General features: G+C 35.0%; 236 protein-coding genes, 17 pseudogenes, 2 riboswitches and 1 other annotated feature (2 of these 256 only partly in view). Of the genes and pseudogenes, 70 read left to right on the top strand and 183 right to left on the bottom strand.

The features are described 5' to 3' along the window. The 4 genes and pseudogenes from FH036_RS01530 to FH036_RS01515 all read right to left on the bottom strand — a co-directional run. Nucleotides 1-150 carry the 5' end (the start) of a GNAT family N-acetyltransferase gene (locus FH036_RS01530; RefSeq protein ID WP_000470667.1) on the bottom strand. 357 nt of this gene lie to the left of the window's left edge, so the window shows 150 of its 507 coding nt (coding positions 1-150); the start codon lies at nt 148-150; the stop codon falls past the left edge of the window. 181 nt (nt 151-331) lie between these two features. Beyond that, nucleotides 332-439, bottom strand: a pseudogene (locus tag FH036_RS01525) (ABC transporter ATP-binding protein); the annotation flags it as partial. Between the two features lie 260 nt (nt 440-699). Continuing rightward, nucleotides 700-3897, bottom strand: coding sequence for a bifunctional P-450/NADPH--P450 reductase (gene cypD / locus FH036_RS01520; RefSeq protein ID WP_044793098.1), 3198 nt, complete (start codon nt 3895-3897; stop codon nt 700-702). 433 nt (nt 3898-4330) lie between these two features. After that, nucleotides 4331-5809 carry a DHA2 family efflux MFS transporter permease subunit gene (locus FH036_RS01515; RefSeq protein ID WP_139895203.1) on the bottom strand — a complete coding sequence of 493 codons (1479 nt, stop codon included), beginning with the start codon at nt 5807-5809 and terminating at the stop codon, nt 4331-4333. A gap of 467 nt (nt 5810-6276) precedes the next feature. On the opposite strand from FH036_RS01515, the gene FH036_RS01510 reads away from it, so the two are divergent. After that, nucleotides 6277-6879, top strand: a complete 603-nt coding sequence (locus FH036_RS01510) for a hypothetical protein (RefSeq protein ID WP_138321630.1) — start codon at nt 6277-6279, stop codon at nt 6877-6879. A 333-nt stretch (nt 6880-7212) separates the two neighbouring features. Here FH036_RS01510 and FH036_RS01505 read toward each other — a convergent pair whose 3' ends face one another. The 10 genes and pseudogenes from FH036_RS01505 to FH036_RS01465 all read right to left on the bottom strand — a co-directional run bounded on the left by FH036_RS01505 (nt 7213) and on the right by FH036_RS01465 (nt 16976). After that, a complete protein-coding gene (locus FH036_RS01505) occupies nt 7213-7611 on the bottom strand; it encodes a DUF1259 domain-containing protein (protein ID WP_139895202.1) in 399 nt (132 codons plus the stop codon). 240 nt (nt 7612-7851) lie between these two features. After that, a complete protein-coding gene (locus FH036_RS26955; RefSeq protein ID WP_033691926.1) occupies nt 7852-8013 on the bottom strand; it encodes a hypothetical protein in 162 nt (53 codons plus the stop codon). Between the two features lie 132 nt (nt 8014-8145). Then, complete coding sequence (locus tag FH036_RS01500) at nt 8146-9432, bottom strand: ATP-grasp domain-containing protein (RefSeq protein WP_176398070.1); 1287 nt, start codon at nt 9430-9432, stop codon at nt 8146-8148. A 5-nt stretch (nt 9433-9437) separates the two neighbouring features. Next, entirely contained in the window at nt 9438-10682 is a 1245-nt protein-coding gene (locus FH036_RS01495) for an MFS transporter (RefSeq protein WP_139895200.1), read from the bottom strand. Nucleotides 10683-11287: 605 nt separating this feature from the next. Beyond that, nucleotides 11288-11590 (bottom strand): annotated as a pseudogene (locus tag FH036_RS01490) (LysE family translocator); the annotation flags it as partial. Nucleotides 11591-11699: 109 nt separating this feature from the next. Next, complete coding sequence (locus FH036_RS01485; protein WP_001104100.1) at nt 11700-11915, bottom strand: hypothetical protein; 216 nt, start codon at nt 11913-11915, stop codon at nt 11700-11702. A 152-nt stretch (nt 11916-12067) separates the two neighbouring features. Next, nucleotides 12068-13198 (bottom strand): RNA-guided endonuclease InsQ/TnpB family protein, encoded by a 1131-nt coding sequence (locus FH036_RS01480; RefSeq protein ID WP_139895199.1) that lies wholly within the window; start codon nt 13196-13198, stop codon nt 12068-12070. Next, a complete protein-coding gene (locus tag FH036_RS27320; protein WP_257469480.1) occupies nt 13198-13326 on the bottom strand; it encodes a hypothetical protein in 129 nt (42 codons plus the stop codon). The genes FH036_RS01480 and FH036_RS27320 overlap by 1 nt, the downstream gene beginning before the upstream one ends. A gap of 869 nt (nt 13327-14195) precedes the next feature. Beyond that, complete coding sequence (locus FH036_RS01475; RefSeq protein ID WP_001064115.1) at nt 14196-15641, bottom strand: L,D-transpeptidase family protein; 1446 nt, start codon at nt 15639-15641, stop codon at nt 14196-14198. 912 nt (nt 15642-16553) lie between these two features. Next, nucleotides 16554-16976 (bottom strand): annotated as a pseudogene (locus FH036_RS01465) (YhfM domain-containing protein). 100 nt (nt 16977-17076) lie between these two features. Here FH036_RS01465 and FH036_RS01460 point away from each other — a divergent pair. Further along, nucleotides 17077-17367 carry a hypothetical protein gene (locus FH036_RS01460; protein WP_001176308.1) on the top strand — a complete coding sequence of 97 codons (291 nt, stop codon included), beginning with the start codon at nt 17077-17079 and terminating at the stop codon, nt 17365-17367. Between the two features lie 169 nt (nt 17368-17536). Here the strand turns inward: FH036_RS01460 and cuyA are convergent, their stop codons facing one another. From cuyA to FH036_RS01415, 9 genes are all read right to left on the bottom strand, one after another. Further along, nucleotides 17537-18532, bottom strand: a complete 996-nt coding sequence (cuyA, locus tag FH036_RS01455) for a D-cysteate sulfo-lyase (RefSeq protein WP_001046626.1) — start codon at nt 18530-18532, stop codon at nt 17537-17539. A 329-nt stretch (nt 18533-18861) separates the two neighbouring features. Further along, on the bottom strand, nt 18862-20094 hold the full coding sequence (locus FH036_RS01450) for a DUF4073 domain-containing protein (RefSeq protein WP_139895198.1): 1233 nt from the start codon (nt 20092-20094) through the stop codon (nt 18862-18864). 593 nt (nt 20095-20687) lie between these two features. Beyond that, nucleotides 20688-21833 carry a hypothetical protein gene (locus FH036_RS01445; RefSeq protein WP_139895197.1) on the bottom strand — a complete coding sequence of 382 codons (1146 nt, stop codon included), beginning with the start codon at nt 21831-21833 and terminating at the stop codon, nt 20688-20690. Further along, entirely contained in the window at nt 21830-23167 is a 1338-nt protein-coding gene (locus FH036_RS01440; RefSeq protein ID WP_139895196.1) for a F390 synthetase-related protein, read from the bottom strand. Before FH036_RS01440 ends, FH036_RS01445 begins: the two co-directional genes overlap by 4 nt. Continuing rightward, nucleotides 23160-24011, bottom strand: coding sequence for an MBL fold metallo-hydrolase (locus tag FH036_RS01435; protein ID WP_000695247.1), 852 nt, complete (start codon nt 24009-24011; stop codon nt 23160-23162). The genes FH036_RS01440 and FH036_RS01435 overlap by 8 nt, the downstream gene beginning before the upstream one ends. Then, nucleotides 24008-24994 carry an NAD-dependent epimerase/dehydratase family protein gene (locus FH036_RS01430; RefSeq protein WP_000783223.1) on the bottom strand — a complete coding sequence of 329 codons (987 nt, stop codon included), beginning with the start codon at nt 24992-24994 and terminating at the stop codon, nt 24008-24010. Before FH036_RS01430 ends, FH036_RS01435 begins: the two co-directional genes overlap by 4 nt. Further along, nucleotides 24991-26154 (bottom strand): ATP-grasp domain-containing protein, encoded by a 1164-nt coding sequence (locus FH036_RS01425; RefSeq protein WP_139895195.1) that lies wholly within the window; start codon nt 26152-26154, stop codon nt 24991-24993. Before FH036_RS01425 ends, FH036_RS01430 begins: the two co-directional genes overlap by 4 nt. Beyond that, nucleotides 26144-27133, bottom strand: a complete 990-nt coding sequence (locus tag FH036_RS01420) for a beta-ketoacyl-ACP synthase III (RefSeq protein ID WP_139895194.1) — start codon at nt 27131-27133, stop codon at nt 26144-26146. The genes FH036_RS01425 and FH036_RS01420 overlap by 11 nt, the downstream gene beginning before the upstream one ends. Before the next feature lie 427 nt (nt 27134-27560). Beyond that, nucleotides 27561-28481, bottom strand: a complete 921-nt coding sequence (locus FH036_RS01415) for a class I SAM-dependent methyltransferase (protein ID WP_138321620.1) — start codon at nt 28479-28481, stop codon at nt 27561-27563. A 215-nt stretch (nt 28482-28696) separates the two neighbouring features. Between FH036_RS01415 and FH036_RS01410 the strand changes: the two genes are divergently transcribed. Next, a complete protein-coding gene (locus FH036_RS01410; protein ID WP_044793116.1) occupies nt 28697-29278 on the top strand; it encodes an ATP-binding protein in 582 nt (193 codons plus the stop codon). Nucleotides 29279-29427: 149 nt separating this feature from the next. Continuing rightward, complete coding sequence (locus FH036_RS01405) at nt 29428-30546, top strand: LPXTG cell wall anchor domain-containing protein (RefSeq protein WP_139895193.1); 1119 nt, start codon at nt 29428-29430, stop codon at nt 30544-30546. Between the two features lie 45 nt (nt 30547-30591). Here the strand turns inward: FH036_RS01405 and FH036_RS01400 are convergent, their stop codons facing one another. Together FH036_RS01400 and FH036_RS01395 are read right to left on the bottom strand one after the other, a co-directional pair. Beyond that, complete coding sequence (locus FH036_RS01400) at nt 30592-31263, bottom strand: ABC transporter ATP-binding protein (protein ID WP_000202597.1); 672 nt, start codon at nt 31261-31263, stop codon at nt 30592-30594. Next, entirely contained in the window at nt 31263-32327 is a 1065-nt protein-coding gene (locus FH036_RS01395; protein ID WP_000477756.1) for an ABC transporter permease, read from the bottom strand. The genes FH036_RS01400 and FH036_RS01395 overlap by 1 nt, the downstream gene beginning before the upstream one ends. A 184-nt stretch (nt 32328-32511) precedes the next feature. Here FH036_RS01395 and FH036_RS01390 point away from each other — a divergent pair, with 184 nt between their 5' ends. Then, on the top strand, nt 32512-33135 hold the full coding sequence (locus FH036_RS01390) for an ArsR/SmtB family transcription factor (RefSeq protein ID WP_139895192.1): 624 nt from the start codon (nt 32512-32514) through the stop codon (nt 33133-33135). Nucleotides 33136-33204: 69 nt separating this feature from the next. Next, the gene (locus FH036_RS01385; protein WP_139895191.1) at nt 33205-34464 is read left to right on the top strand and encodes an MFS transporter; all 1260 of its coding nucleotides are present in this window, start codon (nt 33205-33207) and stop codon (nt 34462-34464) included. A gap of 166 nt (nt 34465-34630) precedes the next feature. On the opposite strand, the gene FH036_RS01380 is transcribed toward FH036_RS01385, so the two are convergent. The 4 genes from FH036_RS01380 to FH036_RS01365 form a co-directional block, all read right to left on the bottom strand. After that, complete coding sequence (locus FH036_RS01380; RefSeq protein ID WP_000839492.1) at nt 34631-36007, bottom strand: sensor histidine kinase; 1377 nt, start codon at nt 36005-36007, stop codon at nt 34631-34633. 1 nt (nt 36008) lies between these two features. Beyond that, nucleotides 36009-36686, bottom strand: a complete 678-nt coding sequence (locus tag FH036_RS01375) for a response regulator transcription factor (RefSeq protein ID WP_000781961.1) — start codon at nt 36684-36686, stop codon at nt 36009-36011. A 146-nt stretch (nt 36687-36832) separates the two neighbouring features. Continuing rightward, nucleotides 36833-37672 carry a YitT family protein gene (locus FH036_RS01370; RefSeq protein WP_000747495.1) on the bottom strand — a complete coding sequence of 280 codons (840 nt, stop codon included), beginning with the start codon at nt 37670-37672 and terminating at the stop codon, nt 36833-36835. Nucleotides 37673-37995: 323 nt separating this feature from the next. Continuing rightward, nucleotides 37996-38637, bottom strand: coding sequence for a hypothetical protein (locus FH036_RS01365; RefSeq protein ID WP_139895190.1), 642 nt, complete (start codon nt 38635-38637; stop codon nt 37996-37998). Nucleotides 38638-38936: 299 nt separating this feature from the next. On the opposite strand from FH036_RS01365, the pseudogene FH036_RS01360 reads away from it, so the two are divergent. The 4 genes and pseudogenes from FH036_RS01360 to FH036_RS01340 form a co-directional block, all read left to right on the top strand. Beyond that, nucleotides 38937-39359 (top strand): annotated as a pseudogene (locus FH036_RS01360) (IS607 family transposase); the annotation flags it as partial. Beyond that, complete coding sequence (locus tag FH036_RS01355) at nt 39356-40513, top strand: RNA-guided endonuclease InsQ/TnpB family protein (RefSeq protein WP_139895189.1); 1158 nt, start codon at nt 39356-39358, stop codon at nt 40511-40513. The pseudogene FH036_RS01360 and the gene FH036_RS01355, both read left to right, overlap by 4 nt. Nucleotides 40514-40672: 159 nt before the next feature. Next, a complete protein-coding gene (locus FH036_RS01345; protein WP_139895188.1) occupies nt 40673-41704 on the top strand; it encodes a S66 family peptidase in 1032 nt (343 codons plus the stop codon). 75 nt (nt 41705-41779) lie between these two features. Next, complete coding sequence (locus FH036_RS01340; protein ID WP_000454100.1) at nt 41780-42175, top strand: DUF3224 domain-containing protein; 396 nt, start codon at nt 41780-41782, stop codon at nt 42173-42175. Between the two features lie 187 nt (nt 42176-42362). On the opposite strand, the gene FH036_RS01335 is transcribed toward FH036_RS01340, so the two are convergent. From FH036_RS01335 to FH036_RS01300, 7 genes are all read right to left on the bottom strand, one after another. Then, nucleotides 42363-43610, bottom strand: a complete 1248-nt coding sequence (locus FH036_RS01335) for a DUF1015 domain-containing protein (RefSeq protein WP_139895187.1) — start codon at nt 43608-43610, stop codon at nt 42363-42365. 13 nt (nt 43611-43623) lie between these two features. Next, a complete protein-coding gene (locus FH036_RS01330; protein WP_000490258.1) occupies nt 43624-44796 on the bottom strand; it encodes a 3-phosphoglycerate dehydrogenase family protein in 1173 nt (390 codons plus the stop codon). 12 nt (nt 44797-44808) lie between these two features. After that, a complete protein-coding gene (gene serC / locus FH036_RS01325; protein WP_139895186.1) occupies nt 44809-45891 on the bottom strand; it encodes a 3-phosphoserine/phosphohydroxythreonine transaminase in 1083 nt (360 codons plus the stop codon). Between the two features lie 207 nt (nt 45892-46098). After that, entirely contained in the window at nt 46099-46290 is a 192-nt protein-coding gene (locus tag FH036_RS01320) for a DUF378 domain-containing protein (protein ID WP_000670803.1), read from the bottom strand. Nucleotides 46291-46379: 89 nt separating this feature from the next. Beyond that, nucleotides 46380-47447 (bottom strand): glycoside hydrolase family 113, encoded by a 1068-nt coding sequence (locus FH036_RS01315; RefSeq protein WP_139895185.1) that lies wholly within the window; start codon nt 47445-47447, stop codon nt 46380-46382. Between the two features lie 201 nt (nt 47448-47648). Next, complete coding sequence (locus FH036_RS01310; protein ID WP_000997182.1) at nt 47649-47888, bottom strand: cupin domain-containing protein; 240 nt, start codon at nt 47886-47888, stop codon at nt 47649-47651. A gap of 293 nt (nt 47889-48181) precedes the next feature. Further along, nucleotides 48182-49009 carry a helix-turn-helix transcriptional regulator gene (locus tag FH036_RS01300; protein WP_000762802.1) on the bottom strand — a complete coding sequence of 276 codons (828 nt, stop codon included), beginning with the start codon at nt 49007-49009 and terminating at the stop codon, nt 48182-48184. Between the two features lie 232 nt (nt 49010-49241). On the opposite strand from FH036_RS01300, the gene FH036_RS01295 reads away from it, so the two are divergent. Further along, nucleotides 49242-49439: a hypothetical protein gene (locus tag FH036_RS01295; RefSeq protein ID WP_138321592.1), complete on the top strand. Its 198-nt coding sequence runs from the start codon at nt 49242-49244 to the stop codon at nt 49437-49439. A gap of 113 nt (nt 49440-49552) precedes the next feature. On the opposite strand, the gene FH036_RS01290 is transcribed toward FH036_RS01295, so the two are convergent. From FH036_RS01290 to FH036_RS01270, 4 genes are all read right to left on the bottom strand, one after another. Then, nucleotides 49553-51943 (bottom strand): penicillin acylase family protein, encoded by a 2391-nt coding sequence (locus FH036_RS01290; RefSeq protein ID WP_139895184.1) that lies wholly within the window; start codon nt 51941-51943, stop codon nt 49553-49555. A 99-nt stretch (nt 51944-52042) separates the two neighbouring features. After that, nucleotides 52043-55462, bottom strand: coding sequence for a DUF4132 domain-containing protein (locus tag FH036_RS01285; RefSeq protein WP_139895183.1), 3420 nt, complete (start codon nt 55460-55462; stop codon nt 52043-52045). A 110-nt stretch (nt 55463-55572) separates the two neighbouring features. After that, nucleotides 55573-56325 carry a DnaD domain-containing protein gene (locus tag FH036_RS01280; protein WP_044793143.1) on the bottom strand — a complete coding sequence of 251 codons (753 nt, stop codon included), beginning with the start codon at nt 56323-56325 and terminating at the stop codon, nt 55573-55575. Nucleotides 56326-56615: 290 nt separating this feature from the next. Then, a complete protein-coding gene (locus tag FH036_RS01270) occupies nt 56616-58391 on the bottom strand; it encodes an S-layer homology domain-containing protein (RefSeq protein ID WP_138321580.1) in 1776 nt (591 codons plus the stop codon). Nucleotides 58392-59001: 610 nt separating this feature from the next. Here FH036_RS01270 and FH036_RS01265 point away from each other — a divergent pair. Continuing rightward, complete coding sequence (locus tag FH036_RS01265) at nt 59002-59442, top strand: DUF7832 domain-containing protein (RefSeq protein WP_070806516.1); 441 nt, start codon at nt 59002-59004, stop codon at nt 59440-59442. Between the two features lie 81 nt (nt 59443-59523). Here the strand turns inward: FH036_RS01265 and FH036_RS01260 are convergent, their stop codons facing one another. Further along, complete coding sequence (locus FH036_RS01260) at nt 59524-59982, bottom strand: hypothetical protein (protein WP_138321578.1); 459 nt, start codon at nt 59980-59982, stop codon at nt 59524-59526. Between the two features lie 285 nt (nt 59983-60267). Here FH036_RS01260 and FH036_RS01255 point away from each other — a divergent pair, with 285 nt between their 5' ends. Then, nucleotides 60268-60975, top strand: coding sequence for a DNA alkylation repair protein (locus tag FH036_RS01255; protein WP_000346344.1), 708 nt, complete (start codon nt 60268-60270; stop codon nt 60973-60975). A 79-nt stretch (nt 60976-61054) separates the two neighbouring features. Here the strand turns inward: FH036_RS01255 and FH036_RS01250 are convergent, their stop codons facing one another. Then, entirely contained in the window at nt 61055-61387 is a 333-nt protein-coding gene (locus tag FH036_RS01250) for a DUF3895 domain-containing protein (protein WP_001071912.1), read from the bottom strand. A gap of 380 nt (nt 61388-61767) precedes the next feature. Between FH036_RS01250 and FH036_RS01245 the strand changes: the two genes are divergently transcribed. Next, a complete protein-coding gene (locus FH036_RS01245; protein WP_138321576.1) occupies nt 61768-62850 on the top strand; it encodes an S-layer homology domain-containing protein in 1083 nt (360 codons plus the stop codon). Between the two features lie 119 nt (nt 62851-62969). On the opposite strand, the gene FH036_RS01240 is transcribed toward FH036_RS01245, so the two are convergent. Further along, nucleotides 62970-63428, bottom strand: a complete 459-nt coding sequence (locus FH036_RS01240; protein WP_138321574.1) for a VOC family protein — start codon at nt 63426-63428, stop codon at nt 62970-62972. Nucleotides 63429-63692: 264 nt separating this feature from the next. On the opposite strand from FH036_RS01240, the gene FH036_RS01235 reads away from it, so the two are divergent. Continuing rightward, nucleotides 63693-64103: a DUF4279 domain-containing protein gene (locus FH036_RS01235; RefSeq protein WP_044793149.1), complete on the top strand. Its 411-nt coding sequence runs from the start codon at nt 63693-63695 to the stop codon at nt 64101-64103. Nucleotides 64104-64668: 565 nt separating this feature from the next. Here FH036_RS01235 and FH036_RS01230 read toward each other — a convergent pair. The 4 genes from FH036_RS01230 to phaZ form a co-directional block, all read right to left on the bottom strand. Beyond that, nucleotides 64669-64869, bottom strand: a complete 201-nt coding sequence (locus FH036_RS01230; RefSeq protein WP_000166303.1) for an NETI motif-containing protein — start codon at nt 64867-64869, stop codon at nt 64669-64671. Continuing rightward, the gene (locus tag FH036_RS01225) at nt 64853-66049 is read right to left on the bottom strand and encodes an MFS transporter (protein WP_138321571.1); all 1197 of its coding nucleotides are present in this window, start codon (nt 66047-66049) and stop codon (nt 64853-64855) included. The genes FH036_RS01230 and FH036_RS01225 overlap by 17 nt, the downstream gene beginning before the upstream one ends. A gap of 114 nt (nt 66050-66163) precedes the next feature. Further along, nucleotides 66164-66397, bottom strand: a complete 234-nt coding sequence (locus tag FH036_RS01220; protein ID WP_044793152.1) for a hypothetical protein — start codon at nt 66395-66397, stop codon at nt 66164-66166. Between the two features lie 60 nt (nt 66398-66457). Beyond that, nucleotides 66458-67375: an intracellular short-chain-length polyhydroxyalkanoate depolymerase gene (phaZ, locus tag FH036_RS01215; RefSeq protein WP_130983719.1), complete on the bottom strand. Its 918-nt coding sequence runs from the start codon at nt 67373-67375 to the stop codon at nt 66458-66460. 174 nt (nt 67376-67549) lie between these two features. On the opposite strand from phaZ, the gene FH036_RS01210 reads away from it, so the two are divergent. From FH036_RS01210 to FH036_RS01200, 3 genes are all read left to right on the top strand, one after another. Further along, nucleotides 67550-67966, top strand: coding sequence for a MarR family winged helix-turn-helix transcriptional regulator (locus tag FH036_RS01210; protein WP_000343680.1), 417 nt, complete (start codon nt 67550-67552; stop codon nt 67964-67966). 15 nt (nt 67967-67981) lie between these two features. Then, nucleotides 67982-69181: an MFS transporter gene (locus tag FH036_RS01205; RefSeq protein WP_001190334.1), complete on the top strand. Its 1200-nt coding sequence runs from the start codon at nt 67982-67984 to the stop codon at nt 69179-69181. Nucleotides 69182-69281: 100 nt separating this feature from the next. After that, on the top strand, nt 69282-70541 hold the full coding sequence (locus FH036_RS01200; protein ID WP_044793154.1) for a serine hydrolase domain-containing protein: 1260 nt from the start codon (nt 69282-69284) through the stop codon (nt 70539-70541). A gap of 420 nt (nt 70542-70961) precedes the next feature. On the opposite strand, the gene alo is transcribed toward FH036_RS01200, so the two are convergent. Beyond that, entirely contained in the window at nt 70962-72500 is a 1539-nt protein-coding gene (gene alo / locus FH036_RS01195; RefSeq protein WP_138321569.1) for an anthrolysin O/cereolysin O family cholesterol-dependent cytolysin Alo, read from the bottom strand. A gap of 408 nt (nt 72501-72908) precedes the next feature. Between alo and FH036_RS01185 the strand changes: the two genes are divergently transcribed. Further along, complete coding sequence (locus tag FH036_RS01185; protein WP_139895182.1) at nt 72909-74255, top strand: short-chain fatty acid transporter; 1347 nt, start codon at nt 72909-72911, stop codon at nt 74253-74255. Between the two features lie 40 nt (nt 74256-74295). On the opposite strand, the gene FH036_RS01180 is transcribed toward FH036_RS01185, so the two are convergent. The 4 genes from FH036_RS01180 to FH036_RS01165 all read right to left on the bottom strand — a co-directional run bounded on the left by FH036_RS01180 (nt 74296) and on the right by FH036_RS01165 (nt 76144). Then, nucleotides 74296-74649: a type I restriction-modification system subunit M N-terminal domain-containing protein gene (locus tag FH036_RS01180; protein WP_001002305.1), complete on the bottom strand. Its 354-nt coding sequence runs from the start codon at nt 74647-74649 to the stop codon at nt 74296-74298. Next, a complete protein-coding gene (locus FH036_RS01175) occupies nt 74646-75221 on the bottom strand; it encodes an NAD(P)H-dependent oxidoreductase (RefSeq protein ID WP_001101678.1) in 576 nt (191 codons plus the stop codon). Before FH036_RS01175 ends, FH036_RS01180 begins: the two co-directional genes overlap by 4 nt. Nucleotides 75222-75244: 23 nt before the next feature. Further along, nucleotides 75245-75634, bottom strand: coding sequence for an SWIM zinc finger family protein (locus tag FH036_RS01170; protein WP_044793163.1), 390 nt, complete (start codon nt 75632-75634; stop codon nt 75245-75247). Nucleotides 75635-75886: 252 nt separating this feature from the next. Next, nucleotides 75887-76144, bottom strand: coding sequence for a hypothetical protein (locus tag FH036_RS01165; protein WP_000171478.1), 258 nt, complete (start codon nt 76142-76144; stop codon nt 75887-75889). 100 nt (nt 76145-76244) lie between these two features. Then, nucleotides 76245-76343, bottom strand: a riboswitch (SAM riboswitch). A gap of 122 nt (nt 76344-76465) precedes the next feature. Here FH036_RS01165 and FH036_RS01160 point away from each other — a divergent pair. Then, nucleotides 76466-76657 carry a hypothetical protein gene (locus FH036_RS01160; RefSeq protein WP_000545001.1) on the top strand — a complete coding sequence of 64 codons (192 nt, stop codon included), beginning with the start codon at nt 76466-76468 and terminating at the stop codon, nt 76655-76657. Between the two features lie 32 nt (nt 76658-76689). Here the strand turns inward: FH036_RS01160 and FH036_RS01155 are convergent, their stop codons facing one another. The 7 genes from FH036_RS01155 to rraA form a co-directional block, all read right to left on the bottom strand. Then, a complete protein-coding gene (locus tag FH036_RS01155; RefSeq protein ID WP_044793165.1) occupies nt 76690-77412 on the bottom strand; it encodes a YwiC-like family protein in 723 nt (240 codons plus the stop codon). Nucleotides 77413-77595: 183 nt separating this feature from the next. Beyond that, nucleotides 77596-78297 carry an ECF transporter S component gene (locus tag FH036_RS01150; protein ID WP_041184123.1) on the bottom strand — a complete coding sequence of 234 codons (702 nt, stop codon included), beginning with the start codon at nt 78295-78297 and terminating at the stop codon, nt 77596-77598. Continuing rightward, the gene (locus FH036_RS01145; RefSeq protein ID WP_044793169.1) at nt 78270-79931 is read right to left on the bottom strand and encodes an ABC transporter ATP-binding protein; all 1662 of its coding nucleotides are present in this window, start codon (nt 79929-79931) and stop codon (nt 78270-78272) included. The genes FH036_RS01150 and FH036_RS01145 overlap by 28 nt, the downstream gene beginning before the upstream one ends. Further along, complete coding sequence (locus FH036_RS01140) at nt 79904-80782, bottom strand: energy-coupling factor transporter transmembrane component T (RefSeq protein ID WP_138321567.1); 879 nt, start codon at nt 80780-80782, stop codon at nt 79904-79906. The genes FH036_RS01145 and FH036_RS01140 overlap by 28 nt, the downstream gene beginning before the upstream one ends. A gap of 27 nt (nt 80783-80809) precedes the next feature. Further along, nucleotides 80810-81640, bottom strand: coding sequence for a DUF4430 domain-containing protein (locus FH036_RS01135; RefSeq protein WP_139895181.1), 831 nt, complete (start codon nt 81638-81640; stop codon nt 80810-80812). Between the two features lie 57 nt (nt 81641-81697). Continuing rightward, nucleotides 81698-83464, bottom strand: a complete 1767-nt coding sequence (locus FH036_RS01130; RefSeq protein ID WP_001241085.1) for a DUF4430 domain-containing protein — start codon at nt 83462-83464, stop codon at nt 81698-81700. A 338-nt stretch (nt 83465-83802) separates the two neighbouring features. Then, entirely contained in the window at nt 83803-84282 is a 480-nt protein-coding gene (gene rraA, locus FH036_RS01125) for a ribonuclease E activity regulator RraA (RefSeq protein WP_000266050.1), read from the bottom strand. Between the two features lie 200 nt (nt 84283-84482). Here rraA and FH036_RS01120 point away from each other — a divergent pair, with 200 nt between their 5' ends. After that, nucleotides 84483-85913, top strand: a complete 1431-nt coding sequence (locus FH036_RS01120) for a YfcC family protein (protein ID WP_001175953.1) — start codon at nt 84483-84485, stop codon at nt 85911-85913. Nucleotides 85914-86013: 100 nt separating this feature from the next. Here FH036_RS01120 and FH036_RS01115 read toward each other — a convergent pair whose 3' ends face one another. The 3 genes and pseudogenes from FH036_RS01115 to FH036_RS27595 all read right to left on the bottom strand — a co-directional run. Beyond that, nucleotides 86014-86472 carry a DUF2262 domain-containing protein gene (locus FH036_RS01115; RefSeq protein ID WP_000415699.1) on the bottom strand — a complete coding sequence of 153 codons (459 nt, stop codon included), beginning with the start codon at nt 86470-86472 and terminating at the stop codon, nt 86014-86016. 267 nt (nt 86473-86739) lie between these two features. Further along, entirely contained in the window at nt 86740-87114 is a 375-nt protein-coding gene (locus FH036_RS01110; protein WP_012644490.1) for a hypothetical protein, read from the bottom strand. Between the two features lie 128 nt (nt 87115-87242). Next, a pseudogene (locus FH036_RS27595) lies at nt 87243-87345 on the bottom strand (TetR/AcrR family transcriptional regulator); the annotation flags it as partial. A 227-nt stretch (nt 87346-87572) separates the two neighbouring features. Between FH036_RS27595 and FH036_RS26950 the strand changes: the two are divergent. The 3 genes from FH036_RS26950 (at nt 87573) to FH036_RS01095 (ending at nt 89209) form a co-directional block, all read left to right on the top strand. Next, on the top strand, nt 87573-87716 hold the full coding sequence (locus FH036_RS26950; RefSeq protein WP_000808927.1) for a hypothetical protein: 144 nt from the start codon (nt 87573-87575) through the stop codon (nt 87714-87716). 64 nt (nt 87717-87780) lie between these two features. Continuing rightward, entirely contained in the window at nt 87781-88539 is a 759-nt protein-coding gene (locus FH036_RS01100; protein ID WP_000581353.1) for a MerR family transcriptional regulator, read from the top strand. A 13-nt stretch (nt 88540-88552) separates the two neighbouring features. After that, nucleotides 88553-89209, top strand: coding sequence for a GAP family protein (locus FH036_RS01095; RefSeq protein ID WP_000536414.1), 657 nt, complete (start codon nt 88553-88555; stop codon nt 89207-89209). A gap of 86 nt (nt 89210-89295) precedes the next feature. Here FH036_RS01095 and FH036_RS01090 read toward each other — a convergent pair whose 3' ends face one another. From FH036_RS01090 to ybaK, 5 genes are all read right to left on the bottom strand, one after another. Continuing rightward, nucleotides 89296-90312, bottom strand: coding sequence for an alpha/beta hydrolase family protein (locus FH036_RS01090; protein WP_000141800.1), 1017 nt, complete (start codon nt 90310-90312; stop codon nt 89296-89298). A 12-nt stretch (nt 90313-90324) separates the two neighbouring features. Further along, on the bottom strand, nt 90325-91449 hold the full coding sequence (locus FH036_RS01085) for a helix-turn-helix domain-containing protein (RefSeq protein WP_000659029.1): 1125 nt from the start codon (nt 91447-91449) through the stop codon (nt 90325-90327). 287 nt (nt 91450-91736) lie between these two features. Further along, entirely contained in the window at nt 91737-92063 is a 327-nt protein-coding gene (locus tag FH036_RS01080) for a hypothetical protein (protein ID WP_139895180.1), read from the bottom strand. A 220-nt stretch (nt 92064-92283) separates the two neighbouring features. Next, on the bottom strand, nt 92284-92751 hold the full coding sequence (locus tag FH036_RS01075; protein ID WP_114555585.1) for an NUDIX hydrolase: 468 nt from the start codon (nt 92749-92751) through the stop codon (nt 92284-92286). Nucleotides 92752-93407: 656 nt separating this feature from the next. Continuing rightward, nucleotides 93408-93884, bottom strand: a complete 477-nt coding sequence (ybaK, locus tag FH036_RS01065) for a Cys-tRNA(Pro) deacylase (RefSeq protein WP_139895179.1) — start codon at nt 93882-93884, stop codon at nt 93408-93410. A gap of 336 nt (nt 93885-94220) precedes the next feature. On the opposite strand from ybaK, the gene FH036_RS01060 reads away from it, so the two are divergent. Then, a complete protein-coding gene (locus FH036_RS01060; RefSeq protein ID WP_373995677.1) occupies nt 94221-95534 on the top strand; it encodes a histidine--tRNA ligase in 1314 nt (437 codons plus the stop codon). 74 nt (nt 95535-95608) lie between these two features. On the opposite strand, the gene FH036_RS01055 is transcribed toward FH036_RS01060, so the two are convergent. Further along, entirely contained in the window at nt 95609-96088 is a 480-nt protein-coding gene (locus FH036_RS01055) for a hypothetical protein (protein ID WP_044793180.1), read from the bottom strand. Nucleotides 96089-96434: 346 nt separating this feature from the next. Between FH036_RS01055 and FH036_RS01050 the strand changes: the two genes are divergently transcribed. Continuing rightward, nucleotides 96435-96746 carry a hypothetical protein gene (locus FH036_RS01050; RefSeq protein WP_139895177.1) on the top strand — a complete coding sequence of 104 codons (312 nt, stop codon included), beginning with the start codon at nt 96435-96437 and terminating at the stop codon, nt 96744-96746. 255 nt (nt 96747-97001) lie between these two features. Next, the gene (locus FH036_RS01045) at nt 97002-97601 is read left to right on the top strand and encodes a hypothetical protein (protein ID WP_139895176.1); all 600 of its coding nucleotides are present in this window, start codon (nt 97002-97004) and stop codon (nt 97599-97601) included. 58 nt (nt 97602-97659) lie between these two features. Here FH036_RS01045 and FH036_RS01040 read toward each other — a convergent pair whose 3' ends face one another. Then, the gene (locus FH036_RS01040) at nt 97660-98040 is read right to left on the bottom strand and encodes a winged helix-turn-helix transcriptional regulator (protein WP_139895175.1); all 381 of its coding nucleotides are present in this window, start codon (nt 98038-98040) and stop codon (nt 97660-97662) included. Between the two features lie 109 nt (nt 98041-98149). Here FH036_RS01040 and FH036_RS01035 point away from each other — a divergent pair, with 109 nt between their 5' ends. Next, on the top strand, nt 98150-98848 hold the full coding sequence (locus FH036_RS01035; RefSeq protein WP_138321556.1) for an NAD(P)H-dependent oxidoreductase: 699 nt from the start codon (nt 98150-98152) through the stop codon (nt 98846-98848). A 150-nt stretch (nt 98849-98998) separates the two neighbouring features. After that, a complete protein-coding gene (locus FH036_RS01030) occupies nt 98999-99280 on the top strand; it encodes a DUF1292 domain-containing protein (protein WP_001997837.1) in 282 nt (93 codons plus the stop codon). Between the two features lie 46 nt (nt 99281-99326). On the opposite strand, the gene FH036_RS01025 is transcribed toward FH036_RS01030, so the two are convergent. From FH036_RS01025 to FH036_RS01000, 6 genes are all read right to left on the bottom strand, one after another. Next, nucleotides 99327-100397, bottom strand: a complete 1071-nt coding sequence (locus FH036_RS01025; RefSeq protein ID WP_080776538.1) for a pyruvate kinase — start codon at nt 100395-100397, stop codon at nt 99327-99329. Nucleotides 100398-100478: 81 nt separating this feature from the next. Next, nucleotides 100479-101189: a hypothetical protein gene (locus FH036_RS01020; protein ID WP_044793186.1), complete on the bottom strand. Its 711-nt coding sequence runs from the start codon at nt 101187-101189 to the stop codon at nt 100479-100481. A 337-nt stretch (nt 101190-101526) separates the two neighbouring features. Continuing rightward, nucleotides 101527-102285 carry an SDR family oxidoreductase gene (locus tag FH036_RS01015; protein ID WP_044793188.1) on the bottom strand — a complete coding sequence of 253 codons (759 nt, stop codon included), beginning with the start codon at nt 102283-102285 and terminating at the stop codon, nt 101527-101529. Nucleotides 102286-102341: 56 nt separating this feature from the next. After that, entirely contained in the window at nt 102342-104000 is a 1659-nt protein-coding gene (locus FH036_RS01010) for a putative ABC transporter permease subunit (RefSeq protein ID WP_139895174.1), read from the bottom strand. Continuing rightward, the gene (locus FH036_RS01005) at nt 103993-104718 is read right to left on the bottom strand and encodes an ABC transporter ATP-binding protein (protein WP_139895173.1); all 726 of its coding nucleotides are present in this window, start codon (nt 104716-104718) and stop codon (nt 103993-103995) included. Before FH036_RS01005 ends, FH036_RS01010 begins: the two co-directional genes overlap by 8 nt. Nucleotides 104719-104804: 86 nt before the next feature. Continuing rightward, entirely contained in the window at nt 104805-104999 is a 195-nt protein-coding gene (locus FH036_RS01000) for a hypothetical protein (protein ID WP_098921727.1), read from the bottom strand. 179 nt (nt 105000-105178) lie between these two features. Here FH036_RS01000 and FH036_RS00995 point away from each other — a divergent pair, with 179 nt between their 5' ends. Together FH036_RS00995 and FH036_RS00990 are read left to right on the top strand one after the other, a co-directional pair. Beyond that, nucleotides 105179-105538 (top strand): DUF3796 domain-containing protein, encoded by a 360-nt coding sequence (locus FH036_RS00995; RefSeq protein ID WP_048525167.1) that lies wholly within the window; start codon nt 105179-105181, stop codon nt 105536-105538. Then, complete coding sequence (locus tag FH036_RS00990; RefSeq protein ID WP_000896293.1) at nt 105526-105729, top strand: helix-turn-helix transcriptional regulator; 204 nt, start codon at nt 105526-105528, stop codon at nt 105727-105729. Before FH036_RS00995 ends, FH036_RS00990 begins: the two co-directional genes overlap by 13 nt. A 47-nt stretch (nt 105730-105776) precedes the next feature. Here FH036_RS00990 and FH036_RS00985 read toward each other — a convergent pair whose 3' ends face one another. Together FH036_RS00985 and FH036_RS00980 are read right to left on the bottom strand one after the other, a co-directional pair. Then, complete coding sequence (locus FH036_RS00985) at nt 105777-106739, bottom strand: tubby C-terminal domain-like protein (protein ID WP_139895172.1); 963 nt, start codon at nt 106737-106739, stop codon at nt 105777-105779. Nucleotides 106740-106871: 132 nt separating this feature from the next. After that, on the bottom strand, nt 106872-107582 hold the full coding sequence (locus FH036_RS00980) for a YjjG family noncanonical pyrimidine nucleotidase (RefSeq protein WP_044793193.1): 711 nt from the start codon (nt 107580-107582) through the stop codon (nt 106872-106874). Nucleotides 107583-107934: 352 nt separating this feature from the next. Between FH036_RS00980 and FH036_RS00975 the strand changes: the two genes are divergently transcribed. Continuing rightward, nucleotides 107935-108345 (top strand): DUF1648 domain-containing protein, encoded by a 411-nt coding sequence (locus FH036_RS00975; RefSeq protein ID WP_257469534.1) that lies wholly within the window; start codon nt 107935-107937, stop codon nt 108343-108345. 38 nt (nt 108346-108383) lie between these two features. On the opposite strand, the gene FH036_RS00970 is transcribed toward FH036_RS00975, so the two are convergent. Beyond that, nucleotides 108384-109406, bottom strand: a complete 1023-nt coding sequence (locus FH036_RS00970) for a tyrosine-protein phosphatase (protein WP_044793195.1) — start codon at nt 109404-109406, stop codon at nt 108384-108386. 179 nt (nt 109407-109585) lie between these two features. Next, nucleotides 109586-110308 carry a GNAT family N-acetyltransferase gene (locus FH036_RS00965; protein ID WP_139895171.1) on the bottom strand — a complete coding sequence of 241 codons (723 nt, stop codon included), beginning with the start codon at nt 110306-110308 and terminating at the stop codon, nt 109586-109588. Between the two features lie 123 nt (nt 110309-110431). Between FH036_RS00965 and FH036_RS00960 the strand changes: the two genes are divergently transcribed. Continuing rightward, nucleotides 110432-111271 (top strand): DUF2785 domain-containing protein, encoded by an 840-nt coding sequence (locus FH036_RS00960; RefSeq protein WP_044793198.1) that lies wholly within the window; start codon nt 110432-110434, stop codon nt 111269-111271. A gap of 17 nt (nt 111272-111288) precedes the next feature. Continuing rightward, entirely contained in the window at nt 111289-111738 is a 450-nt protein-coding gene (locus FH036_RS00955) for an NUDIX hydrolase (RefSeq protein WP_048556794.1), read from the top strand. Between the two features lie 59 nt (nt 111739-111797). Here the strand turns inward: FH036_RS00955 and FH036_RS00950 are convergent, their stop codons facing one another. The 5 genes and pseudogenes from FH036_RS00950 to FH036_RS00930 form a co-directional block, all read right to left on the bottom strand. Continuing rightward, nucleotides 111798-112178: a VOC family protein gene (locus FH036_RS00950; protein WP_000687562.1), complete on the bottom strand. Its 381-nt coding sequence runs from the start codon at nt 112176-112178 to the stop codon at nt 111798-111800. A 61-nt stretch (nt 112179-112239) separates the two neighbouring features. After that, on the bottom strand, nt 112240-113268 hold the full coding sequence (locus tag FH036_RS00945) for an ROK family transcriptional regulator (protein WP_000003022.1): 1029 nt from the start codon (nt 113266-113268) through the stop codon (nt 112240-112242). A gap of 136 nt (nt 113269-113404) precedes the next feature. After that, nucleotides 113405-113523: pseudogene (locus tag FH036_RS00940) on the bottom strand (MFS transporter); the annotation flags it as partial. A 167-nt stretch (nt 113524-113690) separates the two neighbouring features. After that, nucleotides 113691-114254, bottom strand: a complete 564-nt coding sequence (locus FH036_RS00935; protein ID WP_060631613.1) for a maltose O-acetyltransferase — start codon at nt 114252-114254, stop codon at nt 113691-113693. Between the two features lie 210 nt (nt 114255-114464). After that, the gene (locus tag FH036_RS00930; RefSeq protein WP_139895170.1) at nt 114465-115463 is read right to left on the bottom strand and encodes a tryptophan--tRNA ligase; all 999 of its coding nucleotides are present in this window, start codon (nt 115461-115463) and stop codon (nt 114465-114467) included. Between the two features lie 43 nt (nt 115464-115506). Next, nucleotides 115507-115716, bottom strand: a binding site (T-box leader). A gap of 138 nt (nt 115717-115854) precedes the next feature. Between FH036_RS00930 and FH036_RS00925 the strand changes: the two are divergent. After that, a pseudogene (locus FH036_RS00925) lies at nt 115855-116186 on the top strand (hypothetical protein). Nucleotides 116187-116215: 29 nt separating this feature from the next. Here the strand turns inward: FH036_RS00925 and FH036_RS00920 are convergent. Together FH036_RS00920 and FH036_RS00915 are read right to left on the bottom strand one after the other, a co-directional pair. Next, nucleotides 116216-117337 carry an AI-2E family transporter gene (locus FH036_RS00920; protein WP_000416969.1) on the bottom strand — a complete coding sequence of 374 codons (1122 nt, stop codon included), beginning with the start codon at nt 117335-117337 and terminating at the stop codon, nt 116216-116218. A gap of 63 nt (nt 117338-117400) precedes the next feature. Beyond that, nucleotides 117401-117649 (bottom strand): GlsB/YeaQ/YmgE family stress response membrane protein, encoded by a 249-nt coding sequence (locus FH036_RS00915; protein ID WP_000539717.1) that lies wholly within the window; start codon nt 117647-117649, stop codon nt 117401-117403. Nucleotides 117650-117786: 137 nt separating this feature from the next. Between FH036_RS00915 and FH036_RS00910 the strand changes: the two genes are divergently transcribed. After that, complete coding sequence (locus FH036_RS00910) at nt 117787-118248, top strand: GNAT family N-acetyltransferase (RefSeq protein ID WP_000615112.1); 462 nt, start codon at nt 117787-117789, stop codon at nt 118246-118248. A 38-nt stretch (nt 118249-118286) separates the two neighbouring features. After that, nucleotides 118287-118429, top strand: a riboswitch (cyclic di-AMP (ydaO/yuaA leader). 98 nt (nt 118430-118527) lie between these two features. Next, a complete protein-coding gene (locus FH036_RS26945; protein WP_000945244.1) occupies nt 118528-118671 on the top strand; it encodes a hypothetical protein in 144 nt (47 codons plus the stop codon). A 70-nt stretch (nt 118672-118741) separates the two neighbouring features. Here FH036_RS26945 and FH036_RS00905 read toward each other — a convergent pair whose 3' ends face one another. From FH036_RS00905 to FH036_RS00890, 4 genes and pseudogenes are all read right to left on the bottom strand, one after another. Continuing rightward, the gene (locus tag FH036_RS00905) at nt 118742-121255 is read right to left on the bottom strand and encodes a BC_3345 family exosporium-associated protein (protein WP_139895455.1); all 2514 of its coding nucleotides are present in this window, start codon (nt 121253-121255) and stop codon (nt 118742-118744) included. Nucleotides 121256-121277: 22 nt separating this feature from the next. Then, a complete protein-coding gene (locus tag FH036_RS00900; RefSeq protein WP_139895169.1) occupies nt 121278-123785 on the bottom strand; it encodes a collagen-like protein in 2508 nt (835 codons plus the stop codon). 148 nt (nt 123786-123933) lie between these two features. Continuing rightward, nucleotides 123934-124688: pseudogene (locus FH036_RS00895) on the bottom strand (class I SAM-dependent methyltransferase). 40 nt (nt 124689-124728) lie between these two features. Next, complete coding sequence (locus tag FH036_RS00890) at nt 124729-125271, bottom strand: CGNR zinc finger domain-containing protein (protein WP_001072929.1); 543 nt, start codon at nt 125269-125271, stop codon at nt 124729-124731. A 112-nt stretch (nt 125272-125383) separates the two neighbouring features. On the opposite strand from FH036_RS00890, the gene FH036_RS00885 reads away from it, so the two are divergent. From FH036_RS00885 to FH036_RS00875, 3 genes are all read left to right on the top strand, one after another. Next, on the top strand, nt 125384-126571 hold the full coding sequence (locus FH036_RS00885) for an MDR family MFS transporter (RefSeq protein WP_000834876.1): 1188 nt from the start codon (nt 125384-125386) through the stop codon (nt 126569-126571). A gap of 167 nt (nt 126572-126738) precedes the next feature. Then, on the top strand, nt 126739-127116 hold the full coding sequence (locus FH036_RS00880) for a hypothetical protein (RefSeq protein WP_000727887.1): 378 nt from the start codon (nt 126739-126741) through the stop codon (nt 127114-127116). 76 nt (nt 127117-127192) lie between these two features. Beyond that, a complete protein-coding gene (locus tag FH036_RS00875; RefSeq protein ID WP_000747689.1) occupies nt 127193-127432 on the top strand; it encodes a DUF3923 family protein in 240 nt (79 codons plus the stop codon). 104 nt (nt 127433-127536) lie between these two features. Here FH036_RS00875 and FH036_RS00870 read toward each other — a convergent pair whose 3' ends face one another. The 4 genes from FH036_RS00870 to FH036_RS00855 form a co-directional block, all read right to left on the bottom strand. After that, nucleotides 127537-128085, bottom strand: a complete 549-nt coding sequence (locus tag FH036_RS00870; protein ID WP_000938438.1) for a DUF2179 domain-containing protein — start codon at nt 128083-128085, stop codon at nt 127537-127539. 198 nt (nt 128086-128283) lie between these two features. Beyond that, complete coding sequence (locus FH036_RS00865; protein WP_070806549.1) at nt 128284-128697, bottom strand: ATP synthase subunit I; 414 nt, start codon at nt 128695-128697, stop codon at nt 128284-128286. A 52-nt stretch (nt 128698-128749) separates the two neighbouring features. Beyond that, on the bottom strand, nt 128750-130078 hold the full coding sequence (locus tag FH036_RS00860; RefSeq protein ID WP_000402271.1) for a hemolysin family protein: 1329 nt from the start codon (nt 130076-130078) through the stop codon (nt 128750-128752). Between the two features lie 119 nt (nt 130079-130197). Continuing rightward, entirely contained in the window at nt 130198-130605 is a 408-nt protein-coding gene (locus FH036_RS00855) for a MerR family transcriptional regulator (protein WP_000285637.1), read from the bottom strand. Nucleotides 130606-130867: 262 nt separating this feature from the next. Between FH036_RS00855 and FH036_RS00850 the strand changes: the two genes are divergently transcribed. The 5 genes from FH036_RS00850 to FH036_RS00830 all read left to right on the top strand — a co-directional run bounded on the left by FH036_RS00850 (nt 130868) and on the right by FH036_RS00830 (nt 135736). After that, nucleotides 130868-131641 carry a glycosyltransferase family 2 protein gene (locus tag FH036_RS00850; protein WP_139895168.1) on the top strand — a complete coding sequence of 258 codons (774 nt, stop codon included), beginning with the start codon at nt 130868-130870 and terminating at the stop codon, nt 131639-131641. A 114-nt stretch (nt 131642-131755) separates the two neighbouring features. After that, nucleotides 131756-132523: a glucose-1-phosphate cytidylyltransferase gene (rfbF, locus tag FH036_RS00845; protein ID WP_001969081.1), complete on the top strand. Its 768-nt coding sequence runs from the start codon at nt 131756-131758 to the stop codon at nt 132521-132523. Between the two features lies 1 nt (nt 132524). Beyond that, entirely contained in the window at nt 132525-133580 is a 1056-nt protein-coding gene (gene rfbG / locus FH036_RS00840) for a CDP-glucose 4,6-dehydratase (protein WP_139895167.1), read from the top strand. A gap of 12 nt (nt 133581-133592) precedes the next feature. Continuing rightward, the gene (locus FH036_RS00835) at nt 133593-134816 is read left to right on the top strand and encodes a class I SAM-dependent methyltransferase (protein ID WP_000435753.1); all 1224 of its coding nucleotides are present in this window, start codon (nt 133593-133595) and stop codon (nt 134814-134816) included. Further along, the gene (locus FH036_RS00830; protein WP_000723105.1) at nt 134813-135736 is read left to right on the top strand and encodes an NAD-dependent epimerase/dehydratase family protein; all 924 of its coding nucleotides are present in this window, start codon (nt 134813-134815) and stop codon (nt 135734-135736) included. The genes FH036_RS00835 and FH036_RS00830 overlap by 4 nt, the downstream gene beginning before the upstream one ends. Here FH036_RS00830 and FH036_RS00825 read toward each other — a convergent pair. Beyond that, nucleotides 135705-136502, bottom strand: coding sequence for a glycosyltransferase family 2 protein (locus FH036_RS00825; protein WP_139895166.1), 798 nt, complete (start codon nt 136500-136502; stop codon nt 135705-135707). The genes FH036_RS00830 and FH036_RS00825 overlap by 32 nt on opposite strands. Nucleotides 136503-136540: 38 nt before the next feature. Beyond that, nucleotides 136541-136915, bottom strand: coding sequence for an SH3 domain-containing protein (locus FH036_RS00820; RefSeq protein ID WP_000875272.1), 375 nt, complete (start codon nt 136913-136915; stop codon nt 136541-136543). A gap of 201 nt (nt 136916-137116) precedes the next feature. Here FH036_RS00820 and FH036_RS00815 point away from each other — a divergent pair, with 201 nt between their 5' ends. Together FH036_RS00815 and FH036_RS00810 are read left to right on the top strand one after the other, a co-directional pair. Next, nucleotides 137117-138001: a DMT family transporter gene (locus FH036_RS00815; RefSeq protein ID WP_139895165.1), complete on the top strand. Its 885-nt coding sequence runs from the start codon at nt 137117-137119 to the stop codon at nt 137999-138001. Between the two features lie 111 nt (nt 138002-138112). Continuing rightward, nucleotides 138113-139129, top strand: coding sequence for a Gfo/Idh/MocA family protein (locus FH036_RS00810; protein ID WP_138321508.1), 1017 nt, complete (start codon nt 138113-138115; stop codon nt 139127-139129). Between the two features lie 146 nt (nt 139130-139275). Here FH036_RS00810 and FH036_RS00805 read toward each other — a convergent pair whose 3' ends face one another. Beyond that, entirely contained in the window at nt 139276-139815 is a 540-nt protein-coding gene (locus tag FH036_RS00805; protein ID WP_044793216.1) for a hypothetical protein, read from the bottom strand. A 20-nt stretch (nt 139816-139835) separates the two neighbouring features. Beyond that, complete coding sequence (locus FH036_RS00800) at nt 139836-140657, bottom strand: pentapeptide repeat-containing protein (RefSeq protein WP_139895164.1); 822 nt, start codon at nt 140655-140657, stop codon at nt 139836-139838. Between the two features lie 195 nt (nt 140658-140852). Between FH036_RS00800 and FH036_RS00795 the strand changes: the two genes are divergently transcribed. After that, on the top strand, nt 140853-141029 hold the full coding sequence (locus FH036_RS00795; protein WP_001207874.1) for a DUF1272 domain-containing protein: 177 nt from the start codon (nt 140853-140855) through the stop codon (nt 141027-141029). A 41-nt stretch (nt 141030-141070) separates the two neighbouring features. Here FH036_RS00795 and FH036_RS00790 read toward each other — a convergent pair whose 3' ends face one another. The 8 genes and pseudogenes from FH036_RS00790 to FH036_RS00755 form a co-directional block, all read right to left on the bottom strand. Continuing rightward, nucleotides 141071-142132, bottom strand: a complete 1062-nt coding sequence (locus tag FH036_RS00790) for a lactonase family protein (RefSeq protein ID WP_139895454.1) — start codon at nt 142130-142132, stop codon at nt 141071-141073. 127 nt (nt 142133-142259) lie between these two features. Then, entirely contained in the window at nt 142260-143801 is a 1542-nt protein-coding gene (gene gntK / locus FH036_RS00785; protein WP_139895163.1) for a gluconokinase, read from the bottom strand. Between the two features lie 55 nt (nt 143802-143856). Continuing rightward, complete coding sequence (gene gntP / locus FH036_RS00780) at nt 143857-145182, bottom strand: gluconate permease GntP (protein ID WP_139895162.1); 1326 nt, start codon at nt 145180-145182, stop codon at nt 143857-143859. Nucleotides 145183-145572: 390 nt separating this feature from the next. After that, nucleotides 145573-146241 (bottom strand): fructose-6-phosphate aldolase, encoded by a 669-nt coding sequence (gene fsa, locus FH036_RS00775; protein ID WP_000667676.1) that lies wholly within the window; start codon nt 146239-146241, stop codon nt 145573-145575. Nucleotides 146242-146292: 51 nt separating this feature from the next. Next, entirely contained in the window at nt 146293-147186 is an 894-nt protein-coding gene (gnd, locus tag FH036_RS00770) for a phosphogluconate dehydrogenase (NAD(+)-dependent, decarboxylating) (protein ID WP_001195912.1), read from the bottom strand. 104 nt (nt 147187-147290) lie between these two features. Next, nucleotides 147291-149285 (bottom strand): transketolase, encoded by a 1995-nt coding sequence (gene tkt, locus FH036_RS00765; protein ID WP_000193038.1) that lies wholly within the window; start codon nt 149283-149285, stop codon nt 147291-147293. A 39-nt stretch (nt 149286-149324) separates the two neighbouring features. After that, nucleotides 149325-150809 carry a glucose-6-phosphate dehydrogenase gene (gene zwf / locus FH036_RS00760; RefSeq protein ID WP_000445343.1) on the bottom strand — a complete coding sequence of 495 codons (1485 nt, stop codon included), beginning with the start codon at nt 150807-150809 and terminating at the stop codon, nt 149325-149327. Nucleotides 150810-151159: 350 nt separating this feature from the next. Then, nucleotides 151160-151237, bottom strand: a pseudogene (locus FH036_RS00755) (glucose-6-phosphate dehydrogenase); the annotation flags it as partial. Between FH036_RS00755 and FH036_RS00750 the strand changes: the two are divergent. Further along, nucleotides 151232-151354, top strand: a pseudogene (locus FH036_RS00750) (zinc-binding dehydrogenase); the annotation flags it as partial. The pseudogenes FH036_RS00755 and FH036_RS00750 overlap by 6 nt on opposite strands. 219 nt (nt 151355-151573) lie before the next feature. Here the strand turns inward: FH036_RS00750 and FH036_RS00745 are convergent. The 9 genes and pseudogenes from FH036_RS00745 to spxA form a co-directional block, all read right to left on the bottom strand. Then, nucleotides 151574-152173 carry a nitroreductase family protein gene (locus FH036_RS00745; RefSeq protein WP_000158945.1) on the bottom strand — a complete coding sequence of 200 codons (600 nt, stop codon included), beginning with the start codon at nt 152171-152173 and terminating at the stop codon, nt 151574-151576. A 482-nt stretch (nt 152174-152655) separates the two neighbouring features. Continuing rightward, nucleotides 152656-153165, bottom strand: a complete 510-nt coding sequence (locus tag FH036_RS00740) for a heme-degrading domain-containing protein (protein WP_138321501.1) — start codon at nt 153163-153165, stop codon at nt 152656-152658. Nucleotides 153166-153407: 242 nt separating this feature from the next. Next, nucleotides 153408-153859 (bottom strand): annotated as a pseudogene (locus FH036_RS00735) (STAS/SEC14 domain-containing protein). A gap of 141 nt (nt 153860-154000) precedes the next feature. Beyond that, on the bottom strand, nt 154001-155320 hold the full coding sequence (locus FH036_RS00730; protein WP_001014189.1) for an aromatic amino acid transport family protein: 1320 nt from the start codon (nt 155318-155320) through the stop codon (nt 154001-154003). A 957-nt stretch (nt 155321-156277) separates the two neighbouring features. Next, nucleotides 156278-156415: pseudogene (locus tag FH036_RS00725) on the bottom strand (DUF3888 domain-containing protein); the annotation flags it as partial. A gap of 7 nt (nt 156416-156422) precedes the next feature. Further along, a complete protein-coding gene (locus tag FH036_RS00720) occupies nt 156423-156758 on the bottom strand; it encodes an IDEAL domain-containing protein (protein WP_000987462.1) in 336 nt (111 codons plus the stop codon). A 127-nt stretch (nt 156759-156885) separates the two neighbouring features. Then, a complete protein-coding gene (saiR, locus tag FH036_RS00715) occupies nt 156886-157299 on the bottom strand; it encodes an Rrf2-family transcriptional regulator SaiR (protein ID WP_139895160.1) in 414 nt (137 codons plus the stop codon). Between the two features lie 160 nt (nt 157300-157459). Continuing rightward, nucleotides 157460-157594 (bottom strand): BA3454 family stress response protein, encoded by a 135-nt coding sequence (locus FH036_RS00710; RefSeq protein ID WP_000573532.1) that lies wholly within the window; start codon nt 157592-157594, stop codon nt 157460-157462. Between the two features lie 47 nt (nt 157595-157641). Continuing rightward, a complete protein-coding gene (gene spxA / locus FH036_RS00705) occupies nt 157642-158037 on the bottom strand; it encodes a transcriptional regulator SpxA (RefSeq protein ID WP_000261185.1) in 396 nt (131 codons plus the stop codon). Nucleotides 158038-158324: 287 nt separating this feature from the next. Between spxA and FH036_RS27705 the strand changes: the two are divergent. Further along, a pseudogene (locus tag FH036_RS27705) lies at nt 158325-158390 on the top strand (winged helix-turn-helix transcriptional regulator); the annotation flags it as partial. Between the two features lie 120 nt (nt 158391-158510). Here the strand turns inward: FH036_RS27705 and FH036_RS00695 are convergent. Then, nucleotides 158511-159248: a GntR family transcriptional regulator gene (locus FH036_RS00695; protein ID WP_000146301.1), complete on the bottom strand. Its 738-nt coding sequence runs from the start codon at nt 159246-159248 to the stop codon at nt 158511-158513. A 32-nt stretch (nt 159249-159280) separates the two neighbouring features. Continuing rightward, nucleotides 159281-160342, bottom strand: coding sequence for an oxidoreductase (locus tag FH036_RS00690; protein WP_139895159.1), 1062 nt, complete (start codon nt 160340-160342; stop codon nt 159281-159283). Nucleotides 160343-160475: 133 nt separating this feature from the next. Here FH036_RS00690 and FH036_RS00685 point away from each other — a divergent pair, with 133 nt between their 5' ends. Further along, the gene (locus FH036_RS00685) at nt 160476-160892 is read left to right on the top strand and encodes an SRPBCC family protein (protein ID WP_070806561.1); all 417 of its coding nucleotides are present in this window, start codon (nt 160476-160478) and stop codon (nt 160890-160892) included. Between the two features lie 45 nt (nt 160893-160937). On the opposite strand, the gene FH036_RS00680 is transcribed toward FH036_RS00685, so the two are convergent. From FH036_RS00680 to FH036_RS00665, 4 genes are read right to left on the bottom strand one after another with little or no spacing between them, the layout of a single operon-like run. Further along, entirely contained in the window at nt 160938-161504 is a 567-nt protein-coding gene (locus FH036_RS00680) for an SGNH/GDSL hydrolase family protein (protein ID WP_070806562.1), read from the bottom strand. A gap of 17 nt (nt 161505-161521) precedes the next feature. Next, complete coding sequence (locus FH036_RS00675) at nt 161522-162349, bottom strand: MBL fold metallo-hydrolase (protein ID WP_083322758.1); 828 nt, start codon at nt 162347-162349, stop codon at nt 161522-161524. A 26-nt stretch (nt 162350-162375) separates the two neighbouring features. Next, nucleotides 162376-162933: a DUF7010 family protein gene (locus tag FH036_RS00670; protein WP_070806564.1), complete on the bottom strand. Its 558-nt coding sequence runs from the start codon at nt 162931-162933 to the stop codon at nt 162376-162378. A 27-nt stretch (nt 162934-162960) separates the two neighbouring features. Beyond that, on the bottom strand, nt 162961-163800 hold the full coding sequence (locus FH036_RS00665; protein WP_139895158.1) for a phosphotransferase: 840 nt from the start codon (nt 163798-163800) through the stop codon (nt 162961-162963). 175 nt (nt 163801-163975) lie between these two features. Here FH036_RS00665 and FH036_RS00660 point away from each other — a divergent pair, with 175 nt between their 5' ends. Continuing rightward, the gene (locus FH036_RS00660; RefSeq protein ID WP_000801653.1) at nt 163976-164185 is read left to right on the top strand and encodes a hypothetical protein; all 210 of its coding nucleotides are present in this window, start codon (nt 163976-163978) and stop codon (nt 164183-164185) included. A gap of 32 nt (nt 164186-164217) precedes the next feature. Here the strand turns inward: FH036_RS00660 and FH036_RS00655 are convergent, their stop codons facing one another. The 7 genes from FH036_RS00655 to FH036_RS00625 form a co-directional block, all read right to left on the bottom strand. Then, nucleotides 164218-165117: a PhzF family phenazine biosynthesis isomerase gene (locus FH036_RS00655; RefSeq protein ID WP_139895157.1), complete on the bottom strand. Its 900-nt coding sequence runs from the start codon at nt 165115-165117 to the stop codon at nt 164218-164220. A gap of 11 nt (nt 165118-165128) precedes the next feature. Beyond that, a complete protein-coding gene (locus FH036_RS00650) occupies nt 165129-165905 on the bottom strand; it encodes a GNAT family N-acetyltransferase (RefSeq protein WP_139895453.1) in 777 nt (258 codons plus the stop codon). After that, a complete protein-coding gene (locus FH036_RS00645) occupies nt 165902-166606 on the bottom strand; it encodes an SDR family NAD(P)-dependent oxidoreductase (RefSeq protein ID WP_139895156.1) in 705 nt (234 codons plus the stop codon). The genes FH036_RS00650 and FH036_RS00645 overlap by 4 nt, the downstream gene beginning before the upstream one ends. Continuing rightward, nucleotides 166603-167166, bottom strand: coding sequence for a GNAT family N-acetyltransferase (locus FH036_RS00640; protein WP_139895155.1), 564 nt, complete (start codon nt 167164-167166; stop codon nt 166603-166605). Before FH036_RS00640 ends, FH036_RS00645 begins: the two co-directional genes overlap by 4 nt. Nucleotides 167167-167325: 159 nt before the next feature. After that, nucleotides 167326-167871 (bottom strand): GNAT family N-acetyltransferase, encoded by a 546-nt coding sequence (locus FH036_RS00635; RefSeq protein ID WP_048550366.1) that lies wholly within the window; start codon nt 167869-167871, stop codon nt 167326-167328. Nucleotides 167872-168036: 165 nt separating this feature from the next. Then, a complete protein-coding gene (locus FH036_RS00630) occupies nt 168037-169530 on the bottom strand; it encodes a class I adenylate-forming enzyme family protein (protein WP_180358372.1) in 1494 nt (497 codons plus the stop codon). A 143-nt stretch (nt 169531-169673) separates the two neighbouring features. Further along, a complete protein-coding gene (locus tag FH036_RS00625; protein ID WP_025991632.1) occupies nt 169674-170207 on the bottom strand; it encodes an NAD(P)H-dependent oxidoreductase in 534 nt (177 codons plus the stop codon). Nucleotides 170208-170331: 124 nt separating this feature from the next. On the opposite strand from FH036_RS00625, the gene FH036_RS00620 reads away from it, so the two are divergent. After that, entirely contained in the window at nt 170332-170655 is a 324-nt protein-coding gene (locus tag FH036_RS00620) for a winged helix-turn-helix transcriptional regulator (RefSeq protein ID WP_001072989.1), read from the top strand. Between the two features lie 193 nt (nt 170656-170848). Here the strand turns inward: FH036_RS00620 and FH036_RS00615 are convergent. The 7 genes and pseudogenes from FH036_RS00615 to FH036_RS00585 all read right to left on the bottom strand — a co-directional run. Continuing rightward, nucleotides 170849-171172 (bottom strand): annotated as a pseudogene (locus FH036_RS00615) (hypothetical protein); the annotation flags it as partial. A gap of 73 nt (nt 171173-171245) precedes the next feature. Next, nucleotides 171246-171521: an ArsR/SmtB family transcription factor gene (locus tag FH036_RS00610; protein ID WP_000662958.1), complete on the bottom strand. Its 276-nt coding sequence runs from the start codon at nt 171519-171521 to the stop codon at nt 171246-171248. Between the two features lie 226 nt (nt 171522-171747). After that, complete coding sequence (locus tag FH036_RS00605; RefSeq protein ID WP_139895153.1) at nt 171748-175095, bottom strand: trifunctional glycoside hydrolase family 18/polysaccharide deacetylase/glycosyltransferase family 2 protein; 3348 nt, start codon at nt 175093-175095, stop codon at nt 171748-171750. 177 nt (nt 175096-175272) lie between these two features. Next, on the bottom strand, nt 175273-176463 hold the full coding sequence (locus FH036_RS00600) for an anti-sigma-I factor RsgI family protein (protein ID WP_139895152.1): 1191 nt from the start codon (nt 176461-176463) through the stop codon (nt 175273-175275). Further along, a complete protein-coding gene (gene sigI / locus FH036_RS00595; protein WP_014481722.1) occupies nt 176453-177175 on the bottom strand; it encodes an RNA polymerase sigma factor SigI in 723 nt (240 codons plus the stop codon). The genes FH036_RS00600 and sigI overlap by 11 nt, the downstream gene beginning before the upstream one ends. 554 nt (nt 177176-177729) lie before the next feature. Continuing rightward, complete coding sequence (locus tag FH036_RS00590) at nt 177730-178491, bottom strand: glycosyltransferase family 2 protein (RefSeq protein ID WP_139895151.1); 762 nt, start codon at nt 178489-178491, stop codon at nt 177730-177732. A 342-nt stretch (nt 178492-178833) separates the two neighbouring features. Continuing rightward, nucleotides 178834-179487: a CPBP family intramembrane glutamic endopeptidase gene (locus FH036_RS00585; RefSeq protein ID WP_070806573.1), complete on the bottom strand. Its 654-nt coding sequence runs from the start codon at nt 179485-179487 to the stop codon at nt 178834-178836. Between the two features lie 669 nt (nt 179488-180156). Between FH036_RS00585 and FH036_RS00580 the strand changes: the two genes are divergently transcribed. Further along, nucleotides 180157-180747, top strand: a complete 591-nt coding sequence (locus FH036_RS00580) for a TetR/AcrR family transcriptional regulator (protein ID WP_000169671.1) — start codon at nt 180157-180159, stop codon at nt 180745-180747. 244 nt (nt 180748-180991) lie between these two features. Here FH036_RS00580 and FH036_RS00575 read toward each other — a convergent pair whose 3' ends face one another. The 8 genes and pseudogenes from FH036_RS00575 to FH036_RS00545 form a co-directional block, all read right to left on the bottom strand. Continuing rightward, complete coding sequence (locus FH036_RS00575) at nt 180992-181249, bottom strand: DUF3963 domain-containing protein (RefSeq protein ID WP_001036211.1); 258 nt, start codon at nt 181247-181249, stop codon at nt 180992-180994. 287 nt (nt 181250-181536) lie between these two features. Next, nucleotides 181537-181926 carry a hypothetical protein gene (locus FH036_RS00570; protein WP_044793255.1) on the bottom strand — a complete coding sequence of 130 codons (390 nt, stop codon included), beginning with the start codon at nt 181924-181926 and terminating at the stop codon, nt 181537-181539. A gap of 92 nt (nt 181927-182018) precedes the next feature. Further along, complete coding sequence (locus FH036_RS00565) at nt 182019-182291, bottom strand: DUF4176 domain-containing protein (RefSeq protein WP_044793257.1); 273 nt, start codon at nt 182289-182291, stop codon at nt 182019-182021. 14 nt (nt 182292-182305) lie between these two features. After that, the gene (locus FH036_RS00560; RefSeq protein ID WP_000215399.1) at nt 182306-182497 is read right to left on the bottom strand and encodes a hypothetical protein; all 192 of its coding nucleotides are present in this window, start codon (nt 182495-182497) and stop codon (nt 182306-182308) included. A 13-nt stretch (nt 182498-182510) separates the two neighbouring features. Then, complete coding sequence (locus FH036_RS00555; RefSeq protein ID WP_074603433.1) at nt 182511-183314, bottom strand: WXG100 family type VII secretion target; 804 nt, start codon at nt 183312-183314, stop codon at nt 182511-182513. 373 nt (nt 183315-183687) lie between these two features. Then, nucleotides 183688-184066, bottom strand: a pseudogene (locus FH036_RS27590) (ABC transporter permease); the annotation flags it as partial. Then, a complete protein-coding gene (locus FH036_RS27520) occupies nt 184041-184220 on the bottom strand; it encodes a hypothetical protein (protein WP_074603431.1) in 180 nt (59 codons plus the stop codon). The pseudogene FH036_RS27590 and the gene FH036_RS27520, both read right to left, overlap by 26 nt. Nucleotides 184221-184367: 147 nt before the next feature. Then, entirely contained in the window at nt 184368-184847 is a 480-nt protein-coding gene (locus FH036_RS00545; RefSeq protein WP_000801044.1) for a GyrI-like domain-containing protein, read from the bottom strand. 110 nt (nt 184848-184957) lie between these two features. Here FH036_RS00545 and FH036_RS00540 point away from each other — a divergent pair, with 110 nt between their 5' ends. Continuing rightward, nucleotides 184958-185920: a helix-turn-helix transcriptional regulator gene (locus tag FH036_RS00540; RefSeq protein ID WP_044793259.1), complete on the top strand. Its 963-nt coding sequence runs from the start codon at nt 184958-184960 to the stop codon at nt 185918-185920. Nucleotides 185921-186108: 188 nt separating this feature from the next. Here FH036_RS00540 and FH036_RS00535 read toward each other — a convergent pair whose 3' ends face one another. The 6 genes from FH036_RS00535 to hcp all read right to left on the bottom strand — a co-directional run bounded on the left by FH036_RS00535 (nt 186109) and on the right by hcp (nt 190887). Next, a complete protein-coding gene (locus FH036_RS00535; RefSeq protein ID WP_001267895.1) occupies nt 186109-186480 on the bottom strand; it encodes a DUF805 domain-containing protein in 372 nt (123 codons plus the stop codon). Between the two features lie 292 nt (nt 186481-186772). Further along, on the bottom strand, nt 186773-187522 hold the full coding sequence (locus FH036_RS00530; protein ID WP_044793261.1) for an ABC transporter permease: 750 nt from the start codon (nt 187520-187522) through the stop codon (nt 186773-186775). Then, complete coding sequence (locus tag FH036_RS00525; protein WP_139895150.1) at nt 187523-188284, bottom strand: ABC transporter ATP-binding protein; 762 nt, start codon at nt 188282-188284, stop codon at nt 187523-187525. A 155-nt stretch (nt 188285-188439) separates the two neighbouring features. Next, nucleotides 188440-188781, bottom strand: coding sequence for a DUF1048 domain-containing protein (locus FH036_RS00520; protein WP_000889650.1), 342 nt, complete (start codon nt 188779-188781; stop codon nt 188440-188442). Between the two features lie 75 nt (nt 188782-188856). Continuing rightward, nucleotides 188857-189177, bottom strand: a complete 321-nt coding sequence (locus FH036_RS00515) for a PadR family transcriptional regulator (protein WP_000429484.1) — start codon at nt 189175-189177, stop codon at nt 188857-188859. A 423-nt stretch (nt 189178-189600) separates the two neighbouring features. Continuing rightward, a complete protein-coding gene (gene hcp / locus FH036_RS00510) occupies nt 189601-190887 on the bottom strand; it encodes a hydroxylamine reductase (RefSeq protein WP_014481723.1) in 1287 nt (428 codons plus the stop codon). Between the two features lie 239 nt (nt 190888-191126). Between hcp and FH036_RS00505 the strand changes: the two genes are divergently transcribed. Beyond that, a complete protein-coding gene (locus tag FH036_RS00505) occupies nt 191127-192158 on the top strand; it encodes a hypothetical protein (protein WP_044793265.1) in 1032 nt (343 codons plus the stop codon). Nucleotides 192159-192591: 433 nt separating this feature from the next. On the opposite strand, the gene bla2 is transcribed toward FH036_RS00505, so the two are convergent. The 3 genes from bla2 to FH036_RS00490 form a co-directional block, all read right to left on the bottom strand. Next, the gene (gene bla2, locus FH036_RS00500; RefSeq protein ID WP_139895149.1) at nt 192592-193362 is read right to left on the bottom strand and encodes a BcII family subclass B1 metallo-beta-lactamase; all 771 of its coding nucleotides are present in this window, start codon (nt 193360-193362) and stop codon (nt 192592-192594) included. A 138-nt stretch (nt 193363-193500) separates the two neighbouring features. Further along, nucleotides 193501-194238, bottom strand: a complete 738-nt coding sequence (locus FH036_RS00495; protein WP_138321478.1) for a glycoside hydrolase family 25 protein — start codon at nt 194236-194238, stop codon at nt 193501-193503. A 34-nt stretch (nt 194239-194272) separates the two neighbouring features. Further along, the gene (locus FH036_RS00490) at nt 194273-194554 is read right to left on the bottom strand and encodes a MazG nucleotide pyrophosphohydrolase domain-containing protein (RefSeq protein ID WP_001028119.1); all 282 of its coding nucleotides are present in this window, start codon (nt 194552-194554) and stop codon (nt 194273-194275) included. Nucleotides 194555-194670: 116 nt separating this feature from the next. Here FH036_RS00490 and FH036_RS00485 point away from each other — a divergent pair, with 116 nt between their 5' ends. Then, nucleotides 194671-194811: a DUF3784 domain-containing protein gene (locus FH036_RS00485; protein WP_139303960.1), complete on the top strand. Its 141-nt coding sequence runs from the start codon at nt 194671-194673 to the stop codon at nt 194809-194811. Nucleotides 194812-194943: 132 nt separating this feature from the next. Continuing rightward, a pseudogene (locus FH036_RS00480) lies at nt 194944-195111 on the top strand (DUF3784 domain-containing protein); the annotation flags it as partial. Nucleotides 195112-195140: 29 nt separating this feature from the next. Here the strand turns inward: FH036_RS00480 and FH036_RS00475 are convergent. Then, a complete protein-coding gene (locus tag FH036_RS00475) occupies nt 195141-195422 on the bottom strand; it encodes a hypothetical protein (protein ID WP_000397700.1) in 282 nt (93 codons plus the stop codon). Nucleotides 195423-195554: 132 nt separating this feature from the next. Here FH036_RS00475 and FH036_RS00470 point away from each other — a divergent pair, with 132 nt between their 5' ends. Both FH036_RS00470 and FH036_RS00465 read left to right on the top strand, forming a co-directional pair. Then, nucleotides 195555-195749: a hypothetical protein gene (locus FH036_RS00470; RefSeq protein WP_000819652.1), complete on the top strand. Its 195-nt coding sequence runs from the start codon at nt 195555-195557 to the stop codon at nt 195747-195749. 111 nt (nt 195750-195860) lie between these two features. Further along, nucleotides 195861-196898 carry a serine hydrolase domain-containing protein gene (locus FH036_RS00465; RefSeq protein WP_138321474.1) on the top strand — a complete coding sequence of 346 codons (1038 nt, stop codon included), beginning with the start codon at nt 195861-195863 and terminating at the stop codon, nt 196896-196898. A gap of 36 nt (nt 196899-196934) precedes the next feature. On the opposite strand, the gene FH036_RS00460 is transcribed toward FH036_RS00465, so the two are convergent. The 5 genes from FH036_RS00460 to yeiL all read right to left on the bottom strand — a co-directional run bounded on the left by FH036_RS00460 (nt 196935) and on the right by yeiL (nt 200568). After that, nucleotides 196935-197183, bottom strand: a complete 249-nt coding sequence (locus FH036_RS00460) for a hypothetical protein (RefSeq protein ID WP_000666950.1) — start codon at nt 197181-197183, stop codon at nt 196935-196937. 265 nt (nt 197184-197448) lie between these two features. Then, a complete protein-coding gene (locus FH036_RS00455; RefSeq protein ID WP_373995676.1) occupies nt 197449-198537 on the bottom strand; it encodes a flavin-containing monooxygenase in 1089 nt (362 codons plus the stop codon). A 111-nt stretch (nt 198538-198648) separates the two neighbouring features. Continuing rightward, nucleotides 198649-198987, bottom strand: coding sequence for a DUF4064 domain-containing protein (locus tag FH036_RS00450; protein WP_042512333.1), 339 nt, complete (start codon nt 198985-198987; stop codon nt 198649-198651). 27 nt (nt 198988-199014) lie between these two features. Next, nucleotides 199015-199527 carry a DUF4352 domain-containing protein gene (locus FH036_RS00445; protein WP_044793273.1) on the bottom strand — a complete coding sequence of 171 codons (513 nt, stop codon included), beginning with the start codon at nt 199525-199527 and terminating at the stop codon, nt 199015-199017. Between the two features lie 348 nt (nt 199528-199875). Beyond that, the gene (gene yeiL, locus FH036_RS00440; RefSeq protein ID WP_138321468.1) at nt 199876-200568 is read right to left on the bottom strand and encodes a transcriptional regulator YeiL; all 693 of its coding nucleotides are present in this window, start codon (nt 200566-200568) and stop codon (nt 199876-199878) included. Between the two features lie 109 nt (nt 200569-200677). Here yeiL and FH036_RS00435 point away from each other — a divergent pair, with 109 nt between their 5' ends. The 3 genes from FH036_RS00435 to FH036_RS00425 all read left to right on the top strand — a co-directional run bounded on the left by FH036_RS00435 (nt 200678) and on the right by FH036_RS00425 (nt 202186). Further along, nucleotides 200678-201124, top strand: coding sequence for a DMT family transporter (locus tag FH036_RS00435; protein ID WP_071722816.1), 447 nt, complete (start codon nt 200678-200680; stop codon nt 201122-201124). 13 nt (nt 201125-201137) lie between these two features. Further along, a complete protein-coding gene (locus FH036_RS00430) occupies nt 201138-201602 on the top strand; it encodes a DMT family transporter (RefSeq protein WP_044793279.1) in 465 nt (154 codons plus the stop codon). A gap of 89 nt (nt 201603-201691) precedes the next feature. Further along, nucleotides 201692-202186, top strand: coding sequence for a hypothetical protein (locus tag FH036_RS00425; protein WP_139895146.1), 495 nt, complete (start codon nt 201692-201694; stop codon nt 202184-202186). Nucleotides 202187-202226: 40 nt separating this feature from the next. Here FH036_RS00425 and aiiA read toward each other — a convergent pair whose 3' ends face one another. The 4 genes from aiiA to FH036_RS00405 all read right to left on the bottom strand — a co-directional run bounded on the left by aiiA (nt 202227) and on the right by FH036_RS00405 (nt 205045). Further along, entirely contained in the window at nt 202227-202979 is a 753-nt protein-coding gene (aiiA, locus tag FH036_RS00420; protein WP_138321466.1) for a quorum-quenching N-acyl homoserine lactonase AiiA, read from the bottom strand. Nucleotides 202980-203312: 333 nt separating this feature from the next. After that, on the bottom strand, nt 203313-204176 hold the full coding sequence (locus FH036_RS00415; protein ID WP_138321464.1) for a DUF4097 family beta strand repeat-containing protein: 864 nt from the start codon (nt 204174-204176) through the stop codon (nt 203313-203315). Further along, the gene (locus tag FH036_RS00410; RefSeq protein ID WP_139895145.1) at nt 204166-204729 is read right to left on the bottom strand and encodes an HAAS signaling domain-containing protein; all 564 of its coding nucleotides are present in this window, start codon (nt 204727-204729) and stop codon (nt 204166-204168) included. The genes FH036_RS00415 and FH036_RS00410 overlap by 11 nt, the downstream gene beginning before the upstream one ends. Beyond that, entirely contained in the window at nt 204716-205045 is a 330-nt protein-coding gene (locus FH036_RS00405; RefSeq protein WP_001969260.1) for a PadR family transcriptional regulator, read from the bottom strand. Before FH036_RS00405 ends, FH036_RS00410 begins: the two co-directional genes overlap by 14 nt. A gap of 310 nt (nt 205046-205355) precedes the next feature. Between FH036_RS00405 and FH036_RS00400 the strand changes: the two genes are divergently transcribed. Further along, nucleotides 205356-206375, top strand: coding sequence for a zinc-binding alcohol dehydrogenase family protein (locus tag FH036_RS00400; RefSeq protein ID WP_070806596.1), 1020 nt, complete (start codon nt 205356-205358; stop codon nt 206373-206375). A gap of 48 nt (nt 206376-206423) precedes the next feature. Here FH036_RS00400 and FH036_RS00395 read toward each other — a convergent pair whose 3' ends face one another. Both FH036_RS00395 and FH036_RS00390 read right to left on the bottom strand, forming a co-directional pair. Further along, a complete protein-coding gene (locus FH036_RS00395; RefSeq protein ID WP_139895144.1) occupies nt 206424-207815 on the bottom strand; it encodes an amino acid permease in 1392 nt (463 codons plus the stop codon). A gap of 580 nt (nt 207816-208395) precedes the next feature. Further along, a complete protein-coding gene (locus FH036_RS00390; protein WP_139895143.1) occupies nt 208396-209595 on the bottom strand; it encodes a multidrug effflux MFS transporter in 1200 nt (399 codons plus the stop codon). A gap of 364 nt (nt 209596-209959) precedes the next feature. Here FH036_RS00390 and FH036_RS00385 point away from each other — a divergent pair, with 364 nt between their 5' ends. Then, nucleotides 209960-210526, top strand: a complete 567-nt coding sequence (locus tag FH036_RS00385) for a DUF5823 family protein (RefSeq protein ID WP_139895142.1) — start codon at nt 209960-209962, stop codon at nt 210524-210526. A gap of 43 nt (nt 210527-210569) precedes the next feature. On the opposite strand, the gene FH036_RS00380 is transcribed toward FH036_RS00385, so the two are convergent. The 5 genes from FH036_RS00380 to FH036_RS00360 all read right to left on the bottom strand — a co-directional run bounded on the left by FH036_RS00380 (nt 210570) and on the right by FH036_RS00360 (nt 213537). After that, nucleotides 210570-210794, bottom strand: a complete 225-nt coding sequence (locus FH036_RS00380; RefSeq protein ID WP_000390460.1) for a hemolysin XhlA family protein — start codon at nt 210792-210794, stop codon at nt 210570-210572. A 318-nt stretch (nt 210795-211112) separates the two neighbouring features. Further along, the gene (locus FH036_RS00375; protein ID WP_044793288.1) at nt 211113-211391 is read right to left on the bottom strand and encodes a hypothetical protein; all 279 of its coding nucleotides are present in this window, start codon (nt 211389-211391) and stop codon (nt 211113-211115) included. Nucleotides 211392-211781: 390 nt separating this feature from the next. Beyond that, the gene (locus tag FH036_RS00370; protein WP_139895141.1) at nt 211782-212129 is read right to left on the bottom strand and encodes a hypothetical protein; all 348 of its coding nucleotides are present in this window, start codon (nt 212127-212129) and stop codon (nt 211782-211784) included. A gap of 379 nt (nt 212130-212508) precedes the next feature. Continuing rightward, nucleotides 212509-213171, bottom strand: coding sequence for a bacillithiol biosynthesis deacetylase BshB2 (gene bshB2 / locus FH036_RS00365; protein ID WP_044793291.1), 663 nt, complete (start codon nt 213169-213171; stop codon nt 212509-212511). A 15-nt stretch (nt 213172-213186) separates the two neighbouring features. Further along, the gene (locus FH036_RS00360) at nt 213187-213537 is read right to left on the bottom strand and encodes a YojF family protein (protein ID WP_000407042.1); all 351 of its coding nucleotides are present in this window, start codon (nt 213535-213537) and stop codon (nt 213187-213189) included. A gap of 262 nt (nt 213538-213799) precedes the next feature. Here FH036_RS00360 and FH036_RS00355 point away from each other — a divergent pair, with 262 nt between their 5' ends. Then, nucleotides 213800-215125: an ArsB/NhaD family transporter gene (locus FH036_RS00355; RefSeq protein ID WP_139895140.1), complete on the top strand. Its 1326-nt coding sequence runs from the start codon at nt 213800-213802 to the stop codon at nt 215123-215125. A gap of 72 nt (nt 215126-215197) precedes the next feature. Here FH036_RS00355 and FH036_RS00350 read toward each other — a convergent pair whose 3' ends face one another. From FH036_RS00350 to FH036_RS00335, 5 genes and pseudogenes are all read right to left on the bottom strand, one after another. Continuing rightward, on the bottom strand, nt 215198-215425 hold the full coding sequence (locus FH036_RS00350) for a coiled-coil domain-containing protein (RefSeq protein ID WP_138321448.1): 228 nt from the start codon (nt 215423-215425) through the stop codon (nt 215198-215200). 99 nt (nt 215426-215524) lie between these two features. Next, a pseudogene (locus FH036_RS27310) lies at nt 215525-215617 on the bottom strand (GNAT family acetyltransferase); the annotation flags it as partial. Nucleotides 215618-215673: 56 nt separating this feature from the next. After that, the gene (locus tag FH036_RS00345) at nt 215674-216582 is read right to left on the bottom strand and encodes an iron-hydroxamate ABC transporter substrate-binding protein (protein WP_044793293.1); all 909 of its coding nucleotides are present in this window, start codon (nt 216580-216582) and stop codon (nt 215674-215676) included. A gap of 21 nt (nt 216583-216603) precedes the next feature. Beyond that, the gene (locus tag FH036_RS00340; RefSeq protein WP_139895139.1) at nt 216604-217620 is read right to left on the bottom strand and encodes a FecCD family ABC transporter permease; all 1017 of its coding nucleotides are present in this window, start codon (nt 217618-217620) and stop codon (nt 216604-216606) included. Beyond that, entirely contained in the window at nt 217621-218655 is a 1035-nt protein-coding gene (locus FH036_RS00335; RefSeq protein WP_139895138.1) for a FecCD family ABC transporter permease, read from the bottom strand. Between the two features lie 268 nt (nt 218656-218923). Between FH036_RS00335 and FH036_RS00330 the strand changes: the two genes are divergently transcribed. Continuing rightward, nucleotides 218924-219688 (top strand): DUF817 domain-containing protein, encoded by a 765-nt coding sequence (locus FH036_RS00330; RefSeq protein ID WP_070806606.1) that lies wholly within the window; start codon nt 218924-218926, stop codon nt 219686-219688. 124 nt (nt 219689-219812) lie between these two features. On the opposite strand, the gene FH036_RS00325 is transcribed toward FH036_RS00330, so the two are convergent. Together FH036_RS00325 and FH036_RS00320 are read right to left on the bottom strand one after the other, a co-directional pair. After that, nucleotides 219813-220850, bottom strand: a complete 1038-nt coding sequence (locus FH036_RS00325) for a DUF4003 domain-containing protein (RefSeq protein ID WP_139895137.1) — start codon at nt 220848-220850, stop codon at nt 219813-219815. 241 nt (nt 220851-221091) lie between these two features. Beyond that, the gene (locus tag FH036_RS00320; protein WP_048550319.1) at nt 221092-221547 is read right to left on the bottom strand and encodes a DinB family protein; all 456 of its coding nucleotides are present in this window, start codon (nt 221545-221547) and stop codon (nt 221092-221094) included. Between the two features lie 192 nt (nt 221548-221739). Here FH036_RS00320 and FH036_RS00315 point away from each other — a divergent pair, with 192 nt between their 5' ends. Then, nucleotides 221740-222228 (top strand): DinB family protein, encoded by a 489-nt coding sequence (locus FH036_RS00315; RefSeq protein WP_000902397.1) that lies wholly within the window; start codon nt 221740-221742, stop codon nt 222226-222228. Between the two features lie 205 nt (nt 222229-222433). Here FH036_RS00315 and FH036_RS00310 read toward each other — a convergent pair whose 3' ends face one another. Further along, nucleotides 222434-223195, bottom strand: a complete 762-nt coding sequence (locus tag FH036_RS00310; protein ID WP_139895136.1) for a CPBP family intramembrane glutamic endopeptidase — start codon at nt 223193-223195, stop codon at nt 222434-222436. Between the two features lie 501 nt (nt 223196-223696). Here FH036_RS00310 and FH036_RS00305 point away from each other — a divergent pair. Continuing rightward, nucleotides 223697-224233 (top strand): GNAT family N-acetyltransferase, encoded by a 537-nt coding sequence (locus FH036_RS00305; RefSeq protein ID WP_048550318.1) that lies wholly within the window; start codon nt 223697-223699, stop codon nt 224231-224233. A 112-nt stretch (nt 224234-224345) separates the two neighbouring features. On the opposite strand, the gene FH036_RS00300 is transcribed toward FH036_RS00305, so the two are convergent. The 3 genes from FH036_RS00300 to FH036_RS00290 form a co-directional block, all read right to left on the bottom strand. Beyond that, nucleotides 224346-224822, bottom strand: a complete 477-nt coding sequence (locus FH036_RS00300; protein ID WP_048550316.1) for a DUF2690 domain-containing protein — start codon at nt 224820-224822, stop codon at nt 224346-224348. Nucleotides 224823-224839: 17 nt separating this feature from the next. After that, nucleotides 224840-225352, bottom strand: a complete 513-nt coding sequence (locus FH036_RS00295; protein WP_000473741.1) for a YjfA family protein — start codon at nt 225350-225352, stop codon at nt 224840-224842. A gap of 302 nt (nt 225353-225654) precedes the next feature. Next, nucleotides 225655-226548, bottom strand: a complete 894-nt coding sequence (locus FH036_RS00290) for a LysR family transcriptional regulator (protein ID WP_000403878.1) — start codon at nt 226546-226548, stop codon at nt 225655-225657. 123 nt (nt 226549-226671) lie between these two features. Between FH036_RS00290 and FH036_RS00285 the strand changes: the two genes are divergently transcribed. Then, nucleotides 226672-227637: a quinone oxidoreductase family protein gene (locus FH036_RS00285; RefSeq protein WP_139895135.1), complete on the top strand. Its 966-nt coding sequence runs from the start codon at nt 226672-226674 to the stop codon at nt 227635-227637. 65 nt (nt 227638-227702) lie between these two features. On the opposite strand, the gene FH036_RS00280 is transcribed toward FH036_RS00285, so the two are convergent. The 3 genes from FH036_RS00280 to FH036_RS00270 form a co-directional block, all read right to left on the bottom strand. Then, nucleotides 227703-228407 carry a histidine phosphatase family protein gene (locus tag FH036_RS00280; RefSeq protein WP_044793302.1) on the bottom strand — a complete coding sequence of 235 codons (705 nt, stop codon included), beginning with the start codon at nt 228405-228407 and terminating at the stop codon, nt 227703-227705. A gap of 162 nt (nt 228408-228569) precedes the next feature. Then, nucleotides 228570-229094 (bottom strand): GNAT family N-acetyltransferase, encoded by a 525-nt coding sequence (locus FH036_RS00275; protein ID WP_139895134.1) that lies wholly within the window; start codon nt 229092-229094, stop codon nt 228570-228572. Nucleotides 229095-229100: 6 nt separating this feature from the next. Continuing rightward, nucleotides 229101-230686, bottom strand: the 3' portion of a protein-coding gene (locus FH036_RS00270; protein WP_139895133.1) for an endonuclease MutS2. Its footprint extends 316 nt past the window's final position; the window shows 1586 of its 1902 coding nt (coding positions 317-1902); the start codon falls outside the window, past its right edge; the stop codon is at nt 229101-229103.

Raw genomic sequence — 230686 nt, 5'->3', positions numbered from 1 at the left:
TCTATTTACAAAGTTTCTTGCATCTTCCTCAGTAAAAACCCCTTCGGGTATGTATTTCATAACATTGCTATCTGATGTATACTCATGGACATCTCGCCAATCTTTGAACTCAAAATTTCGTATTAATAATCTTTCTGTTCTTATAAACATTTACTTTTCTCCTCTCAAAAAATCGTTTCTTTATTTCAAATCCACATTCAACCCTTAAACTATCTTACAGATTCATCACAGAAACTACATGAATAATAATTTGATAAATATATCATATAACAAATATTAGCATTCATACATTTCGAAAATTATGTTAATTAAGAGCAAAAGTAGCTTTTAATTAACTATTCTTAATTTCGTTTACTACTAACTTTATTTTAATTAAATAAAATGCTCGATCTGATTTTTTTGCAACTTCTTGTGAATGAGTAACAACAATTACGCATTTTATTGAGTTTAAATTAAAGTCTACTTCTCCCTGATGTTTCCCCTTTTTATTAAGTATTTCAAATCTAACATGTTGTGTATATAATGCATAAAGATTATTGGATTTTGAATCAACATATACGCCCCTTTTATTTAAAAATAAGAAAACCCCATATTCAGTAAAAAATACAGGGTTTTTATAAAGCAGTTTATTTTGTTTACAGTTATACTTAGTTGAAAGAAGTTCGTGAATGAAATATTACTTATCTAATTAAGAAGAATTTAGATTCCAGCCCAAACATCTTTTCCATATCGTCCTTCATCTTGCACACGTTCCAACCAATTCCTTGCTTCTTGTTCACTAACTTCATGAATTTCTTGATAGGCTTCACAAAGGGTATCTTCTACGTCAGGAGCCATTTTACTTCCATCACCACATATATAAAGATGGGCCCCATTATCTAATAACGCAATTAAATGGATTCTATCTTCTTTTATTACATGCTGTACATATGTTTTAGGGTGTCCTTCTAAGCGAGAAAAAGCTGTGTGTAAAGAGATTAATCCCTCTCTTTCATCATTTTCTAATTCTGTACGATAGAGATAATCCTTTTCAGGATGACGACAACCAAAGTATAGATGTGCTTCTCCTACCTTCATACCTTTTTGCTTTTGCACACGACGCGCTTGTAAGAATCCACGGAATGGTGCAATTCCAGTGCCTGGTCCAACCATGATAATTGGTGTTTCTGGATTTTCAGGTAATTGAAAGTTTGATTGTGGCGTTCGAATGAAACAGATAATCTCATCTTTATTATGACGCTGAGCTAAATAATTAGAAGCGACTCCTTCATATGTTCCTTCCCCACTCCATGCAGGCGCATTTACAACACCAACCGTAATGCTCAGACGATCCTGGGCAACAAGTGGAGAACTTGAGATAGAATAGTAACGCGGTTTGAGCGCCGGAAGAAGTTCTAAAAAGCGTTCAAATCGGATTTCACAAGCCTCATACTTTTCAAGAAGATCTAACATTGAAATACGTTTCTTTAATATTTGTTCTTGATAAACTCCCTCTTCCAATAATGATTCCAATTCCTTTTTATGAGGAGGGCATACTGTGAATGTCACCATTTCTCGTATTTGTGCTCGAGTGGCTGCTTCTTGCACTTCGACACTATAACTAAGAAGGTCAAATAAACGAACAGGACTGTCTAAAGGTATGTGATTTACACTCCGTCCACTTGCACTCAGTATGACTTGATCCTTCCCGTTTAATCCAAAGCGTTTTAAAATTCGGTTGACATTTTTCTCACTATTAATTGGCAGCACCCCAAGGTGGTCACCTTCTTTATACGTAGCGCCTTCCGGCAAGGATATCTCAATATGTCGCGTGCTTCTTTCACTGCTAGATGATTGAAGTTCACGATTTTCTAATATAGATGCATAAACTGCTTCATATGTTCGCGCAAGAGGAGATCCTCCAAGACGGCTGACAAATTGAAGACTCAAAGTACTGCGTTCTTTCTCCATGTTTTTGTTAAGTTCCAATCCAAATGCCTTCATCGCATCAGACCACATACTTTGTTTCCATTGCTCGAGCTGTTCCTCGAAATCACCACTTGCATCCGCTTCCCCGCGTGTAGAAAATCTTGTTGCTCCTTTTTGAGCCATTTGCTCATCAATGTATCTTGGAATTCGCTGATAAGTACTAGCCCAATTATGATCTCCACAACCAAAAACTGCGTATTGAACACCTTTTAGCTCATCTGGTTTTAATTCCTCCAACCATTGCACAAACTGTCCTGCATTACTTGGCGGCTTTCCATTATAAGAAGAAGTTACAATAAGAACCGCTCCTTCTTTCGGCAAACTTCCAATTCGATCGTTAAGAGCTGCCACTTCCGTTTGAACACCTTCTAAACTAGCTGTATCTGCTAGTTCTCTTGCAATACCTTCTGCTACCCCTGTATCCGAACCATACAGAACAAGAAGTGAAAGATTATCGGCTCCAATAATGGAAGGAGTCTTCTGAACTTGCTGCTTGGTTTCATGGTTTTTCAGTTTCTCCTCTGTAGGCGCAAGAACAGTAGTATGGCTAATAGTTTGATTTCGAGGTACAATCCTAATTTTAAAATCACCAGGCTTTAGCGTTAATGTTTGTTTTACGTCCAGCTTATAGTCTTCATAATCGATGAATTCAAAATGTTGAAGAAGCATTCCCATTACGAGTGTGGCTTCATGAAGTGCAAACTGCATACCGATACATGCTCTCTGGCCATTTCCAAATGGCTTATAAGCATGGTGAGGAACCTTATCCAGCTCTTCAAATCGTTCAGGTTGGAATTCTTCCACATTGTCTCCCCACGCATCTTTATCCCTATGTAGCTGTGGAATAAGGACAGAAATACGATCTTCTCCTTTTTTAATTGGATATTTCCCACCAATCACTGTATCTTCTTTTGCATAGAGACTGAATGCTGGAGCAGTAGGCCATAGACGTAGCGATTCATTTAAAATCATCCGGATATACTTGAGTTTCATAACCTGTTGATATGTTGGAGTGGGATCTGTTAAAACCCGATCTACTTCTTCATAAGCTTTTTTCAATTTATCTGGATTCTTTAATAAAAAATAGATTGCAAAAGATAACAATCCACTTGTCGTCTCATGCCCAGCTATTAAGAAGGTAATAATTTGGAAACGAATATTTTCATCATCTAATTTTTCACCAGTTTCCGGATCCTGCACATGTAACATACGGGAAAGTAAATCATTTTCTTCCTGATTTCCACTACTTTTACGTTCAGCAATAATATTATCTACTAAAGAAAACATAGATTGAATATCATGCTGAAATTGACGTTTCGTTCTCCACATGAGTTTATCTTCTATATCCAGCCGCTGCAATTGGTGCATCGCCTCATCTAGAGCACGGGTCATGCTAGTGATAAAAGGATGAGAGGTCTCACGATAAAAGCTATTAAATCGATAATTAAAACCACATAGACCAATTGTATCTAATGTAAGGCGAGTCATATCCCCTGGGACATCTACGTTTTCATTCGGATTCAGTCTTGCCCATTTTTGAACGAGTTGCACGGCAATATCGACCATCATAGCATGATAATCTTTCATTGCCCGTTGACTGAATGTAGGCATCAAAATATTATGAGCTTTTTTCCAGTTAGGCTCGTGAGTCTCGCTTGTAAATAGTCCGTCTCCAGCAAAAGCACGAACCTTTGCTAAAGCACCCTCTATACTTTTATCAAATCTTGTTTCATCACAAACTTCCGCTACCAGTTCATGTCCAGAAACGACAATGATCGTATCACTTAAAGTTTGAATTTGAAAAATAGGACCATACTCTTCTGCCAGCTTAATAAACGATAGAGTCGGTTTATCTTTATCAATTAATGGGAGATTCCCTAGCGGTCCATATGTTTTCGGCTGAGGAATGGCAGATACTTTTTTATCCATTACAAACACCCTTTCAAAAAATACTAAAATATCCCATTCAATAAAAAGAAGATAGCAATGAATCACATGGGACAAAAGATATGTAATTGATTACCTTATTTTATCTTTTCCATAACTATTCACGATTATGATATTGCTTATAAGGTTGGTAATCTAAGTCGTTTGTTGCTATTAGATTTATAACTTGCAGAAAAAATACGAAATTAAAATGAAGCGTATTAGTATAATGTTTATCAGAAATTGAAAACTAAAGATTGTAGTATTTGGCAAGCCAATAGTTTCTAATGAAAAAGGATCTGATATGAAGATCAGATCCTTTTTTCACTATGTGTAATTATTTCACTGTTTCTTTCAGTTCTTTTCCCGTTTTAACTATCAGCTTCTTAGTAGCAAAACAACTTGTAGGAATCATTATCTCGAGTTTTATTTTGCTCTACCGATTTAACCTCTCGACAGCTTCCGCACTTGTATCTACACGTTTAACGAAAAAAACTAATAGTAGTGCAACAACATTCATGCCAAGCGCTACATAGAATGAATGCTGAATTCCGGATAACAAAGCCTTCTGCGTTAACATTGCCTTCGTAGCTTCTGTGAAGGTTGTTGGATCTAATTCAGACATTAGACTTTCAGCTTTTGTTTTTGTTACAGAATTCATAATCGTAACAAGAATAGCAGTACCAATTGAACCGGACACTTGTTGAGCTGTATTATTAACAGCTGTACCGTGCGGATTTAAGCGAGTTGGCAATTGATTAAGGCCATTTGTCATAAGTGGCATCATCACCATCGCCATCCCAAACATCCGCAATGTGTAAATAAGGATAATATGTGTGTGACTAGAATCGATTTGCAGATTTGCCAACATATAAGTTGAAACAGCTGTAATGGAAAGTCCTACTATACCAAGAAGCCGAGGGCCATACTTATCAAATAGTTTACCTGTAATGGGTGACATAACTCCCATTATTACCGCACCTGGAAGCATCATCAGCCCAGAGCTCAGCGGCGAAATACCACGGACATTTTGTACATAAGCCGGTGTTAAAATCATCCCCGAAAACATAGCCACCGCATTAACAATTGCAATTACAGACGCAAGTGCAAACATTGGGTACTTGTAAACACGTAAATCCAACAACGGTTCATTCATTTTTAATTGACGGATAATGAAAGCAATTAGGGCAATAGCGCCTATGATTAAGGTTGTTAAAACAACTTTATTCGTCCAACCATCGGAACTTGCAGAACTGAATCCATATAACAAACCGCCAAAGCCGACTGAAGATAATAATAATGAGAGATAATCAAGTTTTGCATTTTTGTTTTGTCTCATAACATTCTCAGATTTCCAAATCCCTAACAGTAAGCTTATGATTGCTAACGGTAAAATCATTTCAAAAAGCAAACGCCAGTCATAATACTCTACAATATAACCTGATAGTGTCGGTCCAATGGCCGGAGCTGTAATCATAACTAACCCAAAAATCCCCATTGCTGTTCCCCTTTTTTCTCTCGGAAAGCTTACTAGCATAATATTCATTAACAAAGGTCCCATCACTGAAGAACCTGCTGCTTGAACCATCCGACCAGTAAGTAATAAACCGAAGTTCGGTGCTACAGCCGCTAAAGCCGTACCAAGAGTAAAAATCACCATAGATGTAATGAATAAGCTCCTATTGGAGAATCGGGTTATTAAAAATGCTGATGCCGGAATTAATATACCACTTACAAGCATATAGCCTGTAGAAAGCCACTGGATCGTTGAATAATCTTGAATTTCTAAATCCTTCATTATTGATGGTAAGGCCACATTTAAAAGCGAGTTATTTAGAAATGAAACAAATGCCCCAATAAAAAGGATTACAAGCATTACATATGGTGGTTTTCTTTTATGTAACGTTTCACTCATATATTTATTTGCCCCTTCATTATCAATTCCATTGATTAATTTAACTCGTTTGCATATTTGCACGAGAATTTATTACCCTTGCAGTATTTTGCCAAACTCTTCGAATGGATATTCTCTTTTTAGCAATTCTACTTACCCAACTTAAGATTTTGAATGAATATGTAAATACGTTTGTTAACTGAAATTACATTAGGCTACAATAAACAAAAGAAGCGACTGAAAATACCCTTCTAAAATAAAGGGAAACTTTAATCAGTGGGGGTTTTGTTCATCCCCCACTGATTATTAGCCCACACCAATCGGACTTTTGCAGGTAGCCCACAACAAATGGCAAGATAAATCAAGAAGACCACACACCCATTCCTTTAAATACAGGCTTGTAAATCTAGTTATGTAACCATCCATAAAAAGGAAGGTTACATAGGCTAAGTCTAACATTACATTTTTAAAGTAAGGGGAATAAGCTTATGCACCAATATTGGTATGTAAATTCAAAGGGAAACGAGGAACAATATAATAACCAAAATTTAATGTCATCATTATATTTACAGCCCCAAATAACTAATGCTTACGAAATGAGTGGTTTGAAGATTTCTGAGAATTGGGGTTATCGCTTCTATCCAATTGGTTGGGATTCACCGGTCAATTATACGGGTTTCAATCCCCAAACCCTTCCTTTCTCTTCAGGTCAGCCAATCCATTATGCAGGGATGATACCCCAAGGACAGCCTGCTAATTGGACTCCATTCCCAGGGCATACAGGTTTTAATTTTCAAAAACCTCCCTTCCCCTGGGCTCAACCTTTCAATCATACAGGAATGTTCGCACAAGGGCATCTTGCAGCTTTACTATCGCCGCCAGCTAAGGCCTTTAAATTTAATACCAATAACGGGGGTATTTTCGGAAACTCTCCAGGATGGGGAGGACAGATAAGTCCCATGGGATGGGGGAATAACGGAGGTTACGGTCAGCCAGGAATGCTTGGAAACTTACTTACAGTAGGAAAAGGCACTATGAATGGAATTGGAATGCTTAGTAGTCTAATGGGTATGGGGAAGTTCTTTTTTTAGTGGATTAGAACGAGAGGATAGGTCCATAGTCCAGACTTAAAAACCAGTTTCTCCATTGATTTCATTTTCTTATACATGCTTCTAATACTCCCTACAAGTTCGTTTCCTCATCTTTCAAATTATAAAAACATCTATTATCTTGTATCTAATAACTTTATAGAGGTGTGGTAGCACTAACAAAACGCAAAAACCCGGTTCCTTTACGAAAGAACCGGGTTTTTAATTTTAATTTATTTGAAAAGTATTCAAATCTTTATAGAATCTTTTTCCTGTTCATCCAAAGTCGACTGAAAATCCGCATGTAATAGCATCTCATTTAACGAAAGAAACTTGTTAATTACATAACGCTATTCTAACTTTCCTTGCGAAGCTTAGCGGATCATCAACGTCTTCAATATTAACGTAAATTAAATTTGGATCATCACATAACCACTCATTGTGTATAGACGAAACGATTATTCCTTGTTTAATAATTGTAGCAACAAATCCAGTGACTTCTTTTTGTAAGAGCGCTACCCGTCCTAGACATAATGCCCGTCCAGTTTTTTGATCTCTTGATTCGAATGAGAAAGAACTTGTTACTCTAAAACGTTTCCCTAAGATTGTTGCCTTTATTTCATCCCGGTTTATCGTTGCCACGCATTTTCCACCGGCAAATCCTTCTTGCCCACCAATAATTCTTGCAATTTGTTGACAAATTAATTCATCATTACACGCCATACCTTTCATCATTCCCCCTTTTACTATTAGGTTATGAATGAATACAAAGGCCTGAAACAGTAATGAATCTATTCTATTATAAAAAAGATACTGGGAATCTTTTAAAGAGCAGAAAAAATACACCCTAAGGTGCCATCCTCCGACTTGAGAATCATATCTATGTATGAAAAAAATTTAGAAAAGGCCAATACAAAAGAGAAAGTTCTAACTGTAATGTATGGAGCGCTTATGATATTAAGAATCCACGTTATATTACTTTCTAATCAGTCTCGTTAAAGCCATCCCAAGAAATCCAACACCCATTCCTATGAGCCATCCAGTTTGGGCATTACCTAACATAGATCCCACTCCTCCGCCCAGAAACATGCAGCCAACGAATACTAATCCTCCAATTCCCCAATTCGGCCGTTCCATAATTCAATCACCCCCCTTCAATAAAGCATATGCTTTTAGCTATCTAAACTTTCTTGCATAGGATGGTTAATTATTTTGCTTAGGTTTAGCACTATCAGGGAATTCAAAAATTCCTCTCTTTATATAAACCAGTCATTTGCCACATTTCTTTTTACATATATTTTTAAAAGAAGGTTTCCATTCTGAGAAATCCTCATAAACAAACGTTATTTTGTTACATATTTCCTCTGCAACTTCATACATATGTTTTATATCATTAGCCGTAAATAATATAGACCCTTTGCGTTGCGTACTATCTACAATAGTTGGTATGGTGTCGCCCTCTTTTACTACTAGATCAATTAATACGATCTCGGATATGTTAGTTAACTCTTTATACTTGATTTCTTTTAAGCAACCTGGTTTTGGAATCAAGCTTAAAGACATAGCTTGATATTTTGAAGGTACACATCTAAATTCATCTATAATCTCAGTAGCTAGCGCATCATAATAGTATCCAAATTGAGATATGCCAGTTGTTAGTTCCACCATCTTCCAGATGTTTCCACCACCTATTCTAACTTGAGACTCTATAATTATTGGCTTATTTTGTTTGTCTAACTTTATTTCTGTATGAGTAATGCCATTTTCCATTTTTATATCGTCTAAAAATAACATTACTTTCTCCATAATGAATTGTTTTTGAGATTCATCTATAGGTGCTGGCATAATCGTATAGTTTATTATAAATGTATCTTCTTTACATACTTCAGCTGATATAGCAAGTATAGAATGTTTTTTGTTATAAGAAACGGTTTCAACCGTATAAACTATATCACCTTCCACATACTCTTCCACTAAAACAGGTAGTTGAATACCATTTTCTTTAATAAACACCCCTACATCATCTCCCGAGTTTAGCTTACATACTCCTTTCCCCCCTGCCCCAATCGGCGGCTTTATTATAACACTATCTTTTTTATTCAAAAATTCATTAATGTCTTCAGTATTATTACAAACTGTCGAATCTATCGAAAAGTCCTTACCTGCTAGAATTTCACGCATCATGTCTTTATTGCGAGTTATCATATTAGCATTGTAAGAAGGTCCTTTAACATTAAAAATCTTTGCAATTATGCAAGCCGTATCTAATGCTGTTTCGTTAAAAGACACAACCACATGAAAGGGTCGCTCTTTAAATAATTCTTCAGCATAGTATATAGACAAGGGTATGTTTGTTGTGTCTAATTCTTTTTTATAGAAACATTTTTCTAAGATAACTCCATCAAAATATATGTGTTTAGCGTAAGAGCCTATATACGAAACAGTATACCCACTGTCTAATGCATCTTGTATAGGTTTTGTCCATCCCCCTATAAATAAAATGTGTGGTCTATTTTCTATGTCAGTTCCTTTTAATACCTTATGCATCATAATCATCCCCTCTAAAATGAACTCGTATATTCAATGTCAGTTCCTTTTGATACGCCTCGTCTTAACAACGCAACTAAACACAATGTTGTTCCGAAACCTCCTATAAATAACGTAGTTTGAAGCCCGAATATAGAAATTAAAAATGCACTAGCAAAACTTCCCAATGCCCAAGCTCCCCAATTAAGCGTGCGCTGTACAGCATTTACTCGGCCCAGCATGTGATTTGGTGAGGCAAGTTGTCTTATAGTTGCAGCGTAAGGGCCAAATACACCTTCTCCCATACCATGTATGATACTTGCGGCTACTATACCGTAAACTGTTCCCATATATCCCATTATCGGTATAAAAGCCAAACCGGTAACTGATACAGTAGCGCTATAAATAAGCATTTTTGTATTATTAATTTGTTGACTCTTTTTCATGAGAACCGTATTACCTATTAAAAACCCTACCGCTGCTGAACCTACAACAAATCCTATTTCAATTTCAGATAGCCCCATTACCTTATAAAGGAATATTACTAAAATGCTATTTAGTATGTATTTAAAAAAACCGTAAACAGCACCACATGTCACAATTGCCTCTAATACAGGGTGTTTTTTGAAATATATCAAACCCTCATATATGTTTTCGTATATGGATTTTAAATTTACGTCTTTTAAAGAACCCTCTGTATGCGGTTTAAACTTTGAAATAAATAATACAAACATAGAACAAACAAAATACGTTACTGCGTCAACAGTAAACGATCCTGTTAATCCTACTAGAGTAATGACGATTCCAGCTAGCATAGGACCAATTACTATAGAAAGAGACTCCGAAAGTGCTAGTTGAGCATTTCCTTTTTTTAAGTTGTCTTTATCTGTTACGATTTCCGGTAAGAAAGAAGGAATGGCAATGTTGTAAAACGTGGTGAATATTCCATTTAAAAACATGATAAACACCAATAAAGGGAACGTTATTATATTTGTTACAGTAAGTATGAATACTGATAAAAACAATATGCCTTGACATATACTACAAATTAGCAAAACATTTTTCCTATGAAAAATGTCTATTAAAGCACCGGCTACTAACCCAAAAATTAGGTAAGGGACGAATATAACCCCACGAAGCATAGCAGCATTTGCTTCACTTGTTTGTAACACCTCTAATGCAAAAAGTGGCAAAGCTACTATTGTAAACTGAGTACCTAACAAACTTATAGACTGTCCTAGCCAAAGCTTGTGAAAATTAAAATGTTTGCTACCTTTCATAATATCCCCCCGTTAAATCCATCTTTATAAATTATCAAGTTTACGATATAAGTCAGAGTAGGCAAAAACTATCTTTCAACTAATGTGTGTACCACATAAAAATTCGAAACCTGCTATACAAGCGAGTTTAGTTTCAAAATGAAAACTTGATGTTTAAAAATTACCTGGCTAATGAAAAGCTCACCTTCCGAAAGATACTTCCGCATTCATTTATAAATCAATTGATATACGGATTGAATTTGCTTGTAAGAATCAGTTTATTAATTAGTTTGTTTCGAATTCATTTTCCGATTGTATGTCACTTTGAATCACCTCCAGCATCAGTATAACCTTGCAGGCACGCTGTTGTACGCATTTTGGAATGTAATAGCAAGATAACGAAGCTACGATGACGAACTGAATGGATTTAACCTTGTTATTGGAGGACACATATATACATGACAATTGATTAAAATACATCAAGCCCTATGTGATAAATTTTTAGATAAACCAAAATAACAAGCAAAAAGCCCCTTCAAATTTGAAGGGGCTTTTTAATATATAGAAATTAACTTAAATTAAAAATAACATCTCTTAAAAGGGGGGCATTTTTTTATTATTCATGTTTATTGAGGAGCCTTCGTTTGAAGTAACTTTAACCCCATCCCAATAAAAATCAGTCCTGTTACTTTATTTAGAATCATTCCTACCTTTTGATTTCCTCTTAATTTTTTGGTGACATAGGAAGAAAAATAAGCAACAAATAAACACCACAATAGTCCAGTTACTGTAAAAGTAATTCCTAAAATGATAAAAGGTATAGAACCTGAAGCCTTTGTATCTATAAACTGCGGCAGAAATGCAATAAAGAATAAAGAGACTTTTGGATTCGTAAGACTTGTTAAGAGTCCTTGTAAATATATCTTTCTTTTGATTTACAACCGATAAAACTGATGGGGTGTACCATTCGTATCACGGAGCCAAAACTCACTATTGAATAAATAAAACCCCAGAAATCCAAAGGTCTCTGGGGGTTCCTTATATATTTAGCTCTTTTTGCTTTTTGTTTTGTTTATGTCTATACAGTAATTTTCGACTTATGAGAGAAATCAGTAATAAGATCAATATTAGTACGAAAAGTTGCATAAATGACAAATCAAAATATTTAGCACCTGTAACGATTAAAAGTGTAGAAATTGTGCCTTTTACAACGAAAAAAATAATAACCCATAATCCGCCTTTTTTCCAGTTCATTTTCTATTACCGATACGATAAACTTAACTAAATCTATACAATTCAATCAAATTTACACGAGTTCGTGCTTCATCGTGTTCTCGCAGCCCCAAAGGGACGAGGGGTATAACACTCCACACGAGGCAGTATCGTTACCTCCTAGTATCAAGCATTTATTTTACCCATCTTGATAAATTTATCGCAGCATTTACATCCCTATCGTGATGGCTATTACATGAAACACAACACCACTCACGTATTTTTAAACTCCACTGCCCTTCTGGTTGAACTGAATGGTCGTATTTTACTCCGCAACATGAACAAATCTTGCTTGAGGCGAACCATTTATCAGCTTTTACATACGCAATGCCATACTTCTCGCACTTGTATGATAAGCATTGAAAGAAGAAGTTTAATTTTTGAAATGAAAATGCTTTCGATAGTTTTTTGTTTTTTAACAGGTTTGAGATAGGTAAGTCTTCCACAACAATCCTCATTGGTTTGGTTTTCACCAATTTAGCTGTCGCTTGATGGATATGGTTATTTCGGATATTTGTAATTTTCCTAGATAACCGCAGGTGCTCAGCTTTCGCTTTTTCATATCCGGCAGACTGAATTTTTACACCTTTTTTAAATCTCCTAGACATACCTCTTTGTGCTAACTTTTTCCTTTTCAAAAGTTTTTTAACCTTGGCATCTTTGTTTATATTTCGTTCTTTCATACCATTAGAAGCTACAAACAGCTCTTTTAAACCAACATCCACACCAATCGACTCATCGGTTAGTTCTTGGGATTCAAAATCTTCTTGGAACCCTACACTAATCCAACAGTGACGACCATCAAAGGTAACTCTTGGATTGGATGGTTTTTTGTTTCTTGGTAGTTGTTGGCTTGTTTTCACTTCTCCAATAGACTGAATATGAACTACTCTCTTTCCTATAATCAGTCTTTCATAATTGGCATAAAATCCTTGAATCAAATCTTTTTTGGATTTATAAGAAGTGTGATAACCATTTTTGTACTTTTTGAACGAATTTTTTCTCGCCGTATCAAAATCTTTTGAAGCCTGTTTAGGAACTTGTGCATTGATGTCTTTTAACCACTCATATTTCTTTCGCTTCTTGATCTTTGTAAATCGTTTCTGTAAAGCTAACTGTGAAACAGATTTTCCAAATAGCTTATAGTATCTATCACTCATTCTTTTACAATAGTTATAAGCAAATCTTGCAGCTCCAGCATGATTTCTAAGCACTTGTTCTTGTTCAGGCGTTGGAATCAGTCTAACTTTCTTCGCCAATATCATCAGAATGTAACTCCTTTAATGAAAGATTTGTTCTTCTGAATCGTAGCGTGTTCCACCAGCATTCTCCCGAGACTACTCGGATGCAAACCTGTTAATTCTGATACTTGACTAACTCGTAAAAATTTCATTATTATTCTTACCTCATTGAACCCATCATAGTACGTACGTTCGGTTCGTTCAATGAGGTTTGATAGATTTAATTAAATGTATCTCGTTCAACTAAGGGCGCAATTCCTTAGCCAGTTCTCTTATGAACTTCTCATATTTTCACATGAGCGCAGACTATATGTTTATCTCTTTAGAGATAGAGGATTTTTCCACCACCATAGGCTTGTGGTGTACTCTCGTCAGTTATACGAGATAGTCGTTGAACGTTCATCTTATCACTTTTGACTTAGATGATTCGATGCGGAAGACCCATTGTTCTAGTGTTTAGGATTTAACCTTGCACCATCTGATTGATTTTTTCTGCTTTCGCGACATTCACGCTCGCTATTTCTAGCCACGTTGTAGTTTAATCAGCTTTAGGGATTGCCCGCAGTTAACCCTCACTACTAGCCAATCACTTGACTAGCAGGGCTTACTGATATATTTAATTAACTTTCGTTATAATTTGTTAAATAAATCGTAACAGTTAGTTACCCTTTCCTATGTTTAAATTCTTAAAAAATTTAGTGATAGTTCTTGAATGTGAGAGCTTAATAGAAATTTATTATATTAATAAAAAAGTAAACTTTTTCACAAAATCCTATCCAATTACATACGACGATTCCATCATAAATGAAAATGATATTCAGTGTCAATTTTATTGATTATTTGTACACCTAGTTTTCCATCTCAATTTCTTCCCACTTTGTTTCTTATAAACAATGAACTCTTGCCTTTAAATAAAAACACCTCCATTGCATTTGCATACTTAGTATGCGAATGCAAGAGGTGTTTTTCATATATTTTCTGCTTTGTTTATTCGTATAAGTTTTTAATACATAGCTATTTTCTAGTACACAATAACTGGATCATACGTGTTCAAACTATCATATACAGTTTTGGCAACGTTAGGAAGAAGGTTCACACAACCGCCTGATCCTCCTGTTAAATAAGCATTACTTCCCCAGTCTTTTCGCCAGCCGGCATCGTGGAATCCTTGACCGCTATTTGTGAATGGAACCCAGTAATCTACTTTCACTGCATAATCAGCTTTCCCTACTGCGCTACCTCTTAGCGTATATGGTGTTCGTTTGTATAGAACGTACCACACACCTGGTGATGTATCTTCACCTGTGCTATGTTTACCCGTTACTACGTTTGTTGTGACGACTAATTTCCCATCTTTGTAAATCCAAATTTGTTGATCTGCAATGGAAACTTCTGCATATGTGTCTCCGATACCATTATTCGATGTTGTTTTATAACCGATCCCTTCCTTCTCCCAACCATTTCCGTGAATATTAGAAGCAGAAAGTGATTTCTCACCTTTCTCAAAGGCTTGCCCAACTTGTTTTGTCTCTTTTTCCACATCTAGTGCCCAGCCGTACCCTTGACCTTTTACTGATATAACCGAACCAGAATGTGTTTTAAAAGCGAAGTCTTTATGTAATGTAGATTTAGCCTTATTAATTTCAGCAATCTTATTCTTAATTTCGCTCGCATCGATTGTCACTTTCATATCCTTTGACATAGAGGCATTTTGAATTAAATCTTTTGCTTTTAATGAATACACTTCATTTTGCACTTTATAATCAACAGACTGCGTAAGAAGATTCTGTAATGCTTTCTCTTCTTTTTTAATAATCGGATCGTTTTCTTTAATAGGCTGTATGTATGCAGATTTTAAATGAATTTCGCTTTTATGCTTCTGCTTGTCGTAATCTTTTAGTAAACTCGTAACGTCGTACTGTTTTCCATCAACGCTCTTCGAAATAACAATTTTTCCTTGTTCAAGCTTTGCCATAGCATCTTGAGGTGCTTTTAATTTTTCATTCATGGAAACAAGCTTTTCTTCTACAAGTTTTTTCATCGTTTCACTACGATACTGCTCTGCCTTTTCTGGTAGCAATGAATACTCTTTTTCCTTTGAAGAAGGGAAAAATGTCCACTGGCTTTTTAATAGTTTTTTAACTTGCGGCAAATCTTTTTCCGTCAGTTCCGTTTTTGTCTCTTTTTCATCTAAAATTTGTTGTTGATCAATATAAACTTTGTTCGCTAGTCCAGATGTTTTTAATTTCTGTATTGCCTCATCAGCGCTCATACCACCGACTTTTGTATCATTAATCGTAACATTTGAATTGAAGTGAGTTGCCTGATAATAGCTCATTCCTCCAAGGAGAAGTGCAAGTACACCGCCACCTGCTGCGATAAGCTTCCAATTTGTAAAACGTTTTTTGGATCTTACCCGTTTTTTCTCAACTTGTTCAACAGATTCATTTACTGTATTGTTGTTCATCAATCTTTCCCCCGTATACATTAACGTCAATTGATTTTAAACCAAAACCATTGATTAGTGTACCTTATTTTTCCTGAAATTTCATTGTTTTTAACTAGGTTTTATCTCATTTAATCTATTAAAGTTAGATTTTTTAATACAAAGATATATAAAGATAGTAAATAACGCGAAAAAGGACCACATCAATCGAGTTATTATGGGACCCATCGCATTTTGAAGGATGATACTCTATAAACATTTTAACCTAGTAAAGTAATTTTTAGAAGGTCCAAGTTAGAGACAGGCAGCATAGAATATCTCTTATTTATGAAAAATATCCACAAAAAATGACCTACATGTAGACTCTTTTTTGTGAATATTTTAATGCCGCATATTTTATTAATTTAAATGCGAACCGTGCTTCCTGCTTGTCACCAGGTTTCACAACCTCTAATCTGCCTAACTAATTTCACCTTATGATATCTTTATCATCAACAATTTCAAGTTTCTTGAAAACTATTATATATGTTTATACCACGCTTTATTGATACGTTTAACCTTTACAGGTGTTGAATTTTTAGACTCATCCTTTGTTGTAACCCTATTACTAGAACACCCTGCAATAGTGAGACAGCATGTAGCCAATAACGCTAATAATATTAATTTCTTCAAATAGCCACTCCTATATAAGGGAAATATTATATTAAGAAAACTAAACATAACATCGAATCTTTATAAAAACAATATATTTCCTAGTTTTATTATCCGTTGGCAGATTAAAGCACACCTTAAGGAGCATGGATCCAATGTCTAATTTCCATTTTATCCGATTCTCAATGTTTATTCCAACATAAAAAGATAGCTATTATTGTTGAAAACTAATTATCTCTCAAAATGAAAAATATGAACTGAATCCCTATAATCCAATATAGTTTACTCAGCTAACTTTTCCCCTGTAACAATCCGAAACAAAGTAGCTGCATTTTTTTCTTCTAATTGAGCGTACCGATTACCACCCAAGATGATTTCCACTGTATCCTTATTAGAACTTATCCAAATTTGATACAACACAGCTTTCGCCTCTATTTTCGGATTTTTAAATTGAAAAATAAAATGATAATCAGCTGGACGAGACATTTGCACTTTTTTATTTTCAAAAGTAGTATCCTTTAATATTTTCTTTACTTGCATCACTTCATTATTATCTGTCACTACCTTAAAATCTTCATATTCATTATCACCAATATCTTTTTGCACTTCAATTCTTTGCTCTTCATTTCCTAGTATATTTCAACAGCCAGTTACTATTAATATACAGATAATAATAAAAACTAAAGACACATTTCTATCCTTCATATTCATCTACCTCATTTCATAACAATCCAGATTATTGTAAAATAAAGGTAATTAATTTATGGTTAAAAATATAAATAATATAAGGAAAGGAGTATGATCCATGCAGTTAAAAACATACACTTGGAAAAGCTATACGTTTCTCTTTGCAAGTATATTCGTTACGATTAATCTCTTTCTTTTCACACCTATTTTAGACAGGGTTGGAGTAGAATATGTTGTGCCTTTCGCTTACTTCATATTAGCTTCCGCTGTTATAGCAATCCTATTAGCGGTAATATCTTTTTGTAGTCGAAATGAAAGGAAAATTTTAGCGATTATCGGTTTATGTTTTACTCTATTTAATACAGCAATTATTTTATTCTTCCTTTGGTTCGGTTACCATTTCACTTAAGTGAAATATAAATAAACTCCATAAGCTACAAATAAAATTAATAAAATAAAAATACCGAGTATCGTGTATATCATCCATTTTAAGTTTGAACTCATATACTCCCCCTTCTGGCCTCCTAATAATTCCAGTATATAACAAAAAGCATTGGATACCCAATGCTTTTTCACACTTACGCGAATAAAGATGTATTCGCATATAAAGCTGGTGAACCACCTGAATGTACGAATAAAATGTTGTCTTCTTTATTAAATGTACCTTTTCTAATTAAGTCGATTAATCCCGCTACTGCTTTACCTGTGTATACTGGATCAAGTAAAATACCTTCAGTTTTTGCTAACAGCTGCACTGCTTCCACCATTTCTGGCGTTGGTAACGCGTAACCTGGCCCTACATATTCATCAAAGCATGTAACAGCTTCGCGCGGGATAAAGTTTGGAATACCAACGTGAGCTGAAGTTTCATCTACAAGTTTTGCTACTTTCTCTTCTTGCTCTGCTTTTCCTCTACTTACGTTAATTCCGATTACTGGGATGTTACTTTGTGTTCCAGCAAAACCTGTAATTAAACCAGCGTGCATGCCGCCGCTACCGCTTACGCAAATGACTGAACTGAAATCAATTCCTTGATCAAATGATTGCGCCATAATTTCTTGCGCACAAGCAACGTATCCCATTGCGCCAGTAGGATTTGATCCACCAACTGGAATGACATATGGTGTATTCCCTTTTTCACTTACTTCTTTCGCAACCTTATGCATCTCTTCCATAAGATCTGCTCCGTTTCGTACAACAATGACATTTTCAGCACCTAGTAAATGATATAAGAAATAGTTTCCATTAAAGTCTGGCTTCTCTTCTGGCTCAAGCCCTTCTTCTAATACAAGAATACATTTCATTTTCTCTTTCACCGCAGCTGCAAGTGTCAGACGGCAATGATTGGACTGAATACCACCAGCTGTAATTAACGTATCTGCACCCTTTGCCTGTGCATCCGCAACTAGAAACTCTAACTTTCTCGTCTTATTACCACCAGCTGTTAAACCAAGTAAATCATCTCGTTTAAAATAAATAGTCGGCCCACCAAGTACTTCAGAAAAATTGTTTAATTTTTCAATTGGTGTATATGACTCTGTATATTTTTTTCTCGGGAATTTAGCTAAATTCATAAATAACGCTCCTTTTATACTTCTTTCACAATGTATGTAACGTTACTATTATTGCATGTAAAAATGATGAAGTCATCTTTCTGGGGTAAAAATGTGTTGGAATTCGGTTTTGGCGAATGGAATTGTATTAAAGGTTTTATCTTCAATACGGTACATGAAATTATAATAATGATTTTAACCATATTACGGTACATGAAATTTATATCGACGATTTTTCAAATATATCAGCGATTCTTAATTTATATCGGCGATTTTTCAAATATATCGACTTACCGACAAAAATCGACAACACAAAAAGACCCACTCATTAGAAAGTGGGTCCTCTCCAATCACTTATTTTCCGAAAATCGAAGAAGCTGCGTTAATCCTGGTTCTAAATTCATTTCGCCTTTATGTCGTACGTATACAATCTTGTTCCCATCAAATTTTGGAGGATTTCCTGGATTATACGTCAGCCACTCGTCCGTTCCTTCTACATTATACTCCATATACTCCGTTGCACCGACGATTACGTTTTTACTATCATCTGCCGTTACATTTGGTGCCATTTGTGCAATTTTCGAATCACTAATTAATAATTTCTTTATTTCCTTATCACGTTTGTAATCGTAAGCTGTCACCATTACATCGCTACCATATGCTTTCACTTGCAACCCTTGTTTGAATGAATAGCCATCAGGAGCAGTCTTCTCTCCTCCATTTGGTCCAGCCGACATCCAGCCCGTTTCAATACCACCTGTATTTACAACTGTAAATCCTTTTTTATCTCCGCCTGCAATTTTCTTTTTACCAGCCCAGTCTGGCAAGTTTAAATCCCAGTGCGTGTGACTCGTAAAGAAAACAACTTGTGGATAGTCTTTTAATATATCATACAACTTATCGACATTTAAATAATCTTGTAAGTACGGTGATTGTCTTGATCCAGACACCGTATCAGGTAAAACGTGATGAGAAAAAATGAAAATTGGTTTATTTTTATCTTTTTGGCTGTACTCTTCTAAATTTTGTTTTAACCAACCTAGTTGCTCATCACTCATATATACTTCGTCCCACATTTTTGAATCGTGGTATTTCATATATTTTTCAGTTCCTAAAAATAAAAGCGGATAACCGTCTAATTCTTTTTTATAATATACCTTTTCTTGTCCGCTAAATTGTAAATAGCGGTTAAATAGCGTTTCCTCCGTTACACCATTTGGCCATGTACTTTGAGATAGCTTCCCATCAGCTGTCCATTTACCAGCATAAAACTCATGATTCCCAACAGTTGACCATACATTCTCTGGATGCTTATTTTTGTTTAATACTCGCTTTACATCATCATATTGGGACTGTTGTCCAGTTGGCGTTATATCCCCATTCATAATAAGCGCTCTAGAAAGCGGCGTCACTTTGTTCATATCTTTTAATACGTGATCAAAATCTCCTAAATCACCTTGAATGTCACTAATAACGTTAAAAGTTGTAGCTGATTTTCGAACTTGCTCTTTCCCTTCCGCATGTGCTGAAAATGTCGGTAATAATGCCGTCATAACCACTAACGAAGCAACTGTCTTTTTCATACAAATTCTCCCCCTAATAATAGAATGTACAAACTGACATATTCTGCTTTCTCTTAGGTGCTTGTCCAATTCACATTATAAGGAGGGATTGTAAAGATAGATGGAGTAAAAAATTAAGTGTTTTTTAAAAGATTTTGTTGTTTTTTGCACTCCACAATTAGTGATTCACGCCAATCTAGCTTTCTAGCCTTTAACATTACATACATGTAAATTTTGATGTTAATTTTTTTCGTTTCATACGTTGTTTTTTATTACTTTTAATTTAAGGGTTTACTGATTTTTTATCCGAGGACAATGAAATTCATCAACAAGATAGACATGAGGTTATATTTATGGTTTCAGTTAATGTCCCTAAAATACTAGTTCGGTTAAGCAATTCGATATATTCCACACTACAAATATTTATTTTATAAAAAGAAGAACCCCAAACATTTTGAGTAAAATGTTTGGAGTTCTTCTGGCCTCCCTAAGTTTTTATGAAAAAGATTGATTATTTTATGTAGCCTACTAAAAAAACATTTTGTTCAATCAACTAACAGAACAAGATGAAACACTTATAACTCCTACAATTTACGAATCTTATCCTTTTTTGCTTAAAAGCGATGTTTTTTTGCCATCGGTTCTATATATGTATTTAATATCCACATTAATACTTTCCATACCTTTTGTTGGCTAGGTGGTAAATGAGCGTTATATACATAACTGTATTCAATTTGCTGTGTTGCACCACGATTTCGTTTGAACTCTCCAGCCCCAGCACTACAATGACAAATTAAATCTTTTTCAATAGAATCCATTGTAATAAGGAGGGACAGTATACGGTATAAACCTTGTTGCTGGTCAGTGTTTGTATGATAACCAAGGATCGGCGTTGTCATAACTCCATCCCTAATAAAATAAGCAATGACACCATCAATTGTATTCCCTTTTTTTATGGCCTTTATCTCAAATAAACGATGCTGAAGAGCATTCCATAAATAAGCGGGTGTAAACATTGGGTTATGGGCAGAATATTTTTCTATATATAGTTGGTTGTATAAATGGGAAATTTGTAAAATATCTTCTTTTGTTAATTCTTCATTCGTAATGATTTCATAATTGCTTTTCTCTAATAAACTTTTATCATTTAGTAAATCTTTTCGTTTTTTTCGATTCATTTTTTTATACTGTTTCGGATCAAATAAGTATATAGAACGAGACATAATTTTATTGTAACCGACTGTAGATAGTGCTTCTGTCGTTGCGGGATATAATTTGTTATTTAAAGAGCGAAATAGAATAGTATGCTCTGGAAATTTCTCAACTAATAATTTCGTTATTTGTTCGATTTGTTGTTCGTTGATAGAGTGATACAGATTTGTTGAAAGCATCCAATTATTTACGACAATGACTTTATTTATATTCGTTCGTCTTAGCCAATTTCCCATAAAATGAATCGGATAGGTTAGTAGCTTCTCAAGCCATGGTTTTTTCAACTCCCATAGCTCTTCTAACGCATAAGATATGTAATGTGTATAAGGAGAACATACATATGAATTTTCGAACTCTGCGTTATTAAGAGTGACTGGTAAGATGAGATCATCAATTTCTAATAGAAAGAGCTGCGTGTTCACATTTTCAATAAATGCTGTAACGCCCTGTTGAAAAAGAGGCAAGAAACTATCTCGTACATACGCTCCATCTTTTTTGGATTCCCAATCAATGCTATGCAAGGAATGATCATCATGTAACTGAATCATTTATGTTCACCACGCCTTACAAAACTTTCTATTCTTTTTAATTTTTTATCATATACTTGAATATCGTAATGCGAAAAGAAAACATGCGGTATCGCACACTTTTTCGTAGACCATAGTGTATGTAATTCTTGCATTACCTTTGATTGACATAATTCGAGATTTTCAGGTAGTGCTTTAAGTTTAATTTCAATTTTATCTACGCTATGTTGTATTACTTTAAATTCTTGGATGTCACTAGATGCAAACAAAATTGCTCTTCTAATAAAATCTGGAAAAATAAATATTTCGCTATGATCCACTTCACTTATTCCAATAAATATATCGTCACATCGACCATCAATACGTTCTAATGCTAAGAAAGGTGAGCCACAGCTGCACGGCGTTTTTTTCTCAATTAATATGTCATTGAGACGATAGCGTATAATAGGCTGTGTTTTCCTCATGAAATCAGTAATTATGGGAACAAATATCCCTTTCTCTTGATCTAAGTATTCTTTTTCAATATGAACGAGGTCTTCATTCATGTGTAATGTCCCCTGCTTGCAGGTGGTAGCAAGAAAACCTTCTGTACATTGGTAAACTTGGTGTACTGTCTGCTTGAAAGTTGCAGAAATAAAGTCTCTATCAATATCTTCAAGCACTTCTGCTACAGAGATAATTTTCTTAGGACAAATTGTAATCAGTCCTTCTTGCTGCCAGTAAGCAATTTTCCGTAACATAGACGGAGGTGCAATTAAAATAGATGGCTTTACTTCATTTAATCGCGTGATATGCTGTTGAAACGAATCTAGTAAATCAAAAAAATGAAATGAGATTCGCTTATTTTTTGTCGCTTCGTATAAGTTGCTATTTGCACGTAAGAAAAAAGCAATCGTGTGTTTATGTAGAATGCTAGAAGGAAGCACCTTTCCAATAATCGAGCCAGCCCACAACGTTTGTTCTTCCTCGGAAACGAGAAAAACCCCACGATTTCCACTAGTGCCTGATGATAAACCGACAGTTATATTACGAATGGTTGGTGAGAAATTCCGGGTCTTCTCTGCTTCAAATGCTATATGAAACGCTTCTTCCTTTGAAATATGGACTGTATTTAATGTATCAAAATGTTCCATCATTACTTCTTTATCAATAATGGGGAGTGCACACAAATTTCCCTTTTGAATTTCATGTAAAAACGGCTTATATAACTGGCGATAAAAAGGCGACGCCTCTATCGTGAACAAAAGTTGTTTTTCTATTTGTTGTTTATGAAACTGTTCCAATTGTTTGCGATTTGAAAATCTCAAGCCATATTTTGTTTTCAAGTATTGCTTGAGAATCCGTAGTTTATTCATAGTACACCTCTGCTTTAATTTTATCCCATGTATGTTCACAATGCGTTGGTACAATTTCAATCTCAGATGATGTTTGTGATAAATGGTGTAACTTCTCAATATTCTTCCGGTAAGACTTTGGGTCGCTCGTTAAAAGGTTGGCAATCTTACTAGGAAATACAAGGTTTTGATACGTTTTACTTAGCCACACTGCGTCTGCGCAAAGAAAAACAATTTTATTACTCTGTAAATGGACGAATATACCAAATTGACCAGTTGCATGTCCTGTTAAGTCAACAGCAAATAATGAGCCATCATCAAATACATCATAGCCCTCTTCAAACTTTCCATATGTAGAAGGTAAGTTAAGAGATGGAGTTCGATCAATGAATGTCATCCTCTGCTCTAAATCCACTGGCAATGTATCTTTTAGGCACCCTTTTAATAGAGCACCAAATTTACTTCTCTTTTTAATATCCTCATAAGCTTTTGCGAAGGTTAATATTTTCGCTTTTGGAAAATCGGGTAAACCCGCTGTATGATCGCCATGAAAATGAGAAAGAATAATATATTTAATTTCTTCTGGCTGAATACCATCAAGAAGAAGTTGCTGTTTAATAGATTGCTCTTCCGTAAAATGAACAGGCGTCAGTTTTGCATATACAGAGTAAGGGAATTTTTTTGTCGCTTCTTTAAAGTGTCCTGCATATCCAGTATCAAATAAAATATATCCTAATTCTGGATGCTGGAGTAATCCTACTGTTGCTGGAAAACAGATTTGTTTCCAACTGCCCTTGGAGTATGCGATTTTTTCTGGATGTGTACAATATCCTGTATCATATAGCTTTAAAGATTTGATTTTCATTGTATTTTCCACCAGTCTACAAATTTTGTAATTCCTTCTTCTATACTGACCTTTGGAGCATATCCTAGTTCTTCTTTAGCTTTATCAATACTTAACGTCTGGCTTTTTGAAAGGACGCTAACAGTATACTTTGTAAGAATAGGTTCTTTTCCGAATAAAATAGTTTTTGAGACTCCTTCTAATATAGCCGCTAGTGTAAAAGCAGTTTTGTAGGAAATTTTTTTATATCGTACTTCCTTATCAAGGCGCTTCATTACATTTTCTATGACCTCATATAAATTGATACGTTCATCATTTGTTATATTGTACTTTTGCCCTAATGTATGTTTTGGGGAATGCATACAAAGAAGTAAAGCATCTACAACATTCTCAACATACGTAATATCAACAAGAACATTTTCTGTACCAATTCTCGGTAAAGCCCCTTTTTCACATACTTTAATAAGACGCGGAAGAATTGCGTTATCCCCTGGTCCGAATAAAGCACGCGGGCGTATTGTGATAACTGGTAAACCATGTACGAAAGCTTGATCAATCGCTTGTTCAGCTATGTACTTCGTTGTTGCATAATGATTTACAAACGTATCAGGAAGTTTCGCATTTTCTACTACATTTTGTCGCTCATCATAATAAAAATAAATACTTGGCGTTGATACGTGGATAAGGCGTTTTATACCATACTTTTGACTTCCCTCGATAATATGTTTCGTTCCTAACACATTCGCATTATAAAAATCTTCATATTTGCCCCAAGGGGAAGAAAGTGCGCCACTATGAAAAATATAATCTTTATCTTTACAAACTTGTACCACACGCTCCCTGTCTTCAAGAGGACAATGAACAAACTCGATCCCATTTTGTTCTAATACCTTACCGATTGTTTTATTTCTTCCCGTTGCCGTTACTTCATAGCCCATATTTTTCAGTCGAAAGGCGAGTTTTTGTCCTAGAAAGCCCGTTCCACCAGTTACTAGCATTTTCATAAATCTTCACCATCCCACGATATGTCATATGTTGTTTGCTCTAAAATAGTCCGTTCATGTTTATAACTTTCACGCCATAATTTATACATGCTAAAAAACTGATAAAAAAATGGTTTCCAATCATTGTGACGATAAACGATATCTGGATAAGAGCATAGAACTTTTAACCATCGTTTACGTTTTTCTTTACTTTTTAAATAAGGAAATCCATATAGAAGCATCGCTAACCGAATTGCACACTCCGAATTTTGTTTTGGAACGAATGAATTGTTTACTTTTTCATTAAAAAACGCGGGCAATATTTCCTCATCGAATAAATGTAATCCACTTGTACTACGTGGATTACATTCAATTGGAATCGCATCTCCATTCTCTGTAACGATAAAATCAAAGGCAATTTGTCCTGAGAAATTTAACTCTTTTACAATATGCGTAACAAACTGATCAATTTTAGGATGATTCATATGCTGAAACGCAATGGTAGCACCTAAGCCTGCCGTGAATTCCGTTTTATACGTAGAGTGAGCCAACACTTCCCCAGATTGTGCAATACTGTAGGAACAATGCTGCGTTCCTTGTATAAACTCTTGCATAATATAATTCGGCTTACGTATCATGCTTTCTTTTAGAGCAGCCTCTTTTGTAATAAATTCCACTTTATCAGAAAACCGGGAGTAAATCGGCTTTAATACAAAAGGAGTATGAGCTGGTGTTTTGTGCATCATTGACCTTATCGCTTCTTCATTATTTATTCTATATGTTGCAGGTACTTGCCACCCTAAATTTTCTACGAACTGAATAAATACCCACTTATTATGCAGTAATAAAAGTTTTTGAAAATCATCTACTAATACATGACAAAATGCACTTAATTCCCCTTTATATTTAGATATATAAAATACTTCTTCACAAGTAGGAATAAGCAAATCTACATTGTGACGTTGAATAATGGATAGTAGCGCACGAATACTTTCATTTGTTTTCCACTTTGGAGATGGGATTTCATAAAAGTAATCCGTACTTTTTGAAACTTTACTTAACGGATAAGGAATACTATCTGCAATAATAACGGTATGTCCAGCGTTATGAAACAGTCTGCATAAATGCAAAGTTGCTGGTGCACGTGCCCCTGTCAGTAATACTGTTTTCTTAGTATTCAAGAAGGATGCCCCCGATAGAAAGTCCCGCAGAAGTGCCTAATAATAATATTTTATTTCCACGTTGCACTTTCTTTTGCTTAATCGCTTCGAAAAGAGCGACTGGAATAGATGCGGAAATCATATTGCCGTAGTCTTCAAAAATAGTCATAAAACGTTCTTCATCTACCCCTAATTTTTTACGAATGAGTCTCATAGCTGGTCCACTTGCTTGGTGAGGAATAATTAAATCAATATCGGCTAGAGAATAACCAGTATCCATAAGGAGCTTGTCGATAAACTTCATTAAATACTTAGAAGATAGTTTAAAAATGGCTCTTCCATTCATATCGAACAAGAAGTCTTCTTTTCGTTCCTCACTATACTCCCTAGGATGAATCATCGTTCCACCGCCACGAATTTCTGATAAATGCGCACCAGAGCTATATGTTTCCATATGAGAAGCAATAATAGAAGATGAATGATCGCCTTTTGTTATGACAACAGCTGCCGCACCGTCACCGAATAAAATACTGCTTTCATTTTGTCCCCAATTTAATCCAACAGAAGAAATTTCAGAAGAAATAATAACAACATTTTTGTATCTCCCGCATTCAATTGCGTATGAAATTGTATCAAGTGCTGTTATGAAACTTAGACATGTTGAATTGATATCAAAACATGGAATACCAGAATGCTGTAGCCCGAGCTGTTCTTGAATAAGTGATGCAGTAGAAGGAATCGCCTGTTGAATCGTTCCGCTTCCGCAAATAATACAATCGATATCATCCCATGTTAACTTCGCATCTTCTACAGCTTTTTTTGCAGCCTCAGCCCCCATATAAGAAGACGTTTCCCCATCAACAAAGTATCGTGTTTTTACTCCAGCTTTTTTTAATGTCCAGCCTTCTGGTACGTCTAACATACGATCTATTTCAAGAGAATCTACTTTTCGTTTTGGAAGATATGTGCCAATTCCTTTTATACTAATATATCTTTTCATTTTCTATCGCCTCTTAATCTTTTTATAAATTTTAAAATTCCGTCATATATAACTACTGTTGTAGATAAATACAGATTTTATTGTAAACTTCTGCCATCCCATTATGTACATCTAATCCTACTTCTCTTCAAAAAAGAGCCAGTTCTCTACTTGAGAACTGGCTCTTTTTGCATGAGAATTCTTCAAATACATACTTTAGAAAAACACTTTTATATCAATTTAATTATATTATAACAATTATCCGAAAATAATTAATAGTATTTTTTGTAAATAAAAGTGAATATGTGGTATGAACTTACGTGAGAGGATCGTTTATTGAGCAGCAAATATAAACATATGGAACGTATATACATCTCATTTAAACATCTTCTATTTTCTCTTTTGTTTAAAAAAAGACACAGAGATTCCTCCCCATGCCTACTAATTCCTACTTCTTCACCGCATGCACATAATGCACCGTCTCAAAAGCTTCTAAATAATCGTTTCGTCCTTCAAAATATAATGTATGAATATCCTCTGGCGATAAATGTTCATAAATGAGTAAGCCCATCTTCTCTAACAGTGCTTCCATTTCGGCATAAGAAAAACATGATTTCATCGGTTCTCCGCCTACTGCAGCCATTTTCACCATATTTTCCACTCGATTGGACAACCCTTTTTCCGTAAATAAGTTTTCATCTGGATAATCAAAAACGATAGAGCTCCCTTCTGGAACCATCTCGAATAAACATTCTATTAAACTAGAAAGCTCCCCTTTTGTTAAATAATACGACACACCTAAAAGGCTAAAGAACGTTTTTTTATTTTCAAATCCTTCATTCTGTAACTGCTCATAGGAAAATCCTTTCGTGAAATCCATCGAAATAAAATGAAGATTATTTGGAACTTCAAGTTCTGCTTCTTTTATTCTCTCCTTCTTAAACCCTTGTGTAGAAGGATGATCCACTTCAAATATTTCTATATTACTCTCTAATTCTCGGTGTCTAAAACTGAATGTATCTAATCCCGCACCGAGTATAACGTATTGTTTCACTCCCAGCGTAATCTCATGTAGTAATACTCTTTCACAATATGCCGCACGTGCTAAAGGTGTTGGTGATAATTGAACTTGCGTAATCCATTTTAATATTTCTTTCGGATTATCTTGAAACTGCTTTGCAATGTCTGTATTGAAAAAATGTATTCCTTGAACCATGTTCATTTCAATTTCGTTACGTTCTTTTTTTGAAATAAAATCTTTAGCTACATAATCATCAAAGATTTTAGGACGATCAAATTCACTGTGATACGCCCTTCCGAAAGCTGATACTAACGACGTTACACTTGCTTCACCTTGTTTCACGCACATACACTCTCCTTCATTTTCACAAAAAAATAGGGTCCCCCCGGCCAGGAGAACCCTATTATACACTTTATTTTTATATTGGTAAATTATAGCATAAATAAGTTTTTTTGTCAAGTTTCCAGCCTACTATCACTTCAGCACTTTGTATATTCTCTGGCAGGAAAATATTCAATCTACATTGAATATTCCAGACTATAACAACACACATGGAGGCCAATATGAAACGATTCGTCATTATTACGGTAGGAAAAACACACAGCGGTAAAACTACATTCGCAAAAGCTTTAGAAAAAGAGTTACCCCACTCTTTCGTTATGGATCAAGATAACCAAGCTGAATTTATTAACACGCATTACGAAAAATTACAGCCGGCTGAAGGCCCTAATACATTTAAGCACGGTCTTTCTAAATTCATTGTTGATTATGCGAAAGGACATACAAATTTACACCTTATTATTAGTAACTCCAATCGCAGTAAAAACGGAAGGTTATATTTACTAAACGAATTATTTCCACAAAATGAATATGTACGCATACTCGTTCATTTTGACATTCCAGATGATGTACTTTACGAAAGAGTGGCTCGAAGCACGCGAAATACGAATATTTTTAGAGGTGGATATGCTAGTTTCAAAGAAGTACTTGATCAACAACAAGCTGAATCACTTCACGAAGATGTCGTAGATCCTGTAGAAAACGAGGCTGATTATTTGTTTGTTATTCGCAATAGTAAAGATGTAAGCTTTACTATTGAAGAAATTGTTCATCTAGCTAAAGTTTTGTCCCCTACTCCAAAATAAGAGACTATAAGAATTACATAATGATAGATTATTATGCAAATCCTTCCTCTAAGCGCCTAACATAGTATATAATGATAAGATAATCTACTTCTATATGCTCATTTTTACACAAAACAGTTCATGCATATGAAAGAAAAGAGGTACAAAATATGAAAACAAAACAAACAATCGCTGCGTCTACACTAGCTTTAGCAATGATTGCTGGCGCAAACTCTGCTCATGCGGAAGTAACTGATGCTACTTCTCAGCAAAGTACGGGAGATCGATTAGCTGAAATTAAGCAACATAAACAAGAGTTCGATGCGAAATTGCAGCAGCACAAAGAAAACGTGGATCAAACATTGAATGAACTTAACCAAGTTAAGGAAAATGTTGATACGAAAGTTAATGAACTACATGAGCGTAAACAAGTTGCTGATGAAAAAATTAACGAAATAAAACAACGTAAAGAAGAGTTCGATGCAAAACTTCAGCAAGACAAACAAATCGCTGAAGATAAAATCGCTGAAATTAAAGAGCATAAAAAGCAAGTAGAAGATAAAGTTGCTGAAGTGAAAGAACATAAGCAAAATATCGATAACAAAGTAAATGAGATTAAAGAACATAAACAAACTGTCGATGAAAAAGTGAATGAAATTAAGCAGCATAAAGAGAACATCGATCAAAAGGTTAATGAACTTAAGGAAGTTAAAAAACAAGTCGATGAAAAATTAGCTGAGTTAAAGAAAGCAAAACAAACTGCTGAGGACAAACTTGCTGAGCTAAAAGAAAACAAACCGAATACTGGTAACACGTTAGAGGAACTTAAGAAAATTAAAGGTAATTTAGATAGCCTTTCCGCTAACTTAGAACTAGCTAAACAAGATGTGAAAAACAAACTAGCTGCATTACAAGAAGCTAGACAAGATTTAATCAATAAAATTAACGAAATGAAACAAGCGAAACAAACTGTTTCAGACGATTTATCAAAGAAAAAACAAGACTTAGATATTAAAATCAATGACTTTAAACATACTGAGAAAAAAATTGATGACAAATTAGCTGAGATACATACAACGAAGCAAAATGTAGATAACAAAATTAATGAAGTATCTCAAGCAAAACAAACTGAAACAAAGACTGATACTACAAACACAAACACTAATACTAAAGAACTTCCTAACGCTGGTAGTGAGCAATCAAATAATATGGCTTTAGGTATGTTATCTGTATTAGGCGGGATTTTATTAGTAACACGAAATAAAATTAAAACGTTATTCTCAAAATAAAGCTATTATACAAAGGCCAACCGCATGTACGGTTGGCCTTTTTCTTTATATTAATTGTCCATCTCGAAGCGTCAATATACGATCACATACATCAAGCATTCTTTCATCATGCGTAATCATAATTGCTGCTTTTTGGCTCTCCTTCACTTCACGTTTCATCATTTCAACAACTTCACGTGCGCGTTTTGAGTCTAAGCTTGCCGTTGGCTCATCCGCTAATATTAAATCTGGGTTATTCATGAACGCACGAGCAATTGCTACCCTTTGTTTTTCCCCACCAGATAGTTGATTTGGATAATGATTTTTTCTTTCTCCTAATCCAAATGCTGCTAATAAATGATCCGCACGCTTTTCTGATTCTTGTTTACTTTCTTTTTTCAGCTTAGCAATGTAAAGTAACTGTTCCTTCACATTTAAATATGGAACAAGGTTTGCAAACTGGAAAATGAAGCCGATTTTTTTCAAACGAATGTCTGTCATTTCCTTTTCTGATAACTGTGTAATATTTTGCTCACGAATATAAATATCCCCTTTTGACGGTGATAATAGTGCACCCGCGATTGATAATAACGTACTTTTTCCTGATCCAGAAGGACCGACGATTCCGATAAATTCTCCAGCTTTCACATCAAGTGATATCGGATGAAGGGCTGTTACTTCCGTATTCCCTTCTCCGTACACTTTACTTACTTTGTCTAATTTTAATAATGAAGTCATTACATCCCGCCTCCAATTGCCTCTAGCGCATCAACTTTTAATACTTGGTATAACGAAATAAGTGTTCCTAAAATACTAATTAAGATAAAGATTGCTGCATATTGTGCAATCATCGGTGTTGTTAATAAGAACGGCATACCTGCTGGTAAAATTTGTTCTAATCCTTGTACAAGAACGATACTGATTACCATCGCAACGACTGATAAGAATAACGCCTGCACGACTAAGCTATTTGCTAAATACGAATTCTTCGTACCGATTGCTTTTAATACACCTAATTGCTGTGTTTTTTGCAGTGTAATAACGTAGAAGAATACACCGATTAGTAACGCAGCGATAACTAGTAAGAATGCAATAATCATCGTTAATGTTCCTTGCTCTTCTTTAAATCCTGGAATACTTTGCAATACTTCTTTTTTGTCAATTACGTGTGCATTTTTAGTCTCTTTATCTGTGTTAAGTGCAATTGCACTATAATCTTTTTGGTTTGGTTGTGAAATAGCACCCCATACGTCTTCATTTACATAAACGACTGGTGTATGGCTAAACATTTGATCTTTCGTAAATCCAACGATTGTAAATTCTTTCTTTGAAACAGGATCAATAATTGTATCCCCAATATCGATTCCTTTTTCTTTAATTGATTCGTCAGCAACCATTTCGTTATTTGCTGTACCTAATTTCTCACCTTTTACAATGTTCGGTTCTAAAAATGTATCGCGTTCACTTGAGAAAATAGCGATATCAACCTTTTTTGAACTATCTTTCTTTTCATACGTTGAAACTTTCACACGAAACGGAACGGCCTCTTTCTCGCCTACTTGATTTACTACGTTATCTACATCATCTTTCTTAATTTGTGAACGAAGTAATTTATTTTCCGCATCATCTGCTAAAACGAACTTGTTTGCCTCCATATTTTGAATCGATGAAGCATTATCATATGATAATCCATTTGCTAATCCTGAAATCACAAGGACTAAAAATGATAATAACACCATAATCAATCCGATTAATCCGTATCTTAATTTTGATTGTTTTAATTCACGCAGAGCTAAAAACATTTCGCTCGCTCCTTCCTCTTTCTTTCTATGCACTTATCATAAAAAAGAAATATGAACGGAATATGAACAGAAGATTACAGAGGAAAGATTAAATTTTCAGAAAGTATTGAAAATAAATAGAATCCTTGATACAATTCAGTCAAATAATATTGACCGAGTAATTTTATTCAAGGAGTTGATCATTTTGAAGCCCATGTTCACACTAACTACTTATAGCCAACTAAAAGCAATGAGCGATCCACTACGTGTCGAAATGATGATGCGTCTATGTGAACGTCCTTATACAGGACAACTACTATCTGAAAAATTCGGCATTTCAAGGGCGAAAATTCATTATCATTTAAAAGAATTAGAGAAAAATGGCTTTATAGAAATCGTATATACAGAAGAAAAAAATGGCATCGTTCAAAAATTTTATCAATCTGTCGCTAGAGGCTTTACCCCTGCTGCCGAACTATTACCTCATTTAGAAATAGTAAGTGAATCAGGTCGCCAAATCTTTTTACAAATGACGGAAAGAACGAAAAGTCATATTCTTGCTGCACCCGAAGAAGCTTTTACATTAAGAAAAGAAAGTGAAGACCCGGCTGAGTGGAATTACGTTTCATCTTGCTGGGAGTTTGATGTTACGCCAGAACAATTTCAAGTGTGGGTGAAAAAATTTCATCAATTGATGGCTGAATTAAATGAAATCGCAAAAGACGCGGATAAAGATCCAAATAGTAAATCTTATTACATTTCTACCACTGCACTTCAAATCGCAGAGAGAACAATGCAGCAATTTATTAAAGAAGAAGAAAAATCGTAATACGATTTTTTTTACATAAACGGTCAAATTTATTTTACCGAATAAATTTCTTATAAAGGAGTAGATAAAGTGGACATATTAAAAAACCGGAATTTCCTATTATTATTTTTAGGAAGAATTTTTACCAACATAGGAGATAGCTTATATTACGTAGCAGCAATGTGGCTCGTATATAAGCTGAGTGGTAATCCTTTTTATTCTGGATTGGCTGGTTTCCTTACGTTACTACCTTCTGCATTACAATTCCTTACCGGCCCATTCGTTGATAGATGGCCAATTAAAAACACTCTCGTCATCACACAAGTACTGCAATGCATTCTTATATTAATCATTCCTATTACACACTACTTCGACCTACTAACCGTCCAATTACTACTCATCATTATGCCAATCGTAGCTTTTATCGAACAATTTGCCTATCCCGCACAATCAAAAGCTTTACCACTTCTACTGCATAAAACACAATTATTAAAAGGAAACTCACTCTTCTCATTTGCGTATCAAGGCATTGATTTAATTTGCACGACGCTTTCCGGCATATTAGTAGCACTATTTGGCGCCATTACTTTATATTTGGTCGACTCCTTAACATTTGCGATTACAGCTCTTTTGTTCTTTTCATTGAAAATGCCACAGCAAACCGATACGGGCACATCACTTTCAACTAAACAATATTTCTCTGATTTAAAAGAAGGCTTTTCAATCGTCTTTCGTTCCTTAATGAGCGTCTTCTTAATCGGTTCAGTTGTTGCCAATTTTTCTATCGGTATGACGATGGCAATACTCCCTTCTTTCGCTGATTCTTTAGGAGGCGTGAAATCATATGGCTTCTTCTTAGCTGCTATATCAGCAGGTAGTCTCATCGGTGCATTATTCAGTTCATGGGTTGGTAAACGTAATGTTGGCCGCGCTTCTATTATTAGCTTTGCGACTGGCGCTACCTTTTGGTTCCTCTCTACGGTTGTACCGTTTCAATGGCTATCTATTCTCTTATTCGGCCTAGCTTGGATTCCAATTGGTGCAACCAACATATTATTTGCGACAATTAGCCAAATTGTAATTCCAAATCAATATATTGGCCGCATCAATTCAGTCATGCGAAGTATGAGCACAATTGCTATGCCGTTCGGTTCTTTAATTGGCGGATATGCTGCAAATGTATTGAATAGCCAAATCATTTTCGCACTCGCTAGCATCGGGATTTTATTTATTTCTCTCGTATGGCTACTTCATCCGAAATTACGGGCATTGCCGAAAGCTGATGAGATTACAGCGGATACTTTTGGGGTTCGGTTTAAGGAAGAACGTGGGAAAGGTGCGGCTTTATAATAGGAGTTAGGGTACGTGAAATTTATATCGGCGATTTTTCAAATATATCAGCGCAACTCGAATTATATCGGCGCAACTCAAATTATATCAGCGATTTTTCGATTATATCAATTTACCGACAAAAAACGACAAAAAGAAGAGGCCGTTTCCAAACAGCCTCTTCCCTCTATTTCGGAAGCTCCACCCGAACAGTCGTCCCTTCCCCTTTCGTGCTATAAACCGAAACAGTTCCTTTATGCAGTTCAACAATCTTCTGCACGATCGATAACCCTAAACCGCTGCCTTCTACATTTCTTGCTCTTGCTGTATCTACTTTGTAGAAGCGATCAAAAATACGTTCCATTTCTTCTTTTTCCATGCCGATTCCGTTATCGGATATAGAGATTATAACGCTAGACTCTAACTCTTCGACGAAAAACTCAATAGTCCCACCATCATTTGAAAACTTAATGCTATTCGTGAAAATGTTACTCCATACTTGATGAAGTAAGTTTTCATCGCCTTTTATGACGATATCCGGCACATCAAATTCAACAGCGATATCTTTTTCACGCCATTTCCATTCAAGCATAAAAATGACATCTTTAATTTGCTTCTGCAAATTGAATTCTTTTATTTGTAATACTTTCTCTTCTTTATCTAAAGAAGCTAGCGTAAGTAACTGTTTACATAAACTAGACATTCGCTTACTTTCGCCCTCAATAATTTGTAAGTAATGATTTCTTTCTTCCTCACTCATCTTTTCTGTTTGCAACGTCTTCGAAAAACCTTGTATAGAAGATAGCGGCGACTGAAATTCATGTGAAACGTTCGAAACGAATTCTTGTCTCATTTCATCTAATTCTTTTATACTTTTCGTCATCTTTTGGAAGCTTGTAGATAACGTTCCTATTTCATCTTTTCGTTTTACATCTAATTCGATTTCATATTCACCACTCGCAATTTTTTGCGTAGCCTTCGTAAATTTACGAATCGGACGAACGATATATCCTGCTGCAATCGCTATAAAAATAATACTTAATAGTACGATAAACCCAAGTAATACCGCTAAGAAAATTCGCATCTCGCCAAATTGGTTTTGAATATCAGGACGAATAAATAATGCGTACTGTTTATCACCGTGCTTTAGCGGTACACCGACACTATTTATTAATTCATTATCGAAAAAACCGGTAATAAAGAGGCGAGTCGGATATGTAGAAACGCCATTAAACGTTTCCCCTTGCAGTACTTTATGAACGGTATCATCACTAATAGACGTCTTACGAAACGCATTACCAATACGCTTTCCATTCTTTTGATCATCGACAATATAAATCTCATATCCTAACTTCGCAATAGAATGTAAATACGCCTCTTGATTTTCTTCACTTTGCTTTTCATATAACGATTTAACTTCCTCAGCATACTTTAAAATCTTTTCGCTGTTATACGGTTTTAACTTCACTTGATAATATACGTTCGTCAATAAAAAGCCGATAATACTACTAAGTAGCATAATACCGACTGTCATAAAAACAAATCTAGAATATAGTGATTTCATCTTATTTCAGCTCCAACTTATAACCGAGTCCGCGCACTGTTGTAATTTGAAAATCATCCGTTCGTTTTGAGAAACGATCTCGGAGCCTTTTCACATGAACGTCAACCGTTCGTTCATCCCCTTCAAAATCCATTCCCCATACTAGCTCAATTAACTCTTCTCTTGAAAATGTTCTCCCAGGATAACTAGCTAATTGTGATAATAATTCAAATTCCTTTAATGGAAGCAAAATCGTCTGCCCGTTACACTTTACTTCAACACCTTTACGATCAATTGTTGTTCCATGGAGTGTAATTATGTCAGCGCTCAGCATTTGATAACGGCGCAATAAAGCTTTCATACGGAAAATGACTTCAGCTGGTTCAAATGGTTTTACGATATAATCGTCCGTACCAGAAATGAATCCTTTCTCTTTATCGACTAACTGATCCTTTGCTGTTAATAAAATAACAGGTATATCATGATACTTCCGTATTTCTTCACATAACGTATAGCCATCAACGAACGGCATCATAATGTCTACGATCGCAAGATGAATATTTTCCTTCTCTAATACGTCTTGCGCTACCTTTCCATCTTCTGCTTCAAAAACTTTAAACCCCTCTTTTTGTAAATGGTAATGTAACAACTCTCTAATATGTTTATCGTCATCAGCTAATAAAATATGTATCATCTTCATTAAACCCTCTCTTGTTCATCCTTCTACATCACTACATTAAGAAACAATTGGATTTTTTGCAAGAAAAAGAATCTATTTTGAAAACAGATGATTCAAAATAGATTCTTACGTTTTAGTATTAAGATTATTTTAATTAAAAACAATTTTTAAGCCTTCGAAATATCAACAAATCCTTCCCCGAATACATCACGAACATCGTGTATAGCGATGAATGCAGCCGGATCCGTAGTTTGAACAATCCTCTTTAGCTTCACTACTTCTTGCTTATTAATAACAACGTAAAGAATGTCCTTCGGCGTTTTCGTGTAATAACCATGACCTGAATACACAGTAACCCCTCTACCCATTAAAGAAGTCACCTTCCCGGCAATTTCATCTGGTTTATCAGAAATAATCGTAATGGCCTTTTTCGGATTTAAACCTTCAATTACAAATTCCATTACTTTCGTTCCTACATATAACATAATAATTGTCAGCATCAACTTTTCTGCACCAATGATGAAATAAGATGAAAACGCAACGATTAAATCAAAGAACAGTAGACCGTAGCTAATGCTCCAACCTAAGTACTTATGTGTCATCCTCGCTAAGATGGTAGTACCTGCTGTCGTTCCACCAACACGAATAATAAGACCAATCCCGCACCCGATAAATATTCCACCGAAAATGGCATTTACGAGCATTTCATCGGAAGCAATCGTCCATCCTTCTGTTAAATGAAGGAATAGCGAGTTCGTAACTACAGCTATAATCGTATAAATTGTTGTGATCTTATTTAAAAATTTATAACCGACTATTAACAAAATGGCATTTAAAATTAAGTTAACTAAGCCCGGTGACCATTCAAATAAATAGTACGTAATAATCGTGATACCTGTTACTCCACCCTCACCAAACTCGTTCGGGATAACAAACAAATTGACACCTAACGCAAAAAGAAATGCACCAATAATAATAAAAATAATGTCTGTCGTTCTTTTTTTCATACAGTACCTCACTTCTTATGTAAATATTTATTCTGTCATAAACTCTCACCATTATATCGTGGAATATTCAAATCGAACAGTGGTTTATTTTTATTTTAATATAGGATGATAAATCAACTTTATCCTATATCCACATGTAATTAAAAAAGGATAACAACTGTATTTATTATGTACTACACATAACGTTTTGATTTCACATACAATTGATGCTAAAAAATGAATATGAACCGTGAATTGCTTCATTTGTCTCAATAGCAGAATAAATAAAAAAGTACCCATCAAATGATTACTTGATGGGTACTTTTTTATTTACAGAAGTCTAATTAAGACCAAATCCAAACATCATCATTATTTTCAACGTTGCTCTTTACTTCATAAACCTTTTCAATATGATCGGTTGTGTTCCAGTTAATAGAAATACCACCCCATCCCACATACTTCATATCAATTTTCACTTTCTCACCCGTATGAAATACTTGTCCCTTTGTTAAGAAAACATCAATAATCACTTTCTTCCCGTTTAGCGATGGATACTCCACTACGACATATTTATTAGCACCGTCTCCCTCATCTTCCATCGTTCCTACTTTTGATACTTCACCAATTACATAATCAGGTGAGCCATCTTCTTTCATGTGCATGCCTAACTTGTTTGTTGTATTTTCAATTGCAGTTGCAACCATATATTCTGTAAAATTACGCATCATAGATCCAGTAGCTTTTACTTCATCTCCTACTTTCACATTTGAAAATGAATCTATATATACACTAACCGGTTCTTCGTATTGCTTAGATTGTACGACAATTACACCGTTATCTACTTCTACTACTCGTCCTTCTAATGTTGAAAAATTCGATTCTATAGAAGCTGCATTCGCTTTTGTTAGTTCTAACCCTGGTAAATTCGTTCCTGATAATGCTGCGATTCCTAAAGCACCTGCTAAAATTAATTTTTTCATACCCATTATGAAACATCTCCATTCATGATGATTTTATTTTTGATTGGATACGACCAACCTGTAACTATTATAGTTACAAGTTATATAAAATAGCAACCATCTTTCTTATGCAATGTTGCATACTGTAACTTTTAAATATATTCAACACGCATGCTAAATTCTTGAATACCAGCAGGTAAACGGAATGATGATGAAGAAATAAATGTGATGCATCATATTTTTCAATGCTACAGTTTGTATAATTGTAGTCCATTACATTATGTAGGAGAAAGAAAAAGTAAACAAAAACATAGACAAAAGTAGGCAAAGTAGTTATTTACGCAAGAGTATCAAATCCAGGTCAGAAAGATGATTTAGAAAATCAGGCTGAGTTTTTAAAAACATTCGCAAATGCACGAGGGATGATTGTAGATGAAGTTATCAAAGATATTAGTAGCGGATTAAACTACAAAAGAAAACAGTGGAATAACCTGATTGACAGTTGTATGGAAAGAAATATTTCGACTATCATCATCGCACACAAAGATAGATTTGTACGTTTTGGATATGATTGGTTTGAAAAGTTTCTTCGTAAAATGGGAGTGAAAATTATGATTGTTAACAATGAAAAACTATCTCCTCAAGAAGAACTTGTTCAGGATTTAATATCTATCATTCATATATTTAGCTGTAGAATATATCGGCTGAGAAAATACAAAAAGAAAATGTCGGGGGATGAAGATTTATGAAAAGAGCATATTTAATAGAAATCAAACCGACAACTGAACAAGTTAGTAAAATCCGTCAAACTATTGGGGTGTGTCGATATGTATATAACCTGTATATCTCTAAAAATAAAGAGGCATATGAGTCGGATGGGAAATTTCTTAGTGGCTATGACTTTTCTAAATGGTTAAACAACATTCATACAAAAGAGTGTGACCAGTGGATTAAAGAAGTGTCGAGCAAAGCGGTAAAACAAGCGATTATGAATGGAGATAAAACTTTTAAGCGATTTTTTAAAGGGTTATCCAAATTTCCACGATATAAGAAAAAGAAGAAGCAAGATGTGAAATGTTATTTTCCTAAAAACAATAAAACAGATTGGACAGTAGAAAGACATAGAGTAAAAATCCCCACAATTGGTTGGACAAGGTTAAAAGAATATGGATATATCCCTAAAAATGCAACTGTAAAAAGTGGCACAGTATATCAAAGAGCAGGAAGATACTATATTTCTATACTCTGTGAAGTGAAAGAGGTAAAACCAAATTCAATTCTCAATGCAGTAGGTATAGGAATTGATTTGGGAATTAAAGACTTCGCTGTACGTAGCGATGGAAAAACTCACAAAAATATAAATAAAACAGTACAAGTAAAAAAGATAGAAAAACGGTTAAAACGTGAACAACGCTCTTTATCACGCAAATTTGAAAATATAAGAAAGAGAGGTGAACAATCTGTTACTAATAAAAGAGCGAATATAGATAAAAATATTCTTAGGGTGCAACAACTACATGCTAGGCTAGCAAATATTCGATTAGCGTATGTAAAGTCTATTGTAAATGATGTGGTGAAAACCAAGCCAATGTTTATTACAGTAGAAGATTTGAATGTGAAAGGTATGATGAAGAACAAACATCTATCTAAAGCTGTAGCGCAACAATGTTTTTATGCTTTTAAAACATGGTTATCAACGAAATGTAGGGAATATGGAATTGAACTACGGCAAGTGGACAGATTCTATCCATCTTCTAAAATATGTTCATGTTGCGGTCAAAAAAAGTCGGATTTAAAGCTGTCTGACCGAGTATATACATGTGATTGTGGCAATGTAATGGATAGAGATTTGAATGCGTCAATCAACCTTTTACAAGCAAAAAAATATACAATACTAACGTAAATAGATTGTATATATGTACGGTGGGCTACATCGGAATTTACGCCTGTGGAGTGTCACAGCAAACTGTAGTAGCAAGTGATTAGCGAGGCAGGGCACGTAGAAGCAGGAATACTCTAAGAATATACATTTGTCTATATTTTTAGTAGCAGCGGAGTTAACATGTTAATAAAACCAAAAAGATTACAGGCAGGAGATATTGTAGCAACAGTAAGTCCTTCATGGGGAGGCGCAGGTGATTCTGACATAAGATGGCGTTATGAACAAGGAATTAAAAGATTAGAAGAAATTTTCGGTCTTACCGTTATCCCAATGCCAAATAGTTTAAAAGGTAGCGAATTCATTTATAACAACCCACAGGCTCGTGCGGAAGACTTAATGACAGCATTTCAAGATACGCGCGTGAAAGCAATTATTGCAAATATTGGCGGTGAAGATAGCATTCGCTTACTTCCTCATATAGACTTTAATGTAATACGTGAAAATCCGAAAATTTTTATGGGATACTCTGACGTTACCATTTCACATTTATTTTGTCATAAAGCAGGTCTTTCCTCTTTTTACGGTCCAGCAATTTTGACCGACTTTGCTGAAAATGTAGAGATGGATCCATATACGGTTGAAATGGTAAATCGAACTCTCTTTTCAAATGAAACAATTGGCGAGATTCAACCAGCTCATAAATGGACAAGTGAGCGTTTAGAATGGATTGAAATAAATAAGGATACAAGACGTACGATGCAGCAAAACAACGGATATGAGTTACTTCAAGGCTCTACTACTGTACAAGGGCGTTTAATTGGTGGGTGTATCGAAGTATTGGAATTTGCAAAAGAAACGGAACTTTGGCCTGAGAAAAAACATTGGGAGGATAGTATTCTCTTCTTTGAAACTTCTGAAGATCATCCAGAACCAAGTTATATAAAGTATTGGTTACGAAATTATGCAGCGCAAGGCATTCTGCAAAAAGCAAAAGGTATCATTTTCGGTAAACCGAAAGATGAACAATACTATGAAGAATATAAACATGAAATACTGAAAGTTATGAGAGAATATAACTTAGAAGATTTGCCGATTCTTTATAATTTAAATTTTGGCCATACCGAACCGAAGTTTATTTTACCTTACGGCGCAATGGCAGAAATTGATTGTGGAAATGGATCGTTCTCTATTTTAGAAAGTGGCGTGGAATGAATAAAATCACTCCTATGAGATATGAATGTGAATGGATACTTTTTAAAAGTATATAATTGGAGGGAGATTACGTGTATGGAAGTAACATTTACAGTAAGTAAATGGGATGAAAAACCAATTGATGATACTAAAAAAGATTTCCCTATTAATATTGCCCATGTTGAATATGATATTGATGGGGAATTAAAAGGAAAAGCTTTTGTTGAATACTTATTATATTATTTAGACTCAAATATAAATGATGGTCACTTAGCTACTGCTAAAATTTCTGGATTTTTACACTTTGAAGGAATTTATAAGGGACAACAAGGAACATTCACAGCTATAGAGCAAGGAATATTTGATAAAGGAAATTTAGATTCCCCAGGAACAATTATTAAAGCTACCGGTAACTTAGAAAGTCTAAGAGGATCCTATCATTATCAATTTACAGGTCAAACTAGTAAACTAATTTTAGAGTTTGAATGTTAGCAAAATACCTTATAATTTAGTGGAAAGGACATTTCTTGTAATACTAGGAATGTCCTTAAAATTCGTTCAAAGGTGATTTTTTCGCCTACTTGTAATTTCATCCCATGCGCCTCCTCAAAAACTCTTTTAAAATAAGAAAAACCGAAACTATAATCATTTCGGTTTTTCAAACTAATGAAGTCTATATTTATTTTAAAGAATGTACAAACAACCCGCTGCGCAGTTTCGGTTCAAACCACGTTGATTTTGGTGGCATAACTTCTCCAGCGTCTGCGATTGCTAATAAAGATTCCATTGATGTCGGATATAGCGAGAACGCCGCTTTATATTCACCGCTATTTACAAGGCGTTCTAGTTCTTCTAATCCGCGGATTCCTCCGACAAAGTCGATACGTGAATCAGATCGCGGATCATGTATTTCAAGTACTTGGCTTAATAAATGATCTTGCAGAATAGATACATCTAAACCTTTCACAAGATCATTCGCATCAAACGTTTCCTCTTTCACTGTAAGCTTATACCACTTCTCGTTCACATACATGCCAAATGTTTTGGGTTCATTTGGTTTATACGGAGAAACAGATGCTTCTTCTACATAAAAGTATTGCGTAATTTGATTTAAAAACTGTTCCCCTGACAAGCCATTTAAATCTTTCACAACTCGGTTATAGTCCCAAATGGATAATTCATCATGAGGGAATAAAACTGATAGGAAGAAATTAAACTCTTCTTCTCCTGTGTAATTCGGATATTGTTCTCTTCGCATAAGCCCTACTTTCGCAGCTGATGCGGAGCGGTGATGTCCATCTGCAATGTATAGATTAGGAATGTCTTCAAATACGTTTACTAGGCCTGCAATTACTTCTTCATCAGTTATTTTCCAAGCAACATGCCTAACGCCGTCTTCTGCTGTAAATGTATAGATTGGTGCATGTTCTTCTTTCCAGCTTGCGATGAAACGTTTCACTTCTTCTTTTGTACGATACGTTAAAAAGATAGGACCTGTATTTGCGTCACACACATCTACGTGACGAATACGATCTAGTTCTTTTTCATGACGCGTTCTTTCATGTTTTTTAATTGTATCATCTTCATACTCATCAATAGATGTACAAACGACAAGGCCTGACTGCGTTCTTCCTTGCATCGTCAGTTCATAAATGTATAGTGCTGGCTCTTCGTCTTGTATGAACACTTCTTCTCGTATAAAACGATTTAAATTTTCACCCGCTTTTTCATATACGCGATCATCGTACGGTGAAAGCGCTGGGTCTAAATCAATTTCTGCTTTATCAACGTGTAAGAAAGAAAATGGATTTCCTTTTACAACTTCTCTTGCCTCTTCACTATTTAAAACATCATACGGTAAAGCCGCAACTTGTGCTGCTTTTTCTTCTACTGGACGAATGGCCCGAAACGGTCGGATTTTTGCCAATTCCCTCTCTCCTTTACACAATCATTCGAACGGCTACAACACCTGTAATTTTGCTTATATTTTCCACAATGTTCTCTTTTATTATATCATCAATTCCGTTATCGATATCAATCATTGTGTACGCCCAAGAATGTTTACTACGATTAATCATATCGGCAATATTAATATGATGTTCTGCTAAACATCCTGTAATTTGTCCTACCATGTTTGGAACGTTTTGATGCATGATTGTAATACGTTTCTTTCCGATATACGGCAATTCTACGTTTGGATAGTTGACTGAATTACGAATATTTCCTGTCTCTAAATATTCACGTAATTGACGCGCTGCCATGACTGCACAATTTTCTTCTGATTCAGATGTAGATGCACCGAGGTGAGGCGTCGCTGTTACGTTTTTCATTTTAATCACATTTTCATTCGGGAAGTCCGTTACGTAATGTGCAATAATGTCTTCTTCTAACGCTTTTTGAAGAACCTTTTCATCTACAAGTTCTCCTCTAGAGAAATTGAATAAACGCATTCCTTTTTTCATTTTCTCTATAGCGTGTTCACCAATAATCCCCTTCGTTTGATTCGTAAGAGGAATATGCAGTGTAATATAATCACATGTTGCAAAAATTTCATCTAAACTAAATGCTCTTTGCACATGTGTAGAAAGGCGCCAAGCTGTTTCAACTGAAATGTAAGGATCATATCCGACGACGTCCATCCCTAACGCTAACGCATCGTTCGCAACTAAAGCACCAATTGCGCCAAGTCCGATAACACCTAGACGTTTCCCTGCAATCTCTGATCCAACGAATTGTTTTTTCCCTGATTCAACAAGCTGCGGTACTTCTTCACCTTCTAAATTTTTCGTCCAGCTTACTCCGTTAATAATGTTACGTGAAGACATAATAAGACTTGCGATAATGAGTTCCTTTACTGCATTAGCATTTGCCCCTGGCGTATTAAAGACTACAATCCCTTTTTCTGTACATCGCTCGACAGGAATATTATTTACCCCTGCACCAGCTCTCGCAATCGCCTTTAAATCTTTTGAAAACTCTTCTTGATGTAAAGAATAGCTGCGAAGTAAAATACCGTCTGGGTGGTCCATTCTCTCCCCTACTTCATAGCGCTCTCCGCTAAGCACTTGCAAACCTTTTTCTGCAATTTGATTTAACGTTTGAACACGAAACATATCCCCATCTCCCTATCTATTCTCAAGCTCAAATTCCTTCATATAATTTACTAATTGCTGTACGCCGTGTGCTGGCATCGCATTATAAATACTTGCGCGCATACCACCGACTGAGCGATGTCCTTTTAGTGTAACAAGTCCTCGTTCTTTCGCTTTTTGTAAAAACTCACTGTTCAGCTCTTCTGACGGTGTTGTAAACGGAATGTTCATAAGTGATCGATACGTAGGATCAACTGGTGAAGTAAACAATTTTGATTCATCTAAGAAATTATAAAGTAGTGAAGATTTCATTCTATTTTGTTCTTCAATCGCAGATACTCCGCCTTGCTCTTTCAGCCACTCTAGTACAAGTTTCGTTACGTAAATACTAAAGGACGGCGGTGTATTATATAAGGAGTTATTTTTACTGTAAGTTTCATAGTTTAACATAGTAGGACAAGAGCGATCTGCTCCCCCAATTAAATCTCTTTTTATAATTGCAATCGTTAAGCCTGCTGGCCCTAAATTCTTTTGCGCTCCCGCATATATAAGACCAAACTTCGAAACATCATATCGTTCTGATAAAATATTTGAGGACATATCCGCAACGAGCGGTACTTTATCTACATGTGGAATGTCCACATACTTCGTTCCCTCAATTGTATTGTTCGTTGTAATATGTACATAATCTAGTTTTTCATCGTCTAATAAACTATCCAGTTTAGGAATTGTAGTAAACTTCTCATTTTCAGAAGAAGCAATCACTTGTACTTCTCCAACTTTTTCAGCTTCTTGCAGTGCCTTTTTAGACCATGAACCAGTCAATACGTACCCTGCTTTTTTATACTTATTCATTAAATTTAACGGTATCATAGAGAATTGTAATGAAGCACCACCTTGTAAAAACAATACTTCATACTCATCAGGAATGTTCATTAATTCACGAAGCAAGCTACCCGCTTCATCTATAATACTTTGAAAATAAGAAGATCGATGACTCATTTCCATAATAGACATGCCTGTCCCGTTATAATTTACAAGCTCCTTTTGCACTTTCTCTAAAACTGGCAAAGGGAGTATTGATGGTCCTGCTGAAAAATTATACACTCTTTCCATCACCCAGATGACCTCCCTATTTCTCATTTTAATATTTTTTAAACTTTCTGAATTATAACCCACAATACAAGACACGGTCAATTTCTTTTCTAGTATTACGGCGCAAGAAGCAATGGAATCGCTTGCAAGTGCCAATGTTTTTATAAACACACAAAAAAGTGTTAAGTACATAATCGTACTTAACACTCTAGTAATAAAGTATAATTGCTAATTGTCCGTGAAGAACCGATCAAAAATTTGATAAATTGCAGAAAGACCAATGAGCCAATAAATAGTGTCCACAAGCGCCGGCATAGAACCAAACCATTTCTCAACTACATTGTAATCTAACGCTACAAATAACCAATTCAAACCGCCAAGAATCACCAAAATTACTGTAAGGTAAGACAAAAATTTCATGATGATTGCCCCCTAGGTGATAAGATGGTGAAAGGCCTTTCACTAGAAATATATGTGGTAAACTTTAAAACTTACCTATTTTATAAAAATTATTTTCGGTACCAGCCATTAATAACTGCTGCCGTTTCTTGACTATGTATTTGATACGCATGCGTACTATTATTAGATCCAATAAACCAAATTGAAAAGCCTTTAAAATATGGCTTCGGTTCTAATACGTCACGGTAAGCGCGCCATCCGTTTAATTGTACGTCTTTTGAAAACACATTAGAAACATCTGGATTCCACGGATTTTGTAAGCCTAGTTCACGCGCTGGAACGTTAAATCCACCAAAGTAAACTGGCTTTCCTGTTGCTTTATGTAATTGTTCTAGTTGTTGAACGACATTTTGCCCACGGTTATATACTGTCGTCGCAAATAAACTTTGCTTCACTTCTTCATATGATGGATTTCTTTTTCCTGAAACTTCAAACCAACTATCGATACTAACAATGTCTACCTTCTTTAAATACGGACGATTTATTTTCTCAACAAACTTCGCTTCATATGAAGGATCCCAGCTTGCTGTTAACCACCAATTCATTTGATACAAAATATTTCCTTTATACTGCTGGCGAACAAAATCAATTGTATCGCTCCAATATCCTTCTGCATATTCCATATTCACGAAATTAGATGCAATCTTGAGTCCATACACATTATATTTACTTGTAATCGAGTTAAAGATGTCTTGCAAAATAACCGTTTTCCAATTCCAGAAGAAATCATTAATATTACTTGGATTCCATTCCGTTTCTCCAACATTTCCTTGCTGAATATATGGGAACGGTTCCACTATAACTTGAATATTACGCTTTAATAATTCTTGAATTAAAATAATAGCCTGTTGCTTTTGCGCTTGATTAATTACCATGTTCGTAGAAGTCACATTCGGAATATCTACCTGAATTGGTACATTTACTGTATTTAAATTTAAGCGCTCTACATCAGCTAACACTTTCGCTACATTTCCAACTTCCCATACCGTTACATTTCCTGATTTGATTTTTCCAGATTGAACAGTATTTACATCTGCCTGTACATTTCCTTGAAAACAAAAAGAAAACAGCATAATAAACACTCCTAAAAAACTTATTAAACTCTTATTTTTCTTCACAACTTTCCCCCTATAATTTTTGGCTTTCTTGATTATTTTATACAATGTTTCATATATATTCCACAAAAAATCCAATAAATTTTTATTGATAAAAATGCGATTCATCCTTTATTCACATCTTATTCATACTAAGCTCCTAAAAATAGTAAGATAAATAAAAAAGGAACGGATTTCCGCTCCTTTTTTATCTTTTTACGATTATCAATCCATTTCCCTTTTAGGCTCTACCAACATGATGTGGGATTCCTTTTCGGTGAAAGGTTTATGCTCAACGCCTCTCGGGACAATAAACATCTCGCCCTTAGAAATTTTCACCTGTCCATCACGGAAATCGATGAACATCTCCCCTTCAAGCACAATAAATAGCTTATCCGTATTAGGATGCTCATGCCATATAAAATCTCCATTAGCTTTAAAAAGCTGAATTTGATCGTCATTCATTTCACTAATCACTTGTGGATACCAATAATCGTTAATTTTAGATAACTCGTCATTTAGTTTAATAGGTTGGTAATGGATAATGATCCCTCCTCATTTTCAACTTCCACTATATTACAGTAATCTAAGTAAAAAAGTCGTTATTATGCTTAAAAAGAAAATGCTCAGGCCAGAACTTTTCATTCAGATAGTACAAAGGAGTGATTTCAATGAAAGTACTTTCAATCCAATGTTTCCTTTAACTCTCCATAAGTATAGAACAGTGATTTTCAAATAAGAATGGACCCCTGTTGACATTAGTATGGATTATTGATGAACTTCTCGCGATATTTAGTAGGCGAAATGCCAACTCGCTTCTTGAAAACTCTACTAAAATAAAAAGGGTCTGCGATTCCAACAGCCTGCGCAATTTGTTGTACAGGCACACCACTTGTACATAACATTTTTTGAGCCATCTTTATACGATAGTTCAATAAATATTCTGCTGGCCCCATACCTGCATGCTTTCTAAACACGTAAGAAAGACGATTTCGATTAACATTATTTTGTTCTGTAAGCGTATGTATTGTAATATCTTTATAATAGTATTTATGAACGTAACTAGATATTCGTTCGAATAAAGTATGCGATTCATAGTTGTTTTCTCTATTGACAACACTTAATAAAGCTTCATTCAACGCTTCACGAAATAGCATTTCCGTCTGAAACATCGAAATGCCTCCTCGCTGATTATACACATCCCAAAGACGCATAAGTAATTCGACAAGACGAGGAGATTGTCCTGTTAATAATTCAAAATGCTGATGAGTAAAGCCAGAATCTTCTCGTTCTGAATTGCTTATCCGATATAAAACAAGAATATATTCCCAGTTTATTTCACCAAGCATTTTATGGGCTAATGTCATTTTTGCACCCCCATGTATAACTTTTCCTGGGGAAAGGGTATACGGCGTACCATTAAATTGAAATTCCGTCTTCCCTGTAAGTGGAAATACAAATCCTGGGAAAGAATCTGTAGACTCAGCACAAGGCACACCTGGATTTTTAGCATAACGATATACTCCTTCTACTCGGAAAGGAGTATTGGCAAGATACTCTGCTAACTCATTCACGTCCAACTTCACAATGCAAGCCTCATTTCAATAATAGTTTTCTTGTAATTCGTGAGATTAATTGGTGTACATTCTAGGCAACGCTAAACTAAAAATAGTACATACGACTTAACAACATCTAGTTATTAACCTATAAATATATTGTTTTTCATTTATTGACAAAAGTATCCTCCCTATATTATTGATAATGATTTTCATTGTAGTTTGATAAAAAAACATTTGTCAAGTTGGATGGCCTAGAAAAATGATGAAACAAGGGGTACAGATAGACGGTTCTGTTGCAAATAATACCTGGCCTTTGTTAACTAAATCTCTCAAAACTGGAATGATCATGTTAATAGTTTTATTAGTTACAGCACTTGCAGCATGTAGAAATAATCGTAATCCTGAAGAAGTTGCTACAGCGTATTTCGAAGATGGAAACAGCCTACTATCAAATTAAATGATAGTAGGCTGGCTGTTAAAATGATTTAAGAACTAGGTTATATTCTAAATGATAAGCTTTCATTATCAAAAAGATTATTACTAGTCCCCTCCACAAACAAAAACCCCCTATTACTTCGGCTCTAAATTTAACACCTTCCCCTCTATCCCCTCCGTATTCAATGTAGTCGTATGATACGTGCCATTTACCCAATCATCTATTTGATCATGATACCAATCACTTCTAAAATGTCCTGATTGTCCTGGCCCTACAATATGATAACCGTTTGACATATCCTTCGTATCAATAACGAATCGCCAAGACGCTCCATGATTGACAATACCGTTATCGCCGTAACTCGCCGCTTGAACGGTAACTTGACTTCCGCCAATTGGAACTGGTTTCTCACGATTAAACGCAAGTAGCGCTAACATACTAGATGATTTTGAAATTGGGTGTGTAAAAGCAAGTTGGTGATAATCCCCCCACTTCCACTCCGTAACATCTGGTCCATATTCCTTCTGTAATTTCTTCATTACATTTTCGTACGATGTATGCACAACTTTTGTGAATCCTCCATACTTCGTAAACCAAGTGCTCTTTTCTCCTGCTACTTCTTTTCGAATCAATTCATCCACAACTTGTGACTTCCCTTCAAATAACTCCATCACATCTTTCGGAATTTCTTTTGAAAATAACGTATTTGAAATCTCCTTCATTAATAAATGGAATATTAACGGTGCCGCGTCATCTTTACTATCGTAAAAATTCCACTTCGTTAATTGTTTTACGCCTTCTTTCTCTACTTCATGTAAAGACGCTTTATTTAACTCTTTTAACAATATAGGAGCAAATTCTTTCCCATATAAATTTTTTTGATCCATCTGTAATTCTTCTAAATCTTTCACCGTATACTTTTCCTTCTCTTGTAAAAACTCTTGAATACGCATTTGCCTATATGGCTGCGCCCACGTATTACTAATATGATACGGATAATTATCATCTACAATTTTATTATTCGCAGTTGAAATAAACCCTTGTTTTGGATTGATTACTTTTGGTAGCTGATCATACGGGATATACCCTTCCCATTCATATTCATCTGTCCATCCTGGAACAGGTAAACTACCATCACCTTTTTTACGCACTGGTATATTTCCATTTGCTTTATAAGCAATTGTGCCGTCGTTTGATGCAAATACAAAATTTTGAGTTGGTGTATGAAAATCTTGCAGTGCCGTTTCAAACTCATTCCAGTCTTTCGCCTTATTCATATTTAATACAGCCTTTAATTCAGCGGAAGGCTCCAAAGCAGTCCATTTCAAAGCAAATACTGTTTTCGTCTTCTCTTTCCCTTTATCCGCAAACTCTGAAATAACTGGACCATGCCTCGTAACGGTAACGTTATACGGTATTGTCTTTCCGCCTTTTACTTTAATAGACTCATCCACAACAGTCGCTTTTTCCCACTTATCGTTATATAGAAATTCATTTTCATTATTAGGATTTCTCTTCTCAATATATAAATCTTGCACATCAGGACCTGTATTCGTAACGCCCCATGCTATTTTGTCATTGTGTCCTAATATAACCCCGGGTACGCCAGCGAAAATAACGCCACTCACATGTAAATCTTTCATCTCAAGTTTCGATTGATACCAAATAGAAGGTGTCGCAAGTGATAAATGAGGATCATCCGCTAAAATTGGCTTACCAGACGCACTCTTCTCACCGCTTATAACCCAGTTATTACTACCATTAAACTCTGGTGGAATGATTGCTTTTGCAAAACTTTGTGCTACGTCTACATTTGTATTTTTCAGTTCAGCTAGCAATCTAGGGGCATCTTTCGGATATGTAGGAAACAGCTCATTTGCTTGCTCTTTCGGCAAATTTTTCAGCGCCCAATATCGAAACGCCTGTCCGTGCCAATGTCCGCCTAAATCAAACGCCATATACTTTCCAATCGTTAACGTATCCACAATTGACCATTCAGCAGGTTCATAGCCTAATATAGTAAACTCAACTGGCAATTTCTTTTCCACTTTTGCCTCGCGTATAAAGGCATTCACCCCATCAGCAAATGACTGCAGAGCAAATTTCGCTTCTCCATCATATTGGCTAACAGACGCTTCGGCTGCTCGCCGTAAACCGAGCGTTCGAAACAACTTATCTCGATCAATAGCTGCTTCCCCTACAACTTCACTTAACATCCCAGAAGCTTGCCTTCTACTTAAATCCATTTGAAATAATCGATCTTGCGCTTGTACATACCCTTGCGAAAAATATAAATCATGTGCATTTTCCGCTTTAATATGCGGTACACCTTTACTATCCCGCTTTACCGTAACAGCACGTTGTAAATCCTCTAGCTTTATCGTTCCATCTATCTTTGGCATAGATCTAAGTGTATATATGTTCAAAAAAATCGCTGTACAAATTATTAACAAAAGAACGATACTACTAGACCAAATGAAAATTCTCTTACCCCTAGTTCGTTTCTTCTTTATAACAACTTCCATATAACCCCTCCTTTCTCAAACTATTCGCTTCTATTTTGAAAGAACCTTTTAGAAAAATTGAAAAACCCCTTCATTTTCCTACAAATGAAGGGGGAATTTTTATCGTTTGTTACGCCAGCTTTCATTATGACCAAGATTTGAATCGGTCGCTACTTGTACATCATATAATATTTCACTAAAGAAATACTTATCTACTTCTTTTGGCACAATGCGTCTTTCATCATCAATTTCATCGTATTCATATGAACCACGATTCACTGTACCTGCTTTATAAAATTCAATGTCATACACACATATATCTTCTTCGTCTTCATAGCCAATTGGTGCTCCGCTAAATGACAGTTGTGCCCCTAATCCAGTGCGAGTATCTTCTTTATAAAACGTATAATACACACCGCCATCTTGAACTGATCCGCGAATCCATCCAAGTTTCGTCATCTTACCGAATAACGAGCGACCATTTAGTAAAATACCGCCAAATCTCTCAACAGTAACCTTATCATCTTCCTCTACTACAAACACAGGACGTTCAATTTGTAGAAATGGCTGGACAATTTTCGAGTTTTCCAGTTGCTCTTCCCACATTTCCTTTTCCGCTCTAGATAATTCTAACGGATGAATTAAACCGATTACAGTTCCAGATGAAACCTCATGTTTCTCTCCTATCATTGAGTAAAACGTACCATCTTCTGTATAACGGAACATTTTCAGTAACTTGCCTTCCGCATACTCACCCCAAATAAGTGAAGTGGAAAATTGCTTCATAATTGGATTTTCCAAAAATATCGATTTCCACGTATCATATGACCAATAGCGTTTTAATGATAGAGCAGCTTCCAGACGTTGTTTCTGCATGGAAAGAGCATTCCGAAGCTCTTTCTTTAAAGTGGCTAACTCTCTCTTAGCTAATTCAGCTTTTTCTATATCATCTTTTGTATTCGGCTTTGGAAGTGACTTCATACGTTTTCCTTCTTCTGTCTCTAATTCTATTTTTGAATCAGAAGTTAAAATAGCAGTAAAACATCTATTCCCAAAATCAATCTTCTTCTCCCCACGTATATTAAAGCCAAGATCTGGTACTAGTTGATCTTCCAGTTCTTCTTCCGTTATACCACGGGTTTTCGCAGCAAGACTTAATGCTTCTTTTGCCGCATTACGCACTTGTTTATGTTTATATTTAAATGCCATAGCATGAATAAACATAAGTGCAAGCTTAGATGAAGACAAACCTAGAGCACGAACAGCATCTGCTGCAATCTTTCCTCTCATATCTAGTACCCATTCATCGATTTGCTTTTTAAGTATACCGACCATTTTGTCATCACTATATATTCCATATAACGAAAGAATACCGCGTTTCTTCACATCTGCATCTTGAAAAATCCATATTGGATAGATTGCTTGCACATATTCTTTCAGGTCTTGTTCATTTAAAGTACTCCCAATTACTTCAGCTGCCTCTTTCTTTTCAATGACAGCATCTGAAATATACTGTTGTATATAAGCTAATGGAATTGTAGCATCCGCAATTTCATTTGAATGACGAAGACGGATTTGCGGTTCCTCCCCAATCAATTGCAGAAGTGAATTTCTTTTTTGTCCCGTTACGATACGGCTACAAAGTTCTTCTATATTTTCTGAGCTCCTCCCCACTTCAAGTAATGGAGCAAACTTCTCGGCTAAAGAGGCATTCTTCTTTTCTTTCAATGCTTCCTGTACGAGTTGTGTATATGTTTCAATCCTATACGCTAGTAGTATTTTCATCACATTTTCACGAACAATTTTCTTTTTATTATGAAGTTCAACTGCTACATCCTCTGCCGCTTCTATGTCTTTTGAAAGCAGTTCAACTATAGACTTACGTAATTTTTTAGATGAATCACCTAAGTTTTTAATTAAAACCGGACGTGTTTCAACCCTGTTATCTCTTGCTAATTCATTCAAAATATACGCTTTTGCCTCAGCAGAATACATATCAAATCGTTCCATTATGTATGCCTGTTCTTTTACAATGATCGTAACGAGCGCTTCCTTCGCTTTATTTCTCTCTTCTACATAATGTGAGACTTGCTCAACTGAATAATCAATCAGCTTTTCTTTACTTAGCCCGTAAGAAAGGAGATCTTCTATTATTTTTTCTGGTTCTATCCCTCTAGCCGAACATTCATACAGAAGTTCATATAAATAAACACTATATACATCTCCAAATTCCAGAGTGAGTGCCGCTTCTCTTTTTGCCACATCATCTATATCCCAAAGAAGTACAACTTCTAAAACTGGCATATCCCAATACATATTTCTATACTTCGGATTTTTAAGTATTTGCTTCATTTCATCAAATGACAATTTCCCGAGCAAATAATCACGATACGTATCCCGCACCGTAGACAACTTAAGTTGCAAAGCAGCGACAAAAAATTCCTCTCTCATTCTCCCTCTATTTAACTCATGTCCTTTTTCAGCTAACGTTCGGGCGATTATGAGGTAATTACTTTTACTTACATATTGTAAAGTACGTTGAACAAATTCAGGGTTTTCTTCCGCCACGGAGCATAACATTTCATATTCATACGTCTTACAGAATTCTTCATTATTTAAATCATGTTGCCTCAGACGGTGTGCAAAAAATCTTTCCTTAGAAATCCAAAACTGTTTACAAAAATTTTGAATTTCATCATATGTTTTTTTATTTACACTACCTGTTCGTTTATAGTTTTGAGGCTGATCGAGAGTTTGACACACGTAACGCGTAGCATGATTCATAAAACCCCAAACGTTTTTCTTCGCTACTATTTCAACATACCGCCTCGCAATATTTGAATACTGATGAATGCTAAATAATAGTCGCCAAATATATTCTGGTAAATTTCCACCTAAAAATAATTCCCTATCACTCTCACCTTTTATATATTTTTCAACTGCTTCAACCTTTACCTTTTCTCCATTCAAATTCAATATAAATTCAGCATGTTCTTCTAATCTCTCGTCCAATAAAGTGCTATATGTATAGAACCTCTCATAATCTACTTCAAACATTACGAGAAGTAACGATAATTGCTGCTGATTTGGTAAAGTGTGTAATTGTTCCTCTATATAGTTCGGTTTCTCTTTTGTTAACTCTTTAAGAAAACTATACGCCTCATTCACATAACTAGAGATATTAGTTAAATATTTACACGCAATTACTACCAGTTTATCCAATGGAAGTGCACTTTTCTCTAAATAAATCTTCATATTAGCAAAATCCACATACTTAAACCTTATTATAAGAACATTTAACAATTGCTCTCCTAACAAATAATAAAATAACCGAAAGAAAGCTGGATCTTGTTTATATACTTTCCTAAAATCATTTATAAACTGATTTGCAAAATCGCTTCTATTTTGATCTCTAATTGTCGTTAGTTGTATATGATTTAAAATCTCTTCATCTTTCGTTTTTAAATAACGCAATGATAATTGTTCCTGCTCTTCTGTCATATGGACATATTGAAACAACTGAGCTGTATTTGTAGTCAAACTTTGTTCCCCCGCATCTGTTTATGCTTTATAAAAATACCCTTATTTACTTGTAGTATAGCATAAAACCAACCGAAACGAACATATATTCTATATTAAATTAATGTAAATTAAAACACACTACTCAAAACACTTCTCCTTCTCTCTAAACTACCCATCACACACTTCTCTCCACCATACTTGCTACACCAATTCCTCAAAATCCCCTTCACATAAGCAAACGTTCGCTTATTATGTTCAAACGCAATTTTAAGTGCCTCTAATACTTTCTCTCCTGAAAGTCTTCGTATCCATCCCATCAATTCCTTCACGATATATGGAGATAAACTACTTATATTTTGTTCGTAAAATTTGTAAACTTCACTATGCTGAGTATCCTCTTCACCTTCCTCATCTTCTATTTCTTCAACAACTTCTTGTAAACTACTATTCCCCTCTTCTTCGGGCATACCAAAATGCTGTAACAACAACGGAATCTTCCATTCTTCTTCCAGACATTTATGTAAAAACATATGTATGAATTCTTTATTTTTTACAGTTTTCAACTCACGTAACACACATTTTTCTACATTCGTATTTAAAATAGGGTTATAGTGTAGCCAATTTATGATGTATAACTCTTTCGTTTCCGCATCATATAAAATCTTGCCGTATTCCACAAATCTACTTAACAATTTCTCAACAGTTTCCATACTGTAACCTGTTTCCAGCTCTGCCACACGCTTTGGTAATACGTAAATTCCGCATTGCTTCGTTTTCGTACCAGTTAACAAATATATGTAAAAATAACGCTCCTCTGGCGTTAAATCTAATATGAATTCATCTTGCCAAAAATTCACTTGCACATTACGGTACACCGCCATATATTTACCTCCCCCTCGCACTTATAAAAAGGCAGATTTCAATCCTTCAATATACATATAGGAGTGAGGGCTTGGTTTTTGCAGTTGAATTCCAAATTTTTTTAACTACTACAACGACGGTTTTATTTTTTCGCGCTTTTTTGTTATTGTAGTTGTTTTTGTTTTGTTTTTTCTTAGTGATTTATTACTTGGTAGGTGCTTATAAGGGGCTTGGAAGGGGCTTAATAAGGGCTTATATAAAAAGGAGCTGTTCCAAATTCTCATTTTGGATAGCTCCTTTATCATTCTTTCTATTTTTGACTTGCATCTAACATCTTCACTAAAAAGGCAGCTGCTTCACCACGAGTTGCTGTCCCTTTAGGATTAAACTCATTATTTCCAACACCAGTAACTACTTTTAAGCTATATAATCGTTGAACAGGCTGTTTATATGTGATCAAATGTTTATCCCTAAATGGCAATGCAACTAATTCACCTGTAACACCCTTATACTGTAATGCGTTGTCAATCATGATCGATGCTTCTTCACGTGTGATAGATGCGTTAGGATCAAAAATTCCGCCGCCACGACCGCTAATAATTCCTGCGCTTGCACTACGTTTAATACCACTATGAAGTGATGGATGCGCTTTGTTAATGTCTACAAATGACTTATCTCCTTCTGGTAGCTTTAGAGCATTTGAGATTAATGTTGCAAACTCAGCTCTCGTAACATTACGATAAGGCGCAAATACACCATTTCCTTCACCGTTCATAATTCCTAGGCTGTTCAGCTTACGAATGTTCCCTTCAAACCATCCACCTGTAATATCATCTTTTGGTTTTTGCACTTCTTTATGTGGCATATTATAGTTTATTTTAATCCAACTTGGGTTATAGAAAATCCACTCATCGTTACCTACTTTATACCAACCATTTTTAACTGCTAACACTTTGTAACGATCTCCGTTTGAAGCTTTACGAACGATATGATGTTCAAGTCCCGAACCACTACGTACGTTTATACCATCACCATTCACTACAAGCTCCATATTAGGTTCAGCTGGATTATATTCATTGGAATCAAATAACTCATTTCTTTCTTGTAAAGGCGAATCAATTTGTGCGTTAACATTTGCATACCATTGAATCCCTTGTACGAAGCCAGTCCAATTCCCACGGGAAATTAAAATATCAGGACAGTTTTTCCCGCTCCATTGTTGATGCCTATAAATGTGGTCCGCACTAATACCTTCTTTGTTCATTAAATAACCTGCAAGTCTCTTTGCATTCTCTAGCGCTTTATTGTAATCTCCATCTTGGTTAACCGCAATCTCGATACCGATTGATTCTCTATTTCCGGAACCATCGCCATCACCTGCATGCCAACCGTTTTCATTTGTTGGTAAGTGTTGATAAATTTGTTTATCGTCTACAGTAAAATGCCATGAAGCTGTTCGGAACGTACCTTCCGTTGCTTGTTTATACAAATATTTAGCATGATTTTCAGCATTTGCACCACGGGCGGTGTTTGCAGTCTCGTGAATTGTAATGTAGCGTGCTTTCATCGGATTTGCAGGGCGAATATCAGGATTTCCTGCTGGAACAATCCACTCTACAAACGGTGCACCTGCAAGTGTTCCATATTTCTTTGTAGTCATCGATGTACTATACTGAATAGCTCTTCGCTTTTCAACCGGCTTCATTTCACGAGTAGAGCCATCATTTCGACCGTCTACATGTTCAAATGCCTTTTCAATATTTGAAATAGCTTCATCTTCTGCTACTTCACCTTTTTTCGCTTCTTTCATTTTATGTAACTCTTCTGTTTCATTATGTTTATGCTTATATTCTTCTAGAAGAATTTTCTCATTCTCTGACACTTCTGCTTCATTAATTTGCATGTAATCTGGAGTTTCTAGATTGAAATTAGAATAACGTAATCCGTTCGTTCCACGTTCCCCTTGTGCAATACGAAGCTGGTCAGTATGAGATTTATTTAACTCTTCTGCTGATATTGATAAAGGTGCACTCCCTAACATTACTAGACTTGTTGATAGTGCGATTACTCGTTTTTTAATATTCATTGCTGTAATCGATACCTACACTGTTCGTGTAAATATCTCAACCTCCCTTTATTTTCTCATTCGTGAAAGACTATGAATCTACTATGTATAAAAATATGGTTATTCCGCCTTTTTATAAACACTGCATTTTATCCCCAGCAGGCGAATAATAGTTTCTAGAAAATCCCTTAACATACATTATTTTATAACCAATTGCAATCGCCGTCAAAAGTACTTCTTCCCTTACACACCACTACTTCTCAAAAATAGATTCGGATACCTTTTACTGATTTTCTTCAACAAGAAGGATCTTTATAATTTTTCATAACTATCAAGTATCTATTAAATAAATCCTGTTTCTTTGTACTTGTTCTCTTTAAAAATATTAACATTTTTACATTCTTACGATAATATAGATGTAACCTTTTACATTGAAAAGAGTTTTATTTGGCAAAAATCCCTCATATTGATACCTGAAATGAAGAAGACCAAAAAATGATAAAAAAAACGAGAGTACATACGATATTCAGCAGATGGGATATATTTTGAAGGGCTTGAAAACATAGTTAAACTATTAAAACAAAAAGTACAAGTTTAATAGATAATACGTTAGTTAAAGGGGATGAACTGATTGTTAGATACGATTGTTTACGATAAAGCGAAGTACCATTATCAAGGTGATTTTCCTGAGGACTTACCAATTGATCAAGCTTTTGTACATACTGGTATGTTTTTAGGATGGATACTTGAACATAATTTATTTAGTGAAGAATTTGAAGAAGAGTCCCTAGACGAAATTAAACAGTTTAAACTTAGACAAATGACTGGCACAGAAATTTATATGAACTGGGATGGCGTTTTGGCAGACGACATGTTAAATGACGAAGGCAATCAATTCGCGATGTATTACTTTAATGATGAGGAATGGAAGTATATAAGTGATTACTCAGACGTTTTTATAGACGAAGAAACTCTCTACCACGTGAAAGATACTTGGGAAAACTATTTCAAATTAAAAGAAGTTATTGATAATAGCTATAATTTTTGGAAAGACAACTTACAAAAAAGATAATTAATAAAGTCGATTTCTTATCTCCATAAGGAATCGACTTTATTAATAGTAAATTTAAATATTTTTTCATTTTAGCTTCTATTACAAATTCCCTTTAACGTTTTCGACAATCTCGTTTATCGTATTTCGATCAAACTTATCACTAATTTCGTATGGCTCACGATCTCCTACTAATTGTACGCCTACGATATCATTACGGTCCTTACCATATTGTACTTCAATAATCGATCCACGCTCTATTTGTTTCCAAACGAGACCCGCTTCATCTTTATTATCTAAAATAATACAGTCCTCAATATTTTCATCAATCCCAATTAACTTATTATCATCCATATATCCAACCTCGTATTGTTGACGTTCTTTCGCTTTTCCGCTTACTACTATACCTTTGCTTCCATACGAATAATCCGTATAGTCCTTTTTCTCTGATTGTATCGCTTTCGGTTCTTTTGCTTCAGTTTTTTCAGTATTTCCACACCCCACAATCATACTAATTGGCATAACTACAGTTAATACTACTCTAGTAAATTTCTTTATCATTTATAACCAACCTCACATGTTTCACTTTACATTTATCCTCTTACCAAATAATAACATAATAATACCGAGAAAGAGCCAAAGATACAGGGAAACTTTAATCAGTAGTTTTTCATCCTAAAAATCTAGACTTTCAAAATCACTATCTGCACTATCGACAAATTATAGAAAGTAGACATCCTACTCACATAAGATTTAAAATTAGAAAGTATGGAAACATGATAAAAAATATAGGCTAGTTGTTCGCAATTAAAATGGTTTTTACATGAAGAAAGGAAGTGCACAGCTTTGGATTTTAAAACAGTTATGCAAGAGCTTGAAGCTCTAGGCAAGGAACGAACGAAAAAAATATACATATCTAACGGTGCGCAGGAACCAGTTTTCGGCGTAGCTACAGGTGCTATGAAACCAATCGCAAAAAAAATAAAAATAAACCAAGAGTTAGCAGAAGAACTTTATGCCACAGGCAACTACGATGCTATGTATTTTGCAGGCATTATTGCGGACCCGAAAGCTATGAGGGAGTCTGATTTTGATCGATGGATAGACGGAGCGTATTTTTATATGTTGTCTGATTATGTGGTGGCAGTCACTTTATCCGAATCAAATATCGCTCAAGAAGTTGCTGATAAATGGATTACAAGTGGTAAAGAGCTTAAAATGTCTGCAGGCTGGAGTTGCTACTGCTGGCTTTTAGGAAATCGCAAAGACGATGAGTTTTCTGAAAGCAAACTTTCCGATATGCTTGAAATGGTGAAAAAGACAATCCATGATTCGCCAGAACGAACTAAATCCGCTATGAATAATTTTCTAAACACTGTAGCAATTTCCTATGTACCACTACACGAAAAAGCAGTCGAGATTGCAAAAGAAGTTGGTATAGTTGAAATAAAACGTGATAATAAAAAAAGTAGTTTGCTAAATGCTGCAGAGAGTATTCAGAAAGAACTTGATAGAGGAAGACTTGGTTTCAAGCGTAAACATGTAAGGTGTTAGATGATTAAAAGGGTGTGAATCTAAGTAAGATTGACACCCTTTTTTAATGAGAAAAATGAATGAATTCCCCCTGCACACCTTATCCGTTAAACATTTCTTCATTCAATTTATAAACCCTATCTCTTTTCTCATCACTTTTGACAAAAATAAGCTTTCCTTCTTTAACAAATCCTTCTAATAGTAAGCATACTTCTCCATATGCTTTCGGCTTATTCGTTGTGAATCTTTCATCTGATATTTTTCCAGCTCGTATTAATTGTTCACACAGCTCAAGTGCACTTATTTCTTCAGAATCCATTAATTCCAATATATCTCTTTGCAATGGTGATAAAGGTACTGGTATTTCAGCTACCTCCACCTTTTCTTTCGCGTTTTCTTCTTCAAATAAATCTTCAAATGAAATTTGATTCATTACTTCTTTTCCTTTCTAACGACTGATTTGTATAAAGCGTAGTTATTGTTATGTAGTACGTACCTTAATACATACATGTCAAACTCATGTACATCGTTTCATATAGTATATTTCGATTATACCAAATATACGTTCTGTTTTCTATCGTAGAATGGAAAACAGAACATTTTACTGTATGTATCATCATTAAATAACGCTGAATATCAATTATCCACATTTTTGGTTATATTATCAAAATTCCATCCACATTACGGAAATAAATGACAAATAATTATAACTTACATGTTACAATTACGATGCATGCATTTAGTTGTATTAAATGCATGCATCGTAATGAGTATATTTAATAAAGTTAAATGAAACTGGGGAGGCTTGCGCAAATGGGGAAGAAAACAAGCAAAGCTAAAAATTTTTTCGGATTCGTAATCACCGCAGCACTAGTAACTACAACGATGGTAGGTACAGCTAATGCACAAACAACTACGAATAGCTATAAGATAGCTAGCAATACGAACACTGTATTTACAGATGTACCAAAGGACCACTGGTCAAAAGATGCTATTGATTACTTAGCGGCAGCAGGGATTTATAAGGGGTATGGAAATGGGAAATTTGGTTTTGGCGACAATGTTACTAGAGGACAGGTAGCTTCTTTAGTCAATCGACATTTAGGTTTAAAAGTAGACGATAAACAAGGAAATATGTTTAGTGATATTAAAAATCATATGTTTGAAAAAGATATTAAAGCCATTGCGCAAGCTGGAATTATGACAGGTGATGGAACAGGTACATTTCGTCCAGATGATGTATTAACTCGATATGAGATGGCAGTAATATTACAAAAAGCATTTCATTTAGAATCAAAAGAACAAGGAAAATTTAAAGACGTACCAAAAGGTCATTGGGCTTATGAAGCTGTAAATACACTGCGTAGTAACCGTATAGCACAAGGTGACGAGTCAGGTAATTTTAACGGAAACACATTTGTGAAGCGTGAGCAGTATGCACAATTTTTCTATAATGCAATAGCAAAAAACAGAAATTATAATTTCAACATCAATTCAAAAGAAGAACTGAAACAAATGTTAACAACCGCTTTACAGAATGGAACGTTTGGTCCATTTACATTAAATTCATTGCGTAAAGATATATCTGAAGTAAAAAAAGAATATGGAGTGCCTGATGTTTTGAAAAAAGCACCATGTACAGAATGTGATGCACCTAATATAGCGGTATACGGCGATTATAATATTGATATGTACCCTTGGGACGCTAGATATATATGGGTGAAAATGGATATTTCTATCGATGAATTAAAAGAGTGGTTTGGTGAGCCCGATTTAATCGGAGAGGATATGACTAGTGAAGGATTTATATATAATCGAGGAAGCTATTCTCTTTATTTCAGCTTCTCTGATGGTTATATTCAACGGGCTGAAATATCTAAACGTGAAGATCGTTAATACGTTACAAACAATAAAAAAATCCTTCAAGAACATGCCTTTTCTTGAAGGATTTTTTTTGTCTCTATCTATTTAACATAATACACAGCTATAAAACCCCTACTGATTAAAGTTTCACTTTATTCTTCTTGGTGCTCCGCTTCCCATTCAATTAAATACGTTGCATATTCTAATTCATCTGGATCATCATATAACATAGAAATAAACTCTAATTTATTTCCATCACAATCTAGAAAATATACGCTTGCAGCTGGCATCCATCTTTGAACAATTGGTTCTTCATTCCCTTTCCCCTGACTCCCTACTACCTCTATTCCACGATTCTCTAACCATAATTTAGAAATCTTTAAAAACTCTACATCTACACGAAAAGCGAAGTGTTTCATCTCAAAATCTTCATTACTATGTACTTCCCATAATCCAAGCATTTGTTTTTTATTTTTTCCTATCCAAAAGAAAGCAACCCGCCTTTTTGATAGTTTTTTTGCTAATATTAAACCTAACTTATTTTGATAGAAATCTATCGCCTTTTCTAAATTTCTTACATGTAAATGAGTTTCATATATGCTTTGTATCATTATGATTCCCCCTCCCCTACATTCCAATTTTTTAAAAACATTTTGTTTTTATCATACAAATAAATACATTTGAAATCATCCTACTTTTATATAATTCCCCCTTACTACAAAGGTATATATCTAGCATTATCATTTATATCCCAACACCAAAATTCAATCAAAAACACATTTACATTCTAGTAAATACATTCTTAAATTTTTATAATGTAATAAGAGTAACATCTTAACAATAGAGGAGGAACCGTTCTGGATAAAACTAAAGTTATGGCTTATTTTAGTATAACGGGTGATATATTCCCTGTTGAAGCAATTACCGACGCCCTAAATATCGAACCTACAAGAACTTATAAAAAAGGTGATATTGTCGCAAGACGTGATAATCCGAATCTTGTATCCACAAAAAAACTATATAGAAAAGAGACGGATTGGAATTTAAGCACTGGCTATCAAGAATCATACGATATAAATAATCAGTTGTATGTTATTCTAAAATCACTTGAAGAGAAAACAGAACCATTAAAACAGCTTAAGAAAAAATATGATTTAGAATTTCTATTTATGGTAGTCATTCAAATTGAGAATAACGAATCACCCGCAATGTATTTACAAAAAGATATACTTGATTTCGCTAGTTCGATTCAAGCAGAAATTCATTTTGATCTATATATTTACTAAAAATAAAAACGCTATTAATATTGAAATCAACAGCGTTTTCTTATATGACTAGATGTGTGAATTATTTTGTGAGAACAAAACAGATTCATTTTTCATTTCATTCTCAAAAACTGCATAGAGAATTCGCTCATTTTGATTTGCTTCCATTTTTGAACTCCACCTCGTTTGCACACTGAATTTTGAATTAACAAAAATCCAAAGCTAGTGTAACAGCTCTTCCAGGAAGATTTAACGTTACAATTACGCATTTTCTATACAAAAAAATATAACTATTTATAGTATGCTTTATGATATTATTATTTTCTTCCAAATGACAAAATTGATGACGTACGGATTAACCAGCACTCGGCGTATTTACCTATTTCCCTTTGCAAAATTTTAGCTTCTTATAGTTTTAGCTCTATAATCCATACCCGAACAACTAACTTCATCCTCGCTAGAAAATATCCATTCATTCTATTCAATTCCTAATCTACCTATTCCTTCATTACTCAGCAACAAAACAAGCCACCCAATTCAAATGAATTGGGTGGCTCTATACTATAAAGAGAATTTGCTATTTGTATTACTTCAATTTCCCCTCAAAAACAATCTTCCTACCGCACGGTTCCACTACTGTTTTGCCGTCTTTCTTCACTTCATGAAAGATTGGCTCTTCCATGCGGCGAGACGGTGCGTAACCTTCTTGTTCCATACGTGCTAAGCAGTCTGTAATTGTTTCGTTTTCGAGTACTTCAAATTTCTTTTTATTAGGTTGTTTTGTCATGCCCTAACCTACTTTCTATTTTTCTTGATGCGAATTGATTCTTCATGTAAACCATATATAACATTGCGAGAATTCCCATTATAATCATAACCGCAATAAAAAAGCTTGTATACTGTATTTTTTCTATAAATACGCCTCCTAATACAGGCCCCAGTATACTTCCTAAACTAAAGGCGATTCCAGATAATATATTACCTGCTGGCAATAAGTGTCTCGGTAATAAATCTGTCATAAATCCAAGTCCTAACGAGAAGCACGATCCAATGACCATACCCGCTAACAACATGCAGGCAAAGACGATCCAATAATATTGATCAAATACGGCTGCAAGCAAGAAAATGCCCGTACTTATGCAGAACGTCCACGTTAAAATAAGATCCCTTCCGTATTTGTCACTTAATATACCGAGCGGAATTTGTGTAATAATGCCCCCAACTGCAAATGCTGGTAATAAGAAGGATACTTCTGAAACAGACCATCCTTTGCGAAGCGCGTATACTGGTAAGTTACTGTTTAACATTGCTTCCAGTACGCCATATGCAAGTGGTCCCAGCAGTGCAATCCATCCTAATCCAACAACTTGTTTATAACGAGAAAATGATGATTCATTCTTCACTTCTCTTTCATCTTGCGCCGGGAATGCATTTTTTGTTGGTAATAATAACAGCCAACCTATTAGACAAAGTATAGTAGATATAATAAATGGCGTTGCAAGACCGTACTGAACTGTGCTTGCTAAATACGGACCGACGGCAAAACCAATTCCGAAGAATACACCGTATATCGATACTTGTCTACCTATTTTACTCGGATCCGATGTTGTCGTAATCCATGTTTGTGTTCCGACATGTAGCATATGATCTCCCACGCCAACTAGAAATCTAAGGATAAACCATACCCAAAATGAAAATGTTTGTGTAAAAAAGAATAATGAAATAATAACGAGAAACCCACCAATGACGATAATTGGCTTCATTCCAAACTTTTGCATCGGTTTTTCAAGAAACGGTGAGATCACTAATATCCCAATGTATAGTGCTGTCGCATGAATACCGTTAATACTTGAACTAACCCCTTCTTGTTCAAAAATCATTGCAATGGCCGGTAAAAGCATTCCTTGTGACAAACCCGAGATTGCCACAATCCCAACCATAATCCAAAAAGTAAAACGCATTGACATTCCCTTTCCCTCTCCTTCTCACGCTTTCCACTTTTCATTATAAACTGTTTCTGCAAATGCGTGTACGAATATTCGCAATAAAAAAGAAGCTAAAAGAATGAATCTTTTAGCTTCTTATCCTTCCCAAACTTGTGCTTTCACATTGTTATGGAATTGCTTGAAATACGGATGTTTATAAAAAGCAGTTTCATACACGTATTGCTGTGTACTAGTGATTGGTGGCTGCGGGTATTGCAGTTGTAAAGGAACTACAGCTGGTGAAACTTGCATATACAACGGAGCTATCATCATTTTTGTATACACATGATGATTATATGGAGAATGCGCAATTAAGAACGGATGGTGCATGGATAATCTCCCCTTTTACTTACAATGTTATAGTATATGCAATACCTTTCATTTCGGGGATTATTTCTGTTCTAACCAATCCTCTACATGCTTTATAAATACATCTAAACAATCAATAAACGGCGAATGACCGCAATCTTCTAATACCTTCAACTCTGCATTTGGCAAATGTTTTGCTAACTCCTCACCGACTACTTGGGGTACGACATAATCTCTGTCACCTTGTATGACGAGTGTTGGCGCTTTAATATGATGAATTTGCTTACTTCCCTCTACAACCCCATTATGTTCATCTGAAATATTAAATGTAATGAGCGCATAATTCACATCTACGAAATTACGTTGCGTTAACATATCGTCTAAATACTTTTCATAACGGTCTGGTTCAGGTTGATTATGTGTATATATTAATAAATTCCATACTGTACGGTAATATAATTTATTCATATTTTTTATCGCATCTAACACTGGTGCAATCTGTACGGGATCTTGTGCAATTTCTTCTTTCGTCTTTACTAAGCTTGATACGATTGGTTGCCCGTTTATATCCTTTTTAAAAATTGGATATCCCTTCATACCCACCGATTCTACTAAAATTAACTTTTCGACAAACGTTGGATGATTCGCTGTAAATTGCATCGCAACACCACCGCCCATTGACCAGCCCATTAATGAAAATTTCTCTAGTTTTAATTGATCAATAAATAGTTTTACATCTTCTGCAAAATCTTGTATTGAATCTATCGCTTTATTATATGTTGATTGACCAAATCCTCTTAAATCGAGAGCGTAAATATGGTATTGATCTTGCAGCTTTTCAATAACTAAATCAAAGTGTTGTGACGATGTCATGTTTCCGTGAATGAGTACAAGAATTTCTGCATTTTGCCTTCCAACTTCCTGATACGCAATCGTTTCTCCGTTCGATAGTGAAACAAACTCCATTGTTGCAGGCTTAATCATCACAAGTTCCCCCATTCTTTTTAATAGAAAGAAAATTCTTTACTTAATTAAAGAATAACATGCAGAATGTATGTTCTCAACAAAAAACCGATACGAAATTTTTACATAAATCAACATGTCTATTACTAGACAATTATAATAAAAAAGTATATAGTTAGCTAGGTAACTAATTTGAAAGGATCAAAATACATGGACGAAAAACAACATTTTTTTCACATTGTCAGCCAGACTTCTCGCAAGTTTACGAAGAAATTTAATGAACGCGTATCTCCCACTGGGTTATTTAGTGCGCAATGGGCTGTTATTTTCCGCATCAATCAAACTGGTTCTTGTACACAAACAGAGTTATGCCAGTATTTAAATGTTGAATCACCAACGATGACTCGTACGTTAACACGTATGGAAACGATGGGATGGATTATTCGTACAGAAGGAAAAGATCGCCGTGAGAAGCTTATTTCTTTATCAGAAACAGCGATAAAAATGATTCCGGTATGGCAAGAAGAAGTTGATACTTTCGAAGAAAAGACGCTAGAAGGTATTAACGAAGATGATTTACATCAAGCATTTCAAGTGTTACAACAAATTATTAAAAACTTAGATTAAATTGGAGGGATGACGATGCAAAGTGAGAAACTTTGGACGAAGGATTTCCTCGGAACTTGTTTTAGTAGTCTATTTCTCTTTTTAACATTTTATATGCTTATGACTACTTTGCCTGTCTATGTAATAGACGGTCTAAAAGGAAAACCTGAGGAAATTGGTTTAGTTGCAACTGTTTTTCTTATTTCATCTGTTTTATGTCGACCATTCACAGGAAAATGGCTCGATGATTTAGGAAGAAAGAAAATATTATTTATTTCACTTTCACTATTTTTAGCCGCTACCGTTATGTATTTCGGTGCACAAAGTTTATTTTTATTACTAGCCCTTCGCTTCTTACATGGTATTGGGTTCGGTATGGCAACAACTGCAACTGGTACGATTGTCACAGATGTTGCGCCAGCTCATAGACGAGGCGAAGCACTTGCCTATTTCGGCGTATTTATGAGTCTGCCGATGGTAATTGGTCCTTTTTTAGGTTTAACAATTATTTCTCATTTTTCGTTTACTGTATTATTTATCGTTTGTTCCGTATTTTCATTACTTGCATTTTTATTAGGACTACTTGTCAATATTCCGCATGAAGCACCTGTAAGCAAACAAAAACGAGAAAAAATGAAATGGAAAGACTTACTTGAACCATCTTCTATTCCAATCGCTCTTACAGGATTTGTTTTAGCCTTTTCTTATAGTGGTATTTTATCCTTTATTCCTATTTATGCAAAAGAGCTCGGTTTAGCTGATATTGCAAGTTACTTCTTTATTTTATACGCACTTGTTGTTGTCATTTCTCGTCCATTTACAGGTAAGATTTTTGATCGCTTCGGTGAAAACGTACTTGTTTATCCAGCTATTATTATTTTCACAATTGGGATGTTCATTTTAAGCCAAGCACAAACTTCATTTTGGTTCCTTGGTGCAGGTATGCTAATCGGTTTAGGTTACGGAACATTAATTCCTAGCTTCCAAACGATTGCGATTTCTGCCGCTCCAAACCATCGACGTGGTTCTGCGACAGCTACGTACTTCTCATTCTTTGATAGTGGTATTGGCTTTGGTTCTTTCATTTTAGGTATCGTCGCAGCGAAATCAAGTTACCATAATATGTATTTTATCGCGGCTATTATCGTTGCGTTCACTTTACTTTTATACTATGGATTACACGGACGAAAACAAAAATTCAAGAAACAGCGTACAGACGGACAAATATCCGCTTAACGTAAATAAGGAAAGTAAACTTATCCGTTTACTTTCCTTATTTTGTATTTCTTTCAATTGGAGCGTATACTTATAATAGAAATAAAAAGGAGGGACCGATATGAAACTTAAAAAATCTCCCCTACTCTTACTCATAATCACATTCATATTTGTAATTACAGGGCTCGGTTTTACATACTTCAAACATAATAAAACAATTCCGTCGAAAAATAATGTGACGAAAAAAAATTGGTTAGATGATCCGTACTTACGTTGGTCGTATACACATATGAAAGAATTCACTTTAATTAACGAGGTAAATCATAACCCAGATCAAGTTTCCCATTTCTCTACCGCTTTGCAAAACTTAGATGATTTTGCTGTAGAGCGTAGATTGGGAAATACAACTCCTCTAAAAAAACTTTTAGACGATAACAAAACAGATGCGTTTGTCGTTGTACACAATGGAAAACTTGTTTATGAACGATATTTTAATGGATATAACGAGAGTGAACCGCATGGCATGGCATCATTAGCAAAGGTATTTACCGGAGCAATAATACAATCTCTCGCTGAAGAAAACCGTATTGATTTAGAAAAAACAGCTGACACATATATAAAAGAATTAAAAAATACACCATTTGGAAAAGCAACACTACAGCAATTAATGGACATGCAAGTTTCTGTGGAATACCCCACTCACGGCTATGAACACCCAGCGTTAGAAAATCAAGATGCACAACTATATTTAGCGAGCAATATTTTACCTCGAGGTAAAAATTACGATGGCCCGATGAAAATTTATGATATGTTACGAGAAGCAGAAGAAACTGCACCGCCTGGTTTCGATTTTTCTTACGATAACGGATCAGCAGAAACACTCGCTTGGGTGATTCGAACGATCACAGGTAAATCATTAGCTGAAAATGTTAGCGAGCGCATATGGTCTCAAATTGGTATGGAAGAAAACGCGTATTACGTAACAGATGAAACAAAAGTTGAACAAGCTAGTGCTGGTTTAAATGCAACTGCTAGAGATATGGCTAGATTCGGGCAATTACTATTAAACAACGGGGAATATAACGGAAAACAAATTCTCCCTTCTTCTATTACTGAAGATATAAAAAATGTCCAAGAAGGTGAACTTGCAGTTGGCCCTGGCGCTTCCATTTCTTATCATAATCAATGGTGGATTCCGCACAATGAACAAGGTGCTTTCGAAGTGTTAGGTAGTTACGGACAAACACTTTACATCGATCCGAAAGCAAATATGGTAATTGTCCACTTCTCTTCTAACGCTACGCCAAGTAATGACATACATTCAACATACTCAAACATGTATGTTGATATTGCACATCATTTAGAAAAGGTTCCACATTAGTAGCAGCAGGAGTTTAAACCTTACATGTATGACTATTTGATTGAACACGCAATCTCTTGTGCTGAAACATCAATATATCTAACAAGGAGCTCTCTTCATAAAGAGAGCTCCTTTTCCTATTTCTTCTTTTCTGTCGGTTGACTTTGTTTAGCGAAATTAGATGAATCATCGAAATTTGGTTGCTTTTTACCAGCATTATTACTTCTACCTTTTCCCATATGTAATGCACCTCCCCTCCTCCTTACTATTCCCAATAAAAATATCCAAATGCTGATGTGCAATAAATTAATAATGAAAACTGATAACATTTAAAAATATGGTGACAAGATTTGCGAATTGATTATGATATATTTAAGAAACGCCGATCTACTTTCACTTAAGTAAAAAAATTGCCCTATAAACAGGGCAATTTGCTCCAACCTAATGACTAACATTAGCCGTTGGGTATAATGTTGTTCCTCCAATTGAAACCTTTATTTCATTTGTTAATGGAACATTTTGTTCATTAATAATGGTTCTCCACCATTCCCATGCAAGACCTGTACATTCTCTTGCTACGATTTTTATATTTTTTGAATTTGGTGGAAGAGGGATTACTGTAGAGTAATGGGCTGTTTTGTCTTTGCCACTACCTTCCCATGTTTTATGTGTTAGTACTTCTTTCCCATTTTGATCAAATGTGAATTCATCCCAAGATACATCAAATTGCGCAACGTAAGCACCGTAATGATCAAGTGTCATTTTTGCACTTGAATATTCTGTAGTTGTCGTCTCGATATAATCTGTATTGTTATGAACAGCAGCAGTTGCATTATCTTTTAAGAACGTGCTTGTATATGAAATTGGGTATGCTGGATTTTTAAAACTTAATTCAGCATTATCTTTAATAATATTTCGGATTTCATTGAAATCTTTTGTAACAACCTTGTTATGCTCTTTCGCATCTCCACCTAATACGACAGCAGTAAAGGTACTTTCTTCAAAAATATCTTTGTACTGTCCACTCGTTTCGACGCTGTTATTCTTAAGTAAAGCTTTAAAAGCAGCTTGTACATCTTTACTCTTAGATGTTGTTTCTAATTTTACATAAACCGTTCTACCATAAGCTACATTTGAAACCATAACAGGTGGAGCCGAATTACTTACTCCTTTACGAGTTAGCTCATCAAAAGTAACACTATTATCAAAGAGATCAGATGGATTATTAGGTAGTTCAGCACTTACAGTATAAAATATTTGTTTATATGCCGCCACCATCACTTTCTTTTCTCCATTTGCAACTGCATTAAAGTCAATACTTAGACTGTTATCAAGATATTTAGCATTAACATTAAGAGCACTTGCGATTTGTGATTTACTATAAACCATAGATTCTGTATACTGCATTCTTGCAGGTAACGTATGTGTTGCGGAATACTTTTCATTCCAAGTAGATACTAAATCATCTACTGCTCCAGCTACATTACCATATGTCGGATTTTGGACAGTGATTGTATTTTCTTTTCTCATACCAGGTAAGTCTATACTAATATTCAAAGGCTTTCTCTTAGCCACTAATAAACTCGGTTGATTGTCTGCAAAAGCTTTATTGGCAAGTTGTACAGCTCCTGGATACGTACGATTCGCTACAGAATCAATAATCGAAATATCGACTGGTGACGTTGTAAGTGATTTTTTCTCACGTTCCACTACTACAAATTTACCATTTGAATTGATACTTTCTTTCGGAACAAAACTCTCTACTTTATCACCATTTACAGCTAAAACCTCTTGATTATTATATGTAAGATTCCCTATACCAGTATCAATGCTACTAGCATTTTTAGTAATATCAGTTGCATGACCGGCTTGTGTTTCTGCGAAAGAAATAGATGAATAATTAAGAGTGCATAGACTAACTAATACACATGTAAGGAACTTTCTTCTCTTGGTATTTTTCTTAATGTTCAGAAAAATCACCCCATTCTTTTTTTAGTAAGATATAATAATGATGGATACATGATAGCTAACGAATAAACTTACATAAACGCTTTTAAAAGTTCTTGAACTAAAGGAATTACTCCACTTAAAAATTTTAATACTGCCATTGCGATTTCCATATTACTTCCTCCTCTTTGCTGTATTAAGATGTGTTGTATATTTATGCTTTCATTATAATAAGCTTTTGCATTTGCATCAATTCATTTTCATATGCAATATTTCATATTTGAGAAAAGCAACTTTTTCTATCAGGGTGATGATGCTACCACTCTTCTTGAACATATTTCAATCCCTCTAAAAATATCAGAATTTTCTATCTTTAAAAAGGTTATGAACGAAACAACCTCGAATAATTGTAATACATATACATAAGGAGGTTGATCTATTTTGTTTCGTTCTTTTACAAATGGTTGCGTCGCTTTAGTGCAACGCTTCTTGCCAGAACCGTTTATTTTATCATGTTTATTAACTGTTTTTGTTATTTTCTTTGGCATGTTTGCAACGCATCAAACACCTGTGGAAATGATTAATCACTGGGGTAATGGCATTTGGGGACTTCTCGCCTTTTCTATGCAAATGGCACTTGTACTCGTGACAGGATCTGCTTTAGCAAACGCTCCTCTTATAAAAAAAGGATTAACAAAAGCGGCAAGACTACCAAAAACGAATGGACAAGGTATTATTGCCATTTCAATCGTAAGTTTACTAGGGGCATACATAAACTGGGGATTTGGTATTGTTGTATCTGTTTTATATGCAAAGGAAGTAGCAAGACAATTAGAAGGATTAGATTATAGACTGGCAATTGCCTCTTCTTACTCTGGATTTCTCATTTGGCATGCAGGACTTTCTGCTTCTATCCCTCTTACGTTAGCAACAGGCGGAGAAACATTAATGAAAACGACAGCTGGAAGTATTAAAGAAGCGATTCCAATCACTGAAACGTTATTCTCATCATACGCCCTAGTTCCAGTTATTATCTTTTTAGTTACGATGCCTCTCATTAATAAGGCGATGCATCCAGATGAAAAACATACGATTACAGTAGACCCTAGCGTGTTCCATGAAGAAGCTGCCGCTCAAGAAGTAGGAAATAATACGTTCGCTGAGAAAATGGAAAATAGTATCATTATTACACTTTGCATTGGATTGTTAGGTCTCATTTATATTTTCAACTACTTTTATACGAAAGGCTTTAACCTTACGCTAGACATCGTTATTTTTATGTTATTAATTGCTGGACTCGTTTTCCACCGTACTCCGATTCAATATATTCGCGCTTTTTCAGACTCTACGAAAAGCGCTTCTGGCATTCTACTTCAATTTCCGTTTTACGCAGGAATTATGGGGATGATGATTGGAGCAAATAGTGAAGGCCTTTCACTTGGAGGAGCTATTTCAAATTTCTTTATTAGCATTTCAAACGAAACAACTTTCCCCCTCTTTACTTTTTTAAGTGCTGGCATCGTTAATATTTTCGTTCCATCTGGTGGTGGTCAATGGGCTGTGCAAGCACCCATTATGATTCCAGCTGGCGCTGAACTTGGTGTACCTGCTGCAAAAACAGCAATGGCCATTGCGTGGGGCGATGCTTGGACAAATTTAATTCAACCTTTCTGGGCATTACCAGCATTAGCGATAGCTGGTTTAGGTGCTCGTGATATTATGGGATTTTGCGTTGTGAACTTACTATATGCAGGATTTATCATTAGTCTATGTTTCTTATTTATTTAAACGAAAAGCTAGTTTTATACTAGCTTTTTTACATAATAAATTATTTATTTCCCATGCAATTTATTATGACCTCCCACTCTATCTCCGTAAGATGTAATGCCTCAAATGCAAAAAAGTCTTCACATACTTTTTCAATTAAATTTGGATTGTTTTTAAGAAAATTCCACTGTAGCGCTTTAGGAAGAAAATATGTTTCATATTCTTTACTTCCCTTTACTACTTCATCCACTTCTCTTTCACAAATTCCTCTTATTAAGTAATCATTTCTTAATTGTATTTGAATTTGCTGAAATGTTTCGCTACATTTCTTCAATTGAAGTAAACATGTAATATACGTTCGAAAAAGTTCATTATCATACCCACAACAGTTTATAATTCGATCGATTTCATTCATAATGTACGAGCCTTTTCTTCTATTTGTAATAACCACTTTTCCCGCTTCTCTCGTTTACTCGTTTTCACAGATTGAAAAACAGATCGTTTTATATCTCGAATGCCGCAAAAACGTAACACACCTCTCTTCATTATAATCCAATCTGCTGATCGATATAGTAATGCGACGTACCATAACGGTGAGTCTAACGTATTAATTACCCATGCCTTCTTACCTTTCAATAAGCCTTTCGGCAGGGCCCCTTCATATTTATAAGCAAATCCAGCTACGAAAATGCGATCAATAAACCCTTTTAAAATAGCTGGCATCCCCCACCACCATACTGGATATATAAAGAGAAGCGTATCTGCTTCTTCCACTAACGTTCTGTACCTGGCTGTTTCTTCTTCATTTACTAAATCACGTCTTTTCTTCTCTTCATTAAATACAAGGACTGGATCAAATTGCTCCTTATATAAATCAAGTACCGTAACTGAATGATTTGTTTCCTGTAGTCCTTTTTGCACATGATTTAAAATTGCCGCGTTAAAACTTGAAGGACTAGGATGAGCGTATACAATTAGTACATTCACTACAAAACAACTCCCTCTATAAGTTAAAGTTTCCCCTTCTTTAACATCTTCTCTACAATTTGTACGTTTTTTGAACTTTGCAATAAACGATTTAATACTGTGAGTAACTCTTCTTTTTCTAAATCTTTCAGTTTCTCCTTCACCGTACTCTCACCAGTGCCTTGAATATCATAAACAACTGCGGCCATATGTTTACAATAGTTTTCATATGGGCATTCGCAGCTACTTTCCGAAAAATCTTCCAGTTCAATCACTACTTCATAATTCCCTGCATTACCAGTCACAAACGCAAATACTCTATTATTATGTATTTCAACATCTTCTACATGTCCTTCTTCATAATATTCATAACCTCTATCAATAATGTGTTTCGGAATATACCTATATAACTCTTTTAATAAATAAGCGTACATAACAACACCTCTTCCTTTAATTCCCTTTTGACTTCTAGAGCCACTGCATGTTATTCTAATAACTGTCAAATAGCAAGTCTATATGACAAAACGACTGACACCTATTCGGCGAAGGTGTCTCTTTTCATTTGCAGCCGATATGAAGTGCCTCTTTCAGGCACATTCAATCTTTGACACTACACACTCAACACCATTCCCTGTATCAGGCTGCTTAAGCAGTCTTTTACTCTACATACTTCAAAAAAAGAGAGCTTAGCTCCCTTTTCTCGCCTTATAAAATACCCCTTTTTCCGTATAGAGATATTCATCAGCTAATGTAATTTTCCCATCCAGTTTCAGTTCATCTAATAGTCTTGATAAATAAAATTGATGTAACATCTTTTTCGTGAATTTTCCTTCATGATGCGAAACGATATGTTCTTGAATATCTAACAATGATATTGGCTTATCTTGCTCTATCATATATTCATAAACTGTACTACGCAGTTTTACGTATTTTTCGAGTGTCACAGTAATGCGCAACCCCTTTCTTCTTAATGTAAATTTTCGTAATCGGTTTTTTTGCAATAAAAAAACCTCTCCGATAAGAAGAAGTTACGTATATATCTTCGTCTTATCTCCCAGAACAAATTTGTTCTGCTGGAATTAGCACCTGCATCGCGGTTGCTGGGTTTCATCGGGCCAGTCCCTCCACCTCTCTGGATAAGAAAATATTCACTTAATTCTTACTATACGTAATTTCATTTCAATTGTCAAACAAATATAACAAATTATATTTTCTTCTTTACTGTTCATACTATACATATATGAATATGCAAGGAGGATTATGAAATGCACGAAAATGCCCGCGGATATGTCCAAGACTCTTTTCAATCATTACAAGAAGCAAAACAATGTTTAGAAGCAGCACTACAGACTGTTGAAAAAGATTTTAATCGCGCTCGTATTGAACAATCTCTTTATGCAATCGAACAAGCTATTCAACGCTGTGACTACACCGTTCACATTTTAGAACAAGATTGAAAAAACTTCCCATCATAAGGTGGGAAGCTTTTTCAAATGGCATACTTCATAATTATTGCCGTTATGATTAAAAAATATACAGAATTCACAATTTCTAAAATCCCTACTTTTATAATAGAAATTTTTTTGCCATACAATATAATGGCTCGAATGACACTTGGTATAAAAATAAGGGAGCACCACGGATTAATAGCAAATACGATGACTGTTAACACGATATGATAACCCCAAGATATAAAGCGATACTTCGGATTATTTTTCTCACGTATCATCGTTTTCACATAAAACGTACTTCCTAAAAAATATAAAAATGAAATAAGCGCAATAAATAATGCTGTTTTATCTATCAGTTTCATTGAAAAATAATAACTAACTAAACCACCTATACAGAAAACAATAATTGCACTAACGTCATTTAATAATGCTCTTTCATTTTTTTGACGAGCGTAATACATATTTACTATAAAGAATGGAATCATGACTATTACGAATAAAAGAATGCGCCATTCATATAATAGAGAAATCATCCCAAATATGAACGCAATAATAAAATATAAAATTGAAGCATGTAAATACTCTTTTTTCCGTTTTTGTTTTATGTACATAAGAAATGGATACGTAGCTAAATAGATAAAGAACCAAGCTAAAAACAATGGAGTATGATACATAGTAGGTTTCCCAAGTATGACACTTAATAGAAATGGTATAACAAGCATCGCCCATGCACCATGTTGCTTCGGAATAACTAACTTCATTAACTATACACCTCCCTTTTGAAAATAATTCTCACCTACTATTATACAAATAATTTTATATAGTAACGGATATATATTGGACTATTTTTTGACAATAAAAAATGCTCCTTACAATATGTAAGAAGCATGAAAGAGGCAAACGAATATGTAAGTCGCGACCCTACCTTATATGAGTATGCTTTTCTATACCATGTTATGCTTATCCAATATGCCATATTTCTTTTTAAATCTTGTAAGAATCGTAATCCAAGACGTACTAAATAATAGTAAGAAAACAACATTCGAAATTGCATGGCTCAAATCGAAATAAAAACTTGCGATATAATACGAAATGACTGTTTCCCACGTTGCCTCTCGTATAAAACCGAGAAGCCCCCAGAAATTCATGATCCAGCCAAATAAAAATCCAACAAACAATCCGTATAGTAGTCTTCCCCATAGCTTTTTCATTAAAAATGTATTACGTAATAATCCAGCTATAAAACCAATCATACCCCATGAAAACATTTGCCACGGCGTCCATGGACCTTGTCCTAAAAAGATGTTAGATACGATAGCTGCTGTTGCACCGATCATAAAACCAGTTTCACTTCCAAATACAATTGCAGAAACGATAATGACAAAAGAAGTCGGCTGTACACTTGGTAAAAGAGAAAATGGTACGCGGCTAACTGCTGCAATTGCCGCTAACACAGCAACGAGAACAATTTCACGTGAAACAAATGCCTTTCTTTCAAAGCGGATATAGAAAGGTAACATAATAACGACTAATAAAAACAAACTACTTAACATGTAATACCCATCCATGATAAGTGTAGTAAAGAGTAATGTGCCTATTATTACTGCAAAAATGCATATTATGAATGCAACATATCGTTTGGACACGCTTCGTACACATCCTCCCACGTTAATGCATATGGCAATTGTTTTCGAATGAATCGATTGATAGATGTTGTATAAAAAAAGTTGCCACTAAAAAATTCTTTCGGTGCATCATTCATAATAACTGCTCCGTCAAATAACATCATACATTGATCAACGTATTTCGCCGCAAACTCAATATCATGTGTCGCCATTACAATTGTTGTACCTTCTTTTTGCAGCTTCCTAAATAGCTCCCCTACTCTTTCCTTCTTCCACGGATCTAGCCCCTTTGTCGGTTCATCTAGTAATAATAACGCCGGCTTTGATAATAACGTTGTACATAATGCAAGTAGTTGTTGCTCTCCCCCGCTACAATCATGCGGATGGCGTTCTTTAAGCGAATTCAACCAAAACTGTTTGAGCATATCTTCTGCTATTTCTTTTCCCTGTTCTCCGTATAACTCTCGTGCACGTTCATACACTTCTTCCCACACTGTATCAAATGTAAAATGATAATACGGATGCTGCGATACATACCCAATACTTTTAAATCGTTCTTTCGAATCAACTTTATGTATCGCTTTCCCATTCCACTTTACTTTCCCTCTTCTCGCTTTTTGCAATCCAGCTAAAAGCGTTAACAGTGTAGACTTCCCTGTCCCATTTTTTCCAACGAGAGCTACCCATTTTCCTTTTTCAATCGATACTGTTAAATCTCGTAAAATGAGCGGACTATTTTTTTCATATTGGAACGAAATATGCTCGGCACTTAAAATGACTTCTTGCTTTTCACTTTGTGCTATTGGCTCACTTACATATGACATCGCTGAAAAATCATTCATTTTCATTTGCGCTTCTCGCACTGTAAACGGAATATCTTTCGTATTCCACTCTAAAAACAACCTTGGAATTTGCGGAATAAATGGACGGAACTTTTCTACTTCCCACATATTTGCTACAACCGTTTTCGGACTACCGTCATACACGATTTGGCCGTTACTCATACAAATAACGCGCGTTGCAAGTGGTATTACTTCATCTAAACGATGTTCACTTAACACGATCGTAATTCCAAGTTCTTCGTTAATACGTTTTAACAATCCTAAAAACTCTTTCGCAGCAATTGGATCTAATTGTGCTGTCGGTTCATCTAATAATAATAACTTTGGCTGCATAACTAATACCGCAGCTAAATTGACAAGTTGCTTTTGTCCACCAGATAACGTATGAACAGATTGGTGCAATAAATCTTGAAATCCTAAGAAGCTAATAAGCTCTGCTATTCGTTTTTGAATAATATGTGATGGTAACCCGATATTTTCTAAAGAAAATGCTAATTCTTGAATGACCGTATCCATTACGAGCTGATTTTCTGGATTTTGAAATACCATTCCAATTTCTTGGGCAGATAACAAATCCGGTACATTTTCTAATAAAGTACCATCATAATATGTATCCCCAGTACGCTTACCAATTGGAAGTAATTCCTTTTTAAAATGTTTTAATAAAGTCGTCTTCCCGGACCCTGATCCGCCGGCAAGTACAATAAACTCTCCTTTTTGAACAGAAAGAGAAATATGCTGTAACGCATATTCATTTTCATCAGCATATACAAATGATAAATTGTTTATTTCTGCATGCGCCACCATGTCCATTCCCGTCCTTCCATTATAATTGGTAAACTAATAAACATCGTAAATACGACAAACATCATCCCATCGAACTGCTGAAATAAAATCGATTCGACTTTCGGATAAATAATTAATTTTCCTCCGCCATAATTACTACATATAATAGCAGCTATAAGTAGAATACTTAAATAACTGAGCGTGTACCAATCACGCCTTTCCATTCTATACCGAATATATGTCGTACGTTTCGTTACACCAAATCCGCGAGCTTGCATAGAATCTGCCGTTTGCAGTGCATCTTCTAATGAACAAATTAATAATACTTGCAATAGTTGCATACCATTTTTCACCCGTTTCACAATGGAACCTGCGTCTACTTGTACACCTTTTGTTTTTTGGACGAGTGTTATTTTCTGTAATCGCCTCATAAACAAAGGAACAAACCTCACTGTAATCATCGTTAACAATGCTACTTTCGGTGAAATTCTAGAAAACAAATATAAAAATTTATGACTCGAAATAATATCATTATACGAAGCAAACGTAAACATAATCGCAACTAGTAATAATCCCATTACTACTCCAAACATAATCGCCTCAAGCTTAATGCGGCTATCACCTAACCAAAATAACGTAGTTCGACCTCTATGCGTTAATAGCGAATTAAATAAAATGACCATAAAAAAGAAAACAATTGTGCTTGGTAACATCTTTCTTACCTTTTCGCTATTTCCTTGTATTATATTTATTATAACGATCAATAGTATTGCTCCAATTAAAAAAAGAGGATGAAGACACATCATACATAGTATCATCACCCCGATATAATAGAAAAAATTCACAAAAGGATGTAAAGAAGAAAAACTTATTTTCATAGTCCTTTACCGAATGCCTTTCTTAATTTAGTATACATACACCCATTCGATTGTATCTCCTGGCTTCACTGTAACTACACCCGCACTACGGTTTGGAAACGATCCGTTTACACGATATTTCCATCCGCTATTATCATTTACATCCATTTCATATAAATCATTAATACCTTTTACGTAAATATCACCTTTAGATCCACTCGCATCTACATCTAAACCTGTACGTTGCAATACTTTATATACTGTATCGCCTTCTTGTACATCAACCTTTTTCGCACCTAATAAGTATCCTTCATTACCTTTTACTGAGATAGTGACTTGTTTTGCTTTAGGTTCTGGTGGTACTGGTGGTACTGGCTTTGGTGGTGGTACCGGTGTTGGCGGAGTTGGTACACTATTGTTCTCTTCTGGATTTTTCTTTTGCTCCTGCTTCGGTGTTTCTTTCGGCTGATTCACAACCTTAGCTTCTTCTTTTACTTCTGGTGCTTTCGGTTGTTGCTGCTGTTGTGGTTTTTCTTCTTGTGCTTTTTGTTGTTCTGGTTGTTTATTAACAGCAGGCTGTTCCTCAGGTTTCTCTTCTTTCTTTACTTCCGGTTGTGCCTGTGGCTTTTCTTCTTTCGGCTTCTCTTCTACTTTTTGTTCTTGTTTCTCTTTTTGCTCTTCTTGCTTATTTTGCTCTTGTTCAGCTTGTTTTTCTTCCGGTTTTTCTTCCGGTTTCGCTTCATCTTTTTTCTCTTCTTGTTTTGCTACCTCTTCTTGCTTTGGTTCTACTTTCTTCTCAGGCTTTACAGCTGCCTCTTCACATCCGGCAAGTAGCCCAAGTGAAAGCAGTAAAGAAATAAACCATTTCACCTTACTCATGTTGTCTCTCACCTTTCATATTAAAAATTAGGAGCAAATGATTGCTCCTAATTTTTGTTAAGCTGCTTTACGTCTCCATAATACATATGCAGAAGCAATACATAATACACCCATACCTACTTCTGTCGCTGCACTATGAGAAGATGCTCCTGTTTTTGGTAACGTGCTACCGTTTCCTGACTTTTTGCTTTTAACCGGTTCGTTATCAACAACAACTTTTAAAGTGTCATCTTTCGTTTCTTGTTGCACTTGTTTTTGTTCTTCTGGTTGTTCAGTAACTTCTTTTTCCACCACAACATTTTCTGAATCTACATTTGGTTTTGGATTAATTTCAGTAACAGATTCAGTTGACCAATCATAAATCGATTTTCCAAGGTCTCTAAACTGAAGTAAAGCTAATAATGCTTGCTCTGTTGCCATTCCGCTACCGGTTTGATCGCCTGGTAACCATTTAAATTCACCATTTGGAAGTTGATATGATAATAGGTTTTGCACTGCCTTATGAAGACGGTTTTGATCTACATCTTTCACAAGGGATAATCCAATAATAGCTTGCGCAGCACTATTAGAATTCTCTTGTCCATCAGCAGAGAAACCGCCATTTTCTAGTTGTTCATTATATAAGTATGCGACAGCCTTTTGCACTGCTGGTTTCACATCTGCTCGGTCTTGATAAGGAGCTAATGCTGATAAAACCATACCTGTTACATCAACGCTACTCGCACTATCTTTACTGCTTGCGCTATCATAAGTCCAGCCGCCATCTGTATGTTGCGCGTTTAAAAGTGCATCTACTAAAGCAACTCGATTCCATTTTGAATCTACTGGAATTTCATATTTTTTCGTATCAAATGCAAGTAAAGCAAATGTATAACCTGTAACAGAATTCACTTTATCTGATTCGTACAATTTTTGAACTAAATTATGTTCGCCTACCATTTTTGGGTCTGCATTCATTGCATTCATCATAATAATCGTTCTAGCTAAATCTGTCGCTGAAAAACGATTAACGCGCTTTTCTACCTTTTCAGTTACAGCCTTAACATAATTTAATTTCGCTTCGATTGGTATATCCTTTCCAGAACGAGAAAGACCTAACGCTACCCAATCACTTTCAATTCCATCTTGTAACATCTTTTCAGATGTCTTAGAGATCGCGTCATTTACTTGTGCTGCTGGAACTTGAATGTTTTCTTGCTTTGGTTGTTCTGGTTTTTCTTGTTTTGGATCATCCGTTTTTGGTTCTTCTGGCTTTTCTTGTTTTGGATCATCCGTCTTTGGTTCTTCTGGCTTTTCTTGTTTCGGATCATCTGTTTTTGGTTCTTCTGGTTTTTCTTGTTTTTGATCATCTGTCTTTGGTTCTTCTACCGTTTTACACGTACCAAATTTATCTAATGTTTGTTGTAATGTTTCTTGACTCATATTGTTCCAATCTGAAACAAATCGGAAAACAACAACATCTCCAGATTTTAATTTATAACTATCCGCTCCAACTTCTGCAGATTGATCATTTACATCATATAGCCAGCCGCTTGTAGCCCCGGCCATTAAGCCATCAATGCCTTTTACATACGTTCCAAACGACATCGTTTCAGCTTCTACTTTGTCCCCCATGACTTTTTGTAGCAAGCTTAAAGCTGTTTCCCCATCTTTAATTTGCTCTTCTTTCGGACATAACATAATGCCCTTTTGTGATTCACCAATAATTGCAAGTTTTGCTGTATTTCCTTCAGCAAACGTAATATGTACTGTATTCGCAAAAGAAACAAATACAAGTGTAACTGCCATTAACGACGTAAGCAGCCATTTTTTTAACATTGCCATCCCAAAATTCCCTCCCTTACTACTATTCACACAAAAAAAGGCCCTTCAAGGGCGTGCAATTGACACTCTTTTTTTGTAAGTGTCGAACAAACTGTGCAACACCTCCTACCCGCATCATTCGCGGCTATATTTGTATAGGAAAAATAATTTTGTTCATGAACGTATCATTGTGATAACATTCACTTTTCTAGGCAAAACTGACTTCCATTTAAGTTATCGTAAAACGATAAACCTATACATTCTCTTAATTTTAAATTTCTGTATTATTTTACTATTGACAAAGAATTTTGTCCATGCTTTATCGGATTTATTTTCTAAGAATAGTAACTTACTAGCCTTTAACGATGCAAACTCTTTTCACTAATAATGACGCCATCTTCATCCACATACACATATTCATTCGGCTTCCATTCAACTTGCCCAAATTGCAATGAAATATTTCGTTCTCCTTTCCCTTCTTTTACACTTCTATTCGGCATTGTCCCTAACGCTAAAATACCTATATTTATATTCTTTAGTTCACTAGAATCACGAACGTATCCATATACAATAATTCCTGCTAGCTTTCTTTCCTCCGCAATAGCTGCCAAATTATCACCGAGTAACGCACAATTCGTAGACGCTCCCCCATCAACAACTAATACCGTTCCTTCTGGCAGTGTTTGCAATCCTTCCTTCACTAGTACATTATCATCCTTCACTTTTACTGTTGCAATTTTCCCATAAAATTGTTCTTTCTTCCCAAAAGATCGAAAAGACTGGCGACATATTTGTAATTCCTTTTCAAACTCATCACATAAATCCGTAGTTTTCCACATCTTTTTCCCCTCTTTTCCTTATTCTTTCTATATAACATATTCTTGGATTCTTTTCGTTTCCCTGTCTCATGTTGCAAGAATTTGTATTGCGGGAAAAGGATAGAAAAACTATTGCCTTAGGAAGCTACCTTTATTATAATCTATTTCACAGATAAGTTTCAGAATATTAAAAATTAACTAAGTGAAAAAGGAGGTTTTTTATGCAATTACATACCGAGGTAAAAAAGCAGCCGAGTAAACGAAAGTTTAAAATGCCTGACGCGTACGTACTACTATTTTTTATTGCTTTACTATGTGCAATAGCTACTTATTTCGTTCCTGCTGGAGAGTTTAAAAGAGTTACAAACGGTACTGTTACAACGACAATACCAGGAAGTTATCATTCTGTTCCACAATCGCCGGTAGGATTTGTTTCTTTTTTTACCGCTATTGAAAAAGGAATGACACTTGCTGCTCCGATCATCTTCTTAATTTTATTTACGGGCGGGGCTATTGCCATTCTTGAAAAAACAGGCGCTCTTGACGGTTTAATCTATCATGTTATTAACAAATTTCGTAATCAGCAATTACTTTTCATTTGTATTGTCGCCGCACTCTTTTCCATTCTCGGAACGACTGGCATTATCGTTAACTCAGTTATCGGCTTTATCCCCATCGGCATCATCGTTGCACGCACATTGAAATGGGATGCTATCGTCGGCGTAGCAATTATATATTTAGGCACTTATGCTGGTTTTAATGCTACTATTTTATCTCCCTCACCTTTAGGCATTTCACAAAAAATCGCAGAACTTCCGATGTTTTCGGGAATTGGTTTACGTACGGCAATTTATATCTCTTTTTTATTGGCTACCATTATATATATTAATTGGTATATAAAACGCTTAAAAAAATCGAATAAAGGAAGCATACTCGGCGACAACTGGTTTCCAAGTAATGCTCTTTCAAGTGGAAAAGAGGCACAGAAAACAGAAGTTCCTTGGACAATACGTCATAAATTAATTTTACTCGTTGCAGCTTTATCATTAATTGCATTTTTAATAGGCGCTTTTCGTCTACATTGGACGGACGCAGAAATGACCGCTACCTTTATTTTCATCGCAATTACAGCGGGAATAATAGGTGGTATGAAAGCAAACGATATCGCTTCTACTTTTCTAGCAGGCTGCCAAAATCTCATATACGGTGCTTTGATCGTCGGAATGGCTCGTTGTATTTCAGTCATTTTAGAACAAGGAAAATTACTTGATACAATCGTTAACCAACTCGCACAGTCTCTCGAAGGACAAAGCCCGGTATTTGGCGTAATCGGTATGTATGTAAGTAGTGCCGCATTACATTTCCTTATTTCATCCGGTACAGGTGAATCTGTTATTTTTATTCCGATATTAGCTCCGTTAGCTGATTTCATGCACATTACACGCCAAGTTACAGTACAAGCTGTTATGCTCGGCGAAGGTGTAGTGAACTGCCTCAATCCAACTTCCGGTGTTTTAATGGGCGTTCTCGCAGCGAGCGGTATTTCTTATGGAAAATGGATTCGATTTATGGCTCCACTTGCATTCATTTGGTTTATTATTGGACTTATTTTTCTTATTGTTGGCGTGAATATTGAGTGGGGACCGTATTAAAACTATGAAACTTTCTCCCTATTATTTCACCGTTATCTTATAATAATGAAAAAAAGGATTGATTATAGTAATCAATCCTTTTCACTTGCATCTCTCAAAGCTAAATCTCTGCAGCTAATAAATTGTACTCATTGTCAAAAGAAGCATGGATTCTATGGCCACCAAATACATCTCCATCATTGTATTCACAATATATATCATTTTCTCTCATTACAATGTCCATAAGAGTAATAGATTGCTCAAATGTTTCTTTCGTCATATCATATTCTCCTGCATCTACAGCATCCCAATCTAAATGTTCATCATTCTCATCATATTCAGGCCAAAAATCATTTTTATACTCTATTAATTCTTCCGCTATAGCAAGCTTAGCTTTTTTATCAAATTCCTCTAAACATACATAAAGCTTTTCTGCTCTTTTCAGCATTTCATGTACTTGTACACGCTCATTTCTAACATCCAATTCCCAATGTACTTTTCCTTCGTTTTGTTCATATGTATGTAAAGTTTCATTAAAGATAAACATTCCAATCAATTCACTATTTATTGATTTTTCCATGATTTCATTTCCTTTCTATCCCTGAAAAAGAAACTTTAATTAGTTTGATAGACATGGGACTGAACTCCTAATGCTTTATTTTTATGCTGACTTTTTTCATGAAATAAAACTCAGTTATCAGTCTAAACCATTTTTTAGATTTAACAATAATATGTGTGCATTTGTAAAATTCCAATTAAGTTTGTTAAAAATGAAAAATTCTGAAGTTAGTATTTTATTAAATTTTATTTCAACCCAATAGCATTTTTATCCTTCAAATAGCCCCTTTCATTCTAATTTCTGCATTTCTTTCAGCCGTTCTATATCCTTTTCTGAAGCCTTTTCTATTTTATACAATTCATAGCTACCCTTTATCTCATTTATCACTACAAATTCGATTTCATTCCGAACATAGCTTTTCGTTTTTCCTTTTTTATAACCAATAACATTATCTAATATAGTTTCCCCACTATCTTTTTTATATAAATTATAGCTAACAGGTGGACGACCAATTACATACTTATTATCAGAAAATCCGACTATATCATCCCTTCCTAATCCTGTCGAAGCACTCCAGACAAACATAATCTGAAATATAGAATAAACAACAATACCGCATAAGAAAAAAAATAGGATTGATTTAAAAAATAACTTTACAGGCATGCTTCTCAAAAGACATTCCCTCCCATTTCACCTCAGGATAGCAAGAACAATACGTGAATTTTGTATGCTAAGGCACCAAAGTTTTTATAATGTTCCACAGCTAGTTTAAATAGTGCATCCTTACCTCAAAAACTATCGTAGAGAGTAGCTCGGCTTATGACCTTTCTCCCAAAATAAATACATAGCTTTATTTAAAGCTTGCTCTTTATTAAAACTAATCTTTCTACCCATTAACCACACCCCCGTATTATATATTTTAGTATAAATATTTTGGAACGATAAGCCCGCAAAATATTTTGAAATTAATTCTTCCGTTAGAGGGCGCTTTAAAGGTTTATATAACTGTATTAATAATAATTAAAAACACTTGAAGTTGACGTTGGGTCATTTTATATACTGTTAAGTAGCTACTATTTCGCAATTTCATAAAAGAAATTAGAAAAATAGGAGGTTTTCATATGAAACAGGGCGATATTATTATTTATGGATGTGTCATTATAGGTGCAGGTATTGGACTGCTACTGGATCATGGATTTCCTGGTGCACTAATTGGATTAGGAGCAGGCTACTTACTTAAAAATCTTCTTAGTAAAGAAGGTTAGAAGCGAAATAAGAAAATAATCGTTAAAGATAAAATCTTAACGTACAGAAAGGTAGGTTTATCAGTTGATACACATTAATAAAGTTGCAGAACTGACAGGCGTTACAGTAAGAACACTGCGTTATTACGATAAAATCGGATTATTAAAACCAGCATCCAAAACAGAGGGTGGCCATCGTTTATATACAAATGAAGAAATAAAAAAACTTCAGCAAGTTCAATTTTTAAAAAAGGTTGGATTTCCGTTACAAGAGATTAAACATATGCTCGACTTCAATGAGTGGGATTGGTCGGATAGTTTAAAGAGCCAATTATCTTATGTAATAAATGAGCAGGAACATTTAAAGAAAATAGAATTATCCTTACGAGAAATGATAAATGGAATTGCGTTAGAGGGAGAAGAAAGCTGGATCGCGATTCAAAAAATCATGCAATTATCCAGCAAAGATAAAGAAATACAACAGTATTATCGCGAATCTGTATTTAAAGAAAAAGAAATAAAACTATTGGAAAAGGTTCCTAAAATGGCAAGTGACTGTTCTGATTCACTCGAATGGATTGCTCTCATCGGCCAGTTAAAGCGTTATATGAAGGATGGCCCAAAAGCAACGAAAGTTCAAAATATCATAAGACGAATGGAGGAAAAACGCTTAGAAGAATTTGAAGGTGAGGATGAATTTCTAAATAAGCTTTGGGAGATAAGGATGGCTCCCGAACAATCAGAGAAACTTAGTTTATATCCAATCGATCAAGATGTGCTTCAGTTTATGAACGAGGCATATGCCATTTTTATGACTAAAAAAAATAATCCTGAGCCGGAATAAGGGGGAAAGCACAATGGGTACAGAGCAACTTCTCCTAATAGGCGGATTAGCTATATTAGACACGCTAAGCCCTACTACAATAGGAGTAACAATATATCTACTTTTAACAGATAAAGAGCGTCTCACGAAACGTTTATTCGTTTATTTATTGACGGTAGCAGGATTTTATTTTGCTGTTGGCGTTTCACTCATGTTAGGATTAGATTTTTTGTTTAAGTTTATTTCTAGCTTATTTCAAAACCGAATCGTAAGCTGGTCGTTCTTCATTATTGGTGTCATATTATTCATTGCAAGCTTCTATATTCCACCTAAGAAAAATTCAGAGATCCCTTCACCAAAAACAAAAAGTATTTTTTCAATGATTGCACTAGGATTCACTACTACATTAATTGAAGCGGGTACTGCATTTCCTTATTTTGCGGCAATTGGTATACTGACTACGTCTAATCTATCATGGGTAGAATGGTCTTCTATTTTAGCTGGATACAACTTGATCATGGTATTGCCCTCTCTCTTGCTGTTTCTCTTCTATCTCCTGTTTGGTCGATGGATGCAAAAACCTCTCGAGAGAATTCGAGTGAAAATCGCTAATAGTACAGGATCAGCTCTGTCATGGATTATGTGTATAGTTGGCTTCCTCCTAATATTAAATAGCCTGGATTATTTATAGGGTATTTATAGAACCTACAATCAGGGGAATATGTTTGAAACTACAGAAGTACTTACACCTACCATTCCCCCACACCAGTCCGTCTTTTATAGGCAGTTACTCTCCCTTCCATCTTCCTCATATTCACCTAATTTTGATGTAAGAGTCCTACTACCTGGGATAAAATATGATGCCATCCAATTTATAATTATTTCTTCCAGCTCTGGATGAAGTGGCTTTCTTGCTCCTTCTTCATAATTCTTTTTAAAATCTAATGCTTTAAACTCACCTTCAAAAACTTTCAAACTATGATCCATATTTTTTATTACATATACTTCAGAATCACCTTTCACATAATCACTGATCCGCTTAGCTCTTTCAGGGTCAGCCTGAATATCTTTATCACCAGCGATAGCTAGCACTGGACATGTTACTTGTTGTAAGTCTTTATAAATGTCATGCTGAAAATGCTCTCTAAACCATTTTGCATTCATCGGTTTAAAACCAACTTTAATCGTATCTTTTTCTGTATTCATCATTTTCTCTTTTATTTTTTCCATCTGCTTTTCTCCACGTTTCTCCACATTGAGAAGGCGCATTAGTTTTCCCTTTATTCCTTTTTGTTCTTTTAATTCTTTATAAGCAATCTCTCTTTGTCTTTTCGTAGCTTCTTCTAACGATTCCGCAGCTCCTGTAAGAAGGATGAGTCCATTAACTGGTGTTCTTGCATTTACTACAGTTGCTAACATACAGCCTTCACTATGACCAGCTAAAATGATATTTTCCGGATTAACAAATGGTTGTTCTTTTAAATACGTAATCGTAGACTCTATATCACTAACTAAATCCCACATTCCAGTCTTCAGAAATTCTCCGTCACTCTTTCCTACTCCGCGTTTATCAAAGCGGAGCGTCACTACCCCAAGTCTCGCCATTACATGCGCTAAATCTTTATATATGTTCGCCTCAAGCTTTAGTGGTACGATCGTTCCATCACGATCAATCTCTCCAGATCCCGCGATAATGACAATAGCCGCATACTTCCCGTCAGCTTTCGGTTTAGTGAGTGTACCTTGCAAAGTAAACTCACTATTGATCGCTACTTCATATTCATCAAAAGTCATCATTTTGTCCCCCTATTCTTTTATATCCAATTTAAATTTCAAACTCGTTATTATATTTTTATACTCTCTTACATCTTTCATTGGAGCAAAAACTGGATTCTCTGCAATACTTTGTAACATACTTCGCTTTATAATCTCTTCATTTCTAACTGTTTTAGCGCCGAGTGGAAACTCTGCAAACCATCCATCAATCGCATCAAAATAGGAATCACCGTGTAAATGCAGACTATTTACTGTGAAGCTTGCCGCACAAACCGTTACATATTTACGTAACATTTCTAACGCCTTTTCAAAATTCCCTTGCATACAATATACTTGCGCAGCAGCATAGTATACTTTTAAAGTCATATTAGGATGTAATGTTTCTATTTCATATATATCTATTAACATAAAAGCTCTATTCAAAATCACCTCTACTTTTTCAACGCTTGAGGCATTTACTACTACATAATTCGGTATTGTCGCAACGAGTTGTATTAAATGTTGATACATGCTAATTTGCATTATTTCATTCGCCTTTTTAGTATTTCCAAGCATTTGATACGCCTGTGCGATTAAATCTTCCTCTGGAACGTTAGGACGTATCGTTTCACCAAGCAATTGCAATGCTTCATTCGGTTTATTGAGTATAAGATAGCAAGTTGCTTGAAACGATACCGCCTCTTTTACAAGAGAAACATCATCACTTTCTTCCTGAACCCTGCTAAAGAGATACATTGCTTCTTCTAACATTTCAATTCTTTTATCCGTGTCCTCCGTTAACATGTGATGATTAATAAAAAGTATTCCTATTTGAATTAATAATGGAAAACAAGAATAATATTTTTTTATGATTTTCCTGCACTCCATCATTACTTCATCAAATGGTTTTTCACTAAAAGCTTCCGCTAGTCTATGATATAAATCCTTAATATCTTCCTGCTCCATTTGTGGTGTATAACTAATTAGTTCATCAATACTTATGTTAAAGTACGATGCTAACAGTGGTAAAAATGTAATATCCGGATAACTCTGCCCTGTCTCCCATTTGGAAACAGATGCCTTCGTAATACCAATATACATCGCTAACTCTTCCTGCGTAATTCCCTTTTCTTTTCTCTTATCCGCAATTATTTTATGAATGTTTATCTCCTTCACATCATCACCTCATACTTTTATTATATGCTTTTATTTCACACAAAATATGGATTTAAAGTCGACTTTCGTTAACAAAATCAACTGTTAGGAAACATCTCTCTAAAATGAAAGGCAGGAACATATTTGATATGTTCCTGCCTTTTTATTGTGGGGTACCGATACTAGCACTCTAGTTAAGATTTTGAAGTGCTGCAAAATCAAAAATTTTATCTCACCACAGTTTTCTATGAGAATCTAGTGAACAGCTTATTTACATAACTTTCGTTAGCGGAAGTCATTTTAAAATTCTATGTGTCGATTTTTTCTTTGTCCTTACGGATAAACCACCATATTAAAGCTACAAATAGCACGAAAAGCGGTATTATTTGAATAAAGAAAAATCCTTTCCAAAAATAAAGTGGATTATTATATGTAAATTCTGTTGACGCCTCATGTGTATAAGAAACAAACGAACCTACCAAATAAGCCATTGGAATTGTAATTAGATTTATCCCTAGAAAGATCATTATTAATGATAAGTTTTTATCTTTAATTTTTGGTGAACCAGACTTGATAAATAAAAATGTTGCAGTGCCAAATATAAGAAAAAGTGGTATTACATAAAAAATTCCCATAACATCCCTCCGTGATTTTAATTGTACCATCAGGAAAGACAACTTTGTGCAAATTTGTATGAATAGGGTATTCATGCGGGGTTAACATAACGCATCATTATCAGGATTCAATATATCTGGAATCCTATAAAACTCCCCTCCAGTAAAGCAATCTGGAGGGGTTCATATTCACATAATCAGTGAAAACGGAAGTTATGAGGTAATTTAACTGTGCTAGTATTTACTTTATGTTTGGTGGTTTTTTATGGGACAATAGACTTTTAAAAATTTCTTTATGTTGAGGAACTAACTTTTTTGGTAGATTTTTGAGTGAAAAAAAGTGATTATTTAGGGATTCGCTACTCGATTCTAATAGTTCTCCTTCAAATTCATAACAAGTGAACAAAACTTTGAACACGGAAACTTGATCGCCATTTGAAAGTGTTCTTTCGTATTTAGGTCCAGAGTGGATATCGAAAAATTCCAGTTTCCCTAATTCAAGTCCTGTTTCCTCAAATACTTCTCTTCTTGCTGTATCTTGTATGGTTTCTCCTAACTCCATAAAACCACCTGGGTGACCCCAATATCCGTTATCTGTTCGTTTTTGTAGTAATATGCGATTTTCTCTATCGAATACAATTACTCCCGCGGAGACCATAATCACTTTTTCATGACCCACCATATTTCTTAAATAGTTAATGTAATCCATATATGTCCCTCCCTTATTTTTTTCTTTCATTTCTTTTTCCGGCAACATCTATGTAATAAATAGTAGTTTCTAAAGGCATTATTTAGAAACTACTATTTATTATTTTACTATTTAAAACAAGTAATTTATTGTTTGATTTTGGTTGTATATTCTATACATATCAGGTTAACATAACGTCTCATTATCAGTAGCATGGAAAAAGGAGAACCTTCTTTTTTAGTTCTATGAATCTATACATATTCTATACATTCCTATTCTGGTATTGTTTTATGGTTCTTGTTTGTTACTGGATTAGCTAAAAAACTGTATAAAATCTTGCATACTCTTATGCGTGGTTTTTTTTAAAAATACTAGCATCCCCAATATATGCTTTCTTATGGGTATTTTTTGAAACCTCATTAAAACACTCTCCAGACCTTTGGCTATCTTTAAGGGTAACTCTTGTTTATTTAAATTCCTTGTAAGGAGGCATTGTCCTCCTCCCAAAGCCAAACAAATGATTCATATTATAGTCTATTTCAAACTGAATATTCGATCTTTATTCATTTTAATATAGGTATGTAAATAAAAGGGATAATCAGCCCCATAATGGACTAACTATCCTATAACTTCTTATCTAAACTTAATAAAACTAAAACTTCTTTCCCTATGTATCATTACTTCGTTACCTCACCAAACTGCGCTCTCGTCACTTTCGCCAAGTCATCTACTTTAAGCTCAATTTGCACGCCAATTTTCCCTCCACTTACAATCATCGTTTCAAGTGATTGGGCACTTTCATCAATACATGTAGAAAATAGCTTTTTCATTCCAACTGGTGAACAACCGCCGCGAATGTATCCTGACACTTTCGTAATATCTTTAACAGGAATCATTTCAATTTTCTTTTCACTTACTGCTTTTGCGGCAGCTTTTAAATTTAGTTCCTCATCTACCGGGATGATAAACACATGATAATTTTTACTATTTCCTTGAGCGATTAACGTTTTATATACTTCTCTCACTTCTCGTCCAATTTTCTCGGCTACTGATACGCCATCAATTTTTCCATCGTCTGGATCATATGACATCATCGAATATTCAATTTTTTCTTTATCTAATATTCGCATCGCATTTGTTTTATCTTTTTTCATAACGTTCTCCTTAAAAAGTTATTTCATATTATTAAGTTTTATTATACACCCTTTTCCATTTCTCCTACATAACTTCACGTATTTTTCAAAACTAAAAATATTGATAATTCAAAAATCATCTGATATAATTTGGAAAAACTTATGTTAAGGAGAGATTTGTAATGCAAAATTTTAATACTTCTTTCCAACTTCATCATCATACGTAACGCCGTGTATCCGAAGAAAAATTTTTCTTCGTGGGTACAGGGCTTTTCCTGTTGACCCACGAAGCGTTCATAAAGCTATGTGGGTATTTTTATACCTGCATAGCTTTTTTTAATTTAAAAAGGAGTGATTATGATGGAAATGAGAAATGTAAAAGGAACGAAAGACTATTTACCAGAAGAACAAGTGCTGCGAAATAAAATTAAAAGAGCGTGCGAGGATACGTTTGAACGTTATGGCTGTAAACCGTTAGAAACGCCGACATTAAATATGTATGAGCTTATGTCTTACAAGTACGGAGGTGGCGATGAAATATTAAAAGAAATATATACGCTTCAAGATCAAGGAAAACGCGCACTTGCCTTACGTTACGATTTGACTATTCCATTCGCAAAAGTTGTGGCAATGAATCCGAACATCCGCCTTCCTTTTAAACGGTATGAAATTGGGAAAGTATTTCGAGATGGCCCTATTAAACAAGGGAGATTTCGTGAGTTTATACAATGTGACGTTGATATTGTCGGTGTTGAATCTGTCATGGCAGAAGCGGAACTTATGAGCATGGCGTTTGAACTGTTCCGAACGTTAAACTTAGAAGTAACGATCCAATATAATAACCGAAAATTGTTGAACGGTATTCTCCAGTCTATTAACATCCCTACTGAACGAACGAGTGACGTCATTTTATCATTAGACAAAATCGAAAAGATTGGGATTGATGGTGTACGGAAAGATGTACTTGAGCGCGGAATTTCTGAAGAAATGGCTGATACGATATGTAATACCGTATTATCTTGTCTACAGCTTTCAATTGCTGACTTTAAAGAAGCTTTCAATAATCCACTCGTTGCAGATGGGGTAAACGAATTACAACAATTACAGCAATATTTAATCGCTCTTGGAATAAATGAGAATACGATATTTAATCCATTTTTAGCACGAGGACTGACAATGTACACAGGTACTGTATATGAAATCTTTTTAAAAGATGGCTCGATTACATCTAGCATCGGTAGCGGTGGTCGTTACGATAATATTATTGGAGCATTCCGTGGCGATAACATGAACTATCCAACAGTCGGTATTTCATTCGGTTTAGACGTTATTTATACAGCACTATCGCAGAAAGAAACAATCTCATCTACAGCGGATCTATTTATCATCCCGCTTGGGACTGAGTTACAATGCTTACAACTTGCCCAGCAATTACGTTCCACCACTTCCTTAAAAATCGAACTCGAACTAGCAGGACGCAAATTAAAACGTGCCCTGAATTATGCCAATAAAGAAAATATCCCTTATGTGCTTATTATTGGAGAAGAAGAACTTAGTACAGAAACCGCTATGCTGCGGAATATGAAGGAAGGTAGTGAGGTGAAGGTTCCGCTTTCTTCTTTAAAAGACAATACACTAAATAAGTATTTTAATACGCCTGCTACGTTATGATTGTGAAGTGTTTTCAAAATGTAAATGTTAAAATAAAAAACTCCATTAAAAATAATGGAGTTTTTTCGCACAATTTAATTTTGTTTAAATATAAATGTCTGTTTATACTTTCTTTCCGCCTCACAGTCTTTTTGTCCATTTTCCAACACTTTAGAAGGCTTTTCTTGCCAAGTTATAATAACTTCAAGTTCATTAGACTGAACGGATATAGGAAAATTCGCATGATTAAAAGCAATTTCTTTACTTAACACATGATCTTTTTTAGAAGTGAAAAGTTCATACTTCGTTTGAGAATCTGGTTCATTTCGAAATACTTCAACGGTTACATGATAAGCGTCCTTCCCAATATCTTGAACCTCGAAACCATACGTATCAAAAACATCCTTTTTAGATGTAACTAAACCAGTTTTTTTATCAGGTTGCTTAATTTCTATTTTCCATCGATCTGACGTTTGAGAAATCGGTAAATGCTTTGGAGAAAAAGCATGAACAGTGAAAGAACTTCCAATTACGAAACAACATATGCATAAGAAAGAAAAAAGTACTTTGTTCATTATGATAACCTCCATTGTTTTGAGTTTTGAATTACTGTTCCCTTAAAACTATGGATGTATTATGCCCTAAACGAAAATCCCTTTTATACCTTTATAGAATCACGTATACAAGTTTTTAGACAACTGCGATTAACTCAATAATCTGGTTACATGTTTCTTCCTTACTATTTAATTAATATAGATAAAGCCCCTCTCCTCATTGAATCTGTTTTTCTATTTTATAGATAACGAAACAATTAGTTAACATAAAATAATTATATTATACTAAAACCAAAATTATTTAATTATCCAATCACCTATTATTTTTGGTAATATATAGATATGAACTATTTTAGGAGGATTCACTTTGAAAGCCTACATACAAACACTAAAGTGGACTACAGGGATCTATCATCTTTTATTACTTCCTTGTTATTATGTATTTCCAAGTCTTGTTAACCTATATGGGATACCTTTACTACTATTAATTGCTTTACATATCACTACTATTTTATTATCTAAAAAAGCATCGATGAATACGTACCCTCATTATATCGGTATTATCGTTACTCTAGTTGCCTTCTTTCCTTATATAGTAATCGTTCTACATATGATAGCAGCTGTTTTCCTTTTATTAGATGCAGCTTCTACAAATGCAAAAGAAGTGTATGATTCATAGCTGGATAAAATGAAACTTTAATCAGTAGAGTTTTGAAGTCAGTTAGCAAATTGAAAAATTTACACAATAACTTTATTGCTAACACCCAAAAAGGATTTACTTTTTAAGTAAATCCTTTTTTAAATTACCCTCCTTACTCCAGACCAATAAAAGAATATTCTGTTTAATTTTTATAAATTTCTAAACATTTATAAAACATTCAAATTATCATACATTTTAGTTATGTAAAAAACTAAGTGTAAAGGAGAGGAATTCATGCTTAAAAAATGGATAGTAGGTGCAGTGGTAGCCATTTCAGCATTAACTGGCGGAATGGGGTCAGTATCAGCTAGTACCGAAAAGGATTATTCAATTACCTCTTTCGAATATGTAACTGTAGATGAAAAGACTGTAGATTCGTTTAACCAATTGGATGCTCCATCAAAGGAAGACATAAAAATAACTTTAGTTCTACCGAAACAAAATCAAAATGGAGACTGGTTATCTTATGGATTTTCGAGCAAAGAAAGTCTAGAAGCTTTTATTGAAAAAGATAAACAAAGGTTGAATCATACAATCCCTCTCCTTGGGGTTGAAGGAAGCGGCCCTGGTAGTACAGACTTCTATAAACGTACAAATCAAGGTAGCGAGTATTTTTCTCTAAGTAGCGGTTATAAAAACTTGTCTCCTAGTTGGCAAAATCAAATTTCTTCCGTAAGTACAGCATCCCCTACTGCTAGCTATTCAACAACGCTATGGGAACGTACTTCAACTGAAGGATATGGAAAAGGTGTTGTTTTTAAACATGCTGATTGGTATGGTAAAACTGCAAACTTGGCTGCCATTCCAACTTCAGCAGTTGAAGTTAAAAAGTAAAAATACAGAAATAAAAGGTGTCTTCACGTATGGAAGACACCTTTTATTTCTACAACTCTTACCTATTATTTTTCTTATTTCTACTCTCCAAAACTTTCTCCATATTATGAGTCGCCCATTCCATCATTAATAGAATGATTGGACGTAGTGATTCACCAAGCTCTGTTAATGAATATTCTACTTTCGGAGGCACTTCACGGTACACTTCACGATGTATGATACCATCTGCTTCGAGTTCCCTCAGCTGCAATGTTAACATTCTTTGTGTGATATTAGGTTTTAATCTTTTTAATTCATTAAACCTCTTTGTACCATCTAATAAATGATACAAAATAACTCCTTTCCATTTTCCGCCAATAACCTCAACCATAGCTTCCACTGGACAAGAATATTTATTTAAAAACGGGTAATTTATATTATTTTCGTTTGAACAATCCATCATAAATCCCTTCCTCACCAATAGTATCTTTTTTGATACTATAACACATAAATGTGCGTACTTGTATCTATGTTACTTTAAAAATATAATTTACTTACAAAATAAATTAATGAAAAGAGGAACTTTTATGACAAATACAAAAGAAATTACAAAAGAGAAAATTATGGAGGCCTTTCATTTCAGACACGCATGTAAAGAGTTCAATCCCATGCACAAAATTTCAGAAGAAGATTTTCATTTCATTTTAGAAACAGGCAGATTATCTCCCTCTTCTTTTGGATATGAACCTTGGAAATTTATTGTCGTACAAAATAAAGAATTAAGAGAAAAACTACAACCGTATTCATGGGGCGCTGGTGGGCAACTTGCAACAGCTAGTCACTTTGTCATTGTTCTTTCAAGAAACATTAAAGATATGCATTATGATGCAGAGTATATTAAACATATGATGAATGATATTATTGAATTACCTGAAGACACTCAAAAAATTAGATATGAATTTTTCAAAAAGTTCCAGGAGACAGATTTTAACTTATTACAATCCGATCGTGCTGTATTTGATTGGGCATCTAAGCAAACTTATATTGCTTTAGGTAATATGATGACGAGCGCAGCTCAAATCGGTATTGATTCTTGTCCAATAGAAGGATTTGATAAAGAGAAAGTAGATTCTTTACTTCGTCAAGAAGGCATTATAAAAGACGATAATGTTGAAGTATCAGTTATGGTTGCTTTTGGTTACCGTAAAGAAGAGCCAAAGCGTGATAAAACAAGACAGACTATGGATGCAATTGTTGAATGGATTTAATAAGATAACATGCGCTCCTTATAGCTGCATACCCATACGAAAGAAGTAGAATTTAATTTTTCCTATGTATGAAATTGGTTTTTCATGGAAAACTATATTAGTATGTATGCAGTTTAAACACTCTATTTATTAGAGTTGGACAGGAGGAGAATGAATATGTCTGATATTGAAGTTGGCGAAGTGTTTACGCTTAGTGATGAGAATAACGAAGAGCAAGAAGTAGAAGTGCTCGGAGCGATGGATGTCGAAGGCGCAGAATATATTGCCGTTGCCTTTGTTGAAGATATCCAAACAGAAACCGAGGAAGACATTGATATTTTCTTTTTAAAAGTAGAAGAAGATAGTGAATTCTCATACATTGAAAATGACGAGGAATTTGAGAAAGTATCTGCTGCGTTTGAAAAGATTTTGGATGAGCAAGAGCAAGAATAGAATGAAACACACGAGGACGGATACATATCCGCCCTCTTTTTATTTTTCACTCACCCAAAGATTTATGCAGCAATTCCAGTACATCTTTCATCACAAAAGGACCGTCTTGTTTCACATGCTCAGCAAATTCAGAAACGAGACGTAGTGTACTCACACTTTCAACTGGATGCTCTCCTGAAGCACTTTCAGCAGAAAGCATAACAGCATTCGTTCCGTCCAGTACAGCTTGAAACACATCAGTTACCTCAGCCCTTGTTGGAATCGAATGATCTACCATAGATTGAAGCATTTGGGTCGCTGTAATAACATATGTATTCGTTCGATTGCATTCCTGAATCATCATTTTTTGCAAGAGCGGAATAAATTGAAACGGTAACTCAACTCCTAAATCTCCCCTTGCAATCATGATTCCATCTACTTCTTTACATATATCTTGAAAATTCTCGATCGCTTCCATCGTTTCTATTTTTGCAATTAAATTAGGTGACGTTTCTTTATACTGTTGTATAAAATCTCGTATTTCTTTTATATGACTAGGTTTTCTTACGAAAGAACATGCAATAAAATCAACACCTTCTTCTAAAAGAAACTGAATATCTTTTTTATCTTTCTCTGTAATAGCTGGTAAACGAACGATTGCGCCTGGTAAGTTCACCCCTTTATGAGATGAGATATTACCACCTGTTTTCACCTTCGTTTCTATTTTATCCGTACTTACTTTCTCAACGATTAACTCAACTTCACCATCATTAACTAAAATTCTACTTCCAACTTTCACATCATTCGCGATTCCTTCATAATCAACACTTGCTTCCGTACTACTCCCTGTAACTGGTTGCGTATGCAAAATAAAAGAATCTCCCGCCTGAAGTGTAATTTGTTCTCCTTTTATTTCACCTAACCTTATTTTAGGACCTTGTACATCGCCTAAAATTTTAATAGAATCATCTAACGATTTCACTAAACGAATGATATCTTTATGACTTTCATGCGTCCCATGTGATAAATTTAGCCGAACAATTTTCATACCATTGCTTATTAACTGCGCTAACGTTTCTTTATTATTACTTGCTGGCCCAATTGTACAAATTCGATCGATTGTCATTTTTATCACCATCCTTTTTCATTATGATTCCCATAAACCTTCATTACACTCTCCACATAAAAAAAGCCTACTCCCACAAGTAGGCTTTTGAAACTACGAAAGTTTTGTTAATAATTGATTTAAATCTTTTTTCGTTTTCGTCGTTAATGATTTCATTTTATTAATATCTATCTTTTCTTTCTCCGCTCCTACAATTAACGGATACATACTTTGTCCAATTGTTTTAGATTCAGCTGGGTGTGATGTTTCTAACTCTTTCTCAATTACATCCCACTTTGCATTAATTTGTTTTCCAAGTTTATTTACTGTTTCTAATTTCGGATTAGCAGCTAATTGCTTGTCTAAGCTATCAATTAATGCCGCAACTTCTTTTACATTTGTTTTCACCGCTACGTTTTTCTTCGGATCTTTCGTTGTTTTTCCGTCTGAGTTTGCACTTGTACTTTGATCTGTTGTTTTCCCACTAGTCGTTTGATCATTTGTTTTTCCTGTCGTCTCTTTTTCTTTTGTTTTTACATTCTCGTTTTGAGTTGACGTTTTACCGTTACTTTCTGTTCCTGATGATTCTTTCGTATTTTTTGCACCTTTATCTGTTTTTTCGTTGGAAGAAGTATTTGTTTCTTTTTCAGTATCTTTCGTTGTTTTTGACGCTTCATCTGCACTTGTCGTTTTTACTTCTCCTTCATTTTGCGCTGTTACTTGCTCTTTCTTTTCTGTTTCTTTATCTGCTGATGGACTACAAGCTGCCATAGTAAGCATTGTACCAATTGTTATCGATGCGATAGCGACCTTTTTCATTTTCATATAAATCCCCCTATGTTTACGTTTTTATCCTCCCCTTTACGATTCGATTTCCCCTTAAAAAATCCCTTTTCATACGAATCACCATCTTTCCGACAGTAATCTTCATAATAATACGTACAAAAACTGATAAATCAATTTGAATATTCGAGTTTCTTCTACTTCATTTTCCTTCTCTTTACTAAAAGAAAAAGAGTATATTGTCATATGAAGAATTACGATCCTTATATAACGATATACTCTTCTATCAAATTTTTATCTTTCTTGACATTTTATTTACACAAAAAAATAAAATTTTCTTTCGTTTTTTTGTTTCTCAATAATTGTTAACATAATATATTTATGAGTAACCACCATTCGAATGAATAACTTGCCCCGTAATCCATTTTGCTTCTTCACTGACTAAAAAAGAAATTAAGCGCGCAGCATCCACCGGTTCTCCTACTTTACCTTGTGGAAACTTCCATACTAAGTGATGCTTCAGCTCCTCTGTAATCCATCCTGTATTCGTCGGTCCTGGATCAACAGCATTTACTGTAATCCCCTTCTCCATCGCAACTGGTGCTACTGATTTTGTAAATGCTTCAATTGCCCCTTTCGTCGCTACGTATGCTAGTTCATCAGGCATTGGCCCGAGTGACTGCCCTGAAGTAAGATTAATAATACTGCCACTCGCCTTGCTTGCATAATGTTTTATAAATAATGAACTTAATAACATAGTAGCTCGAACATTTACTGTATAATGTTTATCTAACTGTTCTACATTTAATTCTTCAATTCTCGTATGAGTAGCATACGCTGCATTATTAATTAAAATAGATGGATCGCCTAACCGTTCTGATACCATATAAAACAAACGATTGGGCGAATACGACTGCGATAAGTTGATTTCTGCCATTTCACATCGAACACCGTAACTTTCAATCTCCTCTTTCAACAAAAAGGGCTCTTTGTCATGCATTCCCCACGGCATCGCTTTATCATACTGAGACCAGTACGTGAAAAAAATGTCTATCCCTTCTTGAGCAAGCACCTTGCATACAGCTGCACCAATTCCATTCAGACGAGTTGCCCCTGTTACAATTGCTATTTTCTTCACCTTTTCTCCTCCATCTATGGATAAATCCTCTGCACGAATACAGAGGATCTATCTATTTATTCAATATTTGACAATATACGTTCTGCACCTAATTTTAAAATTTTAATAAAGATATAATTTACAATCGTAAACATTACAAATAAAACGATAAACATAACCCACAGTCCTACTTGAAGGAAGAAGTATAATAAACCTACTCCCGCAACAATAACTAAAGCTATTAAAATATTAGCTAAAAAATTCCACAAAGTTGTATAGCGACTCTTAAATAATTTCTGCTCTGTATCCCAATGTATATCTGCAGTTTGTGCATCCCAGCGTGTGCCGATTAAATTAATTAACAATAAACCGTTCGCACTTAATAAGAACCAAAGAACCATAAATACTGGAGAAATTCCCGCTACAACTGCCATCGTAATACCGAACACTGCTAAAATAATTACATTAATTAACCAAGCAGTGATCGCTTTCGCAAAAAAGATATCCGAAGCTTTTACTGGTAAATAACGATTCACAAACCAAGAGCTTCCATCACGTGAGAATGAAGTTGTTGCGATGACGTTACTTCCCATTAAAAATAGAGAGGCACAAAGGCCAACACCAATTGCAAGACCTGCTGATTTTGGATTATCAATATATCCCGTGATCCATTTTAAATTCCCATCTTGCACGAATAAAATGAAGAACAACATAATCGGCATAACGAAAGTTTGTACGATACAATTTAAGAAAAATTGTGGTGTACGGAATAACGTTTTAAATTCTTTTTTCACATATGCTTTCAAATGTGAACTTTGTACCGTAGATTTCTGTAAGCCTTCTGCTGAAATGACTTCTTTTTTTGCTGTACTCGTTGAAAGTCCAATAACCCCTTTTAAATATGTACGCTCTGCAATGTAATAAAACAACACAAAAAATACAAATGAAATAACTGCAAAGATGATTACGTATAAAGGACCCTTCCAATTTGCATTTTCTACTAATGCTACTGCTCCAAAATATGTAGTTGGAAAATAGTTTGTCATTTGTACTAAAAGAGAAGACTGGTTGTTTGCAAGGTAATCCGCAATTGCATCTTCAGAAAACGAGCTTTTATTTTTCCACTGTAAAAACACATTAATTCCTACAATAAATAGTATACTTACGATTCCAATAAATATATTGCCTCGATCTTTATTTTTCGCTATATTTGTATACCTCATAATAACTGTCATCAGTAATGAAGCTAATACTAATGGCACAATCGGGAAGAGTAAGTAAATAAAAATCATATATATGTAATAGGTAATAAATGCGCTACTTTTTAACCCGTACGTAATAAAGATTGGTAATAAAATGAATGAACTCATTACGTATTGTGTAATTAATACTGTTAAAAATTTTGCCGAAATAATCTGGGCTGGTTTCAATGGTAACGGCAATAACATTTCAATGTCATTACTATAGTAAAATACAGTTAAAATGTTCGTTATACTCATTAAAAATACCCATATACTCGCAATCGCAAGTCCCATCGCGATAATCATCCCTGGGTCTTGCCCTAAATGCTTCATACCTTCATACATTCCGTGCGTGATAGAACCAAATATTAAAAAGCCGACAAATAAAATAGCTGCAAATGAAAATACGTACGCCCATCGCTTCTTCTTATCTGTTATAAAATCTGCATAATTTAATTTCAATAATACTTTCGTTAACGCCCAAATTTTACTCATTGCCCGTCATCTCCAAGAACATTTTTTCAAGTGATTCATTGGATTTAAAATGATCTCTCATTTCATCTAAATTCCCTTTGAACTGCAAATTCCCCTTATTAATAATCGCGACGCGGTCACATAATTTTTCTGCCACTTCTAATACGTGTGTAGAGAAAAATACAATCTTTCCTTTATTCGCATGTTCTCTCATCATTTCTTTTAAAATATATGCAGATTTCGGATCAAGCCCTGTTAACGGTTCATCTAAAATCCATACATCTGGCTCATGCACGAGCACACCAATAATAACGATTTTTTGTCTCATACCGTGCGAGTAACTTTGAATTTGATCCGATAACGCATTGTAAAGATCAAATTTCTTCGCTAAAGACTCAATTCGTTCTTGTCGTACTTCTTTCGGCACTTCATACATATCTGCCATAAAGTTTAAATATTCAATTCCCTTTAATCGCAAAAACATATCTGGGCTATCTGGCACATAACCAAACGTCTTTTTCGCTTCCATCGGATTTTTCATAATATCTATACCGTTAATCGTAATCGTCCCTTTGTCCACCCCATGAATACCAGTAATCATCTTAATTGTCGTTGATTTACCCGCACCATTCGGTCCTAAAAATCCAAAGATTTCTCCGCTAGGCACTGATAAACTTAAATCTTTTACTGCATAGGTAGACCCATTATAACTTTTTGACACATTCGTAATTTCAATCATTACATCCAATCCCTTCCTTAATTACCAAATAACTATATTAACATTATAGCATACTTATATTTTTTTATTTTTGTATTTTTCAGTTTTTAACCTTTGAAATAAATATACAGACCTAATCCAACGATTAAAACGACAGCTAGTATAATATAAATCATCGTAAGCCTTCTAATATTCCCCTTTGTCGCTTTACTATAATTTGCATCACCCTTTCGCCCAATTAACACCGTCGCCACTACAGTAATGACTACAAGTAATACAACGATCATGATCCAAGTTAGCATACCTTCCTCCCCCTCCTTACAACCATTTTACAATATTATCCTCTTTATTTCGCAGTATATTTCCTCTTTTTACTATTATTATGAAAAGAATTGGAAAACTATTATTACTATACATTTTTATATGTGATATATTTATAACATAACGTGAATTATTTCTAACATTGAAAGGAGAATCTATCGTGAAAACAACTTGGATTAAATATTTAGGATTTCTCGGTTTCTTTGGCTTCCTCGGCTTTTTTTACGACAAAGGATTGTTTACTATGTTCTGTTTCTTCTCTTTTTTCACAACGTATAGAACGGTTCAACACGATGAACTATTTGAACAAATCGTCAATAAATCGTGCCGCAATGCCTTTATCGTTACATTACTAACTACCGCTATTATTATGTTTATTGAAATGCTGTTTCCAAACCCGGCACTACAAGAGATTGATATCGCTCTTATTTTCGGCACACTCATTCTTACGTTCGGCTTCTCTATGTTCTTTTACGATAAACCTGTTGATGAAATGGAAGATGCGCCATGGCGTTCGTAACGAAAATAAAAGAATACCGCGCCAAATTGAACATGACGCAAGAAGATTTAGCGAAACAAGTTGGTGTACGTCGTGAAACAATTAACCATCTCGAAAAAGGAAAATATAATCCTTCCTTGCAGCTTGCTCACGATATTGCGAGGGTACTTCATAGTACGATTGATGAAGTTTTTATTTTTGAGGATGAATAAAAAATACCGGCATTCTTTTCACAAAGAATACCGGTATTTTTCATTTATCACCCATACAAAACCGCATGAAATACGCCCAATAGTAAATATTGATCCTCTATATAATCCTCATCATATACATTCATCTCAATATCATACATATCTTCCTCAAGACGAATATTCCAATCTGCGGTTACATAGCCATTTCGTAATAACTTTCCCATCCCAAAAATAGTTTTATGAACAACAAATTCTTCTCTCTTATATGTAAAGGTAAATAAGAAATTTGCATCCAATAACTTTCCGTCACATACAAGTATTTCATGCTCTGCATCATGATTATCTTTATATGTTACTAAAATCCTTCTTTGGCGCTGCCTACTTACATCCTTTGCAATGACGCGAATATTGTCCTTACTATCCTTTATTTCATAAATAATATTACTACCGACTTTCGGAATGAAATCTAGCACTCTCATCAACGTATTTTTATAATACCCCCGTACTGTGCCTACTCTGTCGCTTTCATTGTAAACCTCAATAGGCACCGTATCCGCTTTACTATCACACAGTCGTTTGTAAGAAAGCTGCATCACCCGCTCTCCTCTTAAGTACTGATCAAACGTCACAGGATATTCTAACGCGCGCAGTTCTTTATTTAACTCATATAAATAACGCTGAACACTCTCCACTAATGCTGTAGTAGAAATACATTCCTGAACCTCAAATTGTTGCCAACTGGAAGAAACTCTCCATTGATTGTCCTCTTCATAGGAGAAACTAAGAATTGTCTCATCACGGTCAGGCGTTTCATAATTCATATGTACATTCTGCCCGTGTTGCACTTGCTCCATCCACTGTCCTAAATAAATACCGAGCTCTGCGACCTTCATACATGACTTTTGAAAAAATACACTGTTACTCGCGTGAATCGTTACATCCCCTTCGATAAAGCCCTTGGAATAGGCATCATACCGTGGCTCATCCTTTTGTGGGATATTCTTGTCTAACTCAAATAAAAACTTTAACATTCTTTATTCACCTCTAGTTGTTACACAGCTCTTTCCTAAATTGACCGCAGCAATTCAAAATATATCAACGATTTTTTCGATATATCGACGATCCGACAAAGAATATCGATTTATCAACAAATATCGACACAATTAAAATGAAACTACCTTTTCTTCCGCCACTTCTACAAGTTCTAAAATTTGCAGCAGACTCTCCACTTCATAAGTCGGCTTAACACTTGCCTTATTCTCTTTCAAACTCGGATTATACCAACACGTATCAATGCCGTAATCTTCTCCGCCTTTCATATCAGAAGTGAGCGAATCTCCAACCATTAGTACACTTGATTTATCCGTAATCCCAAACTTTTCAAACGCATAATCAAAAATCTCACGTGCTGGTTTTTGATGGCCAACCTCTTCAGAAATAATAATATGATCAAAGAAGTTACTTAAAGGCGAATTTCCAATTCTAGATTGTTGTACCTTCGTATACCCATTCGTAATGATGCCTAGCTTGCAATCTTGTAGATTCTCACATAATTGCACTGCACCTTCAATAAGATGTACTTCTTTCCCTAAGTTTTCAAGATATACATCACTAAATTGCTGCGCATCTACTTCTATATTATGCAGTGCAAACAATTGTCTAAATCGATCTACCGCTAATTCACTTAGCGTAATCATTTTATTTTCTAAATCTCTCCATAATCCATTACTAATCTCTTTATAACTTGCAAGATAATCACTATACCCTGTAGGCATACCAAACTGTACAAACGCATTATGTAGTGCGTATTTTTCCGTTTCAGGGAAATCTAATAATGTATCATCTACGTCGAATAATATAACTTTATATTTCATTATGCTCTCCTCAACTAGTACGTTATTTACAACTTGTATTTTCTCATTAATCAACTCTTAAGTCGAATTTTTTCTTTTACGAACAGCTACTATCCAGAGATCTTACAGTTGTTTAAAACACATGAGTCATGTTATTCAAAAATAATTAATTGGGAAAATACTATAAATTTGAGATAATTTGGATAATAGATTCAAATTATAAACTGGCAATCCAGGAACTGTATTACTCTACTTATTAGGAAGGGAGCGGAAAAATATAGTAAATTCATGGGAAAGACCTAAAATAAAAATTCGAAAAACAAAAAGTGAATGGGTTGGAGATATTATTGGATATTTATTGTTCTTTTGATCCATCATTTTTTTGATTATCATTTGGGGAAGATTACCTGAGGAAGTACCCGCACATTATAACGCATATGGGGCTGTAGATCGTTGGGGATCAAAGTGGGAGCTTTTACTTCTACCAGGAATAGGAGCATTCATACTCCTTCTCATGCAGACTTTAGAAAAGTTTCCAGAAGTTCATAACTATCCACAAAGACTGGATGAGTCAAATGCTAAAGAATTTTATTTAAATAGTAGAAAAGTGTTAAATCAATTAAAAAATGTCTGTTTACTTATTTTTGCTTTCATCCAATTTGAAACCATTTCAATAGCTTTAAAATGGAGCGGCGGTTTCGGAAAATTATTTTTACCGATATTGTTAATTGGGACAGTTATTCCAATTGTCATAGGGATAATAAGGCAACGAAAAATTTCATAATAGAAACAAGAGGCTAATCCAATTAGCCTCCCCCCTCATTATTTATCCTCTAGCAATAACACTTTCATTTCCTCTAACGACTCTTTCGAAAAGCCAAGTGCTTTTTCAGCATATGCTTCAACTGAACCGTATTGCTTTTTCACTTCATCAATTGCAGCTTGTAAATATTCAGCGCGCGCTTCAAACATTGCACCTAATATTGCTCTGCTTTCGTCGTTTTGTAATTTTGCACCTAAAAAGGCCATCATTTTCTCGTTTAACTTTTCACGGAAACCATTACTTAGTAAATAGTCTTCCATTACTGTTTTTTCCGGTACGCCTAGTAAAAGTAATAACAGTGCCGATCCAAATCCAGTACGGTCTTTTCCAGCTGTACAGTGATTTACTAACGGTAAGTTTTCTGGATTTTGCGCTAAGTTTAAGAAACTTACGAATGCTTCATTACCACTTACGAAATCTTGATTCATTTTCACAAGATACTCGCCTGGTTTCCCTAACATAGAAAGGTCACCAACTTGGAAAAATTCATTTATATTCAAGTCTTTCGCTAAATCTTGCATAACTGGTAAGCACACTTGACGAGCACCTGTAATCTCAGGGTTTGGCTTATGCTTCACTTCAAAGTCTGTACGATAGTCACAAATTAACTTTAATCCAGACTTTTGTAAATAGTCGATATCCCACTCTGTTAGTCCTGCTAATTCTTCAGAACGGTACAACTTGCCCCATTTTACTTTACGGCCTTCAGTCGTTTCATAGCCTCCCATATCACGGAAGTTAAACGCGCCTTGTAATGGCAATCTACGCTCAGCTACTGTTACTGCTTGTCCATTACTTCCTACTATTCTAAAATATGGACGCTCATTTTCACTCGGGTTTTCAATTGTACATGATGATTCTCCATTTACTGTTGCAAGTAATTCTCCATTTTCTTCAATATGATCTGGCGAAGTACTCCAGTAAATGCGAACTTCCTCTATATTATTTTCCCACTTTATTTGTAACGTATTATCTTCATTTCTTTCTACAGTTGCTTGTAACCAATGTCTTTGCTGCTCCATTCTTTCACCAACGCTTTCTCATATAATCGAATCTTTCCTTATTGTATTATAGGAATATCTATTTTGTCGTTCTCATTTTTCTTTTTATCTTACAAAGAAGCAAAAAGTTCTTTTACTTGTTCATAAGTTGTACACGGATTGCCTCGAAATGAGTTCAAGAAAGTACATCATTCCTCCTCCTAAAACACCCTCACATATCGCTCAGTACAACTAAGCAGCTGACATCCGTTCTTTTCAAAAACATCCTTCATCCACTCATTTTGTACATTTGTCTCACCGATATAATAAGATGCTCCTATTTCTTTTAAGACAAACATTGCTCCTGCAAATAATGCAGCTTCATATCCCTTATTACGCATATTTGGAGTAACTGCGAAATACATAAGTTTTCCTTCTTCTAACGTACCTCTCTCAATATGCGGGATTACAATTCCGATCGGCTCTTCATTAATACTCGCAGTTAAACAATGTTCTTTCCATTGCTCCCCAATTTCCTGTAGCATCATATTTACAAATTGATCATAAGTGACTTGTTCTTCCGTCATCTCACTCCAAAGAGAATAAAAAGCATCTTCACCTACTTCTTCAATCAACTTAAAATCAATGTCACTTTCTACATCTTCTACTTCATATATATCCTTACATACAATCATGTTTTCCGTAACATATTCAAATGAATACGTTTCGAAACATTTCTTATACACATCATAATTTGGGCTTTTTGAAGAAATCTCAAAATGTATGTTTTCTATTCCCTCTTTTTCAGCCTCAGCAACACAATACTGCATCATTTCCTTTAATTGCTCTTCTGTAAAAACTTCTGCATTATTTTCTTTTATCATGATTGAAGAATCATTTCTTCTTATTTTAAAATGTTTTTCTAACTGTTCTATAGTCTTCATATACTTCCCTCATCTATGTCATACTTGAATTTCTACTTGTTCTCCTTGCATGAGCAGGATTGTCCTTGAATATATAGAATACTAGAAAACATCGCATCTTTAAAGTGCGGAGGAGGTTCTCCATTGGATATTACAGCATTGCAACAACAGTTAGAGCTTATACAACAAAATGACTATACGCAACTGCAACATATAGATATTAATGAGTTAACTTTGAACATGCTTCAGTATATCGGAACGACTGATAGTTACGTTCGTTACCAACTTATATATAAATGTTTTGCACATTTTATTCATCATGAATTCCTTATGGACGATCAACTAAAATTACTGTTGCAAACTTGTTTAAGTGATGAGTATTTATATTGTGACATATACTCCCCGCATTCAGATGGGGTTTTCACACGTTCTTACACTGTTTCGTTAATTGCGTTAATACTCCAATTCGCTAATTCGCACTACTTTTGTACGGAGGAGGATATCGAAGAAATAAAAAACAAACTCATTACATACACAAACTTAGAAACGGATTTTCGGGGCTATATCGAAAATAAAGGATGGGCTCATTGTCTTGCTCACGTATCTGATGCCTTTACGGAAATTGTTCATAATACGTATACAACTTTTGAATGGTACGAAGAGTTAATTCATTGTTTATTAAATAAAATCTTCATTCCATCTGACCTTTTTCATAATAACGAAGATGAACGCATCGTTACTCCTTTACTAGCGATGTTGTATCATGACTTTCCGCAAGACGAGTTAATTTCTATTATTCATAAAAAAATAAAAAGGCTTCCCCAAATTAGAAAACGCCTTTCGTTAAATGAATATTGTATTTTATGTGCCAACATTAAAACCTTTTTACGCACTTTATTTTTCAGAACGAAAGATGATCATAACTTAGCCTTTACAGCACGGAAAACAGAAAGAATGTTAAAAGAACTTCCTAATTATTATTAGCTATAAGGAGAACAACTATGGGGTATATCGAAGACATGAGAAATTTAGTAGGAAATCATCCACTGATTTTAATAGGTTCACACGCTATTATAGTAAATGAGAAAAATGAAATATTATTGCAGCTCCGTACAGACTTCAACCGCTGGGGCATCATTGGCGGCGCCTTAGAATATAACGAAACGTTAGAAGATGCTTTAAAGCGAGAAGTATATGAAGAAACTGGACTTATTATTAAAAATCCAGAACTATTCCGTACATACTCTGGACCAGATTACTTTCAAATCTATCCAAACGGCGATCAAGTACACGGTGTACTCGTTGTTTATATTTGCCGAGAATTTCACGGTGAGCTTGTATGTGATCAAACAGAATCAAAAGAATTACGTTTCTTTCCGCTTGATGAATTACCTAGTACTCTTCATCCAGTTATTGAGGGGATTCTTCGCGATTTTCATCACTCCAATTAAAGATAAAAATAAAACAGCCTCATCTCCCGTCATGATAATGCGAAATGAGGTTGTTCATGTTAGATCGTTATCTCAATCTGATTTCCTTCAGGATCACTTACTACACTTTCATAGTAACCATCCCCTGTAGTTCGTGGGCCGTTTAACACAGGGTATCCTGCTTCTTTTAATGTATTCGTTAATTCGTTCACTTTTTCTTCACTACCTACAGAAAAAGCAATATGTGCATATCCTATTGTTTGTGTTTGTAATGCATCATCTAACCCTACCTGCTTCATAAGTTCTAGACGCGCACCACCTTCAAAAGTTATAAAATAAGATTTAAATTGCTTTTTCGGATTATCATATAAGCTATTTTCTTCACCATTAAAATACTGTTTATAAAAATCACGCATTCCTTCTAAATCATTCACCCAAATTGCTACATGTTCAATTTTCATAATCGACACCTTTTCTTTTATGTTATTCAACTGACAATTGGATGCTTCATTGCCAGGACATTTAATTTTCTTTATTCGTTCTCGTAATCATAAGATCAAGTCCTAGACTTTTTAATCCATATAAATAATCTTCTTTCCAATTACTCACTGTTATTTTCGGAATATGTTCCGCCGGGATGTACTGCGGACAACTTTTTACAATTTGATCTATTACAAATTGATTCACTTCATCATCACAGAAGATAAAGGCATGAGGGTTAATAATAGCTATACATGTAGCGATTAAACGAGTAATAGCATCTATATTATATTCCTCTGGATTATTCGAATCTTCACTTCTCAAAGCTTGCAAGAAATTTTTATTATTATACTGCGGGACGAAAGATATCTCTCCTGAGAAAAATGTGCTTCCGCGTACGACATCTCCATTTACTATAATACCTGCACCTGGACCATTTTGACCGGAATACAAATATACAAGAGAGGAATTATCATAGTTTCCAGTGTTTTTATAATAACCAAGCACTGCAGCATTCATATCGTTTTCTATTACTACTGGTATAGAAAACTGTTCCTCCAAATGACTTTTCAAATTAAAATTTTGGAACTTTTCATATCCAGGAATATAAAAAATACGACCATTATCAACCGAACCAGGCACACCAATTGATATAGAGCTTATTTTCGGGAAGGTAGCGATAAGACCTTCAATATGTTTAGATAATAGATTTACGCCCGTATCAATTAACATACTTGAAGTACTTCCTTGTTCTTTTACTTCCCCTAAACAGTTGAAAATTGTATAGTTTGTTTCATTTTTTTCTAAAAATATCGCTAAACCTAACATATATTCTGGATTATATTCATATCGTTTCGCTCTTCTTCCACCACTTGAATCATCTAAACCAGCTAAAGTGACTTCACCGTCTTGTTTCATTTTTTCTATAAATTTACTTATCGTTGGAAAACTAATTTCTAATGTATTACTAAGCTCAACTTTCGTTGCACTACCTCGCTCTAGAAGAACTTTACGAATGCCGCGAAGGATCGTCTCTTTAATCGATTTTTGAGTAACAAATTGTTCACTCAAATCGCTCACCACCTTAATCAACATACTTATTAAACCCTTTTAATAAGTTGCGTTGACAATATATCATACATCATTTTCTAAAGCAATAGAGATGATATATTTCCGCTGCACGCACTCTCTGTTTTGCTTGATGCATTCATACAATTCCAGATAAGAGAACAAATAATAAAACAGCTAACAAGGTATTACGTATTCTGAATGATTCCCCTAGTATACCTAGCCGACTAAAAAGGCTGTATAACCGATGAGAGAAACTTACAGCAAACGAAAAAATCGGCAAAACAAATAAGAAAAAGAGCGTTTCAAGAAGTAAGTAATGTCTTCGTACGATTTTCCGCACTATTTTTCTTTATATGAAACATCTTTCACCTTTTCTATACGATACGACATCTGTTTATTCATGCACTCATAAAAAACGATTTCTACAAGTCTATCGTTTTAATAACTTTAGCTGGGTTACCTCCAACTACTACATTATTAGGTACATCTTTTGTCACAACCGCCCCTGAAGCAATTACAGCGTTGTCTCCAATTGAAACACCAGGGTTAATAATAGCGCCCCCGCCAACCCAAACATTGTTACCAATCTTTACAGGCTTCCCATATTCTTTGCCAGAATTCCGCTCTACTGGGTGTAAAGGATGTGTAGCAGTGTAAATGTGGACACCAGGTGCAAACATACAATTATCACCGATTCGAACTTCACAAACATCTAAAATCACACAATTGAAATTTGCGAAAAAGCTCTTTCCAACATGGATATTGTAGCCGTAATCACAACGAAAATCAGGATTAATTTGCGCTTTCCCATCAGCTGAAGAACCTAAAAGCTGATTTAATAATGTAAAACGCCTCTCATCTCCTGTCTCCATCGCCTCGTTATAAAGGCGTGTTAAACGTTTTGCCTTCACCCTATCAGCTACTAATTCTTCGTCATCCGCAATATACATTTCTCCCGCTAACATCTTTTCTTTTTCTGTTTTCATAGAATCATCTCCTTCGTAATCAAATGAACCCTACTTATTAAACATCTTTATTAAGTGACTTTCATTATACTTATTAAACACGTTTAATAAGCAACCCTATAGTAGCATACTTTTTAATATATGCAACTAATAAGTTTCAAAAGAATATGCGAACTCCTTGCTTTACTCATCGATATGACGAATAAGTTACAGAGAAAAAAGAGGGAACGCTCAGTGCTCCCTCTCAAATCCAATCCGTTTCTTAATTTCTGTTAAATTTACCTTCGCAATAGTCCGCGCCCGCTCAGCACCTTTTTCCAACGCTTCATATAATAAATTCTGTTCATTCATATACATAGCATATTTCTCACGTGGCCCAGCTAATTCACGGTCTACAACGCGGAATAACTCTTTTTTCACATCGACCCATCCGATTCCAGTCTCATATTTTTCACGTAACGACTGCATTTCATCTTCTGTCGCAAATTCTTTATATATTGTATATAACGTTTCTAGTTCTTTCGGTTCATTTGGAAGTGAAGAATCTGTTTTGATTTTAAATATTAACTTGCGTAGTTTTTCTTTCTCTGCAAATAATGGGATCACATTCCCGTAACTTTTACTCATCTTTCTTCCATCAAGCCCTGGTAATATTGCACCCTCTTCTTGTATGACATACTCCGGAAGTGTAAATGTCGTGCCAAAAGTATGATTAAAATACGTCGCAATATCACGCGCAATTTCAATATGCTGAATTTGGTCTTTTCCGACTGGCACATGCGTAGCCTGAAATAGCAATATGTCAGCTGCCATTAAGATCGGATACGTATATAACCCCATATTCACTCCGGCATCGACCTCTAAACCCGCCTCTTTATTTTGCTCTACCTTTGCTTTATATGCATGGGCACGGTTCATAAGCCCTTTCGGAGTTAGACAAGCTAATATCCAAGCTAATTCTAGAATCTCTGGTACTTCTGTTTGCCGATAAAAAATAACATCTTCCCCAAGTCCAAGCGATAACCAAGTAGCTGCTACCTCTTTCGTATAACTACTAAACTGGCTCGGATCATGCACAGCATTTAACGCGTGATAATCTGCTATAAAATACAATGCTTTTCCTTCATTCTTCTTTGATATTTGCAACGCAGGTTTAATTGCACCAATATAATTTCCTAAATGCGGATAACCTGTCGGCTTAATTCCTGTTAACATTATTTTGTCACTCATCCTAACTCCTCCTTTCTCAAAACAAAAGAGCCCCTCATCCTAAAAAAAGGACGAGAGACTCCCGCGGTACCACCTTAATTAGCTATCTTTATAGCTCACTTCACACTTCAATAACGGGAAGTAACCGTCTTTACCTACTCATTTCAGTTAGAAGCTCCAGAGCCCATTCCATATTCATTCCTTGCTGATTCCCACCACACATCAGCTCTCTGAAAAGTTTCGAATATGTACTCTTCTCTTTCATCGCTTTTCGTTATTTTTTTACAGTTTATCACATTTCACTTCTGAACAAACCAAAATTTTCTATTTTATATAGCAGGAATTTCCACTTCAATTGTCTAATATTATATAGGTTTGCAGAAATACTCGAAACAACTTTGGAGGTTTTTTCATGGTAAAATATATATCCATTGAAAAATTAAATTTATTAAAAATAGGTAGTTTACATTTTGAAAAACCAGATTTAGAGAAGTTTCCTTGTCTACAATACGCATATGAATGTGGCAAAATTGGTGGTGCTACTCCTGCTGTATTAAACGCAGCAAATGAAATTGCGAATGCACTATTCTTAAAAATGAAATTGCCTTTTTCGATATTGAAAAAACAATTTACAAAACAGTTGAAGCCCATCATAACGTAAAAGATCCTTCACTAGATGCTATATTAGAAGCGGATCAATGGGCACGCCAATATGCACATCAATTGTTAATAAAAAAGAGCTAAAACAGATAATACTGTTTTAGCTCTTTTTCCTACGTATTCAACTTAACAAATCGATAACCGTGCGTAACTAACACTTTTAGTATCGCATATCCTGGAATTGCTAAAATAATCCCCATAATTCCAAATAAATTTCCGGCAGTTAAAATAATAAAAATGATAGTAATCGGGTGAATATCTAGCTTTTTCCCCATGACTTGCGGAGAAATAAATTTACCTTCTGCTAATTGTACAACCATCATTACAATAATTACCTTTAAAACCATCCCCGGCGAATCAATAAACGCAATAATTAACGCTGGTGTAATTGCGATAATTGGTCCTACGTACGGAACGATATTTACAATCATCGCTAAAATAGCGAGTAGTACTGCATATTTAATACCGATAATAAGGTAACCAATTAATAGCATAATACCGATAAATAAGCTAACGATAATTTGTCCTCTAATATACGAGCTAATCGCATAATGCATATCGTCTAGTATTCTCATCGCTGCTGGTCGTCTTTGTTCTGAAATAAACTTTAAAAAGTGATTTGGTAATTGCTCACCATCTTTTAAAAGATAGAACAATATAAACGGAACCATTACAAACGTTAAAACGACCTCTGTAATAGTACTTAAAAATCCAGTTACATTTCCTGTTACTGATGATAAAGATTTCGTAAAATCAACTGTATAGTCTTTTACCATACTCGCTACATCAATATTTAAATTCTCCTGAATTTTTCCTAGTAAATTACTTTCCCCAAATCTACGTGCTGCTCGTTCAATTTCATGACCGAAATACGGTAAGTTATCTATTAATGCATCAATTTGATCTTTAATAATTGGAATAACCGTTAAAACTAAAAACACAAATAATCCAATTACGATTAAGTATATCGAGGCTATTGATACGATTCTTGAAACACCTTTCTTTTCTAAAAGCGAAACGAATGGATGCAAAATGTAAAATAGTACGCCCGCTAATAATACTGGGAAGAAAATTGTTTTTAAAAAGACGATAAACGGTGTAAAAACAAATGATATTTTTGTTAGTAATAAAATATTAATGAACAATAATGCAAACCCAAGTAACACTGCTAAATAATTGTGTTCTCTAAAAAATTTTTTCAACTTATCTCGTTTTCTTAAACTTACTTTCTCCAATAAAACCACCTCTTCGAATGATGAAAAGCCCTTATATAGGGCTTTTTATCATAATATAACTCTTTATTTCCTTGCAGCTTTCACTACAAATGATACAATAAGAACGAGAACAATTGATCCTAATAAAGCTGGTACAATATGAATACCACCTAGTGATGGACCCCAATCTCCAAATAATTTACCGCCTAACCAAGCTCCTAATAAACCAGCAATTATATTTCCAAACATGCCAGCAGGAAAGTCTTTACCTGTAATAGAACCTGCAATTGCACCTATAATAGCACCAACTATTAATGTGATAATCCACCCCATCTTTAGTCCTCCATTTCTATTATAGTGTAATTCAATTTAGCTACTAACTTATTGTGTAACTATGTAATTATTATATCCAAAAAAGAAAAATCTTGTCAAATCTATGAAAATACAGCCAACAAGGAGGTTTCTATTCTATGATTCAAAAATTAATAACAACTTCTCACAAAACTGCAACTTCTATTTTAAGCATTCAAATACCCGCTTATGAAATTGAGGCGAAATATATAAATAGTACAGCTATCCCTCGCCTTTATGATACTGTAGCCGATATTCAATCTTGTGATGAAATTTTTTACGGCTATTTTTTTGAAGATACACTTGCTGGGTTTATTTCTTTTAAAATGGATGAAGAGGAAGTAGATATTCATCGTTTAGTAGTATCCCCCGATCATTTTCATAAAGGGATTGCAACAAAACTACTACTTTATGTATTTGACATGTTCTCCCCTTCCAAAACATATATTGTACAAACAGGAAAAGAAAATACCCCTGCTCTGTCTTTATATAAAAAACATGGCTTTATTGAAATAAAGGAGATCATATTACCCGATGGAGTGGTTTTAACTTCGCTTAAAAAATCAGAAAACAACAAATAGTTTGACTCATTGGTTTATTTATGTTATCTTTTACTTTATAAAACCTTTTGCTGAGTCCAAAATTTGGAGCGGGGGAACCATTTTTGTAGCTTTGCTACTTGGGGCGAATCTTATTTAAGTAGGGAAACTCTCACTTCCCGAGTCCGACAGCTAACCTCGTAAGCGTAATGGGAGAGGAAGGTGCTTTTTGCCTATGTTACACATTTTGCCTCCTTAATAATAAATATGGGATCGATACCAAATAAGTCACCTATATTTATAGAAAAGGAGAAATGTATAATGTTACGTTTATCTGATCACGCAATAAAAATGATGGAGCAAAGACTTCGACTCGAGCAACATCGCACATATCAAGCAAATAAAATTGTAGATAACTTACATCACAAATACTTCTTTCAACATATTTTTCAGCCGAAAAGATAAAGAAATGGTTCATTTAACATCAAAAACACAAGGTGTGTCTAAAAGGCATTCCTTGTGTTTTTGATGTTTCTTATAAAATTCTCACTACATTTAAACTTGCCGTAATTGCACCTGCTATGGTCGTTACATGCCCTACCCCTAACGGACCATTTTGTAATATTAATGTTGAATTGGCACTCGTTACATTCACAAGAAGCGTATTTGAAATGGTTGGTTCGATTACTACAGTTGATGTCGTTACATTTTGTATAAAACTCCCTGCTACTTGTGTTCCGTTTAATAGTAATCTCACAGACACCGTTTCATTCCCAGCACTTGCATCCCCTTGAAAATAATAACTTACTAAATATATCCCTGTCGTAGATACAGTAACCGTTGTAGGGCTAGTTAAAGATACTCCTGTTCCATACACTGTAGATCCACTATTAATTGAAATATTGGCATTTGCGGCAATTGCACTCGTTGAAGTAGAAAAGAAATAGCCTCCACCTGTTGATATAGCAGATGATCCTGTTGCTCCCGTTAAGCCGGTTGGACCCGTTGCTCCGGTTGGGCCTGTTACTCCCGTTCTCCCTGTTGCTCCTGTTATGCCTTGGATTCCTTGGATTCCTGTCGGGCCTGTTGCACCTGTCGCTCCTGTCGCTCCTGTTGCGCCGGTTGCTCCCGTCACACCTTGTGGTCCTTGGATTCCTTGGATTCCTTGTGGGCCTGTTATTCCAGTCACTCCGGTTGCTCCCGTTGGACCCGTTATCCCTTGCGAACCTTGAATTCCTTGGATTCCTTGTGGACCTGTTGCTCCCGTCGCTCCTATTGCTCCGGTTGCTCCTGTTACGCCTTGTGGTCCTTGAATTCCTTGTGGACCTTGAGGGCCCGTTACTCCCGTCGCTCCTGTTGCTCCAGTCTGCCCCGTTGGTCCCGTCGAACCGGTTATCCCTTGAATTCCTTGCGGTCCAGTTGGGCCGGTTGGACCAATAGGCCCTTGGATTCCTTGGATTCCTTGAATACCCTGTGGACCGGTTGGGCCTTGTAGACCTTGTATACCTTGAATTCCTTGTGGTCCTGTTGCCCCTGTTGGACCAGTTGGACCCTCTGGACCTTGCACTCCTTGGATTCCAGTCGAACCGGTTGGACCTATATTTCCTTGAGGTCCCTGTATGCCCTGAATTCCTTGTGGACCGGTTGGGCCTGTTATGCCGCTTAGCCCTTGTACTCCTTGGATTCCTTGGGGGCCAGTTGGTCCCTGTATGCCTTGAATTCCTTGTAACCCCTGTAAACCAGTTGGACCCGTTGCTCCCCTTACGCCTTGCTCACCTTGTATGCCTTGAATTCCTTGTGGGCCTGCCTGCCCGATTGGCCCCTGTACCCCTTGCACACCTTGCGGGCCGGTTGGGCCGGTTGCTCCTACCGGCCCCTGGATTCCTTGTAGACCTTGCGGACCAGTCGGACCGGTTACTCCTTGTATCCCTTGTGGACCTTGAATGCCTTGATCACCCGTTGGACCCGTTGCCCCCATTGGTCCCTGTACTCCTTGCAAACCTGTTACACCAGTTGCTCCGGTCGGTCCCTGGATTCCTTGTACCCCTTGAATTCCAGTCGCTCCTGTTGCTCCGGTCGCTCCGGTTGCCCCTGTTGCTCCAGTCGGACCAGTTGGACCCCCTGGTGATCCTGCTGGACCGGTTGGACCAGTTGGACCTCCTGGTGGACCAGTTGGACCGGTTGCTCCAGTCGGGCCTGTTGCAGAACCTGTCGGACCAGTTATCCCAGTAGCTCCTGTTGGGCCGGTTGGACCTGGATCACCTTGTAAACCGGTTGGACCAGTCGGACCGATTACACCTTGCACTCCTTGTATTCCTTGTATTCCTGTTGGACCTACCTGCCCCATTTCTCCCTGGGGACCTTGTAAACCTTGAACACCAGTTTCCCCTTGTGGACCCATTGGTCCTTGCTCCCCTTGAATTCCTTGAGAACCAGTTGGCCCTGTTGGACCAATCGGACCCTGTATTCCTTGTATTCCGGTTACACCTTGTAAACCACTACCTCCTAAATTACCTTGCACACCTTGTATACCAGTATTTCCAGTTGGACCAGTCGGACCAATTTCCCCTTGCACTCCTTGTATTCCTTGTATTCCTGTTGGGCCGGTTGGACCGATTTCTCCTTGCACTCCTTGTACGCCCTGTATTCCTGTTGGACCGGTTGGACCGATTGAGCCAGGAATTCCTTGTATTCCTTGAATACCAGTTGGACCAGTCGGACCTCTTTCGCCTTGTATTCCTTGAACACCTTGTATTCCCTGTGGGCCTCGTTCTCCCATAGGTCCTTGATTACCTTGAGAACCTTGTGGTCCAGTTAAACCAGTTGGGCCGGTTGGACCATTTTCTCCCTGCACCCCTTGCACTCCTTGTATTCCTGTCGGACCCGTTGGACCAATTGGCCCTTGTACGCCTTGTATTCCTTGTGGTCCAGTTGGTCCACCTAAAGAACCTGTCGGACCTGTTGGACCTGTTGGCCCCGTAATACCTGACGCTGGAAAAGGAATAGGTGCTTGAAACTTACTACACTTATCTTGATCCCTCACAAGCATCTCCCCCGTTATAACTAACATATCAAACTATTTTTAATACATTTAAACTAGCAGTTATCACACCAGATAATGTCGTTACATGACCAATAGCTAATGGGCCATTTTGTAAAGATAAAGTAGCATTTGAAGAAACAACATTAATGACCATCGTATTAGAAATCGCTGGTTCTAATACAAAAGTACCTCCTGTAACATAAAAAATAAAACTCCCCGCAACTTGCGTACCATTTAACGTGAGCCTCACTGAAATCGTTTCATTTCCAGCAGTTGGATCACCTTGAAAATAATAGCTTACTAAATAGATTCCCGGCGTACTTAACGTTACAGTTGTTGCATTTGTTAAACTGACACCCGAACCAAAAACTGTAGATCCGGAATTGATTGGTATGAACGCATTCGCTGCAATTGCACTCGTTGAAGTAGAAAAGAAATAACCGCCCCCGCTAGGTAAACCAGTCGCTCCAGTCGCTCCCGCTATTCCCAAGAAACCTATTGAACCTGCACTACCAGTGGCTCCGGTAGGTCCCACAGCTCCAATAGGTCCTTGACTACCTTGCGCTCCGGCCGGTCCTACACTACCGCTAACCCCTGTCGCTCCTCTTGCTCCAGTTGGTCCTTGTGGGCCTTGTATACCTTGAGAACCTTGTATCCCGGTTACTCCCGTTGCTCCAGTTGGTCCGGTCATTCCTGTACTTCCTTGTATCCCCATAATCCCTTGAACGCCTTGTATTCCTTGTGCTCCTGTCGCCCCTACTTCTCCTGTCGCTCCTGTTTCTCCAGTTACGCCCGTAGCCCCAATATTTCCTTGTGGTCCCTTGGGTCCCTCAATACCTTGTGCACCTTGCACCCCTTGAGGACCTGTTATCCCGTTTTCTCCTAGATTCCCTTGGGGACCTCTAATTCCTTGCGCACCTGTCGGACCTGTTATTCCTTGTATGCCTTGCATTCCTTGAGAGCCTTGTGCTCCTGTTGGGCCTACTATACCTTGTATTCCTTGAGGTCCTTGCAAACCAATAGCTCCAGTCGGCCCTATTATTCCTTGCACTCCTTGAGGACCTTGTGCACCTTGAGGACCGATCAATCCCGTTATCCCTTGTATCCCTTGAACTCCTTGGATTCCTTGTACTCCAGCTGCCCCTGTTTCTCCTCGGATTCCTTGTGCACCTTGTATGCCTTGTGCTCCAGCTGGCCCGGTTGCGCCTTGTATGCCTTGTGCACCTTGAGCTCCTGCAGCTCCTGCCACTCCTGTTGGACCTTGTATACCTTGTAACCCTTGCATTCCTTGTGCTCCTGTTGGACCTGTTACTCCTTGTATACCTTGCTCTCCTTTAGGACCTTCTGCACCCGTTGGACCGATTTCTCCCTGCGGGCCTTGTATTCCTTGTGGACCTTCTACACCAGTTGCCCCTGTTATGCCTTGGTTACCTTGAGAACCTTGTGCACCTTGTACTCCAACTGCTCCCACTACACCTTGAGCTCCTTGTGCGCCTCTTCCACCTTGAGGACCAGGTGGACCAGTTATTCCTTGTAACCCTTGTGCTCCTATCGCACCAGTTCCCCCTGTTACACCCCGCGCACCAGTTTCGCCCGTTGGACCTGTTGGCCCCCCAGGTGGACCGGGTGGACCTGATGGACCAGTCACTCCACTAGACGGACCAATTGGACCGGTTGTTCCAGTAGGCCCACCAGGCGGACCTACTGGACCTTGTGTACCAGTGGGTCCGGTTGCTCCTGTTATCCCTCGTATTCCTTTTTCTCCTTGAAAACCTGTGGATCCGGTTATCCCTTGTATGCCTTGAATACCTTGCGGACCTTGCGGACCTATTACACCTGTTATTCCCTTTATTCCGCTTATACCTTGAGGGCCTTGCGGACCAGTAGAACCGGTTGGGCCTACTACACCTTGTATCCCTTGATCACCTTGGTGTCCTTGCTCTCCAGTAATTCCTTGTATTCCTTGTGGACCTTCTTCTCCTTGTATACCTGTAGTGCCATCCTCCCCTTGTATTCCTTGCGCTCCTTGGGAACCTTGAGGACCTGTTACACCTGTAATACCAGCTTCACCTATCACACCTTGCATTCCTTGTGCTCCCGTTTGTCCTCGCTCACCTATCTCTCCTTGTATCCCTTGGGGACCTTGTATACCTTGACTACCAGTTGGGCCTGTAATTCCTTGTATTCCTTCTAATCCTTGTACTCCACTATCACCCGTTGGACCTTGGTTTCCAATTAATCCTTGAGGACCTTGGAGGCCGGTTGGACCTGTTACACCTTGCTCTCCTGTATCACCAATAGCTCCTTGTATTCCTTGCGCTCCTGTTGTTCCTCTTGGACCTTGTATTCCCCTGATACCTTGAGGACCTTGAGGCCCAGTTGCTCCCGTCGGGCCAGTCACCCCTGTAGGACCAACAGGACCTTCATGCCCTCCAGTTGGACCGATTGGACCACTATTACCTGTTGGACCAGTTGCTCCTATAAGTGGAAGAGGCAGTGCCACTCCAAATTTTTTGCACTTTCTATGATGACGCACAACAATCCCCCTTCCCCCAAAATAATTACACCTTTTATATGAAATGCATTTTTATAAGAAAAGTACACCTTTGACCTCATTTTCTTAAAAATAAAGAAGCCTATCATTTCATTTATTTGAAATGATAGGCTTCTTTTTATAAAACACTTTACTTTCTCGCCTTAATAATAAAAGTAGTTGGCACCATTCTAGCTTTATATAAAGAATAATATTTCGTAGACGGCTCAGCTAGTTCTTCATCAAACAAGCTCGATGGTTCAGGCTCTTCTATTCTCTCAATTGTAAATCCAGCTCTATGTAACTCATTTATGTATGTACTCATTTTTCTTTTATATAACGTTGCTTGTACATTTTCCCCTTTAAATGTTTCAAACGTAATAGGAGTTTCTTCATGATAAGACGAGCTGAAAGCAATCTCCTCTGTTCCATACATTAAGTTTGAATATACGGGATGCTCCCAGCTAAAAACAAAGCTTCCTCCTGGCTTTACATACGAATAAATCAATTCCAACGTTTTTCTTAAATCTGAAGTCCAACCTAATGCATAAATGGAATATACAATATCAAAATACCCTTTCGGAATATCCACTTCCTCTTCCATTGCTCCACATATTAACTTTGGATTCCACGACTGTAATGTTTTATGTGCCTTTTCGATTTGTGTGCTCGAAAGATCGAGTCCCCACAATTCTTCTGCGCCATGTTCCGCCATATATTGCAGCGAATGCCCACTTCCGCATCCAATATCAAGTACCTTTTACCTTTAATTGAATCGAACAAATGAATCTCATCTTCAGACGCTGTATACGGGCCATATTTCGGTAAACAATCCACTTGAAAGAAATAAGGTGCAACTGTATCCCAACACTTTTTATTTAAAGCTAACATTTGTGTACCTTTCATATGCTACATTCCCCCATCCATTTTCTTCCCCTACTATTAATTACACATTATAACCCGTTCTTCCTTTTCTCTTCGCTCGGTAATTTTTCACTTTTGCAATTGTACCGCATGCTCTGCCTCCTTCTTCACCAGCATACATACCGCACCATCTTTTGCTTCCGTTTCGCGAATGATCATAAAATACCCAGCGACAATCTGGACATGCTTTTAACCTTCCCCACAAATTTTCTTGAATCGAGATAAACACAATGCTTAATATTTTTGTATACACATTCTCTTCGTATACTGGTTCATATGTAATACCTTTCATATCTTCCTTTATATGTACATGAAATGGGTATTCCTCTAACCACTTTTGCAATGATCCCTCACCTTCAATTGCCGCCCGAATATCTTCTCGAAAACTTTTTAATTCTTCTATCGTATGAAATAGAAGCTCTTCATGAAAAGTTTCTTTCATAAATTTCTTTATATCCTCTTCTGTTTGCAGCAAATCAATTGGCTCTCTCGTATCGTTTGGTATTCTCCATGTATTTAAAAATTCCCGAATATATTCTAGTTCATTTGGAGCGTTTTGATTCAATTCGATCCACCTTCTTCTTAAAATTTACTTTTTTCTGACTTTATGTATAATTATAATATAAAATAGTTAACCACCAAATAATTTTACTGGTTACATAATTAGGAGGATTTCTATGAAAAGTTTCTCAACACCGATACGTTTCATGCTTATTTCTTCATTTTTTATGTCTTTTGGTTATTTTGCAGTATACGCATTTTTAGCTATTTATCTATTAACCTTTCTTCATTTTTCAACTTTTCAAGTCGGAACAGTGTTGACAGTTATAATAATTACATCACGAGTTATCCCTTTATTCTCAGGATTAATTGCTGACAAAATAGGCTATATCATTATGATGGTAGCCGGTTTATTTTTGAGAGGAATCGGATTTATCGCTTTAGGAATATGCTCTGATTTCTATACAATTTCTATTTCTTCTGCACTTATTGGCTTCGGAACAGCATTTTACGAACCTGCCGCTCGCGCTATATTTGGCTCACAGCCAGCTCATTTGAGAAAAAATTTATTTACATATTTAAACCTTAGCTTTAATTGCGGTGCAATAATCGGACCAATTGCAGGAGGGTTTTTACTCTTACTCGATCCAATCTATGCTTTCTCTCTAACAGGATCTCTTATGCTGATATTTGCTTTAATCTTTTACTTACTTAAAAATCACTTCCAAGTCACTACTGAAAACACGTCTATTACATTAGGAATACAGGCCATCTTACAAAACAAGTCTTTTCTTCTGTTTTCCTTTATCATGATTTTCTTCTATATTATGTTTACTCAGCTTACTGTCGCACTTCCACTTCATATGAAAAACATTAGTAATAGCAATCAACTTGCTACATTAGTCATTACGATAAATGCAATAACAGGCGTCATATTTATGGTGTTATTCCGAAAACTATTCCACAAATACAACACGCTTTCATTTATTAAATACGGTATTTTATTAATGGGTATTTCCTTTTTACTCATACCTTTATTTCAACACCCATATTGGCTATTTATTTGTGTAATTTTCTTTACAATTGGTGAAACACTCGTGTTACCTAACGCTGATATCGCTATTGCAAATTACAGTAATGAATCATATACAGCTACATTCTTCGGATTTTATCAACTATCACTCGCATTTGGTTTTATCATCGGTAATTATACCGGTACATGGTTTACATCCAACTTAAACGGAATGTATACAACCTGGCTTATTTTCGGCGGAATAGGGCTTATAGGTTTTATTTCACTTCATATTTTAAATATAAAAAAGAAGGGCTCTAGAGAAAATATAGACCTACTAGAAAAATACTGATACTCAACAATAAGTAAACTTTTCAATCTCTCTTAAATTGGATAGATAACCTGTTTTAATTTACATATTATGGTACAATTAATAAGAGTACGATCTAAACATTTACACTCCACACTAGCAGTCTAACAATGCCAAAATCAAAAATCACATAGAATCGGGGGGATGTTATGAAAAAGAAATTAATTGTTCTTCTATTCACCGGAATCATATTATCCGGATGTTCAGCTATTGCAGAACATTCTTTAGAAACTGGAAACGGCAGTATAGAATTATTAACACCAACGATTACAACAAAAGATAATGAATTAGAAATTAAGACCGAGGGCATTGATGAAAATAAAGTGACTTTTATTTATGTTGCGAATAAAAAAGTGTTGGAACAAAAGATAAAGAATGATGAATCCTACAAGCTTAACATTAAAGATATCAAACACGCTCATAGGACGGACTACAAACCAAAAGTTCAACTTTTGCAAACGAAAGATGATAATGATGATGGAGAAATAGTCACCTTCAAACAAGTTAGATATACAGTTAAAAACTAATTTTAAAGTTGTTTCATTATAAATGTAACGAACGAAAATATACTTTTAACAGTGGATACATATAAGGAGTGTTAACATGAAAAAACGATGGATTTCTTGGTGGATTGGTAACCTATTTTGGATTATCGTTTTTGGAATATGGGCCGCTATTATTTGGCTACGAGATGTTGATGGTGCTGGTGTTATTCAAACACCCGAAATTAAATCCATATCACTTATCGTTATATTAATCGCGTTTATCATACCTGTATTTTTTCAAATTATTTGGCTAATCATTAATTTGAGAATGAGTAAAAAAAATAATTATACGATTTAGTTTTTCAATTAACAGTAAAAAAGAGAGGAATCTATATCAAAATAGATTCCTCTCTTTTACATTTGGACTTATACTGCGCTTTTCATGCAGCACTACTTCTCTTTTTACGATGCATGTTCATCTTTCTTCTTCATTAACGCTCTTTTCTTCATCGCCTTCGTTAAATATCCGCCTTTAAATGAACGGATTTCATAAGAAGACATAAAGGCTTTCGGTGCAATTTCATTAATAATTTCTAACAGTTCTTTTTCTCTAGAGCGCTTTGCAACGATATCTAAGCGATAACGTATGGAATTAATACCTTCACCTTCAAATACGGTAACGCCAAATCCAGAGTGACGTAATTCATCTACTAATTCATTACAACGGTCTAGTAAACTAACTTGATACGTAATATAACCAATTGCTAATTTATTCTCTATATAACCGCCTAATAACAGTCCTGCACTAAAGCCAATGACATAGGCAACGATGTTCATCCAATTTGATAAATCTTGAAACACAATACCTAAACTGACAATGTAAATAGCTCCTTCTAACAATCCTACGCCAGCAGCGGATCTTGTTTGATTCTTTACAAGCAAAATCGTACGAATTGTTAAAATGGGAACGTAAATAATTTGAAGCACAAAAATAAGTAGCGCTTGTAACATTGGTATCCACCTCTTTCAAAAAGTCTTTTGTCATGATAACATACATAACCTTTAGAAATCGATGGGTTTTTAAAATTTTTTTTATTATTTTTCATACTATTGAAAAACGTAAAAAAGAAGCGTATTATATTTGTCGTTAATTTGGTTACTTGTATCATTTCAATAAAATAAAAAAGGAACCGTATTAGGTCCCTCTCATCATAGCTCTATGTTTTTCGAAGTATGTTCCCTTTTCTTCTCTTCTTCTTTCACTAACTGCATATTTGCATAAGCTAAATTCGCAATCATTAAAAAGTGACCACCTAAAATGCCTGTACCAAATGCCCACATTTCCATTTCATGCTCAATTTCATACATGATGATAGCTCCTAAAATGGCAGCTGCAAATCGGTTTAAAACTCCTAATCCAGGAGCCTTTTCTTTCATTACGATACTTTTCCCTATTTTCTCTATTCTGCGAGCTAATAGCCAAAGACAATATGCACTTACAGCTAATCCAATTCCAAACCCTGTTACTTGTTTTCCAAACGGAGTAATCGTCCACATAAGTAGTAAACCACTAAAGATCACATACAATTGTAATCGATATACACGTAAGGCTTCTTGAATCAAAATATCCGCTCCTAAGTTCTCATTTTTTGTACTTTAGAAGAAAAGCAGCAACTTACACAGTTGCTGCTTTCTCTTCTTCTTGTTCTTGTTCCATCTTACGAATTTCAACACGTTTAATTTGGTAAGCGTCTTTTTCTAACACTTTAAATTCATAACCTTCCGCCTCAACGTGTTGTCCTTCTTCGATTTCATGATTTTGCATCATAATCCATCCACCGATTGTATCCACATCATCTTCTTCAATGTGTAATCCAAATAAATCTTTCACTTCTGAGATAAGCACTTTTCCATCAACAATGATATGCTGCTCGTTCACATGTTGAATTGGTGGTGCTTCATCTTCATCATATTCGTCACGAATTTCGCCGACGATTTCCTCCAAGATGTCCTCAAGCGTTACAATTCCAGCTGTTCCTCCGTACTCATCATATAAAACAGCCATCGGAATTCGCTTCTTCTGCATTTGAAGTAATAAATCGTGAATTGGAGTTGTTTCCATCACTTCAATAATCGGACGCATATACGAGCGAATTGATGATAAATCTTTTTGATCCTCGGTCATATATCGAATAAAGAAATCTTTTACGTTGACCATACCGATAATATCATCTTTATCTTCTCCAAAAATCGGATAACGTGTGTATCGCTCATTTTGGATTACTTTCATGTGTTCTTCTACTGAATCTTCCAGGTAGAAACCAACGATTTCTGTTCGCGGTACCATAATCTCTTTTGCAATACGATTATCAAATTCAAAAATGTTATTTACATACTTGTATTCAGCCTGATTAATTTCGCCACTTTCATAGCTATCTGAAAGGATAAGGCGTAATTCTTCCTCTGTATGAGCTACTTCATGTTCTGAAGCTGGTTTTAAACCGAATAAGCCAGTTACAACACGCGCTGAACCGTTCAATACCCAAATAAATGGATACATTACTTTGTAGAACATCATTAATGGACCTGCCAATAATAACGTTACCCTTTCAGCCTTTTGAATTGCCATCGTTTTCGGAGCTAATTCTCCTACTACAACGTGTAAATACGTCATAATCATAAAAGCAAGACCAAATGTTAATACTGATGAAATAGAAGGGTTTAAGTTCCATTTCTCAAATAACGGGTGTAATAACTTTTCAATTGTCGGTTCACCTAACCAACCTAATCCCATAGCTGTAACTGTAATACCTAATTGACAAGCAGATAAATATTCATCTAAATTTGTTGTTACCTTTTTCGCTGCTAAAGCACCGCGTTTTCCTTCTGCAACAAGCTGATCAATACGACTTGAACGTACTTTTACAATCGCAAACTCAGCTGCTACGAAAAATCCAGTAAATGCGATTAAAATCGCAACCATGACTAAATTAAATATTTCCAATGAATCCCCTTAGTTAAAAAACTAAGGTGTCCACCTCCTGTATACTATAATGTTTTCTTATTTCTTTCTTAGAAAACATAGCCCGATACAAAAATTAAAGAGGTCGGATTTCACTTTTTCTATAATAATAGAGCAAGTGTCTGTATTAAAGCTGTCGTTTGACCAGATAAAGATTTCGATATTTTTTCACGTTGTGAATCAGTCAATCCATCTAAAAGCGGCTTTAACTCTGTTAACTCTGCTTCTAATCGATGAATATGGTCTGTCACTTCATTCACTTGTTTCGAAACGTGTTCATTGATACCGAGCAGCTTCTTCTTCTCCTCGATTTTCTCTTTAATCTCACAAAGCGGCATATGCATTTCTTTGCACTTCTCAATAAATTGTAATGTTTCAAATGCTGTTTCGTCGTAATAGCGATAATTAGATTGAGATCGCTCCGCTTTTAAGATACCTAGATTCGTATAATAATCAATCGTTCGTTTCGACACGTGAGCCATGAGAGCCAACTGTCCGATTCGATACACCTTCCCAACGATCTTCCCCCCTTGTTTATATTACTAACATCATACAATACATAAACTGTACAGTCAAACGTGACGGTTTATTATTCATAATTTATACAAAATTCCAAGACCCGCCCTATTATTATTCCATACAAGTAATCTACACTTATACAAGAAAATTACTAAACTATTACTTCATCACTACATTGTCTGCAACTTTTAACCTTTCTTATTAAAAAACATATCCTATTAATAATGATTGCTTGTATAGGAGATGATTAACATGAGAAAGACACTTATTTCTCATTTTTATAATGAAGAATACCTACTTCCATGGTGGCTTATGCATCACACGAAAATATTCGATCACGGTATTTTAATTAATAGAGGTTCTACAGATCGTTCAGTTGAAATTTGTAAATTATTTGCTCCCCACTGGGAAGTACGAGATTCAAGATTCCTTGAATTCGATCCCACTAATACTGACATTGAAGTAATGGAAATTGAAAGAGAAGTTTCAGGTTGGAAGATGGTATTAAATACTACAGAATTTCTTTGCTGTAACAATGTAGAAGAATTTTTCTCATCACTTCATACGTTAGGCCAAAATATGTATGCGATTAGAATGATTGTCATGATTGATAAGCATGATTACAATTATTCAAAACTAAGATATTCCATTCCTTTAGTAGAACAACGATACCATGGTCTTTTTCCTTATAAACCAGAAATCGGCTGCGCCTGGAGATTTATACACAATCATCTTGATGGCGCATATTTACCAGGCAGACATTTTACGCGGCATCAACATGTCGTTTATAACTCCCCTTCATTCATTTTCAAATTTTATTTTAGCCCTTGGAACGAACATACAAAGGCAAGAAAATTACAAATTACACCCACCCTTTCAAAAAAGGGCGTTCGAATGGGACTTCAAAAACAATATGGTCGGTCCTCTGAAGAACTCGAAGCTCGATTTTTAATGTTAACTAATGCAACACAGGATCTACGTAATCACCCTGAGTATCAACAATTATTCCCTAAATTCAAATCTTAATATTTCTCATCCGATCATGCTTCACACATTTTTACGCACTTAGTCAAAAACAAAACCATTTGTATACAATATGAATACTGTATATATTATAAATTTTTATTTTAGGAGGAAAAAATGAAAGCTGTTATTCTTGCTGGTGGATATGGGACAAGGATTGGGGAAGAAACACATTTAAAACCGAAACCTATGATTGAAATTGGAACAAAGCCTATTTTATGGCACATTATGAGTTTGTATAGCCATTACGGCATTACAGAGTTTATTATTTGCTTAGGGTATAAAGGATATGCAATTAAAGAGTTCTTTCTAAATTACAACTTACACATGTCAGATTTCACGATACATTTAAAGGATAATACAATTACTAGCCATTCTCATCGTGTAGAACCGTGGAAAGTTACACTAATCGATACTGGTGTAAATACAGAAACGGGAGGACGAGTGAAAAAGATTCAAAATTTTGTTGGAGACGAACCTTTCTGCCTCACTTATGGCGATGGATTAAGTAACGTAAATATAAAAGAACTTATTGCATTTCATAAAAAACATGGAAAAATGGCAACTGTTACCGCCGTACAACCTCCTGGTAGATTCGGTTCTCTCATATTAGATAAACAGTCTGTAACATCTTTTCAAGAGAAGCCACTCGGGGATGGCGGATGGGTTAACGGTGGATTTTTCGTTTTAAACCCTGAAGTTTTCAATTACATTAGTGGAGATAAGTCTGTTTTTGAAACAGACACTTTAGTTCAGTTAGTAAACAAAAACGAACTATCAGCATATCAACATACTGGTTTTTGGCATCCGATGGATACATTGCGCGATAAAAATAAATTAGTCGAGCTATGGGAAAGTAATAACGCTCCGTGGAAGGTTTGGTAATATGGCTTCTTCATCTTTTTGGAATAAGAAAAAAGTATTTATCACGGGACATACTGGATTTAAAGGCTCTTGGCTCACCCTTTTCTTAACTTCTTTAGGTGCAGAAGTAGTTGGCTTTTCTTCTCATCCCCCATCGATTCCTAATCTTTTTGAACAATGTAACGTAGCAAAAGAGTGCATAACAATTCATGGCAACATTACAGATTACGATTCTTTATTACACGCCCTAAAACATCATAACCCTGACATACTATTTCATTTAGCTGCCCAGCCAATCGTCACCACTTCATACAAAGATCCTATCGAAACATTTAAAACGAATGTTTTAGGCACTGTTCACGTATTGGAAGCTGCAAAACATATAGAAAGTATACGTGGCATCATTAATGTTACAAGTGATAAATGTTATGAAAATGACGGGAGCGGTAACCGGGCATTCGTGGAAATTGACCGGCTAGGAGGTTTCGACCCTTATAGTGCTAGTAAAGCTTGCGCTGAAATAGTGGCAACATCCTATCAAAAATCATTCTTCCACACTAATACTCAGAAACTCGCCTCAGTAAGAGCAGGTAACGTCATCGGTGGTGGGGATTGGGCAGAAGACCGATTATTCCCAGATGTCATTCGTGCATATTTACAAGATGGTACATTAACGATTAGAAACAAAAAGGCTATTCGCCCGTGGCAACACGTATTAGATCCTTTACACGGCTATATCCTTTTAGCTGAAAAACTTTGGACAGACGCTGCATATGCAGAAGCATGGAATTTCGGCCCGTTGAACGAACCTAACAGAACCGTTCATGATGTCATTCAATCTGTAATAAAATTATGGAATAAACAACTAACAATCACTTCCCCCCCTACAAACACTCCTTATGAATCGCCTGTTTTAACACTTGATAGTACAAAAGCAGTAACTAAACTCGGCTGGACTCCTAAGTTATCAACAGATAAGGCTATCACTTGGACTGTTGATTGGTACAAAAAATATGCATCTGGTGAAAATATCGAATCTTTCACGCGACAACAAATTGATGCATTCAAAAATTTATAAGGGGGCTATAAAATGGAACAGAAAAAATGCCGTTTTTGCCACTCATTACTCAGCAATACTTTTTTAGATTTAGGTGTTTCTCCTCTCGCTAACTCATTTGTTTCTCCAGAAAACTCATATAAAATGGAACCATTTTATCCATTGCACACATTTGTTTGTCACTCTTGTTTACTCGTACAATTAGATGAATTTGAATCTCCGCACAATATTTTTCATGACTATTTATACTTTAGCTCTTACTCATCAAGCTGGCTACTGCATGCTAAACAATATGTAGAAATGGCGATTAAGCGCTTCCGCTTAAAGAAACATTCAAAGGTGGTTGAAATTGCGAGTAACGACGGGTACTTATTACAATACTTTCAAAAAGAACATATCGAAACGTTAGGAATTGAACCAGCAAAAAATGTAGCAGAAATCGCTATCCAAAAAGGAATTCCTACTGAAGTGAATTTTTTCAGCAACGACTTAGCAAAAAAATTACCGCAAGCAGATTTAATCATTGCTAATAACGTATTAGCACACGTTCCGAACTTACATGATTTTGTGGCAGGTTTAAAAACGTTATTAAAACAAGACGGAACAATAACAATTGAATTCCCGCACTTATTAAATCTCATATCCTTTAAACAGTTTGATACGATATACCATGAGCACTTCTCCTATTTCTCACTTATAAGCCTGCAAAAAGTTTTATCTCACCATCATTTACAAATTGTCGATGTAGAAGAACTTGCAACGCACGGTGGTTCCTTACGTATTTTTGTAAAACATCATAGTGACGAATCAACTATCCATTCTAGTGTTACAAAATTAATCCAAAAAGAAGTGGATCACGGGCTAAATACATTAGATTGTTATCTCCTTTTTTCTAAACGCATCGAACAATTGAAAATAAATATTTTACAGTTTTTTATCGAAGCGAAAGCTTTAAACAAACAAATTATCGGTTACGGTGCGCCAGCTAAAGGAAACACCCTTTTAAATTATTGCGGGATAGGAAAAGAATTTCTAGCTTATACAGTAGATAAAAACCCTCATAAACAAAATCTCCTTCTACCAGGAACCCGCATTCCAATAAAATCTCCAGAAGAAATAAAACGTACAAAACCTGATTACATTCTTATACTTCCTTGGAATTTAAAAGACGAGATTATGAAAGAATGCTCTTTCATTCGTGAGTGGGGCGGCAAATTTTTAGTAACAATACCAGAAGTTGAGGTAATTGAGCCATGAAAAAAATCCTTGTAACAGGCGGTAGCGGATGGATTGGTAAATATGTTGTACATTCTCTTATTCAAAAGGGCTATGAAGTGCACGCCACTTACAATACAAATAAGCCTTCCCATCTTTCTTGCCATTGGCATAAAGTCAACTTACTTTGCGATGAAGAAGTAAAAAAACTCATTTACGACATGAAGCCTAGTCATCTCATTCATTTAGCTTGGGAAGCAGTGCCGCCAGCGTGTTATGTATCTATCAATAATTACTATTGGCTTACGTCTAGTATCTCATTGATTCAACACTTCACAACATGCGGCGGAAAGCGAGTCGTCGTTGCCGGTACTGGCGCAGAGTATGAATGGTTTAACGGTGTATTGTTTGAAGATTCACCGCTTCTTTCTTATAAAACCCCGTATTCATTATGTAAAAATGCACTACACTCCTGGCTACAAACGTACGCTGAGCAATCAGGCCTCAGCATGTGTTGGAGCCGTATTTTTCATATGTATGGCCCTCATGAACAAGGGAACCGGCTCGTTTCTAACATTATCACTTCTTTATTAAAAAATGAGGAGGCACTATGTACACATGGAAAACAATCAAGAGATTTCCTCCATGTGAGCGACGTCGCTCATGCTCTCGTAACGATATTAGAACACGACGTTACAGGCACAATCAATATCGCTTCTGGTCAATCTGTACAAATTAAAGAATTAGCATCTATCATTGCGAAAAAGATAGGAAAAGAGCACTTAATTAAACTGGGTGCAATCCCTTTCTCTAAAGATGAACCTTTATTTGTCGGGGTTCATGTAGAACGTTTAAAAACTGAAGTAAACTGGAAACCGACATACGATCTAAATACAGGAATCGAAGAAACAATTTCATGGTGGGAATCATTTATACAAAAGCATAACGGTACGCATCACTAAAACGTAAATCCTTCGTCCCTCTTGCTAATTCCTTATACCATTCTTCTAATCTTTCCAGCGTAATAATATGGTGTGTACCCATTCCCCCATGCTTACTAGCTTCAGAAAGAGTCGGACCAATTTGTAACTTTCTCTTTCTCATCGCATCGTTCCACGGACTAAATCCAAACCATAATATACAAGCAAGAGGGGGATAAATCATAGATTCATGCGCGGATAAATGTCTTCCAACTGTATAACTTCCGTGTTCATGATTATGAATAAATCTACCTCTTCTCCATAGCGGCCAATCTTCTGGTAAATAACCATGAAATCGCTGTTTCATTAAAGGGAGTCCAAAGTTAAGGTCCGGATAACTGTAGTTAGGATCATCAACCATAATAAGCCCTTCTAGCCAATACATCCTCCCTCCCAATTCATTTAGTAATTTCCAAAACTGATTTTTATCTTGCACACAAAGAAACTCAGTCGTATTTAAAATCATTTTCCATCCTTGTATTTCTTGTTCTACCCTCATCACTTCATGATCCGTCGCATATGCATCAAACTCTGGATTTACAGAATCTCGCACTTCCCAATGCGGTGCGAATTTCTTACAAATCTCCACCGAACGATCTGTTGAGCCTTTATTAATTAAAATACCATGATCAAACAGTTTCGTATGATGAGCAAGCCACCACGGTAATAAATACTCTTCGTTATAAAAATGAGAAATAACGGTTGTAGTTATAATAATCTCCTCTTTCTCTATTAATCTATTTTTCATCCTACAACCAATATACTCATAAACTAAAAATATGTTTCCTATATTAATAACCAAATAGTATTACTAATATTTTGTAAGTTTCCCTTCGGTACCCAGCCATCCTCACCACCTGTTTTTTCACACCAAACCCATCCATTCAATTCTTCTAATCCAATCAATCTTTCTCCAATACTTACATTTAATTCTTTGGCAGTATATTGTTTCGTAATGATTCCTACATCAGTTGTATTTTTCATTATAAGTTGCTCCGGAACCCATCCTTTCCGGTCATATTTCTCTTCGTGACAAAACATCCAGTTTCCCCAATTTTCAGGACCATCGTAACTCTCTATCATTTTCACTACATCCCCCTCTTCTAAGCGAATTGGATCAGGATAATTGCTAATATGTGATTTTATCACGATATATTTCATAACAGCCTCCAATAATCAGAAAATTAAGTTATAATATCATTATAACTTAAGAAGGGGGAATACACATGTACTACAACACTTCATTCGAAAACGATCAACCTGTAGGCCGTCTATAAACTAAGACGGGCATTCATATAACACGTGCACTATGCCTCGTCTTAGGGACTCATCATACCCTAAAAATAGACGGAGGTACTTTACATGAAACAAACAATTTTAGGAGCTATATGTTTATCACTAGCAGCTAGTATATGGGGCGGTATGTATGTTGTTAGCAAATATGTACTCGACTTTATCCCACCACTAACACTCGTTTGGCTACGCTTTATCATTGCTTTTGTTGTTTTGTATATGATTTTAAAAATTACTGAGAAAAAGCAAAAGAAAATAGTAACCATTCGTAAAAAAGATTGGCTATTATTCGCTTGGATTGGATTTATCGGATATTTCATTTCGATCACTTGTCAATTTATCGGAACAAAATTATCCGACGCTCATACAGGATCTTTAGTAACATCAGCTACACCTGCATTTATCGTTATATTTGCAGCGATCATTTTAAAAGAAAAACTAACCGCTCGTAGATTACTATCTACCATCATAGCGACAATCGGTGTCATTATCGTAATCGGATGGGATATTGAAATTGGCTCCTATTTTATCGGTACAATCATATTAGTTGGGGCAGCTATTACGTGGGCTTTACTATCTATTTATGTAAAAATTGCTTCAGCTCGATTTTCATCTTTAGTGATTACAACGTACGCTATATTCTTTTCACTCTTTTTTATTACACCTTTTATGGTATGGGAATTTCAATCAAACCCAATTGAACATATGACCCTATATGTAATATTAGGCGTACTTTATTTAGGAATCGTCTCAACTGCAGGTGCCTTTTTCCTTTGGAATAAAGGATTAGAATTAATGGACGCCAGCATTGGTTCCTTATTTTTCTTCTTCCAACCTATCGTCGGATCGTTGCTTGGTTGGTTACTATTAAACGAAACATTGAGCAGCAACTTTTTTATTGGTGGTATTCTTATTGTATGTAGTGTTTTTATTACTACTTTTGAAAAGAAATAATAATCTCATTCGAAAACACGATCATGCTATTCAATAATTGGGTCATGTTCTGTAGTAAAGAAATAGAAAAGAGAAGGATTACCGAATCAATAATTATAGGGAGGCTATGCAATGAGAGTAGGAATTATAGGAGGTGGCTTTGGTTTAACAGTTCAAGCACCTATAATAAATACTCATCCTAAGATGAATGTTTCTGCTGTGAGTACAATGATGCGTCATCAATTGCCAAAAGATTTATCTACCGGAGACAATTCTCCAGTTCATTATACAGACTGGACTAAAATGTTAGATTTAGAAGAGTTGGACCTTGTATTTGTTAGTTCTCTTCCGATTTATCATTTTGAAATGGTTAAATACGCATTAAACAAAGGTATAAACGTAGTATGTGAGAAACCTTTTACAATGAATAGTGTGGAATCAGAAGAGTTGCTAAGGCTATCTAAGGATTCTAACGCAAAGGTATTTATTGATTTTGAATGGCGCTATCATCCTGCTCGCCAAAAAGTTAAAGAACTTATAAGTGAAGTTGGTGACATCCTTCATTTTGAATATCATATTTCCGCCTCTCAATATCAAAAACTTCAAACTAACAAAAGTGGGTGGATGGGAGAAAAACAGAAGTTTGGTGGAATGTTAGGAGCTCTTGGAACACATATGATTGATTGTCTTAGATGGCTCATTCAGGACGAAATTATAACTATCAATAGTATCATACACACTCATGTCCCAGAGGGGCCAGGAGAACTCAGAGACTCTGATGATGCCTTTTTTATTCATGGTAAAATGGAAGGAAATTGTACCTTTTCAATTCAACTTATCTCAGGAATTCATCACGGATTTGGTTCAAACTTAAAAGTATTTGGAAATCTTGGAACCATTAACTTAATTGATGATAAAACATTGTTTTTTGGCAAAGCACGTGAAAACCTAGAAGAAATAAAAGTTGAAACATATGCCCAGACCATTCCAACTTTATCGTTAGAAGCAAAAGCTTATTATCCAGCATTTTATCCTTTTTTAGACAAAGTTTACGAGAATATTATTTTTAATAAATTAGATAGGGATTTACCAACCATTGTAGTTGGGCATGAAAATCAAATGATTATAGATCGTGTACTGTCAAATTAAATTTATTATTCAATAAAATGAATTAACTAATATAAGCTGAAAATATCTTATATCAAAAATTAAATAATATTATTTTAACCCCGTTCTAGATATAGGACGGGGTTATTATTGTATTAGGTTTTAAAAATTCCGTAATCTTTTTATAATTAAGAATCTCTGCCTGTTCGTATAATTGGGTCTTGATCATGAAAACCAATGCAAATTGGTATACTACTTTGCACAACACTACATGCACTTATAAAACTACATACCGTTCTAGCAATTAAATATAAAGTGATACCCATTGCCTTTTCATTTGTATCAAAACCGTTTTCAGCATACACATCTGCTAATTCTATACACTTCGGTCCCTCCACATCATATATCCATTCAGAAGCCCAATCATCATCCTCTTCTTCAAGCGCAGCATACTCCTCACAAATATAAAACTGACTATTCCACTCGTTATCAAGATCATACTCAAAATAAATCGCTTTTGCTTCTTCGTCAGTAGTCATTTCTACAGCTGCATCCAAACCTCCTCGAATACCTTCCTTATATGACTCTAAATCAATTGCTTTAATTCGTTCTGCATATTCTGCAGACGCTAACATGCTACAAATTTCAAAATACTTCAATTCTATTCTCTCTACTGATAACAAAAATATATCTTCTTGCATTTCTTCTAAATACTGAAACATATCCAAACTATTTCACTCCACATTCTTTACGCACTCCAATGCGATGGATGGGACAACACTTTCGGTAATTTCGTATGTGTATCCCCTTTCGCCGCGTTAATTTGAACTTGCGTCAAAAAAATACTATTTGTAAAATCAGCACCACGAATATCTGCATCTCGCAAATCTGCTCCGATGAGATCTGCACCGCGTAAGTTAGCACCATTTAAGTTAGCCGCAATTAAATACGCTCCTCTTAAATTCGCTCCTTGCAAATCTTTCTTCTTCAAATTTGCTCCCATAAGATCTGCTCCGCGGTGAATGATTCGTTTCTTACACGCAGTATTCATTCCCTTCCAAACTAGCTCACTCGTTTCTAAAAGTAAAATATTCACTTCTGCACGATGTAATGGGATATTTACTTTCATTAACTCGTCCGCATGTAAATTCGAAAGTCGCTCCGTCTCTTCAATTGCTTTACTTAATTCTTTATGGATTGACTGTGTCGCCTTCAATAAAATAGCCTCATTTAAATACCAAAGCATTTCATGAAGCTGATGCATAACTGGAAAAGCATCATACATTTTCCTCGCGTGCTTAGCATCTTTCCGCCAATCTACCCCGTTAAATGTAACTTGAGAAATTTTCTGCCCAGCGCCAAAACATTCAAATACTGTACAACCTTTATAACCTTTTCCACGAAGATTTTTATGTATACTACATTTAAAATCTGATTGTAAGTTGGAACATGGTTTCCCGCCATCTTTATTCACTGCAAAATCTACCGATGCTGCGAACGGTAATGCAACGCAACATAGACCGAAGCATTTTTCGCAGTTTGCTTTTAAATGATCGTTATGATTAGTCAAAATGTATACCCCCCGTTGTCTTTTGACTATTTCATACTATTCTAACTGCATGAAATAATCAATTTAAAAATAAACGAGCATCTTTCATTTCAAATCACAACTTTATCATTCGATTTCCTTTCAATTGAAAAGGACTAACTCTAATCAATGAATTATAATTAAATTATAAATTTTCAAACTAAAAGGAGAATTACTATGGCACTACAAATGAAAACAAACTGTCAAATTTGCGATCAATCGCTAGAACAAGATTCTGAAGCATACATTTGCGTATATGAATGTACATTTTGCGCACCATGTACAGAAGAAAGACATAACGTTTGCCCAAACTGCGGCGGCGAGTTAGTACGTAGACCGAAAAAGAAACAATAAAAGCAAAGCGATATCGCTTTGCTTTTTTTAGGCATCTGAAATTATATATTTAAAAACTTCACACAAACAGGCTCTGGCACAACAACATCAGATTGTAAAAGAGTTAGCTTCCCTGTCGTTTCATTTCTTGAAAATAGCACAAGATTATGCGACTTTTCATTTGAAGCAATAAGGAACTTTGCAGTAGGATCTAATACAAAGTCTCTTGGCCAATTTCCTTCTGTAGATGTATGTTCAATAAATGTAAGCTGGCCTGAGTTTTCATCTACGCTGAAAACAGCAATACTATTATGACCACGATTACCTGCATATACAAAGCGACCATCAGAAGAAATATGAATCGCACTTCCTTGATTATTTTCATCAAACTCTTCTGGAACAGTAGAAATATACTGTAATTCTGTAAATGATCCTTCTGCCGGATTATATGTTAACACAATAACCTCTGAACTAAGCTCCGTCATCACATACGCATACTTTCCATTTGGATGAAAAGTAATATGTCTTGGACCGCTCCCTGGATTTACAGATAAACGATTCACTTCTGTTAATGTACTATCTTTTATTTCATACGTAATTATTTTATCTATCCCTAAATCAACACCAACTACATATTTTTCATCAGGAGTATATCCCGCATAATGTGCATGTGGTTTTTCTTGTCTTTCTTTATTCGGACCTGAACCTTCATGTGCCATAATCGATGCGGCAGGATTTACAGTTCCATCTTCTTCATTAACTACAAAAGACTCGATCGTTCCTTTATGGTAATTCGCTGTAACTACCGCACGATTTCTACTATCAACACTCACATGACAAGGAGAAGCCCCTTCTACTACTTGTCTGTTTTGTTCCGTTAGCTCTCCCGTTTTACTATCAATCGAATAAGCAGCTACACCACCAGATTCGCCTTCCTTAACAACAGAGTAGAGATATTCATTATTTCGATTAATCGTTACATATGTAGGGTTATCCAACTTGGCCGCAAGTGTTACATTACTAATTTTCTTTGCTTCCGTGTCTAACGTAAACTTATATATTCCTTCACTATTTTCTTTCGTGTATGTTCCAACATATCCAATAAACTCTTTGTTATCCTTCATTTTCATAACCCTCTCTCCCTATATTTTTCGTTCATCGTACTTCTTAACATATTTTATGTTGAAAGAGTATCCTAAAAAAATTGGAGTACCTCTTTATACGTTACCATATTTTCTTGCAAAATAGCCTTTAAACCCACTTTTTTTGATACGCTGCTATACTTTCATATTCTTCTTCCAATTGACGGGACAGACGAATATAGATTGGTGTTAAATCTTTATATTTTTCCACACTTTCCATGTTTGGTTCATGGTGGAAATTCGCACCTACCATTTCAGAAACTACATGCAACGTATCTACTTCACCTAAACTATATAAACCGAGGATTGCAGCTCCTAAGCAAGAGCTTTCAAAACTTTCCGGAACATATACGTCTTGATGGAAAATATCTGCCATCATCTGTCTCCAAAGTTCCGATCTTGCAAAACCACCTGTCGCTTGAATTTTTTTCGGTTCACCAATTAGCTCTTTTAAAGCAAGAAGAACGGTGTATAAATTATAAATTACTCCTTCTAAAACAGCACGGATAAGATGTTCTTTCTTATGATGCAATCCAAGTCCAAAGAAAGATCCTCGCGCATTTGCATTCCATAAAGGAGCTCTTTCTCCTGCTAAATACGGGTGAAATAATAAACCGTCGGACCCCGGACTCACTTTTGCTGCTATTTCAGTAAGCACTTCATATGGATCTTTTCCTAAACGCTTCGCAAGCTCAATCTCTGAAGTGCCCAATTGATCACGAGCCCATCTGAAAATCATACCACCGTTATTAACTGGTCCACCAATTACCCAATGGTCTTCAGTTAAGGCGTAACAAAAAATTCTACCTTTTGGATCTGTTACAGGACGATTTGTTACAGCACGTATCGCACCGCTTGTACCAATTGTCACAGCAACAACACCAGGATCTATTGCATTTACACCTAAATTGGATAGGACTCCATCACTCGCTCCTACTACAAAAGGCGTAGAAACAAGTACATTCATCTCTTTGGCAAGCTCTTCATCTAATCCTGTTAAACTGTGCGTTGTTGGAACGAGTTTAGAAAGCTTGTCATCTGTAATTCCCGCAACATGTAAAGCCTCTTCATCCCATTTTAAAGATTCCAAATTAAACATCCCTGTTGCTGATGCTATAGAATAATCAATTACATACTCCTTATATAACTTATAAAACACATATTCTTTAATAGAAATAAATTTATAAGTTTTTGCGAACAATTCTGCCTGCTCATTCTGTAGCCAAACTAATTTCGAAAGTGGTGACATCGGATGAATTGGTGTTCCAGTCCGTAAATAAATTTCATGACCATTCATATCACTCTTTATTTTCTCTGCCCAGCTTGCACTTCTATTATCTGCCCAAGTGATACATCTCGTTAGCGGTTTTCCCTTCTCATCTACAGCAATGATACTATGCATTGCCGAACTAAAAGAAACACAAAGAATATCATGCGGCTGTACACTACTTGTCTGTACAGTTTCTTTAATCGTATGTATTACTGCACGAACAATTTCTTCTGGGTCTTGTTCTGCTGTTTCCGGCGTAGGAGAATATAAAGGATATTCAATTCCATGACTTGCAATAACAGATCCATCTGTAGAAAATAGAACTGATTTTGTACTAGTTGTCCCAATGTCTACACCAATCATATATTTTGAACTCACCATTTCTTCCTCCTAGCAAAAAATTACTACAGTATCCCACCATAAAAACATCCTTATTTTAAATAAACATATCGAGTAGTAAAACTCCTCCAAAAGCGATAAATGAAAGTAATGTTTCTAATACTGTCCATGTTTTAAATGTTTCTTTCACTGTTAAACCTAGGTATTCTTTTACCATCCAGAACCCAGCATCGTTTACGTGAGAAAACATTAATGCTCCTGCACCCGTTGCAATGACGAGTAACTCTAAATTCACACCTGTCGTATTTTCAATGATTGGTGAAACGATGCCTGCTGCTGTTGTTAAAGCGACTGTCGCTGACCCTGTCGCAATTCGAATTAGTCCCGCTACTATAAATGCTAATACAATTGGAGATAGAGCTAAATGCTCAGACATTTGAGCAATAGCATCGCCTACACCGCTATCGATAAGAATTTGCTTAAATCCGCCGCCAGCACCAATAATCGCAACGATTAAACCGATTGGTAATAAACTATCTTCTGTTACCTTCTTAATAGCCTTTTTATCGATACCTTGACGAAATCCAAGAAAATAGAAAGCTGCAAAACATGCAATCAAAAGCGCAATGATAGGACTACCGATTAAGGTGACCATCTTCATCAAAGTAGTAGAAAGCGGAACATAAGGAGCTGCTGCAGCTAACACCATTAACATAACTGGTAACAATATGACTAAAAATGAAACTCCTATTCCTGGTAATTTCGTTGATTTTGTATTTACACGAATCAATTCTGGCTCATTTTCAGGAATTACACGTTTATGAATCCATTTAGCGAATAAAGGACCTGCAATAATCGCTGCAAAAAATGTAATAATGAGTGAATACAATAATACCTTCCCAAGATTCGCTTTATAAATACCTATTGCAACGATTGCCCCTGGATGCGGAGGAACTAGGCCATGTACGACAGATAGTCCAGCAATTGCTGGTAATGCTATCAATAAAATATTTTGTTTCGTAGTTTTATGAATTGAAATTACTAACGGCAACAATATTAAAATACCTACTTCAAAAAACACCGGAATTCCAATAATAAAACCTGCAATTAACATCGCCCATGGTAAGTTTTTTATTCCGAAGGATTTAATAAAGAACTCTGCCACCTGCATTCCAGCACCTGAATCTGCCATCATTTTCCCTAAAATTGTACCTAATACTAAAATACCTACTAAATGCCCAAGAACACTTCCGACTCCCGTTTCATAAGCACTCACTATTTTATCCATTGGCATTCCAGACATAATTGCTAAAAACAAACTTGCAATCGTTAAACTAATAAACGCATGCCATCTCCACCACGATACCCCTAAAATAACAATTACAATTGATAATAATGTAATCATTAAAAGGTACATATTCATACGCAGTTCCACCCCCTTTATGTAAACCCTTTCAAAAATACTGTACAATGAAAAGAACCTATATAGTTCTTTTTTGAGTAAAAATTTATATATCGATATACAACTCATCTTCACAACATAATAATTTATATAAAAAGAATCTCCCTTATCAGAGATATACTTTAACTCATCTCTCTGATAAGGGGATTTCTCTTTTATCATTATAATGTTATTGTGATAAACGTTTCGCGTAAGCAAATTTTCCTTTTTTAAAAGTGAATGACGCTTTCTTCTCTTGCTATTTTCACATAGTAAGACTCCAAACTCGGGATCCAAGTTAAACGATGAAGTTACCTAGGAATCTTTCCTCTCATGAAAAGCAATTTTCGGAAATCCTCTCACTTTTATACATTATAATTTAGGTGCTTTCGCCCAATCTGCAGCGAACTTTTCAATACCTTGATCTGTTAATGGATGCATAGCAAGTTGTTCAATTACTTTATAAGGAATTGTTGCGATGTGAGCCCCTGCCATCGCTACACGAGTTACATGATCTGGATGTCTAACAGACGCCGCAATAATTTGTGTATCTAATTGATGAACATCGAATAATTCAGCAATTTTAGCAACTAATAATACACCATCTTCAGAAATATCATCTAAACGTCCTAAAAATGGAGAAACATACGTTGCACCTGCCCTGGCAGCTAAAAGTGCTTGGTTCACCGTGAAAATAAGTGTAACGTTCGTTTTCACACCTTTTTCAGTAAGATAGCGACAAGCTTCTAATCCTGCTAACGTCATCGGAAGTTTAATTGTAACTTTTTCATCGCCGCCGTTAATCTTAATCAGTTCCTCTGCTTGGGCAATCATCTCTTCAGCTGTAACAGCATCTGGCGTTACTTCTGCCGAAACAGATTCAACTTTAGGAACTGCCTGACAAATTTCTGCGATACGGTCTTCAAATTTAATGCCCTCTTTTGCTACTAAAGAAGGATTCGTTGTAACACCAGCTAAAACTCCAAGTTTATATGCTTTTTTTATGTCCTCAAGATTTGCAGTATCAATAAAAAATTTCATGATCAATTCCCTCCATTTTTTAAACGTTAATGAGTTAAATTTTTAAGATGTTTATTTCTTTTCTACTGCATGTCCGCCAAATTCATTGCGCAGAGCTGCTACTACTTTTCCTGTAAATGTATCATTGTCTAATGAGCGGTAGCGCATTAATAACGACATTGCGATAACAGGAGTTGCTGTTTGAAGGTCTAATGCTGTTTCTACTGTCCATTTTCCTTCACCAGAAGAATGCATAACACCCTTAATTTCATCTAGTTTTGCATCTTTAGAAAATGCATTTTCTGTTAATTCCATTAACCATGAACGGATTACTGAACCGTTGTTCCATACTCTTGATACTTTTTCATAATCGTAGTCAAATTCACTTTTTTCTAGAATCTCAAATCCTTCACCAATAGCAGCCATCATACCGTATTCAATTCCGTTGTGAACCATTTTTAAGAAGTGACCACTACCAGCTTTTCCAGCATATAAGTATCCATTTTCTACAGCAGTATCACGGAAGATAGGTTCAACGATGTCCCAAGCTTCTTGATCTCCTCCGATCATATAACAAGCACCATTACGAGCGCCTTCCATTCCGCCAGAAGTTCCTGCATCCATAAAGTGAATACCATCTTTCTTTAGTTGCTCATATCGGCGAATAGACTCTTTATAATGTGAATTACCCGCTTCAATTAAAATATCTCCTTTTGATAAAAGTGGTGTAACCTCATCGATAACAGAATCTACAACAGCGTGTGGTACCATTACCCAAAGAATTCTTGGTGATTGTAATGACTGAACAAGTTCACTTAAACTAGATGTACCTGTAGCCCCGTACTCTTTCATTTCTTCCACTGCACTTGCATTCAAGTCAAATGCTGCTACTTCATGTTTATGATCCATTAAATTTTTCCCTAAGTTTAATCCCATTTTACCTAAACCAATTAATCCTACTTGCATAATATAATTCCTCCTCAAATCATCTTTTATTACAAATTCATATCACTACAATCTGGAATACCTTGCAGCACTGATATGTACGGAAAGGTATTCACAGTCATAGCTTAAGAATTCAATACATTTTTTGTAATTTGAACAACATTTTCTGTCGTAAATCCAAATAGATTCATGACTTCAGCCCCAGTTCCTGAAGCTCCAAATGTTTCAATCGATAATATGTTTCCTTCTTGTCCTACATAACGCTCCCAGCCGAGAGATACGCCCATCTCAAGAGATACTCGTTTCGTTACAGAAGACGGAAGAACGGATTCCTTATATTCTTTCGATTGGCGATCGAATAACTCCCAGCTTGGCATTGCAACGATACGAACAGAAACTTGATCTTCTTCTAATTTCGCTTTCGCACTAGCAGCTAAGGATACTTCAGAACCTGTCGCAATGAAAATTACATCTGGATTTTCATTCGTTTGTGTTAATACGTAAGCTCCTTTAGAAAGATTCTCTATGTTCGCTTTCGTTTCATGAAACACCGGTAAATTTTGACGGCTCAGTACTAAAACGACTGGACCTTCCGTTTGCTGTAAAGCATACGCCCACGCACTTGCTGTTTCATTTGCATCTGACGGACGGATAACTGTTAAACCAGGGATTGCCCGAAGAGCTGCTAAATGTTCAATAGGTTCATGCGTTGGACCATCTTCTCCTACAGCAATTGAATCATGTGTAAATACGTACGTAACAGGTAACTTTTGCAATGCAGCCAGTCGAATAGATGGACGAAGATAGTCATTAAATACAAAGAATGTACTCACGAACGGTTTTACTCCTCCATGAAGAGCCAGTCCATTCGCTGCTGCGCCCATTGCATGTTCACGTACACCGAAGTATATATTTCGACCAGCATACGATTCTACTGCATACACTGCTTCACCTTTTATATCTGTCATCGTAGAATGAGAAAGATCCGCACTTCCACCGAAAATAGAAGGAATCGATTTCACATAATGGTTAATAGCTTCCCCACTTGCAACACGAGTAGAAATCGTTTTTTCAGTATCGAAGGACAAAATGTCTTTCGCTTCGATTAAAACCTCGCCTGTAATCGCTTTTTCTAATTCATCTGCTAGTGTAGGGTTTGACTCTCTGTATAAGTTGAACTGCTCATTCCAGCCATTTTCTTTTTCAATACCTTTTTGTTTCAGTTCATTAAAATGAGCTGTTACTTCTTCAGGCACAAAGAAGTCTTCTTCATAATGCCAACCATACACTTGTTTTGTTGCTGTCGCTTCTTCTACTCCAAGCGGATTACCATGTGCTTTGTTCGTTCCAGCAACTTTTGGACTTCCATAACCTATAACGGTTCTAATTTCTATAAGAGTAGGTTGATCCGTATTGTCTTTCGCTAATTGAATCGCTTTTGTAATCGCATCAACATCGTTTCCATCCTCAACTCTTACATATTGCCAATGTGCAGATTCTACCCTTTTCTGCATATCTTCAGAGAAAGCAATGTTTAATTCACCATCAAGTGAAATTTCATTTGAATCATACAGCACAATTAACTTGCCAAGTTTCATATGTCCTGCCATTGACATCGCTTCATAAGCGACACCTTCCATTAAATCACCGTCTCCAACTAAAGCGTACGTATTGTGATCAATAATAGAGTGACCATCCGTATTAAACTTCGCTGCTAAATGCGCTTCTGCCATTGCCATTCCGACAGCATTGGCAATCCCTTGTCCTAACGGGCCTGTCGTCGCTTCAACTCCAGAAGTATGACCAAACTCAGGATGTCCTGGTGTTTTACTATTTAACTTTCTGAAGTTTTTCAAGTCATCAATTGAAACGTCATATCCAGCTAAATGAAGTAGGCTATATAATAAGCTAGATCCATGTCCCGCCGATAAAACGAAGCGATCACGGTTAAACCATTTCGGATGATTAGGATTATGATTTAAATGATTCGCCCATAATGCATAAGCCATTGGCGCTGCTCCCATCGGAAGACCTGGATGACCTGAATTTGCCGCATTAATAGCATCAATTGATAACGTACGAATTGTATTCACTGCTAATTGATTTATGTTTTGTGTCATAGTAATCGTCCCCCTACATGCTTTCATGAAAGAAAGTACTTATTTTTTCGTTTCTTGATCTAACCACCATTTAAATCCACTTTCTTGCAATAATTCATTAGATGCCTCTGGACCATATGAACCAGACTCATATTCATGAAGTGGTAATAAGTTTTCTTCGAATGCTTCAAGAATTGGTTGTACCCATTCCCATGACAATTCAACTTCTCTCCAATGTGCAAAGAATGTAGCGTCTCCACTCACAGCATCATGAATGAGTCTTTCATACGCTTCAGGTACTCCCACATCCGCTTGCTCACAAGTAAAGTTAATACGGATCGGTTCAATTTCTCCATTTTTCAATGGATTTTTACTATTTAACTGTAATGAAACGTTCTCACCTGGGCTAATTTCAATTATTAACAAGTTAGGTGCTGCATTTGGATTACTATCTTGATATTGCTGTTTTAACGTATTTTTAAATTCGATTACAATACGAGTAGACTTTTCTTTCATTCGTTTACCTGTTCGTATATAAAAGGGAACGCCAGTCCAAAATGGATTATCGATCCACAAGCGAGCAGCAACAAATGTGTCTATATTAGAAGAAGGATTTACTCCTGGCTCCTCTTTATATGCTACAACTTGCCCGCCATTTATCTCACCTGCACCATATTGTCCGCGAATGATATGGTTTTGAACGTCTTCTTTTTTCACTTTACGAAGCGCCTCCATTACCTTTCGCTTTTCCTCTCGAATTTCACATGCATTAACCTTTTCCGGCAAATTCATAGCAGTCATCATTAATATTTGTAACATATGATTTTGAACCATATCTCGAATGGCTCCTGCCTGATCATAATATCCTGCCCTTTCTTCAACCCCAACTGTTTCACTCGCTGTGATTTGTACATTCGCTATATGTTCTTTATTCCAAATCGATTGTAAAACAGGATTTGCAAACTCTAGTGCTTCAAGGTTTTGAATCATCGGCTTACCTAAATAATGATCAATACGGTATATCTCGTCTTCTTCAAACGTGCGACTAAGCTTATCATTCAGCTCACGAGCAGATGTAAGGTCGTGCCCGAACGGTTTCTCAATCATTAGGCGTTTCCATCCATCCGTTTTATCAAGTCCACTTTCCTTAATATTTAAAGCGATTGTCTCAAAAAATTCAGGAGCAACGGAAAGATAGAACATTCTATTCCCTTTTATATGTAGTTCTTCTTCCCTTTCACGAACGACTTGTAATAATCTCTCATAATCTTCCGGCTTACTCACATCTAATGGACAATAACGAAAATTATCTAAAAAACCTTCGAGTTCTGGAGTACCTTCTTCTCTATGACGAGAAAACGTCTCTATTGATTCTTTTATTCTTTTTTGAAAATCTACATGAGATACTTCACGTCTCCCAAGCCCGATAACGGATATTTGCTTTGGAAGCTTTTGATCTCTATATAAGTTATATAGTGCGGGGTAAATTTTGCGTTTCGCTAGGTCCCCTGTCGCTCCAAATAAAACAAAGGTCATTGATTCCAATTTCAGTCCCCCTCTTGTTGTATAATCCTGGTCAATATATTAAAAATGAATTGTACAGAAGCTCATGTTTTTATAAAAAACAAAGAGTTATCAAATTCCAATTCTTTTTATACCTTTCGCTTTCTAATTGTCCCCAATATTAATAGTGGAAATTCAAAGCGTTTCTACCACGACTTACTTATTTATAATATTTTACGAAACAACATATATTTAATTACTTTTAGTAATTAAATAATATTATGTATAGTATATTAACCACATAAATTATTATCGTCAATAAAAATGTCTTACATTACATACTATTTATTTCGTAATACTTTTCTAAGTTTATCCTTAGTTACCACTCATTTTCAAAGATAATGATCGATATAAAAAATATCAGTTTCATCGAAATCTTCAATTAATTTTTCGTTAAACTCGTTAAAGGAAAACTTCGTCCATTGCTAGATTCGAAAACTTTCACGTTTGATGAAGTTGCACAAGCACACGAGTATTTGGAGTCGAATAATGCAATAGGTAAAATAGTGTTGAAAAATGTTTGGTAACTATAACTAGATAATATACATAATAATTTATGCTGTTTAGCTTATTAAGCGTAATGCGTAGATTAATTGTACAAATGTCAAACAAGGCGATCAAAAATGATCACCTTGTTCTTTTTAAAAATATAATAGTATTTTTCCGATTTCATCAATAGCATAGTCCTATCCCGAAAAAGAGCGAATAACTCTACTATAACTAAATTGTATTATTACATTTGAATATTACTTATGAAATTTCACACGTTCTTCAAGCGGTTGGAATTCTTTTTCACCTGGAGTAGCAGTTGGATTACCAAATGGCATTTGTGCAATTAGTTTCCAATTAGCAGGGACATTCCATTCTTGTTTTACCTCATCGTCAATTAATGGATTATAATGTTGTAAAGATGCCCCTAATCCCTCTGCTTCTAAACCTGTCCACACGACTAATTGGTGCATACCTGATGCTTGGTGTGACCAAATTGGGAAGTTTTCAGCATATGCAGCAAATTTCTCTTGAAGCGATTTAACGATAGCCTCATCTTCAAAGAATAGTACTGTTCCATAACCAGCTTTAAAGGAATCCATTTTTTGTTGCGTTCCTGAGAAATCTCCATCTCCAACTACTTTTCTTAATGTTTCAGTTGTAATATCCCATAATTTATTATGAGCTTCACCAAATAATACAACTAATCGCGCAGTTTGAGAATTGAAAGCTGATGGAGTATATTTCACAGCAAACTCCACGATTTCTTTAATTTTTTCATCTGATACTTGTACCTCTTTATTAATCCCATAGTAAGTACGTCTTTCTTTCAGTGCAGTATAGAAATCTTTTGTCATAATTCATTTCCTCCCAAGTTTTAATATTCTTCAAAATGATACATCTCGAAGATAATATGCGTTTAAATGAGTCCATTTTTAAATCATTGAACTCCATAACACCAATTGCCAGTCATTCTGAATCTAAACACACTACTTCCTTCGGTTTCTCTAAAAAATCTTATAACATCATTAATAAAATCTAGTGATCATTCGGTACTATTTTACCCATTCTCTATTCATGTATCCTGCGTGTTTCATATTTACACAAATATGAAATGTAGCTACTTTCCCCAAAAATTTCCTCTTAATTTGGAACACCTTCAATTACAGAAATTTCGCAGACTTGAAAAAGATGATGTAATCCAAAGAACAGTGCATAATTCAAATACCACCTATAATAGAACCCTCTTAGCCGACTATAAGAAAAAATAATAAAAAGCCAAAAACGAACAATAATATGTTCATTCTTGGCTTTTACTTAACCATCACATTTACTTTTACTATTGCTTCAAATGATTTTTAACCGCTCTTACTACCAATTCGTGATCTTCTTCTGGTGGTAATCCTGAAACTGTTATCATTCCAATAACCCCTACGTTTTTTACTCTGATAGGAAAGCACCCACCAAACGCAGCATATTCCGAAGTATTTAAAAGATATTTTTCATTATATGAGATTCCAGTTATTTCACTTTGTATCTGCATATAATACGAGCTACGATCATGCAGGGAAACGACTCGTTTTTTACGCTCAATCCATTTCGTATTTTCCTCATTTGTCCCTGTCATCTTGAAATGAAATAATTGCACACCGTTTTTTGTTATATCAACAGCAATCACTTTACCCTCTTGCTTTGCTGTTTCAACGATAAATAAACCTAGTTGCAGTGCATCTTCATTTGTAAAAGAGGAAAATTGAAGTGTTTCCTCTTCTTTTAAAATTTGTTTACTTATTTCATTCAAATTTGAAGCGCTCATATCTTTATCCTCCTTAATCACTTTATGCCACATTCATATTTTTAAATTTATGTGACTCTATCGTACGACCTTTCAATATTACTAATAGCGTAAAGCGTATTCTCTTCTTCTTGGTGCTAATATGAATTATATTTAACGCATTAAAAATGTATGTCCTTTAGTACGAAACATTTCATATAGAAGTTTTCTACTTCCTTGATTCCGAGTGCAGAGACAACGAAAGCATTACATGCATAAAAAAACCAGTTGATTGAGCAACTGGTTCGCTAAAAGTGTCATATGGGATATTCATTCAACCAAACTACTGATTGTTCATAATCATCAAAAATTTTCACACATTCTTTTGTATTGGATTGTTGTAAATAATTCAGTATCTCCCCTTCTTCAAGGAGAAAGGCAATTGCCTTACTGTGATTCAAAATCGTTTCATTGAAAAATTTATCTTTCCATGCTTTTTGAACAGAAAAATGATCTGCCGTATATCCTTTTCTATCCACTAACAATTTGTATTTCCGTCCCTCGGAAATGAATTGCTGACATACCTGCTCGAAGTCATTAAACCATTCATAAACATCATCTGTTTTAATCTTGCCAATAAGACGGGTAACAATTATATCTCCTGAAACTGTTGTACTTATATTCGGCTTACTCAACTTGGAATCATCTCCCTTAGTTACAATTATGCGTAAAAATCTCATAAAATCAATAAGATAAAAATATTACGCAATAAAGCAACCTTTTGTACAAAAAGAGCCTATGTGAAAGATGACCTTTTATCACTCATTTAAAAAGGGACAAACTCTCCAAACGGAGAAGCCTGTCCCAAAATCGTTTTATTTTATTTTGTACTAGAACTAACAATCGTGAATTAGAATAATGACTTAATACTTGCTAAAACAGTAAGTACACCTACAATAATAACAAATACGTTACTCATTTTCCCTTTGTATTTAGCTAATACCGGTACTTTTTGAATCGCATACATCGGTAATAGACATAAGATAGCAGCAACTAAAGGACCGCTTAGAGAATCAATAAGTCCAAGAATACTTGGATTTGTATAAGCAACAAACCAGCATGATAATACAACGAAAGTAAGGATTATTGTCTTAATTGTTTTTTCTTCAATATCTTTTCCACGTGATTTACCAAACTTAATAATCATGTCACGCATTACTTCAAATGCTCCGATATAATGGCCAAGGAAAGACTTTGTAATAGCCACAAAAGCAATAATTGGAGCCGCAATCGTGATTACAGGCGAATTAAGCTCATTAGCAAGATATGAAAGAATTGATAAGTTTTGTTCTTTTGCCATTTTTATATCATCTGGAGTCAAGCTCAATGCGCTACTCCAAACGAAGAACATAACAACAGCGAATGTCATAATATAACAAACCTTTTGTATTTGCGCACATTTCGCATCAGTGGCTTCGATTCCATACGTAGCTCTCTGTTTCACAACAAATGATGAAATCATAGGTGAATGATTAAATGAGAATACGATGATTGGTAGAATCATCAATATCGTCCCAAAATAGCCTGTTCCTGTTGAAGCAGTTGAAACAGCTGAAAAACTAAGCATTGACGTATTCCACTGTGGAATTAAAGATATTGCGATAAACAGTAAAGAAACTATGAAAGGATACACTAACATACTCATTACCTTTACAGTAATATCTTGACCAAAATTCAGTATAGCGATAAGACCAAGAACTAATACAAGTGATAAAATAGCTCTTGGAGGTTCTGGCATGTGCAATTGATGCACGATAAAACTACTTGCAGTGTTTGTAAGCGCAACCGAATACATTAGTACGATTGTATAAATTGAACCGAAATATACGATGTTAAAAATGATACTCGCTTTATTTCCGAAATACTCTCTAATTGTACCTGTGATCCCCTCATCAGCAGAATTAGAAGCGTATATCATTTTAGCAAGCGCCCTATGTGAGTAGTACATAACTGGATATGCAAGCAATGTAATTAGTAGTAAAGATAATAAACCACCTGAACCTGCATTAATCGGTAAAAAGAGCACCCCTGCTCCAATTGCAGTTCCAAATAGACTCAGTGCCCATGTAGTATCCTGCTTATGCCACTTTTTCGGATCTGCATATTGCTCATTTTTTCGTGCGGTATTTTCAGCTTGAACTTCTATTTTCTTTGCAGTATTCCCGTTCATATAATAACTCCCCCTTGTATCTATTCCTGCATCTCTCTTTGCACCTAACAAATATTCCCTTTCTGGAAAATGAATTCCTTACAAGTTGCCCCACATTGTATGTCCTTCATCATAATGAATCCAAATTGAAACATTCACTAATTAGCGTCCTAATATAATTGTTAGCGTTCACAAAAAAGTTTACTCGTAATATCCGCTCTTTATATAAAGACCCCTTAAGAGAACAATATGGAATAGACTTCATAAATACGTTGCAACATTTCTAATAACAGTGTATTACTTTAATGGTTTCTCTTTTTTACTTTTAACAGTAATTTTAGCTAAACCGGCCTCTCTTCATTTGCGAGGCGTTTCTTTCTCAATTCTATACATTACTTTCATAACTTCGGTAGCACTGATGATATTGCTTACACAAGCCACTGAAGCACATTACATACATTTCGCCTCAAATCACACACCTTTCTTACTAATAATCGCATTTTTTATATTTTCTCCAGAGATAATAAAATTTCTCTCGACGCCCTCATTATAACGTGTATATTTATAAAATTAATATTTTTATATTTTCAGAAATATTAAAGGGGAATAATTTTATATAGATAATATTTTACAGTTAGCATGTAGCCATTGTTTTTATCGCTTAAAGCTGAATTAGTTAGTAAAAAAATACAATAATACATTGTTTTTCTAGGTGACTTATTATAAAGATACTTATATCCCCTTTTATCAAAAAATCTTATTTTAAACATAAAAGATATTCTAATAAATAATTAATGTAGGTAAAAAGAAAAAAATCCCAAAATACAAAAACCAAATTTTAGGATATATATTATTAATATTGAATTCATATACAATTTAAAAAGCTACACTGAGCAAAAAGCAAAAAAGCTGCCCCATATGGACAGCTCATTTACATAATTATCGTTATCAGGAATACACAAACAAATCACTTCAATATCATCTTAATTGTAGTTTGTTCGGCTCTTCTTCAGGGATATCTCTATGTTTGTAATGAATCGTTTTTACATCATTTCCTTTTATGCGAAAAGTAATTGTGTCCTCCCCATAAGGCGGATTGTGTGCCCCCTCAAAAGTTTAAATTTTAAAATCCCTCATTAACTAGCTCTTTTATCGAGTTTAATTTTGAAGAAAGCTCGATAAACCATTCTTCATCCCCCGTTAATAATGCAAGATCTATAAGATAGAGGATTTGTTCCTTATTTATTACCTTTGATTCAGGGAGTTTGTTAACGTGTTTACTAAAGAGTAAAATCGCTTCGTTTATTGTGTACTGGCCGTCACGTTTCACAATACTAACTGTAACTATATCCTCTACATCATCAAGTGATACAATATAACCAACTATTAATTCACCTTCATTTGATATTCCACGAACCCAATCTCCTACTTTTAAAACATGATTATTATTTGACATCATACTTTTTCACCTTCTTATAAATATTTTTTGTGCTGATAAAAAAGAAATAAAAACGAAATTAAACTGTAATATTTTTCATTACATTTAAATAGAAAGAACTTACGGCTCTATATAACAAGTAAGCCGCTTAACGCTCTTGATTGATAAGGTCAACAACTTCTTTCATTGTATAATTCTTTAAGTATTCACCTAGATGCTCTTCAGCACCTAAGAAAATAGCGAAAAGAACTTTTCGCATGTTCGAACCTACAACACACTGATTGTTTGATTCTGGACACTTCGGCTGCAAAGCACCTTCAGAGGTTATTTGATAAATATGCCAAAGGTTAACTTCACTTAAATCTCGAGCGAAAATAAAACCGCCACCAGTCCCCTCTTTCGATTGTATAAACTTATGTTTTTTTAACAAACTTAGCACTTTGCGAATACGCACTGGGTGAACCCCCGCACTTTCTGAAATCGCATTACTTGTTGACATCCGGTCTGGCTGTAAAGCTAAATAAGTTAAACTGTGTATGGCCAAAGTAAAGTCGCTGCTCATTGTTTTCCTCCTACGATCAAAAATATTATTTCTCCTATATTAACATACTGTAGCCATAAATATTACAGATAGGTTAGTTGAACGTTAAAATATATAAGAACCACTTAGCATAAAGAAATAAATTCCTTAACTTTATTTAGCTTTTTAAATTAAAAATACATTAAACACTCCATTGTTTCTTCACTTGTTCTTCTGCCAATTGTTTAATTTTTGTCCATATCGTATCTTTACTTACAATAACATTTGTTTGATAATTTCTATCGTTATAATTGACTGTAACACATACTTCTATCATTTTCTGCTTCCTCCTTTCATACCACTTTCCCTAAAAAATATTACTTATTAATTAGCCAACTTTTGCAGTTCAATGTTTAAAAATGTTCGGACGCTACGTGGTAAAAATTTACGAATTTCTTCTTCGTTAAAACCAATCTGTAATCTTTTCTCATCCAGCATAATTGGACGACGTAACATTAGTGGATGCTCAATTATTAATGTATAAAATTCATTTAGCGAAAGCTCTTCTATATTTATATTTAAGTCTTGAAAAGTTTTGGATCTTGTTGAAATAATTTCAGTAGCACCCTCTTCTGTTAAACGAAGAATGGACTTAAGTTCATCCACTGTCATAGAATTGGATACGATGTTTTTTTCAGTATAATCAATTTGATTCTCCTCCAGCCATGCTTTCGCTTTTCGGCATGAACCGCAGCTTGCTGTTGTATATAAAACCACCATATTTCACTCACTCCTTTAATGTTCTTTATAAAATGTACACTTTAAATATCGTTTATTGAAATGTATTAAAAAAAATTACAGTTTAGAATCAAATTCACGTAATGTTAGTTATTCGGCAATGTTTCGTTTATTTTTACTACTCGTTTCTTTGCATGCTTCTTTTATAAAATAGTTGAAACTACATTTTACAGATGATGATAACTCACTTCTTAAATCTATACTGTAATTTTAAACCTTACAGTTCTATTAATCAAATGTTAAGTCTTGGATTAATTAATCATTTTTTGTTAGAGTATTCTTTAACAGATTACGGTTCATCTTTAGGAGCCATACTTGATTCGCTCTGCACTTAGGGAGAAGTTCATCTTGAAAAAACGGGAATACGTCCATGCTTATTACAGCTGAATAATAATTATTCCTATCATATTAAAGACAGAAAATAGGTTGAAGCAATACGTGCCCCAACCTATTTTTTATGCCTCTTTATAACTTTTTGCGGTAATGACTGTTTCGAATTCAAAAGTTTCCGGCAGATGGTCAGCGTAAGAGTATTCAAAAGTTCGTCCATCGGTTAAATAGGCCACTTGTTCAACTCTCATTAGGAAATCTTGATTTGTTAAGTTCATAAACTGCCTTTCTTTATCATCTGGACGAACTCCTTTGACCCTAACAACGGATGTTCCCACTTCAAGACCAAGTTTATTTTGAATGTGCGAGTAGATCGATCCCTCTAAAACTGAAACTTCAACACCCGGTATGACCGAAATAGGCATCCATGTATGCTCCATAATCGTTGGAATACTGTGAATGATGCGGAGGCGGATGATTTTATATACAAAATCTTCTACTGAAATGCCCAATTTTTCAGCAATAATTTCATCGGCACCGACAATCGTAAACTCAATAATTTTACTTTCTACCTCGCTACCATAAACAGCTTTTGTACCTGTTAAAGTTTGAATCATTCGTGCTTTTTCCTGTTGACGCCAATCTTGAACGACAGTTCCACTTCCGCGCCGGCGAATGATGTAGCCGTCTCTCACTAACAGATCCAGCGCTTTTTTTATGGTAAGGACAGAAACATCGAATTCTTCAGCAAGGACGGGGCTACTTGGAATTTTTTCATTAATTTTATATTCGCCGTCTAAAATTTGCTGTTTCATTTTTTGATAAATACCGAGGTATTTTACTTGTGTTGATCCGCTTGCCATTTCTATACCTCCTTTATGCTGTATTCCCTCTTCTATTCATTCAAGTTTAAAGCCTCAAGTTTATAAACTGAAGGTGAAGGTGCAGCAAATCCGTTTTCTAAGATTTCAATATTCGTTACTGCTTCTTCATCTTTCACAAGCTTTGGTGCACCGTTTACGATTGTTTCATACGCTGCATCATAGAAGCGACCGTAATCACCAAGCGGCGTTTTAATTTGTTTTTCAATCCAATCACCGTTTGCATTTCGATATTTCGCAATTCCATAGTACATCGGCGAATCTTCACCAAATCCTGCACTCTCAGGCATAATACCCGCTTTCAAATCATTTTCCTGCTGATCTTCACCATATTTAATAAACGATCCATTTGTTCCATGAACGATAAAGCGTGGATAATCTTTTGCTACAACATGGTTCGTTTTCAGTTTAATTTTCAGCCTATTTCCATAATGTAGACCAACATCGAAATAATTATCAACCGCACCTTCCACTTCATTATTACGAACATCGTATGTCACCGTATCTGGACGGCCAAACAATGAAATCATACGGTCCATCGTATGAATACCTAAACTATAAAATGAACCTTCTTCTTTCGGACCTTCGCGAGTGATTGAACCCGGACGGAAATAATCAATATGTGATTCAATCTCGACAATATCACCAAGGAATCCTTGTTCCACAACTTGCTTCACCGCTAAAAAATCACCATCAAAACGGCGGTTTTGATAAGGCATAACTACTACACCTTTTTCTCGCCCTAAAGCTAACAATTCTTTCGCATGTTCTACTGTATCGCAAAATGGTTTTTCAACGATAACTGATTTTCCAGCAAGTATAACTTTTTTCGCTAATTCGTAATGCGTATGTGCTGGCGTACAGACCGTCACCACTTGAATGTCTTTATCATTCAACAATTCGTCCAAATTAGTAGTGAAACTAACACCTTTTTCCTCATATGGAGCTGCTAATTCTTCATTTATTTGACGTACAAAAATCGTTTTTATTTTTATATTATTACGTGTGTTTACATAAGGTAAGTGATAGCGGTTAGCTGATTTTCCAAATCCAATAAAGCCCATTGTTAATGTCATGTTCTTCAACTTCCTTGCTCATAAATTTTCGTTTCTATATTTATTATATAGTTTAGTTATAAAAAGTATATAGTTTTAATTTATAAATTATATACTAAATAAAAAATTTAGGTTAAAAAGGAGCATAACAAATATGGCACACACTACTACATCTATGGAAATTTTCGGTTCACCTGAACAAGTATGGCAATTAATTGGAGGATTCAACTCCCTTCCAGACTGGTTACCTTATATACCTAGCAGTAAATTAACTGAAGGCGGTCGTGTACGTCACCTAGCTAATCCAGATGGTGATACAATTATAGAACGTTTAGAAGTATTCAATGAGAAAGAACGATATTACACGTATTCAATCATGAATGCTCCATTTCCAGTCACTAATTATCTATCTACAATCCAGGTGAAAGAAGGTACTGAAAGTAATACATCTTTAGTAGAGTGGTCTGGTACGTTCACTCCTGTTGAGGTTAGTGATGAAGAGGCAATAAATCTGTTTCATGGTATTTACAGTGATGGACTGAAAGCATTGCAACAAGCATTTTTAGATTGAACTACTAAAAAACAACGAAAAGCAAAGCGATATCGCTTTGCTTTTTTATAAAATCCCTTTTAACTTTTCACCAATCAACTTCGCTACATACTCATAGCCTTCTATCCCAAAGTGCAAACCATCTTTTTCATCATTTTCTACAAACCTTTTATAATTCCGTTCCTGAATCATTTCGGCGTACAAATTTAGAAAATAGCTTCCTGTTTCTTTCGCCACTTTCTCTACCACGTCTGCATACTGACCGAGCACTTTATTTGTTCTATTGTGCTGTCTTTCCTCATCAACTGGCGCGGGACTAATAAGCAGTACTTTATCTGACGAAATCCGCTTCACAATCTTCTCTAAGTTTTCTTTATATACTTGTAATGATCCTTGTGAAAAAGAAACTGCATCATTCGTGCCAAGAAAAACTGTTACGAAATCTGGTTTATGTGATAATACATCTTCTTCAATTCTATGTAACGCATCGAACGTATTATCACCCGGAACCCCCGCATTTACCACCTTCCAATTCGGAAACATCTCTTGCAAACGCGGTGTTAACCTCGGCGTTCCATCAAAAAACGTTTCATCAGCTGTAATACTATCACCGAAGCATACTAACGTATTCATAAAGTCTAACTCTCCTTTTACGTATGAAATAACTTTCCTTCTACCGCCTTCATATATCTTTCAGCAGAACGTTCCACTGCCTCATTTGCATTTTCTTTTACTACACGATGAAAAGCATTGTATAAACGATTAAATTGTAACGGCTTTACTCGATTCACCATTTCTTCCACTTTTCTCGCTGGTAATGGAATTAAGTTTGGATAGCTGTACATAAAGCTTACCCATCGCTCATCTGCTACAACTTGTATAATATCGCCTGTTAACAAAATTCCTTTTCCGTCATTACCTTCTTCCCAATGTAAGACAGATCCTCCTTTAAAATGACCACCTAAACGATGAATGACCAATCCATCCGCTAATTGTAAAGACTCACCAGACCAATAAATAATACGACTACTCGGGCGCATCACCCACTCTTTATCATCTTCATGTATGTAAATTGGTACATCAAATGTCTCTGCCCATTCTACTTGCGTTGAATAATAATGAGGATGAGACAATGCAATCGCATCTAATCCGCCAAGCTCTTTTATTTTCGTAATTGTCATTTCATCTAAATAAGTAATGCAGTCCCACAGTAAACGATATGACTCTGTTTTCACTACATATGCCGTTTGACCGATCGCAAACCCTGGTTTTGTCGTAATACTATAAAGCTCATTTTCCTCTTCGATTATTTCATTTTTATATGTATCACCTGTTTGTAAGCTTTCTAGCGTCGTCCAAGACTGTCCTTTCGGATTCACATATTGCCTTTCTTCATCACAAATATGACAACTCACCGGTTCTTCTACACTCGCTGCATACTGCACGCCACACGTTGTACAAACAAAATTTTTCATCATAATTTCCCCTATCCCTAAATTTTTTATTAAGCTGATTTTTGCTGATACTGATTTGCTTTTTTGTTTTCAATTAATAAACTGATAAAAGTAAGTAAATAAACAACGCTAACTGATAATGGAATAACAGTAAATCCTTTTTCCGCAAAAAGAATCCCGCAAACTGACGTTACGAATACAGTCCCTACTGATAATAAACCGTAACTTTTACTTTCGTAAATCCATACGTACGGGATAAAATGAACACCTATTAACATCGCTACTACAAAAGGTAACCATTCTGGAAATTGAAAATAGGCAAGTAATACAAGTGGAATATTCAATACATTTATCCCACCAATTAATCCTGCCAAAACCCCTAACGGATTTCCTTTCGCAAACATATCAATTTTCAATATAGCAGCTATCATTAATCCAAAAGGAAACACACATCCCATACCGATTAAATATACCCACACCACTTGTTTTTCAGAAAGAACAAAGCCCGCTATACTCATAACTATCCAAAATAAAACACCAGCTAATATAATTGGCAAGCCTCTCTTCGTTTTTATTGCTAAATCCTTTTTCGCTTCTGAAACATTCATTTCACAATCTCCCCCAAAATATTTGTACTATAAAGTCACCTCAACCTCGCCCATCCAATAACGCCAAGCTACTAAATAATCTTCTAAATCTTTCGGGTGATGTCTTAAACACGTATCTATACGCAAATATAAGCCTATGACTATTTCTTCATATAAATTACGGTCTTTTTTATGAAACACATACTGTTTCATCGCATAATCAATCGTTTCTTTCGTTAAATCTTCCGGGGTTGAACAGAACGCATAAATTAAATCGTATATAGGATCTCCTAACACTGGTATGGGATCAATTACACCATGTAGCATATTTCCTTGAAATATAAAATTATGAAATCCAAGATCACCATGTAATAAAAATGGCTGATTTATTCCAGCATCCCTATTCGCTAACTTAAGAACTTTTCTATACTCTTCCTCACTTATGTACGGTCTTATATTTTTATGAGCTTCCACCACATTTGTCGTTAAAAATTCATTCCAAGATTGAACCGGACTTTCTTTCCATCCCCAGCCATCTGCCTCTGGAACAATTTTATACTTATTAATAACTTCTTTTACAAGTACACAAAGCATACTTCGTTTATATCCTTGTTCGTACGACGTACTACCTTCAAGGAAGGAATACACAATATATGTATGTAAATGTTCCTTATACAAAAGCTTTGAAAATGAAGAATTCCCCTTATAAAACGAAAGAAAATCCGCTTCTTCACGTATTACGTCCGGTTCATTCAACTTTACAACGTATTTTTCGTCCAACAAATACACAGTACTTGTCGTTCCTCCGTTTAATACTTTTATGCTATTTGGATAATATGAAATAACTTTCTCCTTAACTAGTTGTGCAGCGATTACTGAAATGTCCATTCCCTCACCCTTTAATCCCGAAGATTCCCTCAATTCAAAAGACAACTTTACTATTATTTGACAAACAAATAGGAAACCCCTTCAAAAATCATAATATAACAAAAATTCATTCACTTTTACATTTCAAAAATAAGGAAATACTAACAACAACGTTACATACATATAGGAGGACAATATGAAACCTGAATTTTTAAAAGCTGTACATGATGCAATCGGAAATGTCGAACACATTCATATAGAAGAAAGCGGTGCCGACAGCTTACTTATCCATCATGATGATGCACAGCAGTTACAACAAGTCGCTAAAACGCTAGAAAATAACAATTTCCGCTCTGCTTTAAGAACAACTGGAGATGCTTCGTATATTGAAGTATTGAACAGATAGTGAAAGTCCGGATGTATGCCGGCCTTTCTTTTTTATAGTAAAACTTCAAACTCTTTCACATATACCGCTGTTCCAGCAATATCTATTTGTAACTTCTCACTTTCTACATCTTTCGTTACATATACCGTTACACGACCATCTTTATGTATTTCTTGCCCTTGTTCAACGATTAACTCCATTTCATGGTCAAAATCTTTCTCCACATACGTCGCATAATATGCTCCCATTACACCTGAAGCTGTTCCTGTCACGGGATCTTCAATCGTTCCAGCATAAGCTGATGAGAAATGACGCCCATGCATATGTACCTTTTCGTCATAAGTTTCTAGACAAATTGGGTGAATAGAAGCGTTAAGTATTTCTTTTAATACTGACGGAAATGCAGCATTATTAGGTTTCATTCTTTCACACGCATTAAGGTTTTTAATCGGTACAATTACAGTCCAATTACCCGTACTTCCATATACAATCGGTAAACTTACATCTAAATCATTTACTTCTAAACCAATACTACGAGCTAATTCTTCTTTTGAACCTGCAAAATCTTTAAACTGAGGTGCTGCCTGCCTCAGTTTAATAAAAGTTTCTCCATTTTCATTTACACCTATTTGTATCGGTAAAATCCCAGCCTTCGTTTCAATCGTAAGGTTACTTTTCTCTTCTAATAAACCTCTTTCACGCAAGGCATATATCGTCCCTACTGTCCCATGACCACATAAATCCATTTCAAAACCAGGTGTAAAGTAGCGCATTTTTATATCCGCTACTTCTGAAGGAAGAACGAAAGAAGTTTCGTTAAATCCAACTTTTTCAGCAATAAGCTGCATTTCCCCTTCCGTTAATTCATCTGCCTCTAATACAATACCTGCTGGATTACCCATATTCGGTTTATTCGTAAATGCGTCGTAATGAAATACGTTTATAGTCTTCACTTTCTTTTCTCCTAACCTTCTTTAAAAATTTTATAATAAAGCTCTATCTCCGTTTTCAACGAACAATTATTTCTCCAAAATATTCTCTGCATCTTTTCATTTGAAGTATGTGTGCTTCCGATGTAATAAGTAGCCCCCATTTCCTTTAACATATGTAAAGATTGAAGATGCAGCCGGGAAGCAATTCCTTTCCCGCGATAATAAGGCATTACCCCAAAATAAAATAATCGTCCTTCACTTTCTGTTCCAGTTTCTATATGCGGTATGGACATACCAATCGGCTCATTTTTATTATAAAAAACAATACATGACTTTTCCCAGCCCTTACCTAGCTCTGTTTGTACAGAATAAAAATGTTCATCGATAGTTAAAATTGAAGTTTGATTCCCTGAACCCGACATACATTGTTCCCAACTATATTTAAAATCTTTTTCCGATAACGTTCCTTCTGCTATTGATCGATATGTATATTGTCTTTCAAGCTCTTCTATATTGTTCAACTCTCTACATACTTCTATCTTTGCAGCATACAAAGAAAAACCGGCATCAAGTAACACTTTTGCGCTTGAGTTATAACTACTAAACCTCTTGTTTAATACAATACTCGCTCTTTTTAACTCCCAATTAAAACAAACCTCTTCAAATCTACTTATCTTTTCTTTATATGTTTGTACGTTATACAAAACGTCTTCTTCTATTTCTTCAATTGTCACTGCATTTGGTAAGCCATTTAATACTTTTTTAGAAGGGCCAAACAGATTCTGAATGATTGCAAGATCGTATATCACCACTTTAATTCACCTACACCTGGCTCAATAAACTTCCCTGAAACATCCTCGTTTGAATCTATTACCCAATCATATATATTTTTTGCTCCTTCAGCCGGAATCATATTCGCATCAAAAGCACCAATGTCAGTCTTTAATTTTCCAGGGTGAATAGCAGTTACATGAATTCCTTTATCCTCAAACTCTTGTTGTAAACAGAGCGTTAACATATTTTGTGCAGCTTTAGCAATTCGATATGAATATGAGAAATGGCCTTGCGGAAACTCTTTGTTCGCCATTTTATGCAATGAACCTAACCGAGAGGACACATTTATGATTCTCGGATGATCCGATTTAGCTAAAGCCACATATGTACCTTTTACAGCTCGAATTACACCTAAGCAATGAATATTAAATAAGTCCGTTAACTCTTCTGAATTCGTATGTAAAACCTCAGTCTCCTTTCCAGTAATTCCTGCGTTATTTATAACTAGATCAATATACTCTGTATATTCCTCAAGCTGTTTCTTAATTTGTTCTGTACTCTCATCAGCCGATAAGTCTGCTAATATAGGAAAACATCTACAACTAAACATTTGCTTCAATTGCGTTACCGCAACCTCAGTTTTAACTAATGGATAAACAATATGTCCATTTTCATGAAACACTTTTACTAACTGTAACCCTAATCCACGATTTCCACCTGTAATTAGAACTCTCATATATTCATCTCCTTATTTTTAAAATAAATAAGAAAATCCATCCACTTACCATTCTCTAATGAAAACGCCTCTCTCTTGCATTCAAATGAAAAGCCTGTTCTTTCCGCAAGACGTACTGATGGCTCATTATCAACACGTATATGTAATTCGATTCTATGAAAATGAAGATGATTAAAAAATAACGATACTGCAGCTTTCACACTTTCCATGCCATATCCATTTTTCCAGTATTGATTATGTATGGAATATCCCATCATCGCCCATTGATAGTCCATACGTAAAATTTTAATCAGCTCTAGCTTACCAATATTAGCTCCGTCTTCTTTACGAAAAATACCTAATACGTACATCTCATCTCGATGTGCTGCTTCATCAAAGCCTCTAATCCATTCCGTGAACCATTCTTTCGTTGATGATGCCATAACTTGATAACCATCGTCATATTTATACTGCGATGGTAACCTCTTATTAAATCCATCTAACCAACTTTCATAATCATTATTTTGGAACGGACGGATCATCAGTCTCTCTGTCTCTACCTGTAATAGCGGTAGCTTCATTTACATCTCTTCCCTTAATTAATATTTGAATATTCTTTATTATCTTACACAAAATACAAAATCTAGTAAATTATTATGCTTTTGATAAACAAGGTTCTATTAAAATACAAAAGGAAACCCTGTTCTAAAGGGTTTCCTTTTGTCATCATACTACCAATCTTATCTATTTAAAACCTTGTATTCTGTCTTTAATATTCCATACACATCAACATCTTCATATGTATTTAATAAAAGTCTATTCTGTCTCAACGTGCCTTCTTTACGTAAGCCCGACTTCTCTAACACCTTAATCGATGATCGGTTTCTAGAAATGGCAGATGCCCAAATTTTATTTAAACCTAATTCGATAAAGCCAAATTGAATCATTCTGTTTACAGCCTCAGTTGCAAAACCCTTTCCCCAATAATTCTTACCAATCCAATAACCAAGTTCACCTCTATTGTTACCCTTGTCAATTCTTAGTGTAATTGTACCTACAATTTCTCTTGATTCTTTAGAGACAATTCCTAAAGGATATTCGATTCCTTTCCTTATAAGTTCTGGTTGCATATCAACCCAATCTTGCGCGAACTCTAATTTATATGGGTGTGGAAGCCCAAGAATATTAGCTAATTCCTTATCATTAGCTAACTCTTTAATTCTAAACACGTCATCATTAGTAAAAGGTTCTATACATAAATGCTCAGTTTCTAATTTTATAGCCATATTTTCTCCCCCTAGTACTGAAATTAGTTAGCTCCCTTTATTTTCAATATTACACTAAAAAAACATAAAAGGTTTTAAATATTTACAATATCCACCAACAGAATCATAAACAAAAAATCCAGTTATGCTTTATACATAACTGGATTCCTCATCATTTAATCGTTTTTATTTTACAAGTATATTTTCTCTTAATTCCCTTTTCAGTACTTTCCCTAAAGCATTTTTCGGTAATTCTTCTACGAATACCACTTCTGGAATTTTGTAACTTGCTAATTTCTCCTTACAATACTGAATAATACTTTCTTCTGTTACTGTTGTTTCGCCATCCTTCACAATGTAAGCTCTTGGAACCTCTCCCCAAAATTCATCTGGAACTCCAACTACTGCAACTTCTAAAACACCATGTATTTCATGAATAACATCTTCTACTTGGTCTGGATATACATTGTCACCACCACGTATAATAACGTCTTTATATCTTCCCATTATGTGCAGGAATCCGTCGTCATCTATCATACCTGCATCACCCATGTTAAACCAATTATCTTTTACTACCTTCTTTGTCGCCTTTTCATTATTCCAATACCCTTTAAACATGTATGGACTTCTTACATGAATCTCTCCAACTTCATTTGTTTTTAGTTCATCGCCTGTTTCTGGATGAACAATTTTTACCTCTACATTTTTCAATGTTTTTCCTACAGAAGACATCTTTTCTTTTCCCATCATTGGATGCCATGATGTTACGACCCAACCTTCTGTACTACCATAGCCTTGCACCATATAGATTCCTTTTTCCATATATTTTTGGATGAGTGTTTCTGGCACTTTTGTTCCACCGCTTTGTGCTACTTTAAAAGTAGAAATGTTACGTTCTTTTTTATTTAGTTCATCAAGCATATAGCTATAAACAGCTGGGAATGCAAGCATCGTAGTAATTTTCTCTTCTTCAATCTTATCCCAAATAAGAGCAGGATTCGAATCAGCTAAGAAGATCATCGTAACACCATGATAAATACAATTTAAAATAGAAAGCACACCACTCATATGAAACAATGGATGCACGGATAAAAAGCGTTCACCTGCTGGAATTTCTCTTTGTCCCGCAATCTCTGCAAAATAGTGATGTAAGTTTTTATGTCCAATTACACATGCTTTTGCCTGTCCAGTCGTTCCCGAAGTAAATAAGTAAATGGCATCATCCTCTTCATGCACTTCTACGTTCGGTTCTATCGTTGGTTGTTTTTGCAACTCTAATTCAAATGAACCAAAGCCTTCTTTTGTCGTTTGAATTACATAAGGAATTTCTTTAACAGCATCAACCTTTAATAACACTTCACTAAATTCTTCATCAATAACTAACACTTTTAATTTCGCTTCTTGTACAATCGTTTCTAATTCATAAACAGTAAGCTGATGATTTAGCGGAATACATACCGCTCCAATTTTTAAACTTGCCATCATAACACTTGGAAACGGGTGATTATTTTTGCATAGTATTCCTATACGATCTCCTCTTTGCACACCATTATGTAACAAATAGTGTGCAAGCTGATTTACTCGTTCATTATACTGTTGAAACGAATATCTTTTCTCTCCCCCTACAAGCGCTTCCAAATTTGGTGATTGCATTGCTCTTTTTTGTAATAATTTTTGCATCGTTCTCAAGTAAAACTCCCCTTTATATATGTTAGGTTTTTTATTTTACCAGATTAACTATTAATTTACTAAAGATTACACTTAGTGAATATAACAAGAATATAAAATAGCCATTTACTTCACAAGTAAATGGCTATTTTTCATTATATATTAGAATACTTCTTGTTCATTACATATTGCACATACTCAGGTGCACTTTTATCAATCTCTTCATCACTTAATTTATATTCGGCACCATATAAATAAAATGAAGGTATAAATTTCATGTCTGTATATAAGCAAGTAGCTTGAAATGGTTTCGTTAACTCATCCATCGTAATTCCGCTATTTTCATAATCTTTTTCTAATCCACCTATAGAAATAGCTACACCAAACTCTTTTCCCTTCACTTTATCCCCTTTTGATCCGTACGCAAATCCATATGTCAATACATCATCAAACCATTTTTTTAATAATGGCGGTGAACTGTACCAGTAAAGCGGAAATTGGAATATATATCTGTCATGTTCTACTAATAACTTTTGCTCTTCTTCAATATTAAACTCCCAGTTTGGTGCCACTTTATATAATTCATGCACCGTAATTTCATCTGAATGTTTCTCAAGTTCTTCTATCCATCTTTTATTAATTTTTGATTTTTCAATATGAGGGTGTGCTACAATTACAAGTGTTCTCATCATTTTCCATCCCCTTTATAAATGAATCAATCCTTTACATATTAGTATGAATGCATTACATATAATTGAAAAGTACGTACTTTCAGGTGCTATAGGAACCTTGAGGTACCTTTGGAGGTGTTATATGAATCAAAATGATAACTGCCCAATTGCAACAACACTCGATGTAATCGGCGGAAAATGGAAAGTTTATATTTTATGTGTTTTGATGGATGGAAAAATGCGAACAAATGAAATTAAACGAGAAATTCCAAACCTTACACAAAAAGTACTTACACAACAACTTCGGCAACTTGAAGCAGATGGGATTATCCATCGTACTGTATATCAAGAAGTACCACCAAAGGTTGAGTACACACTAAGTGAGCACGGAAAATCTTTAATGAAAATTATGAATGAACTATTTGAATGGGGAAAAGGTCATCAGATCAAAAGATTACATGACTAAAAAGGCACTATATACTTTATTTAATCCTCTATATTTATATTTTGTATTTTTATAAATTTTATTTTTATCGTTTTTGGGCTAACTTGTTTTCTTAGATTGATGGACGTGACCCCACATCCATCAATCTAAAAAGATATAATTAGAAAAATGAGATTTCTATACAATTTCGCATATAAACACTACTTCCGCCTCATTAAACACTTGCCCGACTTTTTCTAATCTCAATTGTACGTAAACTATAAAGGAGCACCCCTAAACCGAGAATTTTTTCATTATTAGACGCATTAGAACCTAAGGTAATAGTAGGTACATTTAAACCCATAAACCTTTCACTCCATTCTATAGGCATATATCCCTGCTTACCAATTGCTAATGTACGTCCATCTATTGTACGGAGAGTACTTTGAATAAAATCAAACTCAACTTCTACATCTGACAATTTTGTGGCTTTATCTGTCATCAAAGTACCACGTATCATAGTAAATCCTTGTATCATTTTTTCTTTAAACATACCAATTGTAAAAACGCTATTCTCTCTATAAAAACATAGAAAAGAATAGCGTTTCTTATTTTGAAATAGAAGTCAGCATTTAAACTAAACATGCTAATATTGATTTTGTGCGATTGTCAGTTACCTCATAATAAATTTCTAATCCTTTTCGAGTACCTGTAACCATTTTAGCAGCTTTTAATTTAGATAAATGTTGGCTAATTGTACTTTGAGGCATTTGTAAATCCCCGTACATTGTTGTTACATTAGTAGGACCTTTTGCAAGCATTATTTTTACTAAGGATAAACGAACAGGATGTGCCAATACCTTTAGTACTTCAGAGATTTCTTCAAACATTTCTTTTTGTTCTTTCATCTTATTTTCCCCTTTTATATACATATTTATGTTATCCATATATATAATTCGAAGGTATATATGATTTTATGTCCGTCATTTAAAAAAAAATAAAAAAATTTTTTCCGAAACTAAAGGAGTATCTTAACATAATGTCTCACTATCAGAACTCTTATAGATACAGACGTATCTACTCTACACTCAGCTCACTAAAATCAATGAAAAAGAGAGCAGATAACCTGCTCTCTTAAGATGCCTCCTTATGTTCCGTAGAATGTTCTACACTTCCCACTCTCTTTAGCTTATTCCAACCTACCGCTATTCCTCGAATCGATGAGAATATAGATTTAACGACAACATAAGTCATAAATTGACGATAAATAAAGCGTTGTAAAATTAACCATACTAATGGTTTCGGATTCTCTTCCTCTAATTTAAATGCAAATAGAGATGCGAGAAGATCCATTAAAAAGAATACAAAATAAAATCCTAAAACTTTTAGCGGATCACTACTAAATAACCCCATAATCATTAATATATCTGCAAAAGGAGCAATAAATTGCAGAACATATTGGAATAACCACATGTTAGGCAATGCAATAAATCCTAACGTTTTTTGTTTTGTATGAAACAATGCTTTTCGATGTTTCCAAAGACATTGGAGTGTACCATATGACCAACGATATCGCTGTTTAATAAGACTTTTCACATCTTCAGGTGACTCCGTAAAAGCATAAGCTTTTTCTTCATATACAATTCTATGTCCTTGACGCAAAAATGTAATAGTAAGATCCGTATCTTCTGCTAATGTATCTTCGCTTAAATATCCAGATTTAACTACATTCTTCTTACGCCACGCCCCAATAGCCCCTGGAACGACTGTAATACAATTTAACTCATCAAAAGCTCTACGTTCTAAATTAAATCCTGTTATATATTCAACATGTTGCCAAGTAGTTAACAAGTTTCGTCTATTCCCTACTTTGACATTACCTGAAACTGCTGCTACATTTTGATCTTCAAAGTGTCTAACCATGAGAGAAATGGCGTCTTGCGCAATAATAGTATCCGCATCTAAAGTGACAATAATCTCTCCTCGCGATTGTTGAAACCCTAAGTTCATTGCCGATGATTTCCCGCCGTTTTCTTTCTGAATGAAACGAACTTTAGGGTGTTTATAAAATGTTTCTTGCATTACTTTTGACGTACCATCTGTCGATCCGTCATCCACAACAATAACTTCAAATTCTCCATACTTACTATCCAAAATTGAGCGAATTGTCTTAGCTATCACCTTTTCTTCATTATATGCTGCTATGACAACACTAACAAAAGGTTGGTAGGACGAATGAATAGTGCGAGATAGCGTTTTTCTTTTTTGCTTCCATGCAAAACAAATTAAGAATACGAATCGAAAAATCCCTAATCCAATAGCGATATAAAAAATAGTTGTTAATATATGTTTAAAGTATCCAGCCCCTGAAAAGACAGCTTTATTGTAAAGTAAATATTGCTCACCCTCAGAAGAAACTGGGGGCATAATTTCATCTCGTTCTTTATTCATTAAATCTGAAATTGTTACAAAACTATATCCATGCTTTTTAAGCTCTTTAATAATGATCGGCAACGCCTCTACCGTATGGGTACGATTCCCTCCCGCATCGTGGAGAAGAATAATATTTCCCTCTCCCTTATAAACGGGATTAAGAGCACGCTTTACTAATTCATTTGTTGATGGTGTTGCCCAGTCCTCAGGATCCACTTTTTCTGCTACCATTGTATAGTTCATATTTTGTGCCCGTAAAATTGGCAATATTTCATTTGAGGAATCCGGGTTAGCATCCGCTTCGTATGGTGGCCTAAACAAAACTGTAGAATGCCCAGTTATTTCCTGGATCAGACGTTGCGTCGTATTAAGTTCTACTTTTGTTCGTAGTAAAGACGTATCAGCTACGTTAGGATGCTTGAAAGTATGATTGCCAATTTCATGCCCTTCATCGTATATTCTTTTCACAATACTAGTATTTAGTTGTGCGTTTTCACCAAGTACAAAAAAAGCAGCTTTGATCTTATTCTCTTTTAATATATCTAAGATTTCCGGCGTATATTTCGGGTCTGGTCCATCATCAAATGTTAGTACTACTTGTTTCCCTTTCGGTTTTCCATATCGTTGCACTTCGTATGCAGATGGTAAGGATTGATATACTTCATCTGTAAGATAACCATCTTTACCTACTTTAAAATCTCTCAATCCATTTTGCTTTTCATTCTCAATCTGTAAAATTTCACCTTGTCCAGAATAATTTACTTCATCTAAACTAGTGATTTTATGTAATACATCAGGATTTTTTTGTGCCTCAATCGGATTTTCTAAAACTTTCCATATTGTAGGATCTTCTGCACCTAATCTCCATAACGCAAACCCCTTTGCATTGTTTTCCATTGCGATTTTCACTTGATTATAGAGAGTAACGCCGTCTAAGAACCAAGCAGTATGTTCTTTATCTCCTGTTTTATATCTAAAATAAGGATTTCCACTCATCTTATCCCATTGAATATTCATATCTGAATTATGAGCCATTGCCATAACTTCTGAAAAAGTTAAAGATTTCGCCGGTTCCTTACCATTTACTTTCCAATCATATCCATAGTTACCGAAAGCAACTACAAGTTTATTAGACGGAATATTCAGTTCTTTTAATGTGTGTTGAAACCATTTATTTGAAGCAATTGGTCCTGGCTCTCCCGCTCCATAGTGCTCATCGTACATCATTACAATCATTCGATCTATTATTTTTGCTAACGCACTATAATCAAAAGCCTTATCATTAGCTGGAACATCTTGTGTAACGAGCAAATCATGTTTATGAAAGACCGTAGTAAGTTCTTTCATAAAATTTGTTAAGTTTTCTCTATCACTTTCAGGTACGGCCTCAAAGTCAATATTAATACCCGCAAATCGATTCTTTTCAACTTGCTTTACTAAATCATTTATAAACTTTGTCTTTACATCATTTGAGGAATTCAGCAACTTATGAATTAGCCCACTATCCGGACCAGAAGCTTCCTCAGTATAGTTAGTTAGTAAAGGCATAATTTTCACTTGATTTTTTTCTGCTAACTTTACTATCTCAGGTTTTATCTCACTTCTAATCATTAAATCTGCTTTTAAATGATACCACTCTGGTACTAGCGTGGTTAATGAATCGATATTTTCTTTTAAAGAAGCGGTACTATTTTCATCCCAGTTTACATAAAAACCATACACTTCTTTACGTTGTTTACTATCCTTCAGCGAATTCACCAAATTTTTATTATCCTTCGTTTCGGTATTTGGTTTAAACTCTTCCTTCTTTAACTGCTGATCACTAAGTTTTTGATTAATTGGTACAAGTTTATTATCTTGTTGTACAGCGGTATTCATATTTGGAATTTCTGGTGTTGAAAAAATACTTTGAAAGAAAAAATAAAATACAATACTTACGCTAACTATTGAAATACATAGAAACGAAATAAACGCTATGTTTCTTCTTCCTTTCGGATCATAAAAAACAGGTTTTACTTTATCTTTCTCTTGTTGAATGTTTTTCTCCATTATATTTTTCACATACTCCTTCTTAATAGAACTATAGAATAATAAAGTGCAACTTTAAGCAGCCCAACTCCCACCTAACTTCTTTGCCCTAGCCAAATTTTGAGATGGGAGTTTTACTGCCCGCAATAGTGAGATCACTCCTTTTCACTTTAAAATGAATCTCCCACTCCTATATTTCTATTGATTCTTCTTTTCATTCCCTTGCTGGTGGCCTCTATTCTCTTGTTGAGATCCCCTACCATTGTTTCCTTGCTCGTTTCCAACATTTTCTTTTTGGGATCCTCTTCCATTGTCACCTTGCTGATTCCCATTATTTCCTTGTTGAGATTCCCTACCATTGTCACCTTGTTGATTCCCATTATTTCCTTGGGGTACTCTTCCGTTGTTTCCTTGCTGATTTCCATTATTCCCTTGTTGGGATTCTCGACCGTTGTTTCCTTGCTGATTCCCATTATTTCCTTGTTGGGATCCCCTACCATTATTCTCCTGCTGATTCCCTCTATTTTGTTGCTGAGATCCTCTACCATTGTTTTCTTTTATGTGCTTCGTTGGCTGTTCCTCTATTTTCTTTTGTTCTTTATGCTCTGGCTTCTCATGTTTTTTGTCTTTTACAGAAGACAAATCTGGCGCTACATCAGGAGATGAATCCGGCTGCGATTGCACCTCTTCTTCGTTTTCTACCGGATTAGACGGCGTGGCGGGCGGCGTAACCGATTTGTTCTTCTCATTCTCTTGCTTTATATAGACACCTGTGCCCATTCCAGCTTTTCTAGCATTCTCTCGTACTTGCATCGTGCTATTTTGATATTCGACTGTAATATGTTTTAGCTCATATTCTTTCTTTAATTCTTTCATTGCCTTTTCCAACTGTGGTTCTAACGACTTGTCCTTTGCAACAGCTGTTAGCATAACTTGCTTATCATTCGTTAAATACTTATCCTCTTGACTCTGCTTTATAATTGTACGTATTACTTCTTGCAATTGTTCATTTTCCCATTGCTTCAATTCTTTTAAAATACGTCTTCCATCATCATTACAAGCTTGTAAATCTATAACGCGAAGATCCTTCGTTACGCTCACCTCTAAACTTGGATTTATATCAACTGAGACGTAAGCAAATACTTTTTCTTCCGGTTGGTTGTAGAAAAATAACAGCGCACATAGAAAACAAGCAACAAGTAATGATGCCGGCTTTAAGAAATAAGGGATTGAAAAACGCGATGCTTTTTGTTCTTGCTCATCAAATGAAATTTCCTCTCCAATCATGCAAGAATCCCCTTTTCTTTTACACGTAATAAACTCTCCATTTGGCGTTAAAACAACTACGCTATGTTTTTTTATATCCATCACAATTCCTTTATTCATCATGCTTCCCTCCCCTTATATAATCAAGAATGTATGTATAGTTGTTTGCGAAGATAATACACATTGCAATGATATATTTTCTATGCCGCTCCAACGTTTTACGACTTACCCTAACACGCGGTTCAATATGTTTAAGCGGTAACTTTTTCTTCCGGAACAGCTCCTCCATCATTTCCTCTTCTTTTATAATCATCTTTACAATTTCTATTAAGTGTTCACGCGTATCACGATGCTTAGGAGATTCTTTAGCAAGCTCTGAAAATGTGATTTTAAACTCAGCTAACACACTTTGAAAATGAAGAATTTCTTCCTTACGGTTACCATTTTCTATTTCCTTCATATACTCCGTAAGCGATACTTGCATTTCTAACATTTCCTCTTGCTCATCTTCTTTTAAAAAGACAAGGTTATGCTTAGACTCCTTGCGTATATAGTCAATTACATCTCTTTTTATAAGAAGATCAGCAAACGCTAGAAAAGATTTCCCTTTTTTATATGAATACTGTTCAATTGCTTCGTTAAACGCAAACAATCCAATACTATATTCATCATCCTGTTCTGTAATATATCGGCGGCAGACAGACGAGATCGATTTTCTAATAAACGGCTGATACTGTACGATAAAAGCTTCTTTATCTTCTTCATTATTTTGTATGCTACATACGATATCTTCTATTTTCGGTTTTCTTAAGATCTTCATTACTAAACTCAACACGGGTAATCTCTCTCCCTCCTTCTGCTTGAAATAGAAAAATGGTCACTAAACAAGTGACCATTCAACCACATTTTCTTTAGGCTTGTCTTCTTGTTGTTCATATTTTTCAAAGCCAACTTTTCTATCGTTCTTATAGTTAGGCTTACATTCTACTCTACTTTCTTATTTTCTTCCGCTTGTTTTGCTTGCTCTGTTTCTATTTTATCTGCAATCCTTGAATAACTCTTCTCTATATCATTGGTAATTTCACCCTTTTATTTCGGATGCCCCACTTAATCTAGTAATTTTATTAACACGTCAGTATTCTTTCATAATCAGTTTTCTTCTATTTATTTTCTTCACTATACATATTCGGAGGAATATAAAGTTTTATGGGGGTCAAAAAATATTTTTATAAAAAAATAGATATTTATTTCAAAAATAAAAACCATTGATTTGAAAAAGGACTAATCAAATTGATGGTTTTCTTATCATATGTATTAAATTAAGTTAGGCTCTCATTATGTATAAGAAAATCTGCTGTTCTCACTATTTCCTGCCGCTTTTCTCCATCGTTATCTTTCTTGATTATCATAATATGTCTTATCTGCATACTTTTGATCATTTCCTTTTAGATAAGCTAATATTACTTTTGGATTTTTAAGTAAGGCCCAGTCTCCATATGTATCAAATCTTCTGCATGAAGTTATCATTCCATTTTTAATGGTACCGAATTTCTTATTATTTCGTTTTCCCCATTCTTTTAACCGTTTCGCGAAATCTGCATCTTCTGCCATAAGCATGTTTTCATTAAATCCGTTAATTGTCATAAAATCTTTTCTATAACACCAAAAAATCCCCACAGATATAGCTCCGTACTTAAAAAGTAAGGGAATTATAATTAGAATTGCAGAAAAGAATATTCCAAAAGACATTCTTTCGAACTTCCCATTCACCCCACCACCAATATATTTACCTGAAGATAAATATTTATCTACATTAGATAACAAAGACTCTGTCATTATCGTATCAGCATCTATAGTAACGATTATTTCTCCACTAGCTATTTCTGCCCCTGCATTTCGGATTTTAGATAAGTTTTTATCTTCATTTTTTAATGTAATACAATTATAAGATTTTGCTATTTCCTCTGTTTGATCTGTGCAACGATTTAAAACAACTATAACTTCCGTTTGTTCTTTATATGCCTCTGATGCTTTTGCAATTGAATCCAAACATTTTCTAATGTACTTTTCTTCATTATGTGCAGGGATTATAATAGAAAACTTCACATCTTTTTGTAAATCGCTTCCTGAAGATTCGTTTATTTCAGTCATGATATTCCCCCTTATTTTAGATAAATATCTGTTATACATAACATATATTAAAATTGATTAAGTTTTATTATAAAAAGAGTACTTAAAACAATATAGACATATTATTTTAAGTATAATAGGGCTACTATTAAGCTAACAAAACAAAAATTGACGTTGTATGAGCTTAACTTGTTTGCGAAGTGTTAGTCCCCTATATAAAAAAACCACAGTTTACACCCAAACTGTGGTTTTTTGAAGTACAAGGAATTACATGAATCATAAGTCACCGTCTAAATTGTACTCCTCATTTATCAATCTCTGTATCTAGTTTTTTAACTCTGTAACAGATGCAAGGCTAACTTCTTACAATATGAAACCAAGGCAATTGTTTAACATATGTATCGCTATGACATATGCAAGGGATCTTTTAGAAATTAGATAAGCAATAGTAAGTATCACCGCGCCTGGTAAATAAAATGCATAATCAGAAAGCTGGTTCGTATGAAGGAATGTAAAGATTAGAATCGAAATGATAGATGCAATAGCAGTACCAATATAATGTGAAAAGCGATTTATTAAAATATAACGAAATATAATTTCTTCAAGTATTGGACCTAGAATACCAAATACAAGCAATGTAAATATAAGAGGTACCTCCGCACCTGCTTCAAGGAGCTGTTCTTGGTTCTCTGGCTGATCAGTTGCTAGAAAATGCATAATAGAACTCTCAATAATCACCATAAGTAAAACCACCATAGGAATACTTACTATTTTCAAAATTGTTTTCTCTTTAAAATAAGTAAAACTTTGAATGATTTCTTTCCTAAAGAAAATTATTCCTACAATAGCAGGTACAGTAAAACCGATGGCACTAAGAAGAAATTCTGATTCAACTAAATTGACATTAGTTAAAAGTGATATGCCAAATAATATGAACAAGCTAATTTGAAATGGTACAAACAGTGTAAAGATTACTAACATAATAAGTTCTTTTTTATTCATTTTTATAAAGTTCATTTTATTATCCTTCCAATTAAATTACCTACAATCTTTGATTTTTCTTTCTTCATAAAGTTCTCCTTCCAAATATATTCATACAAGTTAACAGACCGAACGGTCCGGTCTGGAATATAATGATACTATAAGTTTCTAGTTTTTTAAACCCTTTTTACAAATGATTAATAAAATAGAAAAAAGAAAATATATTTATAACTCGCTTTCTTATTTACAATCAAATTCCAGTACTCATTAATTATTTCTTTTATAGAATGAAGTGATCAGGCCTTTACCTACAAGAACTGCGAGGGATATTATTGTATAAGAAGTGAAAGTGGGAGTAGTTCAAACAACTTAGCTAAACATATTGATAAAGATTATATATAATACTCATATGTCTATGCACTAAAATTAACTATATATTTTTACATCCTCTACGATTTCAGGTAAAATTAGTTGTCTAACATGACTAAATTAAACAATTGATCATGTTATTTTTGACAGAAAATTCATTTAAAAAATATAAATAATACAATTTGCTTAACCTCTGTCCAAACTGTATTGTTTGCGGTTTCCATAATATAGGGATTGATAATATATTTTGCTTCACACTTATTTATACTTACAAAAAATAGAGGGTAAACATTACCTGGGATATTAAGCTCGTTTTTATTAGGAGGACTACAAAGCATGACTAAAGTTGATACAGTAAAAGAAAAGATTATTGAAACATCTTTATATTTATTTAACACTAATGGGATAACTCGCACATCCATTCAGGATATAATGACAGCCACTGAACTACCGAAAGGATCTATTTATCGTAGATTCAAAAATAAAGAAGAAATTGTTCTTGCTGCCTACGACAAAAGTGGTGAGATTATGTGGAGCCATTTTCATAAAGCAATGGAAAATAAAAAGACAGCAATCGATAAAATCCTTGCAATTTTCCTTGTATATCAAGATGCAGCTCATAACCCCCCTATTGCTGGAGGCTGTCCATTGCTTAATAGCGCAATTGAAAGTACTGGCGTATTTCCAGAATTACAAAAAGCAGCAGCAAAAGGCTATGATGATACAGTAATGTTAATGGCTTCTCTCATAAAAGAAGGAATAGAGAAACAAGAACTTAAAGAAGAGATAGACATTATATCGCTCGCTTCTTTCCTTGCCTCTTCAATGGAGGGCGCTATTATGGCAAGTCGTGTATCTAACGATAATATACACCATCATTATTTTATTGAACAAATAAAACATCATCTTCTCTCTTATTCTAAATAAGTAAGAACTTGCATTGTTTTTATAGACTTAAATTAGATACCGCTCTCATAAACAGTATGTACTGTTTATGAGAGCGGTATTAGTTTTTAGCAAATATAGCTTTTTAACACTGTATATTGCCCATCTATTTTTCACTTTAAAAAATATCCACTTTGATGTCTTCATTTAAAGAATTATCTATCTCCTTTTCCCTACAGATGGATAAAATATTGGGCACTAAATGAACTTTCCCAGAAGTAAAGTTCTAAAAGTAACCTATCCATAGGGCTACTAAAACTACTACTAACAAAGCAAAACAAAATGTGATATTTCGAATCCACTTTTGTATATCATGAAAATACTTTTCTATAAATGCGGTATAAGTAGAAAGCATAAGAAGTAGCACAATGAAAGTAAAGGATCCCAATTTATCGTTAAATTTTTCATTAGTAAATGTGCTTACATGGAGGAAAAGAAAAACAAATGTTACTATGAATAGCTCAAATAATCTTTTTTTATTCACTCCGTCACCACCATACAAAAATCAACTTTTATTCCAGTTTATTAGAACATAATATGTAGTAGTATATGAATAATATATTCATGTCAAAAAAGGCTAACAATTCAAGATTGTTAGCCTTTACATTCCTTAATGCGGCCTTTTAAAATTTAACAAGCGAATAGATTCTTACTCCCAGACCATATACTCCTTTTCAAATAACAAAAAGACCAATAAATAAGTGACCATTCCTAAATTGATTTTCATGTCTGGATACCTAACCATTTTCGTCATTACTTTTCCTCTTCAATTTAAGATGATTTTTTCCACTCTATTAAAAATTTTCCACCATGTTCTTCTGTTTTAATTTTCACTTTATATCTATCGTCCTTAGGCACTTTAAGGCTTTTATCCTCTTTACCATTATTAAATTCTAATATCGTATTATCATTTGAATCCACAATATAAGCAACTACAGTTCCTTTCTTTGTTGTTTCATCAAAAGAAAACAACCAATTCTCTCCTTTTTTGACTTCCATATCACGACTTGCGGAACCAGTAAACTCTCTATAATCTCCTAATATTCTATTTGAAGAACTTTTTACTTTTCCACCAACAACTTTTCCTTCTCTAGAAGAACATCCACTGACAATTAATAAACAACAAGCTAATAACATTATACCTTTTAATATTTTCAATATTAACTCTTCCTTTACTAAAAAAATAAATCATACTAAAATGGCTATACTTGACTGGAAATATATCGAAATCAATAAACAATTATAGTTATAATTTATCTTTTTAAATCTTCACTCAATTTGATTTCCTCATCATTAATATATCCAGTAAAAACAATTTCCGATACATGTTCATGATTAAAAAATAAATTATATTCAGTTGAAATATTACCAATTGGATAATAACAAGCTACATAATCCCACTCTTCTTTAGTTTTAGAATCCATTTGCTTTCTACCATATATCATTACAAGTTGTTCCCAACTTTTAAATCTTACAACTGAGCCAATAGGTAACAATGTTTCCTTCTCTACCTCTGTTTTCACCATATCTCAACACCTCATTATTTAATAAAAAATTTACCGATTTTATATAAAATAAAAAAACTAATAGGAATTGTAATTAAGTATATTAAAGAAAAAATAATTTTTTCTTTAATATTATAAGTAGCATCAAAAAATGTTAATATTATAGTTCCAAAAAAACAAATAATAAAAAGAACTGTTAAAATTTTCTTTAAACCTTCTACTGTCATTCAATACTCCCCTTTATTTTACTTCTACCTCAAGAGCTGTGCCAACAAGACTTGCTCCTGGCCCCCAAGGAAGACTAATCTTAAATCCACTTGATCCAGCTTTCACTGAACCACCAACTTGTCCAAGTGTAGCTGCCCCTCCAATATGTAAATCATGATCTGTAAACGGAATAGGAAAATCTATACCAGTTTCATATTTTGCTAAAGACGCTTCTGCACCAAATTCGATATTAGTTTTATCTAATTTAGCTGATAACTCTACATTCGCCATACTTAAATTTGATTCACTTTTTATTTTTTTACCATCACCAAGGTCTTTTGAAACTTCAAAACCTACTTTAACTGTGTTATATGTCGCACTCGCTCCGGCTATTGTCCCTGCCTTTAATTCTCCACCTAAAGCCTTAGCTGAAAAGGGGCCGCTTTCTTCCTCATACATATACTTCGAATTTTCCTTAGTACTTAATACATCAGTTATTTTTTGTAATATCCCATTATCACTTGCACCATTACCAGCCGACATATTCTTTGCATTCCCTAAATTAACACCTTGATTATCAACTGTTTCAAATTTAGTTGCTATACGAATTAATTCTTCTTCAATTTTCTTTAAATGAGTAATATAAGATTCACAAGCCTTATTTAAAGTTGGTAATTCATTAAAAAAACTCAAACTTGATGCCCCTATCCACCTAGTTTGCAAATTAAAAAGTTCATTAAGTATTTTATTATGCCTATCTTTAGCTTCCCCTTGAGCATAACTAAAAGTTTTCGCTCTATTTTTTAGCTCTTCTGGAGTAATTTTTATTTCTCCCATTTATATTCCTCCCCCAATATACTACTTTTATATAATTGGGGATTTTTCAAAAAAAATCAAGATGTAAATAGCAATATGTTAATCTATTTTTTATTTTCAATATAATCACACTATAAAACTGCACACATAAATCCTATTTTATTCTTTAACATTATAATACAATCTTTATATAGTAATTCCAAGAAAGAAATACACGCTCAATTCTTTTTCCAGAATTATGTCGATCGTTTCATAGCATAAAGGTATTATACCGACAATCGTTACATTAAGAGGACAATAAATAATTAAAACACGGAAAATCTTCCCGTTCTTTTCTAAATATATATTATTTCAAAAGATTTATTTGCCACTGAATACCAATCTAATGGTACATTTACCCTAACTGACGTTTAAATGCCCTACTAGCAAAGAAGTAACCGACGCACCAAGCAAGCTTGATCCAAATATCATTTCCAACAAACCTTTCATATAAGAGAGCACGAATCGCCTTCACGATTGAAGTTACAAGCTGGTTCTCGGCGAACGCACAAACAATTATTGGCATAGTTTCGGTAGGAACAAAGACTGAACTGATACAGACTAGAAAAGTTAGCGCGTACGAGTAGACTGTCGCTCCTCCCATAGAATTCGCTGTCAGTCCTGGAACGATAGTCCACCATGTTAGCGCTGGAACGGAAGCCCATTAAAAGTGCAACGGGGATAACCACCACGATAGTACGTACATTATCAACAAGTGAGGTTAATACGTTTGCTCATAATACTGCTGATATAAAACATAAGAAATAGCACAAAGAAAGTAAAGGATCCCAATTTATCGTTAAATTTTTCATTAGTAAATGTGCTTACATGGAGGAAAAGAAAAACAAATGTTACTATGAATAGCTCAAATAATCTTTTTTTATTCACTCCGTCACCACCATACAAAAATCACCTTTTATTCCAGTTTATTAGAACATAATATGTAGTAGTATATGAATAATATATTCATGTCAAAAAAGGCCAACAATTCAAGATTGTTAGCCTTTACATTCCATAATCATATCTTTTATCACTTTACTTCCTAACAACCGGAATCCACATTTCACCAAACACTAAACCGTTTCTTTTCCCCATCTCAACCGTCGTATTTGGTCCACCAACATAAGCAAACTCATTTGCATCTGGTAAAGCCTGACCGAAGGCGATGCCAGTAAGCTTATTACTTAGCTCTTCAGCTGTTTTGTCTTCCCCTTTTACTACTAAGTATTCTCCCTTCGGAAATTGGATTACTCTAGATTCTTCTTCTATTTGTGCTTCTGTCATGACACCCGCATAATACATCATCTTGTTATTCACCGCTTCGCTCACAGAAAAAATGTAATCATTTGTAGCTAGAGCTTTTAAAGTGTCCAACCTTCCATCTTCTTTAACAGCCGACCAAAAGTCTTCCTTTTCTTTTTTTATTCCAACAAAATCTGTATATTCACTCTTAATTTCAGTTCCAATACCTAACACAATAAAGCTATCTTTTTCTTCAATCGTATAATTTTTCATATTCAAAACCTTCCTTCTTTTAAAATAAATCAAATGATTTATCTTTTCATCTGATGAGTTTATAATAACTTTAAATCATGTCAAAAAATGATACTGTTTAGGAGAACCAAATGAAAAAAGTTGAACGGATTAATACAATTATGCGGTATATCAACAACCGCTCCCACTTTACAATTTCAGAAATCATACGAGAATTTAACATATCACGATCAACAGCTATTAGGGACATTAGAGAAATAGAAGCTATGGGCATGCCACTTGTTGCTGAAGTTGGGAGGACTGGGGGATATTTTGTTATGCATAACTCTATCCTGCCCGTTGTTCGCTTTACTGATAACGAAGTGAAAGCTCTTTTTATTGCCTTTATGGCTACAAGAAATCAACAACTTCCCTATTTAAAAAGTCGTCAATCTTTAGCCGAAAAACTGTTAGGACTCATCTCAGAAACCCAGCAAGATGATATCGTTCTTTTAAATCAACTCTTGCTTTTTGAAGGGACCAACCCTCATAATCCTGATTTACTTGAGCTTTCTGATCTCCCCCATCCGATGTTAGAAAAACTCATCCAAATCCTTCTTTTGGATAGACATTTATTGATTACTGTCAAAGAAGAAGAGGAAATCCAGTCTTATCCAATTTATCTATTACATATTTATAAAGAAAAAAGCCATTGGATCATTGAAGGGTTTGATTTAAAAGAAGAAAAGAAGCTGCTGTTTCCTGTCGATGACCTTATCAATATCGAACCGTACACGACGAAAAAGAGGTTAAATAAGAAAAAGATTTTAGAAAAACTAAGTAAGAAAGACAAAATTATCAATCTTGTACTTGAACTTGGCCCGAAAGCAATTGCCCAGTTCAAAAAATACCACCCTTTCAAAGTTTCAATATCTTACACAAATCCTTACCAATCCACAGCCATTTTAAAAACATTTATCAATGTTAACAATTCCGATGAAGTGACAGAGATAACAAATTGGCTGCTTTTCCTAGGACAAGATATTACAATAAAGGAAATGCCTAAAGAAGTATTAAACGACTTACAAAAGCGGTTATGTTTATACTCTCCATAAGCAGTAATCGGTTAAACCTCAAAATATTGAGTTTCATTCGTTACCAGGTGACCATATTTTTAAATACCTAAGGAAAACAGTGTATTTGCTATCAATGCTGAACGAACCTTCTAGGAATAATACAACAAAAAAGGTGTGAACTAATTTTTAGTCCACACCTTTTTATATTAGAGTTTACTATACATACATTAAATTGCTTGTTTAAGATTTGAATGTGGATTTGGTCCATACTTATTCTCACCTTCATCACTTTCAATGATACAAAACACAAGTAGAACCGCTCCTCCAAATGGCACCAAATTTAATAGCTGCCACCATCCTGTTTTTCCACTATCATGTAATCGGCGAGCCTCCACCGCCAAAGTAGGAACGATGAAAATTGCTATATATAACAAGGTAATGTTGGCTCTTAAGTAAAAAGCAGACGAAGAATAAGAGGCCAAATATATTAATGACCAAAACGTAATCTTATTAAATAAAGTAAAAATCCAGTATTCTTTTCTCGTAGCTCTCCCACTAAATTTCGCATAGTTTTTGAGAGTATATAAATACCATCTCATTTGAACCTCTCCCTTTTCCCTCCCCTAAACAATGAGGTTATACATTATATACCTTATAAGTATAAATATAACATATTTAACCTCTATTTTTGTATAGAATATTCTGTTTCTTTTTAAGTTATTTTTGTGAAGCGTTACATACCATACTTCAAAGCATGTGTATTCGATTTATTATTCTCCTATTTACTTTAAAACTACTACAATTAAGCGAAGTATAAATGTATGATTAAAGCATGGAAAATCTTCCCGTGCTTTTTCAAAAATATATATGATTTCGGACGATTTATTTCACTTACCCTAACTGACGTTTAAATGCTTTACTAGCGAAAAAGTAAGAAATGATCATGATACCTACGCACCAAGCGAGCGCAATCCAAATATCGTTACCAACAGTTCCTTCATATAATAAAGCACGAATCGCATTCACGATTGAGGTTACAGGCTGATTCTCAGCAAATGCACGAACAATTTTTGGCATCGTTTCAGTAGGTACGAAGGCTGAACTAATAAATGGAAGAAAAACGAGTGGGTACGAGTATGCTGTCGCTCCTTCCATAGACTTCGCTTTCAGCCCTGGAATGATAGCCAACCATGTTAGCGCCAATGTAAACACCCCTAGTATCCCAGCTACTGCAAACCAATCTAGCATATTCGCACTGGAACGAAAGCCCATTAAGAGTGCAACAAGAATAACCACCACGATAGTAAGTACATTAGCAACAAGAGAGGTTAATACGTGAGCCCACAATATCGATGAGCGCTTAATAGGCATCGTAATGAAACGTGCCATCAGCCCACTCTTTACATCCGTAAATAGTCGAACGGAAGTGTAAGCTACACCGGATGCGATAGCCATTAGCAAAATTCCCGGCAATAAATAATTTACGTAGTTTTCCGTTCCTGTTTGTATTGCGCCGCCAAACACGTAGACAAATAATAGCATCATCATAATCGGTGTAATCGCTACCGTAATAATTGTATCCGGACTACGCATAATGTTACGCATTAAACGACCTAGTAATACCCCTGTTTTGCTTTTCATTTACATCTCCTCCTTTTTACCGATAATAGCAAGAAAAATCTCTTCTAATGTCGGCTGCTTCTCGATATACTCCACTTTAGCTGGTGGGAACATCTCTTTCAGTTCAGTAAGAGTACCTGTCGTAATAATTTTTCCGCCATGTAAAATAGCGATACGGTCCGCCAGTTGTTCTGCTTCCTCCAAGTACTGAGTCGTAAGCAAAATCGTTGTGCCGCTACCAGCAAGTTCCTTCACCGTATCCCAAACTTCAATCCGCGCTTCAGGATCAAGCCCTGTCGTTGGTTCGTCAAGAAAGATAACTGCTGGCGCCCCAATTAAACTCATCGCGATATCAAGTCGGCGCTTCATCCCGCCCGAATACTGATCTGCTCTCTGATTAGCCGCATCAGTCAGGCTAAATCTTTCAAGTAAATTGTTAGCGACTTGAGCGGGATTGGAAACACCACGTAACTTGGCGATCATTATCAAGTTTTCTTTCCCCGTCAACATGCCATCTAAAGCTGCAAACTGTCCTGTCAAACTGATACTTTGACGAACATGATCTGGTTGGCGATTGACATCAAATCCGCAAATACTTACTTCACCGCTCTCTTGCTTCATTAGCGTCGAAAGGATATTGACCATCGTCGTCTTTCCCGCTCCATTTGAGCCAAGCAGCGCGAAAATTTCGCCACGCTGCACTTTAAAATCCACTCCCTTTAAGACTTCTTTATCTTTAAAAGATTTTTTTAATCCTTTTACAGAAACCACTGCATTACTCATACTTTTTCCCCCTTATAAAATTAAATTACCTGCACCCTCTATTTAGTACCACTGATAATCTGTAGTACTTAGTAGTGATTTAAAAATATAACTGAATAGCGATGGCGGCAATTCACATTTGTAACCAGCTAATCAGTCGGTATTACGTATTGCATTTATTTTTTTCTCAATTTCTTCATAATACTTTCATTCAAATCTTCACGATACTTAGAAACATACGTTTTAGCGTTTGCCACTAGTTCGTCAGCAAAAGATGCCACATCTTCCCCAGTAATATCTAGCACTTGTCTGCCTTCCGCTGCACCAGCTTCAAACAAATCAATTAATTCGTACTGAATGTGCAGCATATCCATCCCGTTTCCGGTCGAAAAATTCCACATGTAATTTTGAATTTTCTTAAACACAAACTGATAGTCTTCTGGCAGTGCTGCAACACGTGCCATCATCATTCTGTACTCTTTTTTATCACCGATTAATTTTTTGAATATTTCTAACATATTATTTTCCTCCTTTTTTATAAAGCAGAACAAGAAACTCTCCAAATATGAGCCGAAACATTTTATATTATGAGGCTAGTTTGACTTCAAGACGTTAATTTTTGAAGATACAAAATCCCATTTTCTCCAAAATAATTCAAGCTCCTGACGACCAGCTTCATTTAATGAATAAAACTTACGAGGAGGTCCCATATCTGATGGTTTCTTTTCAATATTCACAAGCTTTTTCTTCTCTAGTCGTACGAGGATGGTATAAACCGTTCCTTCCACGACTTCGGTAAACCCAAGATCATTCAGGTGGCGAGTAATCTCATAACCATACGTTTCACGGCGGCTAATGATTTCCAGTACACACCCTTCCAGTGAACCTTTCAACATTTCAGTTAAATTTTCCATGTTCTGATCCTCCTTTACCCCCTATTCTGTCTGACTTATATTCAGTATCACAGAGTACTAAGGCGAATTTTTACTGAATAGCTTTTGAGTAAAACCAAACTATTCAGTATTACTTATTACAACTACATTGTATGACTAAGTAGCGGTACATGTCAACTGATTTTCAAATTTCTTCTAAAATCCGCTATTACCTATTATTTAGTGAAAAGTTTTTTAAGAAACAACACTACTCAGTATCACCTATTACAACTACATTGTATGACTGAGTAGTTGTAAATGTCAACTCGATTTTTATATTTTTCTAAAATCAACTATTACCCACCCCGATAAAAAAAGAAAATACCCCAAAACAATAATTCTATATTTTTGTTTTGGGGCGCTATAATCTAACTCTTCTTCTAAATAAAACAATTCATCCTCTTGTTACGATAACATCATATCCATATCTTCTGCTGCAGTTGTAATTAATTTTAAACCGAATGTTTCTTGTAATACATCGAGCACGCCAGGTGAAATAAATTCAGGCGCCTTTGGACCGATGCGAATATCTTGAATACCAAGACTAAATAGTCCAAGTAAAATGGCAACCGCTTTTTGTTCAAACCATGATAGGACAATACTAACTGGCAGTTCGTTCACTTCACATTGGAAAGCATCTGCTAAAGCAGCCGCTATTTTCACTGTAGAAATTGAATTATTGCATTGCCCTAAATCAATGTAACGCGGAATCTCTGTACCAGGTACAACACCATAACTCACATCATTAAAACGGAATTTCCCGCAAGAAGTTGTTAAAATAACCGTTTCTGGCGGAAGTGACGTTGCTAATTCACGATAATATTCTCCGCCTTTTCCTGGTGCATCACAACCTGCAATAACAAAGAAACGCTTAATCTTCCCTTCTTTTACTGCCTCAATAATTTCAGGAGCTAATGATAATACTGTATTATGATGAAACCCTGTTACTAACTGTTCATCCGAATCCATATGTACTTCTGGAAGTTCAAGTGCTTTTTGAATCAATGGTGTAAAATCATCATTTTCAATTTTTTGTACGCCCTCTAGTCCTGCAATATCATATGAAAAAAATCGATCAGAATACGATCCTTTAATTGGCATAACACAGTTCGTTGTCGCTAATATGGCACCTGTAAATTTTTCAAAAAGACGTCTTTGATCATACCATGCCTTACCGATGTTTCCTTTTAAATGTTTATATTTTTTCAGCTGCGGATACCCGTGTGCTGGTAACATTTCCGAATGCGTATAAATATTAATTTCTTTTCCTTCTGTTTGTTTTAATAATTCTTCTAACGCAAATAAATTATGGCCTGTAACTACAATAGCTTTACCTTCTACACGGTTTTGTGTAATTTGAACAGGCTCTGGAACACCAAAGTGATTCGTATGCGCCTCATCTAACAACTCCATTACTCGTAAAGCTGATTTCCCAACTTTCATAGCCATATCAACATGTTCTTGTTCATTAAAATTAGAATTGGTTAATGTCATATACAGTGCTTCTTGCGTCGTAGCATCTACAAAAGCATCCGTATACCCTAGCTGAGCAGCATGCGTACGATAAGCAGCAATTCCTTTTAATCCAAACACAATCGTATCTTGTAAACTCGCAATCGTTTCATTCTTACCGCAAACACCAATTACTTTACATCCGCCTGTTGGCGTTTGTTCACATTGATAACAAAACATGATCATCCCACCCTCTCCCAATCATTCCTTACAATCTAAGCATAATATCCATTGAAAAAAAGTGATGTGATATCAATCACAATAATATATAAAGATTTGTGACAGTTCACATTGTTGACATAATATTTTTACTGTATCCTGATATTTATACTTGCACTTGATTTATTCGCATCATATATCGGCACACTTTTGAAAATTTTTCCTTACTGATGGTACAATTAAAGTTATGGAGGGAGAATATGATATATATGATGTTTTATTACGGAACACTATTTCTTATACTCGGTATTGCAGTATTTCTGTTTATTATGGCTGGATCACGAAAAATTAGGAATAAAAATCTTTCATTCGTATTGATCGGATTAGGGATAAATATACTTGCAAGTCCAGTAGCATTTTTTATAGGGGTGATGGCGACAGATTCTCCGTATAGTACGAGACTAGATTTCTGGAAAGGATTTCTCTTTATTCAAGGAATACCTCTTTTCTTACTACTTATAGCTTTCATTTGGTGGCTTATTCGCCCGCCAAAAGTAACAGTTCAAACGAGTATTGAAAAAGAACTTGAACAAAATAGTAAAAGCACTAAGAAAAAAACGACAAGAGGACGTCTCATTACTGCCTTACGTATTGTAATTCCAATTATTTTAGTAGTAGGCTGTTTGTCTTACATTTTGTATTTACAGGACATTACACTTGAAAAGAGTCATTCTCCAAATAATAAAAATACGATTAAAGTAGTGAAACTAGATTCAGACTCTTCTCTTGGTCCCGCTCCCGTCAGAATTAAATACGGTTTATGGGAACATTTTGACACAAGTATTGCAAATGACGGGGAACGTCTCGACTCCTCAGATGTTTCCGTATATTGGAAAAACGATTATGAAGCAACGATAACACTACGAGGAAAAGAATCCGTACCTGAAGTTGTGGAATTTAACATATCAAATAAATCCAATGGTCCTGTTTTTAAAAAGGTACAAAAAGTGGTCAGTTCCTTTACCTTTCAAAAAAGTGAATCTCCAAACTTAATAAATATTATCGAGCTTAGAGAAACAATAAAATCAAAAGGACCAAGTACCACTTCAACTGTAAGAATCTATTATGGGAAAAGAGGTAGCATTTTAGAAAAATATAAAGAGGTCACCCTTAAGGAAATGTATACGACAGACAACTTCAATATCAATTGGATAAACGATGAACAAGTACAGGTAGAAGTAATAGAGGAAAATGTAGTAACAACTAGCCTCGTGATTGATGTGTCAAAGTAAGTTTTTTTCACATGTTATAACTGTTTGCTACCTAGCACTTGAGAGATACATAGTATTTACAAACAATAAGATTTATTGACATGATGAGCCCCTTCTTTATTTACAATACATTTACATTATCTTAACATCGTTTACATTATTTATATGATATATTTATATAGAATCTACTTAATAAATTTCATGTACATTGTTATCTTTATAATCTCTGATTTAATTAATAAGAGATTATGTTATATTTTCATATCAGGGGTGAATGAGGATGACTGAAACTTTAAAAACACTTATAATGCTTGATGCTACTTACGTTGTTATAGCAATTATGACAGTACTGGTATTTGTATACTTGGAATTAAAATCTCAATAACGTATGCAGGCTTCGCATTTAAATATAGTTAGAAGAAAGCGAGGAGAAAATTGTTTCTCCTCGCTTTTTTTATTTCAACAAATCCAATGTATGTAAAAGTAATCCTCTATCCCCTACTTCTCCATGACCAGGCACTACTAAATTTATATTTCCATATCGCTTCAGCACATTTTCAATCGATGTGGACCATTCATTTACATAAGCATCAGCAACGTTTCCTAAATCTTTCGAGGACGCAGATTTAACTAAACAGCCTCCAGCTAAAATTTGATATTGTGGCAACCAAACAACAATATTATCTTCTGTATGTCCCTTCTCTGGATAAAATGTTTCTACTTTCATATTTCCAAACTTCAACTTTGTAACGGTTTGTAAATCTCCAAGTGGTTCTTCATATCCATTTTTCTTTGCTAGTTCTGCAGTTAACGCTGTACTATGCGCTTTAATGCCTCTTTCTTTCAATGTTTTCATTCCACCAATTCGATCAGCGTGTGCATGTGTAATAATGACATCTGTTACGCGCTTCTTAAATTTCTTTTCTACCATCTCTATTAATTCCTTCGTTAACTTATCATCCCAAGAAGAATCGACAAGTACTAACCCTTTAGAAGTGGTAAGAACTAGACCGTTCGAAGGAACTGCTTCTCCGTTAAAATAACCTAATTCCGTATGAATCCATACATTTTTGTTTAACTGAGAAATCGAAATAGTTCCTGTCTCATTTTTTATTACTTTTTGCTCTACCGTTCGTTCTGCTTGTACAGAAGAAATTGTACTAACAAATTGCGTTGTTCCTAGTAAACTAACACATACCCCTAATTTTAATAATGTATTTTTCATTTTCTCCACCCTTTCTTTCAAACGAAATATTTATTACCTATATTAGACAATTCAGCTCAAATGTTTGTTCCATCTTTACTTGCATATTTTTTATGTATTTAACAAAAAAAGTGTACAACATGTTGTACACTTTAAAACTTAATCTTTCATTCCATAATTCTCAAACTCTTCCTCATTCCCATAAAATACATTTAAATCAATATACTTTTCTTTTCCATTATAACCATTTAATCTCCCGCGGTTCGTGTATTGCCAAAACGTCCATTTCCTCTCATCAGATAAACTCGGTTTTGTAAAGACACTGCGAATCCATATATCACATTGAAGATACGCATTCTTTATATACAAATCATATGCCTCTTGAGTTGCATACAATATTACTTTCTTACCGTAATGTTTTTCTAGCATTTCAATCATGACCGACAACTCTTTCGTAACATCTTCACGCTTAGGCGGATTATCTTTTTTGTTAGCGTAAAACTCAACATCAATTACGGGTGGCAGTGCTTGTTTATATTTTGGAACATTTCGTATAAATTGCTCTGCTTGTGTTTCACCCTTACTATCAAAACTAAAAAAATGATACGCTCCGACGCGCATACTTGTTTTATTCGCATTCGTCCAATTTTTAGAAAAGTACTTATCCACAAACGCGCTTCCTTCAGTAGCCTTTATAAACGCAAACTTCATATTTTGCTTTTCCAACTCTCTCCAATCTATATCCCCTTGATATGACGCAACATCTACACCTTTTATTTCATACTTATCCGCACTTATTTGATTCGGAATGAATATACCCTGAAAAACTAAGTAAGCGACAACACTCATTACACTAACTAAGATAAAGATTCCTCTTATAAAAAGCTTCTTTTTCACTAGTATCCCCCATCTTTACACATTAATACTCCACTTACCATTCACGTTTTTTATTTATCCTCATTTTTTCTTCAAATGCTTTCTCCAAATCAATTTCTAACTTATTTGCTAAATCACATACATTCCAAATGACATCAAACATTTCTAAACCAATCTCTCTTTTCGAATCTTGTATTTTATCACGCTTTAATATAACTTCCGCTAATTCACCTAATTCCGCCATTATATACATTGCACGTTCTTCAATTGTAGTATCTTGAAATCCTTTTTCTTTACTGAAATTTAATACATATCTCTGGAATTCCACAATATTCATACTTAATCCCCCTTCATAATAAATACTCCGTTTTTCTATTACACTTAAATCTATTTTGTTAAATTATAACATTCATACTATAATTTATTTATAACTCTTTAACGGAGGTGTTTTCAATGACTCTCTTCGCTTCTCCATCATTATTCATACTTGCAATCATTTCATTTGCACTAGCTTATTTCATCGGAGTAAAACAATACACTTGGCTCTTATCAGGATTCAATGAACGCCGTGTACCAGATAAAGTGAAACTTTAATCAGTGGGGGGTCTTTATCCCCCACTGATTATTAGTTGAACCAATCGGGCTTTTATGGGCAGTTGATCTCCCACCTAACTTCTTTGCTTTCGCTGAATTTTGAGGTGGGGGTCTTACTGCCCATTAAAGCGGGATAAAGTGAAGTTATCAAAAATAGTTGGTCTTTATAATTTAATTGCCGGTGCTATTGCCACAATTGGTAGTGTCTTCACTACTCCTAATGTCAAAATCTTAGTTCCTATCATTATAATTGGACACGTTATAATCGCTGCTTATGTAAACACACGTATGGTGCATTGAAAAAAGATCACCCAAATGGATGATCTTTTTTATAATTTATCAACATACTGCTTCGCTTCTAATAAGGAAAAACCAAAAGCTTCTCTTACTCTCTTAACTGCTGTAACTGTTTTTCCTTCTTCCATAAGCTGGCGCAACTCTTTATTAATCTCAGGTTCTCTATCTACAATTCCCATTTCTTTCGTAATTAGCTGTAATCTATCTTCCATCCTCTTTAAACGTGCATCCGTCTTCTTTTCAATTTTATTTAACTTTTCAACGATATAAATAAACCCAAAGATCGCTATCGGTATGATCATCCAAAATTCCATGACTATTCCTCCTCACTAGCTTTCATTTGTTTTATTTAACTAACTTATGTAAATTTTACCACGAAACACATTTAATGTATAATAGTAATATACAACACTTTTGATAAACCTTTTATTTCAGGGGGACACTTAATGAAAAGATTTTTAAATACGCTACTACAATTTGTAGTTCTTTCAATTGCACTACATGTATTATTTGATATCGTTGGCTGGCTTGTTTTCAATGCGCCAATTCAAAACAAAGTAAGCATTATTTCCTTTATTACAGCCTCATGGCTTATGTACATGTACCGCGATAAATTTTTTAAAGCATTCACTTCGAATTAACTAAAAAACTTCATCTTTGATCGATGAAGTTTTTTCTTTTTCTCTCATTCTCTCTATTTACTACCGTATAATAGAACTAACATTCTGTCTTTTTTGAAGAAAGGAGTCACTATGAAATTAAAAAGTAACAATATATACGAAAAAATGCACCAATATTCCGTTGCAGGTTTAAGTCTTGCTATTATACGCGACGGCAAACTAGATGAAACAGCTGCTTTCGGAACGCTTGAATCCGGAACTAATAGAACTGTCACTATAGATTCCATATTCAATTCTTGTTCTATTAGTAAATTTATCACCACAATTCTCGTACTAACATTATCCGATCTCAAAATCGTACATTTAGACGAAGACGTTAATGATAGACTCACATCTTGGAACATCCCTACTAATCTATTTACTTCACAGAAAAAAGTCACATTGCGAAACTTGTTAAGTCACCAATCTGGAATCATTGATCCTCCTAATAGCTTTGAACATTATCTACTTGCACAAGGGCAACCAAACATGTCTGAACTCCTTGCCGGTAAAACATTATATTGCTCCGTACCTATTGAAGTAACTTATAAACCAGAAAGCGAATTTCACTACTCGGATGCAAACTTTTGTATAATCGAAATACTACTTGAAGATATAACTGGAAAGCCATTCAACCTTTTACTAGAAGAATATATATTTCAACCACTGCAAATGAAGAATAGTACAATCTTCTCTCCTGAAGACATAGATAAAATCGATGCTTTTGCTTGCGGACATAATAAAGATGGCACCGTTACAAATGAGAAGTATCCATTTTATCCATTCGCAGCTGCTTCAGGTATTTGGACAACACCAACTGACTTATCAGCTTTAGTTATTGAAATCATTCATTCCTTACAAGGAAAAGGCAAACTAAAACTTTCTCAAAAAACAGTACAAGATATGATTTCTCCTCAAGGTTGCTCAAAATGGACGGGACTAGGTGTTTTTCTGGATGATTCAAATGAAGACTTACAAATATATTCACTCGGATGGGGCGTGGGATTTCAATGTATGCTCGTATGCTATCCATACCGAGGTAATGGTACTATTATAATGACGAACGCTGACTTAGGTGTTCATCAAATGGAAGGGATTATTGGTGACGTTTTAAAAACGTTATCGTTATAATGAAAAAGAAAGAAGCTGTTCCTTTCAGCTTCTTTCTTATATAACATTTTTCGCAACAATTTTTATATGTTCTGGTGCGATAATCTCCGTTATACTTTCTTGGAAATCTTCATGTAACATTTCTTCAATATGTTCTAGCTGCACTTCAACATGTGTGCATTCTAAAGTATGTATATTTAATAGTGCATAATGATCTTTTTTCTTAATTACTAAATATTGATTTTCCTCTGTTACTAGTACAGAACCTAATCGTACTCCTAGTAGGCGTTGATCATCAAACTTCACAACCATTCCCCCTTACTTTATATGTAATAAAATAACATTTTATGTAATCTACTCTTTATAAACTATATCATAATTTATTAAAATATAAATATCATATTTCTTTTTCCTAAAAACCCCTATTCTTTTATATATTTCGATACAAAAAACTTTCTCAACATAAAATTAGAATTTTCAGTTTTTATTCTTTTGAAAATCAATTATAATAAAGTTAATAAATGTTTGACCTCTCCTAATTCATGTACATATGGATGATCAGTAGTCGCTGCTACTGATCTATTTTTTTGATTTCAGAAAGTACATACGCCGCATCCTTTCCTACACCACAAATAAGTGCAGAACCTCTTTGAGACTGCCATGGCAAGCCGATATAATACAATCCTCCTACTGGACTTATCCCCTTTACATGATTGGGAAGTCCATTCTCATTCACTGCCTTTTCAATTTCAATCCATTTATAATTCTGAATAAAACCTGTTGACCATATAATACTTTCTGCACTATATGTTTCACCGTTCTGAAACATAATGTTATTTTCTGATGCACTTACTACTTTTTCCTGTAGTTGTATTGCTCCATTACGAATGAGTTCCTTACCTTCAAATCCAAAAATAGGATCTTTTCTTTTCTGAAACCATTTCCCCCTCTTGGTACTAACTTCAGCATACAATAAACCTAATTTTTCTAACCAATTGAAAATGCTTCTTCTAAAAAGATGTAACGGTAAAAACGTTAAAGGATGACTAATAGACATTGTAACTTCATGAGTTTTTGCAAGTTCTACTGCAATTTGCATTCCTGAATTCCCACCACCTACTACTAGTACTTTCCCCTTAGGAATTTGTGATGGTGATTTATATTGTGATGAATGTATTTGAAAAACATGCGATGAAAGATGTTGTGAAAATGAGGGGATGTACGGTCGCTGAAAGCCACCTGTTGCGATAACAACCTTTTTTGATTGTAAAATTTCTTTAGGAGTATGTAATTCGAATATATCTTTTTCTTTCTTTATTTTAAAAACTTCGGTTTGCAATTGGATCGGTAATTTAAAACGCCTTGCATATTCTTCTAAATACGTTGCCATTTCATCTTTACATGGAAATCCCTTTCCTTCTCCTTTTACTACCATACCTGGTAAACTACTATATTCTCTCGGTGTGAAGAGCTGTAAAGAATCATATCTGTTTCTCCATGAATCACCCACTCTGTTCCCTGCCTCAAGTATTAAAAAATTATATCCTTCTTGCTTCAAGTAATATCCCATTGTTAATCCAGCTTGACCCGCTCCAACTATTAATACATCTAACAATGCTTCATTCTCCTTTCTAAAACAAACATATGAATATACACTCATGCATTTTTCTTCATCATACAATTTATTTTTCTGTAAATCTACTACTATACTTCTTGTTTATAACAAAAAACACGCCAGAATTTAATTACTAGCGTGTTTCTAAACTTTATATTATTCTACAGTCTTAGGTTTACGGAAAATCCCCATTAGACCAGCGATTAATAATAAAATACCTGGTAGTAAATATACAACCGAAATACAAATAAATCCACCGATTGCTGCGATTGTCATCATGATTCCCGCTGCTTTCGCTTTACTCTTTACCATAGCAGCTCCAACAATTCCTAGGATAGAAAGAAATACCGCTCCCCATCCTAGTCCAATAATTTCATTTGCTCCTTCTGCTTCAAGTGCAGCACCCATGCCACCAATTAATAGTGGAATAAATGAACAGAGCACTCCAAAAATACCACCAATAAGACCTAATACAAATTCAGTCGTTCTTTTCATCTTTCAAACTTCCTTATATACCAATTATTATTTTACTTGAAAATCAATTTTTACAGACTTTTCATCTAATGTGAAACTTGGCTTATATGTTCCAGTATATTTGTCTGCTTCTGCAACATCATAATACATTTTCCCAGTAATTTGGTTTCCTGCTGCAATATTTTCATTCATAAAGCTATTATCCATACCGAAGTATTCTTTAAACTGATTTCCCGCTCCATCAGCAAGCTTTAATTCTTCAGCTCCAAAGTACATTTCTTTTTTTCCGTTGTTTTTCGCTGAGAATTGAATCTCTAACACTTTTCCTTTTTCAGGAGCAGTATATTCATTTGGTTCAACAAAGTTGGCAGAAGTAAATGTAAGTTGTAGTCCATTTACTTCAAATGTATCCCCAATTGCAAATACTTTATTACTTTCTTCCTTCTTTTGCTCCTGTTTTGCAGAGCTATCCTTTTTAACTTCTTTTACTTCTGTATCTCCACATGCTGTTAATCCAGCTGTTAAAAGAATACCAGTAACAATTGCAACGAACTTTTTCATGCTTATTCCTCCTAAATATATGTAAAAGTAATCCATTCTAAAAAGATATTTTTAAGTTCTTATGACCTTATTAGAAGAACCTTAAACAATATTAAGGGAACTGGCAATCCATTTCAACGACAAATTTTTTCCAATTTCATTTCGTTTTTCCAAAACAAAAAGAGCTTATAAATTAGGAGGGCACTGAAAAACTCCACTTCATAAGAAAAAGGATCCCATCACCTACTATATAAAAGTGACGGGATCCTTTTTGATTTCAACATATTGATAAAACGCGTGTTGCTTTTTCAAAGTAATCACTTTTTCAGTGGCCTCTAAATTAGGAAGCTCTTTTTCAATACATCTCATTTATTTATAAACATCTGCCGCCAATTCCCTCAAAACATCCAAGTTTACAACTTCAAAGCATCCATTGTTTTTCTTTATAATCTCTTTATCACAAAAAATATTTAATGTACGTAATAGATGCCGATAACTCGTTCCTAACAATTCAGCTGTTTCCGTTAAATTCCCACTAAACACGATTCGATTTCCGTGCTGCACCGCTCGTTCCCCTGCTGCTAATATGTAACTCGCAAGTCTGTTTTCAAGTGGATATAGTAAATTAATGGTACTATTTTTTGAAAGTCGGTTTAATTTATGTGCTAACGATCCGCAAATACATCGTAAAAATTTCGCATCATGAAATAGTTGATTTCTCACTTTTCCTAAAGGTAAACCAACACAATATGAATCTGCCATTACTTGTACGTTTGAAGCAGTCTTTTGAGAATGAATTAACTCCACATCTCCTAACAGCTGCAAACTATCATAAAAGCATAATAATACAGATTTACCGTTACTTAATGTATTAAATGCCTTCGCTTTTCCTTCAACGAAAAAATATAAATAATCTATCTCTTCATTTTCTCTGCAAATAAACTCATTCTTTTTAAAAAATATAAGTTCCATATACGGATTCATATCATTACTAAAAAAAGAGTCAATATTATTTTGTTTCATATACTCTGCTAATTTAATAGAATTACATACTTTCTTCATAGTTCCCCCGCCTTTACAACTCATCCCCATTGTAATCAAAATTTTCTTCTTCCACTATGACATATGTCATAGTAATACACAATTTCAGCATGATACAGTCATTACAAATATGAAATATAAAGGGGATATTACATTGTATAACTTTCTTTCTGTCTTTATTGGTGTGCTCATCGCCGTTATGCTTCCATTGAATGGGATTTTATCTGAGTTAATTGGCAAGTACACAGCGAGCGTTGTCATTCACCTTGTCGGTTTAATTGCAGTTATTTTCGTTTTAATCATAAACAAACATAAAATCCATTTTGATAAAAGCATTCCATTTTTTTTATATAGCGCTGGAGCGATTGGAGTATTCACTGTTCTTTTTAACAATATAAGTTTCTCCGTCCTTGGTGCCTCTATTACGATCGCATTAAGTTTACTCGGTCAATCTATTGCTTCCATCGTTATTGATCATTTCGGCTTATTAGGAATGAAAGTTGCAAAGTTTGAAAAGAAAAAACTAATTGGATTATGTTTCATCTCTTCTGGAATTATAATCATGACAATTTATTAATGGAGGCAAAAAAATGTTATATATTACAATCGCTATTTTAGCTGGTGTTTCTATCGTTGTTGCTAGAATTATTAACGCAAATTTAGCAGCGAAAATCGGCAATTGGGAAGGTACGTTTTTTAATTATATTACTGGATTATTTTTCTCTATATTATTTTTAATTTTCAGTTCAGATTCAATGTACATTCCTAGTCATACGTTGCAATCTATACCTATCGCTGTATATTTAGGCGGATTAGTAGGCGTTATTGTCATTTCATTATCCAACTATATTACCCCTAAAATATCAGCATTTTATTTAACGTTACTTATCTTTATCGGACAATTATTTGCAGGAACTATCATTGATTTCTTCCTAACAAATGAACTCTCAACTGGAAAGATTATCGGAGGTGTTTTCGTATTAATTGGGCTTACTTACAATTTACTCGTTGATCGTCCAATAAAAACAGTGAAACATAACCACGTTCAACTATAATACTTTATGCTTACCTATCATATATTAATAGAAAAGCTCTTCATACGAAGTAATAGAGAGGAGAATATTCTATTAAGAAAATTATTTTACTGCTTTGTAGCACATTGATTATTTGTGGGATCATATGGTTTGTAAACTCTGGAAAATCTATTCAAGATTTGTATACAGCAAATAAGCCAAAGAAAAAAGCTACTATTATTTCCACTCAAAGAGATCCAAATGAGCCCCCTGTCTTTTTAGGAAAACAGGAAATAAAAGATATACATGTCGAATCCATTAAAACAAAAAAGGATATCTTCCTCACAAAAACAGATGAATTAAAAACATTCATTAACAGTATGGATACCGCAAAAAAAGGAAAATTAACATTAGATGAAGAAGGGTCAGATTTAATAGATTGTGACATGTGGATTACATTTAAGGATGGAACTTATAAAAAATATTTCATATGGGTAGTTGACCATCACAGTAACGAAGTGATGATTGCTCAGCAAGATACTCCTGATGATGTAAACCTTACGTACTATCAATTAAATGAAGATAGTTCTAAAAAAGTATATAACTTATTTAAAGAAATTATTTAAACGAAAAAGTCATGAGTGAATAAGCTCATGACTTTTTGCACTATATATATTCAGGGAACACTTTACATCCCTTTTCCTGTTCTATATCATGTCCAAAGAAAACAATCGGTTTCTCTTTCATCACAACTTCTTTTAAACGTTTAATTGAAGATAAGGCTAATTCCGAATCAAATCCCGCAAACGGTACTTCATCTTCAAAATTCTCTTTCGTATAAGATGCATCAATCGTTAATAATACAGGACCGGATTTTTCCGTCTCAATTAATAATGACTGATGCCCTGGAGAATGTCCTGGTGTATACAATAACCGAACACCAGGTACCACTTCATAATCACCTTCAATAATTTTGTAGTTTAAATCTGGTAGTATGCACTCTTTCAAATATTCCTCTCTATGCTGCGCTGCCTCATATTCAGCACGTTGTATAATGATTGGCGTATTCAAAAAAGCACCATTTCCTCCTGCATGATCAAAATGCAAGTGCGAACTAATAATATATAGGAGATCATCTGGCTCATACCCTGCACGTTTTAAAATAGTTACAATTCTATCTTCTTCAGTCATTTTCGGTAAAATCTGTCCTTCTGCAAATGTACCGTTAAAAAGCCCTTCATTATTAACTGCACTTTCTGGCATACCTGTGTCTACTAAAATAGGACCTTCTTCCGTCTCCAAAAGATAACACCAAACCGGCAAGTTTAATAGTTTTCCCGGTGTTAACGCACTGTTAACAGACGAATGATCCAACATACAACGACCTGCTGGGATGAAATAAAGTTTCTTTACTGTCATTATGTATCCACCTTTACATTTAGTTTTGGATAAAGTTCACAGTAAAAAATTCCTCCTGTTAGAAATAAACTCCTTCTCTTCCTTCACTGTTTCAATTATTATTTTTGAGTCATTCACAAATTCTCCTTACACTTTTAATTACTATTCATTATTTCTCTAAGAATCCAGAGTAATAAATCAACTGTTTGTATTTTGTAATACGAAAAAGATACACACTTAAACGAATGTTACAAATAAAAGAACCGACTACCTATACGTCGAGAAAAGGAGTCGGTTCTTTTATTTATTATTGCTCTTTATGTGTGGGGAGCTGAGATGATAAAAGATAATATACTATTGTTTTTCCACTGTAATATTTCCGTTATGTGTATTTAATTTAATTACATTTTCTCCTTTTCCAATAACCGTATTTCCATTATATTTATCAAGTATATTCGCTCTGCCATTGTCAACAGAAACATTAAATTGAACATTAGTTGGTTCTTTTTCAGTTTCAATATTAATTTTTCCATTGTGAGTCGTAAAATTGAGATTTCGATCCAGTTCATTCGTTTTCAGAGTAAGACTTCCATTTTTAGTTTGCCCCTCTATTTCACCTTCAACATGGTCTAGCATTATTCGTCCGTTGTTCGATTTCACATGAATATTTTGTGCCAATACATCTTTGAAATCCATAATTCCATTGTTTGTTTCCGCGATAATTTTTGGCGAATTGATTTCTCTTAATTCAACACGTCCATTGCTTGTATTGATATTAAAATTTGTTGCGTTTAGTTTTTTAGCAGAAACATAGCCATTATTATTGGAAACTTTTAATGATTCATATTGTTTTTCGGGTAGATACACATTTAATGTTAATGGCGCCCACACTTCAGAAATATTAAAGTTGAACCAACTCTGTTGTTTTTCTTTATAAGAAATAAGAAGCGTTGAATCTTTCTCATCCGTAGCTAATTCCCTTTTTACATTAGGATTAACTTCGCCATCTAATTTTACTTTCACGTTACTACCTGTTGTAGGGTTGATGTTAACACGAACGTTATTCGTGTCGATAATGACGCTTGACACATTATTATTAATGACCTTTTCTTCTGAAATTGGTACCGCAGCAATTGAACGATAAGTGAATAAACTTCCGATAATACCAATAATGAAAATAATACCTGCAATGATTGAGAAACTCTTCTTATTTATCATGCTTCAAACCACCTTTTACTAGTGCTATATTGAACTTTAAATAACGAACAAATCCTTTCGTTGCTAGCTTCGTTAAAAATAACATAGCAATAACAATGAAATATCCAATTCCACAAAGTGCTAAAGAAACAAAAAGATTAAATAGCAAGAATGAATTTGGATGTATAATAGCATCAACTAAAACAAGTAATGGTGCCCCTAAAAATGAGATACCGAGAACCCATCCTGAAAAAATCAATGCCGCTAATGTGATTGCAGGTGCAAGTACGATTAACAAATTGAAAAAACCTAATCCAATTACTGCCCAAATTGCACGGAAAACATTTCCTGTTGTTGCACTTGTTGTTACTTTCTCAATATGATAATCTGCTAATAGCTCTTTGGCGATTTGAGCTGGAGAACCTAATGAAGTTGCAATTTCTTCTTCGCTCTTCCCTTCCTCTAAGCCGAAAGTAAAATGTTCTTCATAATCTTTTAAAATATCTGCACGCTCTTTATCAGATAATCTTTTTAGAGATACATTTAATTGTTGCAAAAATTTATCTTTCGTCATTACGTACACCTTCTTTAATTAATTGATTGACACCTTGTGAGAACTCATTCCATTCCTCCAAAAGTTGATACAAATACGTTCTACCTTTATCCGTTAGTGTATAATACTTTCTTGAAGGACCCTCTGAAGACTCCTGTAAGTACGTGGTAAAATATTCTTCCTTAGTTAACCTTCGAAGAAGAGGATAAACAGACCCTTCTGATATTTCAATTCGATTAGAAATATTTCGAACTAATTCATATCCATAACGGTCTTGCTTATCCAGTAAGACAAGAACACAAAGTTCCAAAACTCCTTTTTTAAATTGTACATTCAATATTCATTCACCCTATTCTAATTAATATCCACTACTATTTATTATTTAGTACTGTTTTATAATAAGTAACCACAAGTATAATATAACACTCGGTATTGTTCATTGCAAGGTACAATGGAAAAATAAGTATAACTTTCATCCGACGCCTATAAAATCAAAACGATGGCGGATCCTCTCCAGTTACACGGTACTACATGATGCTGAAACAGGCCTTTTACAAAATAGAAGGGACTTAACTTTTTTACATAATGACACTCCACCTACTATAATAAAAGAGTAAATGACTCTTACTTTAATGGAGGGAATACAAATGAAAGCAATTGGTTTACATGAATACTTACCTATTGAAGAAGAAAACAGTTTAATTGATATGGAAGTTGAAAGACCTGTTGCTACAGGGAGAGATATACTCGTTAAAATTAACGCTATTTCCGTTAATCCAGTTGATACAAAAGTTCGATCTCCAAAAGAGAAAAAAGAAGAGGTAGCGAAAATACTTGGCTGGGATGCGAGTGGTGTTGTTGTACAAACCGGCGAAAATTGTACGTTATTTAAAGAAGGCGACGAAGTGTTTTACGCTGGAAGCATTACGAGACAAGGTACATATAGTGAATACCACCTCGTTGATGAAAGAATCGTTGGTAAAAAACCAAAAACGTTAAGTGATGCTGAATCTGCAGCACTTCCGTTAACAGCTATTACAGCTTGGGAAGGTTTATTCGAACGTTTAGGTATTGATTATAATAAGAAAGATACGAACTCCTTTAAAAACATTTTAATTATAGGCGGTGCTGGTGGTGTAGGTTCAATTGCCATTCAACTTGCGAAATGGGCCGGACTAAATGTTATCACAACTGCATCCCGCAATGAAACGATACACTGGGTTGAAAAATTCGGTGCCGATTATATCATTAACCATCACCAACCTTTACAAGAACAAATATTAGAGTTCGGGCTAAAAGATGTAGATTATATTTTCTGCCTAAACAATACAGATCAACATTGGCAAGCAATATGTGAACTTATTAAACCACAAGGAAAAATTTGCTCTATCGTAGAAAATGAGCACCCTCTTGAGATGGGCATTTTAAAAAGTAAAAGTGCTACACTCGTTTGGGAGTTTATGTTTACAAAAGCGATGTATGAAACTGGAGACATGATCACGCAGCACGAACTATTAAATAAAGTAAGCGAACTACTAGATGAAGGCATTTTAAAGACTACTTTAAATGAAACATTCACACCAATTAACGCTGAAAACGTAAAGAAAGCACATGCCCTGCTTGAAAGCGGAAGTACAATTGGGAAGATCGTTTTAGAAAAGTTTTAATAGTAAAAAGTCCGATTTCTAAATAAGAAATCGGACTTTTTACTATCTTTATTTACTTGAAATCTCTTGATCATTTTGAACGTCTAACGGAGTTCGCTTCCCTATTCCGAAAGCATAGAAACTAATTGTAACGATAGCTAAGAAAATGATACCTACAATTAATGAAATGCGCGTATCATCGTTAAACCACATTCCGATTAATACCATAATTAAAAAGGCAATTGTTAAATAGTTTGTAACAGGAGCAAATGGCATTTTGAACGGATGATCCTTCATCTCTGCCCCTTTTTCTTTTCTAAAATTAATTTGACTAATTAAAATAACGAACCATGGTACCATACCAGGAAGTACGCTCGCACTATATACATATACGAATAAGTTTTTCGGTGCAATATAACTTAATACAACACCAACCGCTAAACCGATAATTACGCCAACTGTACCGAATAAAGGCACACCATTTCCAGAAAGTTTTGTGAAATATTTCGGCGCTTGTCCATTTACACCTAACGTATAAAGCATACGTCCTGCACTATAAATACCACTATTACAACCAGACATCGCCGCTGTAATAACAACGAAGTTAATCAGTCCAGCTGCTGCCGTAATACCAACCTTCGCAAAAGTTGCTACGAACGGGCTACCAATTGTACTTAATTGATCCCACGGATACACAGTTACAATAACGAAAATAGCACCAATATAGAAGATTAAAATACGCCAAATTGTACTTTGAATCGCTTTTGTAAGTGTCTTCTTCGGATCCTTCGCTTCACCAGCAGTAATACCAATTAATTCCACACCTTGGTATGCACCCACTACAAGTGATAATGCAAAGAAGAAGCCTGAAAAACCACCTGTAAAGAAACCGCCATTTGACCAAAGATTTGATATACCAATCGCTTCTCCGCCGTTACCAATTCCGAAGAAAACAAGTCCAAATCCTGCAATAATCATTAATAGAATCGTAACGATCTTAATCATCGCAAACCAAAATTCAAATTCACCAAATGACTTAACAGAAATTAAGTTAGCTGCGCCAAGAATAACCATTGCGATTACACCTGGTATCCAAGCTGGTAAGTCCGGGAACCAATATTGCATATATGCTCCTACCGCAATAATTTCTGACATCCCAACGATAACCCACTGGAACCAGTTACTCCACGCTGTCATATAACCAGCTAGCGGATGAATATACTTATGACCGAACGTCGCAAATGAACCTGTACTCGGCTCCATATACAACATTTCTCCCATGGCACGCATGATGAAGAAAATAAAAATACCTGCAATCGCATACGCAAGCATGACTGACGGACCTGTCCATTTAATCGTGCTGGCTGATCCCATAAACAAACCAACACCAATTGTTCCGCCTAAAGCAATCATTTGAATATGACGTGCTTCTAAACCTCTTTTCAATTCTTTGTTTGCCACTTCACTTCCCCCTCTTAGATGATTCATAGCCGCATTTTAAAACAAGATGCTTTTCCCTAATTCCTTTCGGCCTTGAAAATGATGAAGCAAACGTCATTTTAAACTAGCTTTAAAGCTATCCTAAAATCGTTTTTTTGCTTCTTATAAAATTCCCAAAACCTTTCATCTTCCAATATTCTATAAATCTTAAAATTACTTACCTTATATTAATTCATTAATCTGAAAAATTCAATTATTTTTTCAATAAATTAATATGCATGATTATGTTTAATTTTTAACTGAATTAACAATAAAATACATCTATTCAATTTGATTCCGGTATAAATATTATTACAATATAAATAACCGAGGAGAGTATTTCTTCCTCGGCTTCACATCTCATGTACTTCAATCTTTATAGTTGATAACGCAATTTCCCACACGTCCGATTTATATACCAACCAGAAATTTAATATATTAATAAACTACTAACTTCTTTAATCCAGCCCAATTTTGAGGCAGGAATCTTGCTGCCTCAAAACAGCGGGATAAAATATAAAAGAGTCTCATTAAAAAATGAGACCCTTTTACCATTTCATATTTAACTCATTTTTGAAGTTTGTTTACCTAAAATAAACACTTTAGTAAACACCATCATGATAACTACTATAGCTAGAAAATAAAGTGGCATCACCAGTAACGAGCCCGTATGAAGTTGACTCATTCCCCAAATTGTTATCGTTACAATTACATAGTACCCTAGGCTAAACAATGCACCCGCTGTACCAATGACATCTTGAAAATCTACTAATGCTAAACTTAAACAGTTAGGTAATGCTACTCCAATTCCTAATAGCAATATAAACATCGCTACTAAAAATCCACCCATATATATTATGTTTGGATTTGATCCAACTGAAGTAATAATAGATAAAGCGACTGCTCCAACTACCATTACAAGACAACCGATATATATAATTCTCGCTGGTTTATTAGTAGCAAGCAATCGTTTTGAAACTTTCGCTCCAATAATAGAAGCAGAAGCAACAACAATTCCTAAAAATCCATACATACTAGGCGATAATTGAAAGTATTCCATAAAGATAAACGGTGCTTCTGCATAATAGCTAAACAAAACACCATTTGCTCCTCCAATTAATAGCCCATATGTTACTACTTTCGGATTTGTAATTAATCTCTTCAATACTGAAAAGACATTTATTTTATTTGTTACTGAGTTCGTTTTTGTTTCTGGAAGAGAAACAAACGTATACAGAAAAATTCCGACACTCATAACTACTAAACTTAAAAATACGATTTTAAATCCAAACATTTGATCAAGAAAGCCACCAATTAACGGTCCTATCGCTGGTGTAAAAGCAATGACTGCCGATATTTGAGCAAACATAACATGCCTCTTATGCCCTTCTACACTTTCACGAAGAATCGTTTGCGTCACAACTGATCCTGCACTTGCTCCAAACGCTTGAATAAAACGACTTACTAATAAAACTTCAATGGAATTTGTAATAAAGCATAAGAAACTCCCAACGCCATATACGACAATTCCAAGTAACATTGCCGGGCGACGGCCAATTATATCTGATAACCATCCAATAAAAAATACACCTAAAGCAAATCCAGCAAAATACACACTAAGCGTTAACTGTACCTCATTATTCCTTACATGTAACGCCTTTGAAATGTCAGGTAAAGACGGTGTGTAAATCGTTTCACTAATTTGCGGAAATGCGACAAGAATGATCATTAACAAAAGTGATGGTACTGAGACTTTTTTCATTTTTCATACCCTCCTATAACTTTGAAAATCTCAGAAATAAAAAGACTTTCCTAAGCTACGGAACAGGAGGGGCCATTATAGAAATTCGATCATAAAACAACAAAGAAAACACCTCAATTACGTATGTTAATACTTATAGGAGGGTAATATTAACATTGATTTTTTAAATATACTTTTTCAATTATATTACATATTGCGTTTCTTTTTCTAGTGTCGAGCCTTGGAGGATTTGTTAAAAAGATAACTTGATGTAGCCACCTTTTTATGGAATAATTAGAAATAGTTTGAATTAACAAATTTAATTATTAAACGATAGACTAGCATAGTTTAATGTCACAAGCTTACAAACAGGAGGACTTTCGTAATGATTGAAATTTTAAGGACAGTAATAAATTTCCTAATCTCTCTATTCTCAGGAGAATTACCAATTGTATATTATGTATGGATTATTAGCCTATTCCTGATTCAAATAATCCAATCTACTCTGAACTACAACTTCTTTAACAAGAAAGACAATTTCAGCACTGATATATCGGAAGGATTACTTGCTTTTATTATTTTATTGTTTGGAGGAATATTAGTATCTAAGTTACTTGCTTACATAATAGACGACCCTACTATTAGTATGACGAATGTAACACATTATTTTGTTTCTCTTATCATATTAACTATATTTGTCTCTATTGGCTTTATTAAAGACTTTTTACAATCATCTATTAGTAATAAAAATGTAGCTCTTTTTGCCATTTTAGTAGTGTCCTTACTATCTAGTATACTGTCATTCAAGTTTTTATCACCTTTCATTGCAGGTTCTTTTACTCTTTCTAAATCTTTTATAACCACTTTAATTATTGTAGTACTCGGGTTAATTGCTCTACTAATTTCTTTAGAGGAAAAATATGCAGATGAAAAAGAAACGGAAAATGTATAGCTTCTCATTTACATAAAAGAAAGAGGGAGCTCTCCTCTTTCTTTTATATCATCCCTTTTAATATCAATCCTAAAACTGACATTATTATCGTACTAATAATAATACGCAAAATCCAAGTTGTGTTTGTACTTATTTTTTCTAATTGCTTATTAATTGTTGCTATGTCTTTCTCATTAATAGTGGTACGCGTTTCTAAAGCACGAATGTCTCTCATAATTTCTTTTTGGTCGGCCTTGAGACTGTCAATTTTAGCATAAACATCTTCCATATATTCACACCCTCTGTTCATCTTAATAGAAAAATCTATATATATTATGAGACAACCCTCTTACCGGTGAATACATTCCGTATATGTGCGCACCAAATTATTTGTACAATCTAATTGAATTACTCACATGTTTCCACTCTTCTATTTATAAATTAGCGTTAAGATACATTAAAATTAGAAAAGGTACCCCTTGTTTATTTAACAACAAACAATGTGCAATCCAACATTCGGAAGCACCTACGATAATTTCTATTATTTTCATATTTACAACTCAATATAATCCGTATGATTTTCTGAAGAATCCACTTTTTGAACTGCTTAAAGTATACTAATATGAATACGAAATAGCTGTATTGATAAACTCTCTAGAACAATAAATATACTGGCGGAAACGGACCTATACCCGATATTTTTTCCAGTAACATGAATGGTTATTTCTAATAAATGCGTTTGTATACCATTGTTTTCAAAAATTTCATCCTCAACCTTTACAATATCTGCTTCACAATCTACTTCTTTAAAAGTTTTCAATAATTTTGTTTCCAATAAACTACAATTAAAGTTTTCATCTTTTATTACGGCAAATTTAACCTTCATATCGATTTCCCCATTTTTAACAAACTAAAATCATTAAATCGATATAAATATATATTATTTTATTAATTAATTCAAAATATATGTTTCTTACAGATTATTATTAAATATCAATTTTAGGGACTGTAAGGCCTTTTAAAGATTTTTATTAAAAATAGAACTTAATCCACCATTAATCACGTGTTTCAAATACGATATCTTTATCTGTTGAACAACCTTATCTCTCCTTAAAAACTCTTGTTTTCACCCTATTTCTTAACAAGGGCTCTAGCCTTAAGTTGTCTTTTCTTTATAAAAAATAGCCTACCTATTTCTGTAGGCGGGCTATATCTTTATTACACCATACAAAAAGTATACTCTCTTCTCCACTCTAACTTTATGTAATGATATAGATTACAAATACACTATTATCTTTTCTATATTCTTATTTTCGGTTATCTTTTCACTTTCACTAGAAACTTGATCTAAATCCATTCGAAATATTTGTTTTGGATTCTCTTTTGAATTCCCTTCAATATGAATTGTACGATCGAACATCTCAGCCGTGAAGCTGCTAGATGTATTTATCATTTTCACTCCATTATTTTCACCTACATAGCGTTCAACTACTTTTTCAGCTTCTTTAAGTTGCTGAGATGTAGGATACGGGATCGATTCCGCTAAAGTGACTACACCTACTAAATAAGTAATATACAAACCACCTGCAATTAAGATAACTTTCTTTACTGTTTTATGAATCATGCTCTAACTCCCTTTTCTTATTTCATTATTAAAATATATAATTTTTATAATTTTTATCAATTTCTTTTTAATACATAACATTCGTTTTACATTTCATAAAAAGCATTTCTCTTACTAATTTTCAATTTGATAACACCATGTTGTTTATCGCTTTTCAATAAATAATTATTATATAACATTATTCATTTGCTGTTTTTGTTTAAAATAATGATAAAACCAAATAACTTTCTTATAAAATTCTTATTCTAGTAAGAAAGTAGCTAAAGCTCTCCTATCTTTTACAAAGGATGACGCTAATGTTGTTAATGGCACAAAAAAGCACCGTCACAAGTGACGGCGCTTTTTCTATGTAAGAGCTACTAGAAGTTTCCCTTCTAGTCTACTCCCATTTATAAGTCCAAAATTGTTCCAGTTGCAGCCATTTTAATGTTGCTGCATCTTTGTTTTTGATTTTTACATGCGTTTCTTCAAGCATCGCTTCTGTTTGCGAACGGTGCGCACCTAGTGCAGCTAATTTATGCTCGAATACTTCACTAATATTATTTACAACATCCGGCTCACCTAGTACAGCTTCGCGATTTTTCGTAATCGCAACCGCATGAATAACTGGACGTTCTTCTTTTGACATACGTGATACAGCGCGAACAACAGCGCGGCCAAATGCATCATGATCTGGATGTACGCCGTGCTCTGGATAAAATGTAATAATCCGAGATGGATTTACTTCTTGAATGATCGCTTCAATTTTATCTGCAACGAAATCAACATCTTCAAATTCTAACGTTTTATCATGGAAACCAAGCATTCTTAAGTCTTGAATCCCCATCGCTTCACATGCATCTTTCAATTCTTTTTTACGGATATTTGGAATCGTTTCACGGTTAGCGAACACGTTTTTCCCCATGTTACGTCCCATTTGTCCTAAAGTACCACACGCATACGTTACAGGTATTCCTTGATCTGTTAATAAGCGAATTGTTCCTCCCGCAGCAAATGCTTCATCATCTGGATGCGGAAATACAACAAGTACATGTCTCTCCATAAGTTTCCCTCCTTCTTACTTAAATGGCGTTAAGCTTAACTCAAGCGCTACTGCTAAACGACCTTGATTATCATGCCCTGCTAGTAATAAACGATCTTTATCGTCTACTTCCCAGTGCGTAATACCTTCAGCATATACCCAGCCGTGATCCATCTTTAAACCAACTCGGTATGGGTTTGTTCCAGTTATTTTCCCGCGCTCAAAGCGAATCATTGCATTTCGAATGAATGCTCCAACTGTCATCATCTTTTCATTAAAGTGTGACGCGTACGCTCCGTTCGTCGTTTCTAAATGAATATATACATCTTTATTTACAAAACGTTCAATTTCATTTTGAATAAGAGAACTATCTTTTACTATTTCCATCGGAATTCACCTCTTTAAACCATTTTACGCAAAAATAATGTAAATTGCTATCTCTATATTAGAGGACAACGCCCACTTTTCCTAATAATTTGCACTGTGTTTCTTCATTTTTTTATATCATATGTCAAATCATCATTTTTTCCTTCACTTTGTTAAATAGTTTTCTTTCTTTTTTGAATTTGCTACAATATATTTTATCCCGTATTCATACAGCGGGATACATTTCAACAATTGAATACATACTTTAAAGAAGGTGACATGATTGGAACAATCAGCACATGAAGTAGCAAATTGGCAATATTATTTTGCAATTGCCGTATTTTTAGTCACGTACGGATTTATTATTTCTGAGAAATTGAATCGTGCTGTAATTGCACTATTCGGTGCTGCTATTATGATTATTTTTGGAATTGTAGATTTACACGCTGCTTTCACATCACATATTCAATGGGAAACAATCACCCTTTTAATTGGGATGATGATTCTCGTACATATTACGAGTCAATCAGGCGTCTTTGAATTTGTGGCCATTAAAGCAGCGAAGGCAGCTGGCGGAAAACCAATCCGCATTTTATTATTGCTATCCCTATTAACTGCTGTCGGATCAGCATTTTTGGACAACGTAACAACAGTCTTATTAATCGTCCCTGTTACACTGTCCATTACACGTATTTTAAAAGTAAATCCTGTTCCTTACTTACTTTCAGAAGTACTATTTTCAAATATAGGCGGAACAGCAACATTAATCGGTGACCCACCTAATATTATGATTGGGTCAGCAAATAAGCATTTAGACTTTAATGCCTTTTTACTGAACTTAGCTCCTATCGTAATTATTATTTCTATCGTGACACTTGGAATTATTTACTTCATGTATCGTAACAAACTAAAAACAACACCTGAGCAAATCGAAAAATTAATGGCATTAAATGAAAAAGATTATATTAAAGATCAAAGCCTCCTTTTAAAATCGATCACGATTTTAGGACTAACTATTTTAGGCTTTGTACTTCATTCCATTATTCATGTAGACGCTGCGGTAATTGCAATGACAGGTGCTACACTTCTTATGTTAATTGGCGTGAAAGAACATGATATTGAAGATGTATTTGCCCACGTTGAATGGGTAACCATTTTCTTCTTCGCTGGACTATTCGTTCTCGTTGGCGGATTAATTGATATCGGACTTATTTCTTCACTCGCAAAAGAAGTACTCGACGTAACAAACGGTGATATCGGTTTCGCTGCCGTACTTATATTATGGGTATCAGGCATCGCATCTGCGACAATTGACAATATCCCATTTGTCGCAACGATGATTCCGCTTATTCAAGATTTAGCTACAGGACTCGGACTATCTGTAGACTCTCCACAAATCGAAGTACTATGGTGGGCGTTATCACTTGGAGCTTGCTTAGGAGGAAACGGAACATTAATTGGAGCATCCGCAAACGTAGTCGTTGCTGGTATTGCAAAACGTGAAGGACATGCTTTCTCGTATATGGACTTCTTAAAAATTGGTTTACCGTTAACAATCATTGCATTACTATTATCACATGCTTACATATATTTACGTTATTTAATGTAAAAGTTATATTGCATGAAATTATATCGTCAAATACAAAAGGTTTGCAGCACTATGCTGCAAACCTTTTTTTCATCACCAAAATATACCGATAATTGCTAGTCCACCTAATATCATACCACCAATTTGTCCAACCATTGCTGGCGATAATTGAACACCTTTTCTCACTTCAACAACCGGTCTTTCATGCCTTAGTTGCTGCACTTCACTTTGCAGTTGATGTACACTTCCGTGTAATTCTTTAATTAATTCCTTTAATTCAGCAACTTCTTCATTTACTGGTTTTGCTTTTTCTAAATTCATCTCACATAGCTCCTTATAAATGCAATCAGTACACTGTAAAAATTCGCCAATTATTATTATATCTCCTGCATACTACATATATAATTTCGAATGTACTTTCTAACCTTGCAGCTCTATCCATTCATCCCGCAATATCCCCATAATCATGCGATCAAAACACTTCCCATCTCTTTGCACTGCTTCTCTTATAAACATTTCTATCAGAAAGTCCCACTCTAACGTTAGAGTGGGGCTTTCTCGAATCCTTCTTATTTCGTAAACATTTTCTCCGCTTCATCCATTGCCATTTTGTTACCTAAAGCAGAATAGTCAAGCCATGGTTGGTCATTAATAATGTATACGTGCTTGCCTTTAACTGCTTTTAAGTCTTTCCAGATTGGTGTTTCTTGAAGTTGTTTAAATGCAGCTTTTGCTTTATCGTCTCTGTTTACAACAACGAAAATAGCATCTGCATCAAAGTCAGGTAATACTTCTTGTGAAATGACTTCGAAAGGACGGTTTCCATCGATTTTCTCTACACCATTTGCAGGTTGTAATCCTAAGTCTTGGAATAAAATTGGTCCCATCGGTCTTTTCGTGCTAAATACTCGTAATTCTTTTGCAGTAACGCGAATTGCCATTACTTTTTCGTTATTACCTAACTCTTTATCTATTAAACTTTTTACCCGTTTTGCTTGCTCTTCGTAATCTTGAATATATGTATCCGCTTCTTTTTCACGGTTTACAAGTTTACCAACTTGTTTTAAATGGTCTCTCCACGTACCTTCATCTAAATTGAAAGAATGTGTTTTTGCAATTTTTTCGTATTTCGCTACATCTTTTCCAGCGTATTTTTCATCCACATAAATTTCAGATGGCTTTAACTGAAGTAACGCTTCCATATTCGGATCTGTTACAACACCAAGTTTTTTCGTATCTTTCAGTTGTTCTTTTGCATGCGGTAAGAAATCTTTTAAATCTCCACCAATTACAGAACCTACTGGTGTAATTCCTAATGCAAGTAAATCATTTGTTAAATGAATAGACATTGAAGCAATTTTTGGGTCATTACTTTTTTCCGTTTTTTTCGTTGCCTCTTCATTAGATTTCGTTTGACCACATGCTGCTAATACTAAAATACACATGATGCTAAATAAAATAGTAAGTTTCTTTTTCATATGTTCTCCTCTTTGAAGTATTTATTTTGTTTTTGTAAGTAAATAAAGAAAATACGGTGCTCCTAATGCGGCCACTACTACACCAGCTGGAATAGAGTTTGGCTCAAATATAGAACGACCTATCGTATCTGCTAGCACTAAAATAATCATTCCGATAATGCCAGCTAGTGGAAGGAAATGTTGATACGTAGTACCTACTAACTTTCTTGCAATATGCGGAGCAACTAAACCGATAAAACCAATCCCTCCTGCCATCGATACACTCGCGCAAGATAATCCAACCGCTGTAGCTAAAAGTAGTAACCGTTCTTTTTGAACAGAAACACCAAGTCCTGCTGCCACACTATCACCTAGTGACAATGCATTTAACGTTTTAGATTTTAGCCATGCATACGGGGTTAGTATGAAAATCCAAGGTAATAATGCAAGGACATGAATCCAATCCCTTCCCCACACGTTACCAACTAACCATCTAGAAGCGAATGTATACGTCTCATCATTTAACTTGAGAGAGAAAAATAACGAAATCGCACTAAATCCAGCTGAAACAGCAATACCAACGAGAATAAGTCTAATAGGAAGTAAACCTTTTGACCGATCACTCGCAAGTATAATAATTAAAAATGCAGCTAGCACTCCTCCGCCAAATGTAAATAACGGTATTAAAATCGATGCATTCTCATTAATTGAATGAAAGAAAGTAACGAAAATAATTAGTCCGAAAGATGCACCTGAATGCAATCCTAAAATACCAGGATCTGCAAGGGCATTACGTGATAACCCTTGTAAAAGGGCACCAGAAATCCCAAGGCCAATGCCAGCTAACATTGTGATTATAATTCTTGGCATACGATAATCGTATAGCACGGTTGCACTTTCAAAATCACCATGACCGAAAAGCGTTTGAATTACTTTGAGCGGTGCAATGCTAAGTGTCCCCGTATTTAAGCTAAGCAAAATGACAGCGATACTAATACAACCAAAAATTGTAGTTACAGTAATGGCTCTTTTTTTATCTGTGTTAATAAGACCCTTCACTTATAGCTCCCTCCCAACTTTACGTGCTATATAGAGGAAGAACGGAACTCCAACAAGAGCCACCATAATTCCTATCGCAAGTTCTTTAGGAGGATTTACTGTTCTTGCCCCTAAGTCAGCTAAAACTAATAACATAGCTCCTAAAAATGCTGACATAGGAATAATGAGTCGATAATTCACACCAACTAATTTCCTAGCAATATGCGGGATAACGAGTCCTACAAATCCAATAGAGCCAACAGCTGAAACAGATACACCTGCAAGAATGACTACTATAATCATCCCTAGTATTCTCGTTCGGTTCGTTTTTACTCCTAAATTCGTAGCGACATCATCCCCCATTGATATGAGTGAAATAGACCGCCCTAATACTGTCGCAAAAACAATTGTTATGAGAATAATAGGAACTAAAAATTTCAAGTGTTCCCACTTAACCCCTGCAACACCACCAGCGTACCAAAACGCTAAATCTTGACTTAAGTCATAATAAATCGCGATACCTGAACTCAACGAATGCAATAGCGCGGCCATAACTGCTCCAGCAATCGTTAATCTCATCGGTGTTAATCCGCCTGATGTGGCCGATCCGATAATAAAAATGAGTACTGTACTTAAAACCGCTCCAATAAAAGAGACAATCATTAAATAGGAATATGGCATATGCGGAAAAAAGGCAAAACTAAGTGCTACTACAAACATCGCACCTGCATTTATGCCAAGCACACCTGCATCAGCTAAAGGATTTCGTGTTACTCCTTGCATAACAGCCCCAGCGACCGCAAAAGCTGCTCCTACAATTGCTGCGCCAATTACCCTGGGGAGCCTTAATTCATAAATAATTTGGTGCTGCGTTAATTTCGGATTATAATCAAAAACCGCTGTCCACACCGTTTGCAAATGAATATCCTTTGCACCAAATGCGACGGCCAAAAATATAGATCCAATTAAACATATAATTGTTAAGCTCATAAAACATATGAACTTAATATGTATCCAGCGGTTATTGCCAGCACGTATAGTAGACTTATGTAACATGTTTCATTTCATCCTTTATATTCAGTTGTTTTTTATAATTATTTTTTATTTATAATAAATATTGATAACAATTATCATTTTCATTTAGATATTATATCCCCACTTTTTTTAAATAGCAAACTATTTTTTTACTTCGTTAAATATTAAAATACTTATTACAATTCCCTTCCAAAACTTACAAATACACGCAAAATAGAATACTGGTTTATTTTGCAAATTATAGTATACTTAGTCATTATTTTGATTTTTCTAACAAAAAGGAGATACAATGTTCTATATAAAACAACTATTACATTTCACTTACGAGCAAGCATTATCCTGTTTATTCCCAGTCGTTATTTTCTTAACACTAGCCCTTTCAAAAATCATTTCGATTCCAGGGTTATACCGCTACGATTTCATACTCATCGTATGTCTTCTTATGCAGTGGTTTATGTACAAGACTGGCCTTGAGACGAAAGACGAATTAAAAGTAATTACTGTCTTCCACCTCATCGGCCTTTTACTAGAAATATATAAAGTTCATTTCGGTTCATGGAGTTATCCGGAAGAGGCGTATTCAAAGGTTTTTGGAGTTCCACTTTACAGCGGCTTTATGTATGCAAGTGTTGCAAGTTACATATGCCAAGCGTGGAGAAGACTACATTTACAAATGTATCATTGGCCGAAAGCTATTTTTGTAATACCTCTAGGAGCAATGATTTACTTCAATTTTTTCACACATCATTTTCTATACGATTTTAGATGGTTCTTAACCTTACTTCTATTCATCGTTTTCTTTCGAACATTTGTGGAATTTTCATTACGAGGCGTTACATATAAAATGCCGCTCGTTCTCTCCTTTTTTCTTATCGGATTCTTTATTTGGATTGCAGAAAACATCGCAACATTTTTCGGTGCATGGCAATATCCAAACCAACGGGAAGCTTGGAATCTCGTTCACTTAAGTAAAATCAGCTCATGGTTTTTACTCGTTGTTATTAGCATTATGATTGTTACACAACTCAAACATTTGAAGCAGTTGAAAAGATAATACTGATTATATAAAAATAGTTAGCCCATCACTCATTAGAGGGTGATGGGCTTTTTTTAGTAATATTTTTTAAACCATCCTTATCAAAGGCGTTATAATTTACAATAGCATAAGCAGTTGCACATTATGAACTACTACTAGCAGAAGATGTTGCTACAGATGAAGCGGCAATCGTTGCCATCATAGCTGCCTGTTGTGCTTGGATGAGGACTTCTATCATTGTTTGTAAACCTGTGTTGGTAGCTTTACTTTCCTCACCTTTCTGACTTACGAACAGTTGAATAGCAATAAGAATATTCGCATCTGTATGCCAACGGAATAATTTCTCCCCCTGCAGTTTTTCAATCAACGCTTTAATAGCATAAATCTCTTTTTCTCCATCTTCAAGTAACGCTAGTAGCCCTATGGCTGGGTAATGCATCTGTTTCACTTTTACCTTTTCTTTTTTTAACGAATTCCATATGTTTGTACATGTTGCAACTAACATTTCTTCACGAACATCCTTCTTTAGTGAGAGGATATGACTTAAAAACTGAAGATCATTCCCTTTACGCAAACCAGCTTTCGCTAGTTTCTGATACAGACGTTCCACTCGGTCCATGAGTGTTTCTACATTCTCTGATTGTCCTGCTAGTAAAACTGCAAGTGGGTAATCATTTGTACTTGTAAGAAAAAGGTGATCCCCTTTCATACGTTTATATACTTGCATCGAACGCTGAATGTGCGTGCCATGCTGTTCATTTTCTTCTGTTAAAAGTACAGCTGCTGCGAGATAAGTAAATATACTTCGGCTAAAACCACCAGCGACCAATTGTTCATATAAATCTAAAAAATCCCGAAAAGCTTTCTTATAATCTGTAAAGTGAATATCTAATGTTGCGGCCACTACAAAGCGATGATAAGACTTTAAGTATGAAAACATCCCTACCTCATTCTTAATATAACTACTAATTTCTAAAAAACGTCCGAGATCAAGCAATTTATCACTACTTGTATACATAGCAGCAATCATCATTCCTGTTCGAGAATCACTCGTTTTCCATTTTAATTCTCCCTTTAACTGTGAATATGCATGTATATATTGCTCTAGCTTTTGTTCTAATGTAATCATAGTATTCACCCCTATTTCTAGTTCCTCTCTATTATTATACGTATATTCCATATTTAGGAATACTATATTTCATAATCACACCATAAAAATTAGAAGGTTTCTTTATCCTAATAGATTGGTTTCTTGTCCTTCTTCATCAGTAGCACGATGATAATCCCTAATCCTTCAAGAAGTTATACAAAAAAGGTAGATAATAATTTATCTACCTTTTTTGTGAAAAATAAGAGTGTAACTATTTACAACTCAATTTTGACAAAACTACTGTCATTTCGTTTGTTATATGCAATTCAAACTAAAGAGCCTTAATAATACGTTCCATTGCTTTCATCTGACCAATATGATCTGCTTCATGATAAAGCATCATACCGTAAAGCTCACCAACTGTTTCTAGTCCTAGGAATGGCTCTGGCAGTTTATTTTCAAATGCTTCTGCTGGAATTTCTTTAATACGTTTTGCTTGTTCTTTTAATTGGGCCATTAATACTTCTAATGACGGTCCTTCTGTTTTCCATTTAGATGGTCTTGATCCATATCCAAACATACCTGGATATTCAGTTGGCAATTGTTTAAATTCTCTTCCGAACATGAAAGTCTCTGCTGCTGTTAACACGTGTCCAATATGCCAACGAATTGTATTGTTAAAGCCCTCTGGCTGCGTATCCGCAGTTTTATCATCTAGCGTCTCCATAAATGTAAGTAATGCACCGCGCGTTATTTCAAATTGTTTTAAGCCAACTAGTCTATTCATTTTATCGTTCCCCTTCTTGATGTACAATTTATTCTGAACTAAAAATGTTCAATTCATTAACGTTTTACCTTGTTTAATCTATCAGAAACAATAAAAAAATACATCTAATATGCTTATTAAAAATAATAAAAAGGTTCACTCCTCGTAAATATAGAATTACTTACTATGTAAATAAAAGAGGAGTGTATTTTCATGTTACATATTTTAAAACAACAATATAATCTTATTAGCTCTACAAGAGAAACTCTATTTTCGTTTTTGGAAGAAATCCCACTAGAAAAATTACATAGCACTGTTCCGAATTTCGGGAGCGGTAGCATTATAAAGACACATATTCATGTAGCCGATTGCTATCGATACTGGCTTGGATCATTCGCATTTAAACAAAAGCGAGCAGATTTTTCATTCGCTAGCGATTATGAAATTGAGCATGCAGATGTCACGAAAGTACGTGCTAGATTTAAGTTAGTAGATGAAACTGTACAACGTTTTTTAGATGAATACAATGACCGTTGGCTCGAAAATATAGCAAATGAAGTGAAATGGCAAAAAGAACCTTGGAGTACAACACCGCTATGGCTTTTAACTCATACAGAGACGCATGAGTTTCACCATAAAGGACAAATTGTATCAATGACTCGTCACCTTGGATATACTCCTCCTGATACAGATCTTAGTTAATTCTAACAACTCAACTACTATAACTGTCGTTAGCATTGTTTATATACGAAAAGGCTCTTCATTCTTTTTGATGTTGTTTATAGTTCTGCAATTTTTTTGCGGCACAAACTTGTATTATATTTTAATTATGTTTGTGTCGTGTTCTTATTGATTAGTTTAATATCCATTAAAAAATATATTACTATTTTTCCTTCTATTATTTGAGTTACTTAATCAATAAGAGGTTCTTTCTTTTTATTACGACTTTATATAAAATAAAAACGAAAATTCCGAAAATTAAAGTTGGAATTACTGGTAACACTTTGTCATTTGGCACATACACACTCCAAAAAGAATTAAGAAGCGCATGAAAAATTAGACACATAAAAATACTTTTAGTTGCGTTAAAAATTGTAGTAAGTAAGAAAGACATAGCCATTGTCGTAATTATGAAGGCTATAAAATCCCTTTGAGTTTGATTCGTGCCTGGAATAAACCATAACGGCCAGTGCCAAATAGCCCATATACCACTCACAATAACCGTACTTAAAAATACTGAAAACCTTTTCTGAAGGGCAGGTTGTAAGAATCCTCTCCATCCAATTTCTTCAAGACCACCACCAACGATCATTATTGGAAAACTAATTAATGCCACGTATAATGGTGTTTGCATCTTTGCTCCACCAAATATTATCGGAAGATAACAGCTAATAAAAGCTAGAATAATGATTAGAATATACCATGCAAAGTGATGTTTAGGATTTACAATATTTTTAATAAAACTTCTAAACTCATCTTGTGATCCATATTTTTTCTTTAGACTAATCGCAATGATTGCCGGCATAATCCCACCGAAAACAAATAATATCATCGCTAGCGGTGTACCAAATGTCGTAATGTTTAATCTTATCAAGCTAATTAATAACCCCCAAAGTGTCCATGTAAATATTAAAGTACATATTACATATCGTTTAATCTCATTCTCCATTTATTTGCCTCCTTTGTTTTAATTACAGCATAAATTTGGATAAAAGAAAATATTTAATGTTAAATTATCCCAAAAATATTAAAAGATCATCCATACTAAATCAGGCTTTTATGAGTGAGCCCACTTCCACCTACCTACTTTGTTTCATTCGCAATTCGAATGTGGAATCTTACTATCCGTTAAGGGGGGATAAATAAAAAGAAAGGGCTTGTTTTGAAAAGCGATCAAAACATGCGCTTTTAAAGTGACAATAAAATAATTTAATTTTTGTTGAACTACGATGCAGTTTAGTGATACATGCTTATTTTTCAGCTTAAAATATCTATTAAAAACTCGTTAATACATTTTGTTGTGTATAAAACTTTTATTATTTGTTTTAGGTATACCATACCATTATAAAATTCATGTAATATCGAATTAAGATTCATATTTTTTATGTAACTCATTGAAGAAAGTTTAAGTATTTATACATTCAATTACTAACTAAAGGAGAAAATTATAATGAGATTAGAGAGCGAAAGAATTTATTTAAGGCCTCTTTGTCAGCTAGATGCGCCTATTATATTAGAAAGTACAAGGGATGATGAAATAAGATATATGACTGGAACCAAGTCTACTTTTTCATTGGAGCAAATTACGAAACATATAGATCATATAAGTAATAATTCAAGTCGCTATGATTTCGCTATTTGTTTAAAAAGCACTGACGAGATGATTGGAGAGTTGTCGATTTTAGATATCGATGAGGAGAACAAAAGAGCAGGATTCAGAATATCAATGCTTTCAATAGCAGTAACAGGACAAGGCTATGGAACTGAAGCTATTAAAATAATTTTAAGATTTGTTTTTGAACAACTATCATTAAATCGTTTACAGTTAGAAGTATTTAGCCATAATTTACGCGGAATTAAAGCTTATGAAAAAGTTGGTTTTGTAAAAGAAGGAACTTTACGTCAATCTTTATTTTATAACGATGCATACTCGGATGAAATTATTATGGCAATACTGAAAAGTGATTATAAAAATATGCCTTTGTAAATGAATGTCCTTAAGCTATTAAACAACTTTAAAGAACCTTACCACAGTAAAATGCAGTAAGGCTCTTTCATTTTCATATCAAATAACAGCTCTTAACGCATTGATAATCGTATTAATACCAAATCGTCTCCGCATAATTATAAGCATCACTATTTGGTATAGCATGTTTCCCTTGTGCTTGTGCCTTTCTTGGATCTAAATCATATACCATTGGCGTATAGCATGATGTTTGCCCTTTATTCACAACACCATTTCCTCCAGCACTTCCGCAAGTATATGCCTTTCCATCGGTTTTTCTGACTATCCTTGCATCAGCTTCGTTATTATAAACCGCTGGACGAGTTACAGTAACCTTTGCCCACGCTGTTTTACACGTCGTGCTAAATTTTAATTCCACATATGAATTAGAATCAATCCACTTCTTTTCTTTCGTTACTGCTGATTGATCACAACTATTGTAATACGGACTTTTCCCATCATATGAATGGTCTTCTGCATATGCTTTATCGCTATTAGTTGTACTAAACATACTAGTTACAACGATTAAAGATAGCAATAAACATGCACTCACCTTTTTTAATAGCTTCATATAATTTCACTCCTTTATTAATAACGTGCTGTTTTCCCGTAACCGTTATTAAACGTAACTGCTTCAGCATCTGCTGTGTATCCGAAATCAGCAGTTAAATCAAATACCATTCCTGTATAAGTACTCGTTTGACCAGTTTTAATTGTGCCATTTCCTTGATTGGAAGTGACTGATTTTTGAAACACACCATTTTTGTATTTATTCACAACAGCGTACGCATACACTCCTCCTGAAACAGCTGGTGCTGGTTGATCTAAAACAAACTTAGCCCAAGCTGCATGACATTTATTACTGTAACGTAAATACACTGTCCCTACTTTTTTACTACCTTCGTATACCGCTGTAGATTTTGCATTAAATCCATCTGCATCACACGTTGTACTTCCCCCGTATACTTTCGTTGTAGCTGGATTTTTCCCGTCATAATAACTACTTAAATCAGTAGCTGCAAATGTACTTCCTTGGAAACTAAATAATACCCCTACACTCGCTGCACTTAACACACATACTTTCATTAGCTTTTTAAACATTGTAAATCTCCTCCCAAAAAATAAGTACGTATAATAAAGACAATCTATCCCCTATGTACGCCCCTCCTTTCATGCTGCCTAGAGGCATCTTACAGAAACGAATAAAAGTTGTAAATTCCCTTACGATTATTGGAATATACAAAGAAATTTACTTATTCTTTTAAGAAAAAAAGTTGAGAAATACAAATTTGAAGACATCCTTTATTTCAAACATAAAAGAACCGATACTTGTTACATGCAAGCATCGGTTCTTTATACAAAATTGCCATTTTTTCTTTTATATAAAATAAATATTTCTCCACTTAATCTGTTGTAAAAAACTCCCTCGTTACATCAATAAATTGCTGCAGTGGCACTGTCATCCATTTGTCTTTATGCCAAGCAATTTGTGTGAAAATTGGATTGATAGTATTGTCTAGGTGTAACTCTTTTATCGTTCCCTCTCGTATATCTTTTTCTACTACTATCGCTGGCAAAACTGCTACACCTAAATCTGCAATCACACATTGTTTAATTGCCTCTACACTAACGAACTCAATCTTATTTACTGGATACACATCTTGGATGCGAAATAACTCTTCAAATAAAATTCGATATGAACACCCTAGTTCTGTTAATAAAAGTGTTTCCTTCTCTAAATCTTTTATAGAAACGGAAGTTTGCTGAAGTAAATGATGCCCTGGAGCAGCTACTACTTTTAATTCTTCTTTCATAAGCGGCTCCACATGTAAAGCATCTTCTGTTTTACATTCGTCCAAAATAAATGCAAGATCGACTTTTCCCTCCATCAATTGTTCCTTCGCATCTTTATTGGAATGTGCTGGTTTAAATATAAGTTTTATTTGAGGAAATTGCGCTTTAAACCTCTTTAATATAGAAGGAAGTCTATATGTACATTGGCTCTCTTGCGCACCGATTATTAACGTACCTGCTATTTCCTCATCATCTTTCACAGCCATCTTCGCTTCGTTACTAAGTGCAATCATCTTGTCGGCATATAGTTGAAACTTTCTGCCCGCTTCAGTTAAGAAAAGGCGTTTTCCTAATCTTTCAAATAACGGCGTACCTAGCTCAGCTTCTAACGTTTTAATTTGCGCTGTCACGCTCGATTGAGCAAAGTTTAATTTCTTCGCAGTTTGTGTAAAGTTCAAAGTATCCGCCGCTACTTTAAATGTAATTAATTGTTTTATCTCCATTTATCATCCCTCTTTTCAATCGATATTCCCGATTGATTTCATCGAAATAATCCTCTTTGTCTATTGATATTTGTATTGTATGATAAAGAGCATCTACAAACAATAAAAATGGAGGTATTCCATATGAAAGCACTTTGTTTCGAACAGTTCGGAAATCCGGATGTACTACAATATAAAGAACTAAATGATCCAATCATAAATCCAAATGAAATTCTTGTCCGCACGAAAGCAATCGGTTTAAATTTCGCCGACATTTATAGACGTCGCGGTGATTATCATCTCGCTGGCAACCCGCCTTATATATTAGGTTATGAAGGGGCTGGCATTGTAGAAAAAGTAGGAGCTGACGTTACGAATATTAATCCTGGAGATCGTATTGCATTTGCTGATGTACCATTTGCAAATGCAGAACTAGTTGCCGTTCCATCTGAGAAAGCAATTATACTTCCAGATGCTATCTCTTTTGAAACAGCCGCTTCTGTCTTATTACAAGGATTAACGGCACATTATTTAACGAAAGATAGCTATAAAATAAAACAAGGTGATATAGCTTTAGTGCACGCTGCAGCTGGCGGCGTTGGTCAACTTCTTATTCAAATAATTAAACTACTAGGCGGAAAAGTAATCGGTCTCACGTCATCAAAAGAAAAAGCACAGATAGCTACATTAGCTGGTGCTGATTACGTATTTTTATATACGGAAGCATGGCATACAAAAGTAGTTGAAATAACAAATGGAACCGGAGTAAATGTTGTATATGAATCAGTAGGCTCTACACTTGAGGAAAGTTTTAACGCTACTAAAGTTGGTGGTACTGTTGTATTTTACGGAATGGCCGGCGGTAATCCTGCTCCCGTTGATCCGCGCATGCTTATGGATACTTCAAAAACTTTAACTGGCGGAGACCTTTGGAACGTGCTTACTACCTTTGAAGAACGTAAGCAGCGCTCTACTCAATTATTTGATTGGATCGCTAGTGGAAAATTAAACATTGCAAGTCCTACTACATTCTCTTTACAAGACGGTGCTCGCGCCCATGAATTATTAGAGAGCAGAAAAAGTACAGGGAAGATTTTGTTGATTCCATAATTCATAAAATGAAAAGGAAGCTAGATTTCTCTATCTTCCTTTTCTTATCTCTATTTGAGATATTTTTATATTTCCACACTCTCTTTCCCTTTTGCAACATAGCTCATATCTCCAACCGACTCGACTGTATATGTTCCGTCTTGATATACAATCTTCGTCACACTAGCATTTTCCACTCCAAGTTTTGTTTTACTACTGTCTAACATTTCTATTAAGGTTGTAATCAACAGCCCATGAACGACAACTAAAACGTTACCGCCGCCATTTTTAGCTGCTTCTTCACTAATATTATCTATCTCTGCTTTTATACGAGTAGAAAATAATTCCCAATCTTCCGCCTGTTTCGTAGGATCTGCTGCTCTAATAAGATCAATAACTTCTTGAATAGAAAACTTCATAAGTTCTTCTGGTGATGCAACGCCTGCAGCTTTTCCAACCGCATCCCACATATTATCAAGTTTTTCACCTTCAAAAATACCAAAATTTAATTCTCGTAATTTTTTTCTTTGCTCAAGTTTCAATTTTGATTGCTCACTATATTTTAATACTAAATTAGCAGTTTCAATCGCGCGGCCACTATCACTACTATACGCACTTGTAAAATGAATATCTTTTAATCCCGTTCCTAAATTAGAGGCAACTTCCACACCTTTTTCTACTAACGGAGAGTCTGCCCAACCTTGCGCGCGATGGTTCGTATTTAATATTGTTTTACCATGTCTTGTAACATATAACGTAACTACGTTGCTATCTGTTTCTCGAGTCTTCATTCTTTTTTCTCTCCCTTTACATTTCTATATCAATTTTACCACCAAAATTATTCATTGAGCAAAATATATGTAAGTAGCTTCACTTAATAAAAAACGCTACCTTTCTGTATATCCATACAAAAAGATAGCATCTTTTATGATTACATTTCTTAACCGATACTCCTACTCAGCAAAAGCACTCGAATATTGTACAACTCCTTTTACACTTTCAAGAGCATTTTCTGTTAATTCCATTACCATAAACACTTCTTCAGGCACTTCAAATGGTGCCTTTATATTCCACTCACTTGCTTTCTTAAAACCAAATTTCGGATAGTACTTTGGATGTCCTAATACTATAACTGATCCGTATCCAAGTTCTTTCGCTTTTTCTAACGCAGCTACTATAAGTTTTCCACCAATTCCTTTTTTCTGATAGCCCCTAGCAACTGATACTGGTGCAAGCGCTAATGAATCTACAGAAGCTCCATCTTGTTCTATCGTAATTTTAGATAACATAATATGACCGACTATTTCTTCATCTACTGCAACGATTGATAACTCTGGAATAAATGCGTCACACTCTCTAATACGTTTTACAAGTTCATGTTCCTTTTTATCACTAAATTCTTCATTTAAAAATGCTTGTTGTACAACTTCTTCCGTTTTTCTATAATCGGTTTGTCGTTCTTGTCTAATCGTTACCACTTTGGATTACCCTCTATTCTTTCTCATTTCTTTTTGAATTTTACGAAGTGCTTTTTTCGATCCCCGCTCAATATCATGTTGCATTTTTCTTTCTTTATAATCGACAAATAGTGTATTTAAATCGTATCCCTCTGGATATAATTCTTTTGCTGATACCTCTAAAGTAATACGTTTTACATTCACTTCAATGAATTCACCGTTATAATATACAACGACATTACAGAAATTATCTTTTTCCTTATAGATGATACCAAAATCATCATGATCCAATAAATTTACACGATCACCGATTTTGTACTCATAATGGGACTCTCTTTTTTCTTGCACGAATTTCGGCTTTCTAATTTTACTTTCATTCAGTTTTTCTAGAGCGTATTCTTTATTTTCCATATACTCTTTCGCTCTTTTCAGTACACGTTCTCTTACGTTCATTTTATTTGCAATCCAAAGTGCATTACTTTCACCTGATTTACCGATCACTAATTTATAAAGCGGTTCTAGCGTCTCACTATTAAATTGCATTGCTGCGTTCATGAAATCATCGTGCATTTCTGAGAAGCGTTTAATTTCACCGTAATGCGTACTCGCAACTGTAATACATCCTGCAAGATAAAACTCCTCTAAAATAGAAATTGCAAGTGCTGCTCCTTCATTCGGTTCAGTCCCGCTTCCTATTTCATCAAACAATAGCAACGTATTATTATTTGACATCCTCATAATCTCAGATAAATTTTTCATATGTGATGAAAATGTACTGAGTGCATTTTCAATACTTTGATTATCACCAATATCTACAAATACATTTTCGAAAATAGCAATTTCTGTTTCTTTATCTCCGGCAATATGCAAACCTGACATTGTCGCCAATGTTAACAATCCAATCGTCTTTAACACAATTGTCTTCCCGCCCGCATTCGGCCCTGTAATAATTAAACTACGATAGTTTTGACCGATTTCAAAGTTTAATGGTACTACTTTTCCACTTAAAAGCGGATGCTTACAATTTACTAAATGAATATAGCCGTGATCATTTAACTTCGGCTCTATTCCATCAATCGATTTACTAAACTTCGCTTTCGCAAACACCATATCATACTGACTAATCAATTCCATATTAATTTTTATATGATAAATATTTTCTACTACCATTCCTGATAAAGTCGCTAAAATTTGATATTCTTCCATCGCTTCTTCTGCTTTCAAACTTGCGAGTTCCACATTTAACTTTGTAACCGTATGTGGTTCTATAAATACAGTAGAACCTTTAGCGGAAGCTTCAACTATACTTCCCGCAACTTGATTTTTATAAGAAGATTTAATCGGAATCGTGTACCTATCATCCTTCTTACTAATAAAGAACTCCTGAATATACTTCTTATTTGCACTGCTATTTAAAAACTTCGTTAAACGTTCTTTTATTTTCCCATCTACCGAATCCATGTTATTTCGAATTCGTTTTAACTCTTTACTAGCGGCAGAATCAATACTATTTCCTTTAATTGAAAAGTTAATTTCCTCTTCAATACTTTTATATTCAGTCATTGAATTTGCATAAGAAGCTAATACTGGCGCAAAAAATTCTTTATCTAACA

It is taken from the genome of Bacillus sp. CD3-5 (genome assembly GCF_006349665.1).
Taxonomy (GTDB): Bacteria; Bacillota; Bacilli; order Bacillales; family Bacillaceae_G; genus Bacillus_A; species Bacillus_A paranthracis.
This window is presented reverse-complemented; position numbering and strand designations above follow the sequence as displayed.

Excerpts from the sequence above, each read along its gene's own strand:
- cypD (WP_044793098.1), bottom strand. The coding sequence starts at position 3,897 with ATGGATAAAAAAGTATCTGCCATTCCTCAGCCGAAAACATATGGACCG.
- FH036_RS01515 (WP_139895203.1), bottom strand. The coding sequence starts at position 5,809 with ATGAGTGAAACGTTACATAAAAGAAAACCACCATATGTAATGCTTGTA.
- FH036_RS01510 (WP_138321630.1), top strand. The coding sequence starts at position 6,277 with ATGCACCAATATTGGTATGTAAATTCAAAGGGAAACGAGGAACAATAT.
- FH036_RS01505 (WP_139895202.1), bottom strand. The coding sequence starts at position 7,611 with ATGATGAAAGGTATGGCGTGTAATGATGAATTAATTTGTCAACAAATT.
- FH036_RS26955 (WP_033691926.1), bottom strand. The coding sequence starts at position 8,013 with ATGGAACGGCCGAATTGGGGAATTGGAGGATTAGTATTCGTTGGCTGC.
- FH036_RS01500 (WP_176398070.1), bottom strand. The coding sequence starts at position 9,432 with ATGATTATGATGCATAAGGTATTAAAAGGAACTGACATAGAAAATAGA.
- FH036_RS01495 (WP_139895200.1), bottom strand. The coding sequence starts at position 10,682 with ATGAAAGGTAGCAAACATTTTAATTTTCACAAGCTTTGGCTAGGACAG.
- FH036_RS01485 (WP_001104100.1), bottom strand. The coding sequence starts at position 11,915 with ATGAACTGGAAAAAAGGCGGATTATGGGTTATTATTTTTTTCGTTGTA.
- FH036_RS01480 (WP_139895199.1), bottom strand. The coding sequence starts at position 13,198 with ATGATATTGGCGAAGAAAGTTAGACTGATTCCAACGCCTGAACAAGAA.
- FH036_RS27320 (WP_257469480.1), bottom strand. The coding sequence starts at position 13,326 with ATGAAATTTTTACGAGTTAGTCAAGTATCAGAATTAACAGGTTTGCAT.
- FH036_RS01475 (WP_001064115.1), bottom strand. The coding sequence starts at position 15,641 with ATGAACAACAATACAGTAAATGAATCTGTTGAACAAGTTGAGAAAAAA.
- FH036_RS01460 (WP_001176308.1), top strand. The coding sequence starts at position 17,077 with ATGCAGTTAAAAACATACACTTGGAAAAGCTATACGTTTCTCTTTGCA.
- cuyA (WP_001046626.1), bottom strand. The coding sequence starts at position 18,532 with ATGAATTTAGCTAAATTCCCGAGAAAAAAATATACAGAGTCATATACA.
- FH036_RS01450 (WP_139895198.1), bottom strand. The coding sequence starts at position 20,094 with ATGAAAAAGACAGTTGCTTCGTTAGTGGTTATGACGGCATTATTACCG.
- FH036_RS01445 (WP_139895197.1), bottom strand. The coding sequence starts at position 21,833 with ATGATTCAGTTACATGATGATCATTCCTTGCATAGCATTGATTGGGAA.
- FH036_RS01440 (WP_139895196.1), bottom strand. The coding sequence starts at position 23,167 with ATGAATAAACTACGGATTCTCAAGCAATACTTGAAAACAAAATATGGC.
- FH036_RS01435 (WP_000695247.1), bottom strand. The coding sequence starts at position 24,011 with ATGAAAATCAAATCTTTAAAGCTATATGATACAGGATATTGTACACAT.
- FH036_RS01430 (WP_000783223.1), bottom strand. The coding sequence starts at position 24,994 with ATGAAAATGCTAGTAACTGGTGGAACGGGCTTTCTAGGACAAAAACTC.
- FH036_RS01420 (WP_139895194.1), bottom strand. The coding sequence starts at position 27,133 with ATGAAAAGATATATTAGTATAAAAGGAATTGGCACATATCTTCCAAAA.
- FH036_RS01415 (WP_138321620.1), bottom strand. The coding sequence starts at position 28,481 with ATGTGCGTGAAACAAGGTGAAGCAAGTGTAACGTCGTTAGTATCAGCT.
- FH036_RS01410 (WP_044793116.1), top strand. The coding sequence starts at position 28,697 with ATGAAACGATTCGTCATTATTACGGTAGGAAAAACACACAGCGGTAAA.
- FH036_RS01405 (WP_139895193.1), top strand. The coding sequence starts at position 29,428 with ATGAAAACAAAACAAACAATCGCTGCGTCTACACTAGCTTTAGCAATG.
- FH036_RS01400 (WP_000202597.1), bottom strand. The coding sequence starts at position 31,263 with ATGACTTCATTATTAAAATTAGACAAAGTAAGTAAAGTGTACGGAGAA.
- FH036_RS01395 (WP_000477756.1), bottom strand. The coding sequence starts at position 32,327 with ATGTTTTTAGCTCTGCGTGAATTAAAACAATCAAAATTAAGATACGGA.
- FH036_RS01380 (WP_000839492.1), bottom strand. The coding sequence starts at position 36,007 with ATGAAATCACTATATTCTAGATTTGTTTTTATGACAGTCGGTATTATG.
- FH036_RS01375 (WP_000781961.1), bottom strand. The coding sequence starts at position 36,686 with ATGAAGATGATACATATTTTATTAGCTGATGACGATAAACATATTAGA.
- FH036_RS01370 (WP_000747495.1), bottom strand. The coding sequence starts at position 37,672 with ATGAAAAAAAGAACGACAGACATTATTTTTATTATTATTGGTGCATTT.
- FH036_RS01365 (WP_139895190.1), bottom strand. The coding sequence starts at position 38,637 with ATGGGTATGAAAAAATTAATTTTAGCAGGTGCTTTAGGAATCGCAGCA.
- FH036_RS01355 (WP_139895189.1), top strand. The coding sequence starts at position 39,356 with ATGAAAAGAGCATATTTAATAGAAATCAAACCGACAACTGAACAAGTT.
- FH036_RS01345 (WP_139895188.1), top strand. The coding sequence starts at position 40,673 with ATGTTAATAAAACCAAAAAGATTACAGGCAGGAGATATTGTAGCAACA.
- FH036_RS01340 (WP_000454100.1), top strand. The coding sequence starts at position 41,780 with ATGGAAGTAACATTTACAGTAAGTAAATGGGATGAAAAACCAATTGAT.
- FH036_RS01330 (WP_000490258.1), bottom strand. The coding sequence starts at position 44,796 with ATGTTTCGTGTTCAAACGTTAAATCAAATTGCAGAAAAAGGTTTGCAA.
- serC (WP_139895186.1), bottom strand. The coding sequence starts at position 45,891 with ATGGAAAGAGTGTATAATTTTTCAGCAGGACCATCAATACTCCCTTTG.
- FH036_RS01320 (WP_000670803.1), bottom strand. The coding sequence starts at position 46,290 with ATGAAATTTTTGTCTTACCTTACAGTAATTTTGGTGATTCTTGGCGGT.
- FH036_RS01310 (WP_000997182.1), bottom strand. The coding sequence starts at position 47,888 with ATGAATGACGATCAAATTCAGCTTTTTAAAGCTAATGGAGATTTTATA.
- FH036_RS01295 (WP_138321592.1), top strand. The coding sequence starts at position 49,242 with ATGATGAAACAAGGGGTACAGATAGACGGTTCTGTTGCAAATAATACC.
- FH036_RS01290 (WP_139895184.1), bottom strand. The coding sequence starts at position 51,943 with ATGGAAGTTGTTATAAAGAAGAAACGAACTAGGGGTAAGAGAATTTTC.
- FH036_RS01280 (WP_044793143.1), bottom strand. The coding sequence starts at position 56,325 with ATGGCGGTGTACCGTAATGTGCAAGTGAATTTTTGGCAAGATGAATTC.
- FH036_RS01270 (WP_138321580.1), bottom strand. The coding sequence starts at position 58,391 with ATGAATATTAAAAAACGAGTAATCGCACTATCAACAAGTCTAGTAATG.
- FH036_RS01260 (WP_138321578.1), bottom strand. The coding sequence starts at position 59,982 with ATGATAAAGAAATTTACTAGAGTAGTATTAACTGTAGTTATGCCAATT.
- FH036_RS01250 (WP_001071912.1), bottom strand. The coding sequence starts at position 61,387 with ATGAATCAAATTTCATTTGAAGATTTATTTGAAGAAGAAAACGCGAAA.
- FH036_RS01245 (WP_138321576.1), top strand. The coding sequence starts at position 61,768 with ATGGGGAAGAAAACAAGCAAAGCTAAAAATTTTTTCGGATTCGTAATC.
- FH036_RS01240 (WP_138321574.1), bottom strand. The coding sequence starts at position 63,428 with ATGATACAAAGCATATATGAAACTCATTTACATGTAAGAAATTTAGAA.
- FH036_RS01235 (WP_044793149.1), top strand. The coding sequence starts at position 63,693 with ATGGCTTATTTTAGTATAACGGGTGATATATTCCCTGTTGAAGCAATT.
- FH036_RS01230 (WP_000166303.1), bottom strand. The coding sequence starts at position 64,869 with ATGACAAAACAACCTAATAAAAAGAAATTTGAAGTACTCGAAAACGAA.
- FH036_RS01225 (WP_138321571.1), bottom strand. The coding sequence starts at position 66,049 with ATGTCAATGCGTTTTACTTTTTGGATTATGGTTGGGATTGTGGCAATC.
- FH036_RS01220 (WP_044793152.1), bottom strand. The coding sequence starts at position 66,397 with ATGCACCATCCGTTCTTAATTGCGCATTCTCCATATAATCATCATGTG.
- phaZ (WP_130983719.1), bottom strand. The coding sequence starts at position 67,375 with ATGGGGGAACTTGTGATGATTAAGCCTGCAACAATGGAGTTTGTTTCA.
- FH036_RS01210 (WP_000343680.1), top strand. The coding sequence starts at position 67,550 with ATGGACGAAAAACAACATTTTTTTCACATTGTCAGCCAGACTTCTCGC.
- FH036_RS01205 (WP_001190334.1), top strand. The coding sequence starts at position 67,982 with ATGCAAAGTGAGAAACTTTGGACGAAGGATTTCCTCGGAACTTGTTTT.
- FH036_RS01200 (WP_044793154.1), top strand. The coding sequence starts at position 69,282 with ATGAAACTTAAAAAATCTCCCCTACTCTTACTCATAATCACATTCATA.
- FH036_RS01180 (WP_001002305.1), bottom strand. The coding sequence starts at position 74,649 with ATGAATGAAATCGATCGAATTATAAACTGTTGTGGGTATGATAATGAA.
- FH036_RS01170 (WP_044793163.1), bottom strand. The coding sequence starts at position 75,634 with ATGTACGCTTATTTATTAAAAGAGTTATATAGGTATATTCCGAAACAC.
- FH036_RS01160 (WP_000545001.1), top strand. The coding sequence starts at position 76,466 with ATGCACGAAAATGCCCGCGGATATGTCCAAGACTCTTTTCAATCATTA.
- FH036_RS01155 (WP_044793165.1), bottom strand. The coding sequence starts at position 77,412 with ATGAAGTTAGTTATTCCGAAGCAACATGGTGCATGGGCGATGCTTGTT.
- FH036_RS01145 (WP_044793169.1), bottom strand. The coding sequence starts at position 79,931 with ATGGACATGGTGGCGCATGCAGAAATAAACAATTTATCATTTGTATAT.
- FH036_RS01140 (WP_138321567.1), bottom strand. The coding sequence starts at position 80,782 with ATGAAAATAAGTTTTTCTTCTTTACATCCTTTTGTGAATTTTTTCTAT.
- FH036_RS01135 (WP_139895181.1), bottom strand. The coding sequence starts at position 81,640 with ATGAGTAAGGTGAAATGGTTTATTTCTTTACTGCTTTCACTTGGGCTA.
- FH036_RS01130 (WP_001241085.1), bottom strand. The coding sequence starts at position 83,464 with ATGGCAATGTTAAAAAAATGGCTGCTTACGTCGTTAATGGCAGTTACA.
- rraA (WP_000266050.1), bottom strand. The coding sequence starts at position 84,282 with ATGTGGAAAACTACGGATTTATGTGATGAGTTTGAAAAGGAATTACAA.
- FH036_RS01120 (WP_001175953.1), top strand. The coding sequence starts at position 84,483 with ATGCAATTACATACCGAGGTAAAAAAGCAGCCGAGTAAACGAAAGTTT.
- FH036_RS01115 (WP_000415699.1), bottom strand. The coding sequence starts at position 86,472 with ATGGAAAAATCAATAAATAGTGAATTGATTGGAATGTTTATCTTTAAT.
- FH036_RS01110 (WP_012644490.1), bottom strand. The coding sequence starts at position 87,114 with ATGCCTGTAAAGTTATTTTTTAAATCAATCCTATTTTTTTTCTTATGC.
- FH036_RS26950 (WP_000808927.1), top strand. The coding sequence starts at position 87,573 with ATGAAACAGGGCGATATTATTATTTATGGATGTGTCATTATAGGTGCA.
- FH036_RS01095 (WP_000536414.1), top strand. The coding sequence starts at position 88,553 with ATGGGTACAGAGCAACTTCTCCTAATAGGCGGATTAGCTATATTAGAC.
- FH036_RS01090 (WP_000141800.1), bottom strand. The coding sequence starts at position 90,312 with ATGACTTTTGATGAATATGAAGTAGCGATCAATAGTGAGTTTACTTTG.
- FH036_RS01080 (WP_139895180.1), bottom strand. The coding sequence starts at position 92,063 with ATGGGAATTTTTTATGTAATACCACTTTTTCTTATATTTGGCACTGCA.
- FH036_RS01075 (WP_114555585.1), bottom strand. The coding sequence starts at position 92,751 with ATGGATTACATTAACTATTTAAGAAATATGGTGGGTCATGAAAAAGTG.
- ybaK (WP_139895179.1), bottom strand. The coding sequence starts at position 93,884 with ATGAAAAAAGATAAAACAAATGCGATGCGAATATTAGATAAAGAAAAA.
- FH036_RS01060 (WP_373995677.1), top strand. The coding sequence starts at position 94,221 with ATGATGGAAATGAGAAATGTAAAAGGAACGAAAGACTATTTACCAGAA.
- FH036_RS01055 (WP_044793180.1), bottom strand. The coding sequence starts at position 96,088 with ATGAACAAAGTACTTTTTTCTTTCTTATGCATATGTTGTTTCGTAATT.
- FH036_RS01045 (WP_139895176.1), top strand. The coding sequence starts at position 97,002 with ATGCTTAAAAAATGGATAGTAGGTGCAGTGGTAGCCATTTCAGCATTA.
- FH036_RS01040 (WP_139895175.1), bottom strand. The coding sequence starts at position 98,040 with ATGGATTGTTCAAACGAAAATAATATAAATTACCCGTTTTTAAATAAA.
- FH036_RS01035 (WP_138321556.1), top strand. The coding sequence starts at position 98,150 with ATGAAAAGAGGAACTTTTATGACAAATACAAAAGAAATTACAAAAGAG.
- FH036_RS01030 (WP_001997837.1), top strand. The coding sequence starts at position 98,999 with ATGAATATGTCTGATATTGAAGTTGGCGAAGTGTTTACGCTTAGTGAT.
- FH036_RS01025 (WP_080776538.1), bottom strand. The coding sequence starts at position 100,397 with ATGGTGATAAAAATGACAATCGATCGAATTTGTACAATTGGGCCAGCA.
- FH036_RS01020 (WP_044793186.1), bottom strand. The coding sequence starts at position 101,189 with ATGAAAATGAAAAAGGTCGCTATCGCATCGATAACAATTGGTACAATG.
- FH036_RS01010 (WP_139895174.1), bottom strand. The coding sequence starts at position 104,000 with ATGAGTAAAATTTGGGCGTTAACGAAAGTATTATTGAAATTAAATTAT.
- FH036_RS01005 (WP_139895173.1), bottom strand. The coding sequence starts at position 104,718 with ATGATTGAAATTACGAATGTGTCAAAAAGTTATAATGGGTCTACCTAT.
- FH036_RS01000 (WP_098921727.1), bottom strand. The coding sequence starts at position 104,999 with ATGCTAACTTGGATCATGATCGTTGTATTACTTGTAGTCATTACTGTA.
- FH036_RS00990 (WP_000896293.1), top strand. The coding sequence starts at position 105,526 with ATGGCGTTCGTAACGAAAATAAAAGAATACCGCGCCAAATTGAACATG.
- FH036_RS00985 (WP_139895172.1), bottom strand. The coding sequence starts at position 106,739 with ATGTTAAAGTTTTTATTTGAGTTAGACAAGAATATCCCACAAAAGGAT.
- FH036_RS00980 (WP_044793193.1), bottom strand. The coding sequence starts at position 107,582 with ATGAAATATAAAGTTATATTATTCGACGTAGATGATACATTATTAGAT.
- FH036_RS00970 (WP_044793195.1), bottom strand. The coding sequence starts at position 109,406 with ATGGAGCAGCAAAGACATTGGTTACAAGCAACTGTAGAAAGAAATGAA.
- FH036_RS00965 (WP_139895171.1), bottom strand. The coding sequence starts at position 110,308 with ATGAAGACTATAGAACAGTTAGAAAAACATTTTAAAATAAGAAGAAAT.
- FH036_RS00955 (WP_048556794.1), top strand. The coding sequence starts at position 111,289 with ATGGGGTATATCGAAGACATGAGAAATTTAGTAGGAAATCATCCACTG.
- FH036_RS00950 (WP_000687562.1), bottom strand. The coding sequence starts at position 112,178 with ATGAAAATTGAACATGTAGCAATTTGGGTGAATGATTTAGAAGGAATG.
- FH036_RS00935 (WP_060631613.1), bottom strand. The coding sequence starts at position 114,254 with ATGAAAACAGAAAAAGAAAAGATGTTAGCGGGAGAAATGTATATTGCG.
- FH036_RS00930 (WP_139895170.1), bottom strand. The coding sequence starts at position 115,463 with ATGAGTGACAAAATAATGTTAACAGGAATTAAGCCGACAGGTTATCCG.
- FH036_RS00915 (WP_000539717.1), bottom strand. The coding sequence starts at position 117,649 with ATGGGGTGGATTATCACATTAATAGTTGGTGCTATTATAGGTGCAATT.
- FH036_RS00910 (WP_000615112.1), top strand. The coding sequence starts at position 117,787 with ATGATTCAAAAATTAATAACAACTTCTCACAAAACTGCAACTTCTATT.
- FH036_RS26945 (WP_000945244.1), top strand. The coding sequence starts at position 118,528 with ATGTTACGTTTATCTGATCACGCAATAAAAATGATGGAGCAAAGACTT.
- FH036_RS00905 (WP_139895455.1), bottom strand. The coding sequence starts at position 121,255 with ATGCTTGTGAGGGATCAAGATAAGTGTAGTAAGTTTCAAGCACCTATT.
- FH036_RS00885 (WP_000834876.1), top strand. The coding sequence starts at position 125,384 with ATGAAAAGTTTCTCAACACCGATACGTTTCATGCTTATTTCTTCATTT.
- FH036_RS00880 (WP_000727887.1), top strand. The coding sequence starts at position 126,739 with ATGAAAAAGAAATTAATTGTTCTTCTATTCACCGGAATCATATTATCC.
- FH036_RS00875 (WP_000747689.1), top strand. The coding sequence starts at position 127,193 with ATGAAAAAACGATGGATTTCTTGGTGGATTGGTAACCTATTTTGGATT.
- FH036_RS00870 (WP_000938438.1), bottom strand. The coding sequence starts at position 128,085 with ATGTTACAAGCGCTACTTATTTTTGTGCTTCAAATTATTTACGTTCCC.
- FH036_RS00850 (WP_139895168.1), top strand. The coding sequence starts at position 130,868 with ATGAGAAAGACACTTATTTCTCATTTTTATAATGAAGAATACCTACTT.
- rfbF (WP_001969081.1), top strand. The coding sequence starts at position 131,756 with ATGAAAGCTGTTATTCTTGCTGGTGGATATGGGACAAGGATTGGGGAA.
- rfbG (WP_139895167.1), top strand. The coding sequence starts at position 132,525 with ATGGCTTCTTCATCTTTTTGGAATAAGAAAAAAGTATTTATCACGGGA.
- FH036_RS00835 (WP_000435753.1), top strand. The coding sequence starts at position 133,593 with ATGGAACAGAAAAAATGCCGTTTTTGCCACTCATTACTCAGCAATACT.
- FH036_RS00830 (WP_000723105.1), top strand. The coding sequence starts at position 134,813 with ATGAAAAAAATCCTTGTAACAGGCGGTAGCGGATGGATTGGTAAATAT.
- FH036_RS00825 (WP_139895166.1), bottom strand. The coding sequence starts at position 136,502 with ATGAAAAATAGATTAATAGAGAAAGAGGAGATTATTATAACTACAACC.
- FH036_RS00820 (WP_000875272.1), bottom strand. The coding sequence starts at position 136,915 with ATGAAATATATCGTGATAAAATCACATATTAGCAATTATCCTGATCCA.
- FH036_RS00815 (WP_139895165.1), top strand. The coding sequence starts at position 137,117 with ATGAAACAAACAATTTTAGGAGCTATATGTTTATCACTAGCAGCTAGT.
- FH036_RS00810 (WP_138321508.1), top strand. The coding sequence starts at position 138,113 with ATGAGAGTAGGAATTATAGGAGGTGGCTTTGGTTTAACAGTTCAAGCA.
- FH036_RS00795 (WP_001207874.1), top strand. The coding sequence starts at position 140,853 with ATGGCACTACAAATGAAAACAAACTGTCAAATTTGCGATCAATCGCTA.
- FH036_RS00790 (WP_139895454.1), bottom strand. The coding sequence starts at position 142,132 with ATGAAGGATAACAAAGAGTTTATTGGATATGTTGGAACATACACGAAA.
- gntK (WP_139895163.1), bottom strand. The coding sequence starts at position 143,801 with ATGGTGAGTTCAAAATATATGATTGGTGTAGACATTGGGACAACTAGT.
- gntP (WP_139895162.1), bottom strand. The coding sequence starts at position 145,182 with ATGAATATGTACCTTTTAATGATTACATTATTATCAATTGTAATTGTT.
- fsa (WP_000667676.1), bottom strand. The coding sequence starts at position 146,241 with ATGAAATTTTTTATTGATACTGCAAATCTTGAGGACATAAAAAAAGCA.
- gnd (WP_001195912.1), bottom strand. The coding sequence starts at position 147,186 with ATGCAAGTAGGATTAATTGGTTTAGGTAAAATGGGATTAAACTTAGGG.
- tkt (WP_000193038.1), bottom strand. The coding sequence starts at position 149,285 with ATGACACAAAACATAAATCAATTAGCAGTGAATACAATTCGTACGTTA.
- FH036_RS00745 (WP_000158945.1), bottom strand. The coding sequence starts at position 152,173 with ATGACAAAAGATTTCTATACTGCACTGAAAGAAAGACGTACTTACTAT.
- FH036_RS00740 (WP_138321501.1), bottom strand. The coding sequence starts at position 153,165 with ATGTGGCATAAAGTGATTAAGGAGGATAAAGATATGAGCGCTTCAAAT.
- FH036_RS00730 (WP_001014189.1), bottom strand. The coding sequence starts at position 155,320 with ATGAACGGGAATACTGCAAAGAAAATAGAAGTTCAAGCTGAAAATACC.
- FH036_RS00720 (WP_000987462.1), bottom strand. The coding sequence starts at position 156,758 with ATGATGTCAAATAATAATCATGTTTTAAAAGTAGGAGATTGGGTTCGT.
- saiR (WP_139895160.1), bottom strand. The coding sequence starts at position 157,299 with ATGAGCAGCGACTTTACTTTGGCCATACACAGTTTAACTTATTTAGCT.
- FH036_RS00710 (WP_000573532.1), bottom strand. The coding sequence starts at position 157,594 with ATGATAGAAGTATGTGTTACAGTCAATTATAACGATAGAAATTATCAA.
- spxA (WP_000261185.1), bottom strand. The coding sequence starts at position 158,037 with ATGGTGGTTTTATATACAACAGCAAGCTGCGGTTCATGCCGAAAAGCG.
- FH036_RS00695 (WP_000146301.1), bottom strand. The coding sequence starts at position 159,248 with ATGGCAAGCGGATCAACACAAGTAAAATACCTCGGTATTTATCAAAAA.
- FH036_RS00690 (WP_139895159.1), bottom strand. The coding sequence starts at position 160,342 with ATGACATTAACAATGGGCTTTATTGGATTTGGAAAATCAGCTAACCGC.
- FH036_RS00685 (WP_070806561.1), top strand. The coding sequence starts at position 160,476 with ATGGCACACACTACTACATCTATGGAAATTTTCGGTTCACCTGAACAA.
- FH036_RS00680 (WP_070806562.1), bottom strand. The coding sequence starts at position 161,504 with ATGAATACGTTAGTATGCTTCGGTGATAGTATTACAGCTGATGAAACG.
- FH036_RS00675 (WP_083322758.1), bottom strand. The coding sequence starts at position 162,349 with ATGATGAAAAATTTTGTTTGTACAACGTGTGGCGTGCAGTATGCAGCG.
- FH036_RS00670 (WP_070806564.1), bottom strand. The coding sequence starts at position 162,933 with ATGAATGTTTCAGAAGCGAAAAAGGATTTAGCAATAAAAACGAAGAGA.
- FH036_RS00665 (WP_139895158.1), bottom strand. The coding sequence starts at position 163,800 with ATGGACATTTCAGTAATCGCTGCACAACTAGTTAAGGAGAAAGTTATT.
- FH036_RS00660 (WP_000801653.1), top strand. The coding sequence starts at position 163,976 with ATGAAACCTGAATTTTTAAAAGCTGTACATGATGCAATCGGAAATGTC.
- FH036_RS00645 (WP_139895156.1), bottom strand. The coding sequence starts at position 166,606 with ATGAGAGTTCTAATTACAGGTGGAAATCGTGGATTAGGGTTACAGTTA.
- FH036_RS00640 (WP_139895155.1), bottom strand. The coding sequence starts at position 167,166 with ATGAAGCTACCGCTATTACAGGTAGAGACAGAGAGACTGATGATCCGT.
- FH036_RS00635 (WP_048550366.1), bottom strand. The coding sequence starts at position 167,871 with ATGGCTATAAAATTAGAAACTGAGCATTTATGTATAGAACCTTTTACT.
- FH036_RS00630 (WP_180358372.1), bottom strand. The coding sequence starts at position 169,530 with ATGCAAAAATTATTACAAAAAAGAGCAATGCAATCACCAAATTTGGAA.
- FH036_RS00625 (WP_025991632.1), bottom strand. The coding sequence starts at position 170,207 with ATGAGAACACTTGTAATTGTAGCACACCCTCATATTGAAAAATCAAAA.
- FH036_RS00620 (WP_001072989.1), top strand. The coding sequence starts at position 170,332 with ATGAATCAAAATGATAACTGCCCAATTGCAACAACACTCGATGTAATC.
- FH036_RS00610 (WP_000662958.1), bottom strand. The coding sequence starts at position 171,521 with ATGAAAGAACAAAAAGAAATGTTTGAAGAAATCTCTGAAGTACTAAAG.
- FH036_RS00605 (WP_139895153.1), bottom strand. The coding sequence starts at position 175,095 with ATGGAGAAAAACATTCAACAAGAGAAAGATAAAGTAAAACCTGTTTTT.
- FH036_RS00600 (WP_139895152.1), bottom strand. The coding sequence starts at position 176,463 with ATGATGAATAAAGGAATTGTGATGGATATAAAAAAACATAGCGTAGTT.
- FH036_RS00590 (WP_139895151.1), bottom strand. The coding sequence starts at position 178,491 with ATGACTGAAATAAACGAATCTTCAGGAAGCGATTTACAAAAAGATGTG.
- FH036_RS00585 (WP_070806573.1), bottom strand. The coding sequence starts at position 179,487 with ATGAACTTTATAAAAATGAATAAAAAAGAACTTATTATGTTAGTAATC.
- FH036_RS00580 (WP_000169671.1), top strand. The coding sequence starts at position 180,157 with ATGACTAAAGTTGATACAGTAAAAGAAAAGATTATTGAAACATCTTTA.
- FH036_RS00565 (WP_044793257.1), bottom strand. The coding sequence starts at position 182,291 with ATGGTGAAAACAGAGGTAGAGAAGGAAACATTGTTACCTATTGGCTCA.
- FH036_RS00560 (WP_000215399.1), bottom strand. The coding sequence starts at position 182,497 with ATGACAGTAGAAGGTTTAAAGAAAATTTTAACAGTTCTTTTTATTATT.
- FH036_RS00555 (WP_074603433.1), bottom strand. The coding sequence starts at position 183,314 with ATGGGAGAAATAAAAATTACTCCAGAAGAGCTAAAAAATAGAGCGAAA.
- FH036_RS00545 (WP_000801044.1), bottom strand. The coding sequence starts at position 184,847 with ATGAAAAATTATACGATTGAAGAAAAAGATAGCTTTATTGTGTTAGGT.
- FH036_RS00540 (WP_044793259.1), top strand. The coding sequence starts at position 184,958 with ATGAAAAAAGTTGAACGGATTAATACAATTATGCGGTATATCAACAAC.
- FH036_RS00535 (WP_001267895.1), bottom strand. The coding sequence starts at position 186,480 with ATGAGATGGTATTTATATACTCTCAAAAACTATGCGAAATTTAGTGGG.
- FH036_RS00530 (WP_044793261.1), bottom strand. The coding sequence starts at position 187,522 with ATGAAAAGCAAAACAGGGGTATTACTAGGTCGTTTAATGCGTAACATT.
- FH036_RS00525 (WP_139895150.1), bottom strand. The coding sequence starts at position 188,284 with ATGAGTAATGCAGTGGTTTCTGTAAAAGGATTAAAAAAATCTTTTAAA.
- FH036_RS00520 (WP_000889650.1), bottom strand. The coding sequence starts at position 188,781 with ATGTTAGAAATATTCAAAAAATTAATCGGTGATAAAAAAGAGTACAGA.
- FH036_RS00515 (WP_000429484.1), bottom strand. The coding sequence starts at position 189,177 with ATGGAAAATTTAACTGAAATGTTGAAAGGTTCACTGGAAGGGTGTGTA.
- hcp (WP_014481723.1), bottom strand. The coding sequence starts at position 190,887 with ATGTTTTGTTATCAATGTGAACAAACGCCAACAGGCGGATGTAAAGTA.
- FH036_RS00505 (WP_044793265.1), top strand. The coding sequence starts at position 191,127 with ATGATATATATGATGTTTTATTACGGAACACTATTTCTTATACTCGGT.
- bla2 (WP_139895149.1), bottom strand. The coding sequence starts at position 193,362 with ATGAAAAATACATTATTAAAATTAGGGGTATGTGTTAGTTTACTAGGA.
- FH036_RS00490 (WP_001028119.1), bottom strand. The coding sequence starts at position 194,554 with ATGAATATTGTGGAATTCCAGAGATATGTATTAAATTTCAGTAAAGAA.
- FH036_RS00485 (WP_139303960.1), top strand. The coding sequence starts at position 194,671 with ATGACTCTCTTCGCTTCTCCATCATTATTCATACTTGCAATCATTTCA.
- FH036_RS00475 (WP_000397700.1), bottom strand. The coding sequence starts at position 195,422 with ATGGAATTTTGGATGATCATACCGATAGCGATCTTTGGGTTTATTTAT.
- FH036_RS00470 (WP_000819652.1), top strand. The coding sequence starts at position 195,555 with ATGAAAAGATTTTTAAATACGCTACTACAATTTGTAGTTCTTTCAATT.
- FH036_RS00465 (WP_138321474.1), top strand. The coding sequence starts at position 195,861 with ATGAAATTAAAAAGTAACAATATATACGAAAAAATGCACCAATATTCC.
- FH036_RS00455 (WP_373995676.1), bottom strand. The coding sequence starts at position 198,537 with ATGAGTGTATATTCATATGTTTGTTTTAGAAAGGAGAATGAAGCATTG.
- FH036_RS00450 (WP_042512333.1), bottom strand. The coding sequence starts at position 198,987 with ATGAAAAGAACGACTGAATTTGTATTAGGTCTTATTGGTGGTATTTTT.
- FH036_RS00445 (WP_044793273.1), bottom strand. The coding sequence starts at position 199,527 with ATGAAAAAGTTCGTTGCAATTGTTACTGGTATTCTTTTAACAGCTGGA.
- yeiL (WP_138321468.1), bottom strand. The coding sequence starts at position 200,568 with ATGAAGAAAGTATGTAATTCTATTAAATTAGCAGAGTATATGAAACAA.
- FH036_RS00435 (WP_071722816.1), top strand. The coding sequence starts at position 200,678 with ATGAAATATAAAGGGGATATTACATTGTATAACTTTCTTTCTGTCTTT.
- FH036_RS00430 (WP_044793279.1), top strand. The coding sequence starts at position 201,138 with ATGTTATATATTACAATCGCTATTTTAGCTGGTGTTTCTATCGTTGTT.
- aiiA (WP_138321466.1), bottom strand. The coding sequence starts at position 202,979 with ATGACAGTAAAGAAACTTTATTTCATCCCAGCAGGTCGTTGTATGTTG.
- FH036_RS00415 (WP_138321464.1), bottom strand. The coding sequence starts at position 204,176 with ATGATAAATAAGAAGAGTTTCTCAATCATTGCAGGTATTATTTTCATT.
- FH036_RS00410 (WP_139895145.1), bottom strand. The coding sequence starts at position 204,729 with ATGACGAAAGATAAATTTTTGCAACAATTAAATGTATCTCTAAAAAGA.
- FH036_RS00400 (WP_070806596.1), top strand. The coding sequence starts at position 205,356 with ATGAAAGCAATTGGTTTACATGAATACTTACCTATTGAAGAAGAAAAC.
- FH036_RS00390 (WP_139895143.1), bottom strand. The coding sequence starts at position 209,595 with ATGAAAAAAGTCTCAGTACCATCACTTTTGTTAATGATCATTCTTGTC.
- FH036_RS00385 (WP_139895142.1), top strand. The coding sequence starts at position 209,960 with ATGATTGAAATTTTAAGGACAGTAATAAATTTCCTAATCTCTCTATTC.
- FH036_RS00380 (WP_000390460.1), bottom strand. The coding sequence starts at position 210,794 with ATGGAAGATGTTTATGCTAAAATTGACAGTCTCAAGGCCGACCAAAAA.
- FH036_RS00375 (WP_044793288.1), bottom strand. The coding sequence starts at position 211,391 with ATGAAGGTTAAATTTGCCGTAATAAAAGATGAAAACTTTAATTGTAGT.
- FH036_RS00370 (WP_139895141.1), bottom strand. The coding sequence starts at position 212,129 with ATGATTCATAAAACAGTAAAGAAAGTTATCTTAATTGCAGGTGGTTTG.
- bshB2 (WP_044793291.1), bottom strand. The coding sequence starts at position 213,171 with ATGGAGAGACATGTACTTGTTGTATTTCCGCATCCAGATGATGAAGCA.
- FH036_RS00360 (WP_000407042.1), bottom strand. The coding sequence starts at position 213,537 with ATGGAAATAGTAAAAGATAGTTCTCTTATTCAAAATGAAATTGAACGT.
- FH036_RS00350 (WP_138321448.1), bottom strand. The coding sequence starts at position 215,425 with ATGAATTTAGAAAAAGCAAAACCAGTAAATGAAGAAGTTGCTGAATTA.
- FH036_RS00345 (WP_044793293.1), bottom strand. The coding sequence starts at position 216,582 with ATGAAAAAGAAACTTACTATTTTATTTAGCATCATGTGTATTTTAGTA.
- FH036_RS00335 (WP_139895138.1), bottom strand. The coding sequence starts at position 218,655 with ATGTTACATAAGTCTACTATACGTGCTGGCAATAACCGCTGGATACAT.
- FH036_RS00330 (WP_070806606.1), top strand. The coding sequence starts at position 218,924 with ATGTTCTATATAAAACAACTATTACATTTCACTTACGAGCAAGCATTA.
- FH036_RS00325 (WP_139895137.1), bottom strand. The coding sequence starts at position 220,850 with ATGGAATATACGTATAATAATAGAGAGGAACTAGAAATAGGGGTGAAT.
- FH036_RS00320 (WP_048550319.1), bottom strand. The coding sequence starts at position 221,547 with ATGAATAGACTAGTTGGCTTAAAACAATTTGAAATAACGCGCGGTGCA.
- FH036_RS00315 (WP_000902397.1), top strand. The coding sequence starts at position 221,740 with ATGTTACATATTTTAAAACAACAATATAATCTTATTAGCTCTACAAGA.
- FH036_RS00310 (WP_139895136.1), bottom strand. The coding sequence starts at position 223,195 with ATGGAGAATGAGATTAAACGATATGTAATATGTACTTTAATATTTACA.
- FH036_RS00305 (WP_048550318.1), top strand. The coding sequence starts at position 223,697 with ATGAGATTAGAGAGCGAAAGAATTTATTTAAGGCCTCTTTGTCAGCTA.
- FH036_RS00300 (WP_048550316.1), bottom strand. The coding sequence starts at position 224,822 with ATGAAGCTATTAAAAAAGGTGAGTGCATGTTTATTGCTATCTTTAATC.
- FH036_RS00295 (WP_000473741.1), bottom strand. The coding sequence starts at position 225,352 with ATGTTTAAAAAGCTAATGAAAGTATGTGTGTTAAGTGCAGCGAGTGTA.
- FH036_RS00290 (WP_000403878.1), bottom strand. The coding sequence starts at position 226,548 with ATGGAGATAAAACAATTAATTACATTTAAAGTAGCGGCGGATACTTTG.
- FH036_RS00285 (WP_139895135.1), top strand. The coding sequence starts at position 226,672 with ATGAAAGCACTTTGTTTCGAACAGTTCGGAAATCCGGATGTACTACAA.
- FH036_RS00280 (WP_044793302.1), bottom strand. The coding sequence starts at position 228,407 with ATGAAGACTCGAGAAACAGATAGCAACGTAGTTACGTTATATGTTACA.